This window comes from Aureimonas psammosilenae, from assembly GCF_009176975.1.
Lineage (GTDB): Bacteria > Pseudomonadota > Alphaproteobacteria > Rhizobiales > Rhizobiaceae > Plantimonas > Plantimonas psammosilenae.
The window spans coordinates 1-228,439 of the sequence record NZ_WEZG01000001.1 but is presented as its reverse complement, the minus strand read 5'-3'; the positions used below and the strand labels follow the sequence as shown (position 1 = coordinate 228,439).

The following is a 228,439-nucleotide window of genomic DNA, read 5'->3' as shown; positions in this document are numbered from 1 at the left end:
AAGCGCGACCGCCCGGCTTGTCGCGACGCTCCAGAAGCGTGGTCGCGATGCCGGCCGATTGGAGGCGGATCGCGAGGGCCAGGCCGCCGAAACCCGCGCCGATCACCATGGCGCGCTTGGGGGACGACGGACGGTCGAGCATCAGGCGGTTTCTTTCGATTGCAAGCGGGGGCGAACGAGCGCGCGCAGCGCCGCGATCACCGGAACGGGCGGCCGGCCGGCCAGAATGCGCAGCTTGTCGGAAGGCGCGAGGCGCGCGGCATAGAAGCGGGCGATCACGTCGTCCGGCAGACGGTGGAAATGCTGGAGGATCTCGAAGCGCTTGTCCGGTTCGCCGGCCAGAAACAGCATCCGGTTGAGCTGGCGAAAGAAGCGCCGCTCCTCCCAGCGCGCCGCGGACCAGTCGCGGCACAGGGCAAAAAGCGCGGGCGCGGACAGATCGGGCGCGGCCGAGATCGCGTCAGCAAGGCGCACGGCGTCGGGCAGCGAATAGCCGGTGGTGGGATGAAACAAGGCGGCGGCGAGGCCCGATGCCGGAACGCCGCGCCGGGCGTCCCAGAAACGGCGGATATCGCCGTCGAGCGCGATCGGCAGAACGCCCTGTTCCTCGCGAAGCGTTTCGGCTCCGGCCCATTCGGCCGAGGTGCAGTAATCATCGATGCGGATGCGAAGGGTCGCCGGATCGAGCCCGCCGCCATCGGCGTAATAGGTGTCCTCCACCAGAAGCCGGTGGGGGTCCAAGGGCAGAAGGTAGATGAAACGGTAGCCGTCCGCCTGCGGCACCGTCGCGTCCATGACCACCGGATCAACAAGGCCGTGGGGGTCGGGAAACACGAGTTCCCGGCCAAGGAACTTCTGGAAGCCGAGATCGAGATGCGGGCTGGCGCGGTGGCCGCGCCCGTCGAGAACCGCGCCGGCCTCGATGCGGGTGCCGTCGTCAAGCGTCACCGCGTCCGGCTCCAGCGAGGCGGCGGGCGAGTTCAGGCGGATGTTTCGCCCGACACGCGCCGTCAGAAGCTCGGCGAAGCGGGTGGAGGGAACCGAACGGTAGCCCGTTTCGATCCGCCTTTCGCGGGCTGGAAACCGCACCTCGTAGCGCGGCCATGAATGGGCGACGAAGGGGGCGAGCCAGCGTGCTTCGTTTTCGGTCAGGTCGTGTTCGTGAAAGCTCCAGGTATGGTTGCCGCCGGGCGCGTCGCCGGCTTCGAGAACGAGAACGGATAAGTCCGGCCGCCGCTCGGCCAGCCGCCACGCGAGGAGGCCGTTGGCGAGCCCGCCGCCGACGAGAACGAGGTCGAAGCGTTCAGGCAAGGGCGGCCTGCCGTCGATAGGCATCGACGCCCGCGGCCCGCTCGATCAGATCAACCGCCAATTCCGCTCCACCCGACCCTTGAATCTCCCGGCCGATGCGGCCGGCATTCTCCCTGATCTCCCGTCGCTCAAGAAGGCGCTCCATGGAAGACGCGATACGCCGCGCGGACACCATGACGCGGGGCAGCCTTTCGCCGACCCCGTGATAAGCGATGCGTGCGGCGACGCCCGGCTGGTCGAAGGCGATCGGCACGGCGAGAACCGGCACGCCGGCGCGAAGCGCGTCCATCGTGGTGTTCATGCCTCCGTGGGTGACGCAAAGCGCGGCATGGCGCATGACTTCGCCGAGCGGCGCGAAGTCCGTGACGAAGTCGGCGCCGAGCGCCTTCGCGTCTCGTTCCGACAATCGCCCGCAATGGGCGACGAGCGTCTGGCACCCGAGCGAGCGGGCGGCGCGCACGATCTTCGAGAAAAGGCCGCGCCGGTGCCCCTGCATCGTGCCGAAGGATGCGAAGACGAGCGGCCGGGCGGGATCGAAGGCGAAGGGCAGAACGGGCGCGAGCGGTTCCTCGCCGCGAATGGGCCCGACCGCATGGAAGATGGATTGCGGGGGCCTTGGAAAATCGAAACCCGGCACAGTCTGGGCGATGCGCAGCGCCGGCGATAAGCAGTCCTCTGCCGTTTCCAGCCGGGACAAGCCGAAGCGCTCGGCCCATTTCGCGATCGTGCGGCGCTGGCGCGACAGAAGAACGCGCGCCACCGTCACGCCGCCTTCGTTGCGCTTCAGCCCTTCCGGGCTCGGATCGAAGGGCCAGTCGAGGAAGGGCAAGGGAATGCCGGGCGCGGGCGTCATCGGCAAGGCGGCGGCGACGGACACGAGCGGCAGGGACAGGTGCCGCGCCAGAAGCCCGGCGGCCGGCTCCATCTCGTCGCCGATCACGGCATCGGGCCGCAGCGCCCTGCAGATCATCGGCCCGTCGAGGCAAAGCGCGTCGGTCAGTGCCGAAACATCCGCCACGGTGGAGAGGATGCCGAAGGGGCCGTTCGGCCGCGCGGCACGCGCCAGCATCGCCTCGATCCCGCCGCGCCCGGCCGAGCGCACGCTGCGCACTTCGGCGCTCGACACGAAAAGCGGTCGCGCGCCCTCGTTGACGAGAAAAGTCACCTCGTGGCCGCGCGCGGCGAGACGATCCGCCAGCGCCTCGAAAACGCGGATGTGACTGACAAACGGAGACGGGATCAGAACGAAGCGACTCATCTGCCGAAAGATGTAGCAGCCTTTGCGGAAAGGGCGATGGAGAAGCATCGGTTCGCGGCGTATCGTCTTGTGCTCCGATGGCACACGCAACCCCGACGCCCCGCGCCCGTTACGAGTTCCGAATGACGCAAGCCCTCCAGCCCATCCCGGAAAACGAGCGCAGCCCCTTCCCCGAAGGCCGCTTGGCGCAACTCGGCGTCGCCCTTGGCCTCATCGCCGCAATGGTGGCGCTGCTTCTCCTGATGGGGCGCCATCCGGTCTGCCCCTGCGGACGGGTGACCCTTTTGCAGACCGGCCACGATCCGAACGAGAACTCGCAACAATTCGCCGACTGGTATTCGCTGCTCCACGTCGCCTTCGGCATGGGCATTTACGCCATGGTGCGCTGGCTCCGGCCGCATTGGACGGTGGGCTCGACCATGCTGGCCGTCGTGTTCGGCCATTCGATCTGGGAAGTCGCCGAGAACACGCCTTGGATCATCGGCGTTTTTTCGGGCGGCGTGAATGCGCCGCATTATTCCGGCGACAGCATCCTCAATTCGCTCGGCGACAGCTTCTTCGCCTTTTCCGGCGCGGCGGCGATGCCGTTCCTGGCGCTTCCCGTCGTCGCGGTGGTGGTTCTCGCGATCGAGGTCGCGGTCACATGGGGCGTCGGCGACGGTTTCGTCGTCGGCACGCTCCGGCTTCTGGGCGTCGACGTCTAGAACTTCGTCGACAGCCGCGCGGCGCGGCGGGCCCTCGCGTCGTCGAGCTTCATGGGCTTGGCGCGCTGCACCGTGCGCCAGCCGGTCGACAGGATCGTGACGACGCGGTTCCCCCGGAAATCTGCCTCCACCGTGATGAAGTTCCGCTCGGCCATGAAGCCGAGAAGAAAGCGCCCGCGCGAGGGGGAATGGCTGCCATAGGCACGCGCCAAGGCCTCGTCCGAAGGGCAGTCGGCACCATCGCGGGCGGCGCGCGCCAGCATCAGGAAAACGCCCTGCATGTCTTCGGGAAGGGCGTCGCTATGGTGGATCACCGCCTGCCAGCGCTCGTCGGCGACATCCTCCGTGACCCCTGCACGCGCCAAGCTCAAACGACGCCGGAACGCGGCCATGTCGGTTTCGGCCCCGCGCAGGCGCTTCAAACGGCAATGGGTCAGGAAGTCCTGGAACAGCACCGGTACGGGCCGGAAGGCGGCGTCGGGATCGGCCAGCATCTCGGCGAAGATCTCCTCCACGATGACCCGGCGCTCCTCGTCGGTGCGCGCATCTTCGTCCTCGATCGCGGCTGCGGGCTTTTCGCGCGAGGCGGCGACGCGGCCGAGAAGCTCGTGCGTGGAAACACGGGGGACCGCCGGCTCCCGCGGCATCGGCGCGGGGACCTCGATCTCGGGTGCGGCGGCGAAAATCAGGTCGCGCATGTCGGCCGCCCCGAGTTCCGGCAGCGCCATGAGCGAGGGCCGCCCGGTGCGCCCGCGCGTTTCCACCGAGCCGATGCGCACCGCCACCGGCCGGCGCGACAGGGCGGGGCCAAGCGCCACGAAATGGCCGGGCTCCAGATCGCGGAAACGCTCGGCCTGCCGGCGGTCCATGCCGAGAAGATCGGCGGCGCGCGCCATGTCGATGTCGAGAAAGGTACGGCCCATCAGGAAGTTCGACGCTTCTGCCGCGACGTTCTTGGCGAGCTTGGCGAGACGCTGCGTCGCGACGATGCCGGCCAGCCCGCGCTTTCGCCCGCGGCACATCAGGTTCGTCATCGCGCCGAGCGAGAGTTTGCGGGCCTCGTCCGACACTTCGCCGGCGATGGCGGGGGCGAAAAGCTGCGCCTCGTCCACGGCGATCAGCATCGGGAACCAGTGCGAATGGTCGGCGTCGAAAAGGCCGTTCAGGAAGGCGGCGGCGCAGCTCATCTGCACTTCGGCGTCGAGCCCTTCGAGGTTGAGGACCACAGACGCGCGATGCTCGCGGATGCGCAGCGCGATGCGCTGGAGTTCGGCGGGCGTCCTGTCGGCGTCCACCACGAGATGGCCGAAACGATCGGCGAAGGACACGAAGTCGCCTTCCGGGTCGATGATCGCCTGCTGCACGTATGGCGCGCTCTGCTCGAGCAGGCGGCGCAGAAGATGCGACTTGCCCGAACCGGAATTGCCCTGGACGAGAAGGCGCGTCGACAAAAGCTCCTCGAGATCCATCTCGGCCGGCTCGCCGGCTCCGTTCGTCCCAAGATCGACGGCAATCTTCATTCGCGTGCTTCTTCCGGCGATGGTTCGAATTGTACTGGATATCATGGGTCGAGCGTCAGGAGTCGGCGATCCGCTTGGGCGTCCACAGCAAATAGAAGCGTCGAACGACGCAGAAGCCACCAACCCCACCCCAAAGCCCTCACCCTGAGCCTGTCGAAGGGCGGGCGCTCGGCACGACGGTGGTGCGTTACCCTCCCCTTCGACAAGCTCAGGATGAGGGTAAGGCAGAGGCTGAGGGTTGCGCAGATGGGAACCTCACGCCGCCAACGCGATCTCCGGCACCGTCCGACGCACGAGCCCCATATCGGCGTGGAAGGCTTCCGTTTCGCGTTTCTGCGCGTCCGGGTCTGGCAGGCGCAGGATGTAGGCGGGATGGACGGTGACGAGGAGCTGCGTGTCGCCGCCGATGTCGATCAGCCTGGAGCGGGTGTCGCGGATCGTCACGGTCTTGCCGAGAACCGTGGCGGCCGCCGTCGCGCCGAGCGCCACGACGAGCTTCGGCTTCACGATGTCGCGCTCGATCTCCAGCCAGAAGCGGCAGGCCTTCACCTCTCCCATGGTGGGCTTCTGGTGAATGCGCCGCTTGCCACGCGGGGTGAACTTGAAGTGCTTCACGGCATTGGTGACATAGGCTTGGGTCCGGTCGATCCCAGCCTCGGCGAGCGCCGCATCGAAGACCTTGCCGGCCGGGCCGATGAAGGGCTCGCCCGCAAGATCCTCCTGATCACCCGGCTGCTCGCCGACGAAGATCACGGGCGCATCCTCCGGCCCCTTGCCGAAGACGGTCTGCGTCGCAGGCTCCCAAAGCGGGCAGGCCTTGCAGTGCTTGGCCTCGGCGCGTGCCTCGTCCAGCGTTTGCGGCTGGTTGCCCCCATGCGGCACCGCCGCCACCTTCGCCGCCCGCGCCATCTCACCCATCTCCATCACCCGTTCGTGACGCAAACTCGGCAGGGTCGGCGCGGTTTCCAGCATGCGACGCGACGCCTCCTCCGCGCCGCGTATGAGAGGCTCGATCAGCGTCGCCTCGGGCAGGTTCTTCCAGTATTTCTTCGGCATCTCGGCCTGCATGGCTTTCACCTTCAGCCGCGCCGGGTTGAAGATCGAGGCGTAGTAGGTGAGCCAGAGATCCTCGGCCGCGTCCTCCTTCGGCCGGTCCTCGCGTGATGCGCCGGGACCGAAGGAAAGGTCCGCGCCGTCCCAATGGACCGAGCGCAAGGGTGTGAGGATCGACCAGACCATGCCGGCGAAGCGCCGCATGAAGAAGGGGGCGGTCAGTTCCACCACGTGATGCGTCGGCTCGAACCAAGCGATGTAGTGCCGCCCCTCGCCCGTCTCGATCTCGCGAAAGCGCAGGAACGCTTTCATCTTATGCGCGTCGCGATAAACCGCCTTCTCCATCTCGCGGGCGCGGATCACGTCGTCGTCGGAAGCGACTTCGAGCAGCCCCTTCTCGGCTTGGAGCCGCCAGAGCAGGCGATATGCGAGGAGGAACCGCTCGGGATCGGAATGGCAAAGCATGTTGCGGGCAAGATCGGGGAAAGCCTTGGCCACGGCGATCGGCGGCGCGTCGTCCGGCATCTCTTCGGGCAAGGGCTCGGCAAAAAGACCGGGTGCTTCCTCGCCCACGACGAAACTCATCTCATCCGGCGCGACGCCCAGCGCTACCGCCCGCCGTGCAGCCTCCCGCCATCCGTCGAAATCGGCGGGGTGGGACAGGCGGGCGAAGAACATGGATATCTCACGATGATGACGGAAAGAACCGCTCGGGAAACGCTGACGGCACGGAAGCGTTCACCCATCTTCGTGGACCTTCACGCGCGCTGCGATTAAGATATGTGCAACGATTGCGATCGGGAGGTTCGACCATGTCCAACGCCGCCAGAACCACATTTCCTATGCCGTCGGCCAACGATCAGATCGCGCCGGCGGCAAAAGCTGCCGCTAATGGCCCCGTTGTCCTTACCGAGGACGGAACGCCCGCCTTCGTTCTCATGACGCATGACGAATATCTAAGACTCAAGGATCGTCCACGTTCGATCTTGGACGCCATTGCCGATATGCGCCCCGAAGCCGATTTCGATTTCGACCCGCCGCGTTATCGTGGTCCAGCGCGAGCGACACCCATCGATCTCGAATGACCAATTTCATTTTCGACACGAATGTCGTTTCAACTTTCCGTCGGCCAGACCGTGTCTCGAGTAAAGTTCTGGCTATCTTAGGCAACCTGCCCAAAGAACGTTGTTTTGTGTCGATCATCACTCTGATGGAGATCGAGCAAGGTATACGTCAAGCGGAGTTCCGAGATCCACTTCAGGGCCTTGTTCTGAGACAATGGTTCATCCTTTATCGCAGCGCGCTTGGCAGCGGACTTACTCTCCCTGTCACGGAAACGATCGCGTTGAGATGTGCAGCGCTTGGCGTTCCCAACCCAAGACCGGTTAACGACGCCCTCATCGCCGCCACCGCCCTCGTCCACGACCTGACGCTCGTCACCCGCAATGTTTCCGACTTTCGCGGAATTAGAGGCTTACGCCTCGTGGACCCCTGGGCTCCCTGACCTGTCAGAACAGGCTCAACTGCTCCGCCGCCGGGCGGATGCGGGGGGCGAACTCGGCGCGCAGGTTCTCGCGGTCGGCGAAGCGCCCCGGCGACCAGCCGTGCGCCGTCACGAAGGGTCGCACCTTTTCCACCGACTGGCAGAGCTTGGCGACGTCATCCAGCGTCAGGCGCTTGTGGAAGCGCGTCGACAGGATGCGCTTCACCGCCCGCGTCCCGAAGCCCGGCACGCGCAAGAGCATCTCGCGGTCGGCGCGGTTGACGTCGACCGGGAACAGATGCCGGTTCTTCAGCGCCCAGGCGAGCTTGGGATCGATGGAAAGGTCCAGCATCCCCCCTTCCCCGCCCGACACGATCTCGTTGCGCTCAAAACCGTAGAAGCGCATCAGCCAGTCGGCCTGATACAGGCGGTGCTCGCGCATCAGCGGCGGACGCGACACGGGCAGCCGGCTCGACGAATCCGGGATCGGCGAGAAGGCGGAATAATAAACCCGGCGAAGCTGGTAATTGCCGTAGAGATTTTCCGAGCGCCCGAGGATCGCGTCGTCGTCCGAGCCGTCGGCGCCGATGATCATCTGCGTCGACTGGCCGGCGGGCGAAAAGCGCTTCGGTTTCGCGCGGTCCTTGGCTTCGCCGCGATGCTCCTCGATTTTGGAGCGCAGGTGCCCCATGGAGCGGCGGATGTCGCGCGCATCCTTCTCGGGCGCCAGCGCGCCGAGCGACAGATCGGTCGGCAGTTCGATATTGATCGACAGACGGTCGGCGAAGAGCCCCGCCTGCTCGATCAGAAGCGGCGAGGCGTCGGGAATGGTCTTCAGGTGGATATAGCCGCCGAAATTCTCCTCCATCCGCAGCTTGCGCGCGATGGCGACCATTTCCTCCATCGTGTGGTCGGAAGAACGAATGATGCCGGACGACAGGAACAGGCCCTCGATATAGTTGCGCTTGTAGAAGTCCATGGTGAGACGCACGACCTCGTCGACGCTGAACCGGGCGCGCGCCACGTTGGAGGACGAGCGGTTCACGCAGTAGATGCAATCGTAGATGCAGAAGTTCGTCATCAGGATCTTGAGGAGCGAAATGCATCGCCCGTCCGGCGCATAGGCGTGGCAGATGCCCGACCCTTCCGTCGAACCGATGCCCTTGGACTTCAGGGAATTGCGTTTCTCCGAGCCGCTCGACGCGCAGGACGCATCGTATTTCGCGGCGTCGGACAGGATCGCGAGCTTCTGTCGAACGGTGAGAACGGCCATGTGGAGAACATAGCGTTCATGTTCCGTTCAGGCCACCGCGCCTAGCGTTTTTCCACTCCTTCGGCTGCGACATTTCCGACCGGCCAAACCTTGCCGTTGCTGGAACGAAATGGGGCAAGCCGAGTTTCACCGCGAACACCCAAGCTCCTTCCTCGCCATCTGTTCGCGTTCAAGGCTTGGATTTCGTTTCGAATCTTCGGAAGGTGCAAGATGAGGAAGTTTCTCCTGAGCCTCGGCGCCGCCGCGACGCTGGCCGCCGGCATGGTGGGCCTCAGCGCCCCCAGCGCGTCCGCCGATCCCTATTGGGGCCGTGGCTATGGGCATGGCGGCTATTACCGCGGTGGTGGCGGTTGGGGTGGCGACGATCGCTGGCGCTACCGTCGCGGCTGGCGCAACCATGGCGGCGACGCTCTGGCGGCGGGTGCCATCGGCCTCGGCGTCGGCGCGCTGCTCGGCACGGCTTTGACCAGCCGCCCTTATGACGATGGCCGTTATTACGGGCGCGGCTATTACGGCAACGGCTACGATGGCGGCGGTTATTACGGCCGTCCGGGCGTCGTTCTGGAAGGCCCAGCTTATATCGAGCGTCCGGCCTATGTGGAGCGTCGCGTGTATTACCGGCCGGCTCCGGTTTATCGCGAGGTCCGCCCCGTCCGGCACTACAGCCGCGCCGATCGTTGCGCGGCCCGCTACCGGACCTACGATTATCGCACGAACACCTACTTCGCCCGTCCGGGCGTTCTGAGGGAATGCCGCCTTTGACCTGATGAGGTCGGAGCGCAGTATCGAAAGGGCCGGCCTCGGAGCCGGCCCTTTCCTTTGTGCGAAGGCTCTCTGCGGCATTCGTGCCGGTCGACGGCCTTGGGCCTGCCGCAATCTGTGACGGCATGGGCACATGGGATGGCGGAATCGTCTGCGGCTCACGAGAATGTCGGCCTCGGACAAGGAGCGTATGTTGTCCTGAGAGGATTTTTGGGCATCCTAACCGACGACGCGCGACGGCGACCGGTGGGGCGATGCCGCCATGCCCTCGGGATCGCGCGACAGGGAAAGACTGATCGGGCGGCAGCATGTCCAGAGTAGGCGTTTGAAGGCGACGATGATTCGAGGCCGGGACCAAAGCGGCGCACCGCGTGGTCCCCGCGCCGCGCGAGGCTTCGCCGCGCCAAGCTTCGCCGCGCTTGCCGTCGCGGCTGGGCTGACGCTCGGTGCGACCGTGCCGGCCGATGCCATCAGCATCTTCGGCCTGAAGCTTTTCGAAAGCGAGAACGATCCGACGGCCGACATCGTCGATCCGGTGAATTACACCGTGACGCTGGCCGTGCAGCCGGCGGATGCGGACTTGGAAAAGGCGCTGAACGCCGCGTCCACCCTCGTCGCGGACAAGGACGACCCGGTTTCCGGCTCGCTCGGCCTCCTCGCCAAGGCGCGCACCGACCGCAAGCGGCTCGTCGCCGCCCTTTACGAGAACGCGCGCTATGACGGGCTCGTCACCATTCTGATCGAGGGCCGGGACATCGCGACGCTCGCGCCGGACGCGACCTTCAACACCGCGAGCGGCCCCGTGCCGGTGCAGATCGTGGTGGAGCCCGGCCAGGCGTTCACGGTCGGCCGCGTCGATATCCGCGCCAACGGCGCGCCGGTCGACCCTCAGACCTACGATCTCGCCTCCGGTTCCTCGGCCGCCTCGACGCGCATCTTGGACTCGGAGGCCAAGCTTCTGGAATCGCTGCGCAACGAGGGCCGGCCCTTCGTCGCGGTCACGCAGCGCGATGTCGTCGCCGATTCCAACACCAAGACGCTGGATTACCGTCTCGGCATCTCGCCCGGCGAAAAGGTGCCTTTCGGCGACATCTTCGTGGACGGCACCAAGGCCGTCGATCCGGGTTTCGTCGCCTATATGACCGGCATCGAGAAGGGCGGTGTCTTCTCGCCCGCCGATCTGAAGAAGGCGCGCGACCGGTTGGTGAAGCTCGACGTCTTCTCCTCGGTCAGCGTCAAGGAAGGCAAGGCGCAGGCCGAGGACGGCACCTTGCCGGTGCAGGTCGAGGTGGCCGAGCGCAAGTTCAATTATTTCGGCATCGGCGGCACCTATTCCAACACGGACGGCGCGGGCGTTTCGGGTTATATCGGCAACCGCAACCTGTTCGGCCGGGCCGAAAGCCTGCGGCTCGACGCTTCCGTATCGCGCATCGGCGCGAGTCTGGCCTCCGACGACACGGTGCGCAACACCGACGACCTCGACTACAAGGCCTCGCTCGTCTTCAAGAAGCCGGGCGTTCTCGGCCCAGATTCCGTTTACATCGGCTCCATCGAGGCGATCAGCGAGCATCCGCTCGCCTACGACCGCAACTCGATCGCGGTGACAAGCGGCGCGCAATACGCCATCGACGACCAGCAAACGGTAGAAGCGCGTCTGCGCCTCGAATACGAGACCATCACCGACTATCTCGGCGACGCGGAATATTTCATCGCCTCGCTGCCGATCACCTATACCTACGACAGCCGCGACAACAAACTGAACCCGACGAGCGGCTTCGTCGGCAAGCTCTACGGCGAGCCGTCCTACGAGATCGAAGGCGGCGCGCCTTTCCTGAAGGCGCGCGCCGACGCCTCGACCTATCTTTCCCTGACGGATTCCAACCGCTTCGTGGTGGCGGGCCGCGTTTCCTATGGCGCGGTGGTCGGCGCGGACCTCGAGGACGTGCCCAACGACCGGCGCTTCTATGCCGGCGGCGGCGGTTCGGTGCGCGGCTACCAGTACCAGACGATCAGCCCCTTCTTTCCGGACATTCTCGGACCGACAGGGGACGAGAGCTTCAACGACACGCCGACCGGTGGCTTGTCGCTGTTCGAGACCAATCTGGAACTGCGCTTCGGCGTGACGGAAAACATCCAGATCGTGCCTTTCGTGGACGGCGGCGCGGTCGGCACCGATCTCGCGCCCGATTTCTCGAACTTCAAGATCGGCTACGGCATCGGCGCGCGCTACCTCACGAGCTTCGGTCCCATCCGCGTCGATGTCGGCTTCCCCGCGCAGCCGAGCGACCGGGACCAGAGCTTCCAGATCTATGCCGGCATCGGACAGGCCTTCTGACCATGCGCCAGCTTCGTTTCTTCATCGCGATCGCGATCGTCACCCTCGCTTTCGCGGGCTTTGGCCGTGAAGCGCGGGCGCAGGAATTCATCGCCCGGCAGATCGAGAATCTCGTTTCCACCGACTCTCTCAAAGTCCAGATCGATGGACTGTCCGGCGCGCTGACGGGGAACCTTCGCATCAACAGCGTCACGGTTTCCGACCCGAAGGGTCCGTTCCTCACCGCCCGCGACCTCGCGATGGACTGGTCGCCGCTCCAGATCGCGCGCCGCAACATCGCCGTCCAATCGCTGACCGCCGGGCAGATCAGTTTCGACCGCCTGCCCGAACTCCCGCCCTCCCCCGCCACGGAGTCCTCCGGCGGCGGGCTGCCGAACTTCACCGCCGATATTCAGCGCCTCGCCATCACCGAGTTCGTGCTGGGTGAAGCCGTGGCGGGCACGCCGGCGCGGTTGTCGCTGGACGCCAAGCTCGTGTTCCAGGGCGATCCGGCGCGGCTCGAAACCAATCTCAACCTCAACCGCCTCGACCAGCCGGGACGGGTCGCGGCCAACGTGCTCTTCGCGCCGGCCGAGAACCGGCTCGACGTCAATGTCGATGCCGGCGAGCCGGCGGGCGGCCTCGTCGCGAGCCTCCTGAAGATTCCCGGCGCGCCGCCGGTGCAGCTTACCGTCACCGGCTCCGGCCCGCTCGACAACTTCGCCGCCAACGGCGCCCTGAATGTCGGCAACGAGGAGGCCGCGCGTCTTCAAGCCCGCGTCGAAGGGCGGCCGGAAGGGCGGCACCTCGCCGCCACCTTGAACGTCGCAGCCGAGCGCTTCGCGCCGGAAGCCGTCCAACCCTACGTGAAGGGCGGTGCCAATCTCGACGCCAATGTCCTGTTCCGGCCGGACGGCGTTCTCGGGCTGGAAGCCGTGCGGTTGTCCTCCGACGTGCTTCGGCTCGACGCGTCCGGCACGCTCGACCGGGCGGGGCCGCAAACGGCGCTCGATCTGGCTCTCGCCAGCCCCGATGGGGGGCCGATCCCCTTGCGCTTCGGCGAAGGAACGGGCCAGACGGTGGTGGACGTTTCGCGCCTCCAAGCCAAGCTTGCCGGCGCGCTGGCTGCCGCCAATATCGACCTTTCCGCCAACCTCCCCCAGGCCGGCTACGGCCCCTATGCCGCCCGCGATCTCGCCCTGTCCGCCACCGCGCGCGGCTTCGATCTCCAGGCGCTCTCAGGTCCCTTGTCCCTTACCGCCAATGCCGGCGCGGTCGTGATGCCGGACGGCATCGGCCAGCGCTTCACGGAAGGGCGCGTCACGATCGATGCCGACGGGTCACTCGGCAACAACAGCCTGACACTCGCCAACGGCCGGATCACGACCGGCGCGGCCAATGCCGCCATCCAGGGCACGGCGGCGCTGAACTTCTCGACCTTCGACCTCACCCTGTCCAGCGACTTCCAGACGCTCGCCCTGTCGGCCGCCCTCGTGCCGCTGGCTGGCGAGCGCACGCAGCTTTCGGGCCGGGCGACGCGCGACGCAGCGGGCACGCTCGGCGTCCAGGATCTGGCACTTCGCGGCACCGGCCTCACCGTCAACGGTTCGGCGCGCCTGTCGGGCGACGAGGTCCAGGCGGATGTGCGCGGCAATCTCGACGTGCAACCGCAGGAAGGCTCGGCGATCAGCGGCAAGGCGGATTTCGCGCTTCTGGCCAACGGCCCGACCGCGCAGCCGAACGTCGACCTGTCGCTGAACAGCCAGGGCCTTCGCGTCAACGGGCGGGAACTGGCGAACCTGAAGGCCGAGGCGCGCGGGAGCTTCACCGGGCAAACGCCGCGCGGCTCGCTCAACCTCACCGGCACGCTCGACGGCCAACCCTTGTCCGGCACGGCCAACCTTGCGACGCTTCCCTCCGGCGACCGCGAGATTTCCGATCTCGCCATCCGCCAGGGACCAAACAACGTCACCGGCGATCTCAAAATCGGCGAGGTCGGCGCGCCGGTCGGGCGGCTCGACGTCGATGTCGAGGATATCGGCCCGCTCGCGGCGCTTGCCCTTCAACAAGCGAGCGGCGACCTTTCGGGGCGCATCGACCTTTCCGTCAACGATCGCGACTTCCCCCTCGCGAGCGTGAACCTCACCTCGAACAGCCTGACGGCGGCCGGCAACACGCTCACCGATGTCGCGCTCGACCTCGATGTCGAGGACTATCTCGGCAAGCCGCTGCCGAGTGGCACGATCCGCGCGCAGGGCATCACCGCCGGCGGCGTTTCGGTGGAAGGCCTCACGGTCGACCTGTCGCGCGCCGGCGACGGCACGCGGCTCGATGCCCGCGCCACGGCCAACGGCGTGCCGGTGGAACTGGCCGGCGTCGCGACGCTCGGCGCCACGGAAACCGCGATCTCGCTGGAAAAGCTCACCGCCGCGATCCCGAACGCCGCCGTGTCCCTGGCGCAGGCTTCCCAAATCACGCTCGCGAACGGCACGACGACGATCCAGCCCATCACCCTCAACGCAGCCGACGGCTCGCTCCGGCTCCAGGGAACGGCGGGCGAGACCCTGAACCTGTCCGCCGAGCTCGACCGCCTGCCGGCCGCGCTCGCCAATGCCTTCGTGTCCGGCATCGACGCGTCCGGCACCCTGTCGGGCACGGCGCGTGTCGAAGGTCCGGCAAGCCAACCCAATGCCAGCTTCGATCTTTCCGGCACCGGCATCACCGCACGCGAGGTCGCCGCAGCGGGTGTGCCGCCGATCGAGCTTCGCGCCAATGGCACCTATGCCGACGCGCTTCTCACCCTTCGCGAAGCGCGGGCCACGATCGGCAGCGCTTTCCTTCAGGCATCCGGCACGGCCGGCGAGACCCTGAATGTCGACGCTCGCCTGTCCGAGGTGCCGGTGGCGCTCGCCAACGGCTTCGTGTCGGGCCTCAAGGCCAGCGGCACGATTTCCGGCTCGGCGGCTTTGCGCGGAACGGGTGCCGCCCCGACCGCCACCTTCGACGTGTCGGGTTCCGGCATCAGCGCCGCCGAAGTGCGCGCCGCCGGCATCCCGCCCGCCCAGCTTCGCGTGGAAGGCGCTTTCGCCGATGGCACCGCCGATCTGCGGACGGCCGTGGTCAATATCGGCGAAGCCGTGATCCAGGCGAGCGGGCGCGTCGGGCGCGCGCTGGATCTGAACGTGCGGCTCGGGGAAGTCCCGGTCGGCCTCGCCAACGCCTTCGTGCCGGGCTTGAACGCGCGCGGCACGATTTCGGGCGACGCGCGGGCGACGGGGGCGATCGACAACCCGAATGCGACCTTCGCCCTTACCGGCCAGGGCATCACTGCCGAGCGCATCGCCGCCTCCGGCATCGCACCGCTCACGCTCGACATCGCCGGCAATGTCGCAAACAAGACTGCGACCATCGAACGCGGGCGGGTGAATGTCGGCGAGGGTTTCCTCGACGTCGTCGGCACGATCGGGCAAGCCCTCGACGTCAAGGTCGACATGCAGCGCCTGCCGGTCGGGCTCGCCAACGGTTTCATAGCCGATCTCGACGCGGGCGGCACCCTGACGGGCAGCGCCGCGGCGACGGGCTCACTCTCCGATCCGGCCGCGACCTTCCGCTTGTCGGGCGATGCGATCACCACGCGCCAGATCAAGGCGGCGTCGCTGCGGCCGGTGGAACTCGACCTGTCCGGCCGCTATGCCGGCGGCACGGCGACGCTCGACAGCGCCCGCGCGACGATCGGCGAGGGTTCGGTGTCCTTGAGCGGCACGGTCGGGCGCGCGCTCGATCTCGATGTCGCGCTGGACGATCTGCCGGTCGCCATCGCCAACGGTTTCGTGCCCAATCTCGGCGCATCCGGCACCCTGTCGGGCAGCGCTGAGGCAACCGGCTCGGTTTCCGATCCGCAGGCGACGTTCGAGATCGAGGGCCGCCAGATCACCACGACGGAAGCGCGAAAGGCCAGCGTTCCCCCGCTCAGCCTGGATCTTTCCGGCCGCTATGCGGGCGGCACGGCCGAGATCGGCACGGCGCGGATCGCGGTCGGCGACGGCACGATCACGGCCACCGGCACGGTCGGCCAGCGCCTCGATATCGACGTGACGCTCGCGCGCCTTCCCGTCGCCCTCGCCAACGGCTTCGTGCCGGGGCTCGGCGCGCGCGGCACGCTGAACGGCAAGGCGAGCGCGACGGGCTCCACCAGCAACCCGGCCGCCACCTTCGACATCCGCGCCGACGACGTGTCCACTACCCAAACGCGGGCCGCCCGCGCACCCGCCATCGACGCCGTCGCGAACGGCCGGTACGAGAACGGCGCGGTAGCCCTGCAGACGGCACGCGTGACGGTCGGCTCCGGCACGGTGGATATCACCGGACGCGCCGGACAGGATCTCGACCTCCAAGTCGCGATCCGCAACCTCCCCGCTTCGCTGGCGAGCGCGGCCGCGTCCGGCATCGACCCGACCGGCAGCCTCAACGGCACGGCGCGCGCCACCGGCCCGGCCTCCAACCCGAATGCCGAGTTCGACCTCAACCTTTCCGGCTTCACGATCGCGCAAACGCGGCAAGCCGGCGTCGGCCCGCTCGGGATCACCGCGAACGGGCGCTATGGCGACCGGAACCTCCAGTTCGACACGCGGCTGACGGGCGGCGGCGGCTTGAACTTCACCGCCGGCGGCCGGGTCGGGCTGGCGGGCACGCCGCAATTCGACATCCGCGCCAACGGGACCGCACCGCTGGCTCTGGCCAACCGCATCCTCGCCGAGGGCGGGCGGGCGGTGCAGGGCACGGCACGGATCGATGTCGCCGTGTCGGGAACGGCCGCCGCACCGAACGTCAACGGCACGATCTCGACGACGGACGCGACCTTCACCGATACGGGCGCGAATGTCGCCGTGCGCAACATCGCGACGACGATCACGCTTTCCGGCCAGACGGCGACGATCTCCTCCTTCCGCGCCAACCTCGCGGCCGGGGGGACGATCACCGCCGGCGGCACGCTCGGCCTGACGAACGGCTTTCCCGCCGACATCCAGGTGCGGCTTGCCGACGGGCGCTACTCCGACGGCGAGATCGTCGCGATCCGGCTGAACGCGGCGCTTAGCCTCACCGGGCAGCTCACCGCGACGCCGCTTCTCGCCGGTTCGATCGACGTTCGGCGCATGGATATCCTCGTGCCCGCGCGCTTCCCGACCTCACTGTCGCGCATCGACGTAAAGCGCCGCAACGCGCCGCCGCGCGTCGCCAAGCAGCAGAACGAGCTATTTCCGCCATCCAAGGGCGGCGGTGGCGGCGGTGGCATCAATCTCGATATCGCTTTCAACGCGCCGAGCGAGATCTTCGTGCGCGGGCGCGGTCTCGACGCGCAGCTCGGCGGCTCGCTCCGCATCCAGGGTTCGGCGAGCGCGCCCGCCATTACCGGCGGCTTCGAGCTCCGGCGCGGGCGTCTCGTGATCCTCAACAAGCGGCTAGACTTCCAAAGCGGCACCTTGAGCTTCACGGGCGACCTGATCCCGCTTCTCGACTTCGTGGCGACCTCGGATACGGGCGACGTGACGGTGCAGGTCGCGGTGACGGGACCGGCCAACGATCCGAGCTTCAACTTCTCCTCCTCCCCCGCCTTGCCGCAGGACGAGGTGCTCGCCCGCCTCATCTTCAACCAGGGCACCACGAACCTGTCGCCGCTCCAGATCGCGCAACTGGCGGAAGCCGCAGCGCAGCTTGCCGGCGTCGGCGGCTCGACGGGTCTGCTCGAAAATCTGCGCTCCCAGCTCGGCGTCGACGATCTCGACGTGCGCACCACGGCCGATGGCCAAACGGCGGTCGGCGTCGGGAAGTATCTGAACGACCGGACCTATCTCGGCGTCGACTCCACCGGTCGCGCCTCGATCAACATCGATATCGGCAAGGGTTTGAAGGCGTCCGGTGCGGTCACGGCCGAGGGCGGCGGCGAGGTCGGCATCTTCTACGAGAAGGAATACTAAAAGCCGCGTTCGCAGCAGGCTGCGCCGGCTCGCCGCGGAACCTCATCGCCTCGAGGCGAGCCCGTATCGGGGCCGCGATGGAAGCCGATGCGGCTCCCTTCGGCATCAAACGCGCGATAGCGCACAAACAAAAAACGCGGCACCCGAGGGCGCCGCGTTTGTCTGGACCGTAATAGTCCGTCTTACTTGACGTAAATCGTCACTTCGCGGTTCGGCTTCACCGTGAGGGATTCGATCGAGTCGCGCGGAATGCTCTGCGCTTCCAGCTTCTCGGCGAGGCCCGGATTGGCGTCGATCGTGCGCTGCACGGCCATCGGGTCGGTCTTGGTGTTGGCGTTCTTCGAGGCTTCGGCGCGGCGCGACACGATGGTGTAGTCGGTGCCGGAACCGATGGAGCCGGTCGGCGCCGTGTCGGTGGTCATGGCGCTCTGCGCGAAGGCCGGGGAAACGGCCATGAGGGCGATAGCGCCGGCGAGGATCGTCTTCTTCATGATGGACTTCCTTTCTTCTGCCCGAAAGCCCCCCTCGAAAGGCAGGCCGCGCTGCGCGTGTTCGGCAATCGCTGTGGGCGACACGTTGCTTCAAACAGCCGAATCCGCGATCCGTTCCCGGCCAAGAAGGAAAAACAACACGATATACTTCCGGGCCTCGCCGGCGATGGTTTGCCGCGAGGCCCGATCCTGGGAACGAACAGCCCGCCATGCGAAATGCGGGGCCGCCCTATCGCTCTTTGCGCATCGGATGATAAATCTCCCGCCCAAAGCCGGTTCGACAGCGCATCCGAGGGGAACCCCATGCCCGAGACTCCTGCAAATGACGGTTTCGCGGCCCTGCGCCAGCGCGGCGCGGCGGCACGAGCGGAAGGTATCCGCCAGCGCTTCGAAACGGATGGGGACCGCTTCGAAAGCTTGAGCTTCGCGCTCGGCGACCTTCTCCTCGACATCTCCAAATGCGCCCTGGGCAAGGACGATCTCGACGCCCTGTTCGATCTTGCCGCCCGTGCCGGGGTGGCGGAAAAGCGCGACGCGATGTTCGCCGGCGCGCCGATCAACGCCACGGAAGGGCGCGCGGTGCTGCATGTCGCCCTGCGCGGGCGGCCGGAAGACGGCTTCGAGACAGGCGGCAAAAAGGTGGGCGCCGAGGTCGAAGAGGTGCTCGCCCGCATGTCCGAATTCGCGGACGGCATCCGCTCCGGCGCGATCAAGGGCGCGACGGGCAAGGCGATCACCGATGTGGTCAATATCGGCATCGGCGGTTCCGACCTCGGCCCGGTCATGGCGACGCTGGCGCTCGCCCCCTATCATGACGGACCCCGTGCCCATTACGTCTCGAATGTCGACGGCGCGCATATCCACGACACGCTGAAGCTTCTCGATCCCGAGACCAGCCTGTTCATCGTCGCGTCCAAGACCTTCACGACGATCGAGACCATGACGAACGCCGCGACGGCGCGCCGCTTCATCGCCGATGCCCTCGGAGAGGAGGCGGTGAACGCGCATTTCGTCGCCGTTTCCACCGCGCTCGACAAGGTGGCGAAGTTCGGCATCGACCAGTCGCGCGTCTTCGGCTTCTGGGACTGGGTCGGCGGCCGCTATTCGGTGTGGTCGGCCATCGGCCTGCCGGTGATGATCGCGATCGGGCCGGATCGCTTCCGCGAGTTTCTGGCGGGCGCACGCGAGATGGACCAGCATTTCAAGAACGCTCCGGCAGCAGAGAACCTTCCCCTCATCCTCGGCCTCGTCGGCTGGTGGCACCGCCTCGCGCAGGGTTATCCGGCGCGCGCCATCCTGCCCTACGACCAGCGCCTCCTGCGCCTGCCGGCTTATCTCCAACAGCTCGACATGGAGTCGAACGGCAAGCATGTCGGGCTCGACGGCGAGCCGACGCGCACCGTGACCGGCCCCCTCGTCTGGGGCGAGCCCGGCACCAACGGCCAGCACGCCTTCTACCAGTTGCTCCACCAGGGCACGGACACGGTGCCTTGCGAGTTCATGGTGGGGGCCAACAGCCACGAGCCGGAACTGAAGGTCCATCAGGATCTTCTTCTCGCCAACTGCCTCGCGCAGGCCGAAGCGCTGATGCGCGGGCGCACCATCGAGGAAGCCCGGCAGCAACTTCTGGACAAGGGCGCGGACGCGGCAGAAGCGGAAAGAATAGCGCCTCACCGGGAATTTGCCGGTAACCGGCCGTCCATAATGATCCTTTATAGGTTGCTCGATCCGGCGACTTTCGGGCGTCTCGTCGCGCTCTACGAGCACCGGGTCTTCGTCGAAGGCGCTTTGTTCGGGATCAACTCCTTCGATCAATGGGGCGTCGAGCTCGGCAAGGAACTGGCGACGAGCCTTCTTCCGGTGGTGACCGGCGAGGAAGGCACGTCGGGACATGATGGATCAACGGCCGGCCTCGTTCACGCGATCCGGAACATGAGGGGATAAGGCATGAGCTCCGCTGCCGAGAAGACAGGCCAGACCGACGCCGCCTCGCGCGTCGCGCCCGACGAGGTCGCGATCGCAGGCCCGAAGCCCGCGCCGCGCCGCAACGACTCGGCCGCGCTCGCCAAGGAGATCGCCGAGAAGCTGACCTATGCGATCGGCAAGGACCCGGCCACCGCGCGCCGCCACGATTGGCTGGAAGCCACCACGCTGGCGGTGCGCGACCGCATCGTCGATCATTGGCTGGCCTCCAACGCCCGCAATGTCGCGAGCGGCGCCAAGCGCGTTTGTTATCTTTCGATGGAGTTCCTGATCGGCCGCCTCTTGCGCGACGCGATCAACAATCTCGGCCTGTCGGAATCGGTGCGCGACGCGCTCTCGGCCTATGACATCGACATCGACCTGATCGAGCTTCTGGAGCCGGACGCGGCTCTCGGCAACGGTGGCCTCGGGCGTCTGGCCGCCTGCTTCATGGAGAGCATGGCCTCCACCGGCGTGCCGGGCTTCGGCTACGGCATCCGCTACGTCCACGGCTTCTTCCGCCAGGAAATCGCCGACGGCCAGCAGGTGGAACTGCCCGAAACCTGGCTGGAGCACGGCAACCCCTGGGAGTTCGAGCGCCGCGAGCGTTCCTTCGAGATCGGCTTCGGCGGCAAGGTCATGTCGATCGAGGAGCCGGGCAAGCCGTCGCGCCAGGTGTGGCGTCCGGCCGAGCGCGTTCTGGCGGTCGCCTACGATACGCCGATCGTCGGCTGGAAGGGTGCGCGCGTCAACACGCTGCGCCTTTGGAGCGCCAAGGCGCTCGATCCGATCCTGCTCGACGCCTTCAATTCGGGCGACCATATCGGCGCGCTTCTGGAAGCCAACCGCGCCAACTCCATCACGCAGGTTCTTTACCCCGCCGATTCGCATCTCGCCGGCCAGGAACTGCGCCTGCGCCAGGAATATTTCTTCTCCTCCGCCTCGCTGCAGGACATCATCCGCCACCATCTGAAGCGGCACGGCGACCTCTCGACGCTGCCCGACAAGGTCGCGATCCAGCTCAACGACACCCATCCGGCCGTGTCGGTCGCCGAGATGATGCGCCTTCTGGTGGACGTTCATCTGATACCCTGGGACGACGCTTGGACCATCACCAAGGCCGTGTTCTCCTACACCAACCACACGCTTCTGCCCGAAGCGCTCGAAACCTGGCCGGTGAACCTCTTCGAGCGCCTTCTGCCGCGCCAGATGCAGATCATCTACGCGATCAACGCTCAAGTTATCCGCGAAGCGCAGGCCAAGAACATGGACGGCGCGGGGATCGCCGCGATCTCCCTGATCGACGAGGGCTCGGGCCGGCGCGTGCGCATGGGCCAGCTCGCCTTCGTCGGCAGCCACGCGATCAACGGCGTGTCGGCGCTTCATACCGACCTGATGAAGAAGACGGTCTTCCACGACCTGCACCAGCTTTATCCGGACCGCATCCAGAACAAGACCAACGGCGTCACGCCGCGCCGCTGGATCATGGAATGCAATCCGGGCCTGACCGCGCTTCTGACCGAGGCCATCGGCCCCGGCTTCAAAGACGACATCACCAAGATCAAGGATGTCGACAAGCTGGCGGACGACGCCGCTTTCCGCGAGAAGTTCATGGCCGTGAAGCGCCGGAACAAGGAGCGCCTCGCCAAGACGATCGAGGAGCGCCTCGCCATCACCGTCGATCCGGCGGCCATGTTCGACGTCCAGGTGAAGCGCATCCACGAGTACAAGCGCCAGTTCCTGAACATCATCGAGACGGTGGCGCTCTACGACCAGATCCGCTCGCATCCCGAGATCGCCTGGCAGCCGCGCGTCAAGATCTTCGCCGGCAAGGCGGCCCCGTCCTATGCCAATGCCAAGCAGATCATCCATCTTGCCAACGACGTGGCGCGCGTCGTCAATTCCGATCCGTCCGTGCAGAACCTCCTGAAGGTCGTGTTCCTGCCCAACTACAATGTCAGCCTTGCCGAGCAGATCATGCCGGCGGCGGACCTGTCGGAACAGATCTCGACGGCGGGCCTGGAAGCGTCGGGCACCGGCAACATGAAGTTCGCGATGAACGGCGCGCTCACCATCGGCACGCTGGACGGCGCCAATGTCGAGATGCTGGAGCATATCGGGGCGGAGAACTTCTTTATCTTCGGCCTGACCGACGAGGAAGTTTCCCGCCGCCGCCGCTCGGGCGCGACGGGACGCGAGATCATCGAAGCCTCCCCCATCCTGAAAGGCGCGCTGGATTCCATCTCGCACGGCGTGTTCTGCGAGCCGGGCCGCTACGACAATCTGGTGGAGAACCTCTACGGCAACGACTGGTGGATGATCGCCGCCGACTTCGAGACCTATTGGCAGACCCAGCGCCGGCTCGACGCCGTGTGGCAGGACAAGGACGCCTGGGCGACCAAGGCCGTCCACAACACGGCGCGCATGGCGTGGTTCTCTTCCGACCGTTCCATCCGCGAATATGCCAAGGACATCTGGAACGCGCCGACCGGCGCGTGACCAAACAAGGCGCCCGCCCTCTCGCGGGCGCCTTTCCAACAGAAATGCTTCGCTTTCTTGAGGCCAGCGCGCTTTCCGAAACCGGATAAGGTGCTAGAAAATGAAAGGAAAGCCGCGAGTCATTCGAAGAACCCGCGGACGGGAAGAAAAAGCGTCGAGTCCCCGGGGAGGAACAGGATGACGGATCGCAAGCGCCACGCGCCCATCGCGCGCGACACCATGGCCTATGTTCTGGCGGGCGGGCGCGGCAGCCGCCTGATGGAAATGACCGATACCCGCGCCAAGCCGGCCGTTTATTTCGGCGGCAAAACGCGCATCATCGATTTCGCGCTGTCCAACGCCCTGAATTCCGGCATCCGCCGCATCGGCGTCGCCACGCAATACAAGGCGCACTCGTTGATCCGCCATCTCCAGCGCGGCTGGAACTTCCTGCGGCCGGAGCGAAACGAGAGCTTCGACGTCCTGCCCGCGTCCCAGCGCGTGTCCGAGGACCAGTGGTATGCCGGCACGGCGGACGCGGTCTACCAGAACGCCGACATCATCGAGGACTACGCGCCCCGCTACATGATCATCCTGGCGGGCGATCACATCTACAAGATGGACTACGAGATCATGCTCCAGAATCACGTCGATTCGGGAGCGGACGTGACGGTGGGCTGTCTGGAAGTGCCGCGCATGGAGGCCGTCGGCTTCGGCGTGATGCATGTGGACGAGACCGGGCGCATCACCGACTTCATCGAGAAGCCGAAGGACCCGCCGGCCATGCCCGGCCGCCCGGACATCGCGCTCGCCTCCATGGGCATCTACGTCTTCGAGACGAAGTTCCTCATGGACCAGTTGCGCCGCGACGCAGCCGACCCGAACTCGTCGCGCGACTTTGGCAAGGACATCATTCCGCACATCGTCCGGCACGGCAAAGCCCAGGCCCATTCCTTCAACACATCCTGCGTGCGCTCGGCCATGGAAACCGACGCCTATTGGCGCGATGTCGGCACGGTGGACGCTTATTGGCAGGCCAATATCGACCTCACCGACGTCTTGCCGCCGCTCGACATCTACGACCGCGACTGGCCGATCTGGACCTATTCCGAGATCACGCCGCCGGCCAAGTTCGTGCATGACGAGGAAGGTCGGCGCGGTTCGGCGGTGTCCTCGCTCGTGTCGGGCGACTGCATCATTTCCGGCGGCAGCCTGAAGCGCTCGCTGCTCTTCACCGGCGTTCGCATGCATTCCTATTCCTCGCTCGACCACGCCGTGGTTCTGCCGCATGCCGAGATCGGTCGCGGTGCGAGGCTTTCAGGCGTCGTGGTGGATCGCGGCGTACACATCCCGGACGGCCTCGTGATCGGCGAGGACCCGGACCTCGACGCGCAGCGGTTCCGGCGAACGGCAAGCGGCATCTGCCTCGTCACCAAGCCGATGATCGACAGGCTCACCTACAGATGAACCTGCAAGTTCTCGCCGTCGCCTCGGAAATCTATCCGCTCGTGAAAACGGGCGGCCTCGCCGACGTGGCGGGGGCCCTGCCACTGGCGCTCGGCGAGATCGGCGTTCAGGTCAAAAGCCTGATGCCGGCCTATCCGGCGGTGCTGCCGAAACTCGGCGGCGCCCCGGCGCACGAGGTGCTGGCGATCCCGGACCTCTTCGGGGGTCCGGCGCGGGTTCTGGAAGCCCGCCATGCCGGGCTCGACCTCCTGCTTCTCGATGCGCCCCATCTCTACGACCGCTTGGGCGGGCCGTATATCTCGGAAACCGGCGCCGACCATCCCGACAACTGGGCGCGCTTCGCCGCCCTGTCGAAGGCGGCGGCGCTGATCGCGGACGGCGCCATTCCCGGTTTCCAGCCGAACATTCTCCATGCCCACGACTGGCAGGCTGGGCTCGCCCCGGTCTATGTCGCCTTCGGGGGCGGGCGCCGCGTGCGCAGCGTCATGACCATTCACAACCTCGCCTTCCAGGGCGCCTTCGCGCCGGAGGTCTTCGCCAAGCTCGGCCTGCCGCGCTCGGCTTGGTCGCTGGAAGGGGTGGAATATTACGGCTCGGTCGGCTTCCTGAAGGGCGGCCTCCACGCCGCCGACGTGGTGACGACGGTGAGCCCGACTTATGCCGAGGAAATCCTGACGGGGGAAGGCGGCATGGGGCTCGACGGCCTTCTCGCCGGGCGCGGCAACCGGCTGGTGGGCATCGTCAACGGCATCGACACGGATGCCTGGGACCCCGAAACCGACGCGGCGCTGGCGGCCACCTACACGACCGAGACGCTGGCGCGCCGGCAGGAGAACAAGCGCGCGCTGGAAGCCGAGTTCGGCCTGCCCCCCGCCGACACGCCGATCTTCTGCGTGATCAGCCGCCTCACCTGGCAGAAGGGCATGGACGTTCTCTGCGAGGCGGTGGACGACATCGTGGCGAGCGGCGTGCGCTTGTGCATCTTCGGCTCCGGCGACCGGATGATCGAGGGCGCGTTTCTTGCCGCCCACGGCCGCCATCCCCAGGCCGTCGGCGTTCGCATCGGTTATGACGAGGCGCTTGCCCATCGCATTCAGGGCGGGGCGGATGCGATCATCATCCCTTCGCGCTTCGAGCCCTGCGGCCTCACCCAGCTTTGCGGGCTGCGCTACGGTTGCGTGCCGGTGGTGAGCCGCGTCGGCGGTCTGGCCGACACCGTCATCAACGCCAACCACGCCGCCGTTCAGTCCAATGTCGCGACCGGCACGATCTTCGCGCCGGTGACGGCCAAATCCCTGCACGACGCCGTGGTGCGCACGCGCAACCTCTTCAACGAGCCCGCCTTGTGGCAGGCGATGCAGAAGCGCGGCATGGCGACCGACGTGAGCTGGTCGGTAAGCGCCGCGCGCTACGCCGATCTCTACCGGGACCTCCTCAAAGAAGGCGCACAATGATCGAAACCGTCGCGACCACCCCCTACGACGATCAGAAGCCGGGAACCTCGGGCCTGCGCAAGAAGGTGCCGCATTTCCAGCAGCCCAACTACGCGCAGAACTTCATCCAGTCCCTGTTCGACGTGGTGGAGCGGCCGGCCGACGCGGTGCTCGTGATCGGCGGCGACGGGCGCTTCTTCAACCGCGAGGTGATCGAGATCGCCATCCGCATGGCGGCGGCCAACGGCTATGGCCGGGTCGTGGTCGGCCAGAACGGCATCCTGTCGACGCCCGCCGCCTCCAACGTGATCCGCAAGCGCAAGGCTTCCGGCGGCCTCGTGCTTTCGGCCAGCCACAATCCGGGCGGGCCGGACGGCGATTTCGGCATCAAGTACAATATCGCCAACGGCGGCCCGGCGCCCGAGAAGGTCACGGAAGCTTCCTATAAGCGCACCCGCGAGATCACCGAGTACAAGATCGTCTCGGAAGCCGCGCCCGACATCTCGGTTCTGGGCGAGCATCGGCTTGGGCAGATGGTGGTCGAGGTCATCGATCCGGTCGCCGACTATGCCGAACTCATGCAGACGCTGTTCGACTTCCCCGCCATCAAGGCGATGATCGCGGGCGGCTTCGCCATGCGCTTCGATGCCATGCACGCCGTGACGGGCCCCTATGCCAAGACGATCTTCGAGGGGCTTCTCGGCGCGCCGGAAGGCACCGTCGTCAACGGCACCCCCTTGCCCGATTTCGGCGGCGGCCATCCCGATCCGAACGCCGTTTATGCCAAGGATCTCATCGACCACCTGATGGGGGCGGATGCGCCCGATTTCGGCGCGGCGTCCGATGGCGACGGCGACCGCAACCTCATCGTCGGGCGTGGGCTCGTGGTCAGCCCATCCGACTCGCTCGCGGTTCTGGCCGCCAACGCGCATCTGGCGCCGGGCTATGCCAAGGGCATCGCCGGCATCGCCCGCTCCATGCCCACCAGCCAAGCGGCCGACCGCGTGGCGCAGAAGCGGGGCCTCGGAATCTACGAGACGCCGACCGGCTGGAAGTTCTTCGGCAACCTCCTCGACGCCGGCAAGGTGACGATCTGCGGCGAGGAAAGCGCCGGCACCGGCTCCGACCACGTGCGCGAAAAGGACGGCGTCTGGGCCGTGCTCCTGTGGCTGAACGTGCTGGCCGCCACGAAGAAGAGCGTGAAGGATATCCTGGCCGAGCATTGGCGCGAGTTCGGGCGCAACTTCTACCAGCGCCACGACTACGAGGAAGTGGACGCGGCCGGCGCTAACTCCCTGATGGATTCGCTGCGCCATCGTCTGGCATCCATGAGCGGCCAGCGCTTCGGCAAGCTCGTGGTCTCGGAAGCCGACGACTTCTCCTACAAGGACCCGGTGGACGGCTCGATCTCCACCGGCCAGGGCGTTCGCATCATCTTCTCCGGAGGCTCGCGCATCGTCTTCCGCTTGTCGGGCACCGGCACGAAGGGCGCGACGCTGCGCGTCTACATCGAGGCCTATGAGGGCGATCCGGGCAAGCACTCCGTCGCGCCGGAAGAAGCGCTGAAGGAACTGATCGCGACAGCCGAAGCCGTCGGCGAAATCCGCAAATGGACGGGCCGCGAGGCGCCGGACGTCATCACCTGACGCCGCGCGGCACGATGGCGACGCTTCTGACAGCCGAGCGCGGCTGCCCGGCCGAACTCGGCGCAAGCGTGACGACAGACGGCGTTCATTTCGCCGTTTATTCGCAGAATGCCGACGAGGTGCTGCTGTGCCTCTTCGACCCTCACGGCACGCGCGAGACCGAGCGTCTGCGCCTGCCGGGGCGCGAAGGCCATGTGCGCTTCGGTTTCGCGCCGGGGATGCGCGAGGGCACGCGCTATGCTTTCCGGGCGCGCGGGCCCTTCGATCCTGCAAACGGCCATCGCTTCGACATTTCGAAGCTTTTGGTCGACCCCTACGCCGCCCGTCTCGACCGGCCTTTCGTGTACCGGCCGGAACTAGCCGCGCCCCCTTCTCGCGGGCTCGACAGCGGGCCATTCGTGCCGCGCGCCATCGCGGAGCGTTTCGACCGCGACGCGACGCCCCTCCCCTTCTCAGCCCCCGGCTTCACCTACGAGCTTCTGGTGCGCGGCTTCTCGCAAAGCCATCCGAACGTGCCCGCGCGCCTTCGCGGCACGGTGGCGGCCTTGGCCGAGCCGCCGCTTCTCGACCACCTGACGAGCCTTGGCGTCGACACAGTGGAGCTGATGCCGCTCGCCGCCTATCTCGACGAGCGGCACCTCTCAGCCCTCGGCCTGACCAACGCCTGGGGCTACAACCCGATCACCCATATGGCGCCGGACCCGCGCCTCGCGCCCGGCGGCTTTGCCGACGTGCGCCGCGCGGTGGACGCTCTCCACGCGCGCGACATCCGCGTCCTCCTCGATGTCGTCCTCAACCATTCGGGCGAAAGCGACGAATGGGGGCCGACGATCTGTTATCGCGGCCTCGACAACGCCGTTTATTATCGCCACGCGGAGGACGATCCCGGCCGGCTCGTGAACGACACGGGGACCGGCAACACCTTTGCCGCCGACCGCCCGGTTGTCGTGGATCTCTGGCGCGCCAGCCTTCGCCGCTGGGTCGAGGCGACGGGCGTCGACGGTTTCCGTTACGATCTCGCTCCCGTTCTCGGCCGGCTCGAAACGGGCTTCAGCCGCACCGCGCCCTTTTTCTCAGCCATCGCCGAAGACGACGTCCTCAAAGACCGCATCCATGTGGCCGAACCCTGGGATATCGGACCGGGCGGCTATCAGGTCGGCAACTTCCCACCGCCCTTCCTGGAATGGCAGGATCGTTTCCGCGACGACGCGCGCCGCTTCTGGCGGGGCGATTCCGGCACGGTCGGGGCGCTGGCAACGCGGCTTTCGGGCTCGGCCGACCTCTTCGGCACGGCGGGGCGCAGGCCCTCCACCGGCGTCAACTTCCTCGCCGCCCATGACGGCTTCACCCTCGCCGATCTCGTCGCGCACAGCACCAAGCACAACGAGGCGAACGGCGAGAACAATCGCGACGGCCACAACGACAACCATTCCTGGAACAACGGGGTGGAGGGCGCCAGCACTGATCCAGCCGTCCGCGAAGCGCGCGGCCGCGACGTGAGGGCGCTTCTGGCGACGCTCTTCGTGTCGCGCGGCAACCCGATGATCACGGCCGGCGACGAACTTGGTCGGACGCAGAAGGGTAACAACAACGCTTATGCCCAAGACAACGAGATCGTCTGGATCGACTGGCGGACCGCCGACCGCGAGTTGATCGCCTTTGTCGGCCGGCTGGCTCAGCTCCGGCGCGAGCATCCGGCGCTCTCCGCCGACGCCTTCCTCACCGGCGAAAAGACCGGCAGCGGCCGCCCGGACGTCCTATGGCTGCGCGAGGACGGAACCGAGATGACGACCGGCGACTGGAACGACGGCACCCGGCATTTCCTCGGCCTGTCCTTCCATGCCCCGCCAAGCGACGAGCGATCCGGCACCGGCGAGCAGGCGGTGGTTTATCTGAACGCCGGCCGGAACGAGGTTCTGGTGACGCCGCCCGTTCCGCCAGGCGGGCGCGGCCTCGTTCTGGAACTGCGGTCCGACCGCCCCGACGCCTACCCTCAACCACTCGATCCAACCCGCCCCCTGCCGGTCGCGCCCCGCTCGGTCTTCGTGCTGGTGGAAAGGTAAAAATGGACAGGTCGTTCTGATAGTGTGGAGCGTGCGATGTGTCGCTGTTGTAGCAACGAAGCCGGATGCCAACTTTAAGAGCGATGGAGGGACATTCATGGCTCGCTTCGATTTGACCGATGACGAATATCTAAAAGCGGTTCGACGCGGCGATGAAGAACGCGCCTCGATGCCTTTACCGAAAGCCGTCCGCTACGACGCCCCGTCCGGGCGGATCGTGGTGGATTCCGTCAACGGATCGAGCTTCATGGTCCCCGCCCGTGCGCTCCAGGATCTCGAGAACGCCACCGATGCCGAGCTTGCCGAAGTCGAGCTTCAGGGCGAAACGGGCCTTCATTGGGAAACGCTCGACGCCGACTTCACGATCAAGGGGTTGATGGCCGGCATCTTCGGCACGGCCCGCTTCATGCAAGCCTTGCGCGAAAAGAGCGAAGCGACTCTGGCTGTTGGTTCGACCTCGTTTGAGACTGCCGATCTGGCACGCAAGGCCGGCTGATCCCCCATGCCCATCCGCCAGCTTCCCGACGATGTCATCGACCAGATCGCGGCCGGCGAGGTGGTGGAGCGGCCGGCGAGCGTCGTAAAGGAGCTTGTGGAGAACGCCCTCGATGCCGGCGCGCGCCGCGTGTCGGTTTCCACCGCCGGCGGCGGCAAGACGCTGATCCGCGTCAGCGACGACGGCGGCGGCATTCCGGAAGGCGAGCTTCTTCTGGCGGTGCGCCGGCATTGCACCTCGAAACTCGGCTCCGACGTGATGGCCGTTTCCACCCTCGGCTTTCGCGGCGAGGCCCTCCCTTCCATCGGCTCGGTCGCGCGGCTTTCCTTGCGCTCGCGCCTTCGCGGCGCGGACGGGGCGGCGGAGGTTCTTCTCGGCAACGGGCAGTGCGAGGGCCCGCGGCCGGCCGCCCTGAGCGCGGGCACCGTCGTCGAGGTGCGCGATCTGTTCCATTCCGTGCCGGCGCGGCTGAAATTCCTGAAGGGTGAGCGGGCCGAGAGTTCGGCGATCACCGAAGTGGTCCGGCGCATCGCCCTCGCCTTCCCGAATGTGCGCTTCGAACTCTCAGGGTCCGACCGTTCGGAAACCGTCTACGAGGCCGGAGACCGCGCTGACCGCATCGCGGCGGTCCTGGGCGAGGAGTTCATCGAGAACGCCGTGTCCATCGATGCGATGCGCGAGGGTGTTTCCTTGTCGGGTTTGGCCGGCATTCCGACCTATGGGCGCGGCAACGCGCTGCACCAGTACTTCTTTGTCAACGGCCGGCCGGTGCGCGACAAGATGCTTTTGTCGGCGCTGCGCGGCGCTTATGCCGACGTGATGTCACGCGACCGCCATCCGGTGGCCGTGCTTTTCATCGAGATCGATCCGGCCGAGGTCGATGTCAACGTCCATCCCGCCAAGGCGGACGTGCGCTTTCGCGATCCGGGCCTCGTGCGCGGGCTGGTGGTGGGCGCGATCCGGCAGGCGCTCGCCGAGGGCGGGCTTCGCGGCTCGACGCGCGGCGCGAGCGACATGATGGACGCCTTCCACATGCCGGCCTCTGCGGCATCCTATTCTCAGGAGCCAGGCGCCCGTTCGCCGGCCTTCCATTCCGCCTATGCGCGCCCCTCGGGGCCGGTCGGCTTCGATCCCGCGCGCTCGCCCTCGCGGCCGCTGGAGCCGAGACTTGCGCCCGATTTCGGCGTCAGGGAAGAAGCCGCCGCCTATCTCGCCGATTTCGTGCCGGCCGCGCGCGCCGCCCCTTCTCCCTTCGCCGAGGAGCCGAGCCGAGATTATCCGCTCGGCGCGGCGCGCACGCAGGTCCACAAGGCCTTTATCGTCGCCGAAACGCGCGACGGCATCGTGATCGTCGACCAGCATGCCGCGCACGAACGGCTCGTCTACGAGAGTTTCAAAGCCGCGATCCACGGCGCGCCGCTTCCCTCGCAGCTTCTTCTGATCCCGGAAATCGTGGACTTGCCGGAAGAGGATGCCGAACGCCTCGCCGAGGCATCGGACAGCTTCGATCGGCTGGGGCTGAAGCTTGAACGCTTCGGTCCGGGCGCCGTCGCGGTTCGCGCGACGCCCTCTATTCTCGGCAGGGTGGATGCGCCGGCGCTGGTGCGCGATCTCGCCGATGAGTTGGCGGACGGGCGTGACGGGGAGAGTCTGGCCGAGCGCGTGGATGCGGTGGCCTCGCGCATGGCCTGCCACGGTTCGGTGCGCGCCGGGAGGCCGATGCGCCCGGAAGAAATGGACGCGCTTCTGCGCGACATGGAAGCGACGCCCGGCGCCGGCCAGTGCAATCACGGGCGTCCGACCTTCGTGGAATTGAAGCTTTCCGACATCGAGCGCTTGTTCGGCCGCCGATAAGGGCGCTTTCGCTTTATCCTCGAATGCAATAGATCGGGATGATGAACCGGATGGACATCAGCGGCGAGGCTCGGCTTCGCTATCTCGACGGCGACTTCGAAGTGCTGAAGCCCGGCGCATTCGTGCGCTGCGCGGTGACGGGCGAAGCGATCCCGCTCGACATGCTCCGCTATTGGAGCGTCGCGCGTCAGGAACCCTATGCCAATGCGTCGGTGTCCTTGAAGCGCGAATTGGAAGCCGACCCGCGCCTCGCTGCCTCGATCAAGCAGCGCTAACGGGATCTTCGCCGGCGATGGGCGGCGAGCGTTTCGCGCACGAAACGCCGGCCGAGATCGTGCGGCTCGAAGACGAGATCGACCTCCAGCACTTCGGTGTTTTCAAGAAATTCGGCGCCGAGCCTGCTGGCGCGAAGACGCGCGGCGTCCTTGGCGGTCGTCACCAGCCGCGCGCCGCCTCGGGCGGCAGCTTCTTTGAGTTCCGCGATCTCTTCGCCAGAAAACACGTGGTGGTCGGGAAAGTCGCGCGTGCCCGCGACGGAAAGCCCGAGATCGGCGAGCGTGCGATAGAATTTCGCCGGATCGGCGATGCCAGCAAAGGCGAAGAGCGGCACGCCGTGGAGCCGCTCCGGTTCGCGGGCCTGAAGATGCGCCTCGAAAACGGGCTTGCCGCCGCGCGCCGTGCGCCGGATCGCCTCGTCGCCGGCCGCACCCTTGCCCACCACCAGAAGCGCGTCGGCATGGCGCACCTGATCGATGAGCGGCGCGCGGAGCGGCCCCGCCGGGAGAACGCGCCCGTTGCCGATGCCGCGCCCCGCATCCACCACCAGAAGCGCGAAATCCACGGCAAGACGCGCGCTCTGGAAACCGTCGTCCATGATGATGAAATCGACGCCCTCAGCGCGCAGAAGCGCGGCGGCCTCGCCCCGGTTCACAGCCACGGCCGTCGGCGCTTGATGCGCGAGCAGCATGGGTTCGTCGCCGACAAGACCCGCGTGATGATGCTCCGGATCGACCAGAACGGCGCTTCGTGTCGCGCCGCCATGGCCGCGCGACACGAAGCCGGGCCGCAGGCCTTGCGCCAGCGCGGCCTTCGCCAGCGCCAGGCATGTCGGCGTCTTGCCGCCGCCGCCGACCGTGAAGTTGCCGACGCAGATCACCGGCAGACCCGTCTCGACCCGTGCGCCCCGGTCCATCCGCCAGCGGGATACGGCGCCATAAAGGGCGGCGGCCGGGAACAGGCATCGCGCCGGCCAGCCGGCATCGCTCCGCCACCAGAAGGCCGGGGTCTCGCCCGCCATCATCCGGGTGAACCGCTCCGCGACCGGCTGTCGAGGCTGATGTCGAGCTTCAAGGGCCGGATGAACGGCTCCAGCGCCTGAAGCGTCCGCTCCAGCGCGCCTTGCATCTCGGCGACCGTGCCCGCCGCCGCGTGGATCATGCGGCGGCGCGTGTCCGGCTTGTCGAGAAGCTCGCCCACGAGATCGCGCAAGTCCTCCTCGTTCTTCACGAGACGCGCGCCGCCGGCCCGCAAAAGCTGGAGATAGATGTCGCGGAAGTTCTGGACGAACCGCCCGGAAACGATCGCCGTGCCGACCATGGCCGCTTCCAAGGGGTTCTGGCCGCCATGGGCGGCAAGCGAGCGGCCGACAAAGGCGATCTCGGTGAGGCCGAGATAAAGCCCCATCTCGCCGATCGTATCGCCGAGAAAGATGTCCGTGTCGCCCGCCGGCATCTGCCCGAGGCTGCGCCGGGCGACTTTCAGGCCGCGCGTGGCGAACTCGGCCGCCAGCGCGTCGCCGCGCTCCACATGGCGCGGCACCACGATCGTCAGAAGATCGGACCGGGTGAGCCTCAGCGCACGGTGCACGTCGGCGGCCGCCTTTTCCTCGCCCGGATGGGTGGAAACGGCAGCCCAGACCGGGCGCCGGCCGATCGCGCGGCGGATCTCCGCCAAGGCGGCGGGGTCGAAGGGCGGCGGCCCCGCCTCGGCCTTCAGATTGCCCGCGACGGTGACGCTGCGCGCACCCAGAACATGGAAGCGCTCGGCGTCGATCTCGGATTGCGCCACGACCTGCGACAGGTTTTCCAGAAGCGCTTCGGCGATGGAGGGGGCCGCCTTCCAGCGCCGGAACGACCGGTCGGAAAGCCTGGCATTCACCAGCACCTGCGGAATGCGCCGGGTCTGGAGTTCCACCATGGTGGTCGGCCAGATCTCGCTTTCCGCGACGATCGCAAGGTCCGGGCGCCAATGGTCGAGGAAGCGCTGCACGGAGGGCTTGAGGTCGAGCGGCACATATTGGTGGACGACGCTGTCGCCGAGCCGCTCGCGCACGATACCGGCGGACGTCACGGTGCCCGTCGTCATCACGACGGCGATGCGCTCGGCGACGATCTCGCGCACCAGCGGGATCACCGCGTTGCTTTCGCCGACGCTCGCCGCGTGGACCCAGACCATCGGCCCCTCGTTCGGGCGCTCGATGGACGGAAAGCCGTAGCGCTCGCGGCGGCGCGTCGGTTCTTCCTTGCCGCGCGTCGCGCGCCAGGTGACATAAGGGCCAAGCATCGGATAAGCGGCCGAGCCCACCATGCGATAGGCCGTCAGCGCGGTTCGCGCCCAGCGCCCGCTCAACGCCGGCCCTTCCCGTCGACGAGGGTGAGCGCGCGGCGGTTGGCGGCTTCCAGCGCTTCCGTCACCTCGCGGCGCTTGGCTTCGAGGACTTCTCCATCCGCGTCGGCCGGCACATGGATCGGCTCGCCGGCCGCCATGCCGAGACGCCCGAAGGGTAAGGGCACCGTGGTCTTGTCCCAGGACCGGCGCAGGACGTAACGGCGGCTCGTGGTCGCTGCGGCGGGAACGATGGGCCGCCCGGTGATCTTGGCGAGCGTCACGATGCCGAGCCCGGCTTCACGCGCCGTGGCCTTGGAAACGTCGGCGATCATGAAGACGCTCGCGCCCTCCCCCATCCGGCGGCGCAGGGCGATCAGCGCGCGCGCGCCGCCCTTTTCGCGCGTCTTGCCCGGCACGCGCCCGCCCGAACCGCGCACGGTCTCGATTCCGAAACGTTCCACCACGCGCGCATTCACCTCCGCATCGGCATTCTTCGACAGAAGCGCGACGAAGGGCGCGGTTTTGGGACGAAAGAAAGGCGCGAGCAGATGTTGCCCGTGCCAGCAGCAGACGATCACCGGCGAATGCCGGTCGAGGATCGCCTGAAGGTCGGACGAGCCGGCGGCGGGGGTCTGGGTGCGGAAGATGAAATGCAGCGCCGCGTGAACGAGCGAGGACAGGACGCGCAGCGCCCGATCATGCCGCAGGAGGCGACGCAGCCGCAGGCGAAAGCGCTTGGAAAGGGTCGGCCGGGCTTTCGACTGCCGCGCAGGGCCGGTCTCCGTCCCGCCCGGCAGCGCGCCTGTTCGCGCGCGCGCCTCGCCTTCCGGCGTCAAGCGCCCTCCGGGTCCAGAAGCTTGTGAACGTGAACGATGAAGTAGCGCATGGCGGCGTTGTCCACCGTCTGCTGCGCCTTGCCGCGCCAAGCGTTCAGGGCGGCGGCGTAGTCCGGGAAGATGCCGACGATGTCGAGATTCTTCAGGTCGGCGAACTCGACCTTGTCGAGATTGGAAAGCTCGCCGCCGAAGACGAGGTGAAGGCGCTGCTTGGCTTCCTGTTCCACGACCATGCTTGTCGTCTCCTTATGCGAGCGAGGCCGCGCGGGCCATGTCCTGCAATGCTGGCCAAGCCTTGGCGGCGCCGGCGATGAGGAGGCCATGCCGCTTGCCTTCGAGCTTGTAAAGCCTTTCCTCGCCCTCGATGTCGCCGAGGAGACCGCCGGCTTCGGAAAGGATCAGGTCGGCGGCGGCGATGTCCCAATCACTGGCGCTCGGGCGGATCAGCGTACCGTCGATGCGCCCGGCCGCGACCTGCGCGATGCGATAAGCGAGCGAAGGGGCGCTCGGCACGGAGCGCAGGGCCTCACGCGTTTCACGCGGCAGCTTGCGCTTGATCTCGTCCGGCATCGCGACGGCGAGCGCGGGCGGCTCGGCGAAATGGGCGAGATCGAGCCGCTCTCCGTTGAGGAACGCGCCCTCGCCCGACGCTGCGCGATAAACCTCAGCCTTTGCGGGCGCATCCACGACGCCGGCCAGCGGCCGACCGTTGCCGTCGACCACTGCGACCGCGACGCACCACGTTTCCTCGCCGCGCAGGAAGGCGCGCGTGCCGTCGATCGGATCGACGATGAAGAAGCGCTCGGGCACCGGCCCCTCACCGGGCGCGGGTGCCGTTTCCTCCGACAGCCAGCCATAATGCGGGCGCGCGCTTAAGAGGCGCTCCTTCAGATAGGCGTCGACGGCGTAATCGGCTTCCGAAACGGGCGAATTGCCTTCCTTCCACCAGACCTTCGGGTCCTGCCGGAAATAGCGCAACGCGATCCGGCCGGCCTCGGCGGCCGCGTCGAGAAGGAGAGCGAGATCGTCCGTTCCGGTCGCGCTCAAAGCCCCGCCACCGTCAGGCTGTCGAAGCGGATCGTCGGCGCAGCGACGGAAAAACGCCGGTCCGGATCGTTCGCGAGGGTGAGGCCGAGCAGCATGTCGGTGAGGTTGCCGGCGATCGTCATCTCGGAGATCGGGAAGGTCAGCTCGCCATTCTCGATCATGAAGCCGGAAAAGCCGCAGCTATAATCGCCGGTAACGAGGTTGGAGCCGTGGCCGATCGTGTCGGTGACATAGATGCCGCGCCCGGTTTCGCGGATCAGCGCATCCCGGTCGAGCGTTCCCGGCGTCACCTCGACATTGGTGGAGGACGGCGAGATGCCCCCCGAAGAGCGCGACGCGCGGCCGTTGGTGCGAAGGCCGAGCTCGCGCGCCGTGGCGCTGTCGAGAATCCAGCTCTTCAGGATGCCGTCTTCCACGAGAACGAGGTCGGCTCCCGCGACGCCCTCGCCGTCGAAGTCGCGCGAACCGGGCCGGCGCTTCAGCTTCGGCCGGTCCACCACCGAAACGTTGGATGGCAGCACCTGCTTCTCCATGCGGTCCTTCAGGAAGCTCGTGCCGCGCGCGATGGCCGAACCGTTGATCGCGCCGAGCAGCGCACCGAAAGCGCCGCGCGCGATGCGCCGGTCGAAGATCACGGGATAGCGGCCGGTCTCGATCATGCGCGGATCGAGGCGGCGCACGGCGCGGGTTCCGGCGTTTCGCCCGATCACCTCGGAGGCTTCGAGATCGCCGTGATGAAGGCGGGAATCGTAGTCGTAGTCCTGCTGCATCTTCACGCCCTCGCCGGCGATGGCGCCGACCTGACGATAGAATGAGGAGCGGGTGCGCGCGCCCGAAAAGCCGCCGGAGGTCACGAGAACGAGGCCGGCATGGCCGAAGCCGACGGAGGCACCGGAGGAATTGGTGACGCCGGACACCGAACGCGCCGCGTCTTCGAGAACGAGCGCGTCCTCGCGCAACGCATCGCCGCTCCGTTCGGTGGGGTCGAACATATCGAGATCGTCGCCGGATGACGTCGCCAGGAGTTCGGGATCGGCCAAACCCGCATAGGGGTCTTCCGGCGACACGCGCGCCATGGCGACCGCGCGCTCCACGAGCGGCCCGATCTCGGCGCGCACATCGGCGGAAACCGAGGCGCTGCGACGCCCGACGAAAACGCGCAGCGACATATCCTCGCCTTCCGCCGCCTCGACCTCTTCGGGCTTGCCGAGGCGCACGGACACCGAGCGCGAACGCGAGCGCACGACCGCCGCGTCGGCGGCGTCCGCCCCCGCGCGGCGGGCCGCTTCCACGAGGCGCGAGGCCGTGTCCAGAAGGCTCTGCGTGGCGTTGTCCATGATCCGATCCGGCTGCGGTTTCCGGCCCACATCTATGGTGCGGTGCCGCCGTCAGCAAGAAACTTCGAGGCCGTTGGCATGACGGCCGGGAAGGCGGAGCCCCCGACCGCCGCGAACCGGGCGTCAGCTTTTCTTGGAAAGCTCGGAATGCTTCTTCAGGGCGCGGCCGCCGTCTTCCTGGCTGATCATGTAGGCCGGATGCTCGTCATCGGCCTTTCGCGAGATCTCCTTGCCTTCGATCTTGCGCGTGACGTCGGAAGTGAAGCTCTGCGTCACTTTACCGGACGCCTTGCGCTTCCCCCACTTCCATTCGACTTCCTGACCCTTCTTGAACTTTTCCATCGAACCGGCCTCGTCTCAAGGTTTCGTGTCGCTGGCGAAAACCGCAAGGCAGGCCCCGCGTTCCCTCCGCCGACCCCGGCAATCGGTCGCGGGGCCGGGCTGGAACTCGAGGGATAGCCGCCTCGTTGAATCGACCCTTTGGGCGGTTCGACGGATGCCATGGACAAGCGACTTGCCTTTCACGCCGAACGCTTCGGGCTTCTGGTGGTGGACCCGGAAGAATTCCTGATCGAGCGGCGCACGAAGGGCCAGAAGCACACGATCTGTTTCACCGCCGACGAAACGCCGGTGGAAAAGGAAATCCAGGAGCGGATCGCCGCGCTCGTCATTCCGCCGGCTTGGCGGGACGTGCGCATCTGCCTGGAAGAGAACGGCCATATCCAGGCCATCGGCCGCGACGAGAAGGATCGCATCCAGTATCGCTATCACGAGCACTGGGTGAACGTGCGCAACGCCGTGAAGACGGAGCGCCTGCTTCGTTTCGGCAAGGCGCTGCCCCGTCTTCGCAAGACCATCAAGCGCGACATGCGGCGCAAGGAGAACGACCGCCGGGGTGCCTGCGCCACCGCCGCGCGGCTGGTCGATCTTGCGGCCATGCGTCCCGGCCACGAGAAATATGCCGAGGACGGCGGGCGCGGCGTCGCCTCGCTCACCAAGCGCGATCTGCGCATCACGGCGAGCGGCGGGGGCAAGCTGAAATTCGTCGGCAAGTCCTCGAAGCTCAACGAGGTCGAGATCGCCGACAAGCCGCTCCTGTCCTCGCTTGGGCGGTTCCGCAAGCTGAAAGGCAAGCGCCTGTTCTCGTTTCAGGACAACAAGAAGCGCGGCCACAACCTGACCGCCCCGGTGCTCAACGAATATTTGCGCGAGGCCGCCGAGTCGAAGATCTCCGCCAAGGATTTCCGCACGTTCCACGGCTCGGCCGAGGCTCTGCGCTATCTGATCGACGAGACCGGCGACAATCTCGGGACGGAAGCCAAGCGCAAGCGCGCGGTCGCCAAGGCCATGCGGGTGGTGAGCGAGCGCCTGCGCAACACGCCGGCCGTGGCGCGGACCTCCTATGTGCATCCCGAAATCGTCACGGCCTTCGAGGAAGAGCGTCTAAACCCGAAGCTTCTGAAAGGTGCGCCGCGCAAGGGGCTGACGCGCGAGGAAACCGGGCTGATGCGGTTTCTGGAAGAAGTCGCGACGAGCTAGAGGCCGGCCGCGATTTTCGCGCGCAGTGGCGTGACAGGGTTCTCGATCAGGCCACCGAGGCGGCGCTTGGCTTCCTCGCGAAGGCTGACGGTCTCGTCCAGGATTTCGCGGGCCTTCAGGAAGTCGAGAACGCGCCAGCGCGCGACCGGCGGGCGAAACAGGAGATCGGGCGGCGCGAGCCGGAGTTTCGCTTCGATGATCGACTGCTGCATGAGTTGCGAAGCGCCGAACATCGCTTCCACCGGCGTCGGCATCCGCGACGGCTCGCCTTCCGGGCCGCCGTTCACGTCCACCGCCACGACATGGTCCGCGCCGGGCCGCAGAAGCTCGAAGGGCAGCGGCTCGTAGATGCCGCCGTCGATCAGGATCGCCCCTTCGCGCCGGACGGGGCGAAACACCGTCGGCAGCGCGGCGGAGGCGGCGAGCGCCGTCATCACCGAGCCGGTGCGGATGGGAACGCAAGCCCTGGCATAGAAATCCGTCGCCATGACGGTGAGCGGAATCGGCAGGTCGGCGAAATCCGCCCTCGCCATGTGCGGGATGAAGGTGGACAGCATCCGCTCGGCATTGAGCTGCCCGAACCGAAAACCGCCATCGGCGCGGAACTCGGCGAAGCTCGTCGGCCGGCTCGCCCAAAGAAGGCGCGCGATGTTCTGCGGGGCTGAAAAGGTGGCGAGCGTGAACTCGCGCACTTCGCGGCCCGACATGCCGAAGGCGTAGCCCGCGCCCATGATGGCGCCGATGGAGGAGCCGGCGACCGCCGCCGGCTTCAAGCCCAGATCGTCGAAGGCTTCCAGCACGTGGATATGGGCCAGTCCCCTCGCCCCGCCGCCGCCGAGTGCGAGGCCGATCTTAGGTGCCGTCACGGCCTGCGTCTCAAGCGCCGCTCGGGCCGACGGTGACGACGGTCGGCTCGACGGAAAGAAGCGTCTTCGCCATCCGCTTCACATCGTCCAGCGTCACCGCGTCGATGAGCTTCTGGCGCTCGTCGATGTAATCGCGGCCGAGATCGTCGAGCTGAAGCCCGACAAGCGTCGAGGCGATGGACGAGGAGGAGTCGAGGTTCTGCACGGCGTAGGAGCCCTTCACGAAGGCCTTGGCCTTGGCGAGTTCCTCCTCGGACGGCCCTTGTTCGGCCAGCCGCTTCATCTCGGTCTTGATGATGCCGATCGTTTCCTGCGCTTTGTCGGCGCGCGTCGCAGTGGAAACCGACAGGATCGCGGAATGGTCGTAGGAGGAGAGGTAGGAGCCGACATTATAGGCGAGGCCCCGCTTCTCGCGCACTTCCTGGAACAAGCGGGACGTGAAGGTGCCGCCGCCGAAGATGTGGTTGGTGAGATAAGCGGCGAAGAAGTCCTTGTCCTTGCGGTCGACGCCCGGCATCGTGAAGCGGATCATCGTCTGCGGCACGTCGAGCGCCACGGCTTCCGTCTTACCGGTCGCTGGTCCGATGTCGGGAACCACCGGCAGATCGGCCTTGGCCGGCAGCGCGCCGAAGACGCGGTCGAGTTCCTTCCCGAGTTCCCCCTCGTCGATCGCGCCGACGACGCCGACCACGAGGTTGTCACGGGCAAAGCCCTTGTCGCGGAAGCGCTGGAGATCCTCGCGCGAAACGGCGGCGAGCGTTTCCTTCGTGCCTTCGGGCGGGCGGGAATAAGGATGGCCGGGGAACACCGTCTGCCGCCACGCCTTGCCGAGCAACTCGCCCGGATCGTTCTCGTTGGCGAGAATGCCGGTGAGAATCTGCCCGCGGATGCGCTCCAGCGGCTCCTTGTCGAAGCGTGGATTGTTGAGGGCGAGGCGAAGCAGATCGAACGCCTCGTCCTCGTTCTCGACGATGGTGCGGAAGGAGCCGGTGAAGTTGTCGGACGAGGCGTCGAAGCTGAGGCCGATGCCGAGATCGTCGATCTTCTCCTGGAACTGCCGGCTTTCGATGTCGCCGGCGCCCTCGTCGAGAAGGCCGGTGAGGAGGTTCGCCGTGCCTTCCTTGCCCTCGGCGTCGGCGGAAGCGCCCGCGCCCTTGAAGGCGAAGTTCACCGCGACGAGCGGGTTCGTGTAGTCCTCGACCAGGTAGGCCTTGATGCCGCCGGGGCTGGTGATCTCCTTGATTTCCACCGCCTGCGCCGTCCCAAAAGCGGCGAAGGATGAAAGAAGCGTCAGGCCGAGGGCGGCGGCGAAGCGCGGAGCGGAGCGGAATAGCGCGGTCACGGAGTTTGCTTCGTCCTTCATGGCTCAGGAACGCGATTCTGCGGGTGCGGCGTCCGGCAGGAGATAGCCGGTGACGGAGCGCTTCGGGTCGAGATACTTGCGGGCGGCGGCGTTCACCTGATCCACCGTCACCTTCTCGATCCGGTCGGGATAGGAATCGACGTCGGCGATGCTGCGGCCGATGGAAAGCGCTGCGCCATAGCGACGGCCGAGCGCCGTCTGGTTGTCGCGCTCGTAGATCGTGGCCTTGCGCACGCGGTTCTTGGCACGCTCCAGTTCTTCAGGGGTGATGCCGTCCTTCACGATCCGCGCGATCTCGGCATCGATCGCCGCTTCCACCTTCGGCAGGTCGGCCTCTCCGCGCGGCGTGCCATAGACGCCGAACTCGCCTTCCTTCAACCGGCCGCTCTGATAGAAAGCGCCGGTTCCGGCAGAGATGCCCTGTTCCACGACGAGCGCGCGGTAGAGACGGCTCGTGGTGCCGCCGCCGAGCGCATCGGCGAGGATGTCGAGCGCTTCGGCTTCGCCGGGCGCTGCCGTGTTGTCGGACGGAGCGAGATAGGTGCGCTGCATGGAAGGCTGCGTCACGCGCGGGTCGCGCAGCGTCACGGTGCGCGCGGCGAGCGGTTCGGGCTCGGTGGCGCGAAGGGCGGCGCGGTCGCCCGGCTCGGCGCGGCGCTTCACCTGGCCGAAGGTCTTTTCGGCAAGCTCGCGCACCTGTTCCACCGTGACGTCGCCGGCGATCACCAAGGTGGCGTTGTTGGGCGTGTAATAGCGGTCGTACCAGGCGATCGCGTCCTCGCGCGACAGCTTCTCCATCTCGTGCCGCCAGCCGATCACCGGGATGCCGTAATGGCTGTTCTGGTAGAGGGTGGCGTCGAGCGCTTCGCCGAGCTTGGAGGACGGGTCGTTCTCGACGCGCATCCGGCGCTCTTCCAGAATGACGTCGCGCTCCGGCAGCACGGCCTCGTCGGAGAGAATGAGGTTCTCCATCCGGTCGGACTCGAATTCCATCATCCGCCCCAGCGCCTCGGCCGGCACCTGCTGGTAGTAAGCGGTGTAGTCGGAGGAGGTGAAGGCGTTCTCCTCGCCGCCGATATCCGACACGGCGGCCGAGAACTCGCCGGTCTTGTGGTTCTTGGTGCCCTTGAACATCAGGTGTTCAAGGAAGTGGGCGATGCCGGACGTGCCCGCCACCTCGTCGGCCGCGCCCGCCTTGTACCAGATCATCTGCGTCACGATCGGCGCGCGGTGGTCGGGAAGGACCACGACCTGCAGGCCGTTGGACAGGGCGAAGCTCTCGACCTTCGGGCGCTTGGCCTCGGCCTCGGCCATCCTTTCCGCCGCCGTTGCAGCGGGCTTTGCCGGGGCTTGCGGCGCCTGCGCGTAGCTCAGCGGGGCAAAGCCCAAGCCGAGCACCAGAACGGAAGCGCCCAGAAGGCGGGAGGATCGGAGCATCGAGAAGGGGTCCTTGTCGCGTATTCGGCCCGGATATGGCGCGGGAGTAGGCCCCCGCCACCAAAGGCGCAATTTACGTTTTTGTTAGGATTGGCCCGTCTCGCCCTCACGAAAACGAAGGAAGCGGAAAAGCGTGTCCCCGATCCGCCGTTCCTCGACGCATTCGAAGCCGCGAGGTGCTTCGAAGGGCGCACCGACCGCTTCCTCCACCACGCAAAGCGCGTTGTCCTGCAGCCAACCGCCGTCGCGGGCGCTCCGAAGCGCGAGGCTGCCGAGATTGCGGTTGTAGGGCGGGTCGGCGAAAACGAGGCTGAAGGGCTCCTGCGGCGCGGCGGGCCCGAGCTTGGTGGCATCGCGCCGGAAGATCTTGGTCGCGCCGGTCAGCCCGAAATTCTCGACATTGGCGCGAAGGAGGCCGCGCCCTTCGACGCCTTCCTCCACGAAGAGGCAAAAGCGCGCACCGCGCGACAGGGCCTCCAGCCCGAGCGCGCCGGTGCCGGAAAACAGGTCGAGGATGCGCGCATCGGCGAGCGCGTCGCCATAGGCGTGCTCGATCACGTTGAAGAGCGTTTCGCGCGCCCGGTCGGTGGTCGGCCGGATCGCGTCCGTTTTCGGGCTTTCGATGTTTCGGCCGCGAAACCGGCCACCGACGATGCGCAAACCTTATTCCCCGCGCGGCGGACGCTTCGGCCCGCCGGCACCGCCGCCGCCGCTCGGGCGCCCACGCGGGCGATCCCCGCCGCCCTTGCCCCCGAAGCCGCCCTCCTTCGGGCCACCGCGCTTTTCGCCGCCTTCGCCGAAGGACTTGCCGGCCGATTGCGAGCGGAAGCCCGCCGAGCGGCGGGGCTTGTCGCCGTCAGGGCGCGCCGCCCCGCCGGGAGCGTCGCGGAAGCCGCGCGAGCGCAGCGGCTTGTCGCCGCCGGCCCGATCCATGCGCTCCTTACGCTCTTTGCGCTCCACCTGCTCGGCGGCCTGCCGTTCGCTCAAGGGACGCCCACCCGGCGCGATCCAGACATTGGCGCTGCGCCGCCCGGTCGGCGCTTTGGGGCGCGCCGGGCGCTCGTCGCCGCCGCCTTCCTCGCCGCGCTTGGGGCGGAACGGCTTGTCACCGCCACCGAAGGATTTGCCGTCCTCGCGGCGCGGCTTGTCGCGGAACGAGCCCTCCGCTTTCGCGCCGTCGCGCCCGCGCCCTTCGAAGCGCGGCTTGGTGTCGAGACGCGCCAAAGCCGATTCGCGCTTGGCGTCGCCGAAGCTCTTCGCGTCGCCGAAGCTTTTGCGGCTCGGCTTCTTGGCCTCGCCGCGCGAGGTCACCCATTCGTTCTTCGGTGCCGGGGTCCGTTCGCGGCGCTCAACCGTCTCGGCGGCATTCTCGGTCCGGCCCTTGGCGCCCGCTTCCACCACGTCGTTGGTGAAGGTGTTGACGATCGGCGCGTCGAAGTCGGCGCCCGAATCCTCGATCAGCCGCTCGCCGAGCTGGTCGCGCAGGGTGCGGCCCTTGATCTCGCGCACCGCGCCTTCCGGCAGGTCGCCGAGTTGGAACGGCCCGAAGGACAAGCGGATCAGGCGGTTCACTTCGAGGCCGAGATGCCCAAGAACGCGCTTCACCTCGCGGTTCTTGCCTTCGCGAAGGCCGAGCGTCATCCAGACATTGTGGCCGGTCTGCGAATCGAGCGTCGCCTCGATCGCCCCATAGAACACGCCGTCCACCGCAATGCCGTGCTTCAGCTCGTCCAGCGCCTTTTGCGTGATCGTCCCATAGGCGCGCACGCGATAGCGACGCAGCCAGCCGGTTTCGGGCAGCTCCAGCGTGCGGGCGAGCCCGCCGTCGTTGGTGAGGAGCAGCAGCCCTTCGGTGTTGATGTCGAGCCGGCCGACCGTCATCACGCGCGGCAGGTCTTCGGGCAGACGCTCGAACACGGTCGGGCGGCCTTCCGGGTCGCGGTTGGTGGTGACGAGCCCGGCCGGCTTGTGGAACAGCCACAAACGCGTGCGCTCGGTCGCCGGCAAGGGCTGGCCGTCGATCTCGATGCGGTCGCTCGCCTTCACCACGATGGCCGGCGTTTCCACGAGCTGGCCGTTGAGGCGCACGCGCCCGTCGGCGATCATCGCCTCGGCGTCGCGGCGCGACGCGATGCCGGCGCGCGCCAGCCGCTTGGCGATGCGCATGCCGGAGGCGGCGTCCTCCGCGCCTCCCTCGCGCCGGGGCCGATCGCTGCGCGGCTTGTCGAAGCTCGCGCCTTCGCGCTTCTCGAAAGGCTTACCGTCACGCTTCTCGAAACCGCCTTCGCGCTTCTTGAAGCCGCCCTCCTCGCGCTTGCCGAAACCGCCGCCTTCGCGCTTGGCAAAGCCGCCGCCCTCGCGCCGAGGCCCGGCGGGACGGGGGCCGCGCCCTTCGCCATCCGCCCTTGGCGGGCGCTTCTCGCCGTCCGCGCCGCCGAAAGCGCGCTTCGGACGGTCAGTGCGCTCGGCGCTCTCGCCGCCCGCGCGCTCGGGCCGGGGGCGGAAGGGCTTGTCGCCGCGTGGGCGGCCCTCGCCGGAGCGCGGAGGCCCCTTCGGTCCCCTGCCCCGTTCGCCCGTCGCAAACCCTCGTCCGCGCTTCTTGTCGTCGCCGTCGCGTTTATCGTTCATGAAACTTTGCCTTCAGATGGGGCGCTGCTTATCAGGTCGCACGCGAACCGGCGAGAGAACCCGTGACGTCAAGACGCTTAAGCAGCGGATATATGGAACTCGCGCTCCATGAAGCGCGGAGCGCGGCGGCGCGCGGCGAGGTGCCGGTCGGCGCCGTGGTGGTTCTGGACGGGGAGGTCGTCGGACGCGCCGGCAACCGCACGCGCGAAATGAGCGACCCGACGGCCCATGCGGAAATGCTGGCGATCAGGCAGACCTGCGCCAGCCTCGGGCAGGAGCGCTTGAACGGCGCCGATCTCTACGTGACGCTGGAGCCCTGCGCCATGTGCGCGGCGGCGATCAGCTTCGCGCGCATCCGGCGGCTTTACTACGGCGCGCCTGACCCGAAGGGCGGCGGCGTTTCGCACGGGGCCCGGTTCTACGCGCAACCCACGTGCCACCATGCGCCGGAAGTCTATCCCGACATCGCGGAACGCGAAGCCGGGGACATCCTGCGCCGCTTCTTCGCCGAGCGGCGCGGCTGAACGGTCAGAACGGGTTCAGACCTTTGAGCTTCTGCAACAGCGTCTTGTCGTTGCCGTCGAGACGACGCTGCTTGACGTCCTCGTCCACGCCCGGATCGCCCACCGGAGCGGAGGCGGAGGGCTGGCGATAGGCCAGCGGCGGCTCGGACAGGTACTTGCGCGAGGCCGCGCTGCCCTGCCGCGATTCGGCGAGCCGCTTCTTGAACTGCTCGCGCCCGGCATTCAGCTCGTCCGGCGTCAGCACCCGGCCCATGTCGCCTCGGCCGTTGTTGTTCTGCCCGTAGCTGCCGACGGTGTTGCGGGCGCGCTCCTCGTCGGTGACGCCTTCCTTTTCCGCCATCAGCACTTCCGGGCCGAGCGGCCCGTCGCCCTTGTTGAGCCTGTCGGCATTGGCGCGGATGCGCGCCCGGCGCTGTTCGGGCGATTCCGGCCAGTTCGGGGCGTTGGCGGCGCTCACCGTGTCCTGCGGGGCCGGCAGGACGTTCTTGTCCTTTGGCCGCACCAGTTCGGCGCGCGGCGAATAATCGATCTCGTCCTTGTTCTTCGGACCCATGGCCAGCATGCCGTCGAGATCGTCGAAAAGCTGCGCGCCCGCCGACTTGCCCGTGCCGTAGGTCGGTCCGAGACAGCCGGACAGCGAGGCGGCCGCCAGAACGAGTGCGAGCGCGGAAACCCCGCGCATTTTCGAAAGGCTCATACGGAAAACGGCCCCCAATGCCGGTCAATCCCTGCGGCCCGACAGACCCGGCGTCGACCGCATGAAGGTCGGCGATCCCATCCGAATCTGTCGAATTCCGGGCGTTTCTTAACGGATCGTCATCTGCCAGGCAAGAAAGGAGGGAACTGTTGCACAAGCAACACTCCCTCCCCGGTTCTTTTTCGTTCCGTCAGGCCGCCGCCAAGCGCCCGGCCGCGCGAAGCTCGCGCAGGGCTTCGGCGTCGCGCGCCGACACATCGGGGAACTCCGGATCGGAGCCGACATCGTCGGTGATCCGCCAGGAGCGGGCGCATTTCATGCCCTTGGCGCGTTCGGGCACGACGGCGATGCCGGGCGCGTCGGGCAGGCGGAAGGCCCCGTCCGGCGCCGCCCCGGCGCTGAGGTCAAGGCCGCTGGTGATCGCGATCTCGGAGAAGTCGACGCTTTGGACGAGCGCACGAAGCTCGGCGTCCTCGATGAACAGCACCGGCGCGGCCTCCAGCGAGGAGCCGATGCGCTTCTCGCGCCGCTCTTCTTCCAGTGCGCCGGTGACGACGCGGCGCACCTGCCGGATGCGCTGCCACTTGGCCGCGAGGCTGGCATCCTCCCAGGAAGGATCGGGCTTCCGCATCGCCTCGAAATGCACCGAACGGCTGTTCTTGTGCCGCTCCAGCCAAGCTTCCTCCGCCGTGAAGGGCAGCATGGGCGCGAGCCACGTGACGAGATGGTCGAAAAGCTCGCGCACCACCTGAATGCTCGCCAGACGACGCCTGGAGGACGGCGCGTCGCAGTAGAGCGCGTCCTTGCGGATGTCGAAATAAAAGGCCGAAAGCTCCACCACGGCGAAGTCGAGAAGCGCGCGGGAAATGCGCTTGAAGTCGAACTCGTCGTAGGCCTTCTCGACCAGCCGGCCGAGTTCGGCGAGCCGGTGGAGCATCAGGCGCTCGAGTTCCGGCATTTCGGCCACCGGCACCGTTTCGCCGGTGTCGTGAGCGAGCGTGCCGAGCATCCAGCGCAGCGTGTTGCGGAGCTTGCGATAGGAATCGATGTTGGTCTGAAGGATCGTCTTGCCGAGGCGCAGGTCCTCCGAATAGTCCGACGACACGACCCAAAGGCGCAGGATATCGGCGCCCGACTGCTCGATCACCTGCTGCGGCGTCACGACGTTGCCGAGCGACTTCGACATCTTGCGGCCTTCCTCGTCCATGACGAAGCCGTGCGTCAGCACCGCGTCGTAGGGCGCGCGGCCGCGCGTGCCGCAGGCTTCCAGAAGCGAGGAATGGAACCAGCCGCGATGCTGGTCGGAGCCTTCCAGATAAAGGTCCGCCGGCCATTTGAGGTCGGGCCGCTTTTCCAGGCAGAAGGCGTGGGTTGAGCCTGAATCGAACCAGACGTCGAGGATGTCGCGCACCTGGTGCCACTTGGCGGCATCGTGCTCGTTACCCAGGAACCGTTCCTTGGCCCCTTCCGCAAACCAGGCGTCCGCCCCCTCGGCCGCGAAAGCGGCGAGGATGCGCTCGTTCACGCCCTCGTCCTTCAGCACCTCGCCGTTCTCGTCGGCGAAAACGGCGATCGGCACGCCCCATGCGCGCTGGCGCGACAGCACCCAGTCCGGCCGGTCGGCGATCATGCCGCCGATGCGGTTGCGGCCCGCCGCCGGCACGAAGCGCGTGTCGGCAATCGCGCGCATGGCCCGCGTGCGAAGGGTGTCGCCCTTGGCCGACAGATCCTTGTCCATTTGGACGAACCATTGCGGCGTGTTGCGGTAGATCACCGGCTTCTTGGAGCGCCAGGAATGCGGATAGGAATGCTTCAACCGCCCGCGCGCCAGAAGATTGCCGGCGGAGATCAAGGCCGCGATGACACGGTTGTTGGCGTCGCCCTTCTTGCCCTTGTCGTCCAGAACGCGCGCCGCGCCCCCTTCCGCGTCCGGCCCGAAGCCAGGCGCGTCCTTGGTATAGAAACCGTCGTCGTCCACCGGGAACGGGATCGCGGTGTCGATGCCCCGCTCGCTCAGTTCGCGCCGATGGTCGGTCCAGACGTCGAAGTCCTCACGGCCATGGCTCGGCGCGGTGTGAACGAAGCCCGTGCCGGCATCGTCGGTGACGTGTTCGCCGGCGAGAAGCGGCACGGCGAAGGGGTAGCCGAGCGTTTTCAGCGGATGATCGCAGACGAGATTCGCCAGATCCGCGACCGCCACGTCGCCGAGCCGGCGGAAGCCGCCGTCCGGCACGCGCGCCTTGGCGAAGACGTCGGCCGCCAGCGCATCGGCGAGAACGAGCTTCTCGCCGAATTTGGCCCAGCGCGGATTGTCCGCGTCGTCCGGCGCGGTCACCTCGTAAAGGCCGTAGGGCACGCGGTCGGAATAAGCGATCGCGCGGTTGCCCGGCATCGTCCAGGGCGTCGTCGTCCAGATCACCACGCTCGCGCCGTCCAGCGCGCCGCTCTCGTTGGCGCCGGCCTTCGCATGGAAGGTGCCGGTGCCGTGGAAGGCGTTCTGGGTCACGGTCTCGGCGCGCACCGGAAACTTCACCCAGACCGTGTCGGACTCGTAGTCGTCGTATTCGACCTCCGCTTCGGCGAGCGCGGTCTTTTCCACCACCGACCACATCACGGGCTTGGAGCCGCGATAAAGCTGGCCGCTCATGGCGAACTTGATGAGTTCGCCGGCGATCACCGACTCGGCGTCATAGGCCATGGTGAGATAGGGGTTCCCGAAATCGCCCTCGACGCCGAGACGCCGGAACTCGGCCGACTGCACGCCCACCCAATGCTCGGCATAGGCGCGACATTCGCGGCGGAACGCGACCATGGCGGCCGAATCCTTCAGGTCCGGCTTCGGCTTGCCCTTGGAGCGGTAGTTCTCCTCCTCGATCTTCCACTCGATCGGCAGGCCGTGGCAGTCCCAGCCGGGCACGTAATTGGCATCATAGCCGCGCATCTGGAACGAGCGGTTGATGACGTCTTTCAGCACCTTGTTGAGGGCGTGGCCGATATGGAGATGGCCGTTGGCATAGGGGGGACCGTCGTGGAGGACGTAACGCGGCCGGCCCTTGGAGGCGTCGCGAAGCTGGTCGTAGAGCTTCATGTCGTCCCAGCGCTTCAGCCATTCGGGCTCCTTCTGGGGAAGCCCGGCGCGCATCGGGAAATCGGTCTGGGGCAGAAACAGCGTCTTGGAATAATCCGTGGCCGCCGCGTTGGTCTTGTTCTGGTTGTCGCTCATGATCTTGGGTCAGCCTGTCGGCCGCGACGGGAGGGCATCGGCGGCACGGTGTCAGCAAAAGGACGGGCGAAGGTATCCCGGCCCTCGAACGGCGTCCGGCCGTTCAGAAGACCGGGCCGCTAATTCGCGAGGCCGCATGGATCGAGCGAGGACAAGTCATGGAACGCGCCTCTATCAAGTCGAAGCGATCAAGGAAAGCGCCGTGACGAAATCGGGCCGCAAGACCGCTCTTCTGGACGATCCGGCGGTTCTTGCCGAGCGCATCCGCGCGGTCGACGCGCCGCATGTCGCGAAGCTCAACGCCCTCGCCGGCCGCATCGCGGCCGAGCACGGGGCGGCACCCTTCTTCGACCCGCTCAGTGGCGGACAGGACGCGCGGCTTCTGCTTCTTCTGGAAACGCCCGGCACGCAAGCGGGGCCGGCGCGCTTCGTGTCGCAGGACAACGCGACGGGAACGGGCCGGAATCTCCGCCGCTTCCTGTCCGAAGCGGATATCGGCCGCGACGATCTCGTGATCTGGAACGCCGTGCCCTTCGTGATCCATGCCGAAGGGGCCAAGAACCGCGCGCCGACGAAGCTCGAGGCGGCGGCCGGGCGGCGATGGCTGGCGCCGCTCTTGGCGCTCCTGCCCGCGCTTCGCGCCGTGGTCCTGTCAGGACGCTTCGCGCGAGGCTGCCGGGGCGAGATCGAGACCCTGCGGCCGGACCTCGCCATCTTCGAGATGCCCCATCCGAGCCCGGTCTTCGTGGTCACCGATCCCGCGATCGCGCCCGGCATCGTCGAGGTCCTGCGACGAGCCGGGGAAGCTTCGAGACGCTAGAAGGCGATCAGCCGGTCGAGCGGCGACAAGGGGGCGGCACCGCTCAGAAAGGCGCGCGCTTCAGCGGCGTCCTTGTCCATCTGGCGGATCAGGGCTTCCACGCCGTCGAACTTCTCCTCGCCGCGCAGCCGCGCGAAGACCGACACGTCGCAGGTCTCGCCATAGAGATCGCCCACGAAGTCGAAGAGATAGGTCTCGAACAAAGCCGCGCCGTTGTCGAAGGTCGGCCGCCGGCCGTAGCTCGCCACGCCGTCGAGAAGGTCGCCGCCGGGCCGGCGAAAGCGCACGGCATAGATGCCGTGGGCGAGAAGGCCATTTTCGGGAAGCGCCATGTTGGCGGTGGGATAGCCGAGCTGGCGCCCGAGCTTCTGGCCGCCGATGACGGTCGCCTCCACCATCCAGCGATAACCAAGAAGCGCCGCCGCCGCGGCCACGTCGCCGCGCCCGAGATCCTCGCGGATGCGGCTCGACGAGACCGGCCCGCCGCCTTCGTCCGCGAAGGCCTCGATCGCCGTCACGCCGAAGCCGTGCCGCGCGCCTTCCGCATGCAAGGTTTGCGCGTTCCCGCCGCGCCGCGCGCCATACTGGAAGTCGAAGCCCACCACGACATGCGTCGCGCCGAGGCAGTCGACCAGAATCTCCTGCACGAAGTCCTCGGCCGAAAGCGAGGCGAAGGCGCGGTCGAAGGGATGCTCCACCACGGCGTCGAAGCCGAGCGCTTCGAGAAGCCTCGCCTTCACCGGCGGCGGGGTGAGGCGCGGCACGGGGCGGTCGGGCTGGAAAACGCTGCGTGGATGCGGCTCGAAGGTCAGGCAAAGGGCCGGCACCCGCTTTTCGGCCGCAAGCGCCTTTGCGGCTTCCAGCACCGCCTGATGGCCGCGATGGATACCGTCGAAATTGCCGATCGCCACCACGCCGCCGCGATAATGGGGCGCGACGCTCGCTGCCGGACCGAAGCGGCGGATCGGCTCGGCGGTCATGCGAGGCGCGGCATGAAATACCGCGCCGACAGGCCGCGTTCGGACAGGTTGGCGGTCAGCACCTCGCCCTCCACTTCGGAACCGCCGAGTTCGTCGCGGTGGATGCCTTCCATGACGAGAAGCGCGTCGGCGCCGTAGGCGTTGGCGCCCCGGATATCGGTGTTGAGACCATCGCCGATCGCCAACACCTCGGAAGGGTCGGCAATGCCGGCGATCCCCGCCGCATGAGCGTAGATCGGCGAGAACGGCTTGCCGGCCATGGAAACGCGCCCGCCCATCGCCTCGTATTCCTTGGCCACCGAGCCGGCGCAGAAGATCAGCTTCTCGCCGCGATGAACCACGATGTCGGGATTGGCGCAGATCATCGGCAGATCGCGCGCCCGCAACCGGCCGAGGAGTTCGGCATAATCGGCCGGCGTTTCCTCCTCGTCGCGGAAAAGTCCCGTCGCGACCACCGTCGCCGCGTCCTCCTCGCCGACGAAATGGGCGTCGATGCCGGCGAAAAGGTCGAGGTCGCGCTCCGGCCCGATATGGAAGAGATTGCCGCCGGCCCGTGCGATCAGCCCGCGCGTCACGTCGCCGGAGGTGACGATCGCGTCATAGGCGTCGGGCGAGAAGCCGAGCGTATCGAGCTGGGCGCGAACACCCTCGCTCGGGCGCGGCGAGTTGGTGAGGAGAACCACGGTGACGCCCATGCCGCGCGCCTGACGCAGCGCGCCTTCGGCCGCCAGATGCTTGGCGACGCCGTTATGGACGACGCCCCAGACATCGCAGAAGATCGCCTTGTAGCCGCCGGCCACCGCCGCCAGCGTATCGATGGATCGGGTTTCGTTCATCGACTCTCGCCGTTGTTCGCGCCGTAGCATTGCGCGATCGTGACCGATCGCGCGGAAGACGTTCCGCCGGCCGATAGAAGCCGCGCCCTCACCCGTCAAGCATTCGCAGCGTCGCGGCTGTTTTCCAGCCTTTACCATTCGGGCAAGGCGCCGGGGAGCGCAGCGTCTCCGCCGTTGCAATCGAGGGAACCCGACATCATGTGAGGGACGCGACGGGCCGAGCTGTCATGAAAAATTCGCCGGCACCGTCCACAAGCACTCCTTGACAGTTTCCCTCCCCATTGCCTATCTGCCCGACCGTTAGCACTCGTCATCGATGAGTGCCAAATTATCCGGCCGGGTCTCTTAGGAGTGTCCGGTCCCGCTCAAACACCTCAAGGGAACTGACGATGGCCACGCTGAACTTCCGTCCGCTGCACGACCGCGTCGTCGTGCGTCGCGTCGAGTCCGAGCAGAAGACCGCCGGCGGAATCATCATCCCGGACACCGCCAAGGAAAAGCCGCAGGAAGGCGAAGTCGTCGCCGTCGGCCCCGGCGCCCGTGACGACAAGGGCGCCGTGCAGGCGCTCGACGTGAAGGCCGGCGACCGCGTGCTCTTCGGCAAGTGGTCCGGCACCGAGGTCAAGGTGAACGGCGAGGATCTCCTGATCATGAAGGAATCCGACATCATGGGCGTGATCTCGGCCTGATCGGCCAAGCCACGTTCTTCCGCCCGACCCCATCCATTCAACTCATGAACGACGCGGCCCTTTCGGTTTTAGGGTGCGTCGAGGAGAGACAAGAACATGGTAGCCAAGGAAGTTAAGTTCGGCCGCGACGCCCGCGAGCGCATGCTGCGCGGCGTCGACATCCTCGCCGACGCGGTGAAGGTCACGCTCGGCCCCAAGGGCCGCAACGTCGTGATCGACAAGTCGTTCGGCGCCCCGCGCATCACCAAGGACGGCGTTTCCGTCGCCAAGGAGATCGAGCTGGAGGACAAGTTCGAGAACATGGGCGCCCAGATGGTGCGCGAAGTGGCCTCGAAGACCAACGACAAGGCCGGTGACGGCACGACCACCGCGACCGTTCTCGCCCAGGCGATCGTGAAGGAAGGTGCCAAGGCGGTTGCTGCCGGCATGAACCCGATGGACGTCAAGCGCGGCATCGACGCGGCCGTGATCAAGGTCGTGGACGCTCTCGTCTCCTCCGCCCGCAAGATCGAGACCTCCGACGAGGTCGCCCAGGTCGGCACCATCTCCGCCAATGGCGAGAAGGAAATCGGCCAGATGATCGCCAACGCGATGCAGAAGGTCGGCAACGAGGGCGTCATCACGGTCGAGGAAGCCAAGACCGCCGACACCGAACTCGAAGTCGTCGAGGGCATGCAGTTCGATCGCGGCTACCTCTCGCCCTACTTCGTGACCAACGCCGAGAAGATGGTCGCCGAGCTCGAGGACCCCTACATCCTCCTGCACGAGAAGAAGCTCTCGAACCTCCAGGCCATGCTCCCGGTTCTGGAAGCCGTGGTTCAGTCCGGCAAGCCGCTCCTCATCATCTCCGAGGACGTGGAAGGCGAGGCTCTCGCGACGCTCGTGGTCAATAAGCTGCGTGGCGGCCTGAAGATCGCCGCCGTCAAGGCTCCGGGCTTCGGCGACCGCCGCAAGGCCATGCTCGAGGACATCGCGATCCTGACCAACGGCCAGGTGATCTCCGAGGACCTCGGCATCAAGCTCGAGAACGTCACGCTCGACATGCTCGGCCGCGCTAAGAAGGTCTCCATCACCAAGGAGAACACCACGATCGTCGACGGCTCGGGCGAGACCCAGCAGATCCAGGGCCGCGTCGCCCAGATCAAGGCCCAGATCGAGGAAACCACCTCGGACTACGACAAGGAGAAGCTCCAGGAGCGTCTCGCCAAGCTCGCGGGCGGCGTTGCGGTGATCCGCGTCGGCGGCGCGACGGAAGTCGAAGTGAAGGAAAAGAAGGATCGCGTTGACGACGCGCTGAACGCGACCCGCGCGGCCGTTGAAGAAGGCATCGTCGCCGGCGGCGGCGTGGCTCTCCTGCGCGCTTCCAACGCTCTCGAGCTCAAGGGCGAGAACGCCGATCAGGACGCCGGCATCGCCATCGTCCGCAAGGCGCTTCAGGCTCCGCTGCGCCAGATCGTGACGAACGCCGGCGGCGAAGGCTCGATCGTGGTCGGCAAGATCCTCGACAACGGCTCGGCCACCTTCGGCTACAACGCCCAGTCCGGCGAGTATGGCGACATGATCCAGGCCGGCATCGTCGACCCGGTCAAGGTCGTGCGCTCGGCTCTCCAGGACGCGGCTTCCGTTGCCGGTCTCCTGGTCACCACCGAGGCCATGATTTCCGAAGCCCCGAAGAAGGATGGCGGCGCACCGGCCGGCATGCCGGGCGGCGGCATGGGCGGCATGGGCGGCATGGACTTCTAAGTCCAGGCTCTCAGCCTTTAAGGAAATACGGGAAGGGCTCGGCATCGCCGGGCCCTTTTCCTTTTGCGCCCCACCCCTTCCGCCCTATCTCGGGTTCAACGTGGAGGACGAGGGCTATGAACTATCCCGGCATCGGCGAGAACGAGGTCGTCTACGCGATCGGTGACGTGCATGGCTGCCTCGATCTTCTCGACGACCTCCTCCGGCGCATCGATGCCGACAAGGCGAAAAGGCCGGAAGCGCGGTATACGGAAGTGCATCTCGGCGACTACATCGACCGCGGTGCGGACAGCGCGGGCGTTCTGGCGCGGTTGCAGGACCGGATGGAGCGCACCGAACTCGTCTGCCTTCTCGGCAATCACGAGGCGATGCTTCTCGACGCCCTGGACGGCGAGTTGCCGGTCGAGAACTGGCTTGCCAATGGCGGCGACGCGACGCTGCGGTCCTACCGGATCGACGAGGATCGACCCGGCGCTTATTCCCGCGCGGCCCTGTTCCGGCTTCCGCCCGACGACATCCGGTTCCTGCGCGAATTGCAGCTCAGCTTCCGCCGCAGTCCTTACCTCTTCGTCCATGCCGGCATCCGGCCGGGCGTGCCGCTGGAACAACAGCATCCGCACGACATGGTCTGGATCAGGGAGGATTTCCTCGATTTCGAGGGGCCGTTCGGCGCGGTGGTCGTCCACGGCCATACGCCGGTGGAGGAAGTGGAATTTCGTCGCAACCGGATCGGGATCGACACCGGCGCGGTGCGAACGGGCAGGCTCACCTGCCTTCGCATCGACCGCGCCGGGGTTTCGGTGCTTTGAGATCCTAGTTGTGCGGGCCGTCGATGCGGCTCGGGGCGATCGGATCTGAGGCGGGGAAGGTTTCGTCCAGCCCTTCGTCCAACTGCTCCTCTTCAGTCATCGGCCGTTCCTGATCGCCGCGCGGTTCGGGATCGGCGGGAATGGTGGGGGCCGGCGCGTCCTTCGGTAGACTCGGATCGAGCTTCTGGTTTTCGGTGATCTTGGACATGCCGCACTCCGTTGACTGTCGGCGGGAAACGACGCCGCAAGCGGCTCGTTCCCACGCGTTTCAGATGGCCGCGCCGCGCGTGAAGACCGAGGCGAGGGCGAGGGCGATCACCGACACGCGGCTCGTCGGCACGAAGATGGCGAAGCGGTCGGGCGCGGTCGGCATGGGCTGGCGCTCCGCCGAGGAGCGGTTGCCAATACAACCATGCGTCAATTCGGACGAAGGACGCAGTCCGCTCGGTTGAGCCCATGCCTTTTTCGAAACGGCGATCCATCCTACACTTTATCGGAAGACCTTTCGAAACGGGGAGGAGAGCCATGGCCATCGCGATGCCGAAGCCGGACGGGGCGGTGCTTTCGCGCCGCGCCGAGATCGCGGACGCCCTGTCGCGCATCGTGCCGGGCGAAGGCGTGGTGTCGGCCCCGAACGCCATGCGCGTTTTCGAAACGGACGGGCTGACCGCCTATCGGCAACTGCCGCTCGCCGTGGTGCTTCCGCAAACCGTGGCCGAGGTCGCGGCGGTGCTGCGCTATTGCCATGAGGAGAACATTCCCGTCGTGCCGCGCGGCTCGGGAACCTCGCTTTCCGGCGGCGCGCTTCCCCTGGAAGACGGCGTTCTTCTCGTGATGTCGCGCTTCGATCGCGTGCTTGATGTCGACTTCGACAATCGCTGCGCGGTGGTGCAGCCGGGCGTCACCAATCTCGGCATCACGCGCGCGGTCGAGCACCAAGGCTTCTACTACGCCCCCGACCCGTCCTCGCAGATCGCCTGTTCCATCGGCGGCAATGTCGCGGAAAATTCAGGCGGCGTGCATTGCCTGAAATACGGCCTCACCGCCAACAACGTGCTGGGCGTCGAGTTCGTGACGATGGAAGGCGAGGTGATCCGTCTCGGCGGCAAGCATCTCGACGCGGAGGGCTACGACCTTCTCGGCCTCCTCACCGGCTCGGAAGGGCTGCTCGGCGTCGTGACGGAGGTCACGGTGCGCATTCTCCAGAAGCCGGAGGTGGCCCGCGCCGTCCTGATCGGTTTTCCGACGAGCGAGGCGGCGGGGGCCTGCGTCGCCGCCATCATCGGCGAGGGCATTATTCCGGCCGGCATGGAGATGATGGACCGCCCCGCCATCCATGCGGCGGAGGACTTCGTTCATGCCGGCTACCCGCGCGACGTGGAAGCGCTCTTGATCGTGGAACTCGACGGCGTCCAGGCCGAGGTCGATCACCTCCTCGCCCGCATCGAGGAAATCGCCCGCGCGAACGGCGCGACCAGCGCCGAGGTTTCGCGGACGGAAGAAGAGCGCGTCTTGTTCTGGGCGGGTCGCAAGGCCGCCTTTCCGGCGGTTGGCCGCATCTCGCCCGATTACCTTTGCATGGATGGCACCATTCCAAGGAAAGAACTGCCGCGCGTTCTCTCCGGTATGCGGGCTTTGTCGGAGAAATACGGGCTGCGCGTCGCCAACGTCTTTCATGCCGGCGACGGCAACCTTCATCCGCTGATCCTCTACGACGCCTCGGCCGGTGACGAGTTCGAGCGCGCGGAAGCCTTCGGCGCGGATATTCTGCGGCTTTGTGTCGAAGTCGGCGGCGTCCTGACCGGCGAGCACGGTGTCGGCATCGAGAAGCGCGACCTGATGACGGAGGTCTTTTCCGAAGACGATCTCCGGCATCAGCAGCGCGTTAAATGCGCCTTCGATGCCAAGCACCTTCTCAACCCCGGCAAGGTGTTCCCCGTCCTGCACCGCTGCGCCGAACTCGGCCGCCTCCACGTCCACAAGGGCGCCCTGCCCTTCCCCGATCTTCCAAGGTTCTAGAAAGGAAGCGACGATGAACGCATTGCGTGAACGGTTTCCGTCTTCTTGCTTCGGCACGCTTTCGGCAGACGCCTTTCTGAATATGATCGACAGCCGGCCGGACGAAGAACGCTGGCAGTTGATCGACGGAGAAGCTTCCATGATGATGGCCCCGCCGTCCGGGTGGCATCAGCGCATCGCCGCCAATCTGGAGCGGCATCTGAACGAGGCCCTGGCGAGGTCGCAGCCGGGTCTCGATGCCATCCGCGAGATCGGCTTGCGTATCGAAGGGCGGGACGATTTCCGGGCCGTGGCAGACTTGGCCGTGCTGCCGTTCGAACTCGGCAGGGAAGCCTATTTCACCGGCTTCCGGCTCGCAGCCGAGGTTCTGTCGGCTTCGAACACGGCGGAGATGATCTCTCGAAAGCGCGAGCTTTACGCGCAGGAACCGCTTTGTTTCCATGTCCTGATCATCCATCAGGACTCGGTCGCCTGCGAGGTCTGGTCGCGTTCCAACGACTGGCAAGGACGGGTCTTCCGCTCGGTGGATGACCGGATCGAACTTCCCGAGTTCGACTTCTCCTGCCGCCTCGGCGCTCTTTATCGCGGCACGCAAGTCGTATGAGCCCTTCGCCTCCGGCAAGCACGGCGTCCGCTCTTGAGCCTTCCCGCGACGAGGACATCGTGGATGCCGTTCGGCAGGCTTTGGCCGACGAAACGCCGCTTCTGATCGAGGGCGCGGGTTCCAAGGCGGGGCTTGGAAAACCCGTGCAGGCGGCGTTGACGCTTTCACTGGCCTCGTTGTCGGGCGTCACGCTTTACGAGCCCGAGGAACTCGTGATCTCGGTGAAAGCCGGCACGCCGATCGGGCAGGTGGAAGCGCTTCTTCGAGAGAACCGGCAGCGCTTCGATTTCGAGCCGATGGACTACGGCCCCCTGCACGGGCGGGAACCCGGTCTCGGCACGATGGGGGGCCTCCTCGCCTGCAACCTTTCCGGGCCGCGCCGGCTGAACAAAGGTGCGGCGCGCGACCATGTTCTCGGCATCCGGGCCGTGTCGGGGCGCGGTGAGGCCTTCGCGTCGGGCGGGCGGGTCGTCAAGAACGTCACCGGCTACGACCTGTCGAAGGGCATTGCCGGTTCCTTCGGCACGCTCGCCGTTCTGACCGACGTCACCTTCAAGGTCCTGCCGGCGGCGGAAACCGAGGAAACGCTCGTGCTGCGGGGCCTCGACGAGGCGTCGGCCATCGGTGCCCTCGCGGCGGCGATGGGATCGTCGGCCGAAGTGTCGGGCGCGGCCCATCTGCCGGCCTATGTCGCGGGCGGCGTCGCGAAGGGCGGTCTCGGCAACGAGCCGGCGACCCTGATCCGGCTGGAAGGCTTCGCCCCGTCCGTTCGCGCGCGCAGCAGCCATCTCGGCGCGGCGCTCGCCAGGGTCGCGCCGCTGGAGCGGCACGAGGGCGAGGCCTCATTCGCCTTGTGGCGCGATATCCGCGACGCGCGGCCTTTCGCGGACAGCACCGAACGTCCGGTCTGGCGCTTGTCGGTGACGCCCACCCGCGCGCCCGAGATCGTGATGGCGCTCAGGATGCGTATGGCGGCGGAAGCCTTCTACGACTGGCAGGGCGGGCTCGTCTGGCTGCGTCTCGACGGCGAGCCGGAAGCCGAAACGATCCGCGCCGTGATCGCCGCCTGCGGGGGCGGCCATGCCACGCTGGTGCGCGCGTCGCCGGCGGTCCGCGCGGCAACGGCGGTCTTCCAGCCCCAGCCGCCGGCGCTCGCCGGCTTGTCGAGCAGGCTGAAGCAGCAGTTCGATCCCAACGGCATCCTCAATCCCGGCCGCATGTGACGCCGTGCCTGCCTGTCGCAGGCGGCGTTGCGCGCCATCTCCCCTCCCATGGCCCTGCCCCGCACGCTGATCGAGCCTCGCCGCATCTATCTGGAGCCCGCCGTCCGCGATTACCCGCGCGGACGCGAGGTGCTGGAGCGTTATCCGGAGGCGGAGCGGATCGAGGTGGAGAGCCATTGGAAGATCCCGCAGCTCTTCGAGGATCGGGCGCTGGCCGAGGATTGGCTGCGGTTGAAGCGCGAGGTCCTCGTTCTCGGCGTCAAGAAGACGATGACCATGCGTCCGAACGGGCGAAGCGCCGACTTCATCGCGCCGTCCTCTTCCAACGGCTGCGCCATGGCCTGCGCTTATTGCTACGTGCCGAGGCGAAAGGGCTATGCCAATCCGGTCAGCGTCTTCGTCAATATCGAGGACATCACCCGCGCCCTTTTCCGCCATGCCAAGAAGCTCGGGGCCAAGGTCGAGCCGAACACGGTCGATCCGGTGGATTGGGTCTATGATCTCGGCGAGAACGGCGACCTGTCGGTGGATGCGCTCGTATCCGGCAATGTGCGCGATCTCGTCGCCGCCTTTCGCGACATTCCGAATGCCAAGGGCTCGTTCGCCACGAAGTTCGTCAATCCCGATCTCCTCGGCTACGATCCGCAGAAGCGAACCCGCGTGCGCTTCTCGCTGATGCCGGAGGCGATGGCGAAAGTGGTGGATGTCCGGACGAGCCCGATTGGGGAGCGCATCCGCGCGATCAACGATTTCGTGCGCGCCGGCTACGAGGTGCACGCCAACTTCTCGCCAGTGATCGTCCACGAGGGATGGGAAGCGGAATGGCGCGAACTGTTCGCCGAGATCGACGCCGTTCTGGAGCCCGCCGCCAAGCGTCAGTTCAAATGCGAAGTCATCATGCTGACCCATAACGAGGGCCTGCACCGCGTGAACATGGACTGGCATCCGCGTGCCGAGGACCTTCTGTGGCGGCCGGACATCCAAGAGGTGAAGCGCAGCGAAAGCGGCATGGAGAACCTGCGCTACCGCACGCCGTGGAAGCGGCAATGGCTGGACTGCTTCCTCGGCTGGATGGGCGAGACCCTCCCCTATTGCGAGGTCCGCTACGCGTTCTAAAGGAGCTTGTGCCCGGACAGGGTGGCGGCGGTCTGGATGAGGGCCAGATGCGTCAGGCCCTGCGGCAGGTTGCCGAGATATTCGTGCGTTTCGGCGTCGATCATCTCGCTGAACACCCCGGTGCCGTGGTCGAGGGTCTCGATGACCTCGGCGAAGCGGCGCTCGGCCTCATCCCGGTGCCCGAGAAGGGCAAGCCCTTCGAGAACCCAGAAGGTGCAGGCGAGGAAGCAGCCTTCGTCACCCTTCACTTCGTTGTAACGGTAATGGAAGGGTCCCGCGCCGAGTTCGCGATCGATCGCCCGCAGCGTCTTTTCCAGGCGGTCGTGTCCGTCGTAGCCGAAGCGGACGGCCAGCGCGAGCGAGGCGTCGAGCTGGTCGGAGCCCGGATAGAAGACATAGGCCTGCTTTTCCTCCGACCAGCAGTTCGCGTCGATCCACTGCGCCATGCGGTCGCGTCCGCGCGCCCAGCGCTCGCGGCAGGTGGAGGGGATATGGCCGCCATCGGCAAGCTCCACGGCCCGCGCCAGCCCCTGCCACGTGGAAATCTTCGACATCGTGTAATGGCGAAGCTCGGACAGTTCCCAAATGCCGGAATCCTTCGTGCGCCAGCTTTCCACGGCCAAGTCCGCAAGGCTCGCCAGCACCGCGCCCGAGCGCGGATCGAGAATGTTACCGGCCTGGACGAAACGCGCCGCCGTTTCGAAGATGTCGCCGAAGATGCCGTGCTGGTGCTGCTTGGCCGCCTGGTTGCCGGCCACCACCGGCGCTTCGCCGCGATAGCCGGGCAGATCGTATTCGCGCACGTCGTCGGCGAGTTCCCCTTGCAGGTTGTAGCAGACATGGGGCCCATGCCGGTCGAGGCACTTCATCAACCAGGTGAAGGCGGCCTTGGCTTCCGCCTTTGCGCCGATGCGCAGGAACGCCTTGATCGTGTAGGAGGCGTCGCGCACCCAGGCGAAGCGGTAGTCGTAGTTCTTGCCCGAGCCGAAGCCCTCCGGCAGCGATGTCGTGGCCGCCGCCGCGATGGCGCCGCTTGGGGAATAAAGAAGGAGCTTCAATGCGAGGGCGCTGCGATTGACCACCGCGCCGAACTTGCCGTCATAGCCGATATCGTCCGACCACTGACGCCATTCGGCATCGGCGATGTCGATGCGCCGGTCGATCTCCTCGATCGTCGCGGCGACGAGCGGCTCGTTCTCGCCGGCGAGGATACCGACGGTCTGGCGCTCGCCGGCCGACACGGCGAAGGAGCCGTGGATTTCGAGGTCGTCCTCGGAGTCGAGGGTGATGCCGTCGCTGACGCGCAGGAGGCCGATCACGTCACCGACATTGAAGGTCGTGGCGTTGTCGTTGCGCGAAAGATAGGGGCAGATCGTATCGGCGCGGGTGCCGAAGACGAGGCGCATCTGGAACTCGACGCGGCCCTCGATCCCTTCCACGCGGCGCGCGAGTTCGCACCAGGGAAGCCGGCCGGCATGGCCGGAGTTCAAGGAATCGGTCAGCCGCGCCCGGCCGGTCGGCGTCGTGAAGACGGTTTCGAAGACGTTGCTGCCGTCGCGATAGCCGCGCTCCACGGTGAAGGAGCCGGTCGGGGCCAGAACGAAGCAACCGCCCGTGTCCTCGGCGAGCAGCCGGTCGAACATCGGTGGCGAATCCATGTTCGGCACGCACCACCAGTCAATCGATCCGTCGGCGCCGGACAGGGCGACGGACCGCCCGTCCCCCAGCGCGGCATAGGAGTCCAGCGGCATTCCCTGGAGTTCCTGGCGGTTCGGAAAAGGGCCGGTGAGCGGGTAGGGTCTCATTCGGACGGGACGTCTCCAAGGAATGGAACGAGGAGGCCCGGTCGCAAAACGACCGCGACCATGGAGATGGTCGCGGTCGTGAAAGTCACAGATCGCACCGACGCTTCGTCCCCGTGAAAGGTGAAGGGCAAACTATGGCCCTCCCCCGCACGTTCCATGCGCCGGATCGTCACGGCCCGCCGGGCGGGCCGTGGATGCTTCAAAGCGGCATCTGGTTGAAGTAGTTCATCGGATTGTACGGCACCATGTTCGAATGAAGGTTCGACATGATCCAGAGTGTGCCGCCCACCACCAGCACCACGATCAGAACGCCGAAGGCGAGCGCCAGGACGTTGTTGGTGTTGTCCGGGCCGGTCGTGAGATGGAGGAAGAACACGAGGTGGACGCCCATCTGCGCGATGGCGAGCACGATCAGCGCGACGGGGATGCCCGGTGCGTAGATGGTGTCGCTTCCCGCGAGATAGAAGGACGCCGCCGTCAGGAGACCGGCGAAGACGAAGCCGAGGACATAGTTGATGATCCCCGAGCGCAGGTCGTGCCCGTGCTCGGCCTTGTCGTCGCCCGGCGCGACGTCCTTGCCGTGCGGATCGTATTCGGACGTGGTCGAGGTGTTCATCAACCAGCTCCCAGAAGATAGACGATGGTGAAGACGGCGACCCAGACGATGTCGAGCGCGTGCCAGAACAAGGAGAAGCAGAGGAAGCGCCGCTCCATGTTGGGCGTGAAGCCCTTGACCAGAACCTGCGCCATCATCGTCAGCAGCCAAAGCGAGCCGCCGAAGACGTGGATGCCGTGGCAGCCGACGAGGGCGAAGAACGAAGACAGGAAGGCCGAACGCGAGGGACCCGCGCCGATCTCGATGAGATGGTGGAACTCGTAGACTTCCATCGCCAGGAAGCCCGCGCCGAACACGAAGGTCACCGCCATCATGATCTGGAACCAGAGCTGGTTCTTCTGCGCCATGGCGAGGCCGGCCATGCCGCAGGTGAAGCTCGAGATCAGGAGCAGCGTGGTTTCCACCGCCACGAAGGGCAGGTCGAAGATCTCACGGCCCGTCGGTCCGCCATCGGTCGCGTCCCGCAACACCGCGAAGGCGGCGAAGAAGGCCGAGAACATAATGATGTCGGACAGCAGGAAGATCCAGAAGCCGTAGCCGACGATGATGCGCTTGGGGCTGGGGCCGCCGGCACCATGGCCGGGAGCATCCGACTCCCCGCCATGGCCGATATGATGGGGGTCTCCCTGACGGCCGCCGTCTTCGCGGCCGTGCCCGAGCATATACGGGTCGGCGGGATTCCCGATTGCGCCGTGACTCATACCTGCACCCCTTCGCGGATCAGGAGAGCGGCCTTCTGGCGCCGGCGCTCGGCATCGGCGCGCTCCACTTCCTCGACCGGAATTTCATACTCGTCGTGGTCGCGCCACGCGAAGACCACGAACAACCCGAAGGCGCCGACCAGCCCGAGAACGGCCATCCACCAGATGTGCCAGATCATCGCGAAACCGACCATGGTGGAGAACACGGCCGAAACGAAACCGGTCGGCGAGTTCTTCGGCATCTCGATATGCTCGTATTTCGGCATCTGCGAGAGCTGCGCCTGCGTGATGGCGGCCTGCTTCATGCCCCAGTAGACTTCCTCGCCCTTCACGTTCGGAAGCGTGGCGAAGTTGAACACCGGCGGCGGCGAGGTCGTGATCCATTCCAAGGTGCGGCCATCCCAGGGATCGCCCGACACGTCGCGCAGTTCCTCCCGGTGGCGGATCGAGTAGACGAGCTGCCAGACCTGGAAGCCGATGCCGGCCGCGATCACGAGGGCGCCGAAGCCCGCCACGAGAATCCAGGGATACCAGGCCGCGACCTCGAAATGCTGCATGCGGCGCGTCATGCCCATCAGGCCGACGACGTAGAGCGGCGTGAAGGCGAGGTAGAAGCCGACCGTCCAGCACCAGAAGGCCCACTTGCCGAGGCGCTCGTCGAGCCGGAAGCCGAAGGCCTTCGGGAACCAGTAGGTGTAGCCCGCGAAGGCGCCGAAGAGCACGCCGCCGATGATGACGTTGTGGAAGTGCGCCACGAGGAACAAGGAGTTGTGGAGCACGAAGTCGACCGGCGGGATGGCGAGAAGAACGCCGGTCACGCCGCCGATGGTGAAGGTGATGATGAAGGAGACAGCCCACAGCATCGGGGTCGTGTAGCGGATGCGCCCGCCATACATGGTGAAGAGCCAGTTGAAGACCTTCACGCCCGTCGGGATGGCGATGATCATCGACATGATGCCGAAGATCGCGTTGACGTTGGCGCCCGCGCCCATGGTGAAGAAGTGGTGCAGCCAGACCATGAAGGACAGGATGCAGATCACCATGGTGGCCGCGATCATCGAGCGGTAGCCGAAGAGCGGCTTGGAGGAGAAGGTCGAAACCACCTCCGAGAAGATGCCGAAGGCCGGCAGGATGAGGATGTAGACCTCCGGGTGACCCCATGCCCAGATGAGGTTCATGTACAGCATGACGCTGCCGCCACCGTCATTGGTGAAGAAGTGGAAGTCGAGATAGCGATCGAGGATCAGCATCGCGAGCGTCGCCGTCAGGATCGGGAAGGCGGCGACGATCAGGAGGTTGGAGGCGAGCGAGGTCCAGCAGAACATCGGCATGCGCGTGTAGGTCATGCCCGGCGCGCGCATCTTGAGGATGGTCACCACGAGGTTCACGCCCGACATCAGGGTGCCGAGACCCGATATCTGCAAGGCCCATAGGTAGTAGTCGACGCCGACCCCCGGCGAGAACTTGATGCCCGACAAGGGCGGATAGGCGAGCCAGGTGGCGCGCGAGAATTCGCCGACCACCAGCGACAGGTTCATTAGGAGGACGCCCGAAGCCGTCAGCCAGAAGGACACCGAGTTGAAGGTCGGGAAGGCCACGTCGCGCACGCCGAGCTGCAGCGGCAGGACGTAGTTCATCAAGCCGATCATGAAGGGCATGGCGACGAAGAAGATCATGATCGTCCCGTGCGCCGAGAAGATCTGGTCGTAGTGCTCGGGCGGCAGATAGCCCGGCGCGTCGTAGGCGAGCGCCTGCTGCGAGCGCATCATGAGCGCGTCCGCGAAGCCGCGGATCAGCATCACCAGCGCCATCAGCACGTACATCACGCCGATCCGCTTGTGATCGACGGAGGTGATCCATTCCTTCCAGAGATACGGGAAGTGGCCCTTCACCAGGACCCAGGCGAGGGTGGCGAGAACCACGGCGCCTGCGCCGCCGGCCGCCACCATCGGAATCGGATCATGGAACGGAATGGCGTCCCAGGTCAGTTTGCCCAGCATGTCTCAGCCCTCCGAGCGCGGCGACACGTCGATGCGCGGCTCGCCCTTCTGCGGCCCCGGCGCTTCGGGCGCGGTGCGCAGAACGATGGAATTGAAGAGCCCGGGATCGACGGCCCGGTACGTATAAGGCTTCACGTCCTTGCTTTCTTCGACGAGCCGGGAATAGGCGGCCGTGTCGAGCATGTCGCCCGTGCCGCGCGTTTGCCCGACCCAGTTGCTGAAATCGAGCGGAGACATGGCGCGCGTCTGGAAGCGCATGTCGGAGAAGCCGTCGCCGCTGTAATGCGCCGACAGGCCCTCGTAGGTCCCCTCGTGGTCGGCCTGGAGGTGCAACTTCGTTTCCATGCCGTTCATGGTGTAGATCATCGTGCCGAGCTGGGGCACGAAGAAGGTGTTCATCACGGTCGCCGACGTCAGTCGGAAGCGCACCGGCTGGCCCACCGGCAGAACGAGTTCGTTCACGGTGGCGACGTTCATCGACGGGTAGATGAAGAGCCATTTCCAGTTCATCGATACGACCTGGATCTCGATCGGCTCGCGCCCGCCTTCCAGCGGCCGGGGCGGATCGAGACGATGCGTGCCGATCCAGGTGATGCCGCCCAGAAACAGGACGATCAGGATCGGAACGGCCCAGACCACCAGTTCCACGGCGCCCGAATAGGCCCAGGTCGGACGATAGGTCGCCTTCACGTTGTCCGCCCGGTACCACCAGGCGAAGAACACCGTCATCAGGATGATCGGGATCAACACGGCCACGACCATGATCGCGGTCGAATCGTAGAGGATCTGCTTCTGCGCGGCGCCGACCGGTCCCACCGGGTTCAAAACACCGATACACGACGAAAGAGGGAGAACCGCTGCGCCTACCGCGAGAAGCGTGCGCAACCGTCTGCCTTTCGAACTGGGCGATTCCGTCATTGCCTGCCGATCATCCGTTGAATGCGTTCGACGGCCGATATGCCTGGAACCATCCGTCCGACGAGAAGTCTTATGGATGGCGACACGCACCGGCCCCGCCCGTGGTCCGATGTTCACGGACGCCGCAAGTGGTCTGTTCGCGGCTTATTGCGCCGAGTTATCCCTCCCTTGCAAGAGGACCATGGGTCGCGCAACGCTTTTCATGCTGCATTGCGATGGCGAGGTGTCGCGATTGCAACGTGGTAGCCTTGCTTCGCTCAGCCGCGCGGAGGACAAGCGGGCCTCGGACGGCCGCGAGGCGATGTTCTGCTGCCTATGGTGATTCCATGCTTTCTTCTTCGCTTGGCCCTCATGGCCGTGCGCGCGTCGTCGTCATCACCGGCGGGTCGTCGGGCATCGGACGCGCCAGCGCCTTGGCTTTCGCCCGCGCAGGCTGGCATGTCGGCCTGATCGCCCGCGGGGAAGCGGGGCTTTCAGACACGCAGGACGAGATCCGGCATGCGGGTGGAACAAGCGCCTTCGCCATCGCCGATGTGTCGGACGCCACTGCTCTCGACCAAGCGGCGACGCGGCTGGAAGCTGCGCTCGGGGCCGTGGAGGCCTGGGTGAACTGCGCCGGAAACGGGGTCTTCGGGCCCTTTCTCGACGTGTCCGACGAAGAATTTCGCCGCGTCACCGATGTCACCTATCTCGGAACCGTGAACGGAACGCGCGTCGCTTTGAAGCGGATGAGACCGCGCGATAGCGGCACGGTCATCAACATCTGCTCGGCCGCGGCCTTCCACGGCATGCCGCTCCTGACATCCTATTCGGGCGCGAAATACGCGGTGCGCGGTTTTGCCGACGCGGTGCGCAGCGAACTTCTTCAGGAAGGCAGCCGGGTGCGGATCACGACGCTCTTTCCCCCCGCCGTCAACACGCCCTTCTTCAGCCATGCCGTGTCGCACATGAAGCGCCCGCCGCGGCCGGCAAAACCCGTTTATCAGCCGGAGATCGTGGCCGATGCCGTGTTGCTGGCCGCGACGAAGCCAAGGCGCGAGATCCAGATTTCCGGCGTCACGACGCTTTTCGCCCTCGCCAACAAGCTGTCGCCGTCGCTGATGGACAAGGTGATCCGGCGGCTCGGCTATGACGGGCAGACGACCGACAACCACCGCGCCGCCGCGCTTCGCGATCCGACCCTTTTTTCGCCCTCGCGCAAAGCCTCGCCGGCGCGCGGTCCCTTCGACGACGAGTCGCGCGGCTTCAGCCTCCAGATGCTGGCTTCCCGCCATCGCGGCGCTCTGGCCGCCGGCGCGCTCGGTGGGGCGCTCGTTCTTCTGGCCCTGCGCAAGAAGCGGCGCTAGGAACGGCCGATCAACCGTTCCGTTTCAAAGCAGACGCGCGACACGAGGGCGGGATCGAGCGCGCGGGGATTTGGGGGCACCGCGCGGCGGTCCTTCAGGTAAAGGCCCGTCGCTTCCCGTAAGGTCGGCGACAAAGCCATATGGAGCGGTGTCACCGCGCCTTCCTCCTCGCTGCGGAAGAAGGGCGCCAGCATCCGCCAGGACAGGCCGATGATGCCGGGCGTCCGGATAAGGTTCGTCGCCACCGCCCCCGGATGAACCACGTTGGCGGTGACGCCCGTTCCTTGGAGCCGCCGCGCCGCGTCGAAGGTCGCCATCGTCACGGCGAGCTTGGAGCGCGCATAGGCGCGCAGCATGTTCCAGCCGCGCGTCAGTTCCAGATTGCCGGGATCGATGGAGGCGCGGTCGGAGGAGTTCGAGCCGACCGTCACGATGCGGGCCGGCGCGTTGACGCGCAGCACTTCTTCCAGTTCCCGCATCAGCACGAAGGGCGAGAGGTGGTTGGTGGCGAGCACCCTCTCGTGGCCTTCCGGCGTGACCTGCCGCCGGGCGGTGAAGGTGCCGGCGTTGAGAACCAGAAGCGACAGGTCGCCGTGTTCGCTCGCGATGCGCCGGCCGAGGTTTCGCGTCTCGGCAATCGAGGACAGATCGAGAAGAACGAGTTCGGTCCGCGCGCTTGGAACCTTCGCAGCGATCCAGGAGCGCACCCCCTCGCCGCGCTCGCGGTTTCGCCCGACGAGGACGACCGGATGGCCGGCCTCGGCGAGGCCAAGGGCAATCCAGCGGCCGATGCCGCCGGTGGCGCCGGTCACGAGTGCGGTTCCCGGCGCCTTCATGCTTGTCTTCCTTTGGGTTCAGCCGCCGACGATCGTGCCGCCGTTCGGATGCAGGACCTGACCCGTGATATAGGACGAGTCCTCGCAGGCAAGGAAGAGGAAGGACGGCGCGACCTCGTTCGGCTGGCCGGCGCGCTTCATCGGCACCTGGGAGCCGAACTCCTTCACCTTTTCCGCCGGCATCGTATCGGGGATGAAGGGCGTCCAGATCGGACCCGGCGCGACGCCGTTGACGCGGATCTTCTTCTCCACGAGGTTCTGCGCCATGGAGCGCACCAAGGCCGTGATCGCGCCCTTGGTGGCCGAATAGTCGATCAGCGTGTCGTTGCCCTTGAACGAATTGACCGAGGTGGTCATCACGATGGCCGCGCCTTCCTTCAGGTGGTCCAGCGCCGCCTGCAACATGAAGAAATAGCCGTAGATATTGGTCTCGAAAGTGCGGCGAAGCGATTCCTCGGTAAGGTCGCGCAGGTCCTCGTTCTCTTCCTGATAGGCGGCGTTGTTGACGAGGATGTCGAGCTTGCCGAACTCGGCCACGGTTTTCTTCACCGCGTCGAGGCAGAAGCTTTTCTGGCGCACGTCGCCCCGGATCAGAAGCGCCTTGGCGCCCTCGGCCTCGACCGCCTTCTTCGTGTCCTCGGCGTCCTTGTCCTCTTCCAGATAAAGGATCGCGACATCGGCGCCCTCGCGGGCATAAAGAACCGCAACGGCGCGGCCGATGCCGGAATCGCCGCCGGTGACGATCGCGACCTTGTTCTTCAAACGCCCGGAGCCGGGATAGATCGGCGCATAATCGGGCGCCGGCGACATCTCGTGCTCGCGGCCCGGCGAATGGTCCTGATGCTGCGGGGGAAACTGGGACATCGGTGGTTCCTTCTGAATCGGCGGCGTGGCCGCGTCGGGTGGGGAATGGGCGGGTGCGGACGATGTTCCTATCCCTCCTGCCCCGCTTGGATCGGCGGCTGAGAAAACCCGCTCAAGCGCCGCCCGCCACCTCCACCTCTTCCAGAACCTCGTTTTCCTCGGCTTCCAGTTCGCCCGCTTCCGATGGCTTCAAGCCAAAGCGCGCGGCGACATCCGGCGCGTAGCGCAGGAGATCGGGGCGAAGGCGCGTCAGGGCGAGATCCTTGGCCTTGGCTTCCAGCATCACGTCGAAGTCGAGCCCTTCGGCGACGCGCATGAAGGTCGCGAACTCGAACGGGTTGCAGAAATCGGCATGCCCCGTGAAGACCGGCGCGACGTGGACGGTGGTCTTCTTCTTGGTCTTCTTGTCGACCCTGATCTGTTCGCGAAGCTCCGTGCGCGGCGAGGAGAAGTGGATCTTCGGCTGCTGATCCTCCGGCCAGCTTTTGAGGATGCGGGACAAGGTGTCGCGAAGATCGGCGCGGTCGGGATTGAGGCACCAGAAATGCTGGTAGTCGAAGATCAGGCGAACGCCCGTATGCTCGTGAATCCACAGGACATCGGCGGCGGAAAAGCGCAGGTCGTCGTGTTCCAGCACGAGACGACGGCGCACCGGCTCGGGCAGCGTCTTCCAGGTCTCCACCCAGCGGGCGCGGCTGGCGGGAACGTCGCCATAGGTGCCGCCGACATGGATCACCATTACCGCTTCCGGCCCGAGTTCCATGAGGTCCAGCATCTCGGCCTGCGAGGCGAGGTCCCAGACGCTCTTCTTCACGAGGTCCGGGTCGGAGCTGTTCAGCACCACGAACTGGGACGGGTGGAAGGACAGGCGGATGTCGAGCGCTTTCGCCTTCTTGCCGAAAGCGGCGAGATCGGCCGCGCTTTGCTTCACCATGTCGTGGAACTGCGGCATGTCGGGATGGGTCGCGTAGGGCGCGATGTCGGAGGACATGCGGTACATGCGGATGTCGTGCTTATCGAGATGGTCGAGAATGGCGTCGAGATAGCCGAGCGAGACCTTCAGATGCGGATCGCTCGCCGCGCGGCGGGCGTCGTTGCTCTTCAGGTCGTCCCTCGCCATCACCTTCACCGGAAAGCCGAGACGCGAAACACGGGAATTCATGCGGCTGCCTTTTCGTGGATTTCCAGATCGGGACCAAAGCCGACCGAACGGACGAACTGGTTCCAGTCATCGATGTGGAGAGCGCCGCCCGAGGCCGCGCGATGGCCGTTGCCGTATTGCTCCCCCGCCCCCGGCGGGCGATGCTCGGCGAAAAAGGCGATGAGGTCGCGGTTCGTTGCGGTGCGGGCGGCGAAATGCACCCAGCCCGGCCGGTAACCCCCATTCACCGCGATCACGATCTTGTCCTTCAAGCGCCCGCGCCAGGCCTGCGCGACGAGCGGATGGATCTGGCAGGGCGAATGGAAGCGGATCACCGCGACATCACCGACGATCTTCGGACCGATCTTGCGCGCCGCCTCCAGATCACGGTTCACTTCCGCCTTGGCGGCGAGAAGCTCTTCGGTCTCGGGATGCTCGCCGGACAGGACCGCCTTTGGTCCGTCCGCCTTTTCGAGAAGCGCGAAGGCGGGCGAAGCGTCGCCGCTGGCCGAACGGCGCGGCGCGTTGACGAGCGAGGCGGCCTTGCGGAGCGCCGTGATGCCGAAGGCCCTGGCCGCTTCCATTTCGGCAAAGCCGTCATTCTCGGCCATGTCGCCGATGATGCCGATCGCGGCGAGCCATAAGAGGCCGTCTGCCGCCCCGGCGCTTTGCGCGCAGCGATAGGCGAGAAGGCTGGAGGTCGGGATCGGCTGGTCCTCGATCCCTGAGATCACCGTCGCCCCGTCCGGGAGGCCCGTCGGAACGTGATGGTCGATGATCACGGCCGGCCCCGTCACGCTGAGCTTCGCCGAGGTTCCGACATCGGTGAGGATCAGCCCTTCATGGGTGCCCTTCGCCAGTTCGGCCTGAAATTCTTCCGAATAAGCGTTCTCGCCTTTCCCGACGATGCGGATGGCAGGAACCATGCCCCGGCGCTCCAGGGCCTTCTTCAGGATCACGCCGGCGGAAAGGCCGTCCGCATCGTTGTGGCAGACGATCAGCGGGTTCCTGCCGAAAGCCTCGATGGCTTTTGCGAAGACTTGCGGTTTTTGAATGCCTTGTCCCGCCACGCGCGCCCTGCCTTCCCATCCATCAGTGGCTGGGCAACTCGGAGACGGCGGATTCGATCCGCGAGGCGAACGTGGAGGATTGTCTCAGGTCCAGTAGAGGATGCGGGCTTTCGGCAGGATCGAGGCGATCTCACGCTCGAAGAAGGCCCTCGCTTCGACCATGGTCGGGCGGTCGTAGACATGCTTCACCGAGCCGAATTTGGTGCGCTTTTCCGTCCGGTTGCGATCGCTCATGTCGAGGGACGAACCCGGATACCAGGAGGTCAGGACGGCTTTGGAGCCCTCGGTGAAACGGTGGGTGATGAGTTCCACGGTCAGGTCCGGGTCCGGTGCGCCGTCGAGCGCGGCGGCGATCTCTGCCAAGAGCCCGCCATAGGCCTCGCGCCAGCCCTCCGCCAGGATGATGGGCGCGATCGTCAAGCCCACCGGATAGCCCGCTTCCGCCATCTGCCGCATAGCGGCAAGACGCGCTTCAACCGGGCTCGTGCCGCCTTCGAACCGGCCATAGGCGGCGGGGTTCAGGGAAAATCGCACGCGGGTGCGGCCGTTGTGCGGGAGGCGGAGAAGCGGCTCGACACCGGCGAACTTGGTGGTGAAGCGAAGCTGCGTGTCGCCCCGCCACCTGCCGAAATGCTCGATCGCGGCGGCAAGCGAGCCTGTCAGATGCTCGATGCCCAGCGGATCGGTATAGCAGGAGGCCTCGAAGGTCGTCCCTTCCCCCGCCCGCGCCGCTTGACGCGAGGTGACGGTGCCCTGTCCGACATAGGCATCGAGATTGCCGAGGATCTCGTCGAGATTGGCATAGACACGCGTGACCGGCGGCCCTTTCAAGGAGCCGGCGAGATAGCAATAGTTGCAATGGGCCGGGCAGCCTTCGGCCAGATCCATACGCCAGTCGGCCGACGGGGCGATGGGCTGCAGCTTCAGCTTGGACGGCGGGGCGACGGTAACGGCGAGCGTTCCCTTCGCCGCAGCGTAAGCGCGGCGCGGATCGTCCGGCAGCGCGAGCGGCAGGCGGTCGGAGGACAGTTCCTCCACGGGCAAGCCGAAACCCGCCGCACGCTCGGCGATGGCGCGGCCATGCGCGAAGCCGAGGGCCGAACGGGTGATGAGAACGCGGCGCGGCAGCCACAAGCGGGAGCGGACCGCAACGTCCGGGAGAATGGCGACGTTCATGGCTCCATAAATGGGGATGACGGGGGAAAGGTTCGAGCCATGAGCGATCATCCGCGAACGCCGGACGGGCGCTATTTCGTCGTGCGGGGGCGGCTGTGGCGACTTTCCGATCCGAGCCTGTCCGCCGAGACGCGCGAAAGGCTGGTGAGTGAGCTGATGCAGGCGCGCCGCGCCGTGCGGGCCGCCAAGGGCGAGGCGGCGGCGCTTGGACAAGCGCGGGGAAAGGTCGACGCGGCGAAGCGCGCGCTCGGCGAAAGGGGGCCGGTCTGGTGGAGGGACGGCGCCCCGGACTTCAACAGGCGCCTCGTCGAGAACACCCCTTACGCCGAGTGGTACGCGGGGCTCGACAACGCCGAAGATTAAGATTTCCCTAAGGGAATGCGGCCGGTTTCAGCATATTGAAAAATAAAGTGTGTTTCACCCCTACGAGGGGTAACCACGGCACTTAATTTACCGTAACGTGGTACAACTGCTTCGGACCGAGGGGCAACACGATCATTTCCGTCGTGTCGCCGTTCTTTCGAAGCAAGAAATTCAGTTTCATCCTTTATCTAGACCCAGCCCCTTTTGGTTCGATCCCCGTTTTTTCGGTCGTCGCATGCAGTTTCTTTCAGGATTGGAAGGCTCTTCTTTCGAAGAAGGTCCACTATATCTTCGTCTTCAAGCAGATATCCGCCAGGCCGTGCGGGACGGTCGGTTGAAGCCGTTGGAGGCCTTGCCACCGGAGCGCGAGATCGCCGCAAACCTCGGCGTTTCGCGCGTCACCGTTCGTAAGGCTCTGGAAGGACTGGTCGCCGAGGGACTGATCCAGCAGCGCCATGGCTCGGGTACCTTTGTCGCCCCGCAGCCCCATCGCATCGAGGAAGGCCTGTCGCATCTGACCTCCTTCACGGAGGATATGCGGGCGCGCGGCAACTCCACGACCTCGCACTGGCTGGAACGGGCCGTGGGCGCCGTCACCCCGGAGGAGGCGATGCATCTGACCCTGTCGCCGGGCAGCAGGGTGGCACGGCTGGCGCGAATGCGGCGCTCCGAGGCGCTGCCCATCGTGGTGGAGCGAAGCCGCGTTCCCGTTTCCATCATGCCCGACCCCGAGATCGTGGAGGGCTCGCTCTACGAGACGCTCCACAATCTCGGCCACCGGCCGGTTCGCGCCCTGCAGCGGATCAGCGCCGTCAATCTCGGCGAGGCGGATGCCGCGCTTCTGGAAGTGCCGGCGGCCGCGGCCGCGCTTTCGACGCTGCGCGTCGCCTTCGATGCGCAGGGCCGCCCCGTGGTCATGACGCGATCGCTTTACCGCAGCGACGCCTATGATTTCATGGCCGAGCTCGTTTCCGCCGAGGCAGAATGAACTCCCGCCTTTCGCTTTTCTCCAATCCGGTTTCGCTTTTCGGGAAAGCGGTTTCGTTCTAGACTGACCTCCGCCCAAGGAGGACCGTCATGCTGCCGGACCGACAGAACCAGATCCTCGATCTCGCCCGGCGCCAGGGGCGGGTTCAGGTGGACGAACTGTCCCAGCGGTTCGAGGTCAGCGTCCAGACGATCCGCAAGGACCTGAACGATCTTTGCGACCACCGCCTCCTGTCCCGCGTCCATGGCGGCGCGGTTCTGTCCTTCGGCATCGAGAATGTCGGATACGACGCGCGCCGGCTGATCGCGGCCCCGGAAAAGGCGGCGATCGGGCGCGCCGTCGCCGATCTCATCCCCAACGGGGCGTCGGTCTGCATCAATATCGGCACCACCACCGAAGCGGTCGCGGCGGCGCTTGCCCGCCATACCGGGCTCATGGTCGTCACCAACAACATCAACGTCGCGACGGTCCTGCGCCCATACCCGGAAATCGAGGTGGTGATCGCGGGGGGCACAGTGCGGCGCTCGGACGGCGGCATCATCGGGGAAGCGGCGGTGGACTTCATCCGCCAGTTCCGGGTGGATTTCGCCATTATCGGCGTGTCCGCCATCGACCCCGACGGCACGCTTCTCGACTACGATTATCGCGAGGTGCGCGTCGCCCAGGCGATCATCGCCAATGCGCGGCACACGATTCTCGCCTCCGACGCCACGAAATTCGAGCGGACGGCCTCGATCCGCATCGGCAATATCGGCGAAGTCGGCACTTTCGTCACCGATCGCTGCCCGAGCCCGGAATTTCGGCGCATCTGCCATGAAGCCAAGGTCCGCCTCATCGAAGTCGCGGAAAAGGAAGAAGCGCCGGTCGGCGATTGACTTTCGTTTTACTTTCGTTACGCTTCCTTCAAATTTCGCAATCAGCCGATTCATGCTGCAATGCGAAAGCGGGTGGAGCACGATGTCACAATACGACGTCTTCGTGATCGGTGGAGGCATCAACGGCTGCGGCATCGCCCGCGACGCGGCCGGGCGCGGCTATTCGGTCGGTCTTGCCGAAATGAACGATCTGGCGTCGGGAACCTCGTCCTGGTCCACCAAGCTGATTCACGGCGGCCTGCGCTATCTGGAGCACTACGAGTTCCGGCTGGTGCGCGAGGCGCTGCGCGAGCGCGAGGTGCTGTGGCGCATCGCACCCCATATCGTACGCCCCCTGCGCTTCGTGCTGCCCTACCACAAGGGCCTGAGGCCCGCCTGGCTCCTGCGCCTCGGCCTGTTCCTCTACGACCATATCGGCGGCCGGCGGAAACTGCCGGGCACCCGCACCGTCGACCTTTCCGGACCGCTCGGGAGCCCGTTGAAGAAGGACTTCTCCAAAGGCTTCGAATATTCCGACGCGCGGGTGGACGATGCGCGGCTCGTGGTCCTCAACGCGCGCGATGCGGCGGGGCGGGGCGCCGACATCATGGTGGGCACGCAAGTGACCGAAGCGCGGCGCGAGAACGGCCTCTGGTGCATCCGCCTCAAGAACCGCCGGACCGGCGAGGAGCGCAGCGTTACGGCGCGCTTCCTCGTCAACGTCGCGGGCCCCTGGGTGGACGAGGTGATCCGAGGCGCGATGGGCCGCAACCGGGCGCGCAACATCCGCCTCGTGCAGGGCTCGCACATCGTGACGAAAAAGCTCTTCGACCACGACCGCGCCTATATCTTCCAGAACGCCGACAACCGCATCATCTTCGCGATTCCCTACGAGGACGACTTCACGCTGATCGGCACGACGGATCGCGACTACGAGGGCGAGCCGTCCGAGGTGCGGATCACGCCGGAGGAAACCGACTATCTCTGCCGCGCGGCATCGGAATATTTCGAGCGCCCTATAACGCCGGAAGATGTCGTATGGACCTTTTCGGGCGTGCGCCCGCTCTTCGACGACGGCGCTTCGAAAGCGCAGGAAGCTACGCGCGACTACGTCCTGAAGGTCGAGGGCGACGCGGCCGCGGGCGAGGCTCCGGTTCTCAACGCCTTTGGCGGCAAGATCACCACCTATCGCAAGCTCTCGGAAGAAGTGCTGGAGCGGATCGGCGACCGGCTGGGAACACGCGGCCGGCCCTGGACGGGCGACGAGCCCCTGCCCGGCGGCGACTTTCCGGTGGAAGGCATCGCGAGCATTGAGGCCGAGATCGCCCGCGCCGCGCCCGGCCTGTCGCCACGCAGCGTTTCGCGCCTCGCGCGCTCCTATGGCCGCGACGCGCTGGCGATCGTGGCGGGGGGCCTCGGCGAGGATCTCGGCCACGGCCTCACCGAAGGCGAGGTGCGCTGGCTGGTGTCGAAGGAATGGGCGTCGGGCGCAGACGACATTTTGTGGCGGCGATCGAAGCTCGGTCTGCGCTTCAATGCTCAGGAGCGGCAAGCTCTTGAGAATCATCTGGAAAATGTGAACATGACGCGGGAAACGGCCGCGGCCTGATATCGAAGCGGATGGGAGATGCCGGATTTGTCGGCATGCCGCGACATCTCGGGAAATGCCGTTGGAAATGGGAGGGTTCGGTGCTCGAACTGATCGATGTCACCCGCGTCGTGGGGGCTGAAACGCATATCAGCGGCGTGTCCTTAGCGTTCGAGCGCGGGTCGCTGAACGTGCTTCTGGGCCCGACGCTGTCGGGCAAGACCAGCCTGATGCGCCTGATGGCGGGGCTCGACCGCCCGACGGCGGGACGCGTTCTCGCCGACGGACGTGACGTGACGGGGCTTCCCGTGGCCAAGCGCAACGTCGCGATGGTCTATCAGCAGTTCATCAACTACCCGTCCATGACGGTCTACGAGAACATCGCCTCTCCCTTGCGCGTCGCGGGCAAGCCGGCGGCCGAGATCGACGCGGCGGTGAAGCGCGCCGCCGCCTTGATGAAGCTCGAGCCCTATCTGAAGCGCACGCCGCTCACCCTGTCGGGCGGCCAGCAGCAGCGCACCGCGCTCGCCCGCGCCTTGGTCAAGGGCGCCGACCTCGTTCTTCTCGACGAACCGCTCGCCAATCTCGACTACAAGCTGCGCGAGGAACTGCGCGAGGAACTGCCGCGCATCTTCGCCGAAACCGGCGCGGTCTTCGTCTACGCCACGACCGAGCCGAGCGAAGCGCTGCTTCTTGGCGGCAACACGGCGACGCTCAATCAGGGCCGCGTCACGCAGGTCGGCCCGACAGCGGAAGTTTATCGCCGCCCGGCCGATATCGTGACGGCGACGACCTTCTCCGACCCGCCCTTGAACGTCGTCGGCCTCACGAAGTCGAGGGGCTCGCTGGCGGGAAAGATCGGCTTCGCCACCGCCGTTCCCGGACGTTTCGCGAACCTTCCCGACGGCGACTATCGGGCCGGCATCCGCCCGCATCACCTGTCGCTGAAGACCCGGCCCGGCACCGCCACCATCCGTGGAAGGGTGGTGATCTCCGAGGTCACGGGGTCGGAAAGCTTCATTCATGCCGATGTCGCGGGCGAGCGGCTCGTGGCACTGGTGCCCGGCGTCCACCGCGTTTCGCCGGGCGACCCGGTTGAGCTTCATTTCGACCCCTCGACCATGCTGATCTTCGACACGGATGGACGGGCGGCCGACCTTTCGTCCCGGCTCGCGGCCTGAAGGAGCGGACCCATGGCACGCATTCGCCTCGACCATATCCGCCACGCCTACACGCCCGAACTGGCAAAAGCCGGCAACTACGCCTTGCGCGAGGTCGACCACGTCTTCGAGGACGGCGGCGCCTATGCCCTGCTTGGGCCGTCGGGCTGCGGGAAGACGACGCTTCTCAACATCATCTCCGGGCTTCTGACGCCCTCCGAAGGCTCGATCCGCTTCGGCGAGGAGGACGTGACGCGCCTGTCGCCGGAGCGGCGCAACATCGCGCAGGTGTTCCAGTTTCCCGTCATCTACGACACGATGACGGTCGCCCAGAACCTCGCCTTTCCCTTGAAGAACCGGAAGGTTCCGGCACAGGAGATCGAGACCCGCGTCGCCGACATGCTGCGTCGCATCGGCCTGGAAGCCAAGGCGAACCGCAAGGCGCAGGGTCTCACGGCCGACGAAAAGCAGAAGATCTCGCTCGGGCGCGGCCTCATCCGCTCCGACGTCAACGCCATCCTGTTCGACGAACCGCTCACCGTCATCGACCCGCACATGAAATGGCAGCTCCGTTCGGAGCTGAAGGAACTGCACAGCCAGTTCCGCATGACCATGGTCTATGTCACGCACGACCAGACCGAGGCGCTGACCTTCGCCGACAAGGTCGTCGTGATGTATGACGGGCAGGTCGTGCAGATCGGGACGCCCGAGGAACTGTTCGAGCGCCCGCGCCACACCTTCGTCGGCTACTTCATCGGCTCGCCCGGTATGAACATCCTGCCCTGCACGCTGGAAGAGGGCGCGGCCGTCGTGTCCGGCGCGCGCGTGCCTTTCGGGCACGATGGTTCGCCGAAGAACGCCGCGCGGACCGAACTCGGCATCCGCCCGGAATTCGTGTCGCTCGTGCCGCGTGGGCAGGGCATTCCCGTTTCCATTGCCCGCGTGGAGGATGTCGGGCCGGAGCGCATCGTGCGCGCCGAGCTGAACGGGCAGAAGATCGTGTCCGTCGTGCCGGAAGGAATGCCGATCCCGGCAGAATCCGACATCGCCTTCGCGCCCGGCGCTCTCAACCTTTACGCCGATTCCTGGCTGGTCGAGGGGAGGACCCGCGCATGAACAAGCCCTTCGACAACCGGGCCTGGTTCCTGGTTCTTCCGGTTCTCCTCCTCGTCGCCTTCTCGGCGGTGATCCCGCTGATGACGGTGGTGAACTATTCGGTCCAGGATTCCTTCGGCAACAACGAGTTCTTCTGGGCGGGCACCGAATGGTTCTCCGAGATCCTGACCTCGGAGCGCTTCCACTCGGCGCTGCTTCGCAACCTCGCCTTCTCGGCGATCATTCTCGCCATCGAGGTGCCGCTCGGCATTCTCGTGGCGCTGGCCATGCCGAAGAAAGGCATCTGGGTGCCGGTCTGCCTCGTTCTGATGGCGCTGCCGCTTCTCATCCCGTGGAACGTCGTCGGCACGATCTGGCAGGTCTTCGGGCGCACCGATATCGGCCTTCTCGGCCGCACGCTGGCGGGCCTCGGCATCCCCTACAACTACGTGCAGAACTCCTTCGACGCCTGGGCGACCCTGATCGTCATGGATGTCTGGCACTGGACGAGCCTCGTCGTGCTCCTTTGCTATGCCGGTCTCGTGTCGATCCCCGACGCCTATTATCAGGCCGCCAAGATCGACGGCGCGTCGCGTTGGGCCGTGTTCCGCTTCATCCAATTGCCGAAGATGGGCCGCGTTCTCCTGATCGCCGTTCTCCTGCGCTTCATGGATAGCTTCATGATCTACACCGAGCCCTTCGTGGTGACGGGCGGGGGACCGGGCAATTCCACGACCTTCCTGTCGATCGACCTCGTGAAAATGGCGGTTGGCCAGTTCGATCTCGGGCCCGCCGCTGCGATGAGCCTGATCTACTTCCTGATCATTCTTCTTCTGTCCTGGGTCTTCTACACCGTCATGACCAATGCCGGCACGGACCGCCCGGCGCGCAACGGGGAGGCTTGATCATGAGCGCCACCGACTTCAGCGCTTCCACCGGCGCCCTTCCACCGGCGCTTCATTCCGAAAGCGCGTTGAAGGCGCGCTCGCGCATGGCCTCCGGGCGCTTTCGCGCCAAGGCCCTGATCCCGGCCTTCTACATCCTGTTTCTGCTTCTGCCGATCTACTGGCTCGTCAACATGAGCTTCAAGACCAACAGCGAGATCATCGGCGCCTTCACGCTGTTTCCCGCCAACCCGACGCTCGCCAACTACGCCACGATCTTCACCGATCCGTCCTGGTACAACGGCTACATCAACTCGATCATCTATGTGGTCCTGAACATGGCGATCTCGGTGGCGGTCGCCTTGCCGGCGGCCTACGCCTTCTCGCGCTACCGGTTCCTCGGCGACAAGCATCTGTTCTTCTGGCTCCTGACGAACCGCATGGCCCCGCCGGCCGTGTTCGCCCTGCCCTTCTTCCAGCTTTATTCCGCCTTCGGCCTCATCGACACGCATATCGCAGTCGCACTCGCGCACTGCCTCTTCAACGTGCCCCTGGCGGTGTGGATTCTGGAAGGCTTCATGTCCGGCGTGCCGCGCGAGATCGACGAGACGGCCTATATCGACGGCTATTCCTTCCCGCGTTTCTTCTTCAAGATCTTCATGCCTTTGATCGCGAGCGGCATCGGCGTCGCTGCCTTCTTCTGCTTCATGTTCTCGTGGGTGGAACTCCTGATCGCGAGAACCCTGACGGTGACGGAAGCCAAGCCCATCTCCGCGATCATGACGCGTACCGTCTCGGCCGCCGGCATGGACTGGGGGGTTCTCGCCGCCGCCGGCGTGCTGACGATCATTCCCGGCGCGATCGTGATCTGGTTCGTGCGCAACTACATCGCCAAGGGCTTCGCCCTGGGGAGGGTCTGAACCATGCCCGATTTTTCCTGGATGGCCTGGACGACGCCGACCGCCCTCTTCTTCGTCACGATCGCCCTTCTGATCGCGCTGATGGGCGTTTGGGAATATGTCTCGCCGGGCGGGGGGCCGCGCTATGGGCTCCTGCGCTTCGAGACGACGCGCGGCGACCGCCTGTTCCTGTCGCTGCTCGGCTCGGCCTTCATCTGCCTCGGCTTCGTCGGGGTCGGCGGCGAGGACGCCAATCTCTGGATCGGCCTCGGCGTCTGCGCCCTCTACGCCCTTTTCGTCTTCCGCTTCGTCTGAGGCGGTTCCAACGGCTGCCTCAGCGTCCTTGGCCGATCGACGCCCGCAGCCTCATCCGATCGGCAACGAACATTCTCTGGGAGGAGACAGACACATGAAGAAACATTGGATGGCGTCCGCCGCGCTCGTCGCGCTGACGCTGGCGGGAGGACCCGCCTTCGCCGACATGGACGGCGCGAAGAAGTTCCTGGACTCGGAGATCAAGGACCTCTCCTCCTTGTCGCGCGCCGACCAGGAAAAGGAGATGCAGTGGTACATCGACGCCGCCAAGCCCTTCGCGGGGCTCGACATCAAGGTCGTGTCCGAGACCATCACCACGCATGAATACGAGTCGAAGGTTCTCGCCCCCGCCTTCACCGCCATCACCGGCATCAAGGTGACGCACGACCTCATCGGCGAGGGCGACGTCATCGAGAAGCTGCAGACGCAGATGCAGTCGGGCGAGAACATCTACGACGCCTATGTCAACGACTCGGACCTCATCGGCACGCATTGGCGCTACAATCAGGTCCGCAACCTGACCGACTGGATGTCCGGCGAGGGCAAGGACGTCACGTCCCCGACGCTCGACATCGACGATTACATCGGCACGAGCTTCACCACGGCCCCCGACAAGAAGCTCTACCAGCTTCCCGACCAGCAATTCGCGAACCTCTACTGGTTCCGCTACGACTGGTTCAACGACGAGAAGAACAAGGCCGACTTCAAGGCCAAATACGGCTACGACCTCGGCGTGCCGGTCAACTGGTCCGCTTACGAGGACATCGCCGAATTCTTCACCGGCCGCGAAATCGACGGCAAGAAGGTCTTCGGCCATATGGACTATGGCAAGAAGGATCCCTCGCTCGGCTGGCGCTTCACCGATGCCTGGCTTTCCATGGCCGGCAACGGCGACAAGGGCATTCCGAACGGGCTGCCGGTCGACGAATGGGGCATTCGCGTCAACGACAAGTCGCAGCCGGTCGGCTCATGCGTCGCGCGCGGCGGCGACACCAACGGCCCGGCAGCGGTCTACTCCATCGAGAAATATCTCGAATGGTTGAAGAAATACGCCCCGCCCGTGGCCCAAGGCATGAACTTCTCCGAGTCCGGCCCGGTGCCGGCGCAGGGCGAGGTGGCGCAGCAGATCTTCTGGTACACCGCCTTCACCGCCGATGCCGTGAAGCCGGGCCTGCCTGTGGTGAACGCCGACGGCACGCCGAAATGGCGCATGGCCCCCTCCCCGCACGGCGTCTACTGGCAGGACGGCATGAAGCTCGGCTATCAGGACGTCGGCTCCTGGCTCCTGATGCAGTCGACCCCGACCGACCGCGCCAAGGCCGCCTGGCTCTACGCGCAGTTCGTCACCTCCAAGACGGTGGACGTGAAGAAGAGCCATTACGGCCTGACCTTCGTTCGTGAATCCACCATCCGCGACAAGAGCTTCACCGAGCGCGCCAAGAATCTCGGCGGTCTCGTGGAGTTCTACCGCTCGCCGGCCCGCAAGCAGTGGTCGCCGACCGGCACCAACGTTCCGGACTATCCGAAGCTCGCGCAGCTCTGGTGGCAGGCGATCGGCGATGCGGCAGCCGGCAACAAGACCCCGCAGGAAGCCATGGACTCGCTCTGCGCCGAGCAGGAAAAGGTCATGGCGCGCCTGGAACGTGCCAAGGTCCAGGGCGACAAGGGTCCGGTGCTGAACGAAGAACACGACATGGACTACTGGGTCGCCGAGGCCAAGAAGAACGGCACGCTGGCGCCCCAGCCCAAGAAGGAGAACGAGAAGGAAAAGCCGGTCACCGTCAACTACGACGAGCTGGTGAAGAGCTGGGCCGACGCCATGCCGGCCGCCGCCAATAGCGGCGAAACGGGCACGGCGACGCCGGCCTCCGCCCCGGCGAAGTAAGCCTTCTTATCCAAGACAGGAGGGCCGGGAGCGATCCCGGCTCTTTTCGTATCGCTCCCGCATTTTCGCGTTCAGATCAGGAGTTTCCGATGGCCGGCTATATCCTCGCGATCGACCAGGGCACGACATCGAGCCGAGCCATCGTGTTCGACGGGTCCTTCCGCATCTCCGGGATCGGTCAGCAGGAATTCCGCCAGCATTTCCCGCGCTCGGGCTGGGTGGAGCACGACCCGGAGGACATCTGGAACTCCGTCGTCGCGACGGTCCGCTCGGCGCTGGCCAGTGCCTCGCTTTCGGCCGGCGACATCGCCGCGATCGGCATCACCAACCAGCGCGAAACCACCATCGTCTGGGACCGCCGGACCGGCGAGGCGATCCACAATGCCGTGGTCTGGCAGGACCGGCGCACCAGCGAGGCCTGCCGCCGTCTCGTGGAAGACGGCGCGGAAGCGGTGATCACCGCCAAGACCGGCCTCGTGATCGATCCCTATTTCTCCGGCACCAAGATCGCCTGGATTCTCGACAACGTCCCCGGCGCCCGCAAAAGGGCGGAAGCGGGCGAACTCGCCTTCGGCACGGTAGACTCTTTCCTTCTTTGGCGGTTGACGGGCGGGCGCGTCCACGCCACGGACGCCACCAACGCCGCGCGCACCATGCTCTTCGACATCGAGCGCAACGACTGGGACGACGAGCTTCTCCGCCTCCTCCGCGTGCCGCGCGCGCTTCTCCCCGACGTGAAGGACTGCGCGGCCGAGTTCGGCGTGACCGACCCCTCGCTCTTCGGCGCGGCGATCCCGATCCTCGGCATCGCGGGCGACCAGCACGCCGCGACGCTCGGACAGGCCTGTTTCCAGCCGGGCATGACGAAATCGACCTACGGCACCGGCTGCTTCGCCGTTCTCAACACCGGCACCACGCGCTGCCATTCGGGGAACCGCCTCCTGTCGACGGTGGCCTATCGCCTCGATGGCGTCAGCACTTACGCGCTGGAAGGCTCGATCTTCGTGGCAGGCGCGGCCGTCCAATGGCTGCGCGACGGGATGAAGCTGATGGACCGCGCCGAACAGTCCGGGCCGATGGCAGCGGAAGCCGACGAGGCGCAGGACATCTTTCTCGTTCCCGCCTTTGTCGGCCTCGGCGCGCCCCATTGGGACGCGGAGGCGCGCGGCGCCATCTTCGGCATGACCCGCAATACCGGGCCGAACGAGTTCGCGCGCGCGGCGCTGGAGGCCGTCTGCTTCCAGACCGCCGATCTCCTCGGCGCGATGGGCCGCGACTGGCAGGGTTCGGGCGACATGGTGTTGCGCGTCGATGGCGGCATGGTGGCGTCCGACTGGACCATGCAGCGCCTGTCGGACATCCTCGACAGCCCGGTGGACAGGCCGGTGGTTCTGGAAACCACCGCGCTCGGCGCGGCCTGGCTCGCGGGCCACAAGGCGGGCGTCTGGCCGGGCATGGAAGGCTTTGCCGCGAGCTGGCACCTGGAGCGCCGCTTCACGCCGCAGATGTCCGCCGTGGACCGGGGCCGCAAGCTCACCGGCTGGGCCGACGCGGTGAAGCGCACGCTGTCGCGCTGACGGGGCGGTTTTCGGTAACTCTGCGTCAACGGCGACATTCGGCGGACACGGGACTAGCTTGGTTTCCGTCCAACCGAAGGTCCCCGCGATGACAAGCCGTTCGCCGAGCCAGAACCAGACGCCCCGCCCGATCCATCCGGGCGTTTCCATCGGCCATGTCCATTTGAAGGTGGCCGATCTGGAGCGGGCGATCGACTTCTATTGCGGCGTCCTCGGCTTCGCCTTGACCGAGCGTCTGGGCAAACAGGCGGCTTTCGTGTCGGCCGGCGGCTACCATCACCATATCGGCCTCAACACCTGGGAAAGCGAAGGCGGCGCGCCCCCGCCGCGCGGCTCGACGGGCCTTTACCACGTCGCGATCCTCTACCCCGACCATGCGAGCCTCGCCGACGCGCTGCGCCGCGTTCTCCAAGCCGGCGTCGAGTTGCAGGGCGCAAGCGACCACGGCGTATCCGAGGCGATCTATTTCAGCGACCCGGACGGCAACGGCATCGAGATCTATGTCGACCGCCCGCGCGAAGCATGGCCGCGCGACGCGGAAGGGAACATGAGGATGACGCGCTCTCCCTTCGATCTCCGCGCCCTTCTCGACAAAAATCCGCCGGCCCTGGAACGGGCTTCCGAACCGGCCTAAGCCTTCGCCGCCAGCGAGGCGACGCGACGAAGCGCCAGCCGATAGCCTTCCGTGCCGAGCCCCGCGATCACGCCGTCGGCCCGCAGCGACACGAAGGAATGGTGCCGGAAGCTTTCGCGCTTATGAACGTTGGAGATGTGCACCTCGATCACCGTTCCCTCGAAGGCGTTCAAGGCGTCGAGGATGGCGACCGACGTGTGCGTGTAGGCGGCGGGGTTGATGACGATGGCAACCGCGCCTTCGCGCGCCTCGTGAATCCAGTCGATGATCTCGCCTTCGTGGTTCGACTGGTGGAAGCGCAGGGAAAGCCCGAGCTCATCCGCCAGCACCCGGCAATCGCGCTCCACGTCGGCCAGCGTTTCCGAGCCGTAGATCTCCGGCTGGCGCTTGCCCAGGAGATTGAGGTTCGGTCCGTTGAGGACGTAAACGAGGCTCATGCGATCAATCCTTCCGACGCCCCCGCCATGAAGGCAGAAGGCATGGGCTTGGCAAGGGGCGGGCGGACGAGCGCGAGATAGGCTTGCCCCATCACCTCGGTGGTTTGGGGCGGCCGGATGCCGGCGGCCAGCCGTTCCGCCAGTTTTGGCTCGGCGAGAAGGCGGGAAAGAAGGGCGGCAAAGGCTTTTGCGTCGCGCGGCTCGAAGAGAAGGCCATCCACGCCGTCCCTCACCTTCTCCGCGATGCCGCCATGGTTCGCGCCGATCACCGGCACTTGCGCCCCAAAGGCTTCCTGAATGACAAATGGCGCGTTCTCCTCCCAGGTCGAAGGGACGACCACGAAGTCGAGACCTGCCATGCGCTGAGCCACCTCCGTCCGCGCGTAGGCGCCCGGCCAGGACAGGCAGCCCTCACGGAGAAGCGGTTCGCGCAGGCGCTCCACCAGCGTCCGATACCAGACCGGCTGCGCTTCGAGCCGGCTCGCATGGATGTGGAAATGGAGCCGCGCCCGCTCGCTTGAAGGCAGAAGGTGAAGCGCGGCGAGTGCGAGATCGAGTCCCTTGGCGGCACGCGCCTGACCGAAGAAGCCGAGATGGAGGCGTCCGTCCGACAATGGCCGCGGCAGGCGCGCCATCGGCTCCAGCCCGTTCTCGATCACGGCGATGCGCGCCGGATCGATGCCCCAGCCCGCATGACGCGCCTTCACGAAACGCGATGGCGAGACGAAGCGGTCGACATGGGCCAAGCGTTCGAGGATGGCGGCACGGCGGCGCGCGAAATCCTCCGCCGGCCGGTCGGGAAAGCATCGGTGGCAGTTCGCCGGGGAAGCATCGCCGCAGGACACGCGCGCAAAGCCCGGCCGCGTCATCACCCCGCCGCTATGACACAGCGCGGCGAAGTCGTGGAGCGTCAAGACGATCCGGGCATCCGGCAAGGCGCGGCGGATTTCGGGAAGGATGTCGAGCCCGAGATGGGCGAAATGGTGCAGAAAGACGGCATCCGGCCGGGTGAGCCCAAGAAAGCGCCGGAAGGGCTCCAGGCTCCCTTCCCCTTCGTGCCAAAACCAGTCGGCGGTGGAGCGCCGCCAAAGATGCTCGCTCGGGGCCACCTCCTCGATCCCGCCCGTCGCCTCGCCGGAGACCCTTGCCAGAAGCCGCGCCTCGCGCACCTCGGGATGGCTTTTCAGCGCGCGAAACAGGTTGTCGGCCGCAAGCTCGCCCCCGCCGATGCCGGCGGCGACATGGCCGTGGGCGATCACGAGAACTCTCATCGCTCGCGCAAGGATTCCTCGAAATTCTCGAGGATCGGCGCGGTGAGGTACTGAAGAACCGTGCGGCCCTTGGTCGGCAGGATCACGGTCGCCTCCATGCCGGCGACGAGCTTCGGCCGCACGTCCTCGGGGATCGAGGCCGGGTCGAGAACGACCTCGATGGTGAAGGCCGGCGGCGTCGCGCGGCCTGCTTCGCTCACCACGTCGCGCGACACGAAGCGCAAGCGGCCCGACACCTTCTCGCGGCGGTACTTCATGAGGTTGCCGAGATTGATATCCACCGCCATGCCCTCGTGGATGCGGTCGATGTCGGTGGGCGTGATCTTGGCGCGGATGGCGAGGGCGTCAGATTCCGGCACGACGTCCAAGATCGGCTCGCCCGGCCGGATCACGCCGCCGACGGTGAAGACGCGCATTTCCTGCACGGTGCCGGCAACGGGCGAGCGGATGTCGGTGCGCGAAAGCTGGTCGAGGGCGACCTGGCGCTGTTCGCGGAAGTTGGCGACCTGCCGGCCGGTGTCCACCAGCGCGTTGGCCGCTTCCTGCTGGTAGTCTTTCCGCACCGCGAGCTTTCTGAGTTCCAGCTCGGCGATCTTGTCCTCACCCTTGATCGCGTCGTTGCGCGCTTTCTTGATCTGCCCCTCGTACTGCGCCTTCTGCCGCTCCAGCGTCGTGACGCGCGACAGGGCGACGAGGCCCTTGGCGAGAAGCGGGCGCACGCTCGCCAGTTCCTTGTCGACGCTTCGCATCTGGTCGGCGGCCGATTGGAGATCGAGGCGCGTTTGCGCGATCTCGTTCTTCGCCTGCTTGGCCTGCGCCTCGAGAAGCTCGATCGAGCCCGCCATGACCTGCCGGCGCGACTCGAACTCGCGGTGATTGTCCTCGATGGCGTCCGGCGCATAGCCGCTGAGGAGCGCCTCGGCTTCCGCCGGCACGACCATGTAATCCTTCACGTCGCGCTGCGCGGTATGGCGCGCTTCCGTGGCGAGCGCTCCGGCCAGCGCTTTCGCGGCATTGGCGGCGGCGGCCTCGATGCGCGTCGTGTCGAGGCGGATCAGCGTCTGGCCGGCCTCCACCCGGTCGCCGTCGCGCACCAGGATGTCGGAAACGATGCCGCCTTCCAGATGCTGGACGGTCTTGCGGTTGGTTTCCACGGCAAAGGTGCCGTTCACCACCACCGCCGCGTCGACATGGGCGAAGGCCGCCCAGCCGCCGCCGAGCCCGACCGACAGGAAAAGGACGATATAGCCGAGCCGCAGCGAGGCCCGCCAGTCGGTGCGAAGCGGCGGCGCTTCGGCAAGGGTCAGGGCGACGCTCATCGCATCGCGGCCCCGGCGACCGCTTCGAGGTTCAGAACCGGCGGCGCGGGCGGGGCCACGGGATTGCGCAGGCGCGGCAGGCGGTTGAAAATCTGCTCGCGCGCACCGATGGCCTGCACCGCGCCCTCGTGAAGAACGAGGAGATCGTCGCAGAAGCCGAGAAGGCTGATGCGGTGCGACACGACGATCACCGCCGCGCCCCGGTCGCGCAGGCCCTGCATGGCGCGGCCGAGCACCTGCTCGGCGCTCGCGTCGAGATTGGAGTTCGGCTCGTCAAGGACCACGAGGCGCGGCTCGCCGTAAACCGCGCGAGCGAGCGCGAGGCGCTGCCTTTGACCTCCCGACAGCGTATGGCCGCCAACGCCCAGGCGCGTCGCGTAGCCGTTCGGGAGGGTGCGAACGATGTCGTGGATGCCGGCGAGTTCCACGGCGGCGATGATCCGCTCGCTGGTGGCTGCCGGATCGAAGCGCGCGATGTTCTCGGCCACCGTGCCGGGCAGAAATTCCACGTCCTGCGGCACGTAGCCGATATGGCGGCCGAGTTCGTCCTGGTTCCAGTGGGACAGGTCCTGTTCGCCGAACACGACGGAGCCGCGTTTCGGCCTCCAGATGCCGGTGACGAGGCGCGACAGGCAGCTCTTGCCCGCTCCGCTCGGGCCGACCACGCCCAGGATGCGCCCCGGATGGAGCGTGAAGGACACGTCGTTGACCACCGGCTTTTCCGTGTCCGGCGGGCCGCCGACGAGGCGCGACACGACGAGGCTGCCGCGCGGAGCCGGCAGGGTCAGATGCGCCGTCGCCCCTTCCACCGAGCGCAAGAGCCCGTCGAGGCGCTTGGCGGCGAGCCAGAAGGACTGGATGGAACTCCAGTTGGTGATGATGTGCTGCAGCGGCCCCTGCGCGCGCATCATCATCATCAGAACCACGAACAAAACGCCGATATGGATCTCGTTGTTGAGAAACAGGAAGCCGCCGAGCCCGTAGACGATGATCATCTGCCCGTTCTGCACCATGCGCGGGATGAGGCCGAGGCGCGAGGCACGGTGCTGGGCGGCGGCGCGCCAGCCGAGGCCGTCGCGGTGAAGGGCGTACCAGCGATCGGTGAGAAACGGCAGCATGCCCATGACGCGCAGCGTTTCGGCGTTGCGCGCCACGGCGAGGCCGAATTCGTTGGCCTCCATATCGAGGCGCTGGGCGTGCTTCATGTGCCCCGCCGCGACATAATGGGTGGCGACCGATGCGAGGCCGAAGAAGGCGAGGAAGGCGAGGATCAGGACGCCGAAGATCGGGCTGATCACGAACATCACGATCACGAAGATCGGCGACCAGAAGGCGTCGATCAGGGCCGAGAGCGAGGGGCCGCACAGGAAGCGGCGTGTGGTGTGGAGATCGGCCAGCGCCTGCGCCGGCGTGCCGCCCGAGCCCTTCTTCTCGCGGTTGAAGGCGTCAAAGCAGATGCGCGTCAGCTTCTGGTCGATCACCGTTCCCATGCGCTCCAGGACTTCCGCGCGCACGACTTCCAGAAGCGTGTAGGTGACCGTGACGACGGTCGCGATGATGATGAGGGTGATGAGCGTGGACGCGTTGCGGCTCGTGCCGACGCGCTCCATGATGCCCATGGGGATGAAGGACATCGCCATGTAAAGGAAGGGCAGGAAGAAGCCGAAGCCGAGCAGCGCCGCGTAGCCGTAGGAGAAGTCGCGAAACAAGGCGACGAGCGGCGAGGAGGCGATCGGCTTCATGGGGCCTGCCGACGCGCGCGGGCACCCGAAGGCCGGCGCATGGCGCCCGTCCTTCCGCTGCCCTCGTGCTTCGCGCCGTCCCGCACCCGCTCGGCATCCTTTTCCAGTCACGGGAGTGCCGGACGCGATGCCGATCTCCCTTCCCGTCGATTTTGACAGGTCCGGGTAAAGGTCGGGTTAGGGAAGGATCACATCCGCGTCTTGACGCCGTTCTTCTCGATAAAGGCCTTCATCCGGTCGTAGCGCTCGGTGAAAAGGCTCTGGAAGCGGTTGAAGCGGGAGGGCGCGAAGGCGTCGGCCAGCGTTTGGCGCTCGAACTCCTCCGGCGTGTAGATCGGCAGGTCGAAGGTCTCGGCCAGTTCCTTGGAACGCGTGTCGTAGGAGAAGAGAACGCCCGGAACGCCGACCGCAACCGCCGGCAGCACGGCATGGACTCGGTAGCCGAGCGCGGCGTCGAACTGGGGCGCGTAGACGTCGTAGTCGCCGGGCGCGCCGACGTAATAAAGGCGGCTCTCGTAAAGATCACGAAGCGTGCGCCCCGTGGTTTCGTCGAACCAGCCTTCCGCCACCAGCTTGGCGGCGGCCGCTTCCATGTGTTTCGGGGCCTTGAAGAAAAAGGCCTTTTCTTCCGGCTCGCCATGGCAGGACAGATAAAGGTCGGACACGAGCGCGAGCTTGGCGATGATGCGCTTCTGCGTGAGCGCAAAGCGGGCGGGATCGACGGCGTAGTTCGAATCCACCTCGCGACGAAGCGAGAAGGTGACGCGCTTCGGGCCGTTCGCGGCGTGGGTCAGCTTCAGTTCCCGTTCGAGGCCCCGGAACATGGAGGGGCAGCCGACGATCTCGATGTTGTGGATGCCGTTGCGGTGCAGCGTTTCGGCGGAAAAAGCGCCGCGCACGCCGATAGCCGGCGAGCGGTCGGCGATGGCCTGCCAAACGCGCCGGTTTTCCTGCGGCAGGACGATGGGCCTCTCCTGTTCGGCCTGGGCTCCCACGCCGATGCAGAGCACCGGCAGGTCGAGCGCCTCGATCCATTCGAGAAAATGGCCCCAGTCCATGTGCTCGTGGATGTAGTTCGAGCCGCGCAGGAGAACGAAATCGCAAGTCGCCTTGAAGCGCTTCACCGCTTCTTCCGTCACCGGCTCATCGATATTGAGGATATGCCCGTCCTCGTAGTCCACGATGCGAAGGGTGGAGTCGTAAACGCAGATATCGCCGGTATTGTAGTAGGTTTCCAGCGTCGAGCGGAACGGCATATCGAACCAGACGGCCTCGTGCTTGTTCAAGCGCCGTCCCGAATATTTCACCAGTGCTGCGCGCATCGAACGAGGAACCTTGTCGGGGAGCATCGGCCGGGCTCAGTGAGCCGGCTCAAGCCAGAGGCTCGCAAAAAACGATTAAATTTGAATGGATCGACCGGCTTCACCCGAAGAAGGGCAGGCCTGGCACGGGAGGGGGTTCGGGCCTTGCACCCCCCGAAAGAAGGGCCGTGGCGCGCGGCAGGCAGACGGTCTTCAAGTCGTAGCGCGACACGATCCGCGCCCGCGCGCGTTTGCCTATGTCCGCATGGCGGCCGGGATCGGAAAGCACCTCGATCAAAGTCTCCGCGATGCGCCGATGCGCCCCGAAGGGCACGAGAATGCCCGTCTCGGCGTCGATCACCTCGCGCACCGGCGCGGTGTCGGAGGCGACCATCACGCAGCCCGCCGCCATGGCTTCGAGACACGACCATGACAGAACGAAGGGATAGGTGAGGTAGACGTGGGCAGAGGAGACACGCAGCACGTCGAGATAGTCGGCATAGGGCAGATGGCCGAGGAAGTGGATGCGCGACAGGTCGATCCTTTCCGCCACCTCGTCCAGGAAGATGCGGTGCCAGGTCTGGTTGCCGGGCGGGCGCTGGCCATAGGACGTGCCGAAGCCGCCGACCACCACGACCCGCGCGTGTGGCCGGGCGCGCATCAGTTCGGGAAGCGCGCGCATGAAGGTGTGGTAGCCGCGCAAGGGTTCGAGATTGCGCGCGACGAAGGTGACGATCTCGTCCTCGCGCGACACCACGCGGCCGTCGTCGAGGCGACAGGTGGCGTTCGGATCGGGGGCCACGAGCTCGGTGTCGACGCCCTCGTGGACGACGTCGATCTTGGCCGAAAACTCCGCCGGAAATGTCGAGCGCTGCCAAAGCGTCGGGGCGATGGCGGCGTCGCAATCGGCGAGCGCCAGAAGGCTCGACGCGTTGCGCGCCTGGAGCGCGGCCAGCCCGTCGACGCCGAGGCCCGGAAACTCGCGGTCGAAATTCACGTCGGAATCGTGCGGGCGGTAGAAATATTCGCAATAGTTGACGATGCGCGCCTGCGGAAAGGCCGCGCGCAAGGGCAGCGCCTCGCCCCAGCCGGAATGGACGACGACCACATCCGGCACGAAGCCGGTCTCGCCGAGCATGGTGGCGACATAGAGCACCTGTTCGGCGCGCCGGCATTCCAGATCGAAGCGGCGCGCGAAAGGATGCGTCCCGGCGATGCTGGCGGGGCTCAGCGAATAACGATGGAGAACGACACCCTTCAAGGGCCGCGCGGAATCTGCGCCGACCGCCCGCACCTCGTTGCCCGGATCGCTCGCCAGATACGCCGCCACATGCCGGAACTGCGCGGGAAAGTTGTTGTGGACGAAGAGGTACTTCACGGGAGCGCCGGCGCGCCGGCCGGCTCCTCGCAGAACAGCGCGCCTTCGGGCGTGTCGGTGAACAAGGCCTCGATCCGCCGCGCATCGGCATCGGGCATCAGGCAGAGCGCCCAGAGCGCGAAGGGGGTCTTGGCGACGCGCACCTCGGCGAACCCGGCGTCCAGCGCCGCTTCCCCGAGCGATTGCGCGCAAAAGCCGGTGCGATGCGCCATGAAGCCGTGGCCGGCCGCGATCGACGCGCCGTGGCCCCAGAGCATGTCGCGCGCGGTGATGAGACCGGCCGGCGACTGGTAGGCGACGGCGTCGAGCCCCTTCTCGACCACGAGACGCGCCACCGCCTCGATATCGGGACAGGTGACGAGCGCGAAACCGTCATCCGCCAGGACGCGCGTCCATTCACCGAGCGCTTTCGCCACGTCATGGGCCGCCAGATGCTCGATATTGTGCGAGGACCAAAGTGCGTCGAAGCTCGCATCGGCGACCTTGCCTCTCATGTCGGTCATGTCGGACACGACGTCGGGCTCGACGGACGGGTCGATGTCGAGCCGCACCTCGCGCCAGCCGTCCTTACGGAAGGCGGCATGAAGGCGGTTGGCGCCGGGCGGCCCGCTGCCGACGTTCAGAACGGCGCGCGCGCTCATGGGCGCAGGCCCTCCAGCGGGCTCGGCGGCGGGGGCGGCGCGAGATCCTGCCAGTCGATCCCCTCGTCGCCGTCGAAGAGATCGCTGCCGTCGAGGGCGAAATCCATCACCTCCAGATTGGCGAACATGAAGTCCATCGGGTCGCCGCGCGGGGCCGCGGGCTCCGCCGGCAGACCCGCCGGGACGGCATCGGCGCGCGGCAGGCGTTCGGGAGCGAGGTTGCGGCGCGAGAAAAGGAGGGCGGAAGCCAGATCGAGCGGCAGAAAGGACGCGCCGCCGAGCGCAGCGACAGCCTCGGCTCGAAGCGCCCCGAACCGGGTGGGATCGACGGAAAGGAAAGCGGAAGGCTCGCCGCCCTCCCCCGTCAAGGGCGCGAGCACGCCGGCGATGCGCAGGAGGTCGAGCGCTTTCGTCAGGCGCGCGCCGCCGTCCCGCAGCATGGCAAGCGTGTTGCGGATCGCCGCCATGTCGGGCGAAAGCGTGCCGGCTTCGGGATCGAGGCAGATCGGCGCGCCGCTCTTGCCGATCCGGGTGGAACCGGCAAAAACGTCGATTTCGTCGATGGGGCGACCGGTGCGCGGGCTCAGCGCGAAAGGCCAAAGGCGCAAGGCGATCGGCAGATAGGCCGCCTGCCAACGTCCTTCCTTGTCCACCTGGGGGCGGGCGAGAAAGGCGGGATCGAGCACGGCCCCGAGGCGCGGCGCGGCGCCCTCCATCCGCACGGCGAGCGGCAGGTGATGGGCGCTCAGAAGATATTCGGTGTCGTTCAAGGCCGCGAAGCCGAGACCGGGCGCGAAGCCGAAGCGGTCGAGCGGCCCGATGCGGCACTCGGCGAGGCTGGCGAGCGGCAGGACGTTCATGGCCGCGCCCGCTCGATGGCGGTCTTCATCGCCTGTCGCGCCGCGCCCAAGAGTACGCCTGCGCGAAACAGGGACAAGCGATGGAAACCGACGAGCCTTGCCGCCGGCGCGCCCAGCCGCGCGAGAACGGGGGCGAGGCGCGGTGTTTCGAAGGCGCTCGGCGCGACGACCAGAAGATCCGGCACGTCGCATTTCTGGCCGCCGCCGAGATCGAATTCGAGCGGCCAGGGCTCGAGAAGGTTCTCGGCAGCGAGCGCGTTGCCGATGGCGGCGGTCGCCGCGAAGTCGCGCTCGAATAGGGACAGCGCGCGAAGGCGAAGCTCGGCCCCGCGCGACAAGCGCCCGTCCGGCCCCGCCACCGCCGCGCCGACATCGCTCGGCTCGTCGGCGAGCGCGGCGTCGAGAAGGCGCGAATTGCCGGTGGGCGCAAGCGCTGTGTCGCCGGAAAACACGAAAGGATAGGCCTGAAGCGCCAGCGGCAGATGGCTCAAGGAGCGATCCGCGCCGGGCGGAAAGCCGGAGCCGTCCTCCAGAAGCGAGCGCAAGGCGACGAGTTCGGCCCCGTTCGCCCCGCGCCGCCAAACGAGCGGAAAGGTGCCGGCCAGCCGCTCGGCCTCGATGGACACAACCGGCACGACGCGGGCGCGGCGCGGCACGGGATAAGCGAAGGGCGAATAGATCCGCGAGGCCATCGCCTCCCCGGTCAGCGCCTGCGGGCTTTCCCCGATCATGGCGCGCTCACGCTTGCGGCCTCACCGGCACGAAGGCAGCGAAGGTGCCACCAGTCGCCGCAAAGTCGTAGCGCCCGTCGAGGTCGAGCATCAGAAGCTGCGCGCCGCCGAAGGAGTATTCGAGCCCGCCGCCGGGCGCGAGCGGGGCGCCCGGCAGATGCGCGCCTTCCACCACTTGGACGCGCGTTTCCCCCTTCGCCCAAAACCCGATGACGGGAGGAACGTGGGGAAAGGCGTCCCGCAACTCGCGGCGCAGAGGTTCGAGGTCGGCGGGGCGCAGGCCTTCGCGGATTTCCAGCTCCACCGGCTGGAGCATGTGCATCTCCAGGATCTCGGCGGCGGCGAGCGCCGCTTCCTCGCAACGTGCCGCCGTATCGGAGGCGGGAGCCCGGAAATGAAGGCGCTGCTCGCGCACGCCGAACTCCGACAGGGTGCGCAGGGCATCGTGTTGCGTTTGGGCAATCCAGCCGCGCGCCAACATCCAGCCGAGCGAGGCCGCGTCCCTGCCCTGCCGGCGGCGGTCCTCGCCGACGCTTTCCCGCGACACGAGACAGGTGCGCGCCTGCTTCAGGATCAGGCTGCCGCCCTCCAACCGCACGTCGAGAACGCGGGTGTCGTGCCAAGGCTCGGGCGCGATGGGGAAGCGGAAGCCGACCTTGCCTTCGCCGAAGCCCGCATCGGCGAGATCCTGGCGGAACAGATCCACCGTGCCGCCGCCGATGCAGGTCTCGTCCACGAAGGCGAGAACCCGCGCGCCCGTCAAGGCGACGCGCCGGGACGCGATCCATCCTTCGACGCGGGCCCGTGACACGAAGTCGATATGGCCGTGGATCATGGCAGGAAGGGCAGCGGCGAGGAAACCGCCAGCATGGACGCGAAGAAGGCCAGATAGCGCTCGGCCATGGCGGCGGCCGATGTCACCGGCGGGATGCCGGCGCGAAGCGTCGCGGCGTTGCGCGCATCCGCCGCCAGCCGCATGGCGCGCACCAGATCGCCCGCGTCGCCGAGCCGGAAATGGAGGCCCGACACGCCGTCGCGCACCTTCTCCGCCATGCCGCCGATGCCCGTGCAGATCACCGGCGCGCCGACCGAATAGGCCTCCTGAATGACGACCGGCGAGTTCTCCCACCATTTCGACGGCATCAGCACGTAATCGCATTCGCCCATCAGGCGATGAACGGACGCGTTGTTGTAGGCCCCCGCATAGCTGAGGAACGGATGGGTCTTCACCGCCGTCTCGAAGCGCTCGCAGAAGGCGGCGGACTGGCCGATCAGGTTGCCGTGGATGCGGATGCGCAGCTTCTGCGACAACACCGGATCGCGCGCCACGATCTCGGCCGCTTCCAGAATGACGTCGACGCCCTTGAAGGGGTTGATCTGACCGAAGAAGCCGAAGGTCCAGGTGTCGTCTGTCTTGGGCGACCGCTCGTGATGCGTTTCGCCGAGCAGGCCGTTCTCGATCACCGTCATGCGTTCGGGGGAAAGGCCCCAGTCGAGGAAGCGCTCGGCCAGAAAACGGCTCGGCGACACGAAGCCGTCGAAATCGCCGAAGGCGTCGAGCATGGTTTCGCGGCGCATGGCGAAGCGCGAGCGCGGCACCTCGGGAAAGCAGGTGCCGCAGGCCTCGTTGCCGCTCTTCTCGCACAGGATCTGCGCCCCACGCGTGATCATCTGGCCGTGATTCTGACAGATGGCAAGAAATTCGTGGATCGTCAGAAAGGCCGAAACGCCGGGCATGGCCTTGGCGGCCCGAAGGGCGTTGAGGCCGAGATTGAAGAAATGGTGGAAGTTGACGAGGCCGATCCCTTGTTCGCGCAGGATGGAAACGAGCTGCGCTTCCACGCCCTTCGGGGCGACATGGTAGAAATGGTCGTAGCGCTCGCCCTCGTAGAAGGTGGCGAACTCGTTTTCGTCGGCGAATGACAGTTTGTGCCGGTCGGCCATGTTGCAGGCGCCGACATAGATCGCGTCGATCCCGACCTGCCGGAGGCCCTTGAACAGGGAATAAGCGGCGATCTCCGCGCCGCCCTTCGACAAGGAGGGGTGGGAATGGGACACCACCGCCATGCGGTCGGGCAGAAGGCGGCGCGAAGGGCCGAAGCGTGGGGTCGGATCGAAGCGCATCAGACAGCCTCTTCCCCGCTTTGAGCGAACGCGCAGAGATCCTCGTCCACCATGTCGGCGAGGCGCGAGGCCTTGGGGCGCTCCAGCCGGATCGCCGCGCCCGGCACCACGCGGTCGCGACCGGGCGCTTGCGGCAAGCCGCCTGAGCGGAACGCGCCGCGTAGAGAGCGGGGTGCGGTGCGGCTCCAGCCGAGAAGCGCTGCCGTCGACCAGCCGAAGCAGGCGACGCCGAGCGCGCCATCGACGCGGTCGGGAAGCCCGTTGTCGTCGACGATCTCGAAGCGGTCCACGAAATGGCCGCGCCGCGACAAGCTGGCATCGACCGACCCCCAGCCTTCCGCCGTCAGCGCGAGGCCGCGCCCGACATAAAGGAAACGCTCGGCTCGCAGATGCGACAGGAGGAAAGGCAGCTCGGCGATCCCATCCTCCTCGTGCGGCAGCGCGAAGAGCGAAAGCGGTGCGGCGCTCGCCGCCTTCAACTCGCGGTAAAGAAGGCGCGCTTCGCCCCGCCCTGCCCCGCCGTCGCAAAGCAGCGCCACGCCTGTGCCGATGGCGAGTTCGCCCAAGCGCCGCGCCAGATGGTCGAAGACGAGACGCAGATTCGCCTGCTCGGCCGGGAGCCGGACGACCAGAAGCTTCTCGGCCGGCATCGCCTCGCCCAAAGCCGCCGGCTCGCGGGTGCGCTCCGCGATCTGGCGGTCGATCGCCTTGAGGAAGGCCGGATAAAACGGCTCGAAACGCAGCGCCGGAAACAAGCGCAGGACCTCTTCCCCGTCGGCGACCGGATCGAGCCGGCGGAGGGCTTTCGCCTCGACGCGCTGAACCGACATCGAGCCGTCGTCATGGACGATGCGCAGGAGCGGCACGCCCGAAGCCTCGGCCGGCAGCGCGCCGCGCAGCGCGGCCGTGAAGCCGGCGCGCTGCGTCACCGCGACCGAGCCGCCGAACACCGACTGGAGATCGGGGCGCGGCCGGAAGGAGGTCGATTCCGCTTCCGCCGTCAGCACGCAATCGCCGATCTTCATGTGAAAGGTCTCGACGCGCTTGGCCGGGCTCACCGCCCAGCCTTCCGCGAGGCAGCCGAAGCCCGGCAGCATCAGGAGGCGGTCGATGCCCCCTTCCGCGACGATGCCGGCGGCGGCGGCGTTGCCGACGAGCCAGGTCGAGCCCGCGCCAAGCACCTGCCCGATCGCCTCGGCGCTGAGGCCACCCGCGATGGCCTGCACCTGCCCATAGGCGGCCAGAAACGCATCGGTGCGAAGAAGGCGCGTGTGGGTGCCGAAGCGCAGGTGGTACTGGCCCTGGCGTCCGACATAAAGGAAGCCGTCCTTCGACAAAGCGGGCGGCGTCCAGCCCGTGTCCATCACGCCGACGACGCCGACCGAACCGGAGGGCAGGTCCTGCCGCTCGTAATGGAGAACGGCGATGCCGGCGGCGTATTTCTGCCGGTCGGCGACGACGGCGGGAAATTCGGGCTCGGTCCCGCGCTTCATCGAGCCGAGGAACCAGACCTGTCCCTCGGCGGCCAGATGCACGGCGTCGATCTGCCCGATCTCGTTGTCCGAGAACGGACGCAAGGGCGTGCGGGCGGTCAGCTCGGCCTCGGCCCGAAAGGCGGACAAGCGGCCGAGAAGCCGGTCGCCCTTGGTCACCCTCGGCTCCGAACTTGCCAGCGCGGCCAGAACCGACGCGCGCCAGGCTTCCACGAGTTCGCCGACAGTCGGATTCACCCCGGCGGAAGGGAGAAGCCGCGTTTCGGTGCCCGCGATCCGCACACCGACGGGAAGCCCGCTTCGATGGGAACCAAGCCGCGCCAGCCGCGCGAAGACACCCGCATCGAAGCGAAAGCCCGGCAGGCAGCTTTCCGAAAGGCGGTTCGCGACATCGCCGCGCGGCCGGCCCGTTTCACTGAGCGCGAAGGCATCCTCGCCGACCGTCAGTTCCAGTTCGAGCCGCATCTCCGGCCGGTCCAGAGCCAGCGCCCAGCCTTCGATCCCGGCGAGGGGATCGAACCGGTCGACCTGCCCCCGCCAGCGCGTGGAAACGCCGGGCGAAAGCTCGGGCGAGGCATGGTCCGTGATGATGGCGAGAAGCGACATGGCAGATCAGCCGGCAGGCGACGGCGCGTCCGGGAAGGGATCAGACCAGCTTGGCGGAAAGGATGTCGACGGCCGCGCCCTCGGGCAGAAGCAGTTCGACGGCGGCGCGCGCGTCGAGCATCACCAGATTGGCGCTCGACAACGGGTAGTCCACGAACATGGCGCCCCGCGCGTTGCCGGCCTCGGCGTCCTCGACATGGGACCCTTCCATGACACGCAAGGTCGCGCGCTCGCTCGTGTGGATCGCGGCGACGGGCACCGTTCCTTCACCGAGCCGCGCCAGTTCGGCAGCGAAATCGGCGGTGCTGCGCACGCGCCGCACCTCGACCTCGGCATCCGTTTCCGCATAGGATTCCAGAAGCGCGGCGGCGGCGATTTCCGGCCGCTCCGTGACCGCCTGATCCTCGCCGGCGACGCGGCGCACCAGACCGCGCTCGTAGACGCCGAGCGACCAGAGCATGCGCAGGTAATCGAAATCGGCCTGCGGGATGCGGCCGTTCTTCAGCGCCCATTTCAGTTCGGCCAGACGCCGGCGCACCACGGCGCGGTCGAGGCCCGTGACCACGGTTTCGCCGGTGGAAACGAAGGCGCCGTTCTGAAGGAGGATCGCGTCCGAGCCTTCCAGCTTCACCACTACCGAACCAATGGCGGCGGAGGCGACCGAGATCGGAAAGGAAAAGCCGAGATGGCCGTCGCCCATGCCGGCATCGGCGAGATCGGGGCGGAAGGTGTCCACCTTGCCGGCGCCGACGCAGGTCTGCCCCTGAAAGGCCAAAACGGTGCGATCGCGCACAAGCCCGTCCTCGGTGAAGATCCAACCCTGGATGACGTCGCCCGAAGCGAACTCGATACTACCCCGAACCATGTTCGCCCAAAGCCTTAAGCGCGATCGATGATCCAAGACTGTGCTTGAGACCTTACAAACAGGTATACTCGCATTTGAATAATTGGTTGTGACGCGACCTGCGCGGCCAAAACATGGCGATATCTCGAACGTTCTCAGCTCATGGTTAACGATAGCTTTTCACGGCTTCCCCTGCCCGCGATTCTGAAAAAACATCCCGGATCGATAGCGCCGTTTAATCCGGCATTTAGCTCGTTTCACTGAACACTTATCGTTAACTTGCTTTCCGGTGCCGGCTACGCTGAATTTCAGGGACAAACAGTTCGAGATGCGAGCATGAGCGATCAGGAACGTCGCGCCATTCTTGCGGTGGGTCGCGGTCTTCACACGCTGACCTACCGCTTCGACCCCGCCTTCGCCCTGGCGTTGGAGGCGGCGCCCACCGTGCGCGTCGCCAATGCGTCGGAGGGCATCTTCCTTGTTTCCGCGCCCGGCGAGGCGTTCGGCGTTCTTTCCGCGCCCGGACGCGGCCTCGTCGTGGTGGCGGAAGCGGAGGGCACGATCGAGCTTGTTCTCACGGCAGCGCGGGCCGGCGGCAGCCTTGCCGCCGATATCGATCTGACGCGCGTCGAAGCGCCCCGTCCGACCCTGTCGCGCGAGGCCTCCTCGCGCCCCGAACTGCCCGATGGCGGCGTCGAGTTCCTGACGCGCGCCCATGTCTCGCTGCGCGGCGACGTGTCGGCCGGGCGCGGCAACTGGATCGGCGGCCCGGAATCGCCCGGCCGCATCGAAGGATTGGAGATCCGCGTTTGCGGGCCGGGCATGCCGCTGGAATACCAGGTGGCCACAGCCGGGCGCACCGGCGGCTGGTCGTCCTGGTTTCCGGCCGGCAGCTACGCCGGCTCGCGCGGCAAGGCCGCGCCGTTGATCGGGCTGCGCGTCCGGCTGGCCGACGGCGCGGCGCCGGGCCTCGTTCTGAAGGCCGAAGCCCTGTTTCTCGGCGGCGTTCCGGTGTCGCGTTCCGGGCGCGAGGTCGAACTCGTCGGCCCCTCGCCGCTCGATCCGCTGGTCGGGCTGCGGCTCGATCTCGCCAGCGCCGCCGACGCTGCTTCCGCCGACCATCCCGGCGAGGTGAGCCCGGCCACCCGCACGTCGCGCCTTCGCGTGTTCCGAAGAAGCCTGCCCGAATCCGAGGCCGCATGAGTTTAGAGGCCCACCGATATGCGATGTCCGCCCTCGCTTCGCGCGAGACGGCGGGCGTTTGCGCGTCGGTGGGTCGCAAGTTTCACCTGCGCGGGCATGACCGCGCATGAGTGAAATCTATTCCAGCTCCGATGCGGCGTCGCTTTCCACGCTTTCGAGCGAGGAAGCGGATCATATCAATCACGTCCTCGCCGATCTCGGGCTTTCCGGCGACGGCGAAGGAACCGCTCACGCGGCGGCGACCGGGAATGATGCAAGCCAAGCTCCGCCGAGCGAGAGCGCCCACCTTTTCCAGGCTTCTTCCGGGCCGGATACGCCATTCGACACCCAAAGCGTCGCCGCTGCGTCGGGCGCGGCATCGACGGGTGCGGAAACGGTCGCGAGCGGCACCGGCACGAGCCTCCATCTCCTTTACGCCGGCAACGGCAACGACACGCTGTTCGGCGGCAACGGCATGGATACGCTCTGGGGCGGCGAAGCGCCCCATGCCGGCGGCAGTGCTGCGGGCGCTTCTGCCGGAGGCGGCGCCGAAACGATCTCCGCCGCTGCCGGATTGGACACGACCTATGCCACGCTGGGCACCATAGCCACGGCGACCCACGCGGCCTATGGCGACGTCGCCGTCACCCACACCGCCACCGACACGATCGACGGCTCGGCCTCGGCGCAGAACGCGCGCGTCGAGGCCAAAGCCATCCATTCCACGATCTTCGGCGGAGCGGGCAACGACACGATCGCGCTCTACGACCTGTCCGGCGCGCCCGCCTCGATGACCGGCGACGGCATGGACTCGATCCATGGCTCCATGGGCGACCACGCGACGCTTTCGAGCGGCACCGGCGGCGAGATCCATCATGTCTACGGCATGGGCGACAGCATCATGGGCGGCGACGGCTCGGACTTCTTTTCGCTCGCGCGCCACGGCATCGGCCAGGACACGCTCGACGGGGGAACCGGCGACGACAACCTCGCCTTCGAGGACCGTTCCTTCGCGGACGCCCATTTCGCGCAAAACGCCCAGACCACCACCGTGTCCTTCGACGACGGCTACAGCGCCACCTTGCGCAATGTCGAGCACCTGCATTTCAAGGACACCGTCTACAACATTTAACCTTTAGTCAGCCATACTTGCCCTCGTGATCGGAGACGGCAGGCGATGGAGGACGAGACGCGGAAAGCCGGTCGCGAGAAGCGCGAAGCGGGCCTCGCCGCCCGTCGCGCCGGACAGCGCGAGGCGGCGTGGCAAGCGTTCCAGGCGGCCGTTCTTCTCGATCCCGCCGACCTTTGGAGCCGCAACGACGCCACCCTCGAACTCCTCGCCCTCGGCCGGTTGAGCCAAGCGGAAGCGGAAGTCCGGGCTCTCTTGAACGAGCGAAGCGATTTCGCGCCGGCCCATCGAACGCTCGGCCTTCTCACGCGCGCGCAGGGCTTGCGCGAGGACGCGCTGAGCGCCTTTCGCGAGGCCTCGCGGCTCCAGCCCACCGATCTCTGGAACCGCCACGATATCGGCGTCGAACTGCAGCATCTCGGGCGGCTCGACGAGGCGGAAGCGGCCTTCCGCGCGGTGGCCGAGAACACGCCGCTCGCCCATGCCCTTCGCGGGCTCGCGGGCGTTTCGCGCAGCCGGGGCGATCTTGCCACGGCCCTTGAGCGCTTTCGCGCTGCCAGCCTTCTCGCCCCCGCCGACCCGTGGTTCGCGCTCGACGTGGCGCAGACCCTGCGCGCGCTCGGCCGGGAAGCGGAAGCGGAAGCCGCCTGCGGGTTGATCCTCGAGCGCCATCCCGGCTTCGCGCCCGCCCTTCTGGAGCGTGCCGACAATCTTTCGCGCCTCGGCCGGGCGGAGGACGCGCGCTCGATCCTTGCCCGGCATCTCGTGCGCGACCCCGCCTCCATCGACGCGTATCGCGGCCTTGCCCGGATCGCGCGCGGCGAAGGCGATGGGGCAAGCGCCGTGCGGCATCTCAGGGCGGCTTTCGCGCTGAAAGCCGACGATCCCATCCTCGCCCTCGACCTCGCGAGTGCCCTGCGCGCATCTGGTCACATGGAGGAAGGGCGCGCGCTTCTGCGGCAAGCCGAGAGGCTGGCCCCCGACGAGCCGCGCGTTCTCCTCGCCCTTGCCGACGACCGGCGCGAAGCCGGTGACCTCGATGCGGCAATGAGCTTCTACGACGCGGCTTCAAGCAAAAGGCCGGACTTCTATTGGGCGCTGACCGGCAAGGCCGCCACCGTGCGACTGCGCGGCGACGCCGGCGGGGCGGAAGCGCTTTTGCGCCAAGCGATCGCGATCGATGCTCTGGAAGGCCACGCACAGATCGAACTCGCCGCCTTGTTTCGCGACAGGAACGAAATGGACAAGGCCCGCGCGGTTCTGGCGGCGATGTCCCCCGCCTCCCCCCGCGCGGCGGAAGCAGCGATGGCGGCAAGCTTGATCCGCCGCGCCGAAGGCGATTGGAAAGGCGCGGCGGACGCTTTCGAAGAGGTCGCAACGCGCTTTCCGGCCAAGATCGACGCGCTGGTGGAAGCCGCCGAGGACGCCTTCCGCGCGGGCGATCCGGAGAGGTCCGCGCGGCTTCTGGCGCTCGGCGCGCAGCGGGCCCCGGATCATCCGGCGCTTCGCGAGGCGCTTGCCCGGCGCGCGCTTCTTCGCGACGATCTCGGCGAGGCCGAAGCGCATCTCTCGAAAGCGGCCGCGCGCGATCCGGCGCGGCTTTGGCCACCTTTGGCGCTCGCCCGCATTCGGGCCTTGAAGGGTGAGGGGACCCAAGCCTTCGCGGAAATATCGGCCACCGAGCGCCGCTTCGGGCCGCGCCCGGAGATCGTCCTTTCGCGCGCCGATCTTCTGCGCCAAACGGGCGACACGTCGGCGGCTCTCGCCTGCCTTCGCGAGGCGGCAGCCCGCTTCCCCCATCACGCCCCTTTGCGCTTCGCCCTGATCGCCGCATCCATTGAGGCGGGGGCGTTCGAGGAGGCGGAACGACAACTCGATGTCGCCCCGTCGCGCAGCCGCGAGGAGGAAGGCCGGGGACAGCTTCTGCGATGCCTTCTCCATTCCGCGCGCTGGGACTTCGCTGCGGCGATCGCGGCCGGCGAGGAAGCCGTCGCCCGTCTTCCCGGCGATGGCTGGCCGCGCAACCGGCTGATCCATGCCGCGCTTCTCCATCTCGATCTCGACCGGGCCGGCCGGCATCTCGCCGATCTGGCGGCGCTGGAAGCCTCGGCAAGCGCGCTGCGCGGCAAGTCCGCCAACCCCTCGCAAAGCCATTACGGCCAGCTCTTCGACGAATTTCGTCTCGACGGCGAACTTCTGGACGCTCTCGTCGCCGCCAAGGCGCTGCCGATGCCCGGGCGTATCGAAGCCTCGAGCCGGCTCGTGCGCGACAACCCGGATTCGACGCCCGCCGCCCTGCAGTATCTGATCGCGCTCAGACGCGCCGGGCGCTTTTCAGCGGCACCCGAGCCGGAAGAAAATGCCGCGATGCCGAGGGTGATCCACCAATATTGGGACGAGCCGCCGCCGCCCGCCGATCTCTTGAGCTACATGGCGAGCTGGCGCGACCATAATCCCGGCTTCAATCATCGCCTTTGGAGCGAGGGGGAAGCGCGCGCGTTCCTCGCCGCGCGTTTGCCGCGCGACGCTTCGGTCGCCTTCGAGCGCGCCCGCGAGCCGGCGATGAAGGCCGATCTCTTCCGCCTTGCGCTTCTGGCGACGGAAGGCGGCATCTATGTCGATGCCGACGACCGATGCTTGGCGCCGCTGGACCCTCTCCTGCCGCCGGGCCGCGCGCTCGTCCTCTACCAGGAAGACCTCGGCTCCACTGGCAACAACTTCATCGCCGCCATGCCCGGCCATCCGATCCTGGCGGACGCGCTGGAACGCGCCGTTCATGCGATCAATCGCGGCGACACGGATATTCTCTGGCTGTCCACCGGACCGGGGCTCCTGTCGCGTTGCGTCGCGGGCCATCTGGCGCAGCGCGAGGCATCAGCCCGCGGGCTTCTCGTGCTCGACCGTCACGAATGGGCGCGCTTTTCCGCGATCCATTGCCTTGCGGCCTATAAGGCGACGGAGCGGCATTGGAGCCGCACCGCTTTCGGCCGCGCCAAGCCGGCTCAGGCGACGAGCGCGCGCTGATCCTCGACGAACAGAAGCGCACGCGCTTGGAGGCGACGGCGGAGGGCGCCGGGCACCTGACGCGCCGACTTGGCGCGCGGCAGGTCCATCTCGCGGCAGGGCGGCGCGTGGACAAGAAGCGCCTCGCGCTCGGCCCAGTTGTCGAAGGCGAGGCGCTCGGGATTGTCCACGAAGCTCTCGGCCGCCAAGCCTTCGGCGAGGACGAGCCCGTGGATCGGCAGTTCGACGTGGAGATAAAGGAGCCGGTCCGGCACCGCCGTTTCGCGCGTGACCGCGACGCCGTCCACCAGCGCGCCGGCATGGATCAGAACGCCGTCCAGGGCTACGGCATGGTCGGGCGACAGAAAAAGGTCGCGGCAAGGCAGGTTCGGCCCGAGCGCGCCGGCCCGGATGCGGATCGGCAGAACGCGCAAGGGATCGCCCGCGCGAGCATCCACCGTTTGGCGGCCGATCCAGCGAACGGGCACCGAGCCGCCGCCGGCGAGCAGCACCGGATCGCCGGGACGCAGATCCTCCACCCGGACCGACGATCCGTCCGGCACCTCGATCAGCGTGCCGGGGCGGAAGCAGACGGGCGTTTCGAAGCTCGTTGCCGTGTTTCGGCTGGAGACCTGCGAGAGGTCGATGGAGGACGGCGCGGAGGTTTGATGGCTGGCCGCCGTCGATCCGTGATCGGCGCTCGAACTGGACGAACCGGAAGAGGACGAGGACGAGGTGGAGCCGGCGCCGATATGCCCGGGGGACGACGAGGACGCCGTTCCCCCGCTTGACCCCGAGGCGCTGTCGGTGGCGGACGCCGCTGTGGCGGCAGCAGCGGAGGACGTTTCGCCGCCTCCCCCGCTTCCCCCGCTTCCCCCGCCGGATTCGCCGCTCCCGCCAGCCGAGCCTTCGCCCGAAGACGCGGACGCCTCGGAGCCGCCGCCCGAACCGCCGGAACCCCCTTCCGAGGAACCCGACGACGCGCCGCCGCCCGTTGAGCCGCCCGCTGCGGCACCCGCCGCCCCTTCGCCGCCGCGCGAAGCGCTTTCGCCCGAAGACCGCGAAGCACCGGAAGCCGAGCCGCCGCCGTCTCGCGAACCGATGCCGCCCGCTCCCGAGCCCGCTTGAAGCGTTGCCGTGCCACCGGAAGCCTTGGCGCTGGAGCCTGCCGCTGCTTGCGACGAGCTTGTGCCGCCGGATGCGGCTTCCCCCGCCGATCCGGCCGCGCCGGCGTTCGAACTCTCGCCCTCGCCTTCCGCCGCACCCGAACCACCGGCGCTGGAGGCCGAGGATGCCCCGGCTTCCGTACCGGCAGCGGCGGTCGTGCCGGTGCTCATGGCGGTGGTTGTCGCCAGACCGCCCGACATCAGGACGCCGGCATTGCCCGACGCGCCGCCGGACGAGCGGTCCTTGGAATCCAGGGCGTCGTTCGAGCCGGACTCCTCGCCCGTCGGATCGTTGTCGTCCTGGATGTTGCTCATCGAGCCATCATCTTGTTCGCGGGGGCGTGAAGCTTTCTCGGGCAGAGAATGCCTCGGCCCGCTCCCGTCTCCAAGCGAGACCTCCAAACGTGCCGAGCAAAGAATGAAGACGCCAGCCTTCCGAAAGCGAACGGTGCCAGATTGAACTGGTCTTCGAAGCGACGGATCGGATTTGGAAAGTCTCGGTGAGCTTTGGCGCAGTCTTCACCTCGGCGATGCGACCCGGCACACCGAGGCGCTGACGCTCGCCGCGACGCGGGCTTTGCGCGCGGGCCGTCCGGCGGACGCCTATGAGCTGATCGACCGCCGCTGCCGCATCGACGCGCGCCCCCGCGCCGCCGATCTGGCGATCCGGGCGCTCGCCGCGCGCCTTTGCGGCTGGCAGGAGGAAGCCGAAGCCGATCTCCTGCGCGCCGGCAATGCCGATCCGCTCGACCCCTTCGTCGCCGCGACGCGCCTCCGCTTGTCACTAGGCGAGGATGCGAACGAAGCGGCCTCGGCGCTGATCGACAGCCCGGAAGCCTCGCCCGACGCCAAGCGCGCGGCGCTGGAGCGGATGGCGGGCCAAGGCCGCGCGACGGTTCGGCTCGACCTTCTCGACGACCGGCTGACGGGCTTGGCCGCATGGCCGGGAACCGGCGCGGCGCGGCTCGAACTCTTCGGGCCGGCGGCGAGCCTTGCGGTGACGCTCGCGCCCGATCCCTCGCTCCCCTTCGTGGCTCCGTCCTTCGCGGCGGCACTCGTGGACCTCGAACCGGACTTTGTGCCCGACCGCTTCCGGCTCGTCGGCCCAATGGGTACGGCGGCGGAAGGCCGGCTCCTGCCCCGCAGCGCCCGCGCGCTCGGCGGCAAAAGCCGCGCGCCCGCTCTCGTGCCGACCCGCGCCAGCCTCGGCGTCGTCGTGCCGATCTATCGCGACCTCGAAACGACGCGGCTTTGCCTTGAGGCGCTTCTGGCGGAAACGGAAAACCGCGACATCCGCGTCGTCGCGGTGGAGGACGCTTCGCCCGAGCCCGAACTCGTCGCATGGCTGGAAGAACGCGCGAGCAAGGGCCGGATCGAACTGCTGCGCAACCCCGTCAATCTCGGCTTCGCGGCGAGCGTTCAGCGCGGGATAACGGCGCTCTCGGGCTGCGATATCCTGCTTCTCAACGCCGACGCGATCTTGCCCACCGGCGCTCTCGACCGGTTGCAGGACGCGCTTTATTCGGCGCCCGATATCGGCACCGCGACGCCTTTGTCCAACAACGGCGAATATGCGAGCTTCCCGCGCCATGGCGAAGCTGCACCCGCGCCGGACAAGGGGCAAACGGAGCGGATCGACGAGGCGGCGCGGCTCGCCAACAACGGCGTCACGGTGGATCTGCCGAACGGCACCGGCTTCTGTCTGACCATCCGCCACGACTGCATGGAGGCGGTCGGGACCATGCCGCTGATCTATGGGCGGGGTTATTTCGAGGATGTGGAGCTTTGCCTCCGCGCCCGGCGGGCGGGCTTTCGCAATGTCTGCGCACCCTCCGTTTATGTGGTCCACCATGGCGGCCTGTCGTTCGGCACCGAGAAGCGGGTGCTGACTGTCCGCAATCTCGCGCTTCTGCGCCGGCGCTTCCCGGGTTTCGCCACCGAATGCGCGGCCTATGCGAAGGCCGATCCCTTGCGCGAAGCGCGCGAGGCGATCGCCGCACGGCTTGGGAAGGCCGGAACCGAGCTGCCCTCCCCGCCGGCCGCCGGCCTTCCCCCGCGATCGACGCGAGTGCCGACGCTCGCCCTTGTTCCCGGTCCTCCTTCTCCAAGAGAAGACGCCTTCATCCGCGCCTTATCCGCCGCCCTTCGCAGCCGCGACGCGCAAGCGCGCATCGTGGTTCTCGGCCGAACCGGCGACGATCTCGCCTTGATGGGTCGCGGCAATGTCTTCGTGACGGGGCCGGTCGCGCCCGGCGATGGCGGGCGCACCGCCCTTCGCTACGGCGCGCGAGGACTCGCCGCGCCCTTCGCCGCCGAGCTCGGACGGGCGGTTGCCCTCGAAACCGGCCTTCCCCTCGCGCCGAACCTTGCTCCATGCGAGGATGACGGCGTCTTTTCCGTCGAAAGCCCGAACGCGCCCCATGTCCGAGACCCCATCCTCGCGATCGTCGATTGGTTCGCTGATCGCCTCGCGGCGACGCCGGCGCGAGGGGACGGGCCAGTCGGCGGGGACGAGCAGCCCGCCGCCTGAACCGGGCCTGCGGACGCGGCTTCTTCGCACCGGCGAAGCAGTTTTCGAGGGCCATGTCTTCGATCCGGCCGAGCCGGACCGGCGCTTCGTCGTGGAGTTCCTTCTCGATGGCCGACCCTTCGGCCTCGCGCGGGCCGAACTGTTCGACCCGACGCTCGGGCCAAGCGGCGGCGACGCCTGCCACGGCTTCGCCTTTCACCCCGATTCCGCGCTCGTCGCCCATTCCCGAACCGCCGCGCTTCGCCTCGCCAATGCCGACGCGATCCTGGGGGATGAACTCGATCTTTCAAACGGAACGGATTTCGCGCCGAGCGCCGCCCCCGGTGGTCATGTCGCATGGTGCGGCGGGCTTCGCTTGTCCGGGTGGGTGCGGCGGGGCTCGGCGCCCTTTCCGCCGCTGGTGGAAGCCTATGCCGACGGCGCGCGCATCGCGTGGGCGCGCGCCGACCGCTGGCGAAGCGTGTCGCGGGGCGGGAGCGAAACGCCGGAGCCGGGCTTCGACCTCGCCTTGCCCCGCGCCTTCGCCGATGGGCGGGCACATCGGATCGAGCTTTTCTGCGAAGGCCGCCCCCTGCCCGGCAGTCCGGTGACGGTGATCGCCTTCGCGGACGGTCTTCGCGATCACCTCCTCCAAGCTGCCGAGACGGAAGCAGAGGAGGAAGCCTTGCGCGGCGCCTTCTTCGACGCCGCCTTCCCGGACGCCGTGCCGTTTGCCGCCTTCGCCGAATGGCGCAAGCGCTTTCCGCTGCCACCGACGCCTTGCCAACCGAAGGGGCCGGTGGCGGTGGTGGCGCTCGGCGAGGACGGCGCGGAGGAAACGCTGTCCGGGCCGGGCCTCGAGATCGCTGGCGGCTGGATCGGCGCGGCGCTGCCGGAGGCCGGCAGGCCGGGCCGCTTCGATCCGGCCGATCTTTCGCGCTTTCTTCAAACCGACGCCGTTGACTGCGAGACCGTCATGTTTCTGCCGGCGGGATCGGCGATCCACGCCCATGCGGCCGATCGCCTCCTGGGGGCGCTCGAAGACGATCCCACCGCCGCGATCGCCTATGGCGACATCTGCCTCGCCGCCGAGGACGGCTCGCTTCACCCGCTGGCGCTGCCTGCCTTCGACTACGAGCGCGCGCTGGAACAAGGATCGGGCGCATTCGCCTTCGCGATGCGGAAAAGCGCGGCGATCGAGGCGGCGCGTCGGGGCCTCGGCGACCTTCTCGGCCTGTTCCTCGCCCCCCTCGACACGAGCGGGCCGTCCCGGTCCGTTCATCTCCACGTGCCGGGCTTCGCCGTGACGGTGCCGCTCGCCGCGCTGCCGGCGCCCGAGGTTGCCCTTGATGCCGTTCGCGCCCATCTGGCCGCCCGGCAGGTCGAGGCCGAGGTGAGCCCGCGCTTGTCGCCGACGCTTCCCGCCCTTCGCATCCGGCGCGAAGCGGGGCCGCGAAGCCTGACCGTGCTTCTCGACGTAGGCGACGACGGGCAGGCGATCGAGCCGGCGCTCGAAGCCCTGGAGCCCGCCCGCTCCGCTTGCGAACTCGGCCTTCTCGTGATCGGCGCTTTTCCGCTCCCGGAGGAACGGCGCGAGCGCTTGGGCCTCGAGGGCATCGACTTTCTCGAGGCCTCGGAAAGCGCTTCGCGCAGCCGTCGCCTCGGCGAGGGTGTGACGCAGGCAAAGGGCGACCTCGTCTGCATCCTCGATGCCCGGCTTCGGTCCTTTTCACCGGACTGGCTTTCCGAGCTTCTGTCGCGCATGGCCGAGCCGGATATCGGCGCGGTCGGCCCCGTGATCCTGGACGCCGAGAACCACGTGGCGGAAGCCGGGCTGAGGCTTCGGCCCAGGGGCCTGCCCGCGCCTTTGTTTGCCGGCTTACCGGCGAGCGATCCCGGTCACGGCGATGCGCTTCTCGTGTCGCGTCAGGCTGCCGCCCTTGGGGATGGGTGCCTTCTGACGCGCCGGGCCGATTTTCTGGCGCTCGGCGGTTTCGACCCGCTGCTTTTCCCCGAACATCTGGGGGTCGTGGATTACTGCCTGAAGCTTCAGGCTCTCGGGCGGCGGGTTCTCCTCACGCCCGACGCCACGCTCACTCGCTCGGCCTCGCGCCCGAAGCCGGACCCGGCGGCGCTTGCCCGCGAGGAAGAACGGCTGCGGGCCCGTTGGCCGGAGGTTCTGGCGCGCGATCCCTTCGGATCGCCGCTTCTCGACCGGGGCGCGCACCCGACGAGCGGTCTCGCCTGGCCGCCCGGCGATCTGTCGCCACGCCGCCCAAGCGTGCCGCCCGCGCGTTTCGTGCCGCCCGGTTGGTGAGCGGCCACACAGCGGGGGCATTGACGGCGACGGCGGCAAATGATCCACCGATCCTTCATCGCGGGCCGCTGGGTTAAGCGGACCGCATTGGAGGACAATCGGCCCATGACCGCCAAGCTTTCGCTGGAAACCCTTGCCTCGCTCGGGCCCAAGGTCGCCGTTCCGACCTACAAGCGCGAGGACATGTCGCCCGGCATCGTGCATTTCGGCGTCGGCAACTTCCACCGCGCCCATCAGGCGGTTTACCTGCACGAACTCTTCGAGAAGGGCCTCAGCCGCGATTTCGCCATTGTCGGCGCGGGCGTCCTGCCGTCCGACGCGGCGATGAAGACGCGGCTGGAAGCGCAGGACTATCTCTGCACCGTGGTGGAACAGGACCGCGACCGCAACGAAGCCGGCGTCACCGGCGTCATGATCGACTATCTGGCGCCCGGCAACCCGGCGGCGACGATCGCCCGGCTCGCCGATCCCGCCATCCGCATCGTGTCCCTGACGATCACCGAAGGCGGCTATTTCCTCGATCCCGCGACGGGCGTCTTCGACCCCGCCCATCCCGCGATGGTCGAGGACGGAAAAAACCCGGACGCGCCGAAGACCGTCTTCGGTCTCATCATCGCCGGGTTGAGGGCGCGGCGCGACGCCGGCGTTCCGCCGTTCACCGTCATGTCCTGCGACAACATTCCCGGCAACGGCGAGGTGACCCGCGCCACCCTCCACGGCCTCGCCAAGCTTTCCGACCCCGCCTTCGCCGAGTGGATCGAGAGCCAAGTCGCCTTCCCGAACGGCATGGTGGACCGCATCACGCCGGCCACCAATCCCGGCCAGATCGAGTTCCTCAAGAACGAGTTCGGGGTCGAGGACGCCGCGCCCGTCTTCTGCGAGGGCTTCCGGCAATGGGTGGTAGAGGATCACTTCCCGCTCGGCCGGCCCGCCTTCGAGGAGGTCGGCGTCCAGTTCGTGCCCGACGTCGCGCCCTACGAGCACATGAAGATCCGCATCCTCAACGGCGGCCACGCGGCCATCGCCTATCCGGCGGCGCTTCTCGACATCGCGCTCGTCCACGAGGCGATGGAGGAGCCGATCATCGACCGCTTCCTGTCGAAGCTCGAACTCGAAGAGATCGTACCGATCGTGCCCCCGGTGCCGGACACGAATCTCGACGATTATTTCCGCATCATCCAGCAGCGCTTCGGCAATCCGAAGGTGCGCGACACCATCCCGCGCCTCGCACTCGACGGCTCCAACCGCCAGCCGAAATTCATCCTGCCCTCGACGCGCGACCGGCTGGCAAGGAACGAGGACGTCGTCGGCCTGTCGCTCGTCTCGGCGCTCTGGTGCCGTTATCTCGCCGGCACCAGCGACTCCGGCGCGCCGATCGAGATCGCCGACGTCAACCGCGACCGCCTGCACGAGGCGGCGGTGAAGGCGCAGAGCAACCCGCAGGCGTTTCTGGAGTTGCGCGACATCTTCGGCGACCTCGCCGACAACAACCTCTTCAAGCGCCGCTTCGCCCACGCCCTGTCGAGCCTTTACTCGAAGGGCACGCGCGCGACGCTGGAAGCCTATCTCGACGGCACGCTGGCGGAAGGCTGATCGTTACCAAGACTACGCTGCTTCTCAGCGGCCTCCAACGTTGGAGTAGCCCCTCATCCTGAGCCCTGAGCTTGTCGAAGGGGTCGAAGGACGAGGGGCGCTTGGGCTCCCCTACCTCACCGCCCCACCCTCGTCCTTCGACAGGCTCAGGATGAGGGTGGGGCTATGCCGGCAGCATCTCTCATCGTCCTCGAAGACAAGCTCAGCATGAGGGTGATGCTATGGAGGCGGCACGCGATCGTCCCCGAAGGCGGAGCGCTCGCGGCGCACGAGGTCCGCGATGCCCTCCGCCACGTGGCGCACGGTGGCAAGCCCCGCCGCACTTTCATGGGTGACGAGCCAGTAACTGCGTTCCACCTGAACGGACGGCAGGACGCGCGCCAGCCGCGCGTCGCCCCTCGCCATGAAGCCATGAAGGATGCCGATGCCGGCCCCGGCCGCGACCGCTTCCTTCTGCCCGAGCGCCGAGGACACCTCGAAGGCCGAGACCCAGGCGCTCATCACGTCGGACGCGTAGTTCAAGGACTTGGCGTAAACGAGATCGTCCACGTGCCCGACGAGGCGATGGGCGGATAGATCGCGAAGATCCCTCGGCTCGCCAGCCTTCGCCAGATAATCCGGGGCGGCGTAAAGGCCGAGCGTGTAGTCGGTGAGCTTGCGCGACACGAGCCGCCCCTGCACCGGGCGCTCCACCGTGATCGCGACATCGGCTTCCCGGCGCGACAAGGAAAAGCTGCGCGGCACCGGCACGAGCTGGATGGTCAGTTCCGGATGGTCGGCGGTCAGGCGCCACAGGCGCGCGGCGAGAAAGGCCGTGCCGAAGCCGTCCGGCGCACCGACCCGGACCGTGCCCGACAAGCGCACATCGGTGCCGCCGAGCGCGCCGCGAAGGCTCAAGGTTTCCGCCTCGATGCGCTCGGCGGAATGGAGAAGCGCAAGGCCGGCATCCGTCAGCGTGCAGCCGGTCGGGCGGCGCAGGAGAAGCTTGGCATTGAGGTCGGCCTCCAGCCCGTCGATGCGCCGCGCCACGGTGGCGTGGTTGACGCCCAGCCGGGCGCTCGCCGCCAGCATCTGCCCGGTGCGCGCGACGGCCAGGAAAAAGCGCAGGTCGTCCCAGTTCATGATTCCCACCGCTGGACGTGGATTTTCGCACAATGGATGCGCGGAAGATCGCGTTGATTTCAAGTCCTGATCGGTTCATCCCTGTTCCATCATAAGAACGAGGAGGATCACCATGAGCGAGATCGGTCACTTCATCGACGGGACACGGGTTGCGGGCACGAGCGGGCGCTTCGCCGACGTGTTCAACCCGGCGACGGGTCAGGTCACGGCGCGCGTCGCGCTCGCCTCGAAGTCCGAACTTCAGCGCGCGATCGACGGCGCCAAGGCCGCGCAGCCCAAATGGGCGGCGACCAACCCGCAGCGCCGCGCCCGCGTCTTCATGAAGTTCGTGGCGCTTCTCAACGAGAACATGCAGGAACTCGCCGAACTCCTGTCCTCCGAGCACGGCAAGACGGTCGAGGATTCCAAGGGCGACATCGTGCGCGGCCTGGAAGTCGCCGAATTCGTTTGCGGCATCCCGCACCTGATGAAGAGCGAGTTCACCGAGGGCGCCGGCCCCGGCATCGATATGTACTCGATCCGTCAGGCCGTCGGCATCGGCGCCGGCATCACGCCGTTCAACTTCCCCGCCATGATCCCGATGTGGATGTTCGCGCCGGCCGTCGCCTGCGGCAACGCCTTCATCCTGAAGCCTTCCGAGCGCGATCCGTCCGTGCCGATGCGCCTCGCCGAACTGATGATCGAGGCGGGACTGCCGAAGGGCGTTCTCCAGGTCGTCAACGGCGACAAGGAAGCCGTCGACGGGATTCTGGAGAACCCCGAAATCGGCGCCGTGTCTTTCGTCGGCTCCACTCCGATCGCGGCTTATGTCTATGCGGAAGCCGCGAAATACGGCAAGCGCGCCCAGACCTTCGGCGGCGCCAAGAACCACATGATCATCATGCCCGACGCCGATCTCGACATGGCGGCGGATGCGCTGATCGGCGCGGGCTACGGCTCGGCGGGCGAGCGCTGCATGGCGATCTCGGTGGCCGTTCCCGTCGGCGAAAAGACCGCCGACGCCTTGATCGAGAAGCTGATCCCGAAGGTCGAGGCGCTCAAAATCGGCCCCTATACCGACGAGACCGCCGATTACGGCCCGGTGGTCACCAAGGCCTCGAAGGAGAAGATCCTGAGCCTCGTCGAGAAGGGCGTGGCGGAAGGTGCAAAGCTCGTAGTCGATGGTCGCGGCTTCAAAATGCAGGGCTACGAGGACGGCTTCTTCGTCGGCTCCTGCCTGTTCGACCACGTGACGCCGGATATGGACATCTACAAACAGGAGATCTTCGGCCCGGTTCTGTCGGTGGTGCGCGCCAAGGACTACGAGGAAGCCCTGTCGCTGCCGACCAAGCACGAATACGGCAACGGCGTCGCGATCTATACGCGCGACGGCGACGCCGCCCGCGATTTCGCGTCGAGGGTTCCGATCGGCATGATCGGCGTCAACGTGCCGATCCCGACCCCGCTTGCCTATCATTCCTTCGGCGGGTGGAAGAAGTCGGTTTTCGGCGATCTCAACCAGCACGGGCCGGACTCGATCAAGTTCTGGACCCGCACCAAGACGGTGACCTCGCGTTGGCCGTCCGGCATCAAGGCGGGCGCGGAGTTCTCCATGCCCGTGATGCGCTGAGGCTCGATCGGCGCTGATCGCGAGACAGCGCCAAATCGTCCCGCCGCCCTGCCTGAAGCCCGCGCCGCGCTAGTTCGTGTCGCATCAAGAGCTTCGGGCGGGGCGGCGTTGCCGTTTCTTCGGGGCATTGCACCCACGGAGAAGCCATGCCGGACCTTTCCTGCGACGTTGCCGTGATCGGGGCCGGCACGGCCGGGCGCGCCGCCGAGCGCAGCGCCCGCCGCCACGGGGCCAAAACCCTTCTGATCGACGAAGCCTTTTCCGGCACGACCTGCGTCGCGGTCGGATGCATGCCCTCGAAGCTTCTGATCGCGGCCGGCGAAGCCGCCCATGCCGTTCGTCAGGCGCATGTCTTCGGCGTGAAGGCGCCGCCCCCGGAGATCGACGGGCGCGCGGTGATGGAGCGGGTGCGGCGCGAGCGCGACAAGTTCCTCGCAAGCGACCTCCAGACGATCGAGGATCTGCCGGAGGGTGTCGCCGTGAAGGCCAAGGCGCGCTTTGCCGGCCCAACGACGCTCGTTCTCGATGACGGCCGGACGGTGAAAGCCAGGACCGTAGTAATCGCGACTGGCTCCTATCCTGCCGTTCCCGAATCCTTCGACTCTGTCTCGAACCTCGTTCTCACCAACGAGACGATCTTCGAGCTTCCCACCCTCCCCGCGTCGGTCGCGGTGATCGGGGCCGGGGCGCTCGGGCTTGAACTCGCCCAAGCGCTTTCACGTCTCGGCGTGGAGATCACCGTCTTCGACAAGTCCAAGGAGATCGCCGGCCTCGAAGACGAGGCGGTGGAGGCGAGCCTTCGTGAAATCCTCCTGAAGGAATTTGCCATCCTTACCGAGGTCGAGACCGAAGGCGAGCCGGCGGAAGGCGGCGTTCTCGTGAAATGGAGCGGCAAGGAAAGGGGCGAGAAGCGCTTCGATCACGTTCTCGTTTCAGCGGGACGCCCGCCCCGGCTGAAGGATCTCGATCTGGAAAAGTCGGGCATCGAGCTTGGCGACAAGGGCGTGCCGGTCTTCCGCGAGACCACCATGCAATGCGGGGCGTCGCCCGTTTTCATCGCGGGCGATGCCGACGCTTCGCGCCCGATCCTGCACGAGGCCTCCGACGAGGGCACGATCGCCGGGCGCAACGCCGCGCTTCATCCGACGGTGGAACCGGTGGAACGCAGCGTGCCGTTCATTCTCACCTTCACCGATCCCCCGGTCGCGGTGATCGGCACCGTGCCGGACGCGGATAACAAGACCGTCGTCACCGGCAAGGCTTCCTATGCCGACCAGGGCCGGGCGAAGGTGATGGCGAGGAATGCCGGGCTCGTCCATTTCTACGCAACGCGCGACGGCGGGCGCATCATCGGGGCGAGCATGGCGGCACCCGCCGTCGAGCACATGGCCCATCTCGTCGCCTTCGCGGTGCAGGAAGGCAAAACGGCGGCCGAGCTTCTCGATATGCCCTTCTATCATCCGACCTTCGAGGAAGGGCTGAAGCCGGCTTTGCGCGAGATCTGCGAAGCCGCCGGCACGCTCGCGCCGTCTCGCGACGAAGCGCGGCCTTCGGCGCCTTAGAGCCTCAGGCGTCGGCTGGCGAGAAGAAGCTGGCGAGGCGCGTCACCCAACCCGGCAAACGCGCCTGCGCCTCGCTCCGGTCGGACTTCACCGCCACCGTCGCGGTGCGTCCGACCACCAGCGCCATGTCCTCCGGCACCTGATCGAGCGCGACGCGCACCGGCACGCGCTGCGCGAGGCGCACCCAACTGAAGGTCGGCGTGACGTTGGCGAGAAGGCTCGCGCCGTTGCTTCGCTCGCGATCCTCGATGCCGCCCGCAATGCTCTGCACCCGGCCCGACAACGCTTGACGGCTGCCCATCAGGTGGACTTCCACGCGATCGCCAACGCGGATGCGGTCGATCTTGGTTTCCTCGAAGTAGCCTTCCACGCGAACGGAGTCGCTGTTGACGAGGGCCATCACCGCCTTGCCGGCCGAAACATAATCGCCGGGATCGAGAAGGAGGTTGGTGACGATGCCGTTCGCCGCGGCCCTCACCTGCGAGCGTTCCAGGTTCAGCTTGGCGACGTCGCGATTGGCGAGCGCCTGCTGGACATTGGCCTCGGCGATCGCCTCCGCCGACGCGGCCTGTTCGACGCTTTGCTGCGAAGCGACGTTGGAGGACAGTTGGCGATAACGCTCGGCCTCGCGCTGGGCCTGGGCGAGCGTCGCCTGCTGGCCTTGAAGGGCGGCTTCCGACAAACGCAGCGCCAGGGCGAAGCGCTCGGGGTCGACGCGAAACAGGACATCGCCCTTGGCGACGCGCTGGTTGTCGTGGACGAGAACCTCGCCGACGAGGCCGGACACGTCCGGCGTCACGCCGACGACATCCGCGCGGACATGGCCGTCGCGTGTCCAGGGCGCTTCCATGTAGTAGGTCCAAAGGTTCCAGCCGAAAACGGCGGCAACCGCGACGACCACGAGCGTCAGGCCGAAGCGAAACAGAAAGGCAAAGGCGGTTTTCATGTGAGATACCGGTCGAAAGCGAGGTTCAGGCAGCCGAGCACGACCACGAAAAGGGCGAGGTCGAACAAAGCCGGGTGCCAGATCAGGCGATAAGCGCCGAGCGCGACGAGCAAACGCCGCAGCACGAGGTTCAGGGCCAGCGCGCAAAGCGCCAGAACGAGAAGATGGGGCACGAACACCCCGAAGAGATTGAAGTCGCCGCTCATCGCCCCCTACTCCGCCGCGACCGCAAAGGAGCGCGCCGGCTCGTCGGCGAGTTCCTTTGGTGGTTCCTGGCCGGAAAACAGCGCGCGCCGCATGCCGACGAGCGCATGACGCGCCGCTTGAACACCGGCCTCGCCCGGCTCGGCGGCGGCCCGCTCGAGGCAGAGATCGACACGGGACAGGAGATCGGCATCCGGCGCCAAAGCCCGGTTTTCGGCCGCAGCCTTCGAAAACAGCCGGCCGACAGCCGCCATGAGCGCGTCGATCTCGGCGCGCAGTTCTTCCGACAGCCCGCCCCGCACCCGCTTCAGTTCCACGAGGTTGAGCCCGAGGCGGAGTTCCGCGAGCGGATCGGACAAGGCCGCCTGATCGCCCGGCAGAAGCGGAAGGCGCGGCGCGAGCTGGCCGGCGCGGTCGAGCATGCGCCCGGCGAAGCGGCGGTCGGCCCTGCCGCTCGCGCCGCTCGCGATGGCGGCAAGGTCGCGCCAGCTCGAGCGCACCAGCCGGCGCGCGGCGAGCGCGGCGCCGAAGGGCCGGGTGAGCAGCGTGAAGGCAAGGCCGAAGAAGCCACCGGCAATGGACGCGAGGTTGCTGTTGGCGAAGGTCGAGAAATCGGCGCTGTAGGTTTCCTGGATGCCGACGAGCGATGCGACGTTGACCGCCATCAGAAGCGCCACCAGCGTATATTGCGGACGCGCCACCAGCGTGCCGACGTAAAGAAACGGCAGAAAGGCCACCACCAGCATCTCGAAGGAATGCACCGCCGGCAGGATGGCGAAGAGGTAGAGGGCAGAGGCAAGTGTCGCGACCACCAGCCAGATCGTGAAGGACTTGATCTGCGTCGCCGGATCGTCGACCGCCGCGAAGAAGGACGCGCCCACCGCCGTCATGATGACGAGCCCCGCCCCTTCCGTCCAGCCGGTGAAGATCCAGACGAGGGAAGCGAGGAAGCTCGCCAGCGCGACGGATGCCGCCGAAAAGGCGAGAATGCCGTAATCGTAGTGGCGGGCACGGTCGAACACGGTTCGAAAGCGGAAGGCGACGGTGCTGCGCGATGCGTGGCGACCCAGCGACACCCGCTCTTCCAGAACCGCGATGTCCTGCCAGAGATCCAGAAGGTCGCGCATCCGCGACAGGGCGCTGGACATCACGAGGCCGCTCCAGCGCTGCGCTTCCTCGCCAGCGGGCTCGGCGCTCGCGATGCGCTGGCGCAAGGTTTCCGCTCCGGCCTCGTCCGACGCGCCCTTGCCCATCCAGGCGGCGAGCGCCCGGCCCAGTTCGCGATAGCCTTCCGGCTCGGCCTCAGCCGCCTTCAAGGCGAACGTCCGGTCGCGCAGGGAGGAGATGATCGGCAGCAGCATGGCGAGGCGCGATTGGAGGTCCCTGGCGCGGCGGACGGTTCCGCGCGCCGCGACGTCATAGGCGAGGTGCGAGATCAAAAGATCGAGCCCGCGAAGTTCGGCCGCCAGGCGAAGCCGGCTGCCGCCCGCCTCCGCGTCACTGAGAATCTCGGCGAGCCAGCCCGCGGCTTCGCCTTTCCAGCGCGCCACCGACTGGCCGAAGACCGGCCCAGCGGGCGCCGGAAGAACGATCGTGTGGACGACGCTCGCGCAGACGATGCCGAGTGTGATTTCGAGGGTGCGCGCGACGGCGATGTCGAACACCGTTCCCGGATCGCCGACGGTGGGCAACGCGATCAACGGCAGGCTGTAGCCGGCGAGCATAAAAACATAGGAACGGGGCGTGCGGTCCAGAAGCGACACGAACAGGAAGGTGCCCGTCCAGATGGAGACGGCGAGGCTGAGGAGCACCGGCGCGTTGACGAGGAGCGGCACCAGCAGCACTGCGCCGCAGGCGCCGAGCGCGGTGCCGAGCGCTCGGTAAAGGGCCTTGGAGCGCGTTGCCCCCGACAAGGGATTGGCGACGACGTAGACGGCGGCCATCGCCCAATAAGGACGCGGCAACCCGCAGGCGAGCGCGATGTAAAGGGCAAGCATCGCTGCCACGAAGGTCTTGGCGGAAAACAGCCATTCCCGCGCCGTCGGCCGGGGGAAACTCACGCCGCGCTCTCCTCGGCCTTCCCGCGCTGAAGCGGAATGGCCTCGCTTGCCGCTTCCACGGCGGCGAAGAGCTTCAGGACCGAGCGCAGGTCGTCGGCATGGAGATCGCCCAGCACCGCATCGCGCAAGTGCACGAGATCGGCTTCGATCTGGCGGGTGACGGCATGCCCCTTCTCGGTCAGCCGCAGCGTCTTGGCACGGCGATCCAGCGGATCGTCGCAGCGGCGCACGAGTTCGGCGGCGCAAAGCTGATCGAGAAGGCGAACGAGCGATGGTCCCTCGATGCCGAGTTCTTCGGCAAGCGCGCCCTGGCGCAGCCCCTCGCCCTTGCGGGCGATGGTGATGAGCGGCAGGGCGCAGGCTTCCGAGATGCCGTGCGCGGTGACGACCGTTCCTGCCAATCGACGCCATTGGCGCGTGGCACGGTCCATCTGGCTCGTCACGGCGAAGCGCAGGGCATGTTGCTGAGGCATGGGATTTAGATAGCGTCCTACCAGTTAGGATGCAATGCAAACGGGCGAAATTCCGCTGTGTGGTCGACAACGAAATCTTTGCCTCAGGGAAGGTTCCCGACCTTCTTTCTGGACTGGCTACCGATCCAGTTTTCGCTATGTTCCCCGGAAACATGCGCGTCAGCCGAGAGGATCGTCATGCCGATAGAACAAAGGCGGCAGGATTCCGCCGGGGTGCATCTCGTGCCCCATCTTCTATCGGTCTCGAAATCCATGCGCCAACTGATGCAGTTCGCGCTGGCGGAACTCGACATCTCGGTCGGGCAGGACTCCTTCTTTCTCACCTTCCAGGGCAAGGAAGCGCGCGCGGTGATCGATGTCGCGGCGGCCTTGTCGGTCCGGCCTTCCACCGTATCCAAGATGGTGGACATTCTGGAGAAGAAGGGCTGGGCGGAACGCCAGCGCGACGATCAGGACCTGCGCAAGGTGCTGATCCGCCTGACGCCGAAGGGCATGGAAGCGCGCCGCAAGGTGCTCGGCGTGTGGGACGATCTGGAAAGCCGGCTTCTGGCGGCTCCGAAGGAAGACCGGATCGATCTGCCGGTGCTGCAGCGGCTCGACAAGACGCTGACCAAACGCCTGTCGCGCCTGCGCTAAAAACAAAGCGCCCCGCGAAGGGCGCTTTGTTTGTCGTCAGCCTTTCGGGCGCTTGGGCCGGCGCGGCTTGTCGCTGTTCTCGAAGCGCTGCGGTGCGCCCCCTTCCTTGCGACGGAAGGGCTTCTTGCCCGCTGGGGGCTTGCCGCCTTCGCGGCGCGGCCCGCCGGCGCGATAACCGCCCTCGCCCCCACCGCCGCCGGGCCCGCCCTCGGCCGGCGAGATGGTGATGCCGTCCTCGGCCGAGCCTTCCACGGCCTTGGCGAAGCGCTTGGCGGCCTCGGCCGCGACTTCGAACTTGGTTTCGCGGTCGAAGATCTTGATGGAGCCGATCTCGCTGCGCGTCACCCCGCCGCGACGGCACACGAGCGGCAGAATCCATTTCGGATCGGCCTCGTTGCGACGCCCGATATCCAGGCGGAACCAGACGGTCGGCCCGTCGCGGAAGCTTTCGCGCGGGGTGCGCGCGCGGGGCTCGGCGGCGCCCGCATATTCACGCTCGCGCTTGGGCTTGGCTTCGGGCGCGAAGCTCGGGTCGTAGACTTCCTCCGGCGCGGGAAGGCGGGCGCGGTAAAGGCGGGCGAGCGCGATCGCGACGGCTTCCGCCGAGCGGCCGGCCAGAAGCGCGCGGGCCGAAGTCAGTTCCTCCTCGCTCGCCTCGCCTTCCAGGATCGGATCGGACAGGAGGCGCTCCTCGTCGAGCTTGCGGATCTCCTCCAGCGTCGGCGCGCCGGCCCAGTTCGCCCGGACCTTGGCTTCCATCAGCAGGCGCTCGGCCTTGCGGCGGCGCGACAAGGGCACGAGAAGCACCGAGATGCCCTTGCGCCCGGCGCGGCCGGTGCGGCCGGAGCGGTGCTGCAGCGTTTCGGCGTCGTTCGGCAGATCGGCGTTGATCACGAGGCCGAGGCTCGGCAGGTCGATGCCGCGCGCCGCCACATCGGTCGCCACGCAAACGCGCGCGCGGCCGTCGCGCAGCGCCTGCATGGTCTGGTTGCGCTCGTTCTGCCCGAGTTCGCCCGACAGGGCGACGGCCGAGAAACCGCGCTCCAGAAGGTTGGAATGCATGTGCCGAACCGAATCGCGCGTCTTGCAGAACACGATGGCGCTCGGCGCGTCGGTGGCGCGCAGGATGTTGACCACGGCGTGCTCGATCTCGTTCGGTACGACGCGGATGGCACGATATTCGATATCGGCATGGCCCGACGAACCGCGCGCCACCTCGATGCGCAGGGCATCGTTCTGATAGCGCTTGGCCATCGTGACGATTTCTTGCGGCAGCGTGGCGGAGAACAGAAGCGTGCGCCGCTCAACCGGGGTCTTATCGAGCAGGAATTCCAGATCCTCGCGGAAGCCGAGATTCAGCATCTCGTCGGCCTCGTCGAGAACGAGCGCCTTCAGGTTCGCGATGCGCAGCGCGCGGCGCTCCAGATGGTCGCGAAGCCGGCCGGGCGTGCCGACCACGATATGCGCGCCCTCATCGAGGCGGCGCTTTTCGGCGCGCGGGTCCATGCCGCCGACGCAGGTGACGATGCGCGCGCCCGTCTTGGCGTAAAGCCAGATCAGCTCGTTGGCGACCTGAAGCGCGAGTTCGCGCGTCGGGGCGACCACGAGACCGGCCGGGTCCTTGGCGGGACCGGCGTGATCGTCCTCGCCGAGGATCGTGGAAGCGATGGCGATGCCGTAGGCGACCGTCTTGCCCGAGCCGGTCTGGGCGGAAACGAGAAGGTCGCGTTCCTCCGTCGCGGCTTCCAGAACCCGGTCCTGAACCGGTGTCGGTTCGGCATAGCCGCGTTCGGAAAGGGCGTCGGCAAGCGGTTGCCGCATGGATCGGAAAGGCATGGAGCGGGTCTCGGCGATGGAGGCGCGGGCGCGCGAATGTCGCGTCCCGAGGCCTATCGGAAAAGAAAAACGGGCGCGATCGTCACGCGCCCGCGTATTCCCTTGCCTTGCCACGCAAGCCGCGCCCGTTCAAGCCTTGCGGCCCGTTCAAGCCGGAATAGGTCGTATGAAAGGCGTTCCCGCGCGCCCTCACATCAGCTTGTCGAGCGTGATCGGCAGTTCGCGCACGCGCTTGCCGCAGGCGTTGTAGACGGCGTTCGCCACCGCCGCGCCGACGCCCGTGATGCCGATCTCGCCGACGCCGCGCGCGCCAAGCGGGCTGTGCGGATCGGGAATGTCGTTCCAGATCACGTTGATTGGCGGCACGTCCATGTGGACGGGCACGTGATATTCGGCGAGCGAAGGGTTCATGATGCGCCCCGTTCGCTCGTCGAAAAGCGTTTCCTCCGTCAGCGCGAGGCCGAGGCCCATGATGATGCCGCCGCGAAACTGGCTGGCCGCCATCTTCGGGTTGAGGATGCGGCCGCAATCGAAGGAGCCGAGAAAGCGCGACACGCGCGTTTCACCGGTGACGGCGTTGACCTTCACCTCGCAGAACTGCGCGCCCGAGGAATGCATGGAATATTTTTGCACCTCCAAAGCCGGGGGCGCTGCGGCCTCGGCCACGACCTCGTCGCGCGCGGCGCGCGACAGGATGGAAACAAAGGTTTCGAAGCGCTCCGGCTCGTCCCTCGCGCCAAGCCCTGCGTCGCGAAGTTCCACATCGCCGGGGGACAGGCCTGCGAGCGGCGAGTCGTTGCCGGCGAGCTTCAGGAGTTCCTTCACCAGTTCGTTCGTCGCGGCGATGATCGCGGCGCCGATGGACGCCGTCTGCGACGAGCCGCCGGCGAGCGTTCCGGGCGGCAGGCGCGTGTCGCCATAGTCGAAGGACACGCGGTCGAGGGGAAGCCCCAAGCGCTCCGCCAGATGCTGGGCCTGCACGGTCGCCGTTCCCATGCCCATCTCGTGGCTGGCCATTTCGGCCACCGCCCGCCCGTCGATGGTCAAGCGGATGCGCGCCGCGCCGCCCGGCATGCGGTAATAAGGATAGGTCGCCGTGGCGACGCCCATGCCGACGAGCCATTCGCCTTCGCGGCGGGCTCCCGGCGTCGCCGAGCGCTCCTTCCAGCCGAAGGCCTCGGCCCCGCGCCGATAGGCCTCCACCAGCGCGCGCTGCGAGAAATCGGTGCCCGATGTCGGGTCCCGTTCCGGCTCGATCCGGCGGCGAAGCTCGATCGGGTCGAGTTCGAGCTTTTCCGCCAGCTCGTCCAGCGCGCATTCGAGCGCGAAGGTGCCGACGGCTTCGCCGGGCGCGCGCATGAAGGTGTTGGCGAGCATGTCCATGTCCGCCACCTCCTGCGCCAGCTTGAAGGAGCGGGACGCGTAGAGATGCCTTGCCGGAAAGGTGAACTGCTCCGGGCAGGCGTTGTGATCGGTCATCGCCACGACGCCGGTATGAATCAGCGCTTCCAGCGTTCCGTCCGCCTTCGCGCCGAGCGCGACGCGCTGCTCGGTCGTGGTGCGCCCGCCGACCGTGCGGAACACGCCTTCGCGCGTCAGCATCAGGCGAACCGGGCGGCCGGAAAGCTTGGAGGCGGCCGCCGCCAGGATATGGTGATCCCACAGGCACTTGCCGCCGAACCCGCCGCCCACGAAGGGCGACGTCACGCGCACCTGATCGTCGGAAAGGTCGAAGACCTGCGCCAGCGTCCAGGCCGTGGCGTTGACGAGCTGGCTCGCGTCGTGGACGACGAGGGTGTCCCCCTCCCAGGTCACGGTGACGGCGTGAAGTTCGATGGCGTTGTGGTTGTGGCGGGGCGTCCGGTAGGCGAGATCGACCTTGAAGGGTGCGGCCGCCAGGGCTTCCTCCGCGTCGCCGATCGCCATGGACGGCGGCTCGCCGAAGAGGTGGGATGGAGGATGCGCCTTGGTTTTGGCCGCCGCAAAGGTCGTCACCGCCACCTGAGTCTCGTAAGAAACGCGGATCAGCGACAGCGCGTGGTCGGCCTGTTCCTGCGTTTGCGCGAGGACGAGCGCCACCGGCTGGCCATTCCAGTGGATTTCCCCGTCCTGCATCACGGGCAGATCGCTCGGGCCGGCGGCGAGCGGCGCGGACATGAAGACCGGCGGCTTCTTCATGCGCGGGGCGTTCTCGTGCGTCATCACGAGAACGACGCCCGGCGCCCTTTCCGCCTCGGTCGTTTCAATGGCGGCGATGCGCCCGCGCGCGACCGTGGAATAGGCGACGGCGGCATAAGTCATGCCTTCCAGCGGAAATTCGGCGGCAAAGCGCGCTTCGCCCTTCACCTTCAGCGGTCCGTCGATGCGCGAAACCGACGCCCCGATATGGCCGTGCTTGTTCATCAGGGGATCGGGCGTGCCGCCCGGCAGCCAGCTTTCGGGCGCAAGGCGGATTGCCGCCTTCATCACCTTATCGGCGGCATTCTGAATGACGCTCATTGGAGGCCTCCCGCCAGTTGGGAAAGGGTCGCGGCCGCCGTGCGCTTGGCGAGTTCGATCTTGAAGCCGTTGTCGCGCAGGGGCGCGGCCCCCGCGAGTTCGGCTTCCGCCGCCGCGCGGAAAGCTTTTTCGTTCGCCGGCCCGCCGCGCAACGCTTTTTCCGCCGCGAGCGCCCGCCAGGGCTTGTGGGCAAGGCCGCCGAAGGCGAGGCGCACGTCCTTCACCGTGCCGTCGCCGTCGAGATCCAAGGCGGCAGCGACGGAAACGAGCGCGAACGCGTAGCTCGCCCGGTCGCGCACCTTGCGATAGGTCGAGCGTGCCGCGAAGGGCAGTGCCGGCAGTTCCACGGCGGTGACGAGTTCGCCGGGCCGCAGCTCCGTTTCGATATCGGGACGCCCGCCCGGCAGGCGGTGGAAATCGGTCAGGGACAAGCTGCGCGCGCCGCCCTCCCCTTCGAGATGCACGATCGCACCGAGCGCCGCGAGCGCGACGCACATATCCGATGGGTGCGTCGCCACGCAGGCCGGCGACGCGCCGAGAACGGCGTGGATGCGGTTGAAGCCCTCCAAGGCGTCGCAGCCGGAGCCCGGCTGGCGTTTGTTGCAGCGCGCGGCCTCGTCGTAGAAATAAGTGCAGCGCGTGCGCTGCAGGAGATTGCCGCCGACGGTGGCCATGTTGCGGATCTGGCCGCTCGCCCCGGCCAGGATCGCCCGCGCCAGAACGGGAAAACGGGTGCGGATCACCTCATCCATAGCGACGGCCGTGTTTTTAGCCCCCGCCCCGATCAGCACGGAGCCGTCGGGACGGTGCTCGATCGCGCGGGACAAGCCAGTGACGTCCACAAGAGCGTGCGGGCCTTCGATGCCCTCGCGCATCAGGTCCACGAGATTGGTGCCGCCGCCGAGATATTTGGCTTGCGGGGCGCACGCCAGGCGGATCGCCGCCGGCACGTCTTCGGCGCGCGAATAGGTGAAGGGGATCATGCCGCTCGTCCCTGTTTGAAGGTCTCCGTGATGGCGTCCACGATGCCGTTATAAGCGCCGCAACGGCAGAGATTGCCGCTCATCCGCTCGCGCAGCTCGTCGCCGTCCAGAACCACGGTCGTGGCGGAAAGATCGACGGTGACCGCGCTCGGGCACCCGCGCTCGGCTTCGGCCGCCATGCCGATGGCCGAGCAAAGCTGGCCCGGCGTGCAGTAGCCGCACTGGAAGCCGTCATGCTCGATAAAGGCGCGCTGGAGCGGGTGGAGGTCGCCGTTGGCGGCGAGGCCCTCCACGGTGACGACGGAGCGCCCTTCGTACTGGATCGCGAGGGCGAGGCAGGAATTGATCCGCTCCCCATCGACGAGAACGGTGCACGCGCCGCAAGCGCCCTGATTGCAGCCCTTCTTCGTGCCCGGAAGTCCGAGATGATCGCGAAGGAGGTCGAGAAGGGAGGTTCTGGGATCGAAGGAAGCTTCGACCAACCGGCCATTGATCGTGATGTGCATGGGCACCCCTGATCGCGAGAGTTCAACTCGGTAGGTTGGAACCGATCTAGAATGCCGCAGCGCGATTCCTAGAGCGACATCTGGCCCTTAGCCGCCCAAGCGCCATCTTGCCGGAGTTTGCGGGGAGTGCGGGCGATGACGGGGGTCGAGGACGGGCGCATCAAGGTGCTGGCGGACAGGCCGGCAGCCGAGAAGGGGGCTTACGTCCTTTACCTTCTGCAACAGGCCAATCGATCCGGGTTCAACCCGGCGCTGGAAGTGGCCGTCGCGCAAGCCAACCGCCTCGGCCTGCCGGTGGTCGCGTGCTTCGGGCTTCTCGATGGTTCGAACGGCTTTCCGGAAGCCAATGCCCGCCATTACGCCTTTCTGCTGCAAGGCCTCAGCGAAGCGGCGGCGGGTCTCAAGAAGCGCGGCATCGGCTTCGTGATGCGCAAATGCTCGCCGGCCGAGCTCGCGGTGGAGCTGTCGAAGAAGGCGGCGATCCTGGTGCTCGACCGGGGATATCTCACGATCCAGAAGCGCTGGTACCGCGAGATCGTGGACAGAACGGACGTTCGGATCGTGCAGGTCGAAGGCGACGTGGTGGTGCCGGTGGAGATCGCCTCCGACCATCACGAACATGCGGCAAGAACGCTGCGCCCGAAGATCGGGCGGCAGATCGAGGCCTTCCTCCACCCTCTGCCCCAGGCGAAGGTGAAGCATTCGGCCGAGAGCCTCCGTCTCAAAAGCGAGATCGACATCTCGGACCCCGACGCGGTTCTGGCCGGCATGGACCTCGATCGTTCGGTGCCGCCGGTGAAGCGCTTCCGGGGCGGCGAAGGGGAAGCGTGGCGACGGCTTCAGGCCTATCTCGACGGCCCCTTCGCCGATTACGGCACCAATCGCGGCCGGCCGGAAGCGGGCGCGGCCTCGCATATGAGCCCCTACCTTCATTTCGGGCAGATTTCGCCCGCCGAGATCGCGCTCGCCGTGCGCGCCGCCAAACAAGGCGGCGAGGAGGACAAGGCGGCTTATGTCGAGGAAGTGGTGGTGCGCCGGGAACTCGCGATGAACCACGTCTTCTTTCGCGAAGGCTACGACCGCTACGAGGACGCCGTGCCGGAATGGGCGAGAAAGGCCCTCGAAACCCATGCCAAGGACAAGCGGCCGCATCTCTACTCGGACGAGGAACTTGTCCAAGGCCGCACCCACGACCGTTATTGGAACGCGGCGATGGCGGAGATGCGCGAAACAGGTTTCATGCACAATCACCTGCGAATGTATTGGGGCAAGAAGATCCTCGAATGGTCGCACTCGCCCGAAGAAGGCTTCGATCGCACGCTTCGCCTGAACAACCGCTATTTCCTCGACGGGCGCGACCCGAACTCCTTCACCAATGTCGCTTGGGTCTACGGCCTCCACGACCGCCCCTGGGCGCGCCGGCCGATCTTCGGCACGGTGCGATACCAGAGCGAGAACACGCTGAAGAAGTTCGACAAGGACGCTTACGTGAAGACCGTCGAAGCGCTTTGCGCGGCGGAAAAGGAGACCGGGGCGGAATGACGCCGCCCCGCCCGCGCGCTCTTCACAAGAGAGTGCCGCCGAGCACCAGGATCGCGACCGAGAAGTAGATCACGAGGCCCGACACATCGACGAGGGTCGCCACGAACGGCGCCGAAGCGCTGGCCGGATCGAAGCCGAGGCGCTTCAGGGCGAAGGGCAGCATGGAGCCGGCGAGCGAGCCGAAGGTGACGATCGCCACCAGCGCCAAGGAGACCGTCAGCCCTACCAGCATCCAATGCGGGCCGTAGTCGTAGATACCGGCCTCCTGCCAAAGGGCGATGCGCGCCAAGCCGATGAGCCCGAGAAAAGCGCCGAGCGCCATGCCCGTCGGTGCTTCGCGCAAAGCCACGCGCCACCAATCGCGCAGGCGCAACTCCCCAAGCGCCAGCGCGCGGATGATGAGGGAGGTCGCCTGGCTGCCCGAATTGCCGCCCGAGCTCATGATGAGCGGGATGAAGAGCGTCAGCACCACCGCCTTTTCCAGCTCCGTCTCGAAATACTGCATGGCGCTTGCCGTCAGCATCTCGGACAGGAACAGGATGGCGAGCCAGCCGGCACGCTTGCGAAGCATCTCGGCAAAACCGATCCGCGAATAAGGCTCGTCCAGCGCTTCCATGCCGCCGAAGCGATGGGTGTCTTCCGTGGTGGCCTCGGCCATGGCGCGCATCACGTCGTCCACCGTGACGATGCCGAGGACGCGGTTCTTCTCGTCCACCACCGGAATGGCGAGGAGATCGTAGCGCGAGATCAGCCGCGCCACCTCCTCGCGATCGGCCTCCGGGCCGACCGTGATTGGCCGGTCATGGCGCGCGAGCGAACCGACGAGCGCCGCCGGATCGCCCGAGATGAGACGGCGCAGCGACACGGCCTTGTCGAGCCGGCGGGTGATCGGGTCAAGGACGTAGATCGCGTAGATCGTCTCGCGCGTCTTCTCCACGGCGCGAATGTGGCGCAGCGTTTCCGCAACGGTCCATGTGGCCGGAACCGACAGGAATTCCGTCGTCATCAGGCTGCCCGCGCTGTTCTCCTCGTGGAGAAGCAGCCGGTCCATGACAGCGCGGGCATCGGGTTTCAGAAGCGCCAGAAGGCGGGTTCGCGGCGGCTCCTCCATGTCGCGGAACAGATCGGCCAGCCGGTCGGCCGCCATGGCGTCGAGGATCGCGGCGGCGAATATCGGCTCGGCCAAGGCCAGAAGAGCGTCCGGCCGGGCGAGATCGGCATGGTCGAAGACCTCGGCCGCCTCGTCCACGGACAAGCGGGCGAGAAGGCCGGAAGCCTCGGCCACCGGCATTTCGTTGAGGCTGTGGACGATATCGGCGACATGGGTGCCGCGAAGGCGATCGGCCACGAGGTCGGTGCTGGAGACGCGCTCCAGTTCGAGGATGTCTTGCATCGGGTTTCTCCGGGCGCCGCGTTCGGTGCCCCGGAAAAGCCCTCGTGAAAGGCTTATCCGGCGGAAACCGCGCGCGGCGACGACAATCGACTAGGGTCGCTTGGCATGGGGGTTGAGGTTCCGTTCGGGAAAGGGTCCGGGAAGGGCGAACCCTTGGCGGACGGGCAAGAACATACGCCTCGCCTGCCCGCGTTCCAAGCCGGCGCGAACGCATTGCAGGAATTTCATTTTCGCAAGGCTCGGGCACCATGCGACACCCGCGCCTGATGCTTGACCTCTTCCTGCCTGTGGACGACAGGAAGCGCATGGATCAGCTTTCCCGTTTCGCCATCCGCCCGGCCCCGCCGGCCCTTCGCCCGTCGTGAGGATTCTCGTCACCGGAGCCGGCGGCTTCGTCGGGCGCCATCTCGTGGAGAGGCTGGCGGCGGAGGGCCACGACCTTGTGCTTCTGCGGCGGGGGCAGGACGGGGGAAGCGCGAAATTCCCATCCTTCGTCGGACCGGCCGACCTCGCCGGGATCGACACCTTCTCTTCCTTCCCCGAAGGCATCGAGGCGATCGCCCATCTCGCCGCGCTCAACCCGATGCGCGGCGATCCGGCGGCGAGCGATCTCGCCGCGCTTCGCCACGCCAATGTCGCGGGAACGGCCGCGCTCGCCCGGCGCGCGGTGACGGAGGGAGTGCGCCGCGTGGTTCTCGTCGGCAGCGCGTCGGTGCATGGCGCGACGACGCGCGCGCGGTCGCGCGAAACCGATCCGTTGCAGCCGCAAACGCCCTATGCCCGCTCCAAGGCCGAAGGCGAGGACGCGCTTTGGCAGGCGCTTGGCGAACAGGATCGAACCACCGCTTGCGTGCTTCGCCCCGCCGCCGTGTTCGGCCCCGGCGGGCGCAACGCGGTCGCGACGCTGGCAAGGCTCGCACGCCTTCCCCTGCCCCTTCCCTTGGGGGGCCTCGGAAAGCCGCGCAGCCTCATCGGCGTCGACAGCCTCGCCCGCGCCATCGCGCTTGCCCTGACGCGGGACGAAGCGGCCGGCGAAACCTTTCTCGTTGCCGACGACGGGCCGCTGACGCCGGCGGACATCGTGGCCGCGCTTCGCGAAGGGCTCGGCCGCAAACCCGGCATACTTCCGGCCCCGAGCGCGCTTCTCGGCATGGCGGCGCGGCTTGGCGCCAATGGCAAGGCCTGGGAAAGGCTGCGGCAGAGCCTCGTTCTCGACAATGGCGCGATCCGCGGCAAGCTCGGATGGCAGCCCGGCATCGCGCGCGAAACGCTGCAGGAGATGATGGCCGAGGGGAGCATCTAGGCCAAATGACGAGCGAGCTTCCGCCCCCGACGACGCCCGCCACCCCGAAGGCCCCGCAGCCATGGGGACGCTGGCTCCTGCTTCTCCTTCTGTCGGCGATCCTGGTTGTTGTTCTGGAACTCGTCGGCCTTCCGGCCGCCCTGCTTCTCGGACCCATGGTGGCGGGCATCGTCGTGTCCACCACCGGGCGCCCGCTGAAGATCGGCAACGCGCCCTTCGTGGCGGCGCAGGCGATCGTCGGCTGCCTGATGGCCTCGTCCATCCATGCCTCGACGCTCGGAAGGATCGCCTCCGACTGGCCGATCTTCCTGGCGGTGACGGGCGCGACGGTCGCCGTCAGCGCTTTGATCGGATACACCCTCAGCCGCTGGCAGATCCTGCCCGGCACCGTGGCTGTCTGGGGCTCCTCGCCGGGCGCGGCGAGCGCGATGGTGATCATGGCGCAGGCCTATGGCGCCGACGCGCGGCTGGTCGCGGTGATGACCTATACGCGGGTCGTGTGCGTCGCCGGGATCGCCTCCGTTCTGTCGCTCCTTTTTGCGGGGCGAAGCGGCGGTCCGCCGCCGCTCAGCGACCTTCTCGCGATCGACTGGCTCCATCTTGCCGGAACGCTCGGCGTTGCAGTGGGCGGCACCCTTCTCGGCCGGTTGACGCGCTTGCCGGCGGGCGGGCTGCTCGGGCCCTTGGTTCTGGGCGCTTGTCTCAACATCGCCGGCGTCTTCGACCCGCTTCCGCCCCAGATCGTCCTCGGCCTCGCCTTCGCGGTGATCGGCTGGCGCATCGGCTTGAACTTCACGCGCGAAACGGTGGTCGCCGCGCGAAAAGCCCTGCCGAGCATCCTTGCCGCCATGCTGGTGCTGATCGCCTTTTGCGGCGGCCTCGCCTGGCTCCTGGTTTACTTCGCAGGGATCGAGCCGGTGACGGCCTATCTCGCGACGAGCCCCGGCGGCATGGATTCCATCGCCATCATCGCCTCCTCCTCCAATGTCGACCAGCCCTTCGTGATGGCTCTGCAAACCCTTCGCTTCATCGTGGTGATGATCGGCGGACCGGCGGTGGCGAAATTCGCCGCCGACCGGCATATCGCCCGAACGAAAGCCTTGGACGGCGAAAACTGACGAAAAGGCGAACACGACCCGCCAAACGCGAAGACTTCGGCTTTCCCAGCACACGAGACCGCTATATCTCTTCGAATATTCCGCTTGGAATCATCGGGAGAGAAGCCCTCATGACGTCGCGCCGTACCGTCCTCGCACGAATTTTCGGGCTCGCGGCCCTCGCCAGCCTGTCCTTAGGCCCGAGCCTGCCGGCGCTCGCGCAGGAAAAAGGCCCGACCGTCTTCGCGGCCGCCAGCCTGAAGAACGCGCTCGACGACATCAACGCGGCCTGGACCAAAACCAGCGGCAAGACGGCGACCGTCTCCTATGCGGCCTCTTCCGCACTCGCCAAGCAGATCGAGGCTGGCGCGCCGGCCGACATCTTCTTTTCGGCCGATCTCGACTGGATGGACGCGCTCGCAAAGAAGGACCTCATCAAGGCGGACAGCCGGACCTCGCTTCTCGGCAATTCCATCGTTCTCGTCGCGCCGGCCGACAATGCCACGCCGATCGACATCAAGCCGGGCTTTCCCCTCGCCGCATCCTTGAAGGACGGCCGCCTCGCGATGGGCAGCGTCGCGTCCGTGCCCGCCGGCAAATACGGCAAGGCGGCGCTGGAGAAGCTCGGCGTCTGGGACAGCGTTTCCACCAGGATCGCGGAGGCCGAGAACGTGCGCGCCGCGCTGCTTCTCGTGTCGCGCGGCGAGGCCCCGCTCGGCATCGTCTACAAGACCGACGCGGCGGCCGACAATGGCGTGGCGGTGGTCGGCACCTTCCCTGCCGACAGCCATCCCGCCATCGTCTATCCCGTCGCCCTCACCGCTTCGGCGCAGAACAAGGACGCCCAAGGCTTTCTCGACTTTCTGAAGAGCGCGGAGGCCAAGGGCCTCTTCGAGCGCCAGGGCTTTACGGTTCTCCCGTAGCGTCGCAGAACGCATCCGCGGGATCGGAACGGGCGAAACGCGGATGGACTGGCTGGCCTTGAGCCCGGAAGAGATGGAGGCCATGCGCTTGTCGCTGCGCGTCGCCTCCATTGCCACGCTGGCGAGCCTGCCGCCCGGCCTTCTCGTCGCGCTTCTTCTGGCGCGCGGGCACTTTCCCGGCAAGGCGCTCCTCAACGGCCTCTTGCATCTGCCCCTCGTCCTGCCGCCGGTGGTTACCGGCTATCTCCTTCTCGTGTCCTTCGGGCGGCGCGGATGGGCGGGGGCTTTTCTCGCCGAGCATCTCGGCCTCGTCTTCTCGTTTCGATGGACGGGCGCGGTTCTGGCCGCCGCCGTGATGGCCTTTCCGCTTCTGGTGCGGGCCATCCGCCTGTCGATCGAGGCGGTGGACCGGCGGCTGGAAGCGGCTGCCTCGACGCTCGGCGCGCCGCCGCTCGCCGTTTTCGCCACCGTCACGCTGCCGCTCGTCCTGCCGGGCATCGTCGCCGGCATGATCCTGTGCTTTGCCAAATCCATGGGCGAGTTCGGGGCGACCATCACCTTCGTGTCCAGCATTCCCGGCGAAACGCAGACCCTGCCATCCGCGATCTACGCCTTCACGCAGGTGCCGGGCGGCGAGGAAGGCGCGATGCGCCTGACCCTGATTTCCGTCGCGATCTCGATGGGCGCGCTTCTCGCCTCCGAACTCCTCGCCGCCCGCATCGCGCGCCGTTTGTCCCCCGCATGACGATCACGGTGGATGTTCGTCGCCGGCTCGGCGCGTTCCGTCTCGACACGCGCTTCACCGCCAAGGCGGGGCTGACCGCGATCTTCGGCCGCTCCGGCTCGGGCAAGACCTCGCTCATCGATCTCGTCGCCGGCCTATCGCGGCCGGACGATGGGCGGATCGAGGCGGAGGGCACGGTCTTCGCGGACACCAGCCAAGGCATCTTCCTGCCGCCCCATCGCCGGCGGATCGGCTACGTGTTTCAGGACGCGCGGCTTTTTCCGCATATGAGCGTTCGCACCAATCTCGGCTTCGGACGGCGCTTCGCGGGCAGGCGGCGCTCGGGCGACGCGGGCGAGTTCGACCGGGTGGTGGAGCTTCTGGGCATCGGCCATTTGCTCGACCGCCGCCCCGCCGGATTGTCCGGCGGCGAGCGCCAGCGCGTCGCGATCGGGCGCGCTCTCCTGTCGCGCCCGCGCCTTCTTCTCATGGACGAGCCGCTCGCGGCGCTGGACGAAGCGCGCAAGGCCGAGGTTCTGCCGCATATCGAGCGGTTGCGCGACGAGGCAGGCCTGCCGATCCTTTATGTCAGCCATTCGGTGGGCGAGGTCCTGCGCCTCGGCACCGACATGGTGGCGCTCGATGGGGGCCGCGTCGTTGCGCAAGGGCCGCCGGAAGAAGTGCTCGGCCGGCTCGACCTTCTGCCGGCGGGCGCGGAAGCTGAAATCGGCCGCTCGCTCGACGCGGTCGTGGAAGAGCACGACGAGGCTTATGGCCTCACGCTCGCGCGGGTCGGCGCGGCCCGCCTTTTCCTGCCGCGTTTCGAGGCCCATCCCGGAGCCCCCGTGCGGCTGAGGGTGCGCGCCCGCGACGTGATGCTGGCGACGGGAGCGCTAGCGACGGGCATCAGCGCCCTCAACGTCCTGCCCGTGACGATTCGCGGGTTTTCGGCCGAAGGCGCGGCAGGCATGGATGTCAGGCTCGATTGCGAGGGTCAGGAGCTTCTCGCCCGCATCACGCGGCGCTCCTTCGACGCCCTCGGCCTTCACATCGGCCTGCCGGTCCACGCCATCCTGAAAGCCGTGTCCTTCGACCGCCGCTCCGGTGTAAAGCCGGCGGTTTCCCTCGATCGCGAGATCGACCCGTGAACTTCGGGCTTGACGAGGAAGGCCTTGAAGGAAACTCCATGCCTATGGCGAACGACACCATGGCAACCCGGATCACGCTTCGTTTGGACTTTCCGCAAGGCGGGCGGCTCGGCCATGGCAAGGTCTCGCTTCTGGAAGCGATCGGCCGGCAGGGCTCCATCGCTGCGGCCGGGCGCGAGTTCGGCATGTCCTATCGCCGCGCATGGCTTCTCGTGGACGAGGTGAACCGCATGTTCGAAAGCCCGTTGGTCGCCGCGCGCGGCGGGGGAAGCGGCGGGGGCGGCGCGGCCCTGACGCCGCTCGGCCTCAGCGTCGTCGCGCTGTATCGCGATGCCGAGCGCAAGGCCTCAACCTCTGCCGAGGCCGAACTCGGCCGCATCGAAGCGGCGCTCGCCAAGCCATGACCACGCGGACCCGCTGGTGGGCGGAGATGAAGACCGCCGATTTCGCCACTCTCGACCCGGCCGCCATGATCGCGATCCTGCCGATCGCGGCGGTGGAGCAGCACGGGCCGCACCTGCCACTCGGCACCGATACGATGATCGCGGAAGGGATGCTGCAAACGCTCATTGAAGAAGCCGGCGACGAGCCTATGAGCTTCCTCGCGCTCCCCGTCCAGACGGTCGGCAAGTCGAACGAGCACGACTATGCCGCCGGAACGTTGAGCCTGTCCGCTCAACTGCTGATCGAAGCGTGGACGCAGATCGGCCTTTGCGTCGCGCGCGCCGGGATCGGCAAGATCGTGTTCGTTACCTCCCATGGCGGCAACGAGGAGGTGATGGGGATCGTGGCGCGCGAGCTTCGGGTGCGCGCGAAGATGCTGGCGGTGAAGAGTTCCTGGGGTCGGTTCGGCCTGCCCGATGGCCTGATCTCGGCGGACGAGCAGCGCTTCGGCATTCATGGCGGCGAGGTCGAGACCGCCTTGATGCTGCACTTTCGGCCCGAACTCGTGGATATGACCAGAGCCGAGAATTTCCGCTCGTCCTTTGAGGACGCGGAAGGGCACTACGAGTTGCTGCGGCCGACCGGGCCTTTCGGCTATTCCTGGATCGCCAGCGACATCAACCACCAAGGCGTCGTCGGCAATGCAACGAAGGCGAGCGCCGAAACGGGCCGGCAGATCGCCCTTCATCAGGTGAAGAGGCTCCTGCGGCTCCTGCGCGATATCGCGAAAGCGCCCCTCTTCTCCTGAAGGAATACGGTCTCAGCAGGCCATCTTGAGATGGGCGAGGAGATCGTTGTGCGAGAAGGGCTTGGGCACGAAGCCGAGCGGCTTGCAATCGGCCGCGTTGGCACGCGTCTTGGGATCGAGATTGCCGCTGACGAAGAGCGACGGCACATCGAGGTCGAGGCGCAGCCGGCGGGCCGTTTCGACCCCGTTCGTGCCGCGCGCCAGATTGACGTCCATGATGGCGATGTCGGGCTTTTCGGACGCCGCGATCTTCAGGGCCTGGTGCATGTCGGCGGCGAGCCCGACCACCTCGTATCCCGCGTCGGTCAGGACGTCTTCGAGATCCATGGCGAGGATCAGTTCGTCCTCGACGATCAGTATGCGAAGGCCCTTCATGGGACTAAACAAGCCCGAACGCCGGGAACGCGCGAAATGGACGATCCCGTTCGGGACCTGGAACGACGCGGCCAAACGGAGACCGTGGTTTCAATCAACATCGACACGTCACCTGTGCGGAGCGTTTCCGCGTTCCGAGCGACGACGACCGAAGCCTTGACGGTTCCGGGCACCGAGCCGCTCGATAGCACCCCTCGAAACAGCATCCGCAACTCTACAGCTATCAGTTTCGAATTGCGTAACAGGCGTAATGCCGCGATCCCGATTTGGTTCCAGGGTAAAACGAAAATTTCCGAAAGCCATGCGCAAGTCGCGCAAGCGGTATCGCGCGCGCTTTGCGCCTGCGCCCGGAATGGTCTAGATTGCTGCAGTGCAACAACACTGCTCTTTTCCGATGTCCGTCGCGGCCTTCGCCGATAGCGCTTCCGAAGACCTGAACGTGTCCTATCGCCGCGCCTACGATGGCTGGGCCGCCGATCCGCTGCGTTTCTGGGCGGGGAGGGCGAAGGGGATCGACTGGTTCGAGGCGCCGCGCCGCATCTTCGAGCCCGATGCCGGTCCTTATGGCCGCTGGTTTCCCGACGCCGTCTGCAACACCTGCCACAACGCGCTCGACCGCCACGTCGCGGCGGGACGGGGAACACGGGTCGCGCTGATCCACGATTCGCCCGTCACCGGCTCGAAGCAACACTTCACCTATGCGCGGCTTCTCAGCGAGGTGAAGGCGTTTGCCGCCGTACTGAAGCGTTTCGGCGTGGGCAAGGGCGACCGCGTGGTGATCTACATGCCGATGGTGCCGGAAGCCGCCGTCGCCATGCTCGCCTGCGCCCGCATCGGCGCGGTGCATTCCGTGGTCTTCGGCGGCTTCGCGGCGCGCGAACTCGCCCACCGCATCGACGACGTAGCCCCGAAGCTCCTTCTCACCGCATCCTGCGGCATCGAGCCGGCGCGCGTCGTTCCCTATAAACCTTTGGCGGATAAGGCGGTGGAAATGAGCCGCCACCCGCCGCAAGCCACCATCGTGCTGCAGCGGCCGGAACTCCAGGCAGACCTCATGCCCGGCCGCGACCACGACTGGCGCCAATTGCAGGCCGAGGCGCAGATGGCGGGAGGGGACGTTCTCTGCACCCCGCTTCTCGCCACCGATCCGCTTTACGTCCTTTACACTTCCGGCACCACCGGGCGGCCGAAGGGCATCGTGCGCGACAATGGCGGCCATATGGTCGCGATCACCTACGCGCTGGAAGCGGTTTATGGCGTCAGGCCCGGCGAGACCTTCTTCGCCGCCTCCGATCTCGGCTGGGTGGTGGGCCATTCCTTTATCGTCTACGGGCCGCTGATTGCTGGCGGCACCGGCATCCTCTACGAGGGCAAGCCGACCGGCACGCCGGATGCCGGCGCGTTCTGGCGGCTCATCGCCGAACATGGGGCCGTTTCCGCCTTCACCGCGCCGAGCGCCGTGCGCGCCATCCGGCGCGAGGACCCGGACGGCATCCTGCCTGCATGCTACGACCTGTCGCGTTTTCGCGCCCTGTTCATGTCGGGCGAGCATTCGGACACGGCCACGGTGGGATGGGCGCGCAAGGCTCTCAGAAAGCCGGTTCTCGACCAATGGTGGCAAACGGAGATCGGCTGGCCGATCGCCGCCAATCCGCTCGGCCTTGGGCCTCTGGACATCCCGGTCGGCCGTCCCGGCGTCGCGGTGCCCGGCCACCGCCTGGAGGTGCTGGATGCCGAAGGGAAGCCCGTCCCCGCGAACGAGACGGGCACCATCGCCCTGAAGCTGCCGCTGGCGCCGGGCGCCCTACCGACGCTTTGGAACGCCGACGAGCGGTTCCGGCAGACCTATCTCGCCGAGTTTCCCGGCTATTACTCGACCTCGGATGCCGGCCGCATGGACGAGAACGGCGTCGTGTCGGTGCTCGGGCGAACCGACGACGTGATCAACGTGTCCGGCCATCGCCTGTCCACCGGCGAGATGGAGGACGTTCTGTCCGCCCACCGGAGCGTCGCCGAATGCGCGGTGGTGGGCGCGCGCGACGAGTTGAAGGGCGAAGTGCCGGTGGGTCTCGTGGTGGTGAAGCCGGGCGAGAATGCACCTCTGGAGGAGATCGCGGCGGGGCTCGTTTCCGCCATCCGCGAGGCGGTCGGCCCGGTCGCGGCCTTCCGGCGTGTCGTCTTCGTGGAGCGCCTGCCCAAAACGCGCTCGGGCAAGATCCTGCGCGGCTCCATCCGCCGCATTCTCGACGGCGAAGCCTTCGACGTGCCCGCCACCATCGAGGACCCTGCCGCGCTGGAAGAGATCGCCCTCGCCTTTCGCTGATCGGTTGCCGCAGCGCGGCATTGCCGCTAAACGCTGCCCATCGCCGATCCGAAGCATCGCGGAGCGACAAGACCGACATGGAAGCGCAGTCGACCCACGGCGAGACCCAAGCCGAACTCCTCGCCCAGGCCCTGCCCTATATGCAGGCCTACGAGCACAAGACCGTGGTGGTGAAATATGGCGGCCACGCCATGGGCAATGCCGATCTCGGCCGCGCCTTCGCCCGCGACATCGCGCTTCTGAAGCAGTCCGGCGTCAACCCGATCGTCGTTCATGGCGGCGGGCCGCAGATCGGCGCGATGCTGACCAAGCTCGGCATCGAGTCGCGTTTCGAGCACGGCCTTCGCGTCACCGACCAGCGCACGGTGGAAGTGGTCGAGATGGTTCTCGCCGGCTCCATCAACAAGGAAATCGTCGCCCTCATCAACGCCGAGGGCGAATGGGCGATCGGCCTTTGCGGCAAGGACGGCAACATGGTCTTCGCCGAAAAGGCCAAGAAGGTCATCGTCGACCCCGATTCCAACATCGAGCGCGTTCTCGACCTCGGCTTCGTCGGCGAGCCGGTGGAAATCGACCGCACGCTTCTCGACCTTCTCGCCCGCTCCGAGATGATCCCGGTGATCGCCCCCGTTGCGCCGGGCCGCGACGGCGCGACCTACAACATCAATGCCGACACGTTCGCCGGCGCCATCGCCGGCGCCCTGTCGGCGAGCCGCCTCCTGTTCCTCACCGACGTTCCGGGCGTTCTGACCAAAAACAAGGAGCTCATCAAGGAACTGACGGTCTCCGAAGCCCGCGCGCTGATCCGCGACGGCACCATTTCGGGAGGCATGATCCCGAAGGTCGAGACCTGCATCGACGCGCTGGAGCGCGGCGTCGAGGGCGTCGTGATCCTCAACGGCAAGACGCGGCACGCCGTTCTTCTGGAGCTCCTGACGGAACACGGCGCGGGCACGCTGATCGTTCGCTGACGCCTTCTGCCGACACGAATCGCGGGCAACCGTGGCAGGTCTCGCCTTGTCAAACGGCGTAACCTGCGGTACGGCGGCGGAAACGTAACCCTCGTTACGCTGCCGTCAACTCCGAAAGTCACGCCCCGTGAGTGTCGCCTCCCCTGCCGCCGAAACAGCGGCCCCCGCCAACTCCAAGCGTCGCGTCCTGTTCGCAAGCCTCATCGGCACGACGATCGAGTTCTTCGACTTCTATATCTACGCGACGGCGGCGGTTCTCGTCTTCCCGCAGCTCTTCTTTCCGAGCGCCGATCCCTCCACCGCGACCTTGAAGAGCTTCGCGACCTTCGCGGTCGCCTTCTTCGCGCGGCCCATCGGTGCGGCCTTGTTCGGCCATTTCGGCGACAGGATCGGCCGTAAGGCGACGCTGGTGGCGGCGCTCATGACCATGGGCCTGTCGACGGTGGCCATCGGGCTTCTGCCGACCTATGCGGCGGCCGGCGTTCTGGCGCCCTTGCTTCTCACGCTCTGCCGCATCGGCCAGGGCCTCGGCCTCGGCGGCGAATGGGGCGGCGCGGTCCTGCTCGCGACGGAGAACGCCCCTCCCGGCCGCAAGGCTTGGTACGGCATGTTCCCGCAGCTTGGCGCACCGATCGGCTTCATCTGCGCCACCGGCTCCTTCCTGATCCTGTCCGACGTGATGACGGACGAGCAGTTCTTCTCCTACGGCTGGCGCATTCCCTTCATCGCCTCGGCGCTTCTCGTGATCGTCGGCCTTTGGGTGCGCCTGAAGATCCATGAGACGCCGGACTTCAAGCGCGCGATCGAGAAGCACGAGCGCGTGTCGGTGCCCTTCAAGACGGTGTTCGCCGACTACAAGCGCCATCTCCTGGTCGGCACGTTCGGGGCGCTCGCGACCTTCGTGCTCTTCTACCTGATGACGACCTTCGTCCTGTCCTGGGGCACCAGCTCGCTCGGTTATACGCGCGGCCAGTTCCTGCCCGTGCAGATGCTCGGCGTCGTGTTCTTCGGCTTGGCGATCCCGGTGTCGGCGCTCGCTGCCGACCGTTTCGGACCGCGCGCCACGCTGCTCGCCACTACCGTCGCCATCGCCATCTTCGGCTTCCTGTTCGAGCCGCTCTTCGGCGCGGGCACGCTGATGGACGTCGCGATCTTCCAGATCGTCGGCTTCTCGCTGATGGGCCTGACCTATGGCCCGCTCGGCACGGCGCTGTCGGAACTCTTCCCGACGAACGTGCGCTATACCGGCGCTTCGCTGACCTTCAATCTCGGCGGCGTCGTCGGCGCTTCGCTGGCGCCCACCATCGCCACCTATCTGGCTTCCGGCTACGGCCTGCCGGCGGTCGGTTGGTACATGTCGGCGGCGGCGGTGATCACCTTCGTCGCGCTTCTGGCGGTCCCGCGCGGCGCCCTGCGCTGAAGCCGTTGAACAACAAAGAAGGGCGGTCCCGAGAACGGGCCGCCCTTTTTCATGTCCACCGGGAGTTGACGCCGGACTCGGACCCGTGTTCGACGAAGGTCATGACCGCCGACAACTCCGACATCGCCACGACCCGCGAGGCTTCGCCCGCCGACTTTGCCCATGTCGAGAACTGGATCTTCGATCTCGACAACACGCTTTATCCGCGCCGCACCGATCTCTTCTCGCAGATCGACGTGCGGATGACGCAGTTCGTGTCGGAGCTTCTGAGCCTGCCGGCCGACGAGGCGCGACGCATCCAGAAAAGCTTCTATCGTGAGCACGGCACGACGCTGCGCGGGCTGATGAACGTCCACGACATCGACCCGGACGCATTCCTGCGTTTCGTCCACGACATCGACTATTCCGGGATCGCGGCCGATCCGGCGCTTGGCGCCGAGATCAAGGCCCTGCCCGGCCGCAAGTTCATCTTCACCAACGGCGATCGCGGCCATGCCGAGCGCACCGCGCGGGCGCTGGGCATTCTCGATGAGTTCGAGGATATCTTCGACATCGTGGCCGCGGGCCTCAATCCGAAGCCGGCGCTCGCGACCTACGAGAAGTTCGTCGCCCAGTTCAAGCTCGATCCCACCCGCGCCGCGATGTTCGAGGATCTGGCGCGCAATCTCGAAGCGCCCCGGCGACTCGGTATGCGAACGGTTCTGATCGTGCCGGCACCGTTGGAGGGCGAGATCATCGATGCCTTCGCGGAATCCTGGGAGCATGAGGGTCGCGGCGGCGAGCATATCGACTTCGTCACCGACGACCTCGCCGCCTTCCTGCGCCGTGTCCTACCTTAAGGAACTCTACGCTCCGAGGAGCGAGCGCCCCTTGCGCACGAGGCCGCCGGCCTTGCGCGCGCCACCCGTCTTGGCAGCCTTCACACTGGACATGCCGCGCGTGTTCTGCTGCAGCACGCCGTCCTGGCTCCCCGGCCCTGCCGGCACTCCGCGCATGGCCTGCATGCGGTCGCGGCCGTCGCGCTCGTCGAGATCGGCCGGACCCTTGGGGCCGAGGCCATCGATCGTCTGGGGCGTGTCCTGATTCTGCTGGCGCAGCATCATGTCGGAATCGGTGTCGGTCATGTCCTCTTTCCTTGGGCAGCGTTCATCGGCCGCCCTGTCGTCGTTCCTTCACGTTGCAAACGTTGCCGGGCTGGGAAGGCTCCCAACTTTCTAAAATCCATAGAATTTCCGGATCGAGGCCCAGCCGTCTTCCGCCGTTTCCACGAAGGTCAGGAGGGCGAGATCGTCCGGGGCGATGGTGCCTTCCTGGGCCAGGAACTCGAAGTCGAGGACGCGCCGCCAGAAGCTTTCGCCGAAGAGGATCACCGGCATCTTCGCCATGCGCCCCGTTTGGATCAGCGTCAGGCCCTCGAAGAGTTCGTCCATCGTGCCGAAACCGCCGGGAAAGATGGCGATGGCCTTGGCGCGCAGGAGGAAATGCATCTTGCGTAGCGCGAAATAATGGAAATTGAAGGAGAGTTCGGGCGTCACATAGGGATTCGGCATCTGCTCGTGCGGCAGGGTGATGTTGAGCGCGATCGACACCGCCCCGACATCGGTCGCGCCGCGATTGCCGGCTTCCATCACGCCGGGTCCCCCGCCCGTCACGATCACATATTCCTTGCCCCCTGAGGAATTGGCCGAATGCTGGGAAGCCAGTCGCGCGAAACGCCGCGCTTCGTCGTAGTAACGGGAATTGGCTTCGAGCCGCCTCTTCTGTTCCTCGTTGCGTGCCGCCCAGGCGGGGCGTCCGGGCTCTGGGATGCGCGCCCCGCCGAACAGGACGATGGTGGACAGGATGCCCTCTTCCTTCAGCTTCAGTTCGGGCTTCATCATTTCGAGTTGCAGGCGCACGCCCCGCATCGCCTCGCTCGCAAGGAAGTCCGGATCGTCATAGGCGAGACGATAGGTGGGCGAGCGCGTTTGCGCCGTGTCCGGCTTCACCTTCGCCGTTTGCCGATCCTCGTGCGAGGCTGGAAATGGGTCCCAGCTTCCATCCGGCCGCCGTTCGCCGCCTTCCCGTTCGCTCATCTCACTCTTCTCCTTCTCGGCCTGGCGACACGACCCTCGTTGACGCACCATCGCCCTTCTCATAGGGGAAACGCGCTTTGCGAGGAAAAGGACACGTCATGCCGGCCGAAAGCCACGCCGCCCTGGAGCGGACGATCGAAAACGCCTTCGAGGCGCGCGACACGATTTCCGCTTCGACAGGCGGCGAGGTTCGCGAGGCCGTCGAGGCGGCCTTGAACCTTCTCGACACCGGCGCGGCGCGCGTCGCCTCGCGCGGGGACGACGGCACCTGGACGGTGCATCAATGGCTGAAGAAGGCCGTGCTTCTGTCCTTCCGCCTCAACGACATGAGCGTCGTGGAAGGCGGCCCCGGCGGCGCGACATGGTGGGACAAGGTGCCGTCCAAATTCGCCGGCTGGGACGAGAACCGCTTTCGCGAGGCCGGCTTTCGCGTCGTGCCGGGCGCGGTGGTGCGCCGTTCGGCCCATATCGGCCGCAACGCCATCCTGATGCCGAGCTTCGTCAATCTCGGCGCGTCCGTCGGCGAGGGCACGATGGTCGACACCTGGGCCACCGTCGGCTCCTGCGCGCAGATCGGCGCGCATGTGCATCTGTCCGGGGGCGTCGGCATCGGCGGCGTTCTGGAGCCGCTTCAAGCAGGTCCCACCATCATCGAGGACAATTGCTTCATCGGCGCGCGCTCGGAAGTGGTCGAGGGCTGCATCGTGCGCGAAGGCTCGGTGCTCGGCATGGGCGTCTTCATCGGCCAGTCCACCAAGATCGTCGACCGCGAAACGGGCTCGATCACCTATGGCGAAGTGCCGCCTTATTCGGTGGTCGTCGCCGGCTCCCTGCCCGGCAAGGCGATGGGCAACGGCGAGCCCGGACCGGCCCTTTACTGCGCGGTGATCGTGAAGCGCGTGGACGAGCGCACCCGCTCCAAGACCTCGATCAACGACCTTCTGCGGAGCTGAAATGCAGAAACGGCGCGGTGATCGACCGCGCCGTTTCATCATGCTCTCGAAGGTGCGACCGCTTGGGCGGTCCGCGCCTTTTTTATTGCTCGGCGTAGCCGTAGCGGCTGTTGGCGGTGGCCTCGCCATCGGCGAAGACGCGCACCCGGCCGCCCTTGGCAGTCGGCACGGGCACGGCATCGGCAACGGTCGTGATCTTCGGCGACGGCGCGGTCTGCCCAAGCGCCAGCGCGATGCCGCCCGGCGCGGCGGGAACGGTGGCGGCGCGCGGCGCCCGGTGGATCGGCTTGGCGGCGGCGGCCAGAACGGCGGGGGTCTGCTTGCGCGGCTCGGCGGAGGCGACGAGCGTCGATGCCGGCACCCGGCTGCGCTTGATGGCGGCCATGTGGCGTTTGACGTTGGCGCAGTAAGCGGCGGCCGAACGGCTCATCACCGTGGTGCGGTGGCCGCCCTTGTAGCGCATGGCCGTGCCGCAGATGTCGTGGCCGCTCTTTTCCCACGCGCCGGCGAGATACTTCATTCCGTAGCGCAGGTTCGTCTGGGGATCGAAGAGGCCCTTGGCCGGCCCATCATAGCCGAGGCCGCGAGCCGTCGCCGGCTTGATCTGGGACAGGCCATAAGCACCGCCGCCGATCACGTCCGGGCGGTAATGGCTTTCGACGCGCACCACGGCATAGGCGAGTTCGGTCGGAATGCCGTTGTCGGCCGCCGCTTCCTCGATCATGCGATCCATGGACGCGCTGCCGGTCACAGTGTCGTCGCCTTTGAACGTATCGCCGATGCGCGTTTGCACGGCGTCGAAGGCGCGGGTGGTGGTGTCGATCGCGGCGACCTTCACGGCGTCGGCCGAATGGGCGACAGCCGAGATCGCGGCGGGAACGGACTTGCGCGGATCGATGATGTTCCTGGCGGTCGCCATCACGGTCGGCTTGGGCGCCGGAACCACTGTCTCGGCCTCGGTGGGCTTGAGCGACGCGACGGCGACGCGTTCGCCCTTGCCTTCGCCGAGCACCACGAGCGCGGCGCGGCGCTCTTCCACGTCCGCCTTCAAGGCGGCGAGTTCGGTTTCGGGTTTGGCCGGAGCGACCGTCGCGGCGGCGGCGGGCGCAGCCGGGGCCGCGGCTTGAAGCTTGGCGAGATCGGGGCGAGTCGATGGCAGGGCGATGCGCGCACCGTCGCCGAGGGCGGCGAGCCGCACCGGCGCATAGCCGTAGGCATCGGGGCCGCCGGTCGGGGTCGTCGCCGGCTGCTGGTGCCTGGGCGCAAGCGCCGAACTCTTCATGTCGTTTTCGGCGACGCAGGCGCCGAGGGCAAGCGGTGCTGCCAGTGCCACCAGGGCGAAGGGACGGATGGTGCGCTTTCGCGAGGAAAGCACTCGAACGATCGATCCCGGTGCCGCTGGCATGCCTGTCTCCGCGCCCGTTGCGTGTCCCGGTCAGCGATCGTGGCGAAAAGTGGCAGCCAGAAGGCAGCCGGCGCCCCGATCACGTCCGGATGAACAACCTGTAACGAAGTGAAACCTTTTGGCAACTATTTCACGTCTCGCCGCCGCCGATCGGGACTGCTACGGGCAAGCCATGCACCAGTTCGACGCAAGTCCCGCCGCGATTCTCGCCCGTTTGATCCGCTGCCCGTCGGTGACCCCGGCGGAAGGGGGGGCCCTCAGCGAGTTGGAAAACATGCTGATTCCGCTCGGCTTTCGGGTCGAACGCCTGGTTTTTTCGCAAAGCGGTACACCGGATGTTGAGAATCTTCTCGCCTCTTCTGGGGAAAACGGGCCGCATCTGGCCTTCGCCGGCCACACCGACGTGGTGCCGCCCGGCCCCGAATCGGACTGGCGCCATCCGCCTTTTGCGGCAGCGGTGGAGAATGGCGAGCTCTTCGGGCGCGGCGCCGTGGACATGAAAGGCGGCATCGCCTGCTTCGTCGCCGCTCTCGCTCGCATCCACCGGCGCGAAGGGCGCCTGCCCGGCACGGTGTCGCTTCTCATCACCGGCGACGAGGAAGGGCCGGCGGTGAACGGCACGGAAAAGCTCCTCGCTTATGCAAAGGAGAAGGGCGCGCGCTTCGACGCCTGCCTCGTCGGCGAGCCGACCAATCCGAACGCGCTCGGCGACATGATCAAGATCGGCCGCAGGGGTTCCCTATCCGGCACGGTGACGGTGACGGGGCGGCAGGGCCACGTCGCCTATCCCCATCTCGCCGAGAACCCGGTGCGCGGCCTCGCAACGCTCATCGACGCGCTTCTGGCTCAGCCGCTCGATGCCGGAAACGAGCGCTTCCAGGCCTCCAATCTCGAAGTGACCATGCTGGATGCCGGCGGCAACGCGTCCTTCAACGTCATTCCGGCGCGCGCTGCAGCCTCGTTCAACGTGCGCTTCAACGACGAATGGACGCCGGAGGGCTTGGAAGCGGAGATCCTGCGGCGTCTGGAGGAAGCAGCCGGGAACACGCGCCTGCGCCCCGGCCGCGAAGAGCCCATCGCGTACCGCGTGGAATGGCGCGAGCGCCCGTCGGAAGTCTTCCTGACGCGCGACGACACGCTGGTCGGCATTCTCGGCGACGCGGTGGCAAAGGTGACGGGACGACGCCCCGAACTCTCCACCTCCGGCGGCACATCCGATGCCCGGTTCATTAAGGATTATTGTCCTGTGGTCGAATTCGGGCTTGTCGGGCGCACCATGCATATGGCCAATGAAAGGGTCGCCCTCTCCGACCTCGAGACGCTGACGGAGATCTATGACCTCTTCATCACCCGATGGTTCGCGGCTCACGCCTGAATCGACGCCCAGCCTTTCCGAGATCCTCGACTACTTCCGGGGCACGTTCCAGATGATGGCCGGCCGCAGCGAAGGGCTGCGGCGTCTTGACCTTTCGGCCGACGGCTTCTGGACCTCGTTCTTCGCGATTCTCGTGGCCCTCCCGCCGATGGCCCTGTCGTGGATCGAGTTCGAGGGCGTCCAACGCGAAGCGCCGGTCGCCGATACCGGCGCGGCTTTGATCTACACGGCCCACGCGCTCGCCGACGTGTTGGCCTGGATCGTGCCGGTCATTCTTCTGATGGCGCTCGCCAAGTGGATCGGCCTCCAGCGCAAGATCGTGCCGCTCGTCGTCGCGACGAACTGGGGCAACGCGTTTCTGGCCTGGATCATGATGCCGGTGGAGCTTCTGGTGCTCGCCACCGGCGGGGCGCAAGCGGCAACCACGATCGCGGTGATCGCCTCGCTCGCCGCCCTCGCCTTCATGGTGCGGCTGATCTCGGTGTCGCTCGGCAACGACCTCAAGGCAGCCGTCGCCATCACGCTCCTGATGATGATCGCGTCCGTCTTCAGCTACGGTCTGATGAGCGACCTCACCGGCCTGTCGCTGATCTGAGAGCGTCTAACAATACCTCCGGGCGGAGGATGGCCGGAGGATTTTCGTTGCCTCGCAAGGCGCCAAACGCAGTCGATGCCGGCGGCATCGGCGGCCCGGAGGGCGGGCGAGACAAGTGGCTCGCCCCGAGGCAACGAAGCGGGCGACGGAAAGACACGGCCAGCCGACCCCGCGAGGTTTTGTTAGGCGCTTTAACTCAAGCGCAGGCGCAGGCGTCTTCCCGGCGGGCGGCGGCGGAGCGCTGGTCGTCGAGCCAGGACAGGGCGAAGACGCCGAGACCGACGACGCCCAGCGCCGCGCCCACCCAGCCGGTGGAGGCATAGCCGTAGCCGAGCGAGATCGCGACGCCGCCGAGCCACGCGCCGAGCGCGTTGGCGCAGTTGAAGGCTGAGTGCATGGACGCGGCGGCGAGCGTCTGCGCGTCGCCGGCCACATCCATCAGCCGGGTTTGCACAGCCGGGCCGACCGCCACGCCGAAGCCGACGAAGAAGACGCAGATTCCAAGCATGGTCGGGCTTTGGGCCGTCATCGCGAAGATCGCGAGATTGACGATGTTGAAGATCAGCATCCCTGCCAGCGTGCCCATCAGCGAGCGGTCGGCAAGCCACGAGCCGATGATGTTGCCGGCCACCATGCCGGTGCCGAAGATGGCGAGGATCACGGGCACGAAATCCACCGGCATCCCGGCGACCACCGTCGCGGTGGAGGCGATATAGCTGAAGACGGAGAACATGCCGCCGAAACCGACCGCCGCCAGAAGAAGCGTCAACCAGACCTGACGCCGGCCAAAGGCGCCGAGTTCGCGCAGCGCGCTCGCCCCTTCCTGCGGCTTGTCGGCTGGCACCAGCACCCAGAGCAGCAGCATCGCCATCGCGCCGATGGCCCCGCACAGGACGAACATCGAGCGCCAGCCGAAGAACTGGCCGAGCGCCGCCGTCACCGGCGTTCCGACGAGCGTGGCGACGGTGAGGCCCAGCGTGACGTAGCCCACCGCCTGCGCGCGCCGGGCCGGGCCGGCCATGGACGCGGCCACAAGGGCGGCGACGCCGAAATAAGCGCCATGCGGCAGGCCGGCAACGAAGCGCACCAGCGTCATGGACGCGTAGCCCGGCGCAAAGGCGCTGGCGAGATTGGCGAGCGCGAAGGCGAGCATCAAGGACAGAAGCAGCGTGCGGCGCGCGAGCTTGGCGGAAAGGATCGCGATCACCGGTGCGCCGACCACCACGCCGAAAGCGTAGGCGCTGATGAGGTGGCCGGCCTCCGGCGTCGTCACGGACAGATCGCGCGCGGCGTCCGGCAGAAGGCCCATGATGGCGAATTCGCCCGTGCCGATGCCGAAGGCCCCGACGGCGAGCGCCAGCGTCGCGGCGAAGGCCGTGCGGCGCGGCACCGGCCGCACCCTCAGATCGGTGGGCAGGACGCGCTCGATATTGATGGCTTCGCTCACCGGGAGACTCCGAAGGATGCGCGCGAGAAACCGCCCGGCGTTCTCAGTTCGAAAACACCGGTCGAGCCGACTGCGACCTCCCGTCCGCTGCCGGCATCTCGCCTATTGCATTGCGATATGACGCCTTAACTACGCCCCGTGTCCGGCTCTGCCAAGGACGTGATCGAATATGTCGGCAGAAGTGATCGGGGCGGGCCAAGCTCCGCGCCAGCCCCGTATTCCACCCCGACGAAGTAAAGCCCGCCGGGCGGTGCCACCGGCCCGCAGCGCTTGCGGTCGCGGGACTCCAAAGCCGCCGTCAGCTCGTCGTCCGTCCAGCGATTCTCGCCGACGAGCTTCAAGGAGCCGGCGAAGGAGCGGATCTGGTTGTGCAGGAAGGAGCGCGCCGAGGCGACGATCTCCACCCCGCCGTCGAGCCCGCGCATGACATCCAGCCGGTCGAGGGTGCGGATCGGGCTCTTCGCCTGGCAGTTGGCCGCGCGGAAGGTGGAAAAGTCGTGAGTTCCGACGAGGCGCTTGGCGGCCCGGTCCATCGCCTCGACGTCGAGCCGGCGCGACACCCACCAGACATGGCCGGCGAGAAGGGCTGCCGGCGAGCGCCGGTCGAGAATGCGATAGATGTAATGGCGGCGCGTGGCCGAAAAGCGCGCGTCGAAATCGGGGGCGGCGGGGGCGGCGTCGATCACCGCCACACGCTCGTCGCGCAGATGGGCGTTCATCGCGTCGCGCACCGTGTCCGGCCGCCAGTCCGTTTGGAGATCCACATGGGCGACCTGTCCCGTCGCGTGGACGCCGGCATCGGTGCGCCCGGCGCCGAAGACGGTGACCTTCTCGCCGCTGAAGGCTTCCACCGCCGCTTCCAGCGCGCCCTGCACGGACGGCCCGTTCGCTTGGCGCTGCCAGCCGGCATAGGGGCTGCCGTCATATTCGACGATCAGCCTATAGCGCGGCATCGGCGCCGATCCGCATGCCGGCCCTCAACCCTGCCCCGCGCGCGAAATCGCCCGCCTGCATCGCCCGCCCGCCGGCCCGCTGCACGTCGAGAAGGCGCAACGCCCCCGATCCGCAGGCGACGAGAAGGCGGTCGTCCAGAACCGTTCCGGCTTCCCCCGACCCCTTTTCGGCCACAGCGCGCAGGAGCTTCACGCGCTCCGGCCCGTTGCCGAGATCCATCGTGGTCCAGGCGCCGGGAAAGGGCGAGAAGGCGTTGATGCGGACGGCGACCACCCTGCCCTCGCCGGAAAAGTCCACCGGCATCTCGTTCTTCTCGATCTTGCGGGCATAGAGCGTGTCGCGCCCCGTTCGCGCGGCGATACTCGCCTGATCCTCGAAGGAGAGCGTCCCTTCGTCCAGTTGCGCCAGAGCCTCCGACATCGCCTCGGCGGTCAGAAGCGCCAGGCGGTCGTGGAGATCGCCGGACGTATCCGACGGGCCGATCGGCGTTTGGCGCGTCACGGCCACCGGGCCGGTGTCGAGCCCGGCTTCCATCCGCATCACCATGGTCCCCGTTTCGGGATCGCCGGCTTCCACCGCGCGCTGGATGGGCGCCGCCCCGCGCCAGCGCGGCAGAAGCGAGGCATGGCCGTTGAGGCAGCCGAGGCGCGGCGCATCGAGCGCATCCTGCGGCAGAAGCATCCCGAAGGCCACCACGACGCCGAGATCGGCACGAAGATCGGCGAGACGCTCGATCTCCTCGGGCTGGCGCTTGAAGGATTGGAGGGAGCGCACCTCCAGTCCAAGCCGGCGCGCTTCCACCTCCACCGGCGAAGGGGTCGGTGCGAGGCCGCGCCGTCCGGCCGCGCGCGGGGGCTGGGTGTAGACGCGCGCGATCTCGTGCCCGTCCCCCACCAGCCGTTGCAATGTCGGCACCGAAAAAGCGGGGGTGCCCATGAAGACCAGTCTCACGCCAAGCCTTTCCCGATGCCCGTCAGCCGGCCCGGCGCGCGGCCTTGGTGAACTTCTTGATCACCATGTCGCGCTTCAGCTTGGAGATGTGGTCGATGAACAGGACGCCGTTCAGATGATCCATCTCGTGCTGGAGGCAGGTGGCGAGAATGCCGTCGGCTTCGAGCTCGTGCGTTTTTCCGTCGAGGCCCAGATAGCGCACTGAAACGCGTCCCGGCCGCTCGACTTCCGCGTAATAGTCGGGGATCGACAGGCAGCCTTCCTCGTAGGTGGATAGCTCGTCCGAGTGATGAAGAATTTCCGGGTTCAGGAAGACCTGCGGACGCTTTTCCTCGTCCTCGCCGGCGACATCGATCACCAGCATCCGCACCGGCTCGCCCACCTGGATCGCGGCGAGGCCGATGCCCGGCGCGTCGTACATGGTTTCCAGCATGTCGTCGGCAAACCGCTTCAGCGCGTCGTCGACGCGTTCCACGGGTTCGGAAACCTTGCGCAGGATGGGATCGGGCAGAATGACAAGGGGTTTGATGGCCATGGCGGTGAGGTAATCGCTGGCGAAGTCGGGGTCAATCGAAGGCAAATGGGCGAATCAAGCCTATGTCGCCTTTGAATCGAGTCCAGCCGATTGGGTGCCTGACGGAATTGTTATCAACAAGTAAATATTACGATGGATCGAATTCCCCTTTGTTTCGTTCATGATCAAGTCAATCGGATATTTCGGAGCCGCGCATGTTGCGGTCGGTCAGAGCAGTTGCCGCTGCCTTTCTTTTTGCGTCCGCTCCTCTGGCGCTGACGCTGGGTCATGCCCACGCTTCCGACCTGTCGGAAGCCTATAATCACCAGACCGATCGCGACTTCCGCGTGGGCCTGCAGATGCGTCTCGCCTGGACCGGCGACTATGCCGGCGACTTCTCGGGCGATGTCGATGCACGCAGCCTTCGCGCCGTCCGGGACTTCCAGGCCCGCCACGGCATGGAAGCCAACGGCATCATCAGCGAGCCCTTCCTGAAGCAGCTCGTCAGCGAAAGCGACACGACCCGCGAGGCCCTCGGCTTCGCGCTCGTGGACGATGGGGTGACGGGTCTTCGCGTCGCCCTGCCGATGTCGGCGGTGGCCGACGGCGGGCGCACGCCGATCGGACGGGTGTGGCGTTCCGCCGACGGCGCCATCGAGATCGAGACGGTTCGCATGACCGGCGCGGACGGCAATCTCGACACCGTCCATGCCATGCTGGCTTCCCCGAGCGCCACGCGCAGCGTCACCTCCGAAATTCGCTCGGACGACGGCTTCACCATCACCGGCGTCGAGTCGGGCCGCCCCTACGTGATGCGCTTCAAGGGTGTCGAAGGCGACGTTCGCGGCTTCGGCGTTTCCTATGATCCGATGGTGGCCGACCACATCGCCACCTATGCCGTCGTCGCGACCAACCTCTTCGACCCGGATATCCCGGCTGTGGAAGAGCCGGTGGTGACGGCCGGTCTCGGCCGTGCCCAGACCGCTCCGGTCTCGACCGGCGAAGAGCCGGCCCGCCGCTTCCATGCTCTTCTCGACGCCCGCGCGACGCCCGAAGGCGAAAGCAAAGCTACCCCGGGCGCCGGTGATGTCGGCTCGTCGGGTTCCGGCTTCGTCGTGTCCAGCGACGGTTGGGTGCTCACCAACGCCCATGTGGCGGGCTCCTGCAAGGCCGTGATGGTCGGCGACAAGGGTCTCGCCGACAAGGTCATCGTGGACGAAGCCAACGACATCGCCGCCGTGCATGTCGGCGCCAAGCTCGGGGCGCCGTTGCCGATCGCCGACGGGATGCCGCGTCTGGGCGAAGACATCCTCGCCCTCGGCTTTCCGCTGCGCTCCATCCTCGCCGACAGCCTGAACGTCACGCGCGGCAACGTTTCCTCGCTGCGCGGCCTGTCCAACGATGCGCGCTATCTGCAGATTTCGGCTCCCGTGCAGCCCGGCAATTCTGGAGGCCCGCTGGTCGATCTCACCGGCCGCGTCGTCGGCGTCGTCACTGCCAAGCTCGACGCCATCGCGATCGCCGACGCCACCGGCGACATCCCGCAGTCGATCAACTTCGCCATCCGTCCCGACACCACCAGCGCCTTTCTGAAGGCCAATGGCATCGCCTACACCTCGGCCAAGTCCTCCAAGGATTTCGGCAGCGTGGCGGACACCACGGCCAAGGTGCAGGACTCGGTTCTGCCGGTTCTGTGCCTCGGCGAAAAAGAAGGCTGATCACTCGCCCCTCACCGCGACGTGAAACCGAGATGACCGGCATGGGTGTCCCATGTCGGTTTTCTGTCATGACGCTGTGACCTCGTCCCGTTAGCTGCCCGGTTGGAAACATTCCAATCTGGCAAGGGGACACATATGACCGGAACGATCGGAGCAGCTTTCAGGACGAGCCAACTGGAAGAAGCGGATACGGACGGTCACAACGAAACCGCCAATTCCACCATGGGCGAGATCATCTCGGCGCGCTTCTCGCGCCGCCATTTCCTGCGCGGATCGCTCGCCGCGACCGCCATCGCGGCGACCGTCAGCCCGCTGGCGCTTCTGGCGGCGGACGAGGCAAAGGCGGAAGAAACTGCCGCTTCGCGCTTCTCCTTCACCGAGGTGGCGGCCGGCGTCGACGACAAGCACCATGTCGCCGAGGGCTACGACGCCGACGTGATCCTGCGCTGGGGCGACGCGCTTTTTCCCGACTCCCCTGAATTCGACCCGGCCAACCAGTCGCCGGAGGCTCAGGCCCGGCAGTTCGGCTACAACAACGATTATGTCGGCTTCATCCCGATCGACGGATCGAGCGAGCACGGCCTGCTCGTGGTCAATCACGAATATACCAACGAGCACCTGATGTTTCCGGGCATCGTCAAGCTGGTCGAGGAGGCCGACAAGGACGATCCGGGCAAGATGACCCAGAAGATGGAGGTCACGCCCGCCGACCGAAAGCGCGTCGACATCGAGATGGCCGCCCATGGCGGCACGGTGGTCGAAATCCGCAAGGCCGACGGCAAGTGGCAGGTGGTGAAGGACGGGGCGAAGAACCGCCGCATCACCGCCTCGACGGAAATGATGCTGACCGGCCCGGCGGCCGGGCACGAGCGCCTGAAGACCAATGCCGACGCGACGGGCACGAAGGTCTTCGGCACGATCAACAACTGCGCCGGCGGCGTCACGCCCTGGGGCACCTACATCATGGCCGAGGAGAACATCCACGGCTACTTCACCGGCAAGCTGCCGGAGAACCATCCCGAAGCCGCCAACTACAAGCGCCTGGGGCTTCCCGAAGGCACCTATGCCTGGGGCGGGTTCCACGAGCGCTTCGATGTTTCCAAGGAACCGAACGAAGCCAACCGCTTCGGCTGGATCGTGGAAGTCGACGTGGACGATCCGAATTCCGTGCCGAAGAAGCGCACGGCGCTCGGCCGCTTCAAGCACGAAGGGGCCGAATCGATCGTCGCCAAGGATGGCCGCGTCGTCTTCTATCTCGGCGACGACGAGCGCTTCGACTATGTCTACAAGTTCGTGACGGCCGGCCGGTTCGACCCGCAGAACCGCGCCGCCAACATGGACCTTCTCGACGACGGCACGCTCTACGTCGCCAAGTTCGCCGAGGACGGCGGCATGGAATGGCTGCCGCTGATCTTCGGGCAAGGCCCGCTGACGGCGGAAAACGGCTTCCGCAGCCAAGCGGATGTCGTGATCGAAACGCGCCGGGCCGGCGATCTCCTCGGCGCCACCAAGATGGACCGGCCGGAAGATATCCAGCCGAACGGCACCAACGGCCGCGTCTACGTGATGCTGACCAACAACACGCGGCGCAAGCCCGATCAGGTCGACGCCGCCAATCCGCGTGCCACCAACGCCTTCGGCCACATCATCGAGATCAGCGAGAACGAGGGCGATTTCACCGCCACGAAGGGGCGCTGGGAGGTGCTTCTGAAATGCGGCGATCCCGCTGTTGCGGAAGTCGGCGCGACCTTCTCGACCGAGACCACGAAGAACGGCTGGTTCGGCATGCCGGACAATTGCGCGGTGGATACGGAAGGGCGTCTCTGGGTCTCGACGGACGGCAATTCGCCCAAGGGCACGGGCCGCACGGACGGGCTTTGGGCGGTGGATACGGAAGGCGCGGCGCGCGGCACCTCCAAGCTCTTCTTCCGCGTGCCCGTCGGGGCCGAGATGTGCGGGCCTCTGCTTCTTCCCGACATGGCAACGGCTTTCGTCGCGGTTCAGCATCCGGGCGATGGCGGCGACGACTGGGAAGGCTTCGGCCGCATCTCCTATTACGAGGACCTGTCCACGCGCTGGCCGGACTTCCAGCCGAACATGCCGACGCGGCCGTCAGTGGTGGCGATCACCCGCCAGGGCGGCGGCAAGATCGGCATGGCCTGACGACAACGATGGGCGGCTTCGGCCGCCCTCGCCTTCTCAAAGCTTCGAAGCGAGCGCCGCGTTCGGCCAGCAGGTTTCCGGCATTCCGAGCGTGCGCTCCGCTTCGCCGATGGAGCGTCGCGTCTTGAAGCCGGGAAAGCCGTCCGCGCCTCCGACATCGTAACCCTTGGCGATCAGCTTCTCTTGAAGCCGCGCCGTCTGCCCCCGCGACAGCCCATCGGCCGTGCGCCACGGCGTCTTGAAAGCGCCGCCCGTTCCCGCGATCCGGTCGGCGAGCTGCCCGATGAACAGGGCGTAGAGGTCGGAATTGTTGTAGACCTTGATCGTGTAGAAGTTGGGGGTCGCGACGAAGGCCGGCCCCATCCGGCCCGCCGGCATCATCAGATGCGCCTTGGCATCCGGCTTGCCGAAACCCGCCTTCGAGATGGAAGCAGCGCCGGCCTTCGCCAGATCGGACACTGGCCGGCCCTTGTCCGGTCCCTCGCCCGTGCAGGACAGGGAGGCGGGCACGCTTGCCTCGGCACCCCAGCCCCGCCCCGCCTGCCAGCCGGAAGCCTGCAGGTAATGGGCGATGGAGGCGAGCGTGTCGGGGGTGGAGCGCCAGATATCGCGCCGCCCGTCGCCGTCGAAATCCACCGCATAGTCCTTGAACTTCGACGGCATGAATTGCGGCTGACCGAGCGCACCGGCCCAGGACGAGCGCATCTCGGAGACCTTCAGATGCCCGTCCGCCACGATGTCGAGGGCCGCCAGAAGCTCCTCGCGGAACATCTCCTTGCGCCGTGAGGCCCAAGCCTTGGTGCCGAGCACTTCGAAGGCGTCGTAGGGGATCTTGGCCGCGCCGAAATTCGACTCCTTGGCCCAGATGGCCAGGAGGATCGGCGCGGGAACGCCGTAACGGCGCTCCACCGTGGCGAGAGTCGCGCGGTTGTCCGCCAGAAGCGTCCGGCCCTTGGCGGCAAGCCTCGTCAGCGACTTGTCGTCGAAATAAGCGGCGGGATCGCGGAACTCTGCCTGGCTCGATTTCTCCTCGATCTTCGGCTTCTCGCCGGGCAGAACGAGATCGGGCAGTTTCAGGTTCGGCTTCACGCCCCGGAACGCCTCATCGAACACCCCGCGCGGCACACCCCGCGCTTTAGCCGCCGGCCAGATGTCGGTGTCGAGAAAGCGGCGAAAGGAGGCTTCGGGCGAAGCGGTCTGAGCGGAAGCAGGTGCGGCAAGCACGACGGTAGCGGCGAACGCGAGAGCGATCCGGGATAACAAGCGGGTGTTCCTACGGTTCAGGAGAACAAAGGCCGGAACCTGATGGATTTCAGCATCCTTCGCGCCGCAGTTCCTCGGCTGCCGCATCAAGCGTGACCCGGATATCCGCTTCGGAAGAGTCTCGCCTTCATTGATCGCCTTGTTGATCTTGGAGCGCAGCCATTGCAGCTTCTTCTCCTGCTCTTCCACGAGACGCAGGCCTTCTTCCACGACCTCGCTGGCGGAAGAATAACGGCCGTTCCGCATGAGCTCATCGACAATGCTCTCGCGATGGTTGCTCACGCTAATTCCCATCAGACTGCTCCGATCCTTGCGTGAGCCGATCCTATCAGAGGACGGGACCCCGCCAAAAGCGCAGCGTGTTTAGAACGCCGTCCGCGCCCGCATCGCGGCCGACAGTGTGCCTTCGTCGAGATAATCGAGCTCGCCCCCGACCGGCACGCCGTGCGCGAGGCGGGTGATGCGGACATCGAAGCCGGCGAGCTGGTCGATGATGTAATGCGCTGTCGTCTGCCCCTCGACGGTGGCGTTGACCGCGATGATGATCTCCTTGATGCCGCCTTCCGCCACGCGCTCCACGAGGCGGCGGATGGTGAGGTCCTCCGGCCCGACGCCTTCCAAAGGCGACAGGACGCCGCCCAGCACATGATAGGCCGCGTTCAGGGCTTTCGCGCGCTCCAGGGCCCAAAGGTCGGAAACGTCCTCCACCACCACCACGGTGGACTGGTCGCGCCCGTGATCGGCGCAGATCGTGCAAGGATCGCGCGTGTCGATATTGCCGCAATTGGAGCAAACGAGGACGCTGTTCAGCGCGCGGTCCATCGCCTCCGTCAAGGGCGACAGGAGCTGCTCCTTGCGCTTGACGAGGTGAAGGGTCGCGCGCCGGGCCGAACGGGGGCCGAGGCCGGGAAGCTTGGCGAGAAGCTGGATCAGCCGCTCGATCTCCGGCCCGGCGATGGGCTTTGCCATGCGGGAACTCTTAGAAGGGGAACTTCATGCCGGGCGGTAGGGGCAGGCCAGCAGTGAGCGCCTGCGTTTTTTCCGCGATCTGCACTTCCAGCTTGGTCCTGGCATCGTTGTGCGCGGCGACGATCAGATCCTCCAGAATATCGCCTTCCTCGGGCTTCAGAAGCGAGGGATCGATCTTCAAGGAGGCGAGTTCGTTGCGCCCGTTGAGAACGACCTGCACCAGCCCCCCGCCGGACTGGCCGGTGGCGGACACGTCGGCGATCTCCTGTTGGAGCCCCTGCATCTTTTCCTGCATGGCTTTGGCCTGCTTCATCAGGCCCATGATGTCCTTCATCGAGGCGGTCCTTGTTCAATCGTCGTCGGGAAGAAGCGAGGGATCGGCCGCAAGTTCCGCGGCATCCGCGCTGACGGGAATGGCTTCGGCGGCGGCCTGATCGGCGGCGAGCAACCCTTCGCGCAGGCGCACGTCGATCACCTTCGCGCCCGGCGCGGCCTTCAGGATTGCCGCGACCTCCGGGTCGAGCTCGGCGTCCGAGACGAGCGACAGGCGGCGCGAGGATTCCTGTTCCTCCAGCGTCGGGTCGCCGCCGGACGGAGCGATGGACACGACCCAGCGCTTGCCCGTCCAGTCGAGAAGCCGCTTCTGAAGATCGCCCGGCAGGGTGCGGGGCGCTCCGTCGGTCAGGGCGAATTCCAGATGTCCGTCCTCGATCCGCAAGGGCCGCACGGAACGGCGGAGATGAATGCGCATCAAGGAATCGCGCTTTTCCTCGGCGAGCGCCACGAGGTCGGCGAGCGAGCGGATGGCCGGCGCGGTCTCGGCCGCCGGCTGCGGCGCGGGCGCGCGAACGGGCGGGGCGTCAGACCGCGTGGCGATCGACAGGCGGGGGGCCGAAACGGGGCTGGGGCTCGGGCTCGGCGCGGGCTGCGCCGCGACCGCCGTGGCGGCCGACGAACCGAAGTCGCGCATGCGGGGCGCCGGATCGCGTGGGCCCTCGCCGCCATTCGAGGCGGCGGGCGGCGGGGGCGGCAGGCTCGACAGGTCGCCGGAGCGCACGAGGCGCGCGAGATCGCCGGGACCGGGAAGGTCGGCCGCATAGGCGATGCGGATCATCGCCATTTCAGCGGCCTGCCGGGGCGAAGCGGCCTGGCGCGCTTCCTCGATGGCGCGCAGCAGCATCTGCCAGACCTGGGACAGGGCGCGCACCGACAGGCTTTGCGACATTTCGAGGCCGCGTGTCGCCTCGGCCGGAGACAAGGTCGCGTCCTTCGCCTGGTCGGGCACGAAGCGCAACGACGACACGAGATGGGCGAAGTCGGCAAGGTCCGACAGAACCACGACAGGATCGGCCCCGACCGCGTATTGCTCGCGGAACTCGGCGAGCGCGGCGCTCGCATTGCCGCGCATCAGGTGCTCGAAAAGGTCGATCACGCGCGTCCGGTCGGCGAGTCCCAGCATGGCGCGCACGGCGTCCGCTTCGATCCGGCCCGCACCGTGGGCGATCGCCTGATCCATGAGCGACAGGGCGTCGCGCGCCGAGCCTTCGGCAGCTCTGGCGACGAGCCGCAGCGCCTCGTCCTCCACGGACACGTCTTCCGCGTCCGCGATGCGCTTCAGATGCGCCATCAAGGTGCCCGCCTCGATGCGGCGCAGATCGAAACGCTGGCAGCGCGACAGGACGGTGATTGGGACCTTGCGGATTTCGGTGGTGGCGAACACGAATTTCACGTGCTCGGGCGGTTCTTCCAGGGTCTTCAGGAGACCGTTGAAGGCCTGGGTCGAGAGCATGTGCACCTCGTCCACGATATAGACCTTGTAGCGCGCGGACACGGGGCGGTAGCGCACCTGCGCGATGATCTCGCGGATGTCGTCGATGCCGGTATGGGAAGCGGCGTCCATTTCCACCACGTCGACATGCCGCCCTTCCATGATGGCGCGGTCGTCGATCCCTTCCTCGCGCATGTGGATGGTAGGCTTGTCGATCGTCGCGGTGCGGTAGTTCAGGGCACGGGCCAGAATGCGCGCCGTCGTCGTCTTGCCCACCCCGCGCACGCCGGTCAGCATCCAGGCCTGCGCGATGCGGCCCGTTTCGAAGGCGTTGGTGAGGGTTCTGACGGTCGGCTCCTGGCCGATCAGGTCGTCGAAGCTCGTCGGGCGATATTTGCGCGCCAGAACGCGATAGGGCTGCCCCTTCGCTTCCCCTTCCGCGACCTTGCCGTCATCCATTCGCGATCACACGAGCATCCTTTGGGGCGATGGCCGATGAGCGGCCGTCGCGGTTCGCGTTCAGTCCTAGAACATCGGTGCGACGAGCGGAACCTCCCGGGCGCCCCGATCAGCGATACTTGGTTGCGCCATGAAGTCGCCGCGCTTGAGCGAAAAGGAGGAGAGAAAGACGCGCCATCGGGGCGCCGGGTGATTCGCGATGACGCTCAGCCAGTTCCAGCGCATTCGCCGCTTCGTGCTTGGGGCAGGCATTCTTCTCGCCTTCGCCGCTCTTCTTTGCGTCGGATCAGCCTGGAGCGAGGAGATCCACGAAGAGATCGAGACGATCGGCCTTTGCCTGATCGCAGCGGGGATCGCCGGCCGCATCTGGTGCACCCTTTATATCGGGGGCCGGAAAGCGGCGGAGATCGTGGATATCGGTCCCTATTCGGTGACGCGCAATCCGCTTTATCTTTTCTCCACCGTCGCGGCGGCAGGCATGGGGGCGCAAACCGGGTCCCTCGCCATCGCGGTCTTGTTCGCGATGGGGTGCGCGGCGGCGTTCCAGCCGGTGATCCGCCGGGAGGAAACCTATCTCGGCGGCGTCTTCGGCGCGCCTTATGCAAGCTACGTCTCGCGCGTGCCGCGCTTCTGGCCGAACCCTTCCCTATTTCGGGACGCCGGAACTTTGCAGGTGACCACCAGCCGGATCTATCGAACCCTGACCGACGGCCTCGTCTTCTTCGTGTCGATCCCCGCCTTCGAATTCGTGGAATATCTTCAGGATCACGGCACGATCGCGATCTATCTCCACCTTTATTGAGGTGGAGAACGGAGAGCTCGAAGCTCGGTCGAAGAGAAAAGGGGTGGGAGGCTGGCACGATGACCCGTGCCGTGCTCGTTGGGGCTGCTTCCTTCCGGACCTGACCCGGTTGGCGAGTGGCTCGTCCACCACCAACCTCCCATCGCTCATATCGCTCTTCCGCCCGCCGATTGCAAGGAGGCCGCGAATTTAGAATGCTGCGAAGAATCAGGCGTCCCCTTTCTGGAGAACCGCTCTAGTTAGGCCCGAACGTTTTTCCGACCGATCGAGACAGAATGCGACGCTTCGCGCTGGACCCACGCCTCGAGAACGACACGCTTCCCGTAGTGCCCCTCGGGCTCTGCGACCTCCGGGTGATGAACGACGCCCGCTGGCCCTGGGCGATCCTGATCCCCAAGCGCCAGGACATCGTGGAATTCCACGACCTGTCGCCGCTCGACCAGACCATGCTGACCTTCGAGACCTCGCTCGTCGCCAAGGCGATGAAGCGCGTGACGCGGGCCGACAAGCTGAACATCGGCACCCTCGGCAATATCGTGTCGATGTTCCACCTTCATATCGTCGCCCGGAAAGCGGAGGACGCGAACTGGCCGGGGCCGGTCTGGGGTTTCGGCACGCGCGAGCCCTACGAGGAGGAAGCGCTGCAACGCTTCATCGCGGAACTCGAAGCCGAGGTGATGGCATCATGACGGTGCCGCGCATGGGCTTTGCCGCCAACAGCCTTTGGCGGGGCGGCGAAACGCGAACCGAGGAAACGCTGGAAGAGGCTCTGGCGCGGTTCGACGCACGCATCCACCTTCTGGGGCCGGCCGGCTGGCTGTCGCGAAACGGCACCTTCGCCTTCGCGCGCACCGAGGCCGAAGCGATGGACGCCAAGGACGCAACGCTGCTCGGCTTCGATGCGGACGGCGCGCCGACGGTGGTGATGCGCGTGGCGGGGGAAGCGCCGACCGGAACGGACGCCACGGGCCTGCGGGCACTGGCATCCACGGACGGGATCGATCCGGAACTCGAAGGCCGTCTCGGCCAGGGCGAGCATCTTTTGAACTGGCACCGCCGGACGCGCTTCTGCGGCGTTTGCGGCGGCGAAACGGTCGCGGAGGCTGCCGGCTACCGGCGGCGCTGCACGTCCTGCGGCGAAGCGCATTTCCCGCGCACCGACCCGGTCGCGATCATGCTCGTGCATGACGGGAAGGGCCGCGCGCTTCTCGGCCGGGGCGCGCATTTCGCGCCGCTGATGTGGTCGTGCCTCGCCGGCTTCGTGGAGTCCGGCGAAACGCTGGAAGCCGCCGTCCGGCGCGAAACGAAAGAAGAAGCGGGCATCGAGGTCGGTGGGGTCGCCTACCATTCCTCGCAGCCCTGGCCGTTCCCAGGTTCCCTGATGATCGGCTGCGTCGGGGAAGCCCTGACGAGCGAGATCACCTTCGACCATGCCGAACTCGAAGATTGCCGGTGGTTCACGCGCGAGGAAGTCGTGGCCATGCTGGAAGAGCGCCACCCGCAAGGGCTGACGCTTCCCAAACCCTTCGCCATCGCTCACCACCTCACCCGCGCCTTCGCATTAGGCGAGGTCGGCTGAAGCCTTATTCCGCCGCCGTCAAAAGCGCGTGGCGGTCGGGCGCGGCGCGGTAGACGCCGAGGTTTCGGAACTCGGCCGAAAAGAAGCGCAGTTCTTCCAAGGCCCGCGCCACCGCCGGATCGTGCGGATGGCCCTCGATATCGGCATAGAACAGGGTCGCCGCGAAGGTGCCGCCGATCTGGTAGCTTTCGAGCTTCGTCATGTTGATGCCGTTCGTGGCGAAGCCACCGAGCGCCTTGTAAAGGGCGGCCGGAATGTTGCGCACGCGAAACACGAAGGTCGTCACCACGTCGCGGCTGAGATAAGCGCGCCCGTTGGCGGCGGCATGGGGATCGCGCGCCGTCCAAAGGCTCAAGCGCCGCTCGTCGGGATCGGACAGGTCCACCCGGTCCGGATCGCGCAGGATCACGAAGCGCGTGACGTTGCTTTCCGAATCCTCGACGTTCCGCTCCAGGATGTCGAGGCCGTAGAGTTCGGCGGCAAGCTCGGGCGCGAGCGCCGCCTGGCTCGCATCGGACCCTTGCGAGACCTCGCGCGCCGCGCCGGCCGTATCGCCGGCGATCACGGCCTTCCAGCCGTTGCGGCGGATGAAGTCGCGGCATTGGCCGATGGCGTGGACATGGCTGTGGACGCTGCGGATCGCGGAACGCGGCGTTCCGCGCTTCACCATGAGCTGGAAATGGATCGGCATGAAATATTCGCCGACGATCTGCAGCCCCGAATCGGGCATCAGGCGATGGATGTCGGCGACGCGGCCCGCCAGCGTGTTCTCGATGGGAATCATCGCGTGGCTCGCTTCGCCGCTTTTCACCGCCGCGAAGGCGTCGTCGAAGGAGGGGCAGGGCAAGGGCTGCATCGCATCGCCGAAGACGGTGCGACAGGCCATGTCGGAATTGGCGCCCGGCTCGCCCTGGAAGGCGATTCTCGGCAATGGCGCGTTCATCGCACGGCTCCCGATGCGTAAAGGGCTCTGGCGCGCTCCAGATCTTCCGGCGCGTCGACGCCGAGCGGCACGGCCTTTACAATCCGGGCGTCGATCCGCATCCCGGCTTCCAGCGCGCGAAGCTGCTCCAGCTTCTCGCGCCGCTCCAGCGTCGAGGGACCGAGCGCGACGAAGCGCTCCAGCGCGGCGCGGCGATAGGCATAAAGGCCGACATGGTGGAACAAGGGCCCGTCGCCCCAGGGGGCGGTGGCCCGCGTAAAGTAAAGCGCGCGAAGCGAACGCGGTCCGATGGCCGAGCCGACGAGCTTCACGACATTGGGGTTCGTCTTCTCCCCTTCGGCCACGATCTCCACGCAAAGCGTCGCGATATCGCAGGAAGGTTCAGTGAAGGGTTCGAGCGCTTCGCGAATCAGTTCCGGCTCGATGGTCGGCAGATCGCCCTGTACGTTGACCACCGTTTCCGCCTCGCCGCGAGGATCGACGGCCTGCAGCGCTTCGAAGATGCGGTCGGAGCCGGACTGGTGCTCGACCTTCGTCATCACCGCCTCGAAGCCCGCTTGGCGCACCACGTCCGCGATCTCCTCGGTGTCCGTCGCCACCACGACGCGGCCGATGGCGGCGGCCGCCGCGCGTTCAGTGACGCGCAGGATCATGGGCTTGCCGGCGATATCGGCGAGCGGTTTGGCGGGCAGGCGCGTCGAGGCGTAGCGGGCGGGAATGAGAACAAGGGCGGTCATGAAGCAATCGTTTTTGGAAGAATACCAGACTACGGATTGAATGATCGCGGAGGCGATGCCAAAACAGGCCGCGGCGGGGCTTCCATACAGGGGTTCCGGCGAGGTTGCCAAGACAAGACGGATGGGTCTCCCGCGAGACTTCTGCCGTCGGCCGACGGGAGACGGCGTTTCCATGAACTCATTCGAGGCGAACAAGATCTTCGGCGCGGTGCTCGGGGTCGTTTTCGTTCTGTTCGGCGGCAGCCTTCTCGCGGAAGGATGGTTCCATTCCGAACTCCCCGAAAAGCCGGGCTATGCGATCGAAGGCGCCGCGACGCCGGCTGCCGCGGCCACCGGCGGCGCTTCCAACGAGGTGACGCCCGTCGCCCAGTTGCTCGCCAGCGCCAATGCCGATGCCGGTCTTGCCCAGTTCAAGAAGTGCCAGGCCTGCCATTCCGGCGAAAAGGGCGGCCCCAACAAGGTCGGCCCCGACCTTTGGGATCTGGTGGAGCGGCCGATCGCCACCCACGAGGGCTTTGCCTATTCGGCGGGTATGAAGGCCTACGCCGCGGAAGGCGACGGCAAGTGGGACTGGGACAAGCTGAACCACTTCATTCACGGCCCCAAGGACACCGTGAAGGGCACGGCCATGGGCTTTGCGGGCATCAAGAACGACAAGGATCGCGGCGACCTCCTCGCTTATCTGCGCACCCTGTCGGACAGCCCGAAGGCCCTGCCCACCGCCGAAGCCGCGCCTGCGCCCGAAGGCGGCGCGCCGGCTCCGGAAGCTCCGGCAGGCGCCACGACCAATCCAGGCGAGGACAGCCAGCCGCAGGCGCCCGCCGCCGGCACCGGCGCGACCCCGGCCCAGCCTTCCACGCCGCCGGCCCCCGCTCCCGCTCCTTGAGGGCGGGCGTCACCGGGCCGTCACGGCGGCAGCGAAGCGTTTGCGGAACCTAAACTTTCGTTTATCGCCTTGGCTTGCCGAAGGATGGCCACAAAATCCGTCTGACGTGCCCCAACCGACCCGGAGAGCCCGTTGACGAACTTCCTGCCGTCCCGCCGCCATGTCCTTCTTGGCGGAGCGAGCCTCGTTCTCGCCCCGCGCCTCGCCTTTGCCGAAGACGCCGCGCCAAGCGCGGCGGAAAAAGCGCCGATCCAGCCGGCCGCGCCGGAAGCCGCCGCGACCCGGCAATGGCGCACCGGGCTCAGTCTCATCGGCGAGCCGAAATACGCTGCCGGCTTCGAGCGCTTCGACTATGTCAACGCGCAGGCGCCGAAGGGCGGATCGATCCGGCTCAGCGAGACCGGCTCCTTCGACACCTTGAACCCGATCCTCTCCAAGGGCGATCCCGGCGCCGGCATCGGCCTCCCCTTCGACACGTTGATGAAGGCCTCCGAAGACGAGGTGTCGACCGAATACGGCCTTCTGGCGGACGGGGTTTCCTATCCCGAGGACTATTCCTCCGTGACCTACCGCCTTCATCCGCAGGCCAGATGGCACGACGGCAAGCCGGTGACGCCCGAAGACGTCGTTTGGAGCTTCACGCAGCTTAAAGAACTGAACCCGAGCCAGGGCTTCTACTACCGCCACGTCGCCTCGGCCGCGCAAACGGGCGAGCGCGAGGTGACCTTCACCTTCGACGAGAAGAACAATCGCGAACTGCCCAACATCGTCGGTCAGCTCATCGTCCTGCCGAAGCACTGGTGGACGGGCACGGACGCGAACGGCCGGCAGCGCTCGATCAGCGAGACCACGCTGGAGCCGCCGCTCGGCTCGGGTCCCTACAAGGTCGCCTCGGTGAATGCCGGCCGCGGCATCGTCTTCGAGCGCGTGGAGGATTACTGGGGCGCCGATCTGCCGGTGAATGTCGGCCAGAACAATGTCGATCGGATCGAGTACGTTTATTTCCGCGACGACTCGGTGGCCTTCGAAGCCTTCAAGGCCAACCAGTTCGACTACTGGTTCGAGTTGCGGGCCTCGCGCTGGGCGACGGCCTACGACTTTCCGGCGGTGCGCGACGGCTTCGTGAAAAAGGAGCGTTACGAGAACCCCTATCGAACGGCCGGACTGATGATCGGCTTCGTTCCGAACCTGCGCAGACCCTTGTTCCAGGACCTGCGCGTGCGTCAGGCCATGAACTACGCGCTCGACTTCGAGACGATGCAGCGGACGCTGTTCTATGGCGAGTACAAGCGGCCGAATTCCTTCTTCTTCAACTCCGATCTGGCCTCGTCCGGCGTGCCCGAGGGGCAGGAACTGGCCTTTCTGGAGCCGTTGAAGGGCAAGATTCCCGACAGCGTCTTCACCGCGCCTTACGAAAATCCGGTCGGCGGCGACAACACCAAGATTCGCGACAACCTGCGCCGGGCCGTGCAACTCCTGAAGGAAGCGGGCTGGGAGCAGAAGGGCGGGCGGCTGGTGAATGCCCAGACCGACGCGCCCTTCGCCTTCGAGATCATCCTCAACGGCGACACGCTCGGCGGCATGGTCGGCCAGTACCAGCAGAGCCTGAAGCGCATCGGCATCGAGATGACGATCCGACCGGTCGATCCCTCGCAATACATCAACCGCATCCGCGCCCGCGAATACGACATGATCTATACCGGCCTCGCTCAGTCGCTTTCGCCCGGCAACGAGCAATACGACTACTGGAGTTCGGGCGCCGCCGATCAGGCCGCTTCGCAGAACTATGCCGGCATCAAGAACACGGCCGTTGATCAGCTCATCACCAATGTCGTGCAGGCCAAGGATCGCGACACGCTCGTTGCCGCCACCAAGGCCCTCGACCGCGTGCTTCTCGCCAACCAGTACATGATCCCGAGCTATGTCGGCGTGGATGCGCGGATCGCGCTTTGGGACCGCTTCTCGCACCCGGAAAAACTGCCGGAATATTCCATCGGCTGGCCGGCGCTCTGGTGGTACGACGAAGCCAAGGCCGCCAAAATCCCGGCACCGCGCACGTGAGCGCCCTCCTTTTTTCGCGCCGCCGCTTCGGGCAGATGATGCTGGCGGCCGGCGGCGCGGCGGCCTTGCCGAAGGTGCTGTTCGCGCAAACCCCGACCGACACGCCGGTCCACGGCTTGTCGGCCTTCGGCGACCTGAAATACGCGGCCGACTTCACCCATTTCGGCTACGCCAACCCGGACGCCCCAGCCGGCGGGGCGATGCATCTCGACGTCGCCTACTGGATCGGCAACCAGAACCCGCAGACCTTCGACACGCTGAACACCTTCGTTCTCCAGGGCAACGCGCCGCCCCGGATGGAGAAGCTCTACGACACGCTGATGACCTCGGCGCTGGACGAGCCCGACGCGATCTACGGCGCGTTGGCGCAAAGCGTCTCGATCTCCGCTGATCGCAACTCGTACACCCTGACGCTCAGGCCCGAAGCGACTTTCTCCACCGGCGCGAAAGTCACGGCCGAGGATGTCGTCTTCTCGTACCTCACCATGAAGGACAAAGGGCATCCGAGCCTCGCCATCACGCTGCGGCCTTTGACGGAGGCTGTTGCCGAGGACGAACGCACCGTGCGCCTCGTTTTTTCAGGCCGCCAAACGCCCGTCGAGGTTCTGGAAGCCTTGGGCAGCATCCTCATCGTCCCTAAAGCCTTCTTCGCTTCCCGCGAGTTCGAGCGCACGGGCCTGACCGAGATTCCCGGCAGCGGGCGTTACAAGATCAAGCGCTTCGAGACCGGCCGCTTCATCGAATACGAGCGACGCGAGGATTACTGGGCGAGGGACCTGCCCTTCGCGCGCGGCCTCGATCATTTCGGCACGCTGCGGATCGACTTCTTCCGCGACCGGCAGCCGGCGCTGGAAGCCTTCAAGAAGGGCCAGATCACTTATCGCGAGGAATTCACGACGCGGAGCTGGGCGACCGAATACGATTTTCCCGCCGTGCGCGAACGCCGTGTCCTCAAGACCGAATTCCCGGAAGAAAAGCGCCCGCGCTTCCAGTGCTGGGCGCTGAACCAGCGGCGGGAGCGCTTCCGCGATACGCGCGTGCGCCGCGCGATCAACATGTGCTTCGACTTCGAATGGACGAACGCCAACCTTCTCTTCAATCTGCGCGACCATTCGGATTCGCCCTTCGAGGGCTCGGTCTACAAAGCCGAGGGCAAGCCTTCGCCGGAAGAGCTGGCGGTGCTCGAGCCCTTGCGCGGCAAGGTGCCGGACGAGGTTTTCGGCGAGGTCTGGGTGCAGCCGGTCTCCGACCGTTCGGGCAACGACAGGAAGCTCCTGCGCGAAGCCGTGCGCCTTTTCAACGAGGCCGGCTGGACGCAAAAGAACGGCCGCCTCATGAACGAGAAGGGCGAGGCCTTCACGCTCGAATTCCTGATCAACGGCACCGAGCAGCAGCGGGTCTACGCCAAGTTCTTCGAAACGCTGCGCCGCATCGGCGTGGACGCTTCCTTCCGGCTCGTGGACGACGCGCAATACCAGGACCGGCGCAACCGGTTCGACTACGACATGATGCTGATCGCCTTTTCCCTGACGGCGACGCCGACGCGCCAGAGCCTCGAGCTCTTCTTCGGCTCGAAACAGCGCGACGTTCCGGGCTCCTACAATTTCGCCGGCATGGGGGACGAGGGCGTCGACGCGCTTGTCGAGATCGTCGGCGCGGCGAAGGATCGCGCTACGTACACGAGCGCCATGCGCTGCCTCGACCGCGTGCTTCGCGCCCGCCTCGATTATCTGCCGAACATCAATGCCGGCGTTCACCGCGTCGCCCATTGGGACATGTTCGGCTTCGCGCCGACGAAGCCGGATTATGCCTTTCCGGTGGAGTCGCTCTGGTGGTACGACGAAGCGAAGGCCAAGGCGATCGGGCGGGCTTAACCCGAACGATCCGACGAAGCCTTTAAAGCTGCGACCGAAAGAGGTTCATGGGCGCCTATATCCTCCGACGCCTTCTCCTGATGATCCCGACGCTTTTCGGCATCATGGCGATTTCCTTCGTGGTGATCCAGTTCGCGCCCGGCGGGCCGGTGGAACAGGTGATCGCCAACCTTTCCGGCCAGGGCGGCGGCGCGGCCGACCGCGTCGGCGGCGGGGCGGGTGATTTCGGGGGCCAGAACGGCAGCGGCGAGGCGTCCGGCTATCGCGGCGCGCAGGGACTCGACCCCGCCTTCATCGCCAAGCTCGAACAGCAGTTCGGCTTCGACAAGCCGCCGCTGGAACGCTTCGGCCTGATGATCTGGAACTACCTACGCTTCGATTTCGGCGAAAGCTATTTCCGCTCGGTTTCCGTGATCGACCTCATCGTCGAAAAGATGCCGGTCTCGATCTCGCTGGGGCTCTGGATCACGCTTCTTTCCTACGGCATCTCGATCCCGCTCGGCATCCGCAAGGCGGTGAAGGACGGCAGCGTCTTCGACGTCTGGACCTCGGCGGTCGTGATCGTCGCCTATGCCGTGCCGGGCTTCCTGTTCGGCGTCCTTCTCATCGTCCTCTTCGCCGGCGGTTCCTTCTACGACTGGTTTCCCCTGTCGGGCCTCACCTCCGACAACTGGGCGCAACTTTCGTGGCCAGAGCGCATCCTCGACTATTTCTGGCACCTGACGCTGCCCCTCATCGCGATGTCCCTGTCGGCCTTCGCCACCACGACGCTTCTGACGAAGAACTCGTTTCTCGATGAGATCCGAAAGCAATATGTGGTGACGGCGCGCGCCAAGGGCCTCTCGGAGCGGCGCGTCCTTTACGGCCACGTCTTCCGCAACGCCATGCTGATCGTCATCGCCGGCTTCCCGAGCGCCTTCATCTCGGCCTTCTTCACCGGCTCGCTCCTGATCGAGACGATCTTCTCGCTCGACGGCCTGGGGTTGCTGGGCTTCGACAGCGTCTACAAGCGCGATTATCCGGTGGTCTTCGCGACCCTCTACATCTTCTCCCTGATCGGCCTTTTGACCTCGCTCCTGTCCGACCTCACCTACACCTGGATCGATCCGCGCATCGATTTCGAAAGCCGGCGGGTCTGAGCCATGGATCGTCCCGAACCCGACACCCGTGAAACCGTCCCCGCGCCGATCGAAGCGCGCGAGGATCGCACCATCGACACGGCCGGCACCGCGCAGATGGCTCCGTCCGCCATGGTCACGCGTTCACGCCTGTCGCCGCTCAACCGGCGGCGGCTGGAGAACTTCAAGGCGAACCGGCGCGGACTCTGGGCCTTCTGGATCTTCGCCGTCCTGTTCGTAGTGACTCTCTTCGCCGAAGGCATCGCCAACGACCGGCCGCTTCTCGTCCAGTACAAGGGCGAGTTCTACTACCCGCTCGTGACCGACTACCCGGAGGAAACGTTCGGCGGCTTCCTGCCGACCACGAACTATCGCGACCCCTTCATCCAGGAGGAAGTCGGCGCGAACGGTTGGATGATCTGGCCGCCGATCCGCTATTCCTATCGGACCGTCAACAACGAGATCCCGACCAACGCCCCTTCCCCGCCCTGGTGGCTCCTGTCGAAAGAGGACCGCTGCGCGAAGTACCCGAACGGCGTTTCGGACGTGAACTGCACGATCGGCAATTGGAACTGGCTCGGCACCGACGATCAGGCGCGCGACGTCCTCGCCCGCATCATCTACGGCTTCCGCATCTCGGTTCTGTTCGGCCTGGTGCTCACCTTCTTCTCCGCGCTCGTCGGCGTGTCGGCCGGGGCGGTGCAAGGCTATTTCGGCGGCTGGACCGACCTCATCTTCCAGCGCTTCATCGAAATCTGGTCATCCATCCCGACGCTCTTCGTGCTTCTCATCATCGCCTCGATCCTGCCGCCGGGCTTCTGGATTCTCCTCGGCATCATGCTTCTGTTCTCCTGGGTGTCCTTCGTCGGCGTGGTCAGGGCGGAGTTCCTCAGGGCGCGCAACTTCGAATATGTGAACGCGGCGCGCGCGCTGGGCGTCAAGGACCGCACGATCATCGTCCGCCACCTCCTGCCGAACGCGATGGTGGCGACGCTGACCTTCCTGCCCTTCATCCTCAACGGCTCGATCACGACGCTGACCTCGCTCGACTTCCTCGGTTTCGGCCTGCCGCCCGGCTCGCCGTCGCTGGGCGAACTCCTTCAGCAGGGCAAGAACAACCAGACCGCCCCCTGGCTCGGCATTTCCGGTTTCCTCGTCCTATCTTTGATGCTGTCGCTTCTCGTTTTCGTCGGCGAAGCCGTGCGCGACGCCTTCGACCCGAGGAAGACGTTCAGGTAAGGTGACGGCCATGAGCGAAGCCAGGACACGCGTCGTGCTTGAGAATTATCCGGCGGAGAAGCTGCCGGACGACATGCGGGGCGATTTCTCCGCCGACGATGCGGTTCAGATCACGATCGAAAAGCAACCCGAAAAGAACGTCTGGGACGACTTCCTGGAAAGGGTGCGCTCGTATCACGAGGCCAATCCCGGAAAGTCGGTTACGTCCGAGGAAGCCGTCGCACGTGTCAGAGCCATCCGGGACGAATGGGATTGACGGTTTCGATCTACCTCGACGCCAATGCTCTTATCGAGGCCGTCGAACACGAGGAGATGGCGGGCCTCGATTTCATACGGCAGCAATCTCTGGAGGGTCTGCGGTTCATCACGAGCGAACTGACTTGGGCAGAAATTTCGATAAAGCCCCTGAAGGAACGGGATACGGCACTCAGCGATCTTTATGAGGAGTTGATCTTCGGGGGCCGCCTGATGACGTCCATCGCAGTCGATCGATCCGTGTTGCGCAAGAGCGTGGAAGTCCGTGCCTGGCTCGGGGGCAAGCTTCCCGATACGATCCATGTCGCAAGCGCCATCGTGACGGAATGCCGACTTGTCGTTTCCTCCGATCGCCGGCTCCGAATACCTCACGGCATCGAACGGATTTCCTTGATGGACCTGATGCGAGAAAAGACAGCGCCATGACCCCGAACAGCCATGGCGTTCCTCATCGAGACCACGACCATTCCCACGACCACGGCCATTCGCACGACCATGCGGGGATGGCGTCGGAAAAGCGCGTCGCGATCGCGGCGGTGCTGACCGGCCTCTTCATGCTGGCGGAGATCGCCGGCGGGCTCATATCGGGCTCGCTCGCGCTTCTGGCGGATGCCGGGCATATGTTCGTGGACTTCGCGGGTCTCGCGCTCGCCTGGCTCGCCTTCCGCATCGCGCGCCGTCCTGCCGATGCGGCTAAGACCTACGGCTACGACCGCTTCCAGATTCTCGTCGCCTATTCCAACGGCTTGGTTCTCTTCGGCATCACCGCGATCATCGCCTTCGAAGCCTGGGAGCGGCTGGCCAATCCAGCCCCGGTTCTCGGCGGCACGATGCTCGTCGTCGCCATCGGCGGCCTTCTCGTCAACATCGCGGCCTTCTTCGTTCTGCACGGCGGAGATCAGGACGATCTCAACCTCAAGGGCGCGCTTCTCCATGTCGCGGGCGATCTCCTGGGCTCGGTCGCGGCCATCGCGGCGGCGATCGTCATCCTCGCCACCGGCTGGACGCCGATCGACCCGATCCTGTCGGTGCTCGTCTGCCTCCTGATCCTCACCAACGCATGGCGGCTCGTGCGCGATGCCGGCCACATCCTTCTGGAAGGAACGCCCGCCGGCGTCGATTCCACCGCGATCGGCCCGCATCTGGTGGCCACCGTTCCGTCCGTCAGCGCGGTGCATCACGTTCACGTTTGGGCGATCACACCGAAACGCAAGGCGGCGACGCTCCATGCCTGCGTGGCGGAAGGCAATGACGGCACGCAGGCCGTGCGCGGCATCAAGCAGGAACTCGGCCGCCGCTTCGACATCAGCCACGTGACCGTCGAGATCGAGCACGACCTCTGCGCCGATGCCGACACCCACGACCACGACCACGACCACGACCACGACCACGACCACGACCACGGTCATCACAGCCATTCGCATGGCAATCACGATCATTCGGATCATGCGCATGACGCGAATTCGAGCGGGAAAGGAGTGGCGGCATGAGCGCGCTGGAAGCAACGCCCGCGGTGGCGGAAGCTCCGCTTCTCGACGTGCGCGACTTGTCCGTCGCCTTTCACGGCGGCGGGCGGACCTCGCTTGCCGTCGACCGCGTGTCCTTTTCGATCAAGCCCGGCGAGACATTGGCGCTGGTGGGCGAGTCCGGTTCCGGCAAGTCCGTTTCTGCCCTGTCGATCCTGAAGCTCCTGCCTTATCCGGCCGCGAGCCATCCCGGCGGCGAGATCCGGTTCGGGGGCGAGAACCTCATCGGCATGGACGAGAAGGCTCTGCGCCGGGTGCGCGGCAACAAGATCTCGATGATCTTCCAAGAGCCGATGACCTCGCTGAACCCGCTTCACACGATCGAGCGGCAAGTGGGCGAAATCCTCAAAGTTCACCGGGGGCTCGGCACCAAAGAAACGGGCGAGCGTGTGCTCGAACTCCTCCGGCAGGTCGGCATCCGCGATCCAGAGAAACGGCTCGGCGCTTATCCGCACCAACTGTCCGGTGGCCAGCGCCAGCGCGTGATGATCGCCATGGCGCTCGCCAACGAGCCCGATCTCCTCGTCGCCGACGAGCCGACAACGGCGCTCGACGTCACCGTCCAGGCGCAGATCCTCGAACTCCTGAAGGTGCAGCAGCAGAAGCGCCGCATGGCGATGCTGTTCATCACCCACGATCTCGGCATTGTCCGGCGCATCGCCGACCGCGTCTGTGTGATGTACAAGGGCCGGATCGTCGAGGAAGGCCCGACGGAGCGCATCTTCGCTTCGCCACAACATGAATACACCAAGCGGCTTCTGGCGGCCGAACCGAAGGGCCGCCCGCCCGCCGCCAATGCCAACGCGCCTGTCGTGATGGAAGGACGGGACGTGAAGGTGTGGTTTCCGATCCGCACCGGCTTCTTCCGGCGCGTGTCCGACCATGTGAAGGCGGTGGACGGCATCGACCTGACGGTCCGCGCCGGACAGACGGTCGGCGTCGTCGGCGAGTCGGGATCGGGCAAGACGACGCTCGGCCTCGCCCTCACCCGCATGATCTCGTCGCAAGGCCATATCGCCTTCGAGGGCAACCGGATCGACGACCGCTCCTTCGGCGCGATGCGACCGCTTCGCGAGCGCGTCCAGATCGTGTTCCAGGACCCGTTCGGTTCGCTGTCCCCGCGCATGTCCATCGCCGACATCGTCGGGGAAGGCCTGGAGGTCCATGCGCGCAAACTCTCCGCCGACGAACGGGACGCCCGCGTCGTCTCCGCGCTGGAAGAGGTCGGGCTCGACCCCGAGGCTCGCTTCCGCTACCCGCACGAATTTTCCGGCGGCCAGCGCCAGCGCGTCGCCATCGCGCGCGCCATGGTGCTGAACCCGCGCTTCGTCATGCTGGACGAGCCGACCTCGGCGCTCGACATGAGCGTCCAGGCACAGGTGGTCGATCTTCTGCGCGACCTCCAGCGGAAGCACGATCTGGCCTATCTCTTCATCAGTCACGACCTGAAGGTGGTGCGCGCGCTCGCCAACGAGGTGATCGTGATGCGCAACGGGCAGGTGGTGGAGCGGGGGCCGGCGGAGGACATCTTCGAGCGTCCGCAAACCGACTACACCAAGGCGCTGATGGCCGCCGCCTTCCGCATCGAAACCACGAGAACGGACGCCGCCTCGCAATGAGCGCCACCCATTACCGCGATCTCCTGGCCGACCAGTCGCTCGACGTCGAGATCCTCAAGCGCGAACGGCTGTGCGACGGGTTTCGCAACTTCGAGGCGGTGACGGTGACGCACCAGTCGCTGGACGGGGCATCGCGCATCGGCCCCTTGCGCCGCGAGCTTCTGTCCACCGGCTCGGTGGTGGTGGTGGTGCCCTACGATCCGGTGCTCGACGCCATCGTGGTGATCCGCCAGTTCCGCATCGGCGCGGCCTTGAAGACGCCGAACGCCGCGGCGCTGGAACTGCCGGCCGGCGTCGTGGACGAGGGCGAGGAGCCGGACGCCTCGGCCGCGCGCGAACTCTTCGAGGAAAGCGGACTTCAGGCCAAGACACTCGAGCGCTGCTTCACCATGCTGCCCTCGCCGGGCCTCACCGACGAGCATGCGATCGTTTATCTCGCCATCGTGGATGCCTCCGAACTCGAAGCCTCGACCGGCCTTGCCGAAGAGCACGAGGACATCCGGCCGATCGCCGCGCCGGCGGAAGCGCTGATCGCGGCCGTGGACGAAGGGCGGATCGAGAACGGCTTCCTGATCGCCTGCACGCACTGGTTCGCCCGAAAGGGTCGTCTTCGCGCCAACGCGCTCGCCGCCAGCCTAGAGGCTGGCTAAGCGAAGCGAACTAGAGCGTTCAGCCGAGCGACAGCCGCCGGATGCCGGAGATCGCGACGCCCTTAGCCTCGTAGCGGCGAACTGCCTCGGTCAGCGGCTCGATCCGCGTCGCCATGTGGAAGGCGTTGGCATGGAGAAGCCGCGCCTCATCCAGCATGATGCCGACATGGCCGGGCCAGAAGACGAGATCGCCGCGCTTGGAGGGCGCGTAGGGGGCGACGGCTTCCCCAAGTTCGCGTTCCTGCATGTCCGTGTCGCGCGGCGCGGCGATGCCGGCAAGGCCAAGAGCCGTCTGGACAAGGCCCGAGCAGTCCGCGCCGAGCGGCGTCTTGCCGCCCCAGAGATAGGGCGCGCCGAGAAAAAGCTCGGCGACGACCACGAAGTCGGCCGCCTTGGCGTCGAGGTCCTGCAGGTGCTGGACCACCACGGCCCCTTCCGGCGCGACCAGCGCATAGGTCGCATTGCGGTCGCTCGCCTCGCCCCCCACCGCAACCCGCGCGCCCATCGGCAGATGCGCCCGCACCGGCTGCTTGATGTCGGGCACCGGGAAGAGCAGCGTCGAGGGCACGCAAACGCGGTGCGTGGCGGGGGCGAGCCGGTCCGACAAGGCGGCCCTCTCCATCCAGCCGACATAGCCGTCGCCGTCCAACTGGACCCAGGCCCAGCCGTCGTCGTGCGCCTCGAAGACAAGCACGGTCTCGCCCAGAAGCGCTTGCGTTTCCTGGGTGGCGGACGCGCGGCCTTCCCGGCGCAGCGGCGCGATCGGCCGCGCGACGGTCATCGCCTTGCCTTCCACGAATCGCGCCGCATCGACGCGGCCTTCCAACCGCGCATCGGCGAGATCGGCCCGAAAAGCGTTGCGGCGGGGATCGAGCGGTGCGGACATGGCGAAGCCTTTCAGGAACGCGACTTAGAGCGGCTAACAATACCTCCAGGCAGAGGATGGGCGAGGGATTTCCGTTGTTCCACAAAGAGCGAAGCGCAGTCGATGCCGGCGGCATCGGCGAGCATTCGCGATGACGTGGACGGCGGAAAGACCCGGCCAGCCGACCCTGCGAGGTGTTGTTAGCCGCTCTTATAACGCGCTTCCAGAACGCGGTGGATGGCGCGGATCGCCTGCGCTTCGCCGCCGACGGGACCGAGCGGGCCCGGCTGCGGGCGCCAGCCGAAGACGTCGAAATGCGCCCAGGCCTTCGCCTTTTCCACGAAGCCCTGGAGGAAGAGCGCCGCCGTCACCGCGCCCGCAAAACCGTCGCTCGTGACGTTGTTGGTGTCGGCGATCTTGGAGGACAGACCCTTGGCATAGGGTTTCCAGAGCGGCAGGCGCCAGATCGGGTCGGCGACCTCGCGGGATGCCTGCCCGAGTGCGGCGGCGAACGCTTCGTCGTCGGTGAAGAAGGGCGGCAGTTCCGGCCCGAGGGCGACGCGCGCCGCGCCCGTCAGGGTCGCCATGTCGAGGAGAATTTCCGGCGCTTCCTCGTCGGCGAGCGCCAGCGCGTCGGCGAGGATCAGACGCCCTTCCGCGTCCGTGTTGCCGATCTCGACCGTCTTGCCCTTGCGGCTCGTCAACACGTCGCCGGGGCGGAAAGCATTGCCGGCGATGGCGTTCTCCACCGCCGGCACGAGAACGCGCAGGCGAACCGGCAAACGCCGGCCCATCAGAATGCGGGCGAGCGCCAGGACGTTCGCCGCCCCGCCCATGTCCTTCTTCATCAGAAGCATGCCGGACGAGGGTTTGATGTCGAGGCCGCCCGTATCGAAGCTGACGCCCTTGCCGACGAGCGTCACCTTCGGTGCGTCCTCCGGGCCCCAGACAAGGTCGATCAAGCGCGGCGCGACGCTGCTGGCGCGCCCGACCGCGTGGATCATGGGGAAGTTGCGGTCGAGAAGCTCGTCGCCGACGATGCTGGAGACCTCAGCGCCGAACTCGGTGGCGAGGTCGCGCACCGCTCGTTCCATGCCGTCGGGCAGGAGGTCGCTCGCCGGCGTGTTGACGAGATCGCGGGCGAGGAAGATCGACCGGGAAAGAAGCTCGGTCTCCGCCGGGTCGGCGCCTTCCACGCTCAAGATCGGAGCCCCTGCCCCATCGTCGTCCCGCTTGTAGCGCTCGAAGCGATAGCCCCCGAGGGCGAAGGCGAGTTGGGCGAGGCCGGGATCGAGCGGATGGTTTTCCGACAAACGCCAGTCGCCGCCCGGCAGCGCCTTGGCGAGCGCGCCGGCCAGCAGCGACGCGGCGGGGGTGTCGTCGTTCCTCGCCCCGAGGCCGAGCACCGCGCCCGCAAGCTCGCCCCCTTCGCCCGGCACGAGCAGCACCTCGCCGGCACCGGCCTTGAAGCGGCAGGCCGCCGCCCAGTCGCGCGCGCGCGTCGGCAACTCGTCCAAAGCCTTGGCGAAGACGGGCCAGACCGGGCGCGGCGTTGTCGGCTTTTCGTTCATGATCGTTTCCCGAGAAAGGAACTCAACCCTCCGACAAGGTTGAAGAACCATTGTCGCGTTTCAAGCGGGATTACCGGTTTATCGCCGATCCGCAAAGGCTGTGGATGCGGAAGGACCGACCTTTGAGACCCTCGTCTTGCGTTTCGCCGCGTATGGGCCTGATCGCCCTGTCCATGATTCTCGGCCTGTCCCTTGCCGGCTGCCAGTCCGTGTCGCCGATGCATACCGGCTCGATCCGCTCGAGCGCCGCGCCGGGCAAGGCCAAAAGCTTCGACACCATGAACGAGGGCGAGCTGCGCGCGGCCACCGAGCGATATGGCGCGGCCTACGAGCGCGATCCGAAGAACAAGGCGATCGGCCTGCCCTATGCCTCCCTTCTTCAGATGACCGGCCGCAACGACCAGTCGCTGGCGGTGATGCGGCAGGTGGCGATCGCCAATTCCAAGGACCGCGAAGTGCTGGCCGCCTATGGCAAGTCGCTGGCGGCGGCGGGCGAGCTGACGAAGGCGCTGGAAACGGTGCGCCGGGCGCAAACGCCGGACTACCCCGATTGGCGTCTCCTTTCCACGGAAGGCGCGATCCTCGACCAGCTCGGCAAACCGGAGGAAGCGCGGATCGCCTATCGCAAGGCGCTCGACATCCAGCCGAACGAGCCCGCGATCCTGTCCAATCTCGGCATGTCCTTTCTTTTGGCCAACGATCTGAAGTCGGCCGAAACCACCCTCTCCCAAGCGGCGGCGAGGCCCGGCGCCGACAGCCGCGTGCGGCAGAATCTGGCGCTGGTGGTCGGGCTTCAGGGCCGGTTCGAGGAAGCCGAGCGGATCGCGGGTGCCGAGCTTCCGCCCGAGGAAGCCAGCGCCAACGTCGCTTATCTCAGGCAGATGCTGTCCCAGCGCAACACGTGGTCGATGCTGAAGGACAAGGATAAAACGCCCAGCGCCGCGCAATAAGAGCGCGGGGCGCGGCTCACTTCGCGCTCATCACCTGGATCGCGGCAGGTCCGAGGATCACCACGAAAAGCACCGGCAGAAAGAACACGATCATCGGCACGGTGAGTTTGGGCGGCAGGCTCGCGGCCTTCTTCTCGGCGATGTTCATGCGCGCGTCGCGCCCTTCCTGGGCCAGAACGCGCAGCGCCTGACCGAGCGGCGTGCCGTAGCGCTCGGCCTGGACAAGGGCGGTGGTGGCCGAGCGCACATGATCGGTGCCGATGCGGGCGGTGAGGTTCTCGTAGGCCGCGCGGCGGTCGGACAGATAAGCGAGCTCGGCGCAAAGCAGCACGAGTTCCTCGGCCAACTCCACCGACTGGACGCCGATCTCCTCCGACACGCGGCGGAACGCAGCCTCGATGGACAGGCCGGATTCCACGCAGATCAAAAGAAGATCGAGCGCTTCGGGCCAGGCGCGGGTGATCGACATGCGCCGTTTCTTGGCCTTGTTGGCGATCACGATGTTGGGGAGATAGAAGCCGAAAGCCGCCGCGCCGAGGCAAACCATCAGGCGCATGCTTCCGGCGGATTCGGCCATGACCCCGATGCCGAAGATATAGAAGAACGCCAGAACGAACCCCACCACCGGCAGCGTCGCACGGGCGAAGAGGAACAGGGTCAAGGGTCGCTGGCCGCGATAACCGGCGTGAAGAAGCGTCGCCGCCGTCTTGTCGTCGGCCAGCGCCTTCTTCAGGTTGAAGCGCGTGACGAACTTCGACGCGAAACCGTCGTCGTCGCGCTGGCGCGCGCTGCCGCGGCGGTCGCGGTCCTTTTCCTGGGCGAGGCGCGCGCGCTCTCGCGCCCGCATCTCCTCGCGCTCCAGCGCCACGACCTTCATGCGCGATTTCAGGTTGCCGCCCACCAGAAGCGGCATGGCGAAGGTCAGGACGGTGGCGAACACCGACAAACAGACGAAGCCCACAAGCAGAGCCGACGGGGGAAGGCCGAGACCGGAAAGGAAATTCATCGCCGGCCGGTCCTAGAAATCGAAATTGATCATCTGGCGCATCACGACGATGCCGGTTCCCATCATCGCGACGCATCCCAGAAGCAGCATGTTGCCGATCGAGGTCGAGAACAGGAGGCCGACATAATCGGGCGTCGTCAGGTACAGAAGGCCGCCCACCACGATCGGCAGCGCCCCGATGATGCCGGCCGAAGCCTTCGCTTCCGCCGACATGGCCTGGATCTTGGCCGCCATCTTCTTGCGCTCGCGCAGGACCTTGCTGAGATTCTGCAGGGCGTCCGACAGGTTGCCGCCGGCCTGCGACTGGATGGCGATGACGATGGCGAAGAAGTTGGTTTCCGACAGGGGCATACCCTGGAACAGGCGCTCCACCGCTTCCGCCGTCGGCAGGCCGAGCTGCTGGGCTTCCACCACCTTGCGAAATTCCGAGCGCACCGGCTCGGCGGCTTCGGACACGATCATGCGGAAGGTGTCGTTCACCGGCAGACCGGACTTCACGCCGCGCACGATGAGGTCGATGGCGTTCGGAAATTCCTGGATGAACTTCTTCTGGCGGCGTTTGCGCATGATGTCGATGGTGATGCGCGGCAGGCCGAAGCCGCCGACCCCCGCCGCCGCGATCGCGATCAGCAGCGAGCCGCTGACCAGGAGAGCCACCAGAAAGACGACGAATCCGACGATCGCGCTGATGATGACGAAGCGACGCTCGTTCATGTCGAGCCCCGCCTGCTCCAGACGCCGGCGCAGCGAAGGGCGCGTGGCGTAGCTCGACCGCTCCTTTTGCCGGTCGTCCAGTTCCTTCAGCGAATTCTGGATCGATTTGCGCCGGCGCGTCGTGTCGGCGATGCGGTTGCGCGAAAGCTGCCGGGAAATATTGTCGGTCTCGATACGCGAATATTGGCCGAGCCGCGCGGCGGCCTTCTTTTCGCGCGCGATGCGCGGCTGGAGTATCACATAGGCGAGACTTGCCGAGCACGTTCCCGCCAGGATCACGAAGAGAACCACGGGAAGCATCAGCGGCCCTCATCGACCGAGGCGTCGAGGACGTTCGCCAGCCGCTGCTCCTCGTTGTAGTATCGCGCCCGGTCCCAGAAAGCGGGACGCCCGATGCCGGTGGAGATGTGGCGGCCCAGAAGGCGGCCGCTCTGGTCTTCGCCCAGAAGCTCGTAGACGAAGAGATCCTGCGTCGTGATGACGTCGCCTTCCATGCCCACCACTTCGGTGATGTGGGTGATGCGGCGCGACCCGTCGCGAAGGCGCGCGGCCTGAACGATGATATCGACCGACCCCACGATGATCTCGCGCACCGTGCGCGGCGGCAGGGTGAAGCCGCCCATGGCGATCATGGACTCGATACGGTTGAGGCATTCGCGCGGCGAGTTGGCGTGAATGGTGCCCATCGACCCGTCATGGCCGGTATTCATCGCCTGAAGAAGGTCGAACACCTCCGGCCCGCGCACCTCGCCGACGATGATGCGCTCGGGGCGCATGCGCAGGCAGTTCTTCACGAGGTCGCGCATGGTGATCTCGCCCTCGCCCTCGATGTTGGGAGGGCGGGTTTCGAGGCGCACGACATGGGGCTGCTGGAGCTGGAGCTCGGCGGTGTCCTCGCAGGTGATGATCCGCTCGTCTTCCTCGATATAGCGGGTGAGGCAGTTGAGAAGCGTGGTCTTGCCGGAACCTGTGCCGCCCGAAATGATGATGTTGCAGCGAACCCGGCCGACGATCTGGAGAAGCTGCGCGCCGTTCGGCGAAATCGCGCCGAAGTTCACGAGCTGGTCGAGGGTCAGCTTGTCCTTCTTGAACTTGCGGATGGTCAGCGTCGCGCCGTCGAGAGCGAGCGGCGGGGCGATGACGTTGACGCGGCTGCCGTCGGGCAGGCGCGCGTCGCAGATGGGCGAGGCCTCGTCGACACGTCGCCCGACCTGGCTGACGATGCGCTGGCAGATGTTGAGAAGCTGAAGATTGTCGCGGAAGCGGACATTGGTTTCCACGACCTTGCCGTTCACCTCGATGAAGGTGTGGTTGGGGCCGTTCACCATGATGTCGGCGATGTCGTCGCGCGCCAGCAGAGGCTCCAGCGGGCCGTAGCCGAGGATGTCGTTGCAGATGTCGCCGAGGAGGTCCTCCTGCTCGGCGATCGACATCGCGAAGTTCTTGATCGCGATGATGTCGTTGACGATGTCGCGGATTTCCTCGCGCGCGCTTTCGTTGTCGAGCTTGGCGAGCTGGCTGAGGTCGATCGTGTCGATCAGCGCCGAGAAGATCTGCGCCTTGGTCTGGAAATAGCTTTCCGAGCGCTCGCGCGCGGCGTTCTCGACCGGCGGGGGAGCGGCCCGGCGCGGCGCGATGGGTTCGAGTGCCGCCGCGGCCGCCGGCTGAGAGGCGGCCGACGGCGTTGCTCTGGGGGGTGGCGCGGATGCGGGTGCGGAGGTGGGCGGGCGCACCGCCAGCTTCTCGCCGCCTTCGCCGGAACGCTTGCCGAACATGGGTCAGTCCTACTTGCGGCGCAGGCGCGCGAGGAGGTCGAAGCCGCCGCGCTTGGCGCGCTTGGGCTCCCCGCGCCCCGTCAGGACATGCGCGATCTGGTCGAAGACCTCGACGGCCGGGTGCTTGGCGTCGACCTCGGCGATCATACGGCCGTTATTGGCCGCCCCGCCGAAGGCCAAAGGATCGAAGGACACGAGGCCGATCGGTTCGATCTGCAGGGGATCGGCGAAATCGGCCGGGGCGATCTCGGGCCGGCGCGGCACCGCGACCTGATTGAGGATCAGATGGGGCGGCTTGTCGTTCGGGCGGCTGCGCCGCAGCGTGTCCACGAGGTTCTTGGCGTTGCGCAGGTTGGCGAGATCGGGCGTCGCCACGATCGCCACCTCATCGGCGCGCGCCAGAACGCTGCGCGTCCATTCGTTCCAGAGATGCGGCACGTCGAGCACCACCACCGGCGTCGTGCGCTGGGCGGTCTCGATGAGGGAGGTGAAGGCGTCGCCCTCGAAATCATAGGTGCGGTCGAGAAGCGAGGGGGCGGCCAGAAGCGACAGATGCTCGGCGCATTTGGCGAGCAGGCGGTCGAGAAAGACCTCGTCCACGCGGTCGCCCGAGAACACCGCCTCGGCGATGCCCTGCGCCGGGTCCTGGTCGAAATTGATGTTGGCCGTGCCGAAGGCGAGATCGAGATCGGCCAGAAGCACGTCCGAGGAGAAAAGGCGCGCCGCCGACCAGGCGACGTTGTGGGCGATCGTCGAGGCGCCGACGCCGCCCTTGGCGCCGACGAAGGCGACGGTGCGTCCGAGCGGCTTGGCTTCCGGATCGGTGAAGAGACCCGCCACCACGGCCATCACGTCGGACATGGTGACCGGCGCCACGAGATATTCCGAGATGCCGCGCCGCGTCAGATCGCGATAGATCCCGACATCGTTGTGATGGCCGATCACGACGACCTTGGAGCCCGGATCGCAGACATCGGCGAGGCCTTCGAGCTCGACCATCAGCTCGGACGGCAGCGAACGTGATTCCAGGATGATGAGATTGGGCGTCGGCGCGCTGGAATAATGCTCGGTCGCGGCGCGGATGCCGCCCATATGGATGCGCATATGGGCCTTGGCCATGCGCCGGTCCTCGCTGGCGCGCTGGATGGGCTTGGCCGTTCCTTCCGTTTCGCAGAAGGCCTGGATGGAGATGCGTGGAATCGGCCGCACGTTCTCCATCGCGGCGATCTCGTCGCGCAGGAGCGAGGTGTCGGCCCCCTTCAGAACGTCGCTCATGCCCTCGCCCCCGATCACCAGTCGTAGTCCAGGTCGCTTTGGCCGCGCGCCGACGCGGTGGACCGGCCGGTCCGGTAGTCCTCCAGCATGTCGGTGCGGCGCGCCGCGTCGATCGGGTCGCGGCCGCGTGGCCCCAGAAGGTCGCGCGGGTCGGCGATCTGCGCGGCCAGATTCTGCTGCGTGGCGCAACCAAAATTCTGGTAGTTCCGGTTCTGCTCCGTGTCGGCGAGCTGGTCCGGCCAGCGCCCGCAAGGCGCGGTACGCGCGGTCAGCGTCGCATAGGACAGGCGGATCGGCACGGCCCCCACCTGTCCGCCGGCATCGAAGGGTTGCAGCAGGATGCGGTTCCCCGGCACGCCGATGCTTTTCAGGATCGCCACGACGTCGCGCGAGGCGAGCGTCGCGGCCTTCTCGTTCAGCGACCCGCGCGGCACCAGAATCCGAATGGCGGCCGAACGGGACGCGCGGAAGCCCTGCCCGAAATCCTTCACGCGCCCATGATCGGCAAGCGGCAGGCGGATGTCGGACCCCGTGATCGGCAGTTCGATCGCTTCCTCGTCCTCGCCCACCACGATGGGGTGGCGCGTGCGGTAGTCATCCGGCACCGCGCCGACCTGGATGGCGTGGCGGTCGGCGCAGGCACCGAGCGACAAGGCGGCGAGCGCGACAAGGACGCCGGCGGAGGGGAAACGTCGGGAAACGCTCATTTGTAGATATATCCGACGTTGCCGTGATAACGGCCGGGCGGGAGATCGGTGTCCATCGCGCCATAGACGCGGTTGATGCGGCCGAGGAAGTTGCCGGCCCCATCGGCGGTGAAGTTCAGGCCGTCGTCGGGACGCGCCAGCGCCTGTCGGGCGACGGGTCGCACGAGATAGGGCGTGACGATCACCACGAGTTCGGTCTCGTAGCGCTGGAAGTCGCGGGAGCGGAACAGGGTGCCGAGCACCGGCAACTTGGACAGCCCCGGAAAGCCAGAGATGACCTGCCGCATCTCGTCGCGCACGAGGCCCGCGATCACGAGACTGCCGCCGGACGGAAGCTCGACGGTGGTATCGGCGAGGCGCTTGCGGATGCCGATGAGATTGATGCCCGGCGCGATGCCCTTGGGAACGTTGAACGGGCTTTCGAAGGTGGGCTCGGAGACGGAGGTGCGGATCTTCAGGCTGATCCGGCCCGGCGACAGAACCACCGGGGTGAAGTCGAGGCCGATGCCGTAATCGATCTGGCGATGGTCGTATTCCACGGCAGCCGGCGTATCATCGTAGCCGACGATGTTGCCCGCCTGATTGAGGATCGGGGTTCGCTTCGCCTGCGTCTCGTCCTTGCCGTCCGCGACATCGAACTCGCCGCCGACCTTGAAGCTCGCCTTCTCGCCCGAGATCGCCGTCAGCGACGGCTCGGCGAGGGTGCGCATGACGCCGGCCTGTTCAAGGGCGTTGAGTTCAGCGTCCACGCTGGCCGAGCCGATCGAGCCCGACCCGAAAACGCCGGACGAGGACAGCGCCTTGCCGAGCCCGAAGGGGTTGTCGGAAATGGCGCCGAAGGTGAAGCCGTCGATCGCACCCTTGGCGAGGCCGTTGAAGCCGAGTTGCTTGATGACGGAGCGCTGAACCTCGGCCACCGTCACCTTCAGCGTCACTTGATCCTCGCCGGCGATCTCCAGAAGGTTGATGACCTGGCTCGCCTGACGCTCCTCGAAAGCCTGACTGACGCCGCTGCCGACGCCGCCGGCCCCGGCCGCGCCGGAAGCGGACCTGATGAACTGGCTGGTGGTCGCTTCGCCGCCGGTGACGTAGATCTGGGCGAGGCGCACCGCCTGGGCGGCTTCCTGGGGCGTGGCGACCCGGCCGGTCAGGACGATGTTGTCGTTGAGGATGTCGGCCTTCACCTCCGAACCGGGGATGTATTTGGCGATGGTCTTGGACAGGCCCGCGATGTCGCGCTCGATCCGAAGGTCGAGAATGGCGATCTCCGCGCCGCTCCTGTCGAACACAAAGATGTTGGTCTGTCCGACCTGCTTGCCGAAGATGTAGATGCGGCGCGCCGTGCGCGTCACCGCGTCGGCGATGGCGGGGTTGGCGACCAGGATGTCGTGTGCGTCGGCCGGCAGGTCGATGACCTTGGACTTGTTGAGGCCAAGGGTCAGGGACTGCTGCGGACGGGTGACGGCGAGCGTCGGACTGCCTTCGGCCAAAACCGGAGCCAAGGGCTGGAAGCTCGCCAGGAGGGCGAGCGCGGCGGCAAAACCGCGGCGGGACAGGGCGGAAGCCATCGCTCGGGTCATTTCCTGGTCACGATTTCGCTGGACTGGCCGTAGCGCACCACGTTGACCTTTCCCGCCTTCGCTTCGCCGGCGAGCAGGAAGGCGGCATAGCCCTTGCCGCCGGGCACGGAATCCTCGAGCGAGCGCAAGGACAGGACGATGCGGTCGGCCATCTGCTGGGCCGCCGTCACGGCCTCGGCCTGTTCGGGGTCGACTTCCAGCGTCGCCGTGGTGCCGATCACGGATTTGGTGCCGCCCGACTCGTCGATGGTCTGGTCGATGGCCAGAACGCGGATGTTGGTGAGAACGGTGCGGGTGTCGACCTCGCCCGTCACGACGCCCGCGCTCAAGCGCTTGCGGGTCATGATGATGTCGACATGGTCGTTGGGCAGGATGAAGCCGCCGGCCGCCGTGTCGGCGGCGATCTGGATCGCGACGGCGCGCTTGCCGGGCGGCAGAACCACCGACATGAAGCCGCGATCGGCCTTCACCAGTTTTTCCTCGCGCACCGGCTCGCCGGTCACGAAGGACTGGCGGGCGATGGTTCCCTTCAGTTCCTCCACGGCGTCCGGCCGCGTGCTTTTTCGGATCAGGGAGGGGCCGAGGGCGTCTTGCGGCCAGCTCTGCCAGCCGAGCGCCCCGTCCACGATGCCGCCCATGGGGATGTCGCGGATGGTGACGAGCACTTCGGCGAGTTGCACGGTCGGTTCGCCCGGCTCGGTGATGACGACGGGCGCCATCGGCTCGGGCGCCGCCATGTTGAGCGCGACGATGCCGGCGGCTCCTGCCGAGACCACCGCCACACCGAGCACCAGAAGGCGCGTAGCGTTCATTTCCGATCCTCTTGATGCCCGAAACCCATGGGCAGCGATCGGATGGTTATGAGGCCGAAACCCTCAATACATGGTTAACGAAGAATGACCGCACCCGATCACAGGTAAGGAAACGGCAAGGGTCCGGTTTGCTTCAACCGAAGAAGGCTCCGGCGGCATTCGCCCAGGGGCTGGAGGCGAAGGCGACGAGACCTGCCGGCCCAAGCGCCACGGCATAGGGAACGCCCGTTTCGCGACCGAGCAGGCGATCCAGAAAGGCGACGCCGGTGGTCGGCGCGACGACCGCGCGCGCCGCCAGAAGCCCGAGCGTCAGGAAGCCGCCGAAAAGCGCGGCGTTGAAGAGATAGTCTAGGAGATGCGGCGTCGGGCCGAACCAGAGCGCGGTCGCGGCGATCAGCTTGGCGTCCCCGCCGCCCATCCAGCCGGCCACGAAGCAGCCGAAGGTGAGGAGAAGTGCAGTCGCGCAAACGAAAGAATGGGAACCGACGCTTGCCAAATCCATGCCGCCCACTGCGGCAGAACCAACAAAGGCGAGAACAAGGCAGGCAGGAAGACGATTGGGAATCGTCATGGAAAGGACGTCGGAGAGCGCGGCAAGAACCATGGCGAGGGGGAAGATCAGAGCGAGCGTCGCCATCAACAGCGTCATGAAATTCGTAATCCAGAGCTATTTTGATAGGCTCGGTCGGCACTATCGGCCGCGGCAATCCAGATTGATTCCAACCTTATCGTGCAGCAAAAGCATTAGCGATTGCTACGAATGCCGCCGCGAGATTGGTTTTAATCTCCGGTAATGTCGCAAGCATCGCAGCCGACACGAAGCCGATGATCAGGCCATACTCAATAGCGGTTGAGCCAGATGTATTGATGAAGAAGCGGAGCACGCAACGCACCTTGATAAGCCACATGCTCTCGTCTTCTCATCCCGCCGACTGCCGTCTGGTAGTTACAGTTCTTTTATTTGCCAAGTTCCGTGGCGATTGAGGTGAACTTGGTGCTCAGGTTGGTCTTGATGGTGGGCAAGGCGGCGACCATCGCAATAGAGATGAAGGCCGCGATCAGGCCATACTCGATGGCGGTCGCACCCGACTCGTTGCGGGCGAAGGAGCGGAGGAGCTTGCGCATGAGAGAACCTATGATTTCCCGGTTGCCTGGCTGAGCGACACGGCTGTCGTTCGGCTGATATGGAAATTACAAGGGCACGATTGCTTTCCGCTTAAGGAACATCGTTCAATTTTTCCCAACATCGCTGTTCGGAACCAGCGTGAATCCTTCGCTATGCTTCCCGGCTACGCTTAATTTCTCGTTCATGCGGGACATGCATGATGATCACAAGGATCGCCGCGCCAGCCGAGTTTCGACCGCAATGCATCATGCTCAAGCTCTTGTTCTTCTGGCCGCGATCGTTCTGTCCGGCCCTGCCAGCGCTGAACAGACCGAAACGAGGCTCACCGTCGACATCGACCATGCGCGCGTTTTGAAGGTGCCTCGCCCCGCCGCCACGGTGATCATCGGCAACCCCGCCATCGCCGATGTTTCCGTGCAGGACGCGAGCACCATGGTCCTGACGGGCCGCTCCTATGGCAGCACCAATCTCATCGTTCTCGACGCGAACGGCGATCCGATCGTGGACGAGCAGGTGAGCGTGCGCTCCTTCGAGGAAGGAACGGTGCGCATCTACCGTCAGGCCGAGCGCCAGACCTATTCCTGCACGCCCGAATGCGAGCCTTCCGTCACCATCGGCGACACCGATTTCGCCTTCAACTCGGCCAGCAGTCAGTTCACCGCACGTCAGAGCCTCGCCAACGCCGCGGCTGCCGCCGCGAGGTAGCCTTGCGGGACGGCGGGCGCTAGGATTCCACCGCCGAGCGGGACCACCCGCCGGCAGGATGGAGGAAGCGTGGCCCGCGCCGTATTGATCGTGATGGACTCCTTCGGCATCGGGCAGGCGCCCGACGCGGCCGCCTTCGGCGACGAGGGCGCCGACACGTTCGGGCATATCCTCGCCGAAGCGCGAGCCGGACGCGCGGACCGCGCGGGCTTGCGCCATGGGCCGCTCGAACTCCCCTTCCTCGAAAGCCTCGGGCTCCACCATGCGGCCGGCATCGCGGGCGCGGCGTCCGGCCAAGGGCTTTGGGGCGCGGCGCAGGAAATCTCGCGCGGTAAGGACACGCCGTCCGGCCATTGGGAGATCGCCGGCGTTCCCGTTTCCTTCGACTGGGGCTATTTCCCGAAAACCGTGCCGGCCTTCCCACCCGAACTCGTTCAGGAGATCGTGGACGATACGGGCATTCCGGGCATTCTCGGCGACCGGCATGCGTCGGGCACGCAGATCATCGACGAGTTCGGGCAGGAAAGCATCCGCTCCGGCAAGCCGATCTTCTACACGTCCGCCGATTCCGTTCTGCAGATCGCGGCGCATGAAACGCATTTCGGCCTCCGCCGGCTCGACGCCCTTTGCCTTGCGGCGCGTCGCCATGTCGATCCCCTGAATATCGGGCGCGTCATCGCGCGGCCTTTCCTCGGCGAGGCTCCGGGCGAGTTCCGGCGCACCGGCAACCGGCGCGACTACGCCGTGCCGCCGCCCGAAGACACCCTTCTCGACCGGGCCGTGGCGGCAGGGCGGCAGACCATCGCGATCGGCAAGATCGGCGACATCTTCGCCAATCGCGGTGTTTTGCGGCTGCTGAAGGGCGATGGCAACATGGCGCTGTTCGACGCGATGCTCGAAGGCTTGGAGATGGCTGGCGACGGCGATCTGGTTTTCGCCAATTTCGTCGATTTCGACATGCATTTCGGTCACCGCCGCGATGTCGCCGGCTATGCGGCGGCGCTGGAAGCGTTCGACAGGCGCTTGGCCGAACTCGAAGCGAGATTGCGGCCCGGCGATCTCGCGATGGTCACCGCCGATCACGGCTGCGACCCGACCCATCCCGGCACCGACCATACGCGCGAGCGCGTGCCGGTATTGGGCTTCGGCCCCGGCATCGCGCCTCGGTCGATCGGCGTGCGATCGACGTTCGCCGATATCGGCGAGAGCATCGCGGCGCATCTCGGGCTTGCCCCCGGCCGGCATGGGACGAGCTTCCTGTGATCGCCGCAGACAGGTTGGCGCGCCTGCCGAAGGCCGAGCTGCACTGCCATCTGGAAGGAACAGCAAGCCCGGCCCTCGTCACGGCACTGGCCGCGCGCCAGGGCGTCGATGTGTCGGACATCATCCGGGACGGGCGCTACATTCGCGGCAGCTTCGGCGACTTCCTGTCCGCCTACGACAAGGCGAGCGCGCTTTTGCGAACGCCGGAAGACTATGCCCGGCTCGCCGAGGACTATCTGGCTTCGATCGCTCTGCAAGGCGCGCTCTATGCCGAGCTTTTCGTTTCGCCCGACCATGCGCGCTCCGCCGGGCTTTCGCCGCGCGATTACATCGAGGCCGTCGCGGAAGGGGCGAAGCGCGCGGGGGAACGGCACGGGATCGTCGCGCGGCTGATCGTCGTCGGCGTGCGGCATTTCGGACGGCAAGCGGTGGAGGATGCGGCGCGCTTTGCCGCCACATCCGGGCTGCCGCTCGTGACGGGCTTCGGCATGGCCGGCGACGAACGCGTCGGCGATCCGGCCGATTTCGAGCGTGCCTTCGCGATCGCGCGCGATGCCGGCCTCGGCCTCACCGTTCATGCGGGCGAGTTCGCGGGGCCGGACAGCATCGCCCGCGCACTCGATTTCCTGAAGCCCTCCCGCATCGGCCACGGCGTTCGCGCTTGCGAGGACGCCGATCTCGTCCGGCGCATCAACGCGGAAGGGGTCGTTCTGGAAGTCTGCTCGGGCTCCAATCTGGCGCTCGGGGTTTATCCGAACGCGGTCGCCCATCCCCTCCAGCGCCTCAAGCAAGCCGGTTGCCGCGTGACGCTGAACTCGGACGACCCGCCCTTCTTCGACACCGACCTTTGCGCCGAATATCGCTTCGCGGCCGAGGCGGGCTTCACCGAGGGCGACCTTGCGGCCGCGACGCGCACCGCGATCGACGCCGCCTTCGTGGACGAGCGGACGCGGGGCGAGCTTGGAAAGCGGTTGGTATCGGCCCTTCTCGCCCTTGGCTCGGAGGGCGCACGCGATTAGGGTCGGGCCGATTTTTCCATCGAGGGCTCGGCATGGACGGCGTCACCGTCATCGATCATCCGCTGGTGCAGCACAAGCTCACCATCATGCGCAAGAAGGAAACCTCGACGGCGAGCTTCCGCCGCCTTTTGCGGGAAATCTCGACGCTCCTTTGCTACGAGGTGACGCGCGACCTCGAACTCACCACCATGAAGATCGAAACGCCCGTCGCCGAGATGGACGCCCCGACGCTGGAAGGCAAGAAGCTCGTCTTCGCCTCGATCCTTCGCGCCGGCAACGGCCTTCTGGAAGGCATGCTCGACCTCGTGCCGGCGGCCCGCGCCGCTCATGTCGGCGTTTATCGCGACCACGAAACGCTGGAAGCCATCGAATATTACTTCAAGGCGCCCGAGGATCTGGCGAACCGGCTCGTGATCGTGGTCGATCCGATGCTCGCCACCGGCAATTCGGTGATCGCCGCCGTGGATCGCCTGAAAAGCCGGGGTGCGAAGAACATCCGCTTCCTGTGCCTCCTCGCCGCGCCGGAGGGCATCAAGCATTTCCACGAGATCCATCCCGATGTGACGGTCTATACCGCCTCCATCGACAGCCATCTCAACGAGAAGGGCTATATCGTGCCCGGCCTCGGCGATGCGGGCGACCGGCTCTACGGCACGAAGTAGGGTTTCGGAAACCCTCGGGCGAAGGCGCATGTCGATCCTTCGCCGATCCTTAAGGCTTGGCAAGCGAGGCTCGCCGGATCGTCGGCGTGCCTTGGAACATCTGCCTTGTCGAAGCCCCTGATCCTGCTCGCAGCCGCTTCCGTGACGGCGCTCGCCTTTCCGTCCGCCTTCGACGAGTACCGCAAGCGCTTGTCCACCGAAAGCGGCGTGGAACGGCTGGAGGCTCCCCCGACAGCCGCGATCAAGGCCTCCGCGCCCACCGCCGGCATCGGCCGGGCAAGCCTAGTCGCCGGCCCGGACGGGCATTTCCGCACGCAAGCGCGCTTCAACGGGCGTCCGGTCGACGTTCTCGTGGATACGGGCGCGACCTATGTGTCGATGAACGAGACGAACGCCCGCCGGCTCGGCGTCGCCGTCAAGCCGGGCGATTTCCGTTATTCCACCAAGACCGCCAATGGCGAGGTTCCCGTCGCCATCGCCAAGCTCGACCGCGTTCAGGTCGGCAATGTGGATGTGCGCGACGTGGATGTGGCGGTCACCAAGGGCGACGGGCTCGATACCGTGCTGCTCGGCATGAGCTTTCTCGCCAAGCTTTCGCGCTACGGAGTGGCCGACGGAAAGCTCGATCTCACCCGCTGATCAGCCGATGCGCTCGATCACGACGGACCGCTCGGGCGGCTTGGCCTCGCCGATGCGATAAGCGGCAAGAACGCGGCGCGCGGCCGCTTCCGCCTCCTCCTTCGTGCGGGCATGGACGAGCGCCAGCGGCTCGCCCGCTTCCACGCGAGAACCGAGCGGACGAAGCGCCGTCAACCCGACGGCATGGTCCACCGCGTCCTCGGCCCGCGTTCGCCCGCCCCCGAGCGCCACCACGGCGAGCCCAAGCTCCCGCGTCTCGACCGCCTGGAGGAAGCCCGCTTCCCCGGCCCGCGCTTCGGTCACCACGGGCGCTTGCGGCAGATAGGCATCGGTGCGGTCGATGAAGTCGGCGGGACCGCCGAGGGCGGACACCATCCGGCCGAAACGCTCCGCCGCTTCGCCGCTTTCCAGCGCCCTTTCCGCCATCTGCCGCCCTTCCGCGACCGTGCGGCAAAGGCCGCCGAGGAGAAGCATCTCGGCGGCGAGCGTGAGCGTGACATCGCACAAGCGCGGATCGCGATGCGTGCCGTCGAGGAACCGCACGGCGTTCAAGATTTCCACCGCGTTGCCGGCAGCGCTCGCCAGCGCTTCGTTCATGTCGGTCACAAGCGCCGATGTTCGAAGTCCCGCGCCGCGTCCGACATCCACCATGGCCCGCGCGAGGGCCAGGGCATCCTCCCGCCTCGCCATGAAGGCGCCAGAGCCGGTCTTCACGTCGAGAACGAGCCCCTGGAGCCCGGCCGCGAGTTTCTTGGAGAGGATGGAAGCGGTGATGAGGGGCACGGATTCCACCGTCGCCGTCACGTCGCGCACCGCATAGAAGCGCTTGTCGGCGGGAGCCAAGCTCCCCGTCGGCCCGACGATGGCGCAGCCGACCTCAGCAACCGTTCGCCGAAACAGCGCCTCGCTCGGCGCGATCGCGTAGCCGGGGATCGATTCCAGCTTGTCGAGCGTGCCGCCGGTATGGCCGAGGCCGCGCCCGGAAATCATCGGCACCGCGCCGCCGCAGGCCGCCACGATCGGCGCCAGCATCAAGGACACGTTGTCGCCGATGCCGCCGGTGGAATGCTTGTCGAGGATCGGCCGGTCGGTGGCGGGCCATTCGAGCACGTCGCCGGAATCGCGCATCGCGCGCGTCAGCGCCACGGTTTCAGCACCTTCCATGCCGCGCAGGAAAACGGCCATCGCGAAGGCGGCGATCTGCGCGTCGGTCACCTGACCGCTGCCGACGCCGGACACGAAGGCTTCGATATCGGCTGGCGCCATGACGCGCCCGTCGCGCTTGGCGGCGATGATCTCCTGCGGCAGGAACACCACCGGGATCAGTAACCGGCCCTGGCACCGCCGCGCGCCGCGCCGCCGGCAACGGCGAGAAGGTCGGCGAGGACCCCGGACGCGCCGAGGCGGAACCGGTCGGGCGTCGCATAGCCGTCGCCGCAGATGCGGTTGGCGAGATCGCGATAGGCCTTGGCGTCCTCGTAGGTCTTGATGCCGCCGGCCGGCTTGAAGCCGACCGTGCCGCCGGCTTCGGCGATCGCGCGAAGCAGGATTTCGGCGGCTTCCGGCGTCGCGTTGACGGCGACCTTGCCGGTGGAGGTTTTCAGGAAATCCGCGCCGCCCGCCAGCGCTTCACGCGCGGCGGCGGCGATCAGAGCGGGCTCGCTGAGTTCACCGGTTTCCAGGATCGTCTTCAATCGGGCGTTGCCGCAGGCCTCCTTCACCCGCGCCACCTGATCGCGCACGAAGCCGCCATCCGTCCCGATCCGGCGATAGCTCACCACGAGGTCGATCTCGTCGGCCCCGTCCGCGACGGCCCGGCTCGTTTCCGCCACCGTCGCCTCGACATCATCAGTCCCGGCGGGAAAGTTCACCACCGTCGCGATGCGGATGCCGGGTTTCAGCCTTTCCCTGGCGAAGGACACGAAGCGCGGCCAGATGCAGATCGCGGCGACATCGCCTTCGGAACTCGCGGCGCGCTCGCACAAGCGCGCAATATCGTCTTGTGTGCAGTTGTCGCTAAGATCCGTGAGGTCGAGCGAGGCGATCAGCGCGTGGGCGATCTCGCGTTCGGAAAGGTCTTCGGTCATGCAACCATCCTCGGCAGGGCGCGGGAGAGGATGCGGGCAAGGACCTCCCCTCCCCTCGGCGCCATTTCCTTGGTTTCGGCGTGGCTGAGCTCGGCGCCCGTCATGCCGGCGGCGAAGTTGGTGACGACGGAAGCCGCCGCGACCCGCATTCCGAGGAAACGGGCGAGGATGACTTCCGGCACGGTCGACATGCCGACCGCATCCGCCCCCATCAGCCGCGCCATGCGGATTTCGGCCGGCGTCTCGAAGGAGGGGCCGGAAAACCACATATAGGTGCCGCGATGAAGCGGCAGGTTCTCATCCGTGGCGCTCGCCGTCAGGGCGGCGCGGAACTCGACATCGTAGGCTTCCGTCAGCCCGACGAAGCGCGCGTCGCTCGGCTCGCCGATCAGCGGGTTGAGCCCTGAAAAATTGATATGGTCCTCGATCAGCATCACCGAGCCCGGCCCCATCTCTTCGCGCAAGGAGCCAGCGGCGTTGGTGAGGACGAGGCGGTCGATGCCGAGGCCCTTCACGGCTTCCAGGGCGGGGCGCATGGCCGCCGCGTTTCCCGTCTCGTAGGCATGGACGCGGCCCGACAGAACCAAGACTTCGACGCCCCCGACAAGGCCGCAGACGAGTTCGCCGCCATGACCGGAAACGGCGGAGACCGGCCAGCCGTCGATCTCGACATAGGGAATGCGAAGCGGGTCCTCCACGGCCTCCACCAGCCCGCCGAGGCCGGAGCCGAGAACCAGCGCGATCTTCGGCTGGCGCTCGCCGAGCCGATATCGAAGCTCGCCGCCGTCGATGCTCATCGGCCCCTCCTCAATCGAAGCCTTCCGCCTCGAAGGCGCGCGGCAGAAGCTCGGCCATGGTCATCGTGAGCTTCACGCCCGTTTCGTCGCACAAATGAATCTTCGTGTCGGCTTTGGCGAATTCGGCGATGCGCTGGCGACAACCGCCGCAAGGGGTGCAAAGCGCCATCTTCTCCGCGATCACCGCGATTTCCGCGATGCGCCTGCCGCCACCCATGACCATGTGGCCGATGGCGGTGGTTTCGGCACACCAGCCCTCGGGAAAGCTGACGACCTCGATATTGGCGCCAGTATGGACCCGGCCCGTCTCGTCGCGGATCGCCGCGCCCACCGGAAAGCGCGAATAGGGCGCGTGGGCGTGGGCCATGGCGGCGCGCGCCGCCTCGAAAAGCTCGTCCATCACCGCTCCTTCACATAGGGCACGCCGCCGGCTTTCGGCGGCGACGGCTTGCCGACGAAGCCGGCCAAGAGGATCACGGTGAGGATATAGGGCAGCGCCTGCACCGCCTGGACAGGAATCTGGCCGACGAGCGGCAGGGGCACGCCTTGGATGCGGATGGAGGCGGCGTTCAGGAAGCCGAACAGGAGGCAGGCGAAGAGAACCCGCACCGGCCGCCAGTTGGCGAAGATCAGCGCGGCCAGCGCGATATAGCCCTGGCCTGCCGTCATGTCGCGGTTGAAGCTCGCCGCCTGCGCGGTGGACAGATAAGCGCCCGCGATGCCCGTCAGAAGCCCGCAGATGAGAACCGCGCGGTAGCGCAGCCAGACCACCGAGATGCCGGCCGTATCCACGGCGGCCGGGTTCTCGCCGACGGCGCGAAGGCGAAGGCCGAAGCGGGTGCGGAACAGCACCCACCATGTCAGCGGCACGGCCAGAAAGGCGAGGTAGACGAGGATGTTCTGGCCTGAGATCACGTTGGCGTAGATCGGGCCGAGCACCGGCACGCCGCGCAAGGCTTCCGCGCCCGGCAGCGTGATGTCGGCGAACCGGGCCGATCCGGAAAGGTTCGGCGTGCGCCCGCCTTCCCCGTACCAGTTCTGGCCGAGAAGCACGGTGAGGCCGGCGGCGACGAAGTTCAGCGCCACGCCCGACACGATCTGGTTGCCGCGATAGGTGATGGAGGCAAGGCCGTGGATCAGCGCGAAGACGAGCGCGGCCGCGACGCCGAGAAACAGTCCGGCCCAGGCCGAGCCGGTTGCAGCCGCGCCCACCGCCGCGAAGAAGGCGGCGACCAGCATCTTGCCTTCGAGGCCGATGTCGAAGACGCCGGCGCGCTCGGAATAAAGCCCGGCGAGCGCGGCGAGGATGAGCGGCGTCGACAGGCGGATGGCCGAGTCGACGACGTCGATGGCAAAGCCGAGATCCATCAGGCTTGGCCCTCCGCCGGCGTACCCCTTGCGGGTCGCAGGCGAATCCAGCCGAAGACCGAGGATACGCCCGGCCGCAGCATGTTTTCGAGCGCGCCGGCGAACAGGATCACGAGGCCCTGAATGATGACGATCATGTCTCGGCTGATCGCCGGCATGTCGAAGGCGAGTTCCGCGCCGCCCTGGTAGAGGACGCCGAAAAGGATCGCCGCCGGCACGATGCCGAGCGGATGGCCGCGCCCCATGAGCGCGACGGCGATGCCGACGAAGCCGGCCCCCGCCGGAAACTCGATCTGGACGCGCGCCTGATCGCCCATCACCGGGTTCAGCGCCATCAGGCCGGCGAGACCGCCGGAGATCATCATGGCAACGACGATCAGCCTCGTCTCCGACATGCCGGCATAACGTGCGGCTTTCGGCGAATGGCCGAGCGTGCGGATTTCGTAGCCAAGACGTGTGCGCCAGATCAGGAGCCACACCGCGACGGCGGCGAAAAGCGAGACGATGAAGGCGACGTTCAAGGGCGCGCCGCCGAGATCGGAGCCGAAGAGTTCGAAGAGCCCGGTGAGTTTGGGCAATTGCGCGCCCTCGCCAAAGGTCACGGTTTCGGGCGCCATCTGCCCCGGCGCCTTCAACGGGCCGACGAGGAGATACACCATGAGGCTGGCGGCGATGAAATTGAACATGATCGTGGTGATCACGATATGGCTGCCGCGCTTGGCCTGGAGGATGGCGGGAACGAGCGCCCAGAGCGCGCCGCAGACGAAGCTCGCGATGATCGCGAGCGGCAGGTTCAGCCACCAGGGCAGGACGTTCTGGAAGGCGAGCGCCACCGCCGCGACGCCGAGGCCCCCGAGATAGGCTTGGCCCTCCCCGCCGATATTGAAGAGCCCGCCATGGAAGGCGACCGCGACGGCGAGCCCCGTGAAGATGAAGTTCGTGGCGTAGTAGAAGGTGAAGCCGATGCCTTCGCCATAGCCGAAGGCACCCTGGATCATCAGTCTAGCGGCTTCCACCGGGCTTTCGCCGACGATCAGGACGACGATGCCGGCGACAAGAAAGGCGACCACGAGATTGACCAGCGGCAGGACCACGTAGTCCACCACCGGCGGCAGTTTGGCATAAGGGCGGCTCAAGCCTGATGCTCCCCGCTCAGATCGAGATGCCCGCGCTCGTCCATCGCGAAGAACGGATTGTGGGCGACTTCCCAGAGATGGCCGTCGGGATCGGCGAAATAGCCGGAATACCCGCCCCAGAAGACCTTGTGCGGCGCCTTCACGCCGGCTCCGCCGGCGGCAACCGCCGCCCCGTAGAGCCGATCCGTCGCAGCCTCGTCGGCAAGATTGACCGCGAGCGTGATGCCTCGAAAGCGGGGAAGCGGTTCTTCCAAGGCAAGACCGGCATCGGCGGCGAGCGAAGCCGTGCCGAAAAGCGAGAGCACGATCCCCTCGCCTTGCATGAAGACGACGCTTTCGTTGCCGGCCCCCGTCCGCTGCCAGCCGAGCGCCTCGTAGAACAGCGCCGAACGATTGAGATCGGCAACGCCGAGCGTCACCAGCGTGATGCGAGCATCCTTCATTCCGCTGCGACCCTTTGGTTCTGAAATTCTTTCAACGTCATGTTTCTATCCACCAGATCCCAGGAAGTACGGCCGTTGGCGGCTCGGCCATAGATGACGGCTGCGGCAGCGCTTGGGCTCGAAAAAACCGTGTCGGATGCGAAACATAGAAACGCCCCATCCTCGGATGGAACGAGTGCTTTTTCCGTCAGGAGCCTCTCTCTCAACGCCTGGTACTGGTTGGTGCCAGTAAAATTAGGGTTTGCCTCGGCCAACGAACCTTTCAGAACGATGACTTCGCCATCGCGCTCTATTGCTCTTGCTAAAAGACCATTGCGGCTCGGCCGAAGCTTCAAGGGAACAAGGTCAAAGTGGGTTTCTGCTTCGGTAGTGACCTCGGCACCGAGATTGGCTGGCGGTATGAATGGCTCCTTTAGGACATCATAGCCAAGAACAGGCAGCACAAGGCGAACCTGTTCAATGAAATACTCCATATCTGCGACGTCAGACTCCGGTAACACGCCGATCGCTGGTTCGATCGCATTGAGAGCCTCAGCACGACCGGAGTTGCGAGCAAGGAGGGTCAACCTGTTCTCAAGGTAACGAGCATGGGCCTTGGTAAGATTTAGATCCTTGCTCGTAACGATGCAGAATCGCTCAAAATCCCGTTCTGCATTCTTGGAATGTTGGAGGATTCGACGCCCGACGTTATCACTCTCACCGATATAGACCGGCCTTCGTCCGCCAAATTCAACAAGCTCAGAGAACAGGAAATAGACGCCTGTTTTCGAAGACTCAGGCCTGTTCAAAACTTCAGCCAGTTTAGCCCGCGGAGCGACGAGAAGATGCCCGGTCCAATTAACGACCTCGGCAGTCATGATACCACCCGCAGATCCGTCGACGAGGAAGAGCCGGACGGAACGAGCCAACATGCTCATTCCGCCGCCTCGTTCTGTTCGACGCCCGCCATCAGAAGGCCGAGTTCGCCTTCGCTCGCGCCCGGCCCTCGCTCGCCGACGATGCGGCCGGCGAACATCACGAGGATACGGTCGGACAGAGCGCGGATCTCGTCGAGTTCCACCGAGACGAGGAGGATCGCGCGGCCCCCATCCCGCATTTCCACGATGCGCTTGTGGATGAACTCGATCGCGCCGACATCGACGCCGCGGGTCGGCTGGCCGATCAGGAGAACGCGGGGGTCGCGCTCCATTTCGCGCGCCAGCACCAGCTTCTGCTGGTTACCGCCGGAAAAGTTCGCGGTCCGGGCCCTGGCGTCCGGCGGGCGGACATCAAAGGCGGCGATCCGCTTGGCGGCTTCCCGGCGCATGGCGGAAAGATCGAGAAGGCCGATGCCGTTCTTGAACTTCGGATCGCGATGATAACCGAGAACGGCGTTCTCGCAGGCTTCGAACGGCAAAACGAGGCCCATATGGTGCCGGTCCTCCGGCACATGGGCGAGGCCGCGCCGCCGGAGTTCCGCCGGATCGGTCGCGCTGGCCGCGTCGAGCGCCTGCCCGCTAAGTTCGACCGTGCCGCTTTCCGCGCGGCGGATGCCGGCGAGCGCTTCCAGAAGCTCGGACTGGCCGTTGCCCGCGACGCCCGCGATGCCGACGATTTCGCCGGCGCGCACCTCGAAGGACACGTCGTCCACCATCCTGACGCCCCGCCCGTCGCGAACGGTGAGACCGCGCACCGACAGGCCGACATCCTTCGGCGCCGCCGGCTGCTTGTCGACGGTGAGCGCCACGCGCCGGCCGACCATCAGTTCGGCGAGTTCGCCGACGGAAGTCTCGGCGGTTTTTCGCGTCGCCACGATCTCGCCGCGCCGCATCACCGAGACCGTGTCGGTGATCGCCTTGATCTCGCGCAGCTTGTGGGTGATCAGGATCACCGTCTTGCCCTGGTCGCGCAGGCCCCTGAGAACCGCGAAGAGCTGGTCGGCTTCCGCCGGGGTCAGAACGCCCGTCGGCTCGTCGAGGATAAGAATCTCGGCGCCGCGATAAAGGCTTTTGAGGATTTCCACGCGCTGCTGGAGGCCGACGGCGAGATCGCCCACCACCGCGTCCGGATCGACGTCGAGGCCGTATTCGCGCTCCAGCCGCTTCAACTCGGCGCGCACCCGGCCGATGCCCTTCTTGAGAAGCGGCGACTGCTCGGCCCCGAGCATCACGTTCTCGACCACGGTGAAGTTCTCCACCAGCATGAAATGCTGGTGCACCATGCCGATGCCGGCCGCGATGGCCGCGTTGGTATCGACGATGTCCACCTTTCGCCCATCGACGCGGATTTCGCCGCGATCGGCTTGGTAGAAGCCGTAGATGATCGACATGAGGGTCGACTTGCCGGCGCCGTTCTCGCCGACGATGCCGTGGATCGCGCCCTTCTCGACGGAAAGGTTGATGTCGCGATTGGCGTGAACCGCCCCGAAGCTCTTGTCGATGCCGATCAGTTCGATCGCCGCCATGCGTTCCTGCGCGATATTTCTCTTGCTTGAGCGGAGCCTATCCATGCTCTTGGCCGAAAGCCAGCGGCGAGCCGGGTAGCTGCCGCCAACCTTCCGCTTTATCCAAGAGGATTCAAGAGCCCATGGACGATCCGCGCATCCGCCACCTGGAGGAAACGCTGAGCTATCAGGCCCTGGCGCTGGAGGAGATGTCGGACGAGCTTCGCCGGCAGGGCCTCGTGATCGATGACCTGATGCGGGCGCTGCGTCACTTAGGCGAGCGCTTCCAGTCCGTGGAAGATGCGCTGCCGGCGCCCGAGATCACCCGGCCGCCGCATTACTGAGGAAGCGGCGCCCCGTGACGCCGCTTCCCGGTGTCCAGATCAATACGGGCAGTTGTCGTCCGAATTGTAGTTGTGGACCTGGACCTTGCCGGAGATGATGTCGGCCTTGGCCTGTTCCACGGCCTTCGTCATTTCCGGCGTCAGAAGGCTCTTGTTGTTGTCGTCGACCGCATAGCCGACGCCGTCTTCCTTCAGGCCGAGCACTTGGCTGCCGGACGACCAGTTGTTCTTCGCCACGTCGTCAAAGGCCTTGTAGACCGCGACATCGACGCGCTTCAGCATGGAGGTCAGGACATGGCCGGGATGCAGCGCGTTCTGGTTGGAATCGACGCCGATGCCGTATTTGCCAGCGTCGTTGGCCGCCTGAAGGACGCCGATGCCCGTGCCGCCGGCGGCGTGGTAGATCACATCCGCGCCTTGGCTGAGCTGGGATTTCGCGAGCTCGCCGCCGCGCACCGGATCGTTCCAGGCCGCGCCCGTCGTGCCGGTCATGTTCTCGAAGACCTGCGCGTCGGCTTTCGCCGCCTTCGCGCCGCCCTTGTAGCCGCAGGCGAAGTTGCGGATCAGCGGAATGTCCATGCCGCCGACGAAACCGACCTTGCCGGTTTCGGATTTCAGCGCCGCCAGCATGCCCACGAGATAGGAGCCCTGCTCTTCGCTGAACAGAACGGAGCGCACGTTCGGCAGGTCCACCACCGAATCGATGATGACGAACTTCGTGTCGGGAAATTCCTTGGCGACCTTTTCGACCGCGCTCGCCGCCGAGAAGCTCATGGCGACCACCGGCGAGGCGCCGGCGCGCGCGAAGCGGCGAAGCGCCTGTTCGCGCTGCGAATCGTTCTGGATCTCGAACTCGCGGTAGCTGCTGCCTGAGTCCTTCTTCCACTTCTCGGCGCCGTTATAGCCAGCCTCGTTGAAGCTCTTGTCGAACTTGCCGCCGAGATCGTAGATGATCGCCGGGCCTTCGGCGGCCGCCGCCGGCAAAGCCGCAGACGCGGCGGCCATGGCGCTTGCCGCCATCAATCCCAGAAAAAGCTTCTTCATGTCGCCGTCGGACCCCATGGTCGGTGGACGACGCCTTCTCGCCATGAAGAGCCCTGGAAGGCCCGGAAAAGCGAACAAGCGCCGGCTTTGATGGAAGCCGGAGCCAACAGGGAACGCCCGGCCGTGCGGGGGAGATTTGCACGGCCGGAACGAGATTTCACCTAGTTTCTTGGCAGACCCACAGGCTGCGCCTTCAGTGGGCAGCCGCCAGCCCCACCGGGCAGGACACGCCGGTTCCGCCGATGCCGCAATAGCCGTTCGGATTCTTGGCGAGATACTGCTGGTGATAGTCCTCGGCGTAGAAGAATTCCGGCGCGTCGAGGATCTCGGTGGTGATGGCATCGCGATGCCCGGCCTGCGCCAAAGCATCGCCATAGGCGGCCTTCACCTCTTCGGCCACGCGGCGCTGCTCGGGGCTCGAGACATAAAGGCCGGAGCGGTATTGCGTGCCGACATCGTTGCCTTGGCGCATGCCTTGCGTCGGATCGTGGCTTTCGAAGAAGAGCTTCACGAGTGTCGCATAGTCCACGACCTTCGGATCGAACACGACGAGCACGACCTCGTTATGCCCGGTGCCGCCCGTGCAGACCTCCTGATAGGTGGGATTGGGCGTTTGGCCGGCGGCGTAACCGACGGCGGTGACATGAACGCCCGGCACCTTCCAGAAAATGCGCTCGGCGCCCCAGAAGCACCCGAGACCGAACACGGCCGCTTCCATCCCATCCGGGAAAGGTCCTTTGAGGGACTGGCCGTTGACGAAATGCGTTTCGGCCGTGGGCAAGGGCTCGGCCCGGCCGGGAAGCGCTTGACCGGCTTCGGGGAGCTTCGTCTTCTTGGTGAAGAGGTCCAGGAAGTTCATGTGCAGATCTTTCCTTCGAGACTTTAGCGGGCAAGGCGGCCGGCGCGCCGACGCGGCGGCCGGCCGATGAACAGAAACAAAAGCGCGAGGAGGCCGAGCATGATCGCGGCCGGCCCGCTGGACAGCGTGGCGACGAGATCGAGCCCGCCGCCGGACAAGCCCGCTTCACTGCCGAGAGGCTGCAGGCCGATCGCCGCCGCCCCTTCGCTGAGCGTCGTCAACCGCGTCACGCCATCTGCGATGCTACGCGCGATGTCGGCCACGGCGAACACCAGCGCGAATGCCAGAAGCAGGCCGCCGAGGAGGTTGAAAAGAAAGCGCATCGCCCGTCCGGTCTTGGGAATCGCGAAACGCCGGACGGCATCGACCTCCGGCTGACGCCAAGATGGTGTTTCGCTCGGCCAAGGGCAACAACCGCGCCGCGATGCCCTCATCGGGAAAGCCTCGACGACGACACGACGATAATTTGGCGGGAAAACCGTGCGCTGGCGGCTTGAACGGCGGAGCGATCCGTTTATAAGGCCGTCTCGACCGCCCCGCCGGCTTTCATGTCGCGGGGTGTCTTTCGTCGGAGCGCTGAGCGGCTTTTCCTGACGAAGACGGAGAGGTGGCCGAGTGGTCGAAGGCGCACGCCTGGAAAGTGTGTATACGGGGAACCGTATCGCGGGTTCGAATCCCGCCCTCTCCGCCATCTAGGGGTGCCAGTCCGTTGTAATCGTTGACTATTTTCGTGAGCGCAGCGGGCTTGCGTACAAGTTAGCGTACAAACTCTTAGGCGGTTGGATCGGATGTGCTGGGCACTCACTGGCGGAACCCCGCCAGCACTTCCGACACCCTGCCCCCACTGACGCCAACATATGCGCCGATGCGCTCCATAGACCACGATGGATGCGCCAAGGCCGTATCGCGGATGCGATCCTCTATCGCAGGCGTCATGGGCATGGATCGGGCTGGAGCGCGACGCACAGCCGGCCGACGCTTGGTTTCGTCTGCAAGGCTGCGCAGCTTGCCGGCTTCGGCCGTCATGCCCTTCGCCTCGATGCCGCTTGCCAGCACATGCAAGGCGCTGCGGATCTCGGGCAATCTCACAGCGACACCTCGCCCTGTTCGAGGTCGTCGGTCGTGCCGTGCGCCATGGTCAGCGTCCAGCCCAACGAGGGCTCAATCGCACCGTCGTCTTCCGCGTCTGGATCGCCGTCGATGACATCGAGGAGGCTGATCAGCCGTTCGATCTCGTCTTCGATCAGGACGCGGGTGGGAGCGCCGTTGCGAGCCGGATGGACTTGTCGCCTCGCGGGCTCGGGGAACGCCAGGATGTTGCTCAAGCCTGCCCTCCCGTCTGCCCTTGCATGGCGTGATGAGCGAGGCGACGATCCAAGGCGAGAGCCGCGATCTGTTGGAAGCTCTGGCGGTCGGACGGCGTGAGCTGCCCGAACTCGTCCAAGACTTCGGCGATGGCCGAGACCGTTTCCGTTTCGAACCGCTGGCGTGTTTCCGCCGGCATCGGCAAGGGGAACAGGAGCACGGCGCAGTCGGCCGTTTCGCGTCCGATCCGAGCCGCCAGTGCGGCGATGCGTTCAGCCTGCGGGTTCGACAGCGGCGCGAACACGTCGAGGGGTGAAGGGCCGCCCATCAGACCGCGCCTCCTTCGAGATAGGCGAGCGCCTGTTTCAGAATGCGCGCGTGCGACGCTTGGATGTAGTCGCGATCCTCCATGACGAACCGGATAGCTGCGACCGCGCCGGCCTTCGTTGTCGGCATCGGCGGCATTTGGTGAAGCCGTTCGCCGGCATCGTCAGGGTTGGCTTCAAGCCACATCTCTTCTTCAGACCGGCCATCGAATGGAGCGGCACCGTATGCCTTCAGCCAAGCACGATGTTCCGTGATGGCCTCGACCATCGGATCGGCTTCGGCAGCCAAGGCGGCAACCGATGCACAATGCGGCAGGGTAGCGCCGATGCCGAAGGCGCCGGTTCCGACGAGCGTGGCAAGCGCCGTGCGGCGAGTGAGAGCGACCATCGTCATGCCCTCTCCTCGGTCGATGCCTGACCGAGATACAGCAGTGACTGTGAGACACCCTCGGCACCAACGACGATCATGTCGAGCACGACGACACGCAACAGCCCAGACAGATGAGGCGCCATTCGCTTCAAGAGCGAGAGCGGGAAGTCTTCAGTGTCATGCATGAACTCGAACAAGGAGACAGCAGCAATCTCAGCGGGACTGACACCGGACGCCAGATCGCAAATTCGCATCTCGATTTCTTTGCTTCGATCGCAGGAAGCGTCCATCTCGGCATCGAGGCGTGGCAGCCCGGCCCTGATCCATTCCTCTCTCTGCTGCCGCCTGCGCGCGATAGCTTCGCGGACCTTCTGGTAGCCACGCAGCCGCGCGGCACGCCGCTTTTCGCCGATCACCGGCGGCGGGTTCAACATCGTCATGGTGCCATCGTTGTTTCGGACAACGAACGGGCCATCGTAGATCGTGGAGCGGGCTTCCTTCCAAAGATCATGTAGCGAGGGGCGGATCAGGTACTTGGCTGCCGTTCGTTCGGGATCGGGCGTTGGCAGCACCGCCAGTTCCGGCCAGCCGTTGTGATATCCGCCTTTGCTACCGTCAGAATACATCTCGCTCGGACCAGCACTCGCCCAAGCGGGAAGGCTGTCACGCGCCCGCAACCAGTCGGAATAGACCGCCTGGAACCGACGCGTCTCTGCGAGATAATCCGCCAGAAGCGCATTGATGGCGCTCGACTTATCGTCAGGGATCGCTTGGGCGGCAACGGCAATACCACCGGACGCGATTGCAGCAGCCCCGACGCCGGCAGTCGTACCGAGGAAAGAACGGCGGGTGACGGCAGGCATAGCTTCGCCGGTCGCCTGGATGGAGGCGTTTTGCATTGTCAGGTTCTCCAAGGTTCAAGTTTGCGCCACGACGGCGTGGGAATGGCCTGCCGCGCGGGGCGGCGGGTGGATCGGCTTAGCGGCCGGCGGTGAGCGCTACGGCGTTGTCGAGACGGGCGGTGCGGACGGCATCGGAGCCGAGCCCAGACACACCGTAGAAGGTGGCGAGGAAGAGGGTGATGGAGGCCAAGGCGGCAAGGTCGCGGATCATGGGCATTCTCCTTCGGTTTGGTGTCAGGCGGCGTAGGCAGCGCGGATCTGCGCCTCGGCTCGCCCGGCGCTCATGTGCGCCGGCAGGTACTTCACCGCGTCCAAGGCGATCTGCATGGGCGTCAGCGGGCGAAGCTCGACAGGCTTGCGGGGGCGAGCGGCGCGGCGCTTGCTGTTGGCGTCCACCTGCGCAGCGCGGGCATTGATCCACGCCATGCGAAGGACACGGGCGAACAGGCGGCGGTCGAAGCGGGCATAACCGCATTCAGTGGCAACGGTGCGGTAGCGAGCCCAAGCGGCAACCATGATGCCGGCGCGATTGGCGACGAGCCGAGCGGCGAACCAACGGTCCCGCAGGATGCGGGCGAAGGTCTTGCGGCAGAACTGGACGAGGCCGGCGCGACGGTATTCAGCCCAGGCGGAGCGCATGATGGCGGTTCGGTTTAGCATGGCTACGGTTGCCTTGCGTTGATGTGCTGTTGGCACTAATATCGTGCTGTCAGCATGTGCTGTCAACACTTTTTAGGTGCTATCGGCACATTTAATGGAGCAAGGCAGCGTGGACGACGAACAGCCAGTGCTCACCGTCGAGCAAATTCGTATGGCGAAGGCTGCTCTCGGATGGTCAAACCCAACGTTGGCGGAGAAGACAGGCCTCCACAGGAACACCCTCAACCGGGCAGAGAACGGCACCGCCACCCGAGGCACTTTGGAAACATTGAGAGCGGAATTTGAGAAAGCTGGCGTGACCTTCATTCCGAAGAACGGCGGCCCAGCAGGCGTCCGGTTTCAGGAGCCGCAGGCGTCATCTTCATAGCGGAGAACGGAGACGGACCAAGGGTGAGGCTGCGGAACACGACGGGAGGAAACGTCGCCGAGGCTCTCGATTGGTTCGCGGCACCTTTGAAGCTGCGTCAAACACATTGATGCACGACCCAGGCGCGTGTCGTGCTACGCCCGGCAGTCGAGCCTCAACACCGACCAAGGGCGACCTATGCGCCATTACATCTTCCCCGACGAAGGCGATCCGCTACGACTTTCAGAGCGGTTGGTCGAAGGGCTAATCCGGGGAACGGACGCACTCCCGTGCTATGCAGGCACAAGCCAGCGCGTCCTTGGTTTCCTGCTCGAAAGCGAGGACGGCAAGCCGCAATATGTCCGGCACAGCGAGGCGTCGATCTGGCACTTCGATGAAGACGGAAAGATCGATGAAAGCCTGAGGGCGAGTGCCTTCGAGTTCCTGAACAGCAGCTTTGCTGAGAAAGCCGGCGGCGGAAAGGTTGTCAGTCTTCAGCCGAAGCTTGATCGGAAGATGGCAGACTTTCGGCATCGCTGGGAGCCCTCCGCCCAGGACATCCAGCTTGTGGTCGATGACATCTGGGCCAAGAAGGGCGCGAAGCGTCTGAAGGATGCAAAGGGTATCGCGTCACGACGCCCTCCGCTGACCTATGAGGCGAAGGAGGCGATCCGCGAGATATCGAAGGACTTCTGGCGCGTTCCAATGCATCTTAGCCGATTGACCGAACCGGCCTTGAAGAGCTTGGCGTTCGAAGCCAGGCAACGGGTAAAGGAAGATCGCGAGGTCGCTCCGCTCTTTAAGGCGGTAGCCGAAATGGCTGATGTTAGAGCCGAGGTCGTACGCCGCCGCCGCATGAAGGGCGGCATATGGTTCGCCGTTCTCGAACTCCATCGGCGAATTGACGAGAACTCCCATGACATCGAGCATGTGCGTCATGAGGAGTGTAAAGGACGGGTGGCTGCAGAGGTGGCTGCGCGCAGAATGCTCGTGGAGCATGCCAAGCACTTCAGTTTGGACGTTTCGGTTGAGCTCAGGATCGTCACCGATCTCGAATGGCAACTGGAGGACCGCACTTAGGGAAGGCTCATGCAGGGGACATCGAGGGTTCGGCTCTATAAGACCAGATTGGTTCGCGAGCTATTTATTCGAACTGCTGACGAGAATTATATCGTCGCACGATGGTGCGCGTTCGAAGGCTTCCACACAGACTTCTTTTGGCTCGCCGTCCATGCCGTGGAAAAATATATGAAGGCTGTCCTGCTGCTAAACGGCAGATCAAGCAAACCGTACAAGCATGATATCGTTCGCCTCTATGCCAATGTGAGCGAGATTGCTGCTGAGTTATTGCCCGTTCAGTTGCTTCAGCCGACCAAACTTAACATTGGTCGTTGGCGTACTCGGACGGCAGCCGAATTCGTGTCGTGGCTCGATCAAAACGGCAATCCCGATAACAGATATGCGACGTATGGATACGTAGCGCAGGCTCAAGACGTGCATATGCTTGACCAACTTGTGTTCGCTCTGCGTCGGCTTGGCTGCGAACTCGAAGGTGCCGTTTTTGCAGATGCCAGTTGCACCACTGCGACGAAGACGTATCGCACGCTCTTAGCTGAACAACCGAGCTGGCTGAATTCGTTAGATATGCCGCTCGACAGACTAATAGATGAGCAGATCTATACAGCCCGACGACACGCAGCCTTGAACCTCAACCTATCGTTCGCTCCACCTGACTTTGTTCACCAAGGAGCCCGTTCGCGCTCGATGTCGCGGAACCCAGTCATTTGCTGGGGCCTTATTGAACCTCTCGAAAGTGACGATCGCGACTTCGTAGCTGACAACATCGAAGTCGCAGAATGGCTTTTGGAAAACATCCAAGTGCCAAAAGGAAAGTCTAACGATCCTGGAGTAAGGGAGCAGATCAAAGACGCAATAAAGAGTGCCCGCGAGAAGCACGGTTTGCACAAGACGTAACACGCAAAACAGCGATATGCCGCGTTTGTGCCAATAGTGCCATTAGCGCCAATAGGTCGGCGGGCGCGTTCTGATGAGCGCTGGCACAGTTGCAATCGAAGAGCGGGCCTCAACACAACGCAAGAATATAACTTGCCAAAGCGTCGCACGATGGGCAGCCTCTTTGTTAGGCCCTCCTGACACCCGCATCGGTGCTTTCCTATGATCGCTCAATTCGCGGATCTTCAGCCGTCCCAAGTCGCACTTCTGGCCCGCTTAGTTGTGGAGGGAGAAAGGGGACTAGAAGCCGCTGATTTGCCCGCTGAGTTACTGATCGGGATCACGGCTCTAGTCTCTCACAGCTTGATCGAGTTCCGTACGTCTGGCGACGGTTCTCAGCGGATCATGCTGACAGAACTAGGTCAGCAAATTCAACCAAAGAACCCGTCGAATGGGTAGATCGCGGACAAGGGTAGTCGGCGCTGCTGACGCACACCGCAAGTCATGGGAAAGGCTTCAAACTTAGGGTTCGGAACCCAACCGCGAGACAATTGCATGACCCGGTATCGACCCAACGAACCCACCAGTCCCGTTCCCCTCGATCTGCTAGCAACCCTCCTCCGCTCCGATGATGCTCGGACGACTGAGATCGTACTTCAGCTTTCCGACGCTCAGCGTGCGGCGCTCGCTCTGCACTGCTTTTCTCGCTCCCACATGCGCTCTTTGGGTTTGCGCGTCGCTCGTGACTGTTCCGCTCGATCCTTGGCAATTGCTGGTGGAGCGCTCGGCGAAACGCTTTCCGAACTCGTAGCGAATGGCGAAGCGTTTGATGTTGGTCCGGCCAGCTACACGCGCAAGAAGGTCACGCTGGCGAGGTTCGCGGCATAACTCGATTGCATGGTGAAGCCTGAAACTCGTTTGAACTCGCATGACGAAGCCAGCTCGAAAGCATTCAAAAGGAAGCGCAAGCGGCCTAGCCGTAGCCCTGCAGAGCGCGCAGCGGTCGCGGTATACCTAAAGCGGAAAAGGAAAGAGGCCGGGCTGGGAGTGAGCACTCTAGCTTCGGCAATCGGCGTGTCTCATGCAGCGTATCAAACGTATGAAAGCGCACGAACAGCCATACCGTCACATCGGCTGGCTGCGGTTGCCAGCGTTTTGAACATAGATCACGACGTGCTGTTCACGGAGATCGCGGCGGTTTGCGTCCAAGCTGCGAGCGAAGAACATTCGGATGAGACCCCAGTGCATTCGAAAACCGAAGAAACGCCCGCCTGACGAACTGACAAAACTGACAGAACCCCGGCGACACTACGCGCTATCGTAGGAAGCGGCGGCAGCTGATACGGGCATATCTTTCACCGTGAAGGATTTGAACGGAGCCCGGCGCAATGAAGGTCCGCGTCTTCGATTGCTCATCACGGCATCGCGTCCAAGGCGCGGTTGTCGAGTTGCACGACCTTGTTGGATACGTCAGGCAACAGGTTGGGGCCGATACGGCGGCAAAGCTACGTCAGGATCTGGAGACGACGGGCCGAGCCAGGATTGATGGCGAGTTCGATTGGTTCGAATACGAGCGGGTAGACTGAACCCACCGCGAATTTTCTGAATTTGCCTGGATCGCAAACCCTCAAAACCTTCGAAACCCTGTCCAATCAGATCGGGGAAAGAGGCCCCAAGCAGTACGAACCGGCTGTATTGTCATGGCGTCCTGTAGATGCAGTTCGGAAGCCATCGCTTGCGAGACTGCGAGTGCAATCTTCCTGTGTTGCTTCAGTTGCCACGAGTAACTCCCCACTCACCCCACAGAGGCCATACATGAAGATGGCTGCAAAACCGCATCCAGCAGCAGCCACACTCAAGATAAGATATTCCATGACCCTCTCCCAAATCATGCGTCTCTAGATTTGCGGGCAAAACTTGCGCGAGGCTGAACGCCTTGTGAAACTCATGTGATATTAGGTGTATGGCGGCCTTTAGCTTGAACTTCCGCAAGCTTCGATGCCACATGCAAACCTGCCGCACGCGTGAACGCTATAACGTTGGCGACCGACCCAGAAATCAACGAAACGTAGTTCTGCACCTCGGTGCGCGCTCGTGTTCTGTATTGCAGTATTTGAAATGACGACGCGCTTACTAGGCAGTAATATCCCGTTGGATCAATCCGCTCCTGACAATTCTGGAAGGATCCATCGTTTCGCCGTCCTCGACGGACTGCGTGGCGTTGCTGCCCTACTCGTTGTTCTTCTTCATACTTATGATAACTCTGCCATCCCAAATGGACAGCTTGCCGTAGACCTATTCTTTATCCTGAGCGGCTTTGTAATCGCGCATTCATATGCAGACCGCATCCTTGTCCCGAAAGGAAGGCGGCAATTCCTGATCAGTCGATTTATCCGCCTTTATCCGATGCTGCTTATTGGTGCCGCTGGCGGCGTCGGTTTGGCTCTGTTGCATAACTCTATCAACGCAGCAGATCCGTATGATCTGAAGGTTGTAGCAATCACAGCCGCTCTTTCGTTTGTTGTCCTGCCGTATCTGGGAGCTGATGCGGTCAATGTCTTCTCGTTCAGCCTGAACCCACCGATGTGGTCGCTGTTCTTCGAGATTTTTGCGAATGTTCTCTATCTCGCGATCGCCAAATTCCTCACCGTCCGCACGCTTTGCCTTTTGACACTCGCTGGACTTATCGGCGTTGTCATTATGGGCCCGCTTGGAGGAGGCTTGCGCACTAATTTCCTCGCTGGGTTCCCGAGGGTCGTAGCGGGCTTCTTCGCGGGGGTGCTTCTGCGAGAGCTATGGAAAACCGGACGCTTACCGAAGTTTCAAGCCAATATCTTCGTGCTTTCGGCCAGCCTATTGGCCCTTGCTATGATCCCGTTCGAGATCGGAGGCTGGCTTTATGCTCCTACCCTCGCCGCTTTGCTGCTCATAGTGATTTGCGGCGTCAACTGCAGGCCCGCCAGTTATCACAAGTGGTTCGCGTTTCTTGGGCTCGTTTCTTATCCGGTCTATCTCCTTCACTGGTTCACCATCTATGTGATGCAGTTCATTGCCAAACACAGCGATTTCCTGAGCCATCACTATTTTGAACCAGCTTTCCTGCATCTGATTGCAATCGTTTTTGTCGGATATGCAATCGGAGCCTATTACGAGACACCAGTCATGAACGCCCTGAAAGGAATTCTTCGGAAACGCCGTCTGCGTACACGGTAGGCATGGATCGGCCGATCTGTACCAAAAATCAGTTCGACCCCTGCGAATGTTGCGATAATTCGGCGCGCTGGAAACTGGTCCGGGGCTTGCGACAGTTGCGGCGTTTGCGACACTTCGGGCTTCGGTTGACGGAAGTCGCAGCCTATCATTGCCTACTTTAGGCGTGGCGCTGGACGGCATCTCACAGAGCAGCGCGGAACGACGCCTCTATGACGGCCCGACCGCGATCATCATTCGGCACCAATGCTGCCAGCGCCCGCTTTCGGCTCGTTGGATCTGCAAGCGATGCGGCGACCATCGCATCTCGTTCCTGCTTCGACATAATCGAACGCCGCCCTGCAAGCTGCTGCTCTACAGCCGCCAGTCGATCCACAATCGATCCCTTCGGCATTGTGCTTCTCCTACCTGTTGCCTTTCTCTAGTTGCTGTTCGACGGCCGCCAGCCGCTCGGCGACATCAACGGCTTCGATTGCCTTCCGCTGAACTTCGAGGACGGCCACTAGGCTTTGGCCTTCGGCCGGCGCGATGTCGCCCTTGGCAACTGCCTGCACCACGGCAGCAATGGCATCCCGAACGCCCTCTGCCGTCGCCGTATCGGGCAGGTCGAGACTGATACGCTGCGCAGCGGGAGCAAGGCGCGGATGGACGTAGGGCGCAGCCGCGTTTGCTGCCCATGCCCTGTCTTTCGGATCCGCCTTCTCATCGCGGAAAATGCTGAACAGGTATTCGGCCGGCGATAGACCTGACGAAATCAGCGCCGCCATCGTGTCCGACGATCGGCGGTTCATCACTCCCGGCTTGCGTCCTGCGCCTTCTCTAGCGCCACCAACTTTCCCCAACGTCTGATCTTTCCTGATTTCTTTCAGCCCGCTTGCAGACGGCCGTCTAGCTTCGTCACGCTGGTGATGCGCATGGGCGTGGACGGCTCGGCGGTGCCGGGTTGTGCCTCGTAGACCGTGCGGAAAACGAGATCGCGCGGGATGAGGTGAACGCCCTGCGCGGCAAGGAAGGTATTGAACTCCTCGTCCGTCGTGCCTCCCCCAGTCACGAAGATGACGCGGGGAACGCCCTCGCTTATTCCCATCCGACCTTCGAGCCGAGCCAAGCGGTCTTTGAACGTCGCCATGATTTTACCCGAAAATCCGCTTGAGTGCGCCGCCGAGATCGAAGCCGCCCCCGGCTGCGCCGGTTGTCGTCTCGCGCATACCCGACCATGGGTCGGCCGCCGCCTGGTTCTGCGCTCGCTGCCGCATGGCAAGATTGAAGCCCTCTCCGAGAGCCGCAATGCCTTGGCCAAGGTTCTGCGGCTGCGAGGATGCCAACGCCCGCCGCTGTTCGTCTATCGAGCGTTGCCCCTTCGCCAGCGATGCCGAGTGCGGGTCCATAGGCGTTGCGGAGTTAGCGCGAACCGGAGCAGCTGGCATTGTGCCTCCACCCTGCGAGAAGCCGTCCCAGCCGCCGCCTAGAGCGTTCTGCGCGCCCTGCGAAGGCGAACCCATCCGGGCGCGATTGACCGCACCCCCCAAGACTGCGCCGCCGATGCCGCCTAGAAGGCCGCCGACCGGCCCACCGACCGCGCCGCCCATCATCGCGCCGCCGGCCATGCCCGCCATTGGTCCCGCTGCCATGGGTGACATACCCATAGGCGACTGCGCCGGGGCTGTCGGGATAGAAGGATAGCCCATCTGTTGCTGCATCATGGCACCGACCACCTTGCGGCGAGCCTTGGCCGCCGGAGTGTCGTGGGGGCTGTCGTAAGTGCCCCCGTCCAGAGGTTGGTTTAGGATGCTCATCATCTACCCTCTCAGTTCCAGGTCGGAAATTCGCAGTTGTAGCTTTCGGCCGCGGTGCCGGTCGTCGCCTCCAGAGCCGTGATCGCCTTCAGCGTCAGAGCGCGAGAGAGCCCAACGAAAAACCGGGCGTTGTCCATTTCGCCGGGGGCCGGTTCTGGCATCTCGTTCAAGGCAGCGCCGAGGAAGTTGGAAGTCCACGCAGCGAGCGCGAGCGCATCTTCCGGCGTGTGGCAGGGCGCAGAACAGAACCAATCCATCATCGCCCGGATATGCTCGTTGTCGGCATTGGGGCCGGCAGCGCGCATATATTCATTGAGATCGGCGGCGACGGCCGACGCTGAAGGCGACATCATGCGGCTTCTCCCTGCCCATTTCGTGCCGTATGGTTCGGCAATGCACTGCCTGGAGACGCACGCTTGAGCCCTGCCGCCGTATTCCTTTGGCGAGCTGCCGCGCTGATCTTGTTCGCCGCGATCATGATCCCCGCATGGTTCGGACTGCATTGGTTCGTGGATGCGATCCCGCCTATGGCTGTCGCATTCCTTGCTGGCGCAATCGCCGGCCTTTGCGCTGGCGTACTCATCGGAGAGCGTTCTGGCCGTAAGCAAGCGCACCGCCCCGAATAAGAGCCTCAGTGACGGCCCTGATTTTCGGATCGACCGCCCGCGCCTCTTCGCGTCGCGCTCCCCTCGCTAGAAGCTCCTGAACGATGCGCTCCCTGGCGTCTCCGGTGGCCGTTAGCGCGGGTCCAAGCTCCCCGGCCATCGTTGAGGCTGTTCGCCGTCCGAGGGCGTCCTGAGCGTATTCTAGGCCCCGGAAAGCGGCATCACCAAAGTTGAGATTGCCTGCGCTACGCAGGATGCCAGGAACGGCCCGATCCTGGGCCGTACGCTGCTGGACCCGAAACGGGTTATCCATCCGCCGGGACGTTGCCGAGTTGCCGATTGCCTGGTGCGCGGTTTCGGCCATCGCCTGTTCGCCCTGAAGCGAGTTGATGAGGGCGCGACCGTCGTCCTCGCCAAGCACCGTCAAGATTTTGCGCTCGTTGAAGTCGCTATCGAGAAGCTGGCGGCCCTTGAGCGAACCGTTGCGAACCTGCCCCATGGCGTCGTCCACTGCCGAGCGGGTGCCAAGCTGCAAGGCCTGCCGCTCCGCATCGCTCATGTCCGCCACTTCGGCCGCGAGGAAGTCGGGATGGACCTTCCGGCCGAAGAGCTTCTGTCCGGTCTCGAAAGCCTCCTTGACGCTCATGTCATCGGCGAAGGTTTGGCGGGCCTGCGCATAGATCGGGCTGGAAGCCCTCATCTGGCCTCGCAGCACCTTGCCCACCTCGTTGAGCGCGTGCCCGACATCGGAGCGCCCGCCCTCGAATGCCGATTTCGTCTGCGCTCTGACACGGCGCTCAAGCCGGTCAAGGTGATCGATGCCGGTTCGCTGCGATTGCCCGTCCGTCAGATGCGAACGAACCCACGATAGCGCCTTGTCCACCTCATCGGCAGGAAGCCCCGAAGGGCCGGCGATACGGTCGGCCGGCGTCATCAGTTGCCCGTCGATGGCCTGGATAACCGGGTTCACGTCTACCGGCAGATTTTCAGCGCGGGCCCGCGCATAGAGAGGATCGGCACGGCCCTTGGCCTCCTTCGCCATGGTCGTGAGCGTCTGGTGGACGTTGGGGCGCGGCCCGAGTGCGTTGTCATAGGCCGAATTGATCCGCCCGCCCGCCGCCGCGCTTCGATCCTTCAGGGCACCGATAACACCCGAGCGTGCCGGGTTGTCGCTCTGCGCGATCTGTTCGGCGCGATATCGAAGCCCTTCGCTTGCATCTGCCAGCATGGCGCTCGGCCCCATCTCGCGGGCGCGGCGGGCGGCGTCTTCGAGGGTGAAACCTTCGTCGGCAAGAGTACGCTGGAGAAGGTCTTGGCCAGAGCGCCCTACCGGGCCCCCGCGTGATGCCAGGAAGTCGCCGGCATAGTTCAGGCCGCGACCAACGGCGGCCCCTGCGGGGACAGACAGGAAGCCGAGGCCGCCGCCAATCACCATTCCCTTCCCAGCCTCTTTGAACCGCTCGTTGAGACCACCTTCGCCAGCGCCGAAGCCTTGCACGGCACCCGCGCCGGCTCCGGTTCCTGATGCTATGGCAAGTCTAGCCGCCGTGGATCGCGCTGCGCCGCCAACGAGGCCTGCACCTGCGATAGGAGCACTAGAGGCGATGCCGCCTGCAAGCTGCCCAGCGAGGTAGGAGCCGGGAGCTTCTTCCTGCGCCTGACGGTTTTGTGAGCGGATCTGGTCGCGGATTTCGGCGTAGGAGCGGCCCGGCTTGCCCGTACCCAAGACATCGCTTTCGGGCAGAAGGCTGTTCACGTATTCCGACGCTGCGCCGAGGCCTGCGCCAAGCTCGTCACCGAAGGATAGGGATGCACCGTCGAGTGCGCCCAGATAGGCACCGCGCGCCATCTTGTAGCCGTTGGAGCTGCCGCCGCCGTCCTGCGGCATGTCCTCCACAAGCCTTCCGCTGAAGCGCGGCCGGCGCACCGGCTCCGAAGCCGGGGCATCTTCGACAAGGGTTCCAGAGAAGCGAGGCATGGGCGTTACTTCCTGTAGGTCTTGCCGTCGTCGGGATCGACGTAGAGGCCACCCTTCGGAATAGCGTTGAACTCAGCATCCGTGCGGGGACGCGATACCTGCCCGCCTTGAGGCCAGTTGGCTCCCATGTTCGGTGCACTGGTAGCCGGCGCAGGTGGCGGGCTTCCAGTCGGAGGCGGATCGTAAGGCGTGGGGGTCATGTCGGGCATATCCACTCCAAAGAGCGCCCGCTCCCGTTCGAACTGCCCGCCTGCCGGATAGACCTTATCGAGCCGGGACATATGGCCTGCGACCGCTTCCGTGGACGCTTTCTCCATGATGGTGAGAAGGCGCTTGATGCTGGCGGGCTCCAACGTGATGTTACCGCCCGCCGCCTTCTCTGCGAACTCGCGATCCGTATTGGAGATGTTGGCGCTGCCGACCGTGGACTTCAGGACTGCCGAAACCTGCGGAGCGATGGCCGCCCGGAACGTTTCTGTGTTCGTGATCGCTGACGGGTCCGTGACCCCGAGATAAGCGCCGACCTTCTGGAGCCCAAGGCGCATATCGGCACCTGCGCCGAAGATACCGCCGGCATCGATCGCTTGGCGGGCGTCTCGAATGGCCTTCAAGCCCGACACGGAGGAACGAGCGCCCGAAGCGCTTTCCGCCATCGCATCGAAGACCTGTTTGTTTTCGCCACCGCCGATGGAGATGGTCTGGCCTTTGCCGTTGCCGATGGCATCAACCTTGTTGTCCGGGCCGATTTGGTAGGTTGCCCCAGGCGGAAGCCCACGCGATGCGGCTTCTTCTGCACTGAGCGTTCGATAGCCCGACCCCTTCGACGTAGCGGCAGTGATCTGCGCGCGCTTGTAGTCACGATCTAGAGCGACATCGGGGTCGGCCGCCTTCAACTCAGCATCGAAGCGGGCTTTGCGCTGATAATCTTCCCAAGCGTTGCGCCGTTCTAGCTGTGCCTGGTTCGCCTCGTAGCTTCGACGGTCTGTGAGATCCTGGCGCGACTGCGAGCGCTGGAGGACCTGCGCCGCGACTTGGCGCTGTTCGTCCGTCGCGAAGGGCGAACTTAACACCCGCATCATCAGTGCCGTGGGGTCCGCCCCGTTCTGGGCCTGCCCGACCATCTGGGCTTCGGCGACACGTTGGACGGAGTTCCTATTCGGATCGCCGAAGTGTCCGAGTGGGCCGCCCTGCGAGGCCACCCCACGCTCCAGAGCCCCCGCCGGGTCGATCATGTCCATTACTTCCCGCCCACCCTGCCCATCAGGGGACGGGGGAGCCGAGGGCAGGCCGATGCCGCGATCAATCATGATGCGGGCAATCTTGCGCGTCATGGTCTCCGGCGGCCCCGACTGGCTGAAGCCGTCAAAGCTCGGATCGTTCGCCGCGGCCTGCTGGACGGCTGGCGAGAACGTGGAGGCCGCCGGCGGGGTTGGGTTTGCATCCACCATCCGCGGCGACGGCAGGGCCGCAAGCTGCGTCGGGTCTTGCGGCTGTGCGCCCCCTCCCTGCGCCATCAGAGCGTTGACGACCGCCTGCTTCCCCGGAGCCATCCGCTCCTCGCTATCCCGCGTCACGCGAGCGCCGTTCATATCGAGGCGCAGTTCCGGCGTGTTGTATTCCGCGGGGCCGGTATAGGGGACCGCGTTCTGGTCTACCTGCCCCGGCTCGCGACCGACAAGCTGGTTGTAGCGAGCCTGATCTTCGGGGCTCATCTGCCCGTCGATAGAAGCGCCGCTCGCCTGCGCCGCGTTCACCGTCGCCGATGCGCGCTCCAGCGCTTGCCGCGTGGTCGAAGGAGTTGCCGAGCCCATGCCCGCCGAAGGGTCCAAGCTTGCGACCTGAACCTGTTGGCCCTGCGCAGGTGCCGCCGCTTGAATAGCGCGAGCCGAACCGCTGCGGCTGAGCGCGCCCTGGTAAGCGGAGGTGAAGGCATCCGTATTCGTGCCTTGCTCGATGCCGCCCGGTAGCGATGTCCAAACATCCTTAAGAGCCGGCCCGACGCCCGCGATGGCATCGGGATCGCCCGATTGCAGCACCACCGACAGGTCATTGCCCGTCTTCTTACGGTACGTGTCGGACGCCAGCGACCACGCGGCGCGATCCTGATTGGCGGGGCTGAAATCGGAAAGCCCGAGCTTCTTGGCCTCGTCGTCCCATGTGCTTCCGAGGAACTGGTAGCGGCCAGCCGCGCTCGATGTCTTGCCGAGGTTCGGCCCGGATTGGATCGGGATATCCTGCCGCGGATGGTCGGAGAAATCGCTGAAGGTGTCGCCACCGTATTTGACGTTGTAGGCTCCTGCGCTCTCAGGACCGGCCAGCGTATCAAGGAATGCCGTCTGGAAAGGCTGAAGGCCGTTGTCGTTGTCGGCCGCGCTGGACTTCAGCTTCGGAGCCGAAGCATCGGAGCCTGTAGCGCCGGAAAGCGCCGGGCCGGCAGGATCGTAAGCGAGGGCCGAGGTAGACCCACGCATCGCATTGTCGATGTCACCCCATAGGCTGGCCTGCTTCTCCCGCATCGCCGCCTCGTCCTTCTGGAGCGAGCGATTGGCCAGCGCGGCACCAATCGCGCCGCCAAGGGCATTGATACCCTCGCCCAAGTTCTTCGGGCTGGAATTGCGGGCTTGCTCCATCATGGCTTGGACGACGGCGCGGCGCTTCTGCAACTCGTCGTAGGAGACGCCAGTGTTGCCGCCGAAGATGAAACCCGGAGACGCGGCCATTATGCAGCCCTCACAGCGTTGCCGACCGGGCTAGCTACACCGACCATCTCGAAGTCATTGACGTGAAACACGCCAGGAAAGCGCCGACCACCTGCGATCAGCTTCTCCGCTGCGGCGGTGATGCAAAACTCATTCGGGGTAACACCCGCCCGGTTGGCGGCATCAAACAGCGCTTCACGGAAGTCTCGATTAACGCGAGCGCCGTTCAGGACGAGTTGGGCGGACGGCATTTATTGATCCTCCGGTTATTCGGAGGAGTGGATCACGAACCGACTGCCATGAGGACTGTGTACGGGTATGCATGGATAGGCACCGCGATAGACGACCTCGCTCGAGCGGAATTCTTTCAAACAGGGTTAACCAAAAATTACTGGCGGAAACCCTTTGCGACGGGGGTTTTACGTGGGGCCAAAATAATCGCAATTTTCCGGCCGCAATCAGTGTTTGACACCGTTAATGGACCATGAACTGTTCCGCTCAAATGTTTAAAAGTAGGCGGATAGGCGATGGCCGAAGACGACTTAGTAGTCTGCTCCAGAAATTTAAGCGCAGCGATAGCGCGCGATGCCAGCGCTTTGGAAGATCAAGTATGGGCGCCATTCGGCTTCCTGAGCCACACCTCAGCCCACCAGGCCTACTACAGCACCATTCTGGAAGAACATGCGGACCTACAGTTGTGCCTAGTGTCCGCTGCTTCCGGGAAACCGGTAGCCTTAGTGAATTGCGTGCCCTTCTCGTTCACTGGCGATCTGAATAATCTTCCCGCCGAGGGGTGGGATTGGCTTGTAGAAACGGGGGGAAATCCCGCAGCTAAACCTGCAAACGTCCTTGGCGCACTGGCTGTTTCAGTATCGACCGAACATCGCGGCAAGGGTTATGCCCGACGTATGATCCAAGAACTGAAGGCCTTGGCGGTACGACGCCGCCTAGATGCGGTCGTTGTACCAGTTCGGCCGTCCGCTAAAAGCACCCATCCATTTGTGCCGATGGACACATATATGCATTGGCGGGACGACAGAGGTGAATGCTTCGATCCGTGGCTACGAAGCCACCTCTCACAGGGTGCACGCATCATCCGTTCGTGCGAACGCTCCATGGTTGTCAAAGAGCATGTTGCGTTCTGGGAAACGTGGGCCGGCCGGCGCTTCTCGGTTTCGGATCGGTACGCGTTCGAAGGCGGCCTCGCTCCCGTCAGTATCAGCCTCGAACATGATACTGGACGTTACGAAGAACCGAACGTTTGGGTCGGATATCAGCTTTAAAGCCAACACCGTCCGTCGAACCTGAATGGCGTTTGGCTCGCCCTATGAATGTAAAGGCGGTGAAGCAGGAGCTAAGCGTGTCGCTTGGAGGCGATCGAACTCCGCTCCCGCTCCTTTCGCCGTCCGCCACATCCACAGAGCACGACCAATACGACCATTTCCAAAAGTGAGCGGCCTCAGCCTACCGAATGACAGGAGCAGTTCGTCAGCTGACACCGCTCCTGCGTTCGTCAATCTGAGAATATCTTCTATCGATCGCTGCAAGTCAGTCTTTATGTGGTCACAGCCGGATGAGTTTGCATCATCGAAATCAACAGGCTCACGCCATCTCGCGTTTGGGCATACGTAAGCTGCTAAAACTTCTATGTTGGAGATCGTGAGTACTTGACACATCAGGAAGCCGCGGTGTGCGCTGATATGAGCCTGCTCAGGGATACCATGCAGTCCCGATAGTCCGAAACTCGAGCGGACATACTCCGGCAACCAATCCTGCGACGAACGATACAGTTCGAAGTTCTCGAGCATCAAACGCAAACCGCTCCTAGTCCGGTCATAAGTTGGCTGAGTTTGCCCTTCAAGTTCTTGGACCGTGCGACATGCATGGTAAGATGACCAACCCTACAGATCTATTAGCTTTCTGAAGAATTGAAATATTTAGACGGTGAATAAAGAGACCGGAAAACATTAACGATAGGATGTTCATCGATCAGTATTTACTTCGGCTTTAGCATTCGTGCGGCATGTTCGCTTAGATCGAGGTGCCGATGGATCGCTTGCAACAACCTTCCCTGGATGTTCCGCCACGTTCGCTCCGAGCGCTCACTCTTGGGATTGCGTGCGCAATCGGCATCGCGGGTTTCGTGCTTATCGCCCTGATCGCATCGATTGGATGGCGCGCAAACTCGAACGAAATTGCGGCCGAGCGAGCTCGGATCGAGAATGCCCTTTCGCAGTCTGTAGAACGAACGCTAGAGCAGCAGAAAACGATTGCTTGGTGGGACGACGCGGTAGAGCACGTCTCCAATCAGTTCGATGAGAGCTTCGCCGATGCTAACTTCGGCTACTACTTCGCCGAGACCTTCGGGCATGACGAAGTCTACATACTTAACGGCGACAACGCTCCTATTTACGCCTTCATCAACGGCGAAAAGGAGAAGGCGTTAGCCTTTGACAAGCGTTCCTCCGACCTCAGCAGCGTCATCGACGCGGCACGTGGATGGAAGCAGAATACCGTTGAGGACCGAACAGCTGGCTTTGCCATCAAGCAAGCACGGTACAACTTTCTCAAAGGGGCTCTTCGTTCCGCGAAATGGGGCGCAAAGATTACGTTGATTGATGGCAAGCCGGCAATCATTGCTGCAACGACCATTGTTCCGAACATCGATCTATCGTTACTCCAAGGACGCCCTTATCTCCTTGTCACGATTGTTGAAATCGATGCCGAATTTATGGAGACAGTCGGCGGAAGCCTACTGATCTCAGACCTTCGCTTCACGCCGAATGACGCATCTATTGAGAACACGGTCTCTGATCGGTTTGTAACCGACGACGGGCAATCAGGTGGCTACTTGACTTGGACAACCAGTCAGCCTGGCCAGCCGCTATTGAACGTCATTCTCCCCCTCGTACTTATTGGCGTCGTCGGGATGTGGCTTCTCTCCGCAAGGATGCTGAAGCGTCTGACAAATGCTTCTATGGAACTGACGAGAAACGAGGCGACCGCTCGTCACGATGCTCGTCATGATGCGCTCTCAGGCCTACCCAACCGGTTCCATTTTGTTGAGAAGGTCACCGAAAAGATCAGCCAACGAGTGCCAAATGCCGTTCTGGGCGGGCTTGTGATTGGCTATCTCGACATCGACCGGTTCAAGGAGGTGAATGATACGCTGGGACACCTAACCGGCGACGAACTGATAAAGCAGGTGGCTCGGCGGCTGCGTGATAGTCTTGACGACACCTTCTTCCTAGCGAGGCTTGGCGGCGACGAGTTCGCGATTTGCCAGCAGTTTGCCAGAAGTCAGGACGCACTTTTGCTCGGGACCGTCGTTGCGAAGGCTTTCTCGGAGCCCTTCTTCGTGAGTGGATCACCGATCCGAGTGACGGCTTCTCTTGGCCTCGCGCGCTACCCACTGCATGGGTCCACGACAGAAGAGTTGATGCGCAATGCGGATATCGCCCTCTACGTCGCTAAACGGCAGGGACGAGATCAAGCCGTTTTTTTCAAGGATGAAATGGCGTCAGAGCTGGCTGCCAACAGGGAGATTGAAGTCGACCTCCGCAAAGCGCTTGCGAATGACGAATTGGATCTTCATTTCCAACCGCTAGTTGAAGCGCAAAGAGGGCGACTAGTCGGCGTCGAAGCACTTTTGAGATGGTTTCACCCGACGAAGGGCGCGATCTCGCCTTCGACTTTCATTCCGATCGCCGAAGAGAGCGGAATGATGATCGAACTAGGCGAATGGGTAATGCGGCGCTCGATCAAAGCGGCGGCCTTGTGGCCAGATATCGAGATCGCGGTCAACTTATCGCCCGTACAGTTCAGACGAGACAACCTTGCTGCTGTTCTGAATGGTCTAGTCGAAGACGCAGGCATCCCAGCAAACCGCTTCACCCTCGAAATCACTGAGGGCCTGCTTCTGGAAAACTCGTACCGGGTGAAGGAAACGCTCGGGGAACTTCGGAGATTAGGCTTCCGCATTGCACTAGATGATTTTGGGACCGGCTTCTCCAGCTTGAAGTACCTGATCGATTTCCGCTTCGACAAGCTTAAGATCGACCGATCGTTTGTGAACGGCTCATCTCGGGCGAGTTCCGCGGAAAAAATCATTCGTTCTATCGTCCAGCTCGGGCGAGCGATGGACATGGAAATCGTCGCAGAAGGTGTAGAAACCAACCTCGAGGCGACGATCCTCCAAGCGCTAGGTTGCCACCAGCTACAAGGCTATTTCTTTTCTCGACCGTTATCCGCAGCCCAGTTGGAAGAGTACATGCAGACGCATGAACGTCTCGAAAGGTCTGAGGCGAAGTTGGCTTCGCCTGCGGCATCGGCTCGTGCGTAGTGTTCTCTTTCCACCGCGCATGATCGTTTCGCAATCACACCGACTAAAGCCGCCCGAGAAGATCGAAATATCGACGGACGCTCGAGTTCTCTCGTTGCCCTCTCCGAAGCAACTCAAGTGCTTCCATATCGCCATGTCGAAGCATCACAAGAGCGGGCATCGAGACCTCGATAGGCGAGCGCGGGCCCATCTGGCGACCAATGCCGTGCTTGGCGTTCAAACGACGGATCGTGTCTACCGATAAACGAACGCGTCGAGCTGCCTCTTTCAAGGAAACGGCTTCATTCTCAGTCATGAGGAACGGCTGACGACTTCTCATATCCGCCCTCGCATGAAGATCCGCTCGCGACCACGATCCACACACCACCCTTTTTTCTTCGCGAAGGTGAGCCGGTAGGCCTCGGGAGAGCCGGCCGGCAGTGCAGCAATCATCATATCTAGATGCCGGTCGTATTCCGCAGCCGAAACCTCTACGGCCGGCCGCAGGATCGTGACGCCAGGGCCGGGTTCGGGCATCCAGTTGGCGGGACGGTCCTCGAAGCGGCCGGCGCTGACGTTAGGAGAGTGGACAAGTTTGCCACTCTCTTTGGCGCTACGGATGGGCGCGGCGATGGTCGGTTTAAGGTCCGAGCCTCCGACCTTTTCGGGCCGCCCATGATGAGCAACCTCGCCACGTTCCTGCGCTGCGTCGTCCTCCGCCTCGCCATAGACGGCTAGACGCTCTTCGCGTTCGATGTCGTCGGGCAAAAATTCTGCGGATTTGCCCGGATTACGAACTGACAAAACTGACAGAACTGGCTCTGACGGGGTTTTGTCAGTTTTGTCAGTTCCGTCTCTGAGTGTTTCTGTGTTTTTTTCGTCTTGCTGAAGACGGGCAAGCCAACGTCCCACGGCTCAACCCTCCCCGCTCAATGCCGGGTTCCAAGCGTAGGCCGTCGCGATCCGCCCCCCTGTCGAACCGGGTTGCGTTTGCTCTTCCCGGCAGTGGTGCGTGGCGACAAGCATCTCTATGGCGGATGCCACCGCATCGCGATCCGATAGCCCGCTCCATGCCTTTCGCTGAACATCGCGAGCCGAGAACGTGTCGGGCAACTGGCGGCGGCGCTCGATGATGAGGCGAGCGCCATCCTCCGTCATGGTCTGGCCTGCCGAATAGAGACGGGCGGCATGGCTGCGAAGGTAATCGGCCCATTCCAACGCCCGGAGCGTTGCCGCCTCGCAGACTTCGCCGCGTCCATCGCCTTCCACCAGTTCGAAGATGAGCGCGAGGCTGGCGATAGTCTTCGGCATCTTAAGGAGATGGCTTTCCATCGTGGAGGCCAGCGCGCCGCTCAGCGCCTCCCTCTGTATCTCTTCCATCCACTCGCGGAAGAAGCCTTGCGCCCGATCCGAGAAGCGAAGGACGGTCGGCTCCCCGCTCTCGTTCGTTGGGATATCGCGGACATGGCGGAATGCCGCGTCGAAGCTCTGGCGAGCCTCCAGCGACGGCCGGCGGTCTACCCACTTCCATGAGGCGCGATCATCCGGCCATACCGTCATCTGAAGACGCTGGATAAGGCCATCGTTGCTCGCGCCCGATACCGCGCCCCGAACGATGGGAGCGATGCGCGAGGGCTGAATGCCGCCGATAATGGATAGCGTGCAGTTGTCGATATGGACGGTGCCGCGCCCGATCCGGTCATAGACGAAGCGTCCATCACCGTTGAAGGCTTCGAGGTAGAAGGCGCGGTCGCTGGCGAACTCCTCGCTTTCCATGCGAGCCAGGAAGCCCGGCAGTTCGTCGCGGATGAGAAGAAGCCCATTCGGGTTCTCGTTCAAAAGCTCGCCAAGCTTCTCTACGGTCGCGTCGTTGACGATGAGGCGCGGGCATGGCGGTTCGCTCGCCTCGTCCCCGCTCGCCTCTCTAAGGAGGCGCTTGGCCTCGTCACGCTCGCCAACCTTTAGGGCCTTTGCCGCCTTCCTCTTCGCTTCTGCCGCGTCGAGGCCGGCAAGGTCGTTATCTGCCGCGATGTCCTTGCATTCTTCCTCCCAACCCTTTCGCATCTCGTCTTGAAGGGCATAGGCCGGCGCAAGGGCGGCAGTCATGGCCGGCGATTTCATCGCAGACGGCCGGCCAACGATGGCACCCCATAGGTTCGGCACCACCACCCAATCGTCATTGCGCTTCGGCGCGATCCGCACCTTATTGCCGATGACGGAAGCGAGGCCGCAAAGCGCGGCGACAGCTGAGAAGTCGGGAGCCGATTGCTGGCGCTCAGCAACGTCGAAGACGTAATCGCGCAACGCCTCGGGAAGCAGATCAGGGACGAACCGGGCGACGGCCGGCAAGGTGCTGACGATGGGCAACGGCTTTGTCCACCTCCCCCGCTCGCGGCGGCGGTCTTCGAAGCTGATAGGCGGGTTGGGGTTGAGGGGTTCGTATTCGCGGCCTTGCATCACGCGGCCTTTCTGATTTCGGGGGAAACAGGGGCGACGAAACGGACAGAGCCGGCCAAGGCGGCAACCATCGTCGCGAGTTCTTCGGAGTGCTGGCGATCCTCACCAGAGACAGGGCCGGCCGCGTCGAGAAGGCGGCGGGCTGCGATGGCGGGGTCTAGGACGACGACACCCCGGCAACCGGCCTGAAGCCACGCTAAGGGCGTCCTGTAGGCCATTAGGGGCGTATCGAGGACGTAGCTCGCTGCCGAGGCGATGTTCCACGACCCGAGGCAGTCAGCCCGACCGAACATGCGTCGGACGCGGGTGGGGTCCGCTACCGGCCATGCAACGAGATCCGCAACGGTCTCGCAGTCAGAGGCGTATGCTTCGATGACGGCGGCCACCACCGCCTTGTCATCACTAGTCGGGGCGAACTCGAAACCGCCGTCACGCAACGGCCGGATCGTCGTGACCGCCAACGCGCCGCAGAAGTCGCGGATAGGGTCGGCATCGGCCAGGGAGCGAACGCCCAGGCCGTTGTCGCGGACAAAACCGAGGTAAGCGGGATGCGGCCTTGCAGCGGCATAGAACCGGCCGCGAGCCGCCATGAGTTCCAAAGCGGCGCTCATTTGGCCGGCTCCGTGGAGCGGTCAACAATGCGGATGCCGAAGTCGCGCGCTAAGCCAACGGCGGCAGTATCAGCGGCGTGGCGATCAGGGCCGATGTAGTTGTGAAGCGTGGAGCCATCGCCATCTACGAGCGCAACAACATAGACCCACTTTCCGACAAGGGACGCATCATCGCCATCAGTGCAGCGGCCAGCGTCGATGAGAACGTGACCTTTGCCGAAGATTGGGGAAACGGGGGCGGTCATGCAGCGCCTCCCGCATAGTACCCGACCGCAAACAGCCGGCCGCCGTAGGACACGACGCGCGAGATAGATCCGCTGCGCTCTGTCGAAGGCATTGCCGTGAGGACCGGCAAGCTATAATTCTGAGAACTGGAAGTGCTGCCTTGCTTTTCCGTTTTGCTGGCGTTCCGGGTTTGCGACCCCCGGAGCGCCAGTTCCATTTTATGGGTCATGGTTACGCTGCCGCCTCCATGTTCAAGGGCAAGCGACGGCCATCACGCTCCGCGATGCGGGCGCGCTGCCAGTCAGCGATTTCGGTTTCCAACCAGCCGACAGACTGGCGGCTTAGGCGAATGGGCTTCGGGAACTTGCCCTCGCCAATCAGGTCGTAGATGGCGCTCCGCCGAAGGCCGGTGGCCTTCTCAACATCGGGGCGTCGGAGGATGGTCTGAACCATCGAGGTTCCTTTCCGCTTCGAGCCAGAGCGGTTGCTTCCGGCTTCGATTGGAAAGGTACGGAAAAGTCAGAGGCGTTTGAGGTGTCGGACCCCTAAGCTATTCGCAAAGGGGTTTGTGATCCTATGCTCAAGCCCAAGAAGGTAAGCCCTCATTTACGCTTAGGTCCGGGCCCTTATTCGCTTTAAGGCATTCTCTAAGCGCAGACGTAAAGCTTTGATCCGTGGGACCATTCACGTCTGTCCAGGCGGCTTTTACGAGTTCCAGAAATGGATTGTGTTCAGTCCCCTTGCCAGGAAGGCGTCCCACTAGCGCTACCCACGCCTGCGCCCATGTACGGACGAACGCTCGCTTCTCGACCCCCTCAGTATTCTCTCTCGTGCCGGCTATTGCGTTGCGGTCAGCCGTCATCTGCTTAGTCAGCGTGAACAGGGTTTCCTGGGAGGCGAACAGAGTTTGAGCAGCATTTTGAGCCCATTGGCGGCGCTCTGCGGCTGATGCCTGCGGCAATATCCTTGCGGCTAGAGTTTGCAACGGGTGAGAGATGGCCTCGGCCGTCAGCTTATCGTTCGTCTTTCTATCATTCGCAAAAAACGAATTGAGCTTCCCAATGCTCCTCATCGCGTTGTCCGCAAGCGCGATCCCGTATTCGAGTTCGCTGACCCAGTCTGCTTTGGCACGTTCCTCAATGGCGCGATCTGCTTCGAACACAGAAACTTCAAGCGCTCGTCTTGCGAACGCAATAGGGTCCATCCTTGACCAGCATTCTAGAAGTCGAACCCGGCGAGGATCTTTGGAATGCAAACCCATCACTATCCCGTCGATCTTCAACGGACGGGCGACATCATAAAAGTCGATATGAGCGAGCCGAACGGCATTTTTCGCGGCAGGGTATTGCCAAGGTTTGATGCGTGTTTCTGTCATGGCAAATGCTGCCGCAGCTTCACGACGTCGCCGGCCGGCTTAACCGCTCCACAGAAGGTCGACCAATCAGCCATCATGCGATGCCGCTTCTCGAACAGATCCCCACGCCGATAGGCAGCTTCGACCTTGTTCCCGATGGTGTGCGCCAGAGCCATTTCCACCATGTCGCTGGGATAGGCCGTCGTCTCCGCAGCCCAATCGCGGAAGGTGGACCGGAAGCCGTGCGCGGTGATGTCAGCATGATCCATTCGCCGGAGGGTCATCAGGAGCGCCATGTTCGAGAGCGGCTTCCCCTTCTTGTCACCGATGAAGACATGCGGGTTGCCGTCCTCGCGCGGCAGAGCGTCAAGGATGGCGAGGGCCCGATCTGACAAGGGGACGCGGTGCGGACGGCCGGCCTTCATGCGCTCCGCTGGGATCGTCCATAGCTTTGCGTCCTTATCGACCTCGCTCCAGCGTGCGCCGACTACTTCACCGGTACGGCCGGCCGTGAGAATGGCAAACTCCAGCGCTCGCGCACCTACCCCTTCGGCCTGCCG

Annotated in this window: 211 protein-coding genes, 1 tRNA gene and 1 other RNA gene (1 of these 213 cut by a window edge); 94 read left to right on the top strand and 119 right to left on the bottom strand. The window is 65.9% G+C overall.

What is annotated here, in order from left to right:
- The 3 genes in view from F9929_RS01065 to F9929_RS01055 are tightly spaced (each overlapping or abutting the next) and all read right to left on the bottom strand, a layout consistent with a single transcriptional unit that may run on beyond the window.
- Positions 1-142, bottom strand: partial view of a phytoene desaturase gene (locus F9929_RS01065; RefSeq protein WP_152044674.1) — the beginning only. The gene continues 1,367 nt to the left of window position 1, outside the view; the window shows 142 of its 1,509 coding nt (coding positions 1-142); its start codon is at positions 140-142; its stop codon lies beyond the left edge, outside the window.
- Positions 142-1,311 carry a lycopene beta-cyclase CrtY gene (gene crtY / locus F9929_RS01060; protein ID WP_235918928.1) on the bottom strand — a complete coding sequence of 390 codons (1,170 nt, stop codon included), beginning with the start codon at positions 1,309-1,311 and terminating at the stop codon, positions 142-144. The genes F9929_RS01065 and crtY overlap by 1 nt, the downstream gene beginning before the upstream one ends.
- Entirely contained in the window at positions 1,304-2,569 is a 1,266-nt protein-coding gene (locus F9929_RS01055; RefSeq protein ID WP_193227563.1) for a glycosyltransferase, read from the bottom strand. Before F9929_RS01055 ends, crtY begins: the two co-directional genes overlap by 8 nt.
- A 122-nt stretch (positions 2,570-2,691) precedes the next feature.
- On the opposite strand from F9929_RS01055, the gene F9929_RS01050 reads away from it, so the two are divergent.
- Positions 2,692-3,273: a DUF2585 family protein gene (locus F9929_RS01050; protein ID WP_193227562.1), complete on the top strand. Its 582-nt coding sequence runs from the start codon at positions 2,692-2,694 to the stop codon at positions 3,271-3,273.
- Here F9929_RS01050 and F9929_RS01045 read toward each other — a convergent pair.
- Positions 3,270-4,793, bottom strand: coding sequence for an ATP-binding protein (locus F9929_RS01045; RefSeq protein WP_152044670.1), 1,524 nt, complete (start codon positions 4,791-4,793; stop codon positions 3,270-3,272). The two genes, F9929_RS01050 and F9929_RS01045, sit on opposite strands and share 4 nt — an antisense overlap.
- A 255-nt stretch (positions 4,794-5,048) precedes the next feature.
- Positions 5,049-6,524 carry a UdgX family uracil-DNA binding protein gene (locus F9929_RS01040; RefSeq protein WP_152044669.1) on the bottom strand — a complete coding sequence of 492 codons (1,476 nt, stop codon included), beginning with the start codon at positions 6,522-6,524 and terminating at the stop codon, positions 5,049-5,051.
- A gap of 134 nt (positions 6,525-6,658) precedes the next feature.
- On the opposite strand from F9929_RS01040, the gene F9929_RS01035 reads away from it, so the two are divergent.
- Complete coding sequence (locus F9929_RS01035) at positions 6,659-6,931, top strand: type II toxin-antitoxin system Phd/YefM family antitoxin (RefSeq protein WP_235918927.1); 273 nt, start codon at positions 6,659-6,661, stop codon at positions 6,929-6,931.
- Positions 6,928-7,350 carry a type II toxin-antitoxin system VapC family toxin gene (locus F9929_RS01030; protein ID WP_152044668.1) on the top strand — a complete coding sequence of 141 codons (423 nt, stop codon included), beginning with the start codon at positions 6,928-6,930 and terminating at the stop codon, positions 7,348-7,350. The genes F9929_RS01035 and F9929_RS01030 overlap by 4 nt, the downstream gene beginning before the upstream one ends.
- A 4-nt stretch (positions 7,351-7,354) precedes the next feature.
- Here F9929_RS01030 and F9929_RS01025 read toward each other — a convergent pair whose 3' ends face one another.
- Positions 7,355-8,602, bottom strand: a complete 1,248-nt coding sequence (locus tag F9929_RS01025; RefSeq protein ID WP_152044667.1) for a putative DNA modification/repair radical SAM protein — start codon at positions 8,600-8,602, stop codon at positions 7,355-7,357.
- A gap of 210 nt (positions 8,603-8,812) precedes the next feature.
- Between F9929_RS01025 and F9929_RS01020 the strand changes: the two genes are divergently transcribed.
- From F9929_RS01020 to F9929_RS01010, 3 genes are all read left to right on the top strand, one after another.
- Entirely contained in the window at positions 8,813-9,364 is a 552-nt protein-coding gene (locus F9929_RS01020; protein ID WP_152044666.1) for a BA14K family protein, read from the top strand.
- A 337-nt stretch (positions 9,365-9,701) separates the two neighbouring features.
- Positions 9,702-11,699: an autotransporter assembly complex protein TamA gene (locus F9929_RS01015; RefSeq protein ID WP_152044665.1), complete on the top strand. Its 1,998-nt coding sequence runs from the start codon at positions 9,702-9,704 to the stop codon at positions 11,697-11,699.
- Between the two features lie 2 nt (positions 11,700-11,701).
- A complete protein-coding gene (locus tag F9929_RS01010) occupies positions 11,702-17,653 on the top strand; it encodes a translocation/assembly module TamB domain-containing protein (RefSeq protein WP_152044664.1) in 5,952 nt (1,983 codons plus the stop codon).
- Between the two features lie 182 nt (positions 17,654-17,835).
- Here the strand turns inward: F9929_RS01010 and F9929_RS01005 are convergent, their stop codons facing one another.
- A complete protein-coding gene (locus F9929_RS01005; protein ID WP_152044663.1) occupies positions 17,836-18,144 on the bottom strand; it encodes a hypothetical protein in 309 nt (102 codons plus the stop codon).
- 303 nt (positions 18,145-18,447) lie between these two features.
- Here F9929_RS01005 and pgi point away from each other — a divergent pair, with 303 nt between their 5' ends.
- From pgi to F9929_RS00960, 9 genes are all read left to right on the top strand, one after another.
- On the top strand, positions 18,448-20,088 hold the full coding sequence (gene pgi / locus F9929_RS01000) for a glucose-6-phosphate isomerase (RefSeq protein ID WP_152044662.1): 1,641 nt from the start codon (positions 18,448-18,450) through the stop codon (positions 20,086-20,088).
- 3 nt (positions 20,089-20,091) lie between these two features.
- Complete coding sequence (locus F9929_RS00995) at positions 20,092-22,605, top strand: glycogen/starch/alpha-glucan phosphorylase (protein ID WP_152044661.1); 2,514 nt, start codon at positions 20,092-20,094, stop codon at positions 22,603-22,605.
- A 177-nt stretch (positions 22,606-22,782) separates the two neighbouring features.
- Complete coding sequence (gene glgC, locus F9929_RS00990) at positions 22,783-24,051, top strand: glucose-1-phosphate adenylyltransferase (protein WP_152044660.1); 1,269 nt, start codon at positions 22,783-22,785, stop codon at positions 24,049-24,051.
- A 2-nt stretch (positions 24,052-24,053) separates the two neighbouring features.
- Positions 24,054-25,505 carry a glycogen synthase GlgA gene (gene glgA / locus F9929_RS00985; RefSeq protein ID WP_193227598.1) on the top strand — a complete coding sequence of 484 codons (1,452 nt, stop codon included), beginning with the start codon at positions 24,054-24,056 and terminating at the stop codon, positions 25,503-25,505.
- Entirely contained in the window at positions 25,502-27,130 is a 1,629-nt protein-coding gene (locus F9929_RS00980; protein ID WP_152044658.1) for an alpha-D-glucose phosphate-specific phosphoglucomutase, read from the top strand. Before glgA ends, F9929_RS00980 begins: the two co-directional genes overlap by 4 nt.
- On the top strand, positions 27,094-29,193 hold the full coding sequence (gene glgX / locus F9929_RS00975; RefSeq protein WP_235918926.1) for a glycogen debranching protein GlgX: 2,100 nt from the start codon (positions 27,094-27,096) through the stop codon (positions 29,191-29,193). The genes F9929_RS00980 and glgX overlap by 37 nt, the downstream gene beginning before the upstream one ends.
- Positions 29,194-29,362: 169 nt before the next feature.
- Positions 29,363-29,689: a DUF2442 domain-containing protein gene (locus tag F9929_RS00970; RefSeq protein ID WP_235918925.1), complete on the top strand. Its 327-nt coding sequence runs from the start codon at positions 29,363-29,365 to the stop codon at positions 29,687-29,689.
- 6 nt (positions 29,690-29,695) lie between these two features.
- Entirely contained in the window at positions 29,696-31,543 is a 1,848-nt protein-coding gene (gene mutL, locus F9929_RS00965) for a DNA mismatch repair endonuclease MutL (protein WP_152044656.1), read from the top strand.
- Between the two features lie 38 nt (positions 31,544-31,581).
- Complete coding sequence (locus F9929_RS00960; RefSeq protein WP_152044655.1) at positions 31,582-31,818, top strand: DUF2093 domain-containing protein; 237 nt, start codon at positions 31,582-31,584, stop codon at positions 31,816-31,818.
- Here the strand turns inward: F9929_RS00960 and lpxK are convergent.
- The 7 genes from lpxK to F9929_RS00925 form a co-directional block, all read right to left on the bottom strand.
- Positions 31,815-32,840 (bottom strand): tetraacyldisaccharide 4'-kinase, encoded by a 1,026-nt coding sequence (lpxK, locus tag F9929_RS00955; RefSeq protein WP_235918924.1) that lies wholly within the window; start codon positions 32,838-32,840, stop codon positions 31,815-31,817. The genes F9929_RS00960 and lpxK overlap by 4 nt on opposite strands.
- Positions 32,840-34,171, bottom strand: coding sequence for a lipid IV(A) 3-deoxy-D-manno-octulosonic acid transferase (gene waaA, locus F9929_RS00950; protein ID WP_152044653.1), 1,332 nt, complete (start codon positions 34,169-34,171; stop codon positions 32,840-32,842). The genes lpxK and waaA overlap by 1 nt, the downstream gene beginning before the upstream one ends.
- Entirely contained in the window at positions 34,168-34,986 is an 819-nt protein-coding gene (locus F9929_RS00945) for a lysophospholipid acyltransferase family protein (RefSeq protein WP_235918922.1), read from the bottom strand. Before F9929_RS00945 ends, waaA begins: the two co-directional genes overlap by 4 nt.
- Positions 34,983-35,219 carry a DUF4170 domain-containing protein gene (locus tag F9929_RS00940; RefSeq protein WP_152044652.1) on the bottom strand — a complete coding sequence of 79 codons (237 nt, stop codon included), beginning with the start codon at positions 35,217-35,219 and terminating at the stop codon, positions 34,983-34,985. The genes F9929_RS00945 and F9929_RS00940 overlap by 4 nt, the downstream gene beginning before the upstream one ends.
- 13 nt (positions 35,220-35,232) lie before the next feature.
- Positions 35,233-36,033: a 3'(2'),5'-bisphosphate nucleotidase CysQ gene (locus F9929_RS00935; protein ID WP_152044651.1), complete on the bottom strand. Its 801-nt coding sequence runs from the start codon at positions 36,031-36,033 to the stop codon at positions 35,233-35,235.
- Positions 36,030-37,370, bottom strand: coding sequence for a TldD/PmbA family protein (locus tag F9929_RS00930; protein ID WP_152044650.1), 1,341 nt, complete (start codon positions 37,368-37,370; stop codon positions 36,030-36,032). The genes F9929_RS00935 and F9929_RS00930 overlap by 4 nt, the downstream gene beginning before the upstream one ends.
- Positions 37,371-37,493: 123 nt before the next feature.
- Positions 37,494-37,712 carry a hypervirulence associated TUDOR domain-containing protein gene (locus F9929_RS00925; RefSeq protein WP_152044649.1) on the bottom strand — a complete coding sequence of 73 codons (219 nt, stop codon included), beginning with the start codon at positions 37,710-37,712 and terminating at the stop codon, positions 37,494-37,496.
- A 159-nt stretch (positions 37,713-37,871) separates the two neighbouring features.
- Between F9929_RS00925 and F9929_RS00920 the strand changes: the two genes are divergently transcribed.
- Positions 37,872-38,909, top strand: coding sequence for a DNA topoisomerase IB (locus F9929_RS00920; RefSeq protein WP_152044648.1), 1,038 nt, complete (start codon positions 37,872-37,874; stop codon positions 38,907-38,909).
- Here the strand turns inward: F9929_RS00920 and F9929_RS00915 are convergent.
- The 5 genes from F9929_RS00915 to F9929_RS00895 all read right to left on the bottom strand — a co-directional run bounded on the left by F9929_RS00915 (position 38,906) and on the right by F9929_RS00895 (position 45,203).
- Entirely contained in the window at positions 38,906-39,775 is an 870-nt protein-coding gene (locus tag F9929_RS00915; RefSeq protein WP_152044647.1) for a patatin-like phospholipase family protein, read from the bottom strand. The two genes, F9929_RS00920 and F9929_RS00915, sit on opposite strands and share 4 nt — an antisense overlap.
- Positions 39,776-39,785: 10 nt before the next feature.
- The gene (locus F9929_RS00910) at positions 39,786-41,117 is read right to left on the bottom strand and encodes a M16 family metallopeptidase (RefSeq protein ID WP_235918920.1); all 1,332 of its coding nucleotides are present in this window, start codon (positions 41,115-41,117) and stop codon (positions 39,786-39,788) included.
- Positions 41,118-41,141: 24 nt separating this feature from the next.
- The gene (locus F9929_RS00905; protein WP_152044645.1) at positions 41,142-42,575 is read right to left on the bottom strand and encodes a M16 family metallopeptidase; all 1,434 of its coding nucleotides are present in this window, start codon (positions 42,573-42,575) and stop codon (positions 41,142-41,144) included.
- Positions 42,576-42,659: 84 nt separating this feature from the next.
- Positions 42,660-43,235 (bottom strand): 16S rRNA (guanine(966)-N(2))-methyltransferase RsmD, encoded by a 576-nt coding sequence (gene rsmD, locus F9929_RS00900; RefSeq protein WP_152044644.1) that lies wholly within the window; start codon positions 43,233-43,235, stop codon positions 42,660-42,662.
- Positions 43,236-43,238: 3 nt separating this feature from the next.
- Positions 43,239-45,203 carry a pseudouridine synthase gene (locus tag F9929_RS00895; RefSeq protein WP_152044643.1) on the bottom strand — a complete coding sequence of 655 codons (1,965 nt, stop codon included), beginning with the start codon at positions 45,201-45,203 and terminating at the stop codon, positions 43,239-43,241.
- Positions 45,204-45,295: 92 nt separating this feature from the next.
- On the opposite strand from F9929_RS00895, the gene F9929_RS00890 reads away from it, so the two are divergent.
- Positions 45,296-45,727, top strand: coding sequence for a nucleoside deaminase (locus F9929_RS00890; RefSeq protein ID WP_152044642.1), 432 nt, complete (start codon positions 45,296-45,298; stop codon positions 45,725-45,727).
- 4 nt (positions 45,728-45,731) lie between these two features.
- Here F9929_RS00890 and F9929_RS00885 read toward each other — a convergent pair whose 3' ends face one another.
- Together F9929_RS00885 and ileS are read right to left on the bottom strand one after the other, a co-directional pair.
- The gene (locus F9929_RS00885; RefSeq protein ID WP_152044641.1) at positions 45,732-46,424 is read right to left on the bottom strand and encodes a hypothetical protein; all 693 of its coding nucleotides are present in this window, start codon (positions 46,422-46,424) and stop codon (positions 45,732-45,734) included.
- A 190-nt stretch (positions 46,425-46,614) separates the two neighbouring features.
- Positions 46,615-49,647: an isoleucine--tRNA ligase gene (gene ileS / locus F9929_RS00880; RefSeq protein ID WP_152044640.1), complete on the bottom strand. Its 3,033-nt coding sequence runs from the start codon at positions 49,645-49,647 to the stop codon at positions 46,615-46,617.
- Positions 49,648-49,849: 202 nt separating this feature from the next.
- Between ileS and F9929_RS00875 the strand changes: the two genes are divergently transcribed.
- Complete coding sequence (locus tag F9929_RS00875; protein ID WP_235918918.1) at positions 49,850-50,467, top strand: uracil-DNA glycosylase family protein; 618 nt, start codon at positions 49,850-49,852, stop codon at positions 50,465-50,467.
- On the opposite strand, the gene F9929_RS00870 is transcribed toward F9929_RS00875, so the two are convergent.
- Positions 50,464-51,447, bottom strand: coding sequence for a bifunctional riboflavin kinase/FAD synthetase (locus F9929_RS00870; RefSeq protein WP_152044638.1), 984 nt, complete (start codon positions 51,445-51,447; stop codon positions 50,464-50,466). The genes F9929_RS00875 and F9929_RS00870 overlap by 4 nt on opposite strands.
- The gene (locus tag F9929_RS00865) at positions 51,444-52,283 is read right to left on the bottom strand and encodes a TIGR01459 family HAD-type hydrolase (RefSeq protein ID WP_152044637.1); all 840 of its coding nucleotides are present in this window, start codon (positions 52,281-52,283) and stop codon (positions 51,444-51,446) included. Before F9929_RS00865 ends, F9929_RS00870 begins: the two co-directional genes overlap by 4 nt.
- A 389-nt stretch (positions 52,284-52,672) precedes the next feature.
- Here F9929_RS00865 and groES point away from each other — a divergent pair, with 389 nt between their 5' ends.
- From groES to F9929_RS00850, 3 genes are all read left to right on the top strand, one after another.
- Entirely contained in the window at positions 52,673-52,972 is a 300-nt protein-coding gene (gene groES, locus F9929_RS00860; protein WP_152044636.1) for a co-chaperone GroES, read from the top strand.
- Between the two features lie 96 nt (positions 52,973-53,068).
- Entirely contained in the window at positions 53,069-54,715 is a 1,647-nt protein-coding gene (gene groL, locus F9929_RS00855) for a chaperonin GroEL (protein ID WP_152044635.1), read from the top strand.
- A 116-nt stretch (positions 54,716-54,831) separates the two neighbouring features.
- Positions 54,832-55,524 (top strand): metallophosphoesterase family protein, encoded by a 693-nt coding sequence (locus tag F9929_RS00850; protein WP_152044634.1) that lies wholly within the window; start codon positions 54,832-54,834, stop codon positions 55,522-55,524.
- A gap of 4 nt (positions 55,525-55,528) precedes the next feature.
- On the opposite strand, the gene F9929_RS00845 is transcribed toward F9929_RS00850, so the two are convergent.
- On the bottom strand, positions 55,529-55,732 hold the full coding sequence (locus F9929_RS00845; RefSeq protein ID WP_152044633.1) for a hypothetical protein: 204 nt from the start codon (positions 55,730-55,732) through the stop codon (positions 55,529-55,531).
- Between the two features lie 317 nt (positions 55,733-56,049).
- On the opposite strand from F9929_RS00845, the gene F9929_RS00840 reads away from it, so the two are divergent.
- Genes F9929_RS00840 through F9929_RS00825 form a run of 4 tightly spaced genes read left to right on the top strand, consistent with a single transcriptional unit; the run spans position 56,050 to position 60,486 of the window.
- Positions 56,050-57,543, top strand: a complete 1,494-nt coding sequence (locus tag F9929_RS00840) for an FAD-linked oxidase C-terminal domain-containing protein (RefSeq protein WP_152044632.1) — start codon at positions 56,050-56,052, stop codon at positions 57,541-57,543.
- Between the two features lie 13 nt (positions 57,544-57,556).
- Positions 57,557-58,147, top strand: coding sequence for a Uma2 family endonuclease (locus tag F9929_RS00835; protein ID WP_193227561.1), 591 nt, complete (start codon positions 57,557-57,559; stop codon positions 58,145-58,147).
- Entirely contained in the window at positions 58,144-59,370 is a 1,227-nt protein-coding gene (gene glcE, locus F9929_RS00830) for a glycolate oxidase subunit GlcE (protein ID WP_152044630.1), read from the top strand. The genes F9929_RS00835 and glcE overlap by 4 nt, the downstream gene beginning before the upstream one ends.
- Positions 59,371-59,418: 48 nt before the next feature.
- The gene (locus F9929_RS00825) at positions 59,419-60,486 is read left to right on the top strand and encodes a spore photoproduct lyase family protein (protein WP_152045184.1); all 1,068 of its coding nucleotides are present in this window, start codon (positions 59,419-59,421) and stop codon (positions 60,484-60,486) included.
- Here the strand turns inward: F9929_RS00825 and F9929_RS00820 are convergent.
- The 5 genes from F9929_RS00820 to cyoA all read right to left on the bottom strand — a co-directional run bounded on the left by F9929_RS00820 (position 60,483) and on the right by cyoA (position 66,526).
- A complete protein-coding gene (locus F9929_RS00820; RefSeq protein WP_210251288.1) occupies positions 60,483-62,291 on the bottom strand; it encodes a glycoside hydrolase family 15 protein in 1,809 nt (602 codons plus the stop codon). The two genes, F9929_RS00825 and F9929_RS00820, sit on opposite strands and share 4 nt — an antisense overlap.
- A gap of 199 nt (positions 62,292-62,490) precedes the next feature.
- Positions 62,491-62,907: a cytochrome o ubiquinol oxidase subunit IV gene (gene cyoD / locus F9929_RS00815; RefSeq protein ID WP_152044629.1), complete on the bottom strand. Its 417-nt coding sequence runs from the start codon at positions 62,905-62,907 to the stop codon at positions 62,491-62,493.
- Positions 62,907-63,569 carry a cytochrome o ubiquinol oxidase subunit III gene (cyoC, locus tag F9929_RS00810; protein WP_152045182.1) on the bottom strand — a complete coding sequence of 221 codons (663 nt, stop codon included), beginning with the start codon at positions 63,567-63,569 and terminating at the stop codon, positions 62,907-62,909. Before cyoC ends, cyoD begins: the two co-directional genes overlap by 1 nt.
- 35 nt (positions 63,570-63,604) lie before the next feature.
- A complete protein-coding gene (gene cyoB, locus F9929_RS00805; protein WP_152044628.1) occupies positions 63,605-65,608 on the bottom strand; it encodes a cytochrome o ubiquinol oxidase subunit I in 2,004 nt (667 codons plus the stop codon).
- A gap of 3 nt (positions 65,609-65,611) precedes the next feature.
- Entirely contained in the window at positions 65,612-66,526 is a 915-nt protein-coding gene (gene cyoA / locus F9929_RS00800) for a ubiquinol oxidase subunit II (protein WP_152044627.1), read from the bottom strand.
- 326 nt (positions 66,527-66,852) lie between these two features.
- Here cyoA and F9929_RS00795 point away from each other — a divergent pair, with 326 nt between their 5' ends.
- On the top strand, positions 66,853-67,872 hold the full coding sequence (locus F9929_RS00795; protein WP_193227560.1) for an SDR family oxidoreductase: 1,020 nt from the start codon (positions 66,853-66,855) through the stop codon (positions 67,870-67,872).
- Here F9929_RS00795 and F9929_RS00790 read toward each other — a convergent pair.
- The 5 genes from F9929_RS00790 to F9929_RS00770 form a co-directional block, all read right to left on the bottom strand.
- A complete protein-coding gene (locus F9929_RS00790; protein ID WP_152044625.1) occupies positions 67,869-68,708 on the bottom strand; it encodes an SDR family NAD(P)-dependent oxidoreductase in 840 nt (279 codons plus the stop codon). The genes F9929_RS00795 and F9929_RS00790 overlap by 4 nt on opposite strands.
- Before the next feature lie 18 nt (positions 68,709-68,726).
- Positions 68,727-69,572, bottom strand: coding sequence for an SDR family oxidoreductase (locus F9929_RS00785; protein WP_193227559.1), 846 nt, complete (start codon positions 69,570-69,572; stop codon positions 68,727-68,729).
- 112 nt (positions 69,573-69,684) lie between these two features.
- The gene (uvsE, locus tag F9929_RS00780) at positions 69,685-70,734 is read right to left on the bottom strand and encodes a UV DNA damage repair endonuclease UvsE (protein ID WP_152044623.1); all 1,050 of its coding nucleotides are present in this window, start codon (positions 70,732-70,734) and stop codon (positions 69,685-69,687) included.
- Complete coding sequence (locus F9929_RS00775; protein WP_152044622.1) at positions 70,731-71,783, bottom strand: DHH family phosphoesterase; 1,053 nt, start codon at positions 71,781-71,783, stop codon at positions 70,731-70,733. Before F9929_RS00775 ends, uvsE begins: the two co-directional genes overlap by 4 nt.
- An 84-nt stretch (positions 71,784-71,867) precedes the next feature.
- Positions 71,868-72,959, bottom strand: a complete 1,092-nt coding sequence (locus F9929_RS00770; protein ID WP_152044621.1) for an SPL family radical SAM protein — start codon at positions 72,957-72,959, stop codon at positions 71,868-71,870.
- 39 nt (positions 72,960-72,998) lie between these two features.
- On the opposite strand from F9929_RS00770, the gene F9929_RS00765 reads away from it, so the two are divergent.
- The 12 genes from F9929_RS00765 (at position 72,999) to F9929_RS00710 (ending at position 85,201) form a co-directional block, all read left to right on the top strand.
- Positions 72,999-73,322 carry a hypothetical protein gene (locus tag F9929_RS00765; protein ID WP_152044620.1) on the top strand — a complete coding sequence of 108 codons (324 nt, stop codon included), beginning with the start codon at positions 72,999-73,001 and terminating at the stop codon, positions 73,320-73,322.
- A 235-nt stretch (positions 73,323-73,557) separates the two neighbouring features.
- Positions 73,558-74,310, top strand: coding sequence for a GntR family transcriptional regulator (locus tag F9929_RS00760; RefSeq protein ID WP_152044619.1), 753 nt, complete (start codon positions 73,558-73,560; stop codon positions 74,308-74,310).
- A gap of 89 nt (positions 74,311-74,399) precedes the next feature.
- Positions 74,400-75,185 carry a DeoR/GlpR family DNA-binding transcription regulator gene (locus F9929_RS00755; protein WP_152044618.1) on the top strand — a complete coding sequence of 262 codons (786 nt, stop codon included), beginning with the start codon at positions 74,400-74,402 and terminating at the stop codon, positions 75,183-75,185.
- Between the two features lie 82 nt (positions 75,186-75,267).
- Positions 75,268-76,773 carry a glycerol-3-phosphate dehydrogenase gene (glpD, locus tag F9929_RS00750; protein WP_152044617.1) on the top strand — a complete coding sequence of 502 codons (1,506 nt, stop codon included), beginning with the start codon at positions 75,268-75,270 and terminating at the stop codon, positions 76,771-76,773.
- A gap of 80 nt (positions 76,774-76,853) precedes the next feature.
- Complete coding sequence (locus F9929_RS00745) at positions 76,854-77,933, top strand: ABC transporter ATP-binding protein (protein WP_152044616.1); 1,080 nt, start codon at positions 76,854-76,856, stop codon at positions 77,931-77,933.
- A 12-nt stretch (positions 77,934-77,945) separates the two neighbouring features.
- Positions 77,946-79,028 (top strand): ABC transporter ATP-binding protein, encoded by a 1,083-nt coding sequence (locus tag F9929_RS00740; protein ID WP_152044615.1) that lies wholly within the window; start codon positions 77,946-77,948, stop codon positions 79,026-79,028.
- Positions 79,025-79,912 carry a carbohydrate ABC transporter permease gene (locus tag F9929_RS00735; RefSeq protein WP_152044614.1) on the top strand — a complete coding sequence of 296 codons (888 nt, stop codon included), beginning with the start codon at positions 79,025-79,027 and terminating at the stop codon, positions 79,910-79,912. The genes F9929_RS00740 and F9929_RS00735 overlap by 4 nt, the downstream gene beginning before the upstream one ends.
- A gap of 86 nt (positions 79,913-79,998) precedes the next feature.
- Positions 79,999-80,811 carry a carbohydrate ABC transporter permease gene (locus tag F9929_RS00730; RefSeq protein WP_152045181.1) on the top strand — a complete coding sequence of 271 codons (813 nt, stop codon included), beginning with the start codon at positions 79,999-80,001 and terminating at the stop codon, positions 80,809-80,811.
- A gap of 3 nt (positions 80,812-80,814) precedes the next feature.
- On the top strand, positions 80,815-81,105 hold the full coding sequence (locus tag F9929_RS00725) for a DUF2160 domain-containing protein (protein WP_152044613.1): 291 nt from the start codon (positions 80,815-80,817) through the stop codon (positions 81,103-81,105).
- A 94-nt stretch (positions 81,106-81,199) separates the two neighbouring features.
- On the top strand, positions 81,200-82,990 hold the full coding sequence (locus tag F9929_RS00720) for an ABC transporter substrate-binding protein (protein WP_235918915.1): 1,791 nt from the start codon (positions 81,200-81,202) through the stop codon (positions 82,988-82,990).
- Positions 82,991-83,079: 89 nt separating this feature from the next.
- Positions 83,080-84,567, top strand: coding sequence for a glycerol kinase GlpK (glpK, locus tag F9929_RS00715; RefSeq protein ID WP_152044612.1), 1,488 nt, complete (start codon positions 83,080-83,082; stop codon positions 84,565-84,567).
- Between the two features lie 88 nt (positions 84,568-84,655).
- Positions 84,656-85,201, top strand: coding sequence for a VOC family protein (locus F9929_RS00710; protein ID WP_152044611.1), 546 nt, complete (start codon positions 84,656-84,658; stop codon positions 85,199-85,201).
- Here the strand turns inward: F9929_RS00710 and aroQ are convergent.
- From aroQ to F9929_RS00645, 13 genes are all read right to left on the bottom strand, one after another.
- Positions 85,198-85,638: a type II 3-dehydroquinate dehydratase gene (gene aroQ / locus F9929_RS00705; protein WP_152044610.1), complete on the bottom strand. Its 441-nt coding sequence runs from the start codon at positions 85,636-85,638 to the stop codon at positions 85,198-85,200. The two genes, F9929_RS00710 and aroQ, sit on opposite strands and share 4 nt — an antisense overlap.
- Entirely contained in the window at positions 85,635-86,909 is a 1,275-nt protein-coding gene (locus tag F9929_RS00700; protein ID WP_152044609.1) for a glycosyltransferase, read from the bottom strand. Before F9929_RS00700 ends, aroQ begins: the two co-directional genes overlap by 4 nt.
- Positions 86,906-88,228, bottom strand: a complete 1,323-nt coding sequence (locus tag F9929_RS00695; RefSeq protein WP_152044608.1) for an HlyD family type I secretion periplasmic adaptor subunit — start codon at positions 88,226-88,228, stop codon at positions 86,906-86,908. The genes F9929_RS00700 and F9929_RS00695 overlap by 4 nt, the downstream gene beginning before the upstream one ends.
- On the bottom strand, positions 88,225-89,970 hold the full coding sequence (locus F9929_RS00690) for a type I secretion system permease/ATPase (protein ID WP_152044607.1): 1,746 nt from the start codon (positions 89,968-89,970) through the stop codon (positions 88,225-88,227). Before F9929_RS00690 ends, F9929_RS00695 begins: the two co-directional genes overlap by 4 nt.
- 188 nt (positions 89,971-90,158) lie before the next feature.
- Positions 90,159-91,292, bottom strand: coding sequence for a polysaccharide pyruvyl transferase family protein (locus F9929_RS00685; protein ID WP_193227558.1), 1,134 nt, complete (start codon positions 91,290-91,292; stop codon positions 90,159-90,161).
- 100 nt (positions 91,293-91,392) lie between these two features.
- Positions 91,393-92,649, bottom strand: a complete 1,257-nt coding sequence (locus F9929_RS00680; protein WP_152044605.1) for a glycosyltransferase — start codon at positions 92,647-92,649, stop codon at positions 91,393-91,395.
- Positions 92,646-93,290 carry a class I SAM-dependent methyltransferase gene (locus tag F9929_RS00675; protein ID WP_152044604.1) on the bottom strand — a complete coding sequence of 215 codons (645 nt, stop codon included), beginning with the start codon at positions 93,288-93,290 and terminating at the stop codon, positions 92,646-92,648. Before F9929_RS00675 ends, F9929_RS00680 begins: the two co-directional genes overlap by 4 nt.
- Complete coding sequence (locus tag F9929_RS00670) at positions 93,287-94,150, bottom strand: SapC family protein (protein WP_193227557.1); 864 nt, start codon at positions 94,148-94,150, stop codon at positions 93,287-93,289. The genes F9929_RS00675 and F9929_RS00670 overlap by 4 nt, the downstream gene beginning before the upstream one ends.
- A complete protein-coding gene (locus F9929_RS00665; protein ID WP_152044602.1) occupies positions 94,147-94,881 on the bottom strand; it encodes a SapC family protein in 735 nt (244 codons plus the stop codon). Before F9929_RS00665 ends, F9929_RS00670 begins: the two co-directional genes overlap by 4 nt.
- Positions 94,882-94,888: 7 nt before the next feature.
- On the bottom strand, positions 94,889-95,716 hold the full coding sequence (locus tag F9929_RS00660; RefSeq protein ID WP_152044601.1) for a hypothetical protein: 828 nt from the start codon (positions 95,714-95,716) through the stop codon (positions 94,889-94,891).
- Positions 95,713-97,005, bottom strand: a complete 1,293-nt coding sequence (locus tag F9929_RS00655; RefSeq protein WP_152044600.1) for a glycosyltransferase — start codon at positions 97,003-97,005, stop codon at positions 95,713-95,715. Before F9929_RS00655 ends, F9929_RS00660 begins: the two co-directional genes overlap by 4 nt.
- Positions 97,005-99,104 carry a hypothetical protein gene (locus tag F9929_RS00650; RefSeq protein WP_152044599.1) on the bottom strand — a complete coding sequence of 700 codons (2,100 nt, stop codon included), beginning with the start codon at positions 99,102-99,104 and terminating at the stop codon, positions 97,005-97,007. Before F9929_RS00650 ends, F9929_RS00655 begins: the two co-directional genes overlap by 1 nt.
- 40 nt (positions 99,105-99,144) lie before the next feature.
- A complete protein-coding gene (locus F9929_RS00645) occupies positions 99,145-99,969 on the bottom strand; it encodes a hypothetical protein (RefSeq protein WP_152044598.1) in 825 nt (274 codons plus the stop codon).
- Between the two features lie 315 nt (positions 99,970-100,284).
- On the opposite strand from F9929_RS00645, the gene F9929_RS00640 reads away from it, so the two are divergent.
- From F9929_RS00640 to F9929_RS00630, 3 genes are all read left to right on the top strand, one after another.
- Positions 100,285-101,151: a hypothetical protein gene (locus tag F9929_RS00640; RefSeq protein ID WP_152044597.1), complete on the top strand. Its 867-nt coding sequence runs from the start codon at positions 100,285-100,287 to the stop codon at positions 101,149-101,151.
- Between the two features lie 106 nt (positions 101,152-101,257).
- The gene (locus tag F9929_RS00635) at positions 101,258-102,262 is read left to right on the top strand and encodes a hypothetical protein (RefSeq protein ID WP_152044596.1); all 1,005 of its coding nucleotides are present in this window, start codon (positions 101,258-101,260) and stop codon (positions 102,260-102,262) included.
- A gap of 45 nt (positions 102,263-102,307) precedes the next feature.
- Positions 102,308-105,283, top strand: coding sequence for a tetratricopeptide repeat protein (locus F9929_RS00630; protein ID WP_152044595.1), 2,976 nt, complete (start codon positions 102,308-102,310; stop codon positions 105,281-105,283).
- Here F9929_RS00630 and F9929_RS24625 read toward each other — a convergent pair.
- Positions 105,262-106,743, bottom strand: a complete 1,482-nt coding sequence (locus F9929_RS24625) for a Hint domain-containing protein (RefSeq protein ID WP_152044594.1) — start codon at positions 106,741-106,743, stop codon at positions 105,262-105,264. The two genes, F9929_RS00630 and F9929_RS24625, sit on opposite strands and share 22 nt — an antisense overlap.
- Before the next feature lie 172 nt (positions 106,744-106,915).
- Here F9929_RS24625 and F9929_RS00620 point away from each other — a divergent pair, with 172 nt between their 5' ends.
- The 3 genes from F9929_RS00620 (at position 106,916) to F9929_RS00610 (ending at position 112,847) form a co-directional block, all read left to right on the top strand.
- Complete coding sequence (locus tag F9929_RS00620) at positions 106,916-108,958, top strand: glycosyltransferase family 2 protein (RefSeq protein WP_152044593.1); 2,043 nt, start codon at positions 106,916-106,918, stop codon at positions 108,956-108,958.
- A complete protein-coding gene (locus tag F9929_RS00615; protein WP_152044592.1) occupies positions 108,849-111,254 on the top strand; it encodes a glycosyltransferase family protein in 2,406 nt (801 codons plus the stop codon). Before F9929_RS00620 ends, F9929_RS00615 begins: the two co-directional genes overlap by 110 nt.
- Positions 111,255-111,359: 105 nt before the next feature.
- Positions 111,360-112,847, top strand: coding sequence for a mannitol dehydrogenase family protein (locus F9929_RS00610; protein ID WP_152044591.1), 1,488 nt, complete (start codon positions 111,360-111,362; stop codon positions 112,845-112,847).
- Positions 112,848-113,066: 219 nt separating this feature from the next.
- Here the strand turns inward: F9929_RS00610 and F9929_RS00605 are convergent, their stop codons facing one another.
- Positions 113,067-113,969 (bottom strand): LysR family transcriptional regulator, encoded by a 903-nt coding sequence (locus F9929_RS00605; protein WP_152044590.1) that lies wholly within the window; start codon positions 113,967-113,969, stop codon positions 113,067-113,069.
- 112 nt (positions 113,970-114,081) lie between these two features.
- Here F9929_RS00605 and F9929_RS00600 point away from each other — a divergent pair, with 112 nt between their 5' ends.
- Together F9929_RS00600 and F9929_RS00595 are read left to right on the top strand one after the other, a co-directional pair.
- A complete protein-coding gene (locus F9929_RS00600) occupies positions 114,082-115,578 on the top strand; it encodes a CoA-acylating methylmalonate-semialdehyde dehydrogenase (RefSeq protein WP_152044589.1) in 1,497 nt (498 codons plus the stop codon).
- Between the two features lie 146 nt (positions 115,579-115,724).
- Positions 115,725-117,140 carry a dihydrolipoyl dehydrogenase gene (locus F9929_RS00595; protein ID WP_152044588.1) on the top strand — a complete coding sequence of 472 codons (1,416 nt, stop codon included), beginning with the start codon at positions 115,725-115,727 and terminating at the stop codon, positions 117,138-117,140.
- A 4-nt stretch (positions 117,141-117,144) separates the two neighbouring features.
- On the opposite strand, the gene F9929_RS00590 is transcribed toward F9929_RS00595, so the two are convergent.
- Genes F9929_RS00590 through F9929_RS00575 form a run of 4 tightly spaced genes read right to left on the bottom strand, consistent with a single transcriptional unit; the run spans position 117,145 to position 120,823 of the window.
- A complete protein-coding gene (locus F9929_RS00590; RefSeq protein ID WP_152044587.1) occupies positions 117,145-118,086 on the bottom strand; it encodes an efflux RND transporter periplasmic adaptor subunit in 942 nt (313 codons plus the stop codon).
- The gene (locus F9929_RS00585) at positions 118,083-118,292 is read right to left on the bottom strand and encodes a DUF1656 domain-containing protein (RefSeq protein WP_152044586.1); all 210 of its coding nucleotides are present in this window, start codon (positions 118,290-118,292) and stop codon (positions 118,083-118,085) included. The genes F9929_RS00590 and F9929_RS00585 overlap by 4 nt, the downstream gene beginning before the upstream one ends.
- 6 nt (positions 118,293-118,298) lie before the next feature.
- Complete coding sequence (locus F9929_RS00580; protein WP_152044585.1) at positions 118,299-120,350, bottom strand: FUSC family protein; 2,052 nt, start codon at positions 120,348-120,350, stop codon at positions 118,299-118,301.
- Positions 120,347-120,823, bottom strand: a complete 477-nt coding sequence (locus tag F9929_RS00575; RefSeq protein ID WP_152044584.1) for a MarR family winged helix-turn-helix transcriptional regulator — start codon at positions 120,821-120,823, stop codon at positions 120,347-120,349. Before F9929_RS00575 ends, F9929_RS00580 begins: the two co-directional genes overlap by 4 nt.
- Positions 120,824-121,000: 177 nt before the next feature.
- Between F9929_RS00575 and F9929_RS00570 the strand changes: the two genes are divergently transcribed.
- The gene (locus tag F9929_RS00570; RefSeq protein ID WP_152044583.1) at positions 121,001-121,459 is read left to right on the top strand and encodes a MarR family winged helix-turn-helix transcriptional regulator; all 459 of its coding nucleotides are present in this window, start codon (positions 121,001-121,003) and stop codon (positions 121,457-121,459) included.
- 36 nt (positions 121,460-121,495) lie between these two features.
- Here the strand turns inward: F9929_RS00570 and F9929_RS00565 are convergent, their stop codons facing one another.
- From F9929_RS00565 to F9929_RS00550, 4 genes are all read right to left on the bottom strand, one after another.
- Positions 121,496-123,295 (bottom strand): DEAD/DEAH box helicase, encoded by a 1,800-nt coding sequence (locus tag F9929_RS00565; protein ID WP_152044582.1) that lies wholly within the window; start codon positions 123,293-123,295, stop codon positions 121,496-121,498.
- Positions 123,296-123,484: 189 nt separating this feature from the next.
- Entirely contained in the window at positions 123,485-125,794 is a 2,310-nt protein-coding gene (locus F9929_RS00560; RefSeq protein ID WP_152044581.1) for a xanthine dehydrogenase family protein molybdopterin-binding subunit, read from the bottom strand.
- Positions 125,791-126,777, bottom strand: a complete 987-nt coding sequence (locus F9929_RS00555) for an FAD binding domain-containing protein (protein WP_152044580.1) — start codon at positions 126,775-126,777, stop codon at positions 125,791-125,793. The genes F9929_RS00560 and F9929_RS00555 overlap by 4 nt, the downstream gene beginning before the upstream one ends.
- Complete coding sequence (locus tag F9929_RS00550) at positions 126,774-127,283, bottom strand: 2Fe-2S iron-sulfur cluster-binding protein (RefSeq protein WP_152044579.1); 510 nt, start codon at positions 127,281-127,283, stop codon at positions 126,774-126,776. The genes F9929_RS00555 and F9929_RS00550 overlap by 4 nt, the downstream gene beginning before the upstream one ends.
- A 135-nt stretch (positions 127,284-127,418) precedes the next feature.
- Here F9929_RS00550 and F9929_RS00545 point away from each other — a divergent pair, with 135 nt between their 5' ends.
- On the top strand, positions 127,419-128,825 hold the full coding sequence (locus tag F9929_RS00545) for a deoxyribodipyrimidine photo-lyase (RefSeq protein WP_152044578.1): 1,407 nt from the start codon (positions 127,419-127,421) through the stop codon (positions 128,823-128,825).
- Positions 128,826-128,847: 22 nt separating this feature from the next.
- On the opposite strand, the gene mgtE is transcribed toward F9929_RS00545, so the two are convergent.
- Positions 128,848-130,218 (bottom strand): magnesium transporter, encoded by a 1,371-nt coding sequence (gene mgtE, locus F9929_RS00540; protein WP_152044577.1) that lies wholly within the window; start codon positions 130,216-130,218, stop codon positions 128,848-128,850.
- Between the two features lie 361 nt (positions 130,219-130,579).
- Between mgtE and F9929_RS00535 the strand changes: the two genes are divergently transcribed.
- From F9929_RS00535 to F9929_RS00505, 7 genes are all read left to right on the top strand, one after another.
- Complete coding sequence (locus F9929_RS00535; RefSeq protein ID WP_152044576.1) at positions 130,580-131,521, top strand: NAD-dependent epimerase/dehydratase family protein; 942 nt, start codon at positions 130,580-130,582, stop codon at positions 131,519-131,521.
- Between the two features lie 5 nt (positions 131,522-131,526).
- Positions 131,527-132,639 carry an AbrB family transcriptional regulator gene (locus F9929_RS00530; protein WP_152044575.1) on the top strand — a complete coding sequence of 371 codons (1,113 nt, stop codon included), beginning with the start codon at positions 131,527-131,529 and terminating at the stop codon, positions 132,637-132,639.
- Positions 132,640-132,749: 110 nt separating this feature from the next.
- Positions 132,750-133,541, top strand: a complete 792-nt coding sequence (gene modA, locus F9929_RS00525) for a molybdate ABC transporter substrate-binding protein (protein WP_152044574.1) — start codon at positions 132,750-132,752, stop codon at positions 133,539-133,541.
- A 43-nt stretch (positions 133,542-133,584) separates the two neighbouring features.
- Positions 133,585-134,286 (top strand): molybdate ABC transporter permease subunit, encoded by a 702-nt coding sequence (gene modB / locus F9929_RS00520; protein WP_152044573.1) that lies wholly within the window; start codon positions 133,585-133,587, stop codon positions 134,284-134,286.
- Entirely contained in the window at positions 134,283-135,413 is a 1,131-nt protein-coding gene (gene modC / locus F9929_RS00515; protein WP_152044572.1) for a molybdenum ABC transporter ATP-binding protein, read from the top strand. The genes modB and modC overlap by 4 nt, the downstream gene beginning before the upstream one ends.
- 38 nt (positions 135,414-135,451) lie before the next feature.
- Complete coding sequence (locus F9929_RS00510; protein ID WP_210251287.1) at positions 135,452-135,817, top strand: winged helix-turn-helix domain-containing protein; 366 nt, start codon at positions 135,452-135,454, stop codon at positions 135,815-135,817.
- Positions 135,814-136,605 carry a creatininase family protein gene (locus F9929_RS00505; RefSeq protein WP_152044571.1) on the top strand — a complete coding sequence of 264 codons (792 nt, stop codon included), beginning with the start codon at positions 135,814-135,816 and terminating at the stop codon, positions 136,603-136,605. The genes F9929_RS00510 and F9929_RS00505 overlap by 4 nt, the downstream gene beginning before the upstream one ends.
- Positions 136,606-136,617: 12 nt before the next feature.
- Here F9929_RS00505 and F9929_RS00500 read toward each other — a convergent pair whose 3' ends face one another.
- Positions 136,618-136,980 (bottom strand): response regulator, encoded by a 363-nt coding sequence (locus tag F9929_RS00500; RefSeq protein ID WP_152044570.1) that lies wholly within the window; start codon positions 136,978-136,980, stop codon positions 136,618-136,620.
- 36 nt (positions 136,981-137,016) lie between these two features.
- Between F9929_RS00500 and F9929_RS00495 the strand changes: the two genes are divergently transcribed.
- From F9929_RS00495 to F9929_RS00475, 5 genes are all read left to right on the top strand, one after another.
- Positions 137,017-137,400 (top strand): hypothetical protein, encoded by a 384-nt coding sequence (locus F9929_RS00495; RefSeq protein ID WP_152044569.1) that lies wholly within the window; start codon positions 137,017-137,019, stop codon positions 137,398-137,400.
- Entirely contained in the window at positions 137,375-139,303 is a 1,929-nt protein-coding gene (locus F9929_RS00490; protein ID WP_152044568.1) for an AMP-binding protein, read from the top strand. Before F9929_RS00495 ends, F9929_RS00490 begins: the two co-directional genes overlap by 26 nt.
- A gap of 77 nt (positions 139,304-139,380) precedes the next feature.
- Positions 139,381-140,274 (top strand): acetylglutamate kinase, encoded by an 894-nt coding sequence (gene argB / locus F9929_RS00485; RefSeq protein ID WP_152044567.1) that lies wholly within the window; start codon positions 139,381-139,383, stop codon positions 140,272-140,274.
- Between the two features lie 127 nt (positions 140,275-140,401).
- Positions 140,402-141,694 (top strand): MFS transporter, encoded by a 1,293-nt coding sequence (locus F9929_RS00480; RefSeq protein WP_152044566.1) that lies wholly within the window; start codon positions 140,402-140,404, stop codon positions 141,692-141,694.
- Positions 141,695-141,795: 101 nt separating this feature from the next.
- Positions 141,796-142,533 (top strand): pyrimidine 5'-nucleotidase, encoded by a 738-nt coding sequence (locus F9929_RS00475; protein WP_152044565.1) that lies wholly within the window; start codon positions 141,796-141,798, stop codon positions 142,531-142,533.
- Positions 142,534-142,539: 6 nt separating this feature from the next.
- Here F9929_RS00475 and F9929_RS00470 read toward each other — a convergent pair whose 3' ends face one another.
- Together F9929_RS00470 and F9929_RS00465 are read right to left on the bottom strand one after the other, a co-directional pair.
- Positions 142,540-142,818, bottom strand: coding sequence for a hypothetical protein (locus F9929_RS00470; RefSeq protein WP_152044564.1), 279 nt, complete (start codon positions 142,816-142,818; stop codon positions 142,540-142,542).
- Between the two features lie 90 nt (positions 142,819-142,908).
- The gene (locus F9929_RS00465) at positions 142,909-143,769 is read right to left on the bottom strand and encodes an LOG family protein (protein WP_152044563.1); all 861 of its coding nucleotides are present in this window, start codon (positions 143,767-143,769) and stop codon (positions 142,909-142,911) included.
- Positions 143,770-143,867: 98 nt separating this feature from the next.
- On the opposite strand from F9929_RS00465, the gene dapD reads away from it, so the two are divergent.
- Positions 143,868-144,722 (top strand): 2,3,4,5-tetrahydropyridine-2,6-dicarboxylate N-succinyltransferase, encoded by an 855-nt coding sequence (gene dapD, locus F9929_RS00460; RefSeq protein WP_152044562.1) that lies wholly within the window; start codon positions 143,868-143,870, stop codon positions 144,720-144,722.
- An 82-nt stretch (positions 144,723-144,804) separates the two neighbouring features.
- Here dapD and F9929_RS00455 read toward each other — a convergent pair whose 3' ends face one another.
- Positions 144,805-146,127 carry a lytic transglycosylase domain-containing protein gene (locus F9929_RS00455; RefSeq protein WP_152044561.1) on the bottom strand — a complete coding sequence of 441 codons (1,323 nt, stop codon included), beginning with the start codon at positions 146,125-146,127 and terminating at the stop codon, positions 144,805-144,807.
- A 172-nt stretch (positions 146,128-146,299) separates the two neighbouring features.
- On the opposite strand from F9929_RS00455, the gene dapE reads away from it, so the two are divergent.
- Positions 146,300-147,502, top strand: coding sequence for a succinyl-diaminopimelate desuccinylase (gene dapE, locus F9929_RS00450; RefSeq protein WP_152045178.1), 1,203 nt, complete (start codon positions 146,300-146,302; stop codon positions 147,500-147,502).
- Positions 147,462-148,097, top strand: a complete 636-nt coding sequence (locus tag F9929_RS00445) for a hypothetical protein (RefSeq protein ID WP_152044560.1) — start codon at positions 147,462-147,464, stop codon at positions 148,095-148,097. Before dapE ends, F9929_RS00445 begins: the two co-directional genes overlap by 41 nt.
- A gap of 196 nt (positions 148,098-148,293) precedes the next feature.
- Here F9929_RS00445 and F9929_RS00440 read toward each other — a convergent pair whose 3' ends face one another.
- The 4 genes from F9929_RS00440 to def all read right to left on the bottom strand — a co-directional run bounded on the left by F9929_RS00440 (position 148,294) and on the right by def (position 151,984).
- Positions 148,294-149,514, bottom strand: coding sequence for an MFS transporter (locus tag F9929_RS00440; RefSeq protein WP_235918984.1), 1,221 nt, complete (start codon positions 149,512-149,514; stop codon positions 148,294-148,296).
- A 155-nt stretch (positions 149,515-149,669) separates the two neighbouring features.
- Complete coding sequence (gene truA, locus F9929_RS00435; RefSeq protein ID WP_152044559.1) at positions 149,670-150,497, bottom strand: tRNA pseudouridine(38-40) synthase TruA; 828 nt, start codon at positions 150,495-150,497, stop codon at positions 149,670-149,672.
- Complete coding sequence (gene fmt, locus F9929_RS00430; protein ID WP_152045176.1) at positions 150,484-151,434, bottom strand: methionyl-tRNA formyltransferase; 951 nt, start codon at positions 151,432-151,434, stop codon at positions 150,484-150,486. Before fmt ends, truA begins: the two co-directional genes overlap by 14 nt.
- Before the next feature lie 37 nt (positions 151,435-151,471).
- Positions 151,472-151,984, bottom strand: coding sequence for a peptide deformylase (gene def / locus F9929_RS00425; protein WP_152045175.1), 513 nt, complete (start codon positions 151,982-151,984; stop codon positions 151,472-151,474).
- A 194-nt stretch (positions 151,985-152,178) separates the two neighbouring features.
- Here def and F9929_RS00420 point away from each other — a divergent pair, with 194 nt between their 5' ends.
- Entirely contained in the window at positions 152,179-153,681 is a 1,503-nt protein-coding gene (locus F9929_RS00420; protein WP_152044558.1) for a serine protease, read from the top strand.
- Between the two features lie 135 nt (positions 153,682-153,816).
- Positions 153,817-155,844, top strand: a complete 2,028-nt coding sequence (locus F9929_RS00415) for a PhoX family protein (protein ID WP_152044557.1) — start codon at positions 153,817-153,819, stop codon at positions 155,842-155,844.
- Positions 155,845-155,880: 36 nt separating this feature from the next.
- On the opposite strand, the gene F9929_RS00410 is transcribed toward F9929_RS00415, so the two are convergent.
- The 4 genes from F9929_RS00410 to F9929_RS00395 form a co-directional block, all read right to left on the bottom strand.
- Entirely contained in the window at positions 155,881-157,389 is a 1,509-nt protein-coding gene (locus tag F9929_RS00410; RefSeq protein WP_193227556.1) for a type II toxin-antitoxin system ParD family antitoxin, read from the bottom strand.
- An 81-nt stretch (positions 157,390-157,470) separates the two neighbouring features.
- Positions 157,471-158,076, bottom strand: coding sequence for a recombination mediator RecR (gene recR, locus F9929_RS00405; RefSeq protein ID WP_152044555.1), 606 nt, complete (start codon positions 158,074-158,076; stop codon positions 157,471-157,473).
- 10 nt (positions 158,077-158,086) lie between these two features.
- Complete coding sequence (locus F9929_RS00400) at positions 158,087-158,410, bottom strand: YbaB/EbfC family nucleoid-associated protein (RefSeq protein WP_152044554.1); 324 nt, start codon at positions 158,408-158,410, stop codon at positions 158,087-158,089.
- Positions 158,411-158,425: 15 nt separating this feature from the next.
- Entirely contained in the window at positions 158,426-160,303 is a 1,878-nt protein-coding gene (locus F9929_RS00395) for a DNA polymerase III subunit gamma/tau (RefSeq protein WP_152044553.1), read from the bottom strand.
- A 199-nt stretch (positions 160,304-160,502) separates the two neighbouring features.
- On the opposite strand from F9929_RS00395, the gene F9929_RS00390 reads away from it, so the two are divergent.
- The gene (locus F9929_RS00390; RefSeq protein WP_152044552.1) at positions 160,503-161,105 is read left to right on the top strand and encodes a methyltransferase family protein; all 603 of its coding nucleotides are present in this window, start codon (positions 160,503-160,505) and stop codon (positions 161,103-161,105) included.
- A 43-nt stretch (positions 161,106-161,148) separates the two neighbouring features.
- Here F9929_RS00390 and ffs read toward each other — a convergent pair.
- An RNA gene (ffs, locus tag F9929_RS00385) (signal recognition particle sRNA small type) lies at positions 161,149-161,245 on the bottom strand.
- Positions 161,246-161,380: 135 nt separating this feature from the next.
- Here ffs and F9929_RS00380 point away from each other — a divergent pair.
- Together F9929_RS00380 and nudC are read left to right on the top strand one after the other, a co-directional pair.
- The gene (locus F9929_RS00380; RefSeq protein WP_152044551.1) at positions 161,381-161,794 is read left to right on the top strand and encodes an HIT domain-containing protein; all 414 of its coding nucleotides are present in this window, start codon (positions 161,381-161,383) and stop codon (positions 161,792-161,794) included.
- Entirely contained in the window at positions 161,791-162,684 is an 894-nt protein-coding gene (gene nudC / locus F9929_RS00375; protein ID WP_152044550.1) for an NAD(+) diphosphatase, read from the top strand. Before F9929_RS00380 ends, nudC begins: the two co-directional genes overlap by 4 nt.
- A gap of 4 nt (positions 162,685-162,688) precedes the next feature.
- Here nudC and F9929_RS00370 read toward each other — a convergent pair whose 3' ends face one another.
- Entirely contained in the window at positions 162,689-163,627 is a 939-nt protein-coding gene (locus tag F9929_RS00370) for a prephenate dehydratase (RefSeq protein WP_152044549.1), read from the bottom strand.
- Positions 163,624-164,364 (bottom strand): 3-deoxy-manno-octulosonate cytidylyltransferase, encoded by a 741-nt coding sequence (locus tag F9929_RS00365; RefSeq protein ID WP_152044548.1) that lies wholly within the window; start codon positions 164,362-164,364, stop codon positions 163,624-163,626. The genes F9929_RS00370 and F9929_RS00365 overlap by 4 nt, the downstream gene beginning before the upstream one ends.
- A gap of 172 nt (positions 164,365-164,536) precedes the next feature.
- Here F9929_RS00365 and F9929_RS00360 point away from each other — a divergent pair, with 172 nt between their 5' ends.
- From F9929_RS00360 to F9929_RS00315, 10 genes are all read left to right on the top strand, one after another.
- The gene (locus F9929_RS00360; protein WP_152044547.1) at positions 164,537-165,250 is read left to right on the top strand and encodes a c-type cytochrome; all 714 of its coding nucleotides are present in this window, start codon (positions 164,537-164,539) and stop codon (positions 165,248-165,250) included.
- Between the two features lie 132 nt (positions 165,251-165,382).
- On the top strand, positions 165,383-167,311 hold the full coding sequence (locus tag F9929_RS00355) for an extracellular solute-binding protein (protein ID WP_152044546.1): 1,929 nt from the start codon (positions 165,383-165,385) through the stop codon (positions 167,309-167,311).
- Positions 167,308-169,185: an extracellular solute-binding protein gene (locus tag F9929_RS00350; protein WP_235918914.1), complete on the top strand. Its 1,878-nt coding sequence runs from the start codon at positions 167,308-167,310 to the stop codon at positions 169,183-169,185. Before F9929_RS00355 ends, F9929_RS00350 begins: the two co-directional genes overlap by 4 nt.
- 47 nt (positions 169,186-169,232) lie before the next feature.
- Complete coding sequence (locus tag F9929_RS00345) at positions 169,233-170,324, top strand: microcin C ABC transporter permease YejB (RefSeq protein WP_152044545.1); 1,092 nt, start codon at positions 169,233-169,235, stop codon at positions 170,322-170,324.
- A 96-nt stretch (positions 170,325-170,420) separates the two neighbouring features.
- A complete protein-coding gene (locus tag F9929_RS00340) occupies positions 170,421-171,542 on the top strand; it encodes an ABC transporter permease (protein ID WP_152045173.1) in 1,122 nt (373 codons plus the stop codon).
- A 10-nt stretch (positions 171,543-171,552) separates the two neighbouring features.
- Positions 171,553-171,798 (top strand): hypothetical protein, encoded by a 246-nt coding sequence (locus F9929_RS00335; protein ID WP_152044544.1) that lies wholly within the window; start codon positions 171,553-171,555, stop codon positions 171,796-171,798.
- Positions 171,795-172,223 (top strand): type II toxin-antitoxin system VapC family toxin, encoded by a 429-nt coding sequence (locus F9929_RS00330; protein WP_193227555.1) that lies wholly within the window; start codon positions 171,795-171,797, stop codon positions 172,221-172,223. The genes F9929_RS00335 and F9929_RS00330 overlap by 4 nt, the downstream gene beginning before the upstream one ends.
- A complete protein-coding gene (locus tag F9929_RS00325; RefSeq protein ID WP_152044542.1) occupies positions 172,220-173,287 on the top strand; it encodes a cation diffusion facilitator family transporter in 1,068 nt (355 codons plus the stop codon). The genes F9929_RS00330 and F9929_RS00325 overlap by 4 nt, the downstream gene beginning before the upstream one ends.
- Positions 173,284-174,942, top strand: coding sequence for an ABC transporter ATP-binding protein (locus tag F9929_RS00320; RefSeq protein WP_152044541.1), 1,659 nt, complete (start codon positions 173,284-173,286; stop codon positions 174,940-174,942). Before F9929_RS00325 ends, F9929_RS00320 begins: the two co-directional genes overlap by 4 nt.
- Positions 174,939-175,592: an NUDIX domain-containing protein gene (locus tag F9929_RS00315; protein ID WP_152044540.1), complete on the top strand. Its 654-nt coding sequence runs from the start codon at positions 174,939-174,941 to the stop codon at positions 175,590-175,592. The genes F9929_RS00320 and F9929_RS00315 overlap by 4 nt, the downstream gene beginning before the upstream one ends.
- Before the next feature lie 19 nt (positions 175,593-175,611).
- On the opposite strand, the gene F9929_RS00310 is transcribed toward F9929_RS00315, so the two are convergent.
- Together F9929_RS00310 and F9929_RS00305 are read right to left on the bottom strand one after the other, a co-directional pair.
- A complete protein-coding gene (locus F9929_RS00310; protein WP_152044539.1) occupies positions 175,612-176,478 on the bottom strand; it encodes a C40 family peptidase in 867 nt (288 codons plus the stop codon).
- A gap of 179 nt (positions 176,479-176,657) precedes the next feature.
- Positions 176,658-178,028, bottom strand: coding sequence for a leucyl aminopeptidase family protein (locus F9929_RS00305; protein ID WP_235918913.1), 1,371 nt, complete (start codon positions 178,026-178,028; stop codon positions 176,658-176,660).
- A 104-nt stretch (positions 178,029-178,132) separates the two neighbouring features.
- Between F9929_RS00305 and F9929_RS00300 the strand changes: the two genes are divergently transcribed.
- Complete coding sequence (locus F9929_RS00300; protein ID WP_193227554.1) at positions 178,133-178,978, top strand: tetratricopeptide repeat protein; 846 nt, start codon at positions 178,133-178,135, stop codon at positions 178,976-178,978.
- 16 nt (positions 178,979-178,994) lie between these two features.
- On the opposite strand, the gene F9929_RS00295 is transcribed toward F9929_RS00300, so the two are convergent.
- The 10 genes from F9929_RS00295 to F9929_RS00250 all read right to left on the bottom strand — a co-directional run bounded on the left by F9929_RS00295 (position 178,995) and on the right by F9929_RS00250 (position 187,972).
- The gene (locus tag F9929_RS00295) at positions 178,995-179,984 is read right to left on the bottom strand and encodes a type II secretion system F family protein (RefSeq protein ID WP_152044537.1); all 990 of its coding nucleotides are present in this window, start codon (positions 179,982-179,984) and stop codon (positions 178,995-178,997) included.
- 12 nt (positions 179,985-179,996) lie between these two features.
- Positions 179,997-180,998, bottom strand: a complete 1,002-nt coding sequence (locus tag F9929_RS00290; protein WP_152044536.1) for a type II secretion system F family protein — start codon at positions 180,996-180,998, stop codon at positions 179,997-179,999.
- The gene (locus F9929_RS00285; protein WP_152044535.1) at positions 180,998-182,473 is read right to left on the bottom strand and encodes a CpaF family protein; all 1,476 of its coding nucleotides are present in this window, start codon (positions 182,471-182,473) and stop codon (positions 180,998-181,000) included. The genes F9929_RS00290 and F9929_RS00285 overlap by 1 nt, the downstream gene beginning before the upstream one ends.
- A 9-nt stretch (positions 182,474-182,482) precedes the next feature.
- Positions 182,483-183,748, bottom strand: a complete 1,266-nt coding sequence (locus F9929_RS00280; RefSeq protein ID WP_152044534.1) for an AAA family ATPase — start codon at positions 183,746-183,748, stop codon at positions 182,483-182,485.
- A gap of 14 nt (positions 183,749-183,762) precedes the next feature.
- Positions 183,763-184,455: a CpaD family pilus assembly protein gene (locus F9929_RS00275; protein ID WP_152044533.1), complete on the bottom strand. Its 693-nt coding sequence runs from the start codon at positions 184,453-184,455 to the stop codon at positions 183,763-183,765.
- A complete protein-coding gene (locus F9929_RS00270) occupies positions 184,452-186,023 on the bottom strand; it encodes a type II and III secretion system protein family protein (protein ID WP_152044532.1) in 1,572 nt (523 codons plus the stop codon). Before F9929_RS00270 ends, F9929_RS00275 begins: the two co-directional genes overlap by 4 nt.
- Positions 186,024-186,031: 8 nt before the next feature.
- Complete coding sequence (gene cpaB, locus F9929_RS00265; RefSeq protein WP_152044531.1) at positions 186,032-186,847, bottom strand: Flp pilus assembly protein CpaB; 816 nt, start codon at positions 186,845-186,847, stop codon at positions 186,032-186,034.
- A gap of 133 nt (positions 186,848-186,980) precedes the next feature.
- Positions 186,981-187,496, bottom strand: a complete 516-nt coding sequence (locus tag F9929_RS00260; RefSeq protein WP_152044530.1) for an A24 family peptidase — start codon at positions 187,494-187,496, stop codon at positions 186,981-186,983.
- A 76-nt stretch (positions 187,497-187,572) separates the two neighbouring features.
- Positions 187,573-187,755, bottom strand: coding sequence for a Flp family type IVb pilin (locus F9929_RS00255; RefSeq protein WP_152044529.1), 183 nt, complete (start codon positions 187,753-187,755; stop codon positions 187,573-187,575).
- Positions 187,756-187,804: 49 nt separating this feature from the next.
- Positions 187,805-187,972, bottom strand: coding sequence for a Flp family type IVb pilin (locus F9929_RS00250; protein ID WP_152044528.1), 168 nt, complete (start codon positions 187,970-187,972; stop codon positions 187,805-187,807).
- A 241-nt stretch (positions 187,973-188,213) separates the two neighbouring features.
- Here F9929_RS00250 and F9929_RS00245 point away from each other — a divergent pair, with 241 nt between their 5' ends.
- The 5 genes from F9929_RS00245 (at position 188,214) to F9929_RS00225 (ending at position 192,261) form a co-directional block, all read left to right on the top strand.
- Positions 188,214-188,678: a pilus assembly protein N-terminal domain-containing protein gene (locus tag F9929_RS00245; RefSeq protein WP_152044527.1), complete on the top strand. Its 465-nt coding sequence runs from the start codon at positions 188,214-188,216 to the stop codon at positions 188,676-188,678.
- Positions 188,679-188,747: 69 nt separating this feature from the next.
- Entirely contained in the window at positions 188,748-189,941 is a 1,194-nt protein-coding gene (locus F9929_RS00240) for a phosphopentomutase (RefSeq protein WP_152044526.1), read from the top strand.
- The gene (locus F9929_RS00235) at positions 189,938-190,960 is read left to right on the top strand and encodes an adenosine deaminase (protein ID WP_235918912.1); all 1,023 of its coding nucleotides are present in this window, start codon (positions 189,938-189,940) and stop codon (positions 190,958-190,960) included. The genes F9929_RS00240 and F9929_RS00235 overlap by 4 nt, the downstream gene beginning before the upstream one ends.
- Before the next feature lie 32 nt (positions 190,961-190,992).
- Positions 190,993-191,622, top strand: a complete 630-nt coding sequence (gene upp, locus F9929_RS00230; protein ID WP_152044525.1) for a uracil phosphoribosyltransferase — start codon at positions 190,993-190,995, stop codon at positions 191,620-191,622.
- Between the two features lie 105 nt (positions 191,623-191,727).
- The gene (locus tag F9929_RS00225; protein WP_193227553.1) at positions 191,728-192,261 is read left to right on the top strand and encodes a retropepsin-like aspartic protease family protein; all 534 of its coding nucleotides are present in this window, start codon (positions 191,728-191,730) and stop codon (positions 192,259-192,261) included.
- On the opposite strand, the gene deoA is transcribed toward F9929_RS00225, so the two are convergent.
- Genes deoA through F9929_RS00180 form a run of 9 tightly spaced genes read right to left on the bottom strand, consistent with a single transcriptional unit; the run spans position 192,262 to position 200,535 of the window.
- On the bottom strand, positions 192,262-193,578 hold the full coding sequence (deoA, locus tag F9929_RS00220) for a thymidine phosphorylase (RefSeq protein ID WP_152044523.1): 1,317 nt from the start codon (positions 193,576-193,578) through the stop codon (positions 192,262-192,264).
- Positions 193,579-193,583: 5 nt separating this feature from the next.
- Positions 193,584-194,348, bottom strand: coding sequence for a deoxyribose-phosphate aldolase (gene deoC / locus F9929_RS00215; protein ID WP_152044522.1), 765 nt, complete (start codon positions 194,346-194,348; stop codon positions 193,584-193,586).
- Positions 194,345-195,145: a purine-nucleoside phosphorylase gene (locus F9929_RS00210; RefSeq protein WP_152044521.1), complete on the bottom strand. Its 801-nt coding sequence runs from the start codon at positions 195,143-195,145 to the stop codon at positions 194,345-194,347. Before F9929_RS00210 ends, deoC begins: the two co-directional genes overlap by 4 nt.
- A 10-nt stretch (positions 195,146-195,155) precedes the next feature.
- Positions 195,156-195,548 carry a cytidine deaminase gene (gene cdd / locus F9929_RS00205; protein ID WP_328595974.1) on the bottom strand — a complete coding sequence of 131 codons (393 nt, stop codon included), beginning with the start codon at positions 195,546-195,548 and terminating at the stop codon, positions 195,156-195,158.
- Positions 195,545-196,513 (bottom strand): ABC transporter permease, encoded by a 969-nt coding sequence (locus tag F9929_RS00200; protein ID WP_152044519.1) that lies wholly within the window; start codon positions 196,511-196,513, stop codon positions 195,545-195,547. The genes cdd and F9929_RS00200 overlap by 4 nt, the downstream gene beginning before the upstream one ends.
- Positions 196,513-197,649, bottom strand: a complete 1,137-nt coding sequence (locus F9929_RS00195; RefSeq protein WP_152044518.1) for an ABC transporter permease — start codon at positions 197,647-197,649, stop codon at positions 196,513-196,515. The genes F9929_RS00200 and F9929_RS00195 overlap by 1 nt, the downstream gene beginning before the upstream one ends.
- The gene (locus F9929_RS00190) at positions 197,646-198,092 is read right to left on the bottom strand and encodes a VOC family protein (protein ID WP_152044517.1); all 447 of its coding nucleotides are present in this window, start codon (positions 198,090-198,092) and stop codon (positions 197,646-197,648) included. Before F9929_RS00190 ends, F9929_RS00195 begins: the two co-directional genes overlap by 4 nt.
- The gene (locus tag F9929_RS00185) at positions 198,089-199,009 is read right to left on the bottom strand and encodes a GIY-YIG nuclease family protein (RefSeq protein WP_235918911.1); all 921 of its coding nucleotides are present in this window, start codon (positions 199,007-199,009) and stop codon (positions 198,089-198,091) included. The genes F9929_RS00190 and F9929_RS00185 overlap by 4 nt, the downstream gene beginning before the upstream one ends.
- Complete coding sequence (locus tag F9929_RS00180; protein WP_152044516.1) at positions 199,006-200,535, bottom strand: ABC transporter ATP-binding protein; 1,530 nt, start codon at positions 200,533-200,535, stop codon at positions 199,006-199,008. The genes F9929_RS00185 and F9929_RS00180 overlap by 4 nt, the downstream gene beginning before the upstream one ends.
- Before the next feature lie 122 nt (positions 200,536-200,657).
- Between F9929_RS00180 and F9929_RS00175 the strand changes: the two genes are divergently transcribed.
- Positions 200,658-200,858: a SlyX family protein gene (locus F9929_RS00175; RefSeq protein WP_152044515.1), complete on the top strand. Its 201-nt coding sequence runs from the start codon at positions 200,658-200,660 to the stop codon at positions 200,856-200,858.
- 39 nt (positions 200,859-200,897) lie between these two features.
- Here the strand turns inward: F9929_RS00175 and F9929_RS00170 are convergent, their stop codons facing one another.
- From F9929_RS00170 to F9929_RS00160, 3 genes are all read right to left on the bottom strand, one after another.
- On the bottom strand, positions 200,898-201,902 hold the full coding sequence (locus F9929_RS00170) for a BMP family lipoprotein (protein ID WP_152044514.1): 1,005 nt from the start codon (positions 201,900-201,902) through the stop codon (positions 200,898-200,900).
- A 193-nt stretch (positions 201,903-202,095) separates the two neighbouring features.
- On the bottom strand, positions 202,096-202,761 hold the full coding sequence (gene msrA, locus F9929_RS00165; RefSeq protein ID WP_152044513.1) for a peptide-methionine (S)-S-oxide reductase MsrA: 666 nt from the start codon (positions 202,759-202,761) through the stop codon (positions 202,096-202,098).
- A gap of 23 nt (positions 202,762-202,784) precedes the next feature.
- Positions 202,785-203,084, bottom strand: coding sequence for a hypothetical protein (locus tag F9929_RS00160; RefSeq protein WP_152044512.1), 300 nt, complete (start codon positions 203,082-203,084; stop codon positions 202,785-202,787).
- Between the two features lie 278 nt (positions 203,085-203,362).
- Between F9929_RS00160 and F9929_RS00155 the strand changes: the two genes are divergently transcribed.
- A tRNA-Ser gene (locus F9929_RS00155) sits at positions 203,363-203,452 on the top strand.
- Between the two features lie 110 nt (positions 203,453-203,562).
- Here F9929_RS00155 and F9929_RS00150 read toward each other — a convergent pair.
- The 7 genes from F9929_RS00150 to F9929_RS00125 form a co-directional block, all read right to left on the bottom strand.
- On the bottom strand, positions 203,563-203,850 hold the full coding sequence (locus F9929_RS00150; RefSeq protein ID WP_152044511.1) for a hypothetical protein: 288 nt from the start codon (positions 203,848-203,850) through the stop codon (positions 203,563-203,565).
- Complete coding sequence (locus F9929_RS00145) at positions 203,847-204,086, bottom strand: hypothetical protein (RefSeq protein WP_152044510.1); 240 nt, start codon at positions 204,084-204,086, stop codon at positions 203,847-203,849. Before F9929_RS00145 ends, F9929_RS00150 begins: the two co-directional genes overlap by 4 nt.
- Positions 204,083-204,394 carry a hypothetical protein gene (locus F9929_RS00140; protein WP_152044509.1) on the bottom strand — a complete coding sequence of 104 codons (312 nt, stop codon included), beginning with the start codon at positions 204,392-204,394 and terminating at the stop codon, positions 204,083-204,085. Before F9929_RS00140 ends, F9929_RS00145 begins: the two co-directional genes overlap by 4 nt.
- Complete coding sequence (locus F9929_RS00135) at positions 204,394-204,660, bottom strand: hypothetical protein (protein WP_152044508.1); 267 nt, start codon at positions 204,658-204,660, stop codon at positions 204,394-204,396. The genes F9929_RS00140 and F9929_RS00135 overlap by 1 nt, the downstream gene beginning before the upstream one ends.
- Before the next feature lie 122 nt (positions 204,661-204,782).
- Complete coding sequence (locus tag F9929_RS00130; protein WP_152044507.1) at positions 204,783-205,661, bottom strand: hypothetical protein; 879 nt, start codon at positions 205,659-205,661, stop codon at positions 204,783-204,785.
- Positions 205,662-205,740: 79 nt separating this feature from the next.
- Positions 205,741-205,875: a hypothetical protein gene (locus F9929_RS24620; protein WP_268915615.1), complete on the bottom strand. Its 135-nt coding sequence runs from the start codon at positions 205,873-205,875 to the stop codon at positions 205,741-205,743.
- A gap of 23 nt (positions 205,876-205,898) precedes the next feature.
- A complete protein-coding gene (locus F9929_RS00125) occupies positions 205,899-206,324 on the bottom strand; it encodes a hypothetical protein (RefSeq protein WP_152044506.1) in 426 nt (141 codons plus the stop codon).
- Positions 206,325-206,433: 109 nt separating this feature from the next.
- Between F9929_RS00125 and F9929_RS00120 the strand changes: the two genes are divergently transcribed.
- From F9929_RS00120 to F9929_RS00095, 6 genes are all read left to right on the top strand, one after another.
- Positions 206,434-206,691: a helix-turn-helix domain-containing protein gene (locus F9929_RS00120; RefSeq protein WP_235918910.1), complete on the top strand. Its 258-nt coding sequence runs from the start codon at positions 206,434-206,436 to the stop codon at positions 206,689-206,691.
- A 177-nt stretch (positions 206,692-206,868) separates the two neighbouring features.
- Positions 206,869-207,750, top strand: coding sequence for a hypothetical protein (locus F9929_RS00115; RefSeq protein ID WP_152044504.1), 882 nt, complete (start codon positions 206,869-206,871; stop codon positions 207,748-207,750).
- 9 nt (positions 207,751-207,759) lie between these two features.
- Positions 207,760-208,644 carry a HEPN domain-containing protein gene (locus F9929_RS00110; RefSeq protein WP_152044503.1) on the top strand — a complete coding sequence of 295 codons (885 nt, stop codon included), beginning with the start codon at positions 207,760-207,762 and terminating at the stop codon, positions 208,642-208,644.
- Between the two features lie 876 nt (positions 208,645-209,520).
- The gene (locus tag F9929_RS24850) at positions 209,521-209,898 is read left to right on the top strand and encodes a helix-turn-helix domain-containing protein (RefSeq protein WP_152044502.1); all 378 of its coding nucleotides are present in this window, start codon (positions 209,521-209,523) and stop codon (positions 209,896-209,898) included.
- A 113-nt stretch (positions 209,899-210,011) separates the two neighbouring features.
- Positions 210,012-210,209: a hypothetical protein gene (locus F9929_RS00100; protein ID WP_152044501.1), complete on the top strand. Its 198-nt coding sequence runs from the start codon at positions 210,012-210,014 to the stop codon at positions 210,207-210,209.
- 508 nt (positions 210,210-210,717) lie between these two features.
- Entirely contained in the window at positions 210,718-211,836 is a 1,119-nt protein-coding gene (locus F9929_RS00095) for an acyltransferase family protein (protein ID WP_152044500.1), read from the top strand.
- 181 nt (positions 211,837-212,017) lie between these two features.
- Here F9929_RS00095 and F9929_RS00090 read toward each other — a convergent pair whose 3' ends face one another.
- The 8 genes from F9929_RS00090 to F9929_RS00055 form a co-directional block, all read right to left on the bottom strand.
- Entirely contained in the window at positions 212,018-212,227 is a 210-nt protein-coding gene (locus F9929_RS00090; protein WP_152044499.1) for a hypothetical protein, read from the bottom strand.
- A 10-nt stretch (positions 212,228-212,237) separates the two neighbouring features.
- The gene (locus F9929_RS00085; RefSeq protein WP_193227552.1) at positions 212,238-212,600 is read right to left on the bottom strand and encodes a hypothetical protein; all 363 of its coding nucleotides are present in this window, start codon (positions 212,598-212,600) and stop codon (positions 212,238-212,240) included.
- Between the two features lie 98 nt (positions 212,601-212,698).
- Entirely contained in the window at positions 212,699-212,962 is a 264-nt protein-coding gene (locus tag F9929_RS00080; RefSeq protein ID WP_152044497.1) for a hypothetical protein, read from the bottom strand.
- Positions 212,963-212,966: 4 nt separating this feature from the next.
- Positions 212,967-213,629, bottom strand: a complete 663-nt coding sequence (locus F9929_RS00075) for a hypothetical protein (protein WP_193227551.1) — start codon at positions 213,627-213,629, stop codon at positions 212,967-212,969.
- A gap of 11 nt (positions 213,630-213,640) precedes the next feature.
- Positions 213,641-214,132 carry a hypothetical protein gene (locus F9929_RS00070; RefSeq protein ID WP_152044495.1) on the bottom strand — a complete coding sequence of 164 codons (492 nt, stop codon included), beginning with the start codon at positions 214,130-214,132 and terminating at the stop codon, positions 213,641-213,643.
- A 76-nt stretch (positions 214,133-214,208) separates the two neighbouring features.
- On the bottom strand, positions 214,209-216,212 hold the full coding sequence (locus F9929_RS00065) for a hypothetical protein (RefSeq protein ID WP_152044494.1): 2,004 nt from the start codon (positions 216,210-216,212) through the stop codon (positions 214,209-214,211).
- Positions 216,213-216,217: 5 nt separating this feature from the next.
- The gene (locus F9929_RS00060) at positions 216,218-218,932 is read right to left on the bottom strand and encodes a glycoside hydrolase family 24 protein (protein WP_152044493.1); all 2,715 of its coding nucleotides are present in this window, start codon (positions 218,930-218,932) and stop codon (positions 216,218-216,220) included.
- On the bottom strand, positions 218,932-219,162 hold the full coding sequence (locus F9929_RS00055; RefSeq protein ID WP_152044492.1) for a hypothetical protein: 231 nt from the start codon (positions 219,160-219,162) through the stop codon (positions 218,932-218,934). The genes F9929_RS00060 and F9929_RS00055 overlap by 1 nt, the downstream gene beginning before the upstream one ends.
- Before the next feature lie 276 nt (positions 219,163-219,438).
- Here F9929_RS00055 and F9929_RS00050 point away from each other — a divergent pair, with 276 nt between their 5' ends.
- Positions 219,439-220,194, top strand: a complete 756-nt coding sequence (locus tag F9929_RS00050; RefSeq protein ID WP_152044491.1) for a GNAT family N-acetyltransferase — start codon at positions 219,439-219,441, stop codon at positions 220,192-220,194.
- A gap of 764 nt (positions 220,195-220,958) precedes the next feature.
- Positions 220,959-223,253: a bifunctional diguanylate cyclase/phosphodiesterase gene (locus F9929_RS00045; protein ID WP_152044490.1), complete on the top strand. Its 2,295-nt coding sequence runs from the start codon at positions 220,959-220,961 to the stop codon at positions 223,251-223,253.
- Positions 223,254-223,568: 315 nt separating this feature from the next.
- Here F9929_RS00045 and F9929_RS00035 read toward each other — a convergent pair whose 3' ends face one another.
- From F9929_RS00035 to F9929_RS00005, 7 genes are all read right to left on the bottom strand, one after another.
- Positions 223,569-224,144 carry a hypothetical protein gene (locus F9929_RS00035; protein ID WP_152044488.1) on the bottom strand — a complete coding sequence of 192 codons (576 nt, stop codon included), beginning with the start codon at positions 224,142-224,144 and terminating at the stop codon, positions 223,569-223,571.
- Between the two features lie 3 nt (positions 224,145-224,147).
- Positions 224,148-225,689 (bottom strand): YfjI family protein, encoded by a 1,542-nt coding sequence (locus tag F9929_RS00030; protein WP_152045169.1) that lies wholly within the window; start codon positions 225,687-225,689, stop codon positions 224,148-224,150.
- Complete coding sequence (locus F9929_RS00025; RefSeq protein WP_152044487.1) at positions 225,689-226,300, bottom strand: hypothetical protein; 612 nt, start codon at positions 226,298-226,300, stop codon at positions 225,689-225,691. The genes F9929_RS00030 and F9929_RS00025 overlap by 1 nt, the downstream gene beginning before the upstream one ends.
- Entirely contained in the window at positions 226,297-226,545 is a 249-nt protein-coding gene (locus tag F9929_RS00020; RefSeq protein WP_152044486.1) for a hypothetical protein, read from the bottom strand. The genes F9929_RS00025 and F9929_RS00020 overlap by 4 nt, the downstream gene beginning before the upstream one ends.
- A gap of 211 nt (positions 226,546-226,756) precedes the next feature.
- Complete coding sequence (locus F9929_RS00015; RefSeq protein WP_152044485.1) at positions 226,757-226,978, bottom strand: helix-turn-helix transcriptional regulator; 222 nt, start codon at positions 226,976-226,978, stop codon at positions 226,757-226,759.
- A 127-nt stretch (positions 226,979-227,105) separates the two neighbouring features.
- Positions 227,106-227,900, bottom strand: a complete 795-nt coding sequence (locus F9929_RS00010; RefSeq protein WP_152044484.1) for a hypothetical protein — start codon at positions 227,898-227,900, stop codon at positions 227,106-227,108.
- The coding region (locus F9929_RS00005) for a tyrosine-type recombinase/integrase (RefSeq protein WP_152044483.1) at positions 227,897-228,439 on the bottom strand (543 nt) is incomplete at its 5' end. The genes F9929_RS00005 and F9929_RS00010, both read right to left, overlap by 4 nt.

Coding starts and splice junctions, on each gene's coding strand:
- F9929_RS01055 (WP_193227563.1), bottom strand. CDS start 2,569: ATGAGTCGCTTCGTTCTGATCCCGTCTCCGTTTGTCAGTCACATCCGC.
- F9929_RS01050 (WP_193227562.1), top strand. CDS start 2,692: ATGACGCAAGCCCTCCAGCCCATCCCGGAAAACGAGCGCAGCCCCTTC.
- F9929_RS01045 (WP_152044670.1), bottom strand. CDS start 4,793: ATGAAGATTGCCGTCGATCTTGGGACGAACGGAGCCGGCGAGCCGGCC.
- F9929_RS01040 (WP_152044669.1), bottom strand. CDS start 6,524: ATGTTCTTCGCCCGCCTGTCCCACCCCGCCGATTTCGACGGATGGCGG.
- F9929_RS01035 (WP_235918927.1), top strand. CDS start 6,659: ATGTCCAACGCCGCCAGAACCACATTTCCTATGCCGTCGGCCAACGAT.
- F9929_RS01030 (WP_152044668.1), top strand. CDS start 6,928: ATGACCAATTTCATTTTCGACACGAATGTCGTTTCAACTTTCCGTCGG.
- F9929_RS01025 (WP_152044667.1), bottom strand. CDS start 8,602: ATGGCCGTTCTCACCGTTCGACAGAAGCTCGCGATCCTGTCCGACGCC.
- F9929_RS01020 (WP_152044666.1), top strand. CDS start 8,813: ATGAGGAAGTTTCTCCTGAGCCTCGGCGCCGCCGCGACGCTGGCCGCC.
- F9929_RS01015 (WP_152044665.1), top strand. CDS start 9,702: ATGATTCGAGGCCGGGACCAAAGCGGCGCACCGCGTGGTCCCCGCGCC.
- F9929_RS01010 (WP_152044664.1), top strand. CDS start 11,702: ATGCGCCAGCTTCGTTTCTTCATCGCGATCGCGATCGTCACCCTCGCT.
- F9929_RS01005 (WP_152044663.1), bottom strand. CDS start 18,144: ATGAAGAAGACGATCCTCGCCGGCGCTATCGCCCTCATGGCCGTTTCC.
- pgi (WP_152044662.1), top strand. CDS start 18,448: ATGCCCGAGACTCCTGCAAATGACGGTTTCGCGGCCCTGCGCCAGCGC.
- F9929_RS00995 (WP_152044661.1), top strand. CDS start 20,092: ATGAGCTCCGCTGCCGAGAAGACAGGCCAGACCGACGCCGCCTCGCGC.
- glgC (WP_152044660.1), top strand. CDS start 22,783: ATGACGGATCGCAAGCGCCACGCGCCCATCGCGCGCGACACCATGGCC.
- F9929_RS00980 (WP_152044658.1), top strand. CDS start 25,502: ATGATCGAAACCGTCGCGACCACCCCCTACGACGATCAGAAGCCGGGA.
- glgX (WP_235918926.1), top strand. CDS start 27,094: ATGGACGGGCCGCGAGGCGCCGGACGTCATCACCTGACGCCGCGCGGC.
- F9929_RS00970 (WP_235918925.1), top strand. CDS start 29,363: ATGCCTTTACCGAAAGCCGTCCGCTACGACGCCCCGTCCGGGCGGATC.
- mutL (WP_152044656.1), top strand. CDS start 29,696: ATGCCCATCCGCCAGCTTCCCGACGATGTCATCGACCAGATCGCGGCC.
- F9929_RS00960 (WP_152044655.1), top strand. CDS start 31,582: ATGATGAACCGGATGGACATCAGCGGCGAGGCTCGGCTTCGCTATCTC.
- lpxK (WP_235918924.1), bottom strand. CDS start 32,840: ATGGCGGGCGAGACCCCGGCCTTCTGGTGGCGGAGCGATGCCGGCTGG.
- F9929_RS00940 (WP_152044652.1), bottom strand. CDS start 35,219: ATGGTCGTGGAACAGGAAGCCAAGCAGCGCCTTCACCTCGTCTTCGGC.
- F9929_RS00930 (WP_152044650.1), bottom strand. CDS start 37,370: ATGGACAACGCCACGCAGAGCCTTCTGGACACGGCCTCGCGCCTCGTG.
- F9929_RS00925 (WP_152044649.1), bottom strand. CDS start 37,712: ATGGAAAAGTTCAAGAAGGGTCAGGAAGTCGAATGGAAGTGGGGGAAG.
- F9929_RS00920 (WP_152044648.1), top strand. CDS start 37,872: ATGGACAAGCGACTTGCCTTTCACGCCGAACGCTTCGGGCTTCTGGTG.
- F9929_RS00905 (WP_152044645.1), bottom strand. CDS start 42,575: ATGCTCCGATCCTCCCGCCTTCTGGGCGCTTCCGTTCTGGTGCTCGGC.
- F9929_RS00895 (WP_152044643.1), bottom strand. CDS start 45,203: ATGAACGATAAACGCGACGGCGACGACAAGAAGCGCGGACGAGGGTTT.
- F9929_RS00890 (WP_152044642.1), top strand. CDS start 45,296: ATGGAACTCGCGCTCCATGAAGCGCGGAGCGCGGCGGCGCGCGGCGAG.
- F9929_RS00885 (WP_152044641.1), bottom strand. CDS start 46,424: ATGAGCCTTTCGAAAATGCGCGGGGTTTCCGCGCTCGCACTCGTTCTG.
- ileS (WP_152044640.1), bottom strand. CDS start 49,647: ATGAGCGACAACCAGAACAAGACCAACGCGGCGGCCACGGATTATTCC.
- F9929_RS00870 (WP_152044638.1), bottom strand. CDS start 51,447: ATGACCGCCGAGCCGATCCGCCGCTTCGGTCCGGCAGCGAGCGTCGCG.
- F9929_RS00865 (WP_152044637.1), bottom strand. CDS start 52,283: ATGAACGAAACCCGATCCATCGATACGCTGGCGGCGGTGGCCGGCGGC.
- groES (WP_152044636.1), top strand. CDS start 52,673: ATGGCCACGCTGAACTTCCGTCCGCTGCACGACCGCGTCGTCGTGCGT.
- groL (WP_152044635.1), top strand. CDS start 53,069: ATGGTAGCCAAGGAAGTTAAGTTCGGCCGCGACGCCCGCGAGCGCATG.
- F9929_RS00850 (WP_152044634.1), top strand. CDS start 54,832: ATGAACTATCCCGGCATCGGCGAGAACGAGGTCGTCTACGCGATCGGT.
- F9929_RS00845 (WP_152044633.1), bottom strand. CDS start 55,732: ATGTCCAAGATCACCGAAAACCAGAAGCTCGATCCGAGTCTACCGAAG.
- F9929_RS00840 (WP_152044632.1), top strand. CDS start 56,050: ATGGCCATCGCGATGCCGAAGCCGGACGGGGCGGTGCTTTCGCGCCGC.
- F9929_RS00835 (WP_193227561.1), top strand. CDS start 57,557: ATGAACGCATTGCGTGAACGGTTTCCGTCTTCTTGCTTCGGCACGCTT.
- glcE (WP_152044630.1), top strand. CDS start 58,144: ATGAGCCCTTCGCCTCCGGCAAGCACGGCGTCCGCTCTTGAGCCTTCC.
- F9929_RS00825 (WP_152045184.1), top strand. CDS start 59,419: ATGGCCCTGCCCCGCACGCTGATCGAGCCTCGCCGCATCTATCTGGAG.
- F9929_RS00820 (WP_210251288.1), bottom strand. CDS start 62,291: ATGAGACCCTACCCGCTCACCGGCCCTTTTCCGAACCGCCAGGAACTC.
- cyoD (WP_152044629.1), bottom strand. CDS start 62,907: ATGAACACCTCGACCACGTCCGAATACGATCCGCACGGCAAGGACGTC.
- cyoC (WP_152045182.1), bottom strand. CDS start 63,569: ATGCTCGGGCACGGCCGCGAAGACGGCGGCCGTCAGGGAGACCCCCAT.
- cyoB (WP_152044628.1), bottom strand. CDS start 65,608: ATGCTGGGCAAACTGACCTGGGACGCCATTCCGTTCCATGATCCGATT.
- cyoA (WP_152044627.1), bottom strand. CDS start 66,526: ATGACGGAATCGCCCAGTTCGAAAGGCAGACGGTTGCGCACGCTTCTC.
- F9929_RS00795 (WP_193227560.1), top strand. CDS start 66,853: ATGCTTTCTTCTTCGCTTGGCCCTCATGGCCGTGCGCGCGTCGTCGTC.
- F9929_RS00790 (WP_152044625.1), bottom strand. CDS start 68,708: ATGAAGGCGCCGGGAACCGCACTCGTGACCGGCGCCACCGGCGGCATC.
- F9929_RS00785 (WP_193227559.1), bottom strand. CDS start 69,572: ATGTCCCAGTTTCCCCCGCAGCATCAGGACCATTCGCCGGGCCGCGAG.
- uvsE (WP_152044623.1), bottom strand. CDS start 70,734: ATGAATTCCCGTGTTTCGCGTCTCGGCTTTCCGGTGAAGGTGATGGCG.
- F9929_RS00770 (WP_152044621.1), bottom strand. CDS start 72,959: ATGAACGTCGCCATTCTCCCGGACGTTGCGGTCCGCTCCCGCTTGTGG.
- F9929_RS00765 (WP_152044620.1), top strand. CDS start 72,999: ATGAGCGATCATCCGCGAACGCCGGACGGGCGCTATTTCGTCGTGCGG.
- F9929_RS00760 (WP_152044619.1), top strand. CDS start 73,558: ATGCAGTTTCTTTCAGGATTGGAAGGCTCTTCTTTCGAAGAAGGTCCA.
- F9929_RS00755 (WP_152044618.1), top strand. CDS start 74,400: ATGCTGCCGGACCGACAGAACCAGATCCTCGATCTCGCCCGGCGCCAG.
- glpD (WP_152044617.1), top strand. CDS start 75,268: ATGTCACAATACGACGTCTTCGTGATCGGTGGAGGCATCAACGGCTGC.
- F9929_RS00740 (WP_152044615.1), top strand. CDS start 77,946: ATGGCACGCATTCGCCTCGACCATATCCGCCACGCCTACACGCCCGAA.
- F9929_RS00735 (WP_152044614.1), top strand. CDS start 79,025: ATGAACAAGCCCTTCGACAACCGGGCCTGGTTCCTGGTTCTTCCGGTT.
- F9929_RS00730 (WP_152045181.1), top strand. CDS start 79,999: ATGGCCTCCGGGCGCTTTCGCGCCAAGGCCCTGATCCCGGCCTTCTAC.
- F9929_RS00725 (WP_152044613.1), top strand. CDS start 80,815: ATGCCCGATTTTTCCTGGATGGCCTGGACGACGCCGACCGCCCTCTTC.
- F9929_RS00720 (WP_235918915.1), top strand. CDS start 81,200: ATGAAGAAACATTGGATGGCGTCCGCCGCGCTCGTCGCGCTGACGCTG.
- glpK (WP_152044612.1), top strand. CDS start 83,080: ATGGCCGGCTATATCCTCGCGATCGACCAGGGCACGACATCGAGCCGA.
- F9929_RS00710 (WP_152044611.1), top strand. CDS start 84,656: ATGACAAGCCGTTCGCCGAGCCAGAACCAGACGCCCCGCCCGATCCAT.
- aroQ (WP_152044610.1), bottom strand. CDS start 85,638: ATGAGCCTCGTTTACGTCCTCAACGGACCGAACCTCAATCTCCTGGGC.
- F9929_RS00700 (WP_152044609.1), bottom strand. CDS start 86,909: ATGAGAGTTCTCGTGATCGCCCACGGCCATGTCGCCGCCGGCATCGGC.
- F9929_RS00695 (WP_152044608.1), bottom strand. CDS start 88,228: ATGAGCGTCGCCCTGACCCTTGCCGAAGCGCCGCCGCTTCGCACCGAC.
- F9929_RS00690 (WP_152044607.1), bottom strand. CDS start 89,970: ATGAAGCCGATCGCCTCCTCGCCGCTCGTCGCCTTGTTTCGCGACTTC.
- F9929_RS00685 (WP_193227558.1), bottom strand. CDS start 91,292: ATGCGCGCAGCACTGGTGAAATATTCGGGACGGCGCTTGAACAAGCAC.
- F9929_RS00675 (WP_152044604.1), bottom strand. CDS start 93,290: ATGAGCGCGCGCGCCGTTCTGAACGTCGGCAGCGGGCCGCCCGGCGCC.
- F9929_RS00670 (WP_193227557.1), bottom strand. CDS start 94,150: ATGAACGTCCTGCCGCTCGCCAGCCTCGCCGAGTGCCGCATCGGGCCG.
- F9929_RS00665 (WP_152044602.1), bottom strand. CDS start 94,881: ATGATCGGGGAAAGCCCGCAGGCGCTGACCGGGGAGGCGATGGCCTCG.
- F9929_RS00660 (WP_152044601.1), bottom strand. CDS start 95,716: ATGATCCACGGCCATATCGACTTCGTGTCACGGGCCCGCGTCGAAGGA.
- F9929_RS00655 (WP_152044600.1), bottom strand. CDS start 97,005: ATGCGCTTCGATCCGACCCCACGCTTCGGCCCTTCGCGCCGCCTTCTG.
- F9929_RS00650 (WP_152044599.1), bottom strand. CDS start 99,104: ATGTCGCTTCTCGCCATCATCACGGACCATGCCTCGCCCGAGCTTTCG.
- F9929_RS00645 (WP_152044598.1), bottom strand. CDS start 99,969: ATGGTTCGGGGTAGTATCGAGTTCGCTTCGGGCGACGTCATCCAGGGT.
- F9929_RS00640 (WP_152044597.1), top strand. CDS start 100,285: ATGAGCGATCAGGAACGTCGCGCCATTCTTGCGGTGGGTCGCGGTCTT.
- F9929_RS00635 (WP_152044596.1), top strand. CDS start 101,258: ATGAGTGAAATCTATTCCAGCTCCGATGCGGCGTCGCTTTCCACGCTT.
- F9929_RS00630 (WP_152044595.1), top strand. CDS start 102,308: ATGGAGGACGAGACGCGGAAAGCCGGTCGCGAGAAGCGCGAAGCGGGC.
- F9929_RS24625 (WP_152044594.1), bottom strand. CDS start 106,743: ATGAGCAACATCCAGGACGACAACGATCCGACGGGCGAGGAGTCCGGC.
- F9929_RS00615 (WP_152044592.1), top strand. CDS start 108,849: ATGTCCGAGACCCCATCCTCGCGATCGTCGATTGGTTCGCTGATCGCC.
- F9929_RS00610 (WP_152044591.1), top strand. CDS start 111,360: ATGACCGCCAAGCTTTCGCTGGAAACCCTTGCCTCGCTCGGGCCCAAG.
- F9929_RS00605 (WP_152044590.1), bottom strand. CDS start 113,969: ATGAACTGGGACGACCTGCGCTTTTTCCTGGCCGTCGCGCGCACCGGG.
- F9929_RS00600 (WP_152044589.1), top strand. CDS start 114,082: ATGAGCGAGATCGGTCACTTCATCGACGGGACACGGGTTGCGGGCACG.
- F9929_RS00595 (WP_152044588.1), top strand. CDS start 115,725: ATGCCGGACCTTTCCTGCGACGTTGCCGTGATCGGGGCCGGCACGGCC.
- F9929_RS00590 (WP_152044587.1), bottom strand. CDS start 118,086: ATGAAAACCGCCTTTGCCTTTCTGTTTCGCTTCGGCCTGACGCTCGTG.
- F9929_RS00585 (WP_152044586.1), bottom strand. CDS start 118,292: ATGAGCGGCGACTTCAATCTCTTCGGGGTGTTCGTGCCCCATCTTCTC.
- F9929_RS00575 (WP_152044584.1), bottom strand. CDS start 120,823: ATGCCTCAGCAACATGCCCTGCGCTTCGCCGTGACGAGCCAGATGGAC.
- F9929_RS00570 (WP_152044583.1), top strand. CDS start 121,001: ATGCCGATAGAACAAAGGCGGCAGGATTCCGCCGGGGTGCATCTCGTG.
- F9929_RS00565 (WP_152044582.1), bottom strand. CDS start 123,295: ATGCCTTTCCGATCCATGCGGCAACCGCTTGCCGACGCCCTTTCCGAA.
- F9929_RS00560 (WP_152044581.1), bottom strand. CDS start 125,794: ATGAGCGTCATTCAGAATGCCGCCGATAAGGTGATGAAGGCGGCAATC.
- F9929_RS00555 (WP_152044580.1), bottom strand. CDS start 126,777: ATGATCCCCTTCACCTATTCGCGCGCCGAAGACGTGCCGGCGGCGATC.
- F9929_RS00550 (WP_152044579.1), bottom strand. CDS start 127,283: ATGCACATCACGATCAATGGCCGGTTGGTCGAAGCTTCCTTCGATCCC.
- F9929_RS00545 (WP_152044578.1), top strand. CDS start 127,419: ATGACGGGGGTCGAGGACGGGCGCATCAAGGTGCTGGCGGACAGGCCG.
- mgtE (WP_152044577.1), bottom strand. CDS start 130,218: ATGCAAGACATCCTCGAACTGGAGCGCGTCTCCAGCACCGACCTCGTG.
- F9929_RS00530 (WP_152044575.1), top strand. CDS start 131,527: ATGACGAGCGAGCTTCCGCCCCCGACGACGCCCGCCACCCCGAAGGCC.
- modA (WP_152044574.1), top strand. CDS start 132,750: ATGACGTCGCGCCGTACCGTCCTCGCACGAATTTTCGGGCTCGCGGCC.
- modB (WP_152044573.1), top strand. CDS start 133,585: ATGGACTGGCTGGCCTTGAGCCCGGAAGAGATGGAGGCCATGCGCTTG.
- modC (WP_152044572.1), top strand. CDS start 134,283: ATGACGATCACGGTGGATGTTCGTCGCCGGCTCGGCGCGTTCCGTCTC.
- F9929_RS00510 (WP_210251287.1), top strand. CDS start 135,452: ATGCCTATGGCGAACGACACCATGGCAACCCGGATCACGCTTCGTTTG.
- F9929_RS00505 (WP_152044571.1), top strand. CDS start 135,814: ATGACCACGCGGACCCGCTGGTGGGCGGAGATGAAGACCGCCGATTTC.
- F9929_RS00500 (WP_152044570.1), bottom strand. CDS start 136,980: ATGAAGGGCCTTCGCATACTGATCGTCGAGGACGAACTGATCCTCGCC.
- F9929_RS00495 (WP_152044569.1), top strand. CDS start 137,017: ATGGACGATCCCGTTCGGGACCTGGAACGACGCGGCCAAACGGAGACC.
- F9929_RS00490 (WP_152044568.1), top strand. CDS start 137,375: ATGTCCGTCGCGGCCTTCGCCGATAGCGCTTCCGAAGACCTGAACGTG.
- argB (WP_152044567.1), top strand. CDS start 139,381: ATGGAAGCGCAGTCGACCCACGGCGAGACCCAAGCCGAACTCCTCGCC.
- F9929_RS00475 (WP_152044565.1), top strand. CDS start 141,796: ATGACCGCCGACAACTCCGACATCGCCACGACCCGCGAGGCTTCGCCC.
- F9929_RS00470 (WP_152044564.1), bottom strand. CDS start 142,818: ATGACCGACACCGATTCCGACATGATGCTGCGCCAGCAGAATCAGGAC.
- F9929_RS00465 (WP_152044563.1), bottom strand. CDS start 143,769: ATGAGCGAACGGGAAGGCGGCGAACGGCGGCCGGATGGAAGCTGGGAC.
- dapD (WP_152044562.1), top strand. CDS start 143,868: ATGCCGGCCGAAAGCCACGCCGCCCTGGAGCGGACGATCGAAAACGCC.
- F9929_RS00455 (WP_152044561.1), bottom strand. CDS start 146,127: ATGCCAGCGGCACCGGGATCGATCGTTCGAGTGCTTTCCTCGCGAAAG.
- dapE (WP_152045178.1), top strand. CDS start 146,300: ATGCACCAGTTCGACGCAAGTCCCGCCGCGATTCTCGCCCGTTTGATC.
- F9929_RS00445 (WP_152044560.1), top strand. CDS start 147,462: ATGACCTCTTCATCACCCGATGGTTCGCGGCTCACGCCTGAATCGACG.
- truA (WP_152044559.1), bottom strand. CDS start 150,497: ATGCCGCGCTATAGGCTGATCGTCGAATATGACGGCAGCCCCTATGCC.
- fmt (WP_152045176.1), bottom strand. CDS start 151,434: ATGGGCACCCCCGCTTTTTCGGTGCCGACATTGCAACGGCTGGTGGGG.
- def (WP_152045175.1), bottom strand. CDS start 151,984: ATGGCCATCAAACCCCTTGTCATTCTGCCCGATCCCATCCTGCGCAAG.
- F9929_RS00420 (WP_152044558.1), top strand. CDS start 152,179: ATGTTGCGGTCGGTCAGAGCAGTTGCCGCTGCCTTTCTTTTTGCGTCC.
- F9929_RS00415 (WP_152044557.1), top strand. CDS start 153,817: ATGACCGGAACGATCGGAGCAGCTTTCAGGACGAGCCAACTGGAAGAA.
- recR (WP_152044555.1), bottom strand. CDS start 158,076: ATGGCAAAGCCCATCGCCGGGCCGGAGATCGAGCGGCTGATCCAGCTT.
- F9929_RS00400 (WP_152044554.1), bottom strand. CDS start 158,410: ATGAAGGACATCATGGGCCTGATGAAGCAGGCCAAAGCCATGCAGGAA.
- F9929_RS00395 (WP_152044553.1), bottom strand. CDS start 160,303: ATGGATGACGGCAAGGTCGCGGAAGGGGAAGCGAAGGGGCAGCCCTAT.
- F9929_RS00390 (WP_152044552.1), top strand. CDS start 160,503: ATGACGCTCAGCCAGTTCCAGCGCATTCGCCGCTTCGTGCTTGGGGCA.
- F9929_RS00380 (WP_152044551.1), top strand. CDS start 161,381: ATGCGACGCTTCGCGCTGGACCCACGCCTCGAGAACGACACGCTTCCC.
- nudC (WP_152044550.1), top strand. CDS start 161,791: ATGACGGTGCCGCGCATGGGCTTTGCCGCCAACAGCCTTTGGCGGGGC.
- F9929_RS00370 (WP_152044549.1), bottom strand. CDS start 163,627: ATGAACGCGCCATTGCCGAGAATCGCCTTCCAGGGCGAGCCGGGCGCC.
- F9929_RS00365 (WP_152044548.1), bottom strand. CDS start 164,364: ATGACCGCCCTTGTTCTCATTCCCGCCCGCTACGCCTCGACGCGCCTG.
- F9929_RS00360 (WP_152044547.1), top strand. CDS start 164,537: ATGAACTCATTCGAGGCGAACAAGATCTTCGGCGCGGTGCTCGGGGTC.
- F9929_RS00345 (WP_152044545.1), top strand. CDS start 169,233: ATGGGCGCCTATATCCTCCGACGCCTTCTCCTGATGATCCCGACGCTT.
- F9929_RS00340 (WP_152045173.1), top strand. CDS start 170,421: ATGGCTCCGTCCGCCATGGTCACGCGTTCACGCCTGTCGCCGCTCAAC.
- F9929_RS00335 (WP_152044544.1), top strand. CDS start 171,553: ATGAGCGAAGCCAGGACACGCGTCGTGCTTGAGAATTATCCGGCGGAG.
- F9929_RS00325 (WP_152044542.1), top strand. CDS start 172,220: ATGACCCCGAACAGCCATGGCGTTCCTCATCGAGACCACGACCATTCC.
- F9929_RS00320 (WP_152044541.1), top strand. CDS start 173,284: ATGAGCGCGCTGGAAGCAACGCCCGCGGTGGCGGAAGCTCCGCTTCTC.
- F9929_RS00315 (WP_152044540.1), top strand. CDS start 174,939: ATGAGCGCCACCCATTACCGCGATCTCCTGGCCGACCAGTCGCTCGAC.
- F9929_RS00310 (WP_152044539.1), bottom strand. CDS start 176,478: ATGTCCGCACCGCTCGATCCCCGCCGCAACGCTTTTCGGGCCGATCTC.
- F9929_RS00305 (WP_235918913.1), bottom strand. CDS start 178,028: ATGAACGAAAAGCCGACAACGCCGCGCCCGGTCTGGCCCGTCTTCGCC.
- F9929_RS00300 (WP_193227554.1), top strand. CDS start 178,133: ATGCGGAAGGACCGACCTTTGAGACCCTCGTCTTGCGTTTCGCCGCGT.
- F9929_RS00295 (WP_152044537.1), bottom strand. CDS start 179,984: ATGAATTTCCTTTCCGGTCTCGGCCTTCCCCCGTCGGCTCTGCTTGTG.
- F9929_RS00290 (WP_152044536.1), bottom strand. CDS start 180,998: ATGCTTCCCGTGGTTCTCTTCGTGATCCTGGCGGGAACGTGCTCGGCA.
- F9929_RS00285 (WP_152044535.1), bottom strand. CDS start 182,473: ATGTTCGGCAAGCGTTCCGGCGAAGGCGGCGAGAAGCTGGCGGTGCGC.
- F9929_RS00280 (WP_152044534.1), bottom strand. CDS start 183,748: ATGAGCGACGTTCTGAAGGGGGCCGACACCTCGCTCCTGCGCGACGAG.
- F9929_RS00275 (WP_152044533.1), bottom strand. CDS start 184,455: ATGAGCGTTTCCCGACGTTTCCCCTCCGCCGGCGTCCTTGTCGCGCTC.
- F9929_RS00270 (WP_152044532.1), bottom strand. CDS start 186,023: ATGGCTTCCGCCCTGTCCCGCCGCGGTTTTGCCGCCGCGCTCGCCCTC.
- cpaB (WP_152044531.1), bottom strand. CDS start 186,847: ATGAACGCTACGCGCCTTCTGGTGCTCGGTGTGGCGGTGGTCTCGGCA.
- F9929_RS00260 (WP_152044530.1), bottom strand. CDS start 187,496: ATGACGCTGTTGATGGCGACGCTCGCTCTGATCTTCCCCCTCGCCATG.
- F9929_RS00255 (WP_152044529.1), bottom strand. CDS start 187,755: ATGTGGCTTATCAAGGTGCGTTGCGTGCTCCGCTTCTTCATCAATACA.
- F9929_RS00250 (WP_152044528.1), bottom strand. CDS start 187,972: ATGCGCAAGCTCCTCCGCTCCTTCGCCCGCAACGAGTCGGGTGCGACC.
- F9929_RS00245 (WP_152044527.1), top strand. CDS start 188,214: ATGCATCATGCTCAAGCTCTTGTTCTTCTGGCCGCGATCGTTCTGTCC.
- upp (WP_152044525.1), top strand. CDS start 190,993: ATGGACGGCGTCACCGTCATCGATCATCCGCTGGTGCAGCACAAGCTC.
- deoC (WP_152044522.1), bottom strand. CDS start 194,348: ATGACCGAAGACCTTTCCGAACGCGAGATCGCCCACGCGCTGATCGCC.
- F9929_RS00210 (WP_152044521.1), bottom strand. CDS start 195,145: ATGAGCATCGACGGCGGCGAGCTTCGATATCGGCTCGGCGAGCGCCAG.
- F9929_RS00200 (WP_152044519.1), bottom strand. CDS start 196,513: ATGGATCTCGGCTTTGCCATCGACGTCGTCGACTCGGCCATCCGCCTG.
- F9929_RS00190 (WP_152044517.1), bottom strand. CDS start 198,092: ATGAAGGATGCTCGCATCACGCTGGTGACGCTCGGCGTTGCCGATCTC.
- F9929_RS00185 (WP_235918911.1), bottom strand. CDS start 199,009: ATGAGCATGTTGGCTCGTTCCGTCCGGCTCTTCCTCGTCGACGGATCT.
- F9929_RS00180 (WP_152044516.1), bottom strand. CDS start 200,535: ATGGCGGCGATCGAACTGATCGGCATCGACAAGAGCTTCGGGGCGGTT.
- F9929_RS00175 (WP_152044515.1), top strand. CDS start 200,658: ATGGACGATCCGCGCATCCGCCACCTGGAGGAAACGCTGAGCTATCAG.
- F9929_RS00170 (WP_152044514.1), bottom strand. CDS start 201,902: ATGAAGAAGCTTTTTCTGGGATTGATGGCGGCAAGCGCCATGGCCGCC.
- msrA (WP_152044513.1), bottom strand. CDS start 202,761: ATGAACTTCCTGGACCTCTTCACCAAGAAGACGAAGCTCCCCGAAGCC.
- F9929_RS00160 (WP_152044512.1), bottom strand. CDS start 203,084: ATGCGCTTTCTTTTCAACCTCCTCGGCGGCCTGCTTCTGGCATTCGCG.
- F9929_RS00140 (WP_152044509.1), bottom strand. CDS start 204,394: ATGGGCGGCCCTTCACCCCTCGACGTGTTCGCGCCGCTGTCGAACCCG.
- F9929_RS00135 (WP_152044508.1), bottom strand. CDS start 204,660: ATGGTCGAGGCCATCACGGAACATCGTGCTTGGCTGAAGGCATACGGT.
- F9929_RS00130 (WP_152044507.1), bottom strand. CDS start 205,661: ATGCAAAACGCCTCCATCCAGGCGACCGGCGAAGCTATGCCTGCCGTC.
- F9929_RS24620 (WP_268915615.1), bottom strand. CDS start 205,875: ATGATCCGCGACCTTGCCGCCTTGGCCTCCATCACCCTCTTCCTCGCC.
- F9929_RS00125 (WP_152044506.1), bottom strand. CDS start 206,324: ATGCTAAACCGAACCGCCATCATGCGCTCCGCCTGGGCTGAATACCGT.
- F9929_RS00115 (WP_152044504.1), top strand. CDS start 206,869: ATGCGCCATTACATCTTCCCCGACGAAGGCGATCCGCTACGACTTTCA.
- F9929_RS00110 (WP_152044503.1), top strand. CDS start 207,760: ATGCAGGGGACATCGAGGGTTCGGCTCTATAAGACCAGATTGGTTCGC.
- F9929_RS24850 (WP_152044502.1), top strand. CDS start 209,521: ATGGTGAAGCCTGAAACTCGTTTGAACTCGCATGACGAAGCCAGCTCG.
- F9929_RS00100 (WP_152044501.1), top strand. CDS start 210,012: ATGAAGGTCCGCGTCTTCGATTGCTCATCACGGCATCGCGTCCAAGGC.
- F9929_RS00090 (WP_152044499.1), bottom strand. CDS start 212,227: ATGCCGAAGGGATCGATTGTGGATCGACTGGCGGCTGTAGAGCAGCAG.
- F9929_RS00085 (WP_193227552.1), bottom strand. CDS start 212,600: ATGGCGGCGCTGATTTCGTCAGGTCTATCGCCGGCCGAATACCTGTTC.
- F9929_RS00080 (WP_152044497.1), bottom strand. CDS start 212,962: ATGGCGACGTTCAAAGACCGCTTGGCTCGGCTCGAAGGTCGGATGGGA.
- F9929_RS00075 (WP_193227551.1), bottom strand. CDS start 213,629: ATGAGCATCCTAAACCAACCTCTGGACGGGGGCACTTACGACAGCCCC.
- F9929_RS00070 (WP_152044495.1), bottom strand. CDS start 214,132: ATGCAGTCCGAACCATGCGGGGATCATGATCGCGGCGAACAAGATCAG.
- F9929_RS00065 (WP_152044494.1), bottom strand. CDS start 216,212: ATGCCTCGCTTCTCTGGAACCCTTGTCGAAGATGCCCCGGCTTCGGAG.
- F9929_RS00060 (WP_152044493.1), bottom strand. CDS start 218,932: ATGGCCGCGTCTCCGGGTTTCATCTTCGGCGGCAACACTGGCGTCTCC.
- F9929_RS00055 (WP_152044492.1), bottom strand. CDS start 219,162: ATGCCGTCCGCCCAACTCGTCCTGAACGGCGCTCGCGTTAATCGAGAC.
- F9929_RS00050 (WP_152044491.1), top strand. CDS start 219,439: ATGGCCGAAGACGACTTAGTAGTCTGCTCCAGAAATTTAAGCGCAGCG.
- F9929_RS00045 (WP_152044490.1), top strand. CDS start 220,959: ATGGATCGCTTGCAACAACCTTCCCTGGATGTTCCGCCACGTTCGCTC.
- F9929_RS00030 (WP_152045169.1), bottom strand. CDS start 225,689: ATGCAAGGCCGCGAATACGAACCCCTCAACCCCAACCCGCCTATCAGC.
- F9929_RS00025 (WP_152044487.1), bottom strand. CDS start 226,300: ATGAGCGCCGCTTTGGAACTCATGGCGGCTCGCGGCCGGTTCTATGCC.
- F9929_RS00020 (WP_152044486.1), bottom strand. CDS start 226,545: ATGACCGCCCCCGTTTCCCCAATCTTCGGCAAAGGTCACGTTCTCATC.
- F9929_RS00015 (WP_152044485.1), bottom strand. CDS start 226,978: ATGGTTCAGACCATCCTCCGACGCCCCGATGTTGAGAAGGCCACCGGC.
- F9929_RS00010 (WP_152044484.1), bottom strand. CDS start 227,900: ATGACAGAAACACGCATCAAACCTTGGCAATACCCTGCCGCGAAAAAT.